Here is a 230,686-nt window from a genome sequence, read left to right on the forward strand (position 1 = left end):
TTCATAGAGAAACGCCCTAGGCCGTCAAGGCCTAGGGCGGTGAAAATATCCAAGACCCGTTATCCGGTAAACCGCAATGCCGCTCCTCTTAAGTGAACAGCATTGCCTGCATGCAGGGGCTTTTTTATTCACCGCAGTTACTTATCTGCTGGCGTTTTAGAATCACCAGAATCGTCAGTCGTCTCAGGTTTAACAGTTTGTTGGTCTGCAGCCTTTTGCTTCTCACAAAAGTCAGCATCTTTACTATCGCCGACCACGTGCTCCATCTTTAATTTACGAACACCGCGAACAGTAATGAACGGGCCGGACACTGCATATGCCATGAAGATAGCAAACAGCACCAAGGCCGGATTAGTCGCGATAATGACGTAGACCAACACCACTAGCAAAATGGCAAGGAATGACACTCGACCTTTCCAGTCAACATCCTTAAACGAGTGATAGCGGAAGTTGCTGACCATCAACGCACCAGCGGCCATGGTGATCAAAGCCACGATAAAGCCTATACTGTGGCCATCCAGTTCATGTTCAGCCCCCAGCCAAACACCGCCGGCAATAATGCCCGCTGCAGCAGGACTTGCTAAGCCTTGGAAATAGCGCTTGTCAGCTTTGCCAACCATGGTATTGAAACGAGCTAGTCGCAATGCCGCACCGGCGACGAAGATAAAGGCCGCCAACCAGCCAATTTTGCCGAGCTCATTAAGGCCCCAGTTATAAGCAATCAACGCTGGCGCCACACCAAAAGACAACATATCAGCCATGCTGTCATACTCGGCGCCAAATGCACTTTGAGTATTGGTCAAACGCGCCACTCGGCCATCAAGTCCATCAAAGATCATGGCGATAAAAATAGCCACTGATGCCAATTTGAAATCGCCATTCATGGAGGCCACAACAGCGTAAAAGCCGGCAAACAAGCCGCCAGTGGTCAACAGATTGGGAAGTAAATAAATGCCCTTTGGTTTATGGGCATCGTTCTCATGATGTTCTGTCATTGAAACCAGCAATCCAGATAACAAGGATAAAATGTGTCGCACAGGGTAGCACAAGGCTTTTGCCGACGAAATTGACAAAGGCCGTGGTCTGGTCGATCCGACGGCCTTTTTTCAACGCTGTGATTAGCTTAGTGTTAACTCTTGGTTGTCACAATCGATCATAATGTTGGAACCTTGTGAGTACTGACCTCGCAAGATCGCTTGCGACAGTGGGTTTTCCAACTGTTGCTGGATTGCCCGCTTCAGCGGTCGCGCTCCATACACTGGATCAAAGCCTGCTTCGGCGAGTTTATCCAGCGCAGCATCAGACACGGTTAAGTTTAACTCACGTTCTGCCAAGCGCTTACGCAGCCGCTCGATTTGAATAGCGGTGATTCGACGCAATTGCTCTTGTTCCAAGGGGTGGAACACCACTAATTCGTCGACCCGGTTAATAAATTCAGGGCGGAAGTGATGACTCACCACATCCATAACCTGCGCTTTCATCTCATCATAACTGGCCTTGCCGGCTGTTTCCTGAATACGATCGGAGCCGAGGTTCGAGGTCATGATCACCACGGTATTGCGAAAATCGACAGTTCGACCCTGGCCATCAGTCAGGCGGCCATCATCTAACACCTGCAACAAGATATTGAAAACATCAGGGTGAGCTTTCTCCACTTCATCAAGCAACACCACTGAATAGGGTCTGCGCCGCACCGCTTCAGTTAGATAACCTCCCTCTTCGTATCCGACATAGCCCGGAGGCGCACCAACCAATCGCGCCACCGAGTGCTTTTCCATAAACTCGGACATATCAATCCGAACCATGGCATCTTCGGTATCGAACATAAACGAGGCGAGCGCTTTGCAGAGTTCGGTTTTACCCACCCCTGTCGGCCCTAAGAACAAAAACGAACCAATCGGCTGATCTGGATCGGCAAGTCCAGATCGCGAGCGACGAATCGCATTTGCAACAGCATCTACCGCTTCACCTTGGCCAACCACACGCTTGTGGAGCTGCTCTTCCATCCGTAGCAGTTTGTCGCGTTCACCTTCAAGCATCCGCGCCACCGGAATGCCCGTTGCCCGCGACAGTACCTCGGCTATTTCTTCCTCGCCGACTTTGTTACGCAGTAAGGTCATTTCGTGCATTTCTGCCTGCGCGGCTAAATCGAGTTGCCGTTCGAGCTCGGGGATACGGCCATACTGAAGCTCTGACATTCGATTAAGATCGCTCGCTCGAGTGGCAAATTCCAAGTCTTGCCGTGCTTGTTCCAGCTCTGCTTTAATATGCTGGGTGCCAGACAATGCCGCTTTTTCAGACTGCCAAACTTCTTCCAGTTCTTGATATTTAGCATCGAGCTTCACCAACTCTTGTTCCAGCAATGCCAGACGTTTCTTGCTGGCCTCATCGCTTTCTTTTGCAACTGCCTGCTGTTCAATTTTCAGTTGGATAATTCGCCGTTCGAGCTTATCCATATCCTCTGGCTTAGAGTCAATTTGCAAACGGATGGAAGATGCTGCTTCATCAATCAAATCGATGGCTTTATCGGGCAATTGCCGATCAGAAATGTAGCGGTAAGACAAACTGGCTGCAGCAACAATAGCCGGATCGGTAATATCAACTGCGTGATGCAACTCGTAACGCTCTTTCAATCCCCGCAAAATAGCAATGGTATCTTCAACTGAGGGCTCTTCCACCAGCACTTTTTGGAATCGGCGTTCCAGCGCAGCATCTTTTTCCACATACTGTCGATACTCATCCAAGGTGGTTGCACCAACACAGTGGAGCTCACCACGCGCCAATGCTGGCTTAAGCATATTGCCGGCATCCATGGCACCTTCGGCTTTGCCGGCACCAACCATGGTATGGAGCTCATCAATGAACAAAATCACCTGACCTTCTTCTTTGGCGAGTTCATTCAGCACTGCCTTCAGGCGTTCTTCAAACTCTCCTCGATATTTGGCACCGGCCAGTAACGACCCCATATCCAGTGACAGTACCCGCTTGTTCTTCAAACCTTCGGGAACTTCACCATTGACGATGCGTTGTGCTAACCCCTCAACAATAGCGGTTTTACCAACCCCCGGTTCACCAATCAGCACTGGGTTGTTTTTAGTTCGACGTTGCAACACTTGGATCGTGCGGCGGATTTCATCATCACGGCCAATCACAGGATCCAACCGGCCAGCTTCTGCCCGCTCAGTTAAATCGATGGTGTATTTTTCCAGTGCCTGACGCTGATCTTCAGCATTGGGATCATCAACTTTTTGACCACCACGAACTTTTTCAATGGCTTGCTCAATGGCTTCTGGTGTTGCGCCAAGTTTGCGCAGCATGTCGCCGAATGCCCCTTTATCTTGAGCCGCGGCCAACACAAATACTTCGCTGGAAATAAACTTGTCTTTGCGCTTTTGCGCCAACTTGTCAGTCATGTTGAGCAAGTTGATTAAGCTATGGTTTAACTGAACATCGCCGCCAGTGCCTTCAACTCGGGCAACCCGGTCAAGTTGTTCAGCCAATTGCGAACGCAATGCCGAAACATTCACTCCGGCCAATTGCAATAATGGTCGAACCGATCCTTGCTCTTGATTGAGCAACGCTAAAAATAGATGAGTCGCTTCGATGTATTGATGATCTCTGCCCAGCGCCATCGATTGCGCATCAGACAAAGCAACTTGAAATTTACTGGTAAACCGATCCAGACGCATAACAACCTCCCGTCTCATCGTTCAATATTTAGTCTGATGATTAAATGGGGCTGGTTGTTTTCGGTTTCAAGCGTTGGCTTTAATCCAAATCGCAGAAGCCATGCGCCCGGTCACACCTTTGCACGCTTTATCATCGACATGACTAGCTCGGCGATAGGAAAAGAAAAGCTCGGGATGAAGATAGGTACAGCGACGATCGGCGCTGATATTGCTAACATCAAGCTGCAGCAACCGCATCATTGCCAACAGCTGCAAATCAGCCAACCACTTGCCACTCACTGACGGTTGAAATGCATCAGCGTTTTGTGGTGATTGAGCAATGAAAACATCGCGAACTTCGGCGCCAACCTGGAATTGTTTTGGCCCAATACATGGCCCCAGCCAAACTCTTAAACGATCTGCTGGCGTCACCATCGCTTTAACGGTTTGCTCTAAAATGCCATTGGCAAGACCACGCCACCCAGCATGAGCAGCAGCGACTTCAGAGCCATCGTTGGCACAAATCAACACGGGTAAACAGTCCGCTGTCATGATGGTACAAGCTTGACCAGGCTCGCGACTAATCGCTGCATCAGCATTGGGCGTCATGCGCGGTGGTCTATTCAGATGAAAAACTTGTGTGCCATGGACCTGATTGAGCCAGTGAATGTCCTGACAGCCCGGCATGCGCTGCTGCAGACGTTGTCGATTAGTCGCAACAGCCTGAGAGTCATCGTCAACATGGAGTCCAACATTCATCGAGTCATATGGCGTTTGACTGACGCCACCATGTCGATAGGTTTGAACAACAGCTACCTGTTCAGGTAGCTGCCAGTCATCCAAAGTGCACTCAGATATCGCTAGGATTGAGCTTGGCATCGGCACGCAATACCTCGGTTAAGTGCTGCATGTCATCTGGAATGGGGGCTTTCCATTCCATTTGCTCACCACTGATTGGATGCTCCAGAATCAACCGAGCAGCATGCAAGGCTTGGCGTTTAAAGCCGCGCAAGGTTTCAATCATGGTTTCGCTGGCACCTTTTGGTAGCCGATTGCGACCACCATAAAGCACATCACCAACCAATGGATGATGTAAATGTGACATGTGAACTCGAATTTGGTGAGTCCGGCCAGTCTCTAAGCGCAAACGCAACCGCGTATGATTATTGAATTTCTCAGCAATTCGGTAGTGCGTAATCGCTTCTTTCCCCAATGGATGAACAGCCATTGCTGTGCGACGACTTGGATGGCGATCAATCGGTTCTTCAATGGTGCCACCAGCAGTCATCAAGCCAATTGCGATCGCTTCGTACTCGCGAGTAATATCGCGCGCTTGCAAGCGGGCAACCAAATGAGTCTGAGCGGGAATAGTTTTCGCGACCACCATTAACCCTGTGGTGTCCTTATCGAGCCGATGGACAATGCCTGCCCGAGGAACTTCAACCAGTTCAGGACAATGATGCAGCAACGCATTCAACAGAGTACCCTGTTGATTCCCCGCCCCGGGGTGGACCACTAAGCCAGCAGGCTTATTGACCACTAAGATATCGTCATCTTCGTGGATGATATTGAGCTCGATCGCCTCGGCTTGATGCTGTACCTCATCTTCAAGCTGAGCGTGTAACACTATGTCCTCGCCACCGCTGACTTTTTCTCTTGCTTTGGTTGCCACCTTGCCATTGACTTCAATGCGCCCTTCATCAAGCCAAGCTTTGATTCGGGTTCTTGAATAATCAGGGAATAGTTCAGCCAGCGCTTGGTCGAGTCGCTGGCCAAATTGTTCAGTGGAAATTTGTGCGGTAAGGGTAAATTCCTGCGCCATAATCTCAATCTGTCTAACAACGCATTCACAACGCGCTGTTGATTAGTTTAGAATGCCGTGCATTGTAACTGGAACTGGGCTGAAACTCAGCCTTAACCATCATTGAATTTACTGGGAAGTGTTCATGCTGTTATCCCGTCTAACCGGATTAGGTGTTTTAGGATTAGCTTTGGTACTCGGTGCCTGCTCATCGACACCAGAAAAAGAAAAAATCGCAGAGAAACCTGCTGCAGAGCTTTATCAAGAAGCTAAGACCCGAATGAACTCCGGTAACTACCGTAGCGCTATTGCCCATTTCGAAGCTTTGTTATCACGCTACCCGTTTGGTGCTCATGCCGATCAGGTGCAACTTGATTTGATTAGCGCCTATTATTCAGTGGCAGATAACCCAGCAGCATTGGCCGCCATTGACCGTTTTATCCGCTTGAATCCAACTCACAAAGATATTGATTACGCGCTGTACATGCGCGGCTTGGTCAATGAAGATGAAGACCGCAACTTCTTCCAAGAGCTGTTCCGCATTGATCGCTCGGACCGCGATCCACACAATATTCGCGAAGCATTCCAAGACTACGAACGACTATTGCGTGATTACCCGGGCAGCAAATATGCACCGGATGCGTCTAAGCGGATGATTGCTTTGAAAAACCGTCTGGCCCGTTTCGAAGTAATGGTAGCCGAGTATTACTATGAGCGAGATGCTTATGTTGCAGCGCTAGGTCGTGGTAAATACGTCCTCGAATACATGCCTGACACCCCATCGGTTGAGCGAGCACTTGAAATCATGGCTCGCAGTTATAAGCAGTTAGGAATGGAAGATGCGCGGCAGGATACGCTACGGGTACTGCAACTGAACTACCCGGAAAATCGCATGGTTAATTAACCAATAGCTCACGCCAATAAAAAACGGAATCAATTGATTCCGTTTTTTGTGTCTGGGTTTTGGCAATAACTAGATCGCGTCGTTGTTTTCTTCGCCAGTACGGATCCGAATCGCCCGCTCAACGTTTTGGACGAATATCTTACCGTCACCTATTTTGCCAGTGTGAGCGGCATTGACGATGGTCTCCAGGCAACGCTCAACATCTTCATCGGCGATGACAATTTCCAGCTTCACTTTCGGCAGGAAATCGACCATGTACTCAGCACCGCGGTACATCTCGGTGTGGCCTTTTTGACGACCAAATCCCTTTACTTCAGTCACCGTCAGTCCGCTAATTCCTACTTCAGACAGTGCTTCACGAACATCGTCCAATTTGAACGGTTTAATAATGGCTACAACTTTTTTCATTTTCAGTTCCTTTACCAGTTTGCACGGCCAAAACCTGAGCAAATGGGGTTTCGTCGGTCTTTTGCAAATCCACGCGGAGTAATTCTAGGTCCAACTGCAGACTGTCGCCTTTTATATTCATTCATGTCAATGAGGCGAATCACACGGCGAACAACTTGTTCATCGTAGCCAGCGGCAACTATTTCTGCCAGCGAGGCATCCTGCTCTACGTAACGTTCGATCATATCATCCAAGTCTGCATAATCCGGTAGGCTATCGGAATCGACTTGATCAGGCGCTAATTCGGCTGACGGCGGACGCGTGATAACCCGCTCAGGGATCACACGACCTAGGGTGTTGCGGTAACGTGCCAAATCAAACACCATGGTTTTTGGCACGTCTTTGAGTACCGCGAATCCACCACACATATCGCCATACAAGGTGGCATAACCAACGGCCATTTCACTCTTGTTGCCTGTCGTTAAAACAATACGACGACGTTTATTCGACAGCGCCATTAGCACCACGCCACGACTGCGAGCCTGCAAGTTCTCTTCTGTAGTATCGACCTGAGTGTCTTTGAACATGGGTTCAAGCTGTTGCATAAATGCGTCGAACATTGGTTCAATAGAAACCGCATCATATTCAACGCCCATAAGCTCGGCTTGCTCGGCAGCGTCGGCAATGCTCATTTCTGAGGTATAGCGAAACGGCATCATCACCGCTTGAACTTTATCTGCGCCCAACGCATCAGCGGCAATGGCTAAGGTCAGCGCTGAGTCAATTCCGCCAGACAATCCAAGTACTGCACCGGCAAAACCATTGCGCGTGACATAGTCGCGCACAGCTAACGTTAAGCCTTTATAGACTTCCGCTAATAACTCCAATTCATCAGCACTCGGTTGCGCAGCAATTAACTCAGAGCCATCGAAATGGACAAATGATAGTGCCGTTTCAAAAGCAGGCGCTCGATAAATTTCTTTGCCTTGAGCATTAATGGCAACAGACTGGCCATCAAAAATTAGCTCATCCTGGCCACAACTGTGATTGACGTAGACGATACCAGTGCGAAGTTCGGCGGCTTGACGCTCTAACACCCCATGTCGCATTGGCGTTTTCTTAGTGTGATAAGGCGATGCATTAGCAATTAGTAATAGCTCGGCCCCTGCTGCCACTGTGGCTTTAGCAGGCTGCTGGTGCCACACATCTTCGCAGATGAGCAGCCCCAGTTTGTGGCCGCTGACCTCAATCACGCAAGTATCAGTGCCCGGCTGAAAATAGCGTTTTTCATCAAACACGCCGTAATTTGGCAGCTGTTGCTTGTGGTAACGAGCTTGTTCCTCGCCCTGACTCAGCCAAACAAGGCTGTTGTAGCAGAGTTGGCCAGACTTAGTTGGTAGCCCCACTAAGGCATCAATGGCCGGCATTTGGCTTTTGATCTTTGCCAAAACTGAGTCAATTCGCTGATACAAATCATCACGCAACAGCAGGTCTTCTGGCGGGTAGCCGGTTAGGGTCAACTCCGGAAACAGGATGATATCGGCCCCCTGTTCGGCTGCTTCATGCATTGCCGCCAATACTTTTTGGCCATTGCCCTCAATATCGCCCACCCAGCAGTGGATTTGCCCCATCGCAATGTTTAACACGGTTACCTCTTTGCTCCTGTCCAACAGCGTATTGCTAAGTGTTGGCAATGATAAAGTAAGCAGCCGATAAAAGGTACGGCTGATATCAATATGCTTGGTAATTCCACCCAACGACAGAGATAACTGTTATTGCCAGCGATAGACTATAGAACCAGATCGAATATTTTCGTTAGCAACCAAACACCAAAGGCAAAAACTGGTAATCTGGCATGACATCAACGAAGAAGTAATAAGTAGGTTAGTGATGTCAAAGTTGATAGATGGCTCAAGAAGTCGCTCGACAAAATTGAATGCTGGATTCACGCTGGTTGAACTCATGGTCACAGTGGCAGTCGTCGTCATCCTTATTACGATCGGCATTCCTGGGTTTAACGCGCTAATACAGCGCTACACCTCCGAAAGTTCCATCGATATGCTTCACAAGGACATGCATTTTGCTCGTGCCGAAGCAGTTTCGCTGGGCAAAAGAGTGACTGTTTGCCATTTGTCTTCGACCAATGAATGTGATGGTAACTGGCTTGATGGTATTAGTGTATTTGTCGATGACGGCGACAACGTCGGCGAATTGGACGGTGGCGAATTGGTATTAGCCCAAAGCGCCCCACTTGGCTCGGAAAACTCCTTCAAGGACTCTACCCGCGACCGCGTAACCTTTACTCCCGATGGCTTATCGGCAGGCTTTGCCGCAACATTCGTGTTTTGCCCTTCTTCCGGCGACAATAAATATGCCCGCGGTATTATTCTGTCGAATATTGGCCGGGCACGAGCTACCATCGATGCCAACGAAGATGGTTACCACGAAGACTCAAACGGAAACATCCTGACCTGTAACGAATAATGGCGAGCGCTAGCGAACTGAACGCTGATCAAGCGACTGAGCCTTTGAACTAGTAAATGGCTTATAGAGCTCGACGCATTCGTGAACCTTTTTAAAGTCCCGAGCACCTTCAGCAGTTTCTACCACTTTACTTCGTGCCAGCTTAGCTCGCGCTTGACCATGGTTGCCTTTGGTATCAAGTCTCACCATCGCAATCATTTCGGAGCCATCGCTCATCGTTAGCCAGCATTTGTATTCATAAGTCCGCTCAGCCTTCACTCCGGCTGACACAACCAATAACACGCTAAGCACTAGCAGATTTTTAATCATGGCCAACACCCCTTCACATCAGTTGCATCCGAGTTGCTTGAACGAGTTCCCAAGTGATCAATTTTCAAAGAGCCACAGTCGGAATCGCGAGATGCTTGCTTATTGATAGCAGTAGCAGTCAAAGTAAACGTATTGGCATTGCCACTGGCAGAAACTTTGTAATTGGCATTTGCGCCACTAGAAAGTGGGAAGTCAACCGGATCTGAGGCATAGCCTAGGGCTGTCATGCTGCTAGTGTAAGTATGAAAATCAAGGTAGTACTGCTCTTGCCTTGCAGCCGCTTCCAACAAGATGGCAGCCGCTTCTGAGCGTGTCCCTTCGGCAACATATCGCTGGTATGCGGGATAAGCCACTGTCGTCAGAATAGCGATAATTGCTACTGCAACCATCATTTCTATCAAACTAAAACCCAATTGCCGATTCATTGCACTTCCTTGTTGTAAAAGTAAATTCGCTGAGGAGCTAGTTGCAGCGGTGTTTCAATTAAATCTGGGTTATCAATTGTGCCATCGCTGTCTGTTTGACACTCATCAGCAATACACATTTCTTGCTCACCAGAATCGGTTTTAGTGATGACTTCGCAGCCACCGCAAATGAGACTGACGTTATTTTCGCCAGCAAACAACTGCGGCGTATCTGGCACATTAGTACCTGTATCAATATGATCCCATTCAAATTCGTTGTAACCATACTGCAGGTCTACCCCGTAGATACGACCCTGGCCAACGGGGATACATTGTTGAATTTGAATCGCGGAGGTTGCCGGCGTATAGGTTGTATAGTAAACGGTACCTTCAATAACAATCGGACTTGATAACGACTTTTCACCAAGACCGCTGTATTTATGATACCAGCCGCGCTTTTGTCCGTAGGACAGCAGTTCAGTCTGCCGTTCAGAGTCAGTGTTGTTCTGATTAATAGCTTGGCCGGTAGCGTCGTACAAATCGGTCAGTTGAATCACTCCGCCCCGCTCGGAAATTTCCGAATCCGTTAAGCTAGCCGTCTGAACATTGCGATCTTGCAGCATGAAAAACATATCATTGGTCGTCACATCAAGGGGGTGAGACCGATTGCCTGTGCCCAACATGACAGCGTCAAACGGAACAGTTTGGTTGGTAACCACAGTCGAAATGGCGCCTTTGTCGTCAGTGGTCACCGTCTCTGTTTTGATGTTCACAACGGTTTGGGCAACAGCAGGTTCATAGAAAAAACGCCTATCTTGCTCAGTAGCGACATCTCCCAGCGACGCAAATTTATGAACTGTCCAAGTCGACTTGTCATCTGTTGGCATATCAATTCGGAAGATGTTTGCACCAGTATCACTCACATATAAACGGTCGACCAAGCCATCTTGATCTGAGTCCAATGCTGCGACCTTGCCGGGCATACTATCTTTAAAGCCCGAATATGTGGCTGACGTGGTGCTCCAAATCAAGGCCCCTGTCGCCGCATTAACAAGATAAACACCTCGACCAACTGAGTCGTCGCTCCCAACTTGATGGGCATCTTTATTGGTATCGTAACCGCCAGCAATGATCATCACCGGAGTACCTTTGCCGATACCATTCACATAGGTGACGACCGGTTCCGACCATGTCTGCCCCAACAGTTCAAAGCCATTGCTATTGTTGTCGATTCGCCACATCAATGATGGAGAATCGGGGTTTGTAATATCCATGGCATAGTAGGTTTTGCCGCCCCGACGAACACCAAAGTACAACCAGACTTTGTCGCCATAGCTAAAGGCCACCGGCGAACCGTCAATACCATAGTAATTTCTGGCACCAGTATAGTGTCTTAATTCTTTTTGCAGTGACCAGTATTCATTTGGCAAATATGCCCAGGATTCCTCGACGGTTCCTCCATTATCTTTGAACATGTGAAGCACCCCGGCATTGGTACCAACGACAAGACGAACATCTTGGCTTGCTTCATTGCCGCCATAATTTAATGCCAGCGGCCTGGAGTGCAAGATGTCAGCAACTAGCTGAGACCGTTTGTCAGTGGTACTGCCATCACCGTCTTCATCATCAACATCAACTCCCTGAATCCACTTGATATAATCGGCTACTTCAGCCTGTTCAACCCCCAAGCTCGCTGCTACTGAGTTATTGTTAGCGAAGGTTTCAATCAGCGCCAACTGAGTTCCTGAATCGGCATAGAACTTTCGTTCAGCGACGCGCTTCTGGAGGTGTTCGAGCACCCCACCTTTGGTGACATCATCACCATCTTCGGCTGACGACCAATAACTGTGCGCAGTGTCGACGATATTGCCGTCAAACTCGCTCATCGCAGCGTTGCCATTGACGTCTTCAATACGCTCATCGTCGACGACTTTGTATTTTTTTAAGTTGCCCCACCAGTGAAGCTTACTTTCGGCACTAGTGGGCAAGAACATGGCGTAGTAAACCGAGTCCAAATTTTGAGTTCGATCAAAATTGTTAGTTGCCACCGCGGGCGAGGTATAAGTCGCTTGATTGGTTAAGGTCTGATAAACGATGTCCAGTAAAGCAGATTCCAATCCTGTGCTCATATCAGTGGCATTATAGTAACCGCCAACAGCGGCCTCGGTTAACATTTCAACCGCATCAGGATCCGAGGTAATGTCGCCCATGCCAATAATATAAGTGTTGAGTGTTTGTTTACCTGGGTAGTTCTCTTCATCGGACAGAATGTCATTTTTGTATAGTGCTTGAGTCAACGGCGGCAAATAAGTTTCGACACCATTGCCCATGACGTAAGGCGAGGTGATACCGAAATCATCTTTAATTGAAGTGTTAGCTGCACTATCGACCGTTGGGGCGCCATCGGTCACTAAAATGACCGTCATTTGATTCACACATTTGTCAAATGGAGAGGCATAAATGCCATCAATTTCGGCACTGCTGTCCCTTGGAGGTGAGTTTGGTGAGTAGTCGTACGTGTTTTGTTCGCGACCATTGATGACAGGCTTGCCATCATCATCACCAAACATCACACTCAGGCCTGCAATGTAGCGATAGGCCTCATACATGGTTTCACAAAGCGGTGTATTGGTGTTGGCTTGAAGCGAATTGACCACTGGACTAAATTCGGTTTCGGCATCGTATTCGTCGACTTTCAGAACCAGTCGGCCACCATCTCGAGCATATTCATCAAATGCGTTGATGTTAAACACCATGAGTCCGAAGTCGACTGCATTGACCGATGACACCACGTTGTTTACTGCGTCTTTGGCCCACTGTAAGCGTGATTTCGACTCCACTGATGGAACGTCTGGATCGCAATCGGAGGTACCTGCTTTCAGAACGCAACCTCCGTGATACCAGCGTAAGTAGTTATCGGTATAAAGGGTTACGGTAGAAGCAGAATTAAACAAATCAGGGCTGCCGGTCGGCGTCACGCCATCAACGCCAGATTGATAAGGATATGTTTGATCATCAACCGGGTAACCATTAGTGGTAGCCCCCGACCAACCTTTATCGATGTCCTGCCAATTATCAGCATTCCAAGTATTGGCAAGGGTGATATCGTCTTGGCAGTCAATCAGCTCCAGGTTTGAACCGTCGTTATCCGGCATTTCTTGCCAAGTATCTTTATTCTTGCCGGTCCGTTCGTACTCCAGTAACCGTCCAACGTAATAGCCGACCGTGTTCAATGAAGCTACGGCGGCGGCACAAGCATTGATATGCTCGCGGAAACGACGCGTTTCCGATGGCGAGTCAGGAACAGGTGCAGAAGTCTCGTCGATTCCTTCTGCGGTGTAATAGATGTAGCGGTCATTAAAGGAATTTAGCCCCTGCACCGAGCCGTACTCTTTGTCGGGATCGTAGCCTGAGGTACCTTCCTCAATAATCCCCATACTGCCTGAATTATCGAAAATAATGAGTACCTTGGGACGGATCCCCCAATCAATTCGGGCAGCATAATCATAGAGTTCAATGTCATCCGACAAAGCAACAAACACGCTTAAAGAACTGAGTCCGGCAACTACAACTTGCTTGATAAGTTTATTCATGGTCGGCCTCTTATCGGGTCATCGGATGGATTATTCCGGTGGCAACATCATTCTGCCCAGCTCCCGAGCGGGAGTAACTCAAAGACGAGTCAATTTCAAAACGCCGACAAACCAAATTGAGGTTTTGACTGTTAGCATTTTCTCCCCGCTGGCAAGCTCCTGGAACTTCAACGATCAGCTCAATGTCATTTGCAACGTCAGGAAAATCGGCCGCCGTTCGCGATAGCGGATAACTACCGTCATCGTCGAGAAACGGGCTAGCTCCGCCGCCACGAGCAGCATCGACGATGGCATCAATTGCACCGGAGACTTCCCCCTCAGAGACCAAACGATCAGCATAAGCCCCTGATATCTTTGTCTCAAAGCTGGTGTTTCTTATCAGCATCACTGACGTTAGGGTAATAATGACCAGCAAAATCAAGGTAGTGAACAGTGCCAGACCTGATTGGTGAGCAACATTCATGGTTAACCTCCGTTGGCAATCTGATGATTGCGAATAGCGACCGTAGCACTTAGCACCTTTCGCCTGATGCCATCATTCGCAGACGTCACCGTACGGCTGCCATAATTGTAAGTTGCAGCCCCATGCTGAGTTAACGCAGGGTCCGCTTCGATAGCCCTTACCAGCATGGCCACCTGCACTGACAGCACTCTGGCAAAATCAACATTGTCCCATTCATCATCAGTGATCTGAGCTGCTGTGGCGTAGCGATCGACAGCGCCATCACCGTCATCATCAAGACCGTAAAGAAAATGTAAGTCCTCTACACCTTCGGCGATTTCTTCTTTGATCATCACTTCTGAACCAGATGTTACCGCCAAGGTTTCGCGCACCAACACAGGAAAGTCGTTGATGCCATAGCGATTCACATTAGCGACATAATAGACTCGGTGCTGATACTCAAAGTACTCGGCATTCGTTGGTTCTGCTGCTACCAATCCTGTTGCACCATTGAAGATAACGGCCGTATTTGAGTTTGCTGCCATATAGACATTGCCGTTGGTGACGATGGCATTGGACTCATCTTCCTGCCCTATCAAACGTTTAATTTGAATGACATCAGTGCCAGCTCGACCATCATCGATGCACCCCATGGCGTTGGCACCGGTTAGGTTTGCCCCCCATAGCATTCTAAACGTGGCATTAATGCCAACCGTCGGAAATGTCGCATTGTTGACTCCGCCACCAGTGCATTCGCTTGATACCGCACCAGCTTCAAGGGTCAAATTGGAACCTAGCACTAAATTCTGACCAGAGAGTTGCCCCATAAAGCCAGCGTGAGTGACATCTTTGCCTAGCAGTGCAATTGCAACGCGGCCGTTGTCTAAAATTTCTGAAAAAGATTGGGTGTTGGAAAGTTGGGTTAACGAGGTTATCAAAACGCTTAGCGCTGCGATGACCAACAGCAGGCCAAGTACCAGCGCAATCATCAACTCGACAAGAGTAAAGCCTAGTTGTTTACAGCTCACTCTAATCATTAGTTAGCCCCCACAAAAGTGGTGAAAACAAACATACGTCGCTCTTTCGCGCTAATGTCGCTGCCACAACCAGCTATCGGTGAAACAGGCGTCGCACCGAGGCGAACACCCTTCCAAACCAAAACAATTTGAATCAAGCCAGCGGTGTGGCTAACGCATCCTTCGGCATTAATCAAAGCGCCGGTATCGCGATCACCTCTGACCTCAGAGCCGCCTTTAATAGCCTGATCAAATTGATACAAATCCCAGCTAACCATTTGCTCTGGAGTACAACTATCGAGCCCCAAACAATCTGAAAAGGTAGTAACCGTTGAGCCAGTGTATGTTCCCTGGTAACTGTCGAGGTCGGCGGTGCGGTTGGACACCATTCGTTCAGCCAGATCTCGAGCGATCAATACTGCTTGAGTACGTTGGAAGGCTTCGAGATTGCCCCTTTTGGCTGTTCCTTGTAGAGCGAGCGCACCCAATACACCAATGCCCAAAACGACAACAGCAACAAGAATTTCAATCAGAGTAACGCCTGATTGAAGTGAGGAGCGAGTACGCGACCTACGTGCAACGGTCGCCTGACGAATTTGTGTGTAAAACAAAACAGCCACCTAGACGGTGGCTGCATTGGAGAACTTTGTCGCAGAAGCTGCTACTGCAACTCGGCGGGAACGGCGAACACTATGTTCTCTTCACGTCCCGGATGTTCTTGTACTTGCGTGCCACCGCACTGAGTTAATTTATCAACGACTTGTTGCACCAAAATCTCAGGGGCAGAAGCGCCAGCAGTGACGCTGACCACATCACAAGTTTCAAGCCAAGCGGCATCGATATCATCGGCGGTATCAATCAAATACGCCCGGGTACCAATCTTTTCGGCCAGCTCTCGTAAGCGGTTTGAGTTAGAGCTATTTTTGGCTCCGACTACCAACATCACATCAGATTTTGCTGCTAATTCCCGCACCGCATCTTGGCGGTTCTGGGTGGCATAGCAAATGTCATCTTTGCGAGGTCCAACGATCTTTGGGAACTCTTGGCGCAACGCATCAATCACGTCTGCTGTGTCATCCACAGACAAAGTCGTTTGAGTAACGTAGCACAGATTTTCGCGATCTTTTACTGGCAATGTTTTGACATCCGCCGGAGATTCGACCAAGTAAATCCCTCCAGAATCAGAGTCATATTGCCCCATGGTACCTTCAACTTCGGGATGTCCCGCATGACCGATCAACACGCACTCAGTACCTCGGCGGCTCGCTCGGGTTACTTCCATATGGACTTTGGTGACCAACGGGCAAGTAGCATCGAACACCTTTAAGCCACGCGCCTTAGCATTGTCACGAACCGCTTTGGAAACCCCATGAGCGGAGAAAATGACGATGCAGTCATCTGGTACTTCATCCAACTCATCGACAAAAATGGCGCCTCGATCACGTAAGCCATCAACCACGTAACGGTTGTGTACCACCTCATGACGAACATAAATAGGTGGCTCAAACAGTTCCAGTGCACGCTCAACAATGCTAATCGCACGGTCAACTCCAGCACAAAAGCCGCGAGGATTTGCCAGTAAAATGTCCATTATTGCGATTCTCCAACTGTTAGAATTTCAACTTCAAAGATCACCGTTTGGCCTGCTAGTGGATGATTAAAATCAACAGTCACAGAGTCGCCTTCCACAGCACGGACAATACCCGGGATTTCAGTGCCATCGGGCTGGCTAAAAGCGACAATAGCGCCTACTTCGGCGACAATATCACCACCAAATTTGACTCGGTCTAAGTGATGAATATTGTCAGGATTGGGCTGACCAAAAGCTTGTTCTGGCGGCAATTCGAATTTCTTCTCGTCACCGGCTTTCAAACCGAGCAAACATTGCTCAAAGCTGTCGGTCAAATTACCATCGCCGACAACAAAACGGGCTGGCTTGTTATTGACCTTGGTACTATCGGCAACCGAGCCATCTACCAACTTAATGGCAAAGTGCATGGTTACTTCGGCGCCACTGCAAATCTGTTGCGTCATGTTACTTTCCTGCTTTCGCGGTATCGCTGTTTTGTTCAGGCTTGTTGATAAAAGCATCCCAAATCAATAAGCCAGCACCGACGCAAATTGCAGAATCTGCGACGTTAAATGCCGGCCAGTGATAATTACCAACGTAAAAATCAAGAAAGTCGATGACAAAACCATGGTACAAACGGTCAATGACATTACCTAAAGCGCCGCCAAGCACTAAGGCGAAGGCAATGTTTTGCAAGCGCTGGGAGGCATCATTCTTACGCAACCAATACAGCAACATGACGCTGACGGCGAAAGCGATGATAGTGAAAAACCACCGTTGCCAACCACCGGCATCGCTTAAGAAGCTAAACGCTGCACCATAATTTCGTACGTAAGTCAGGTTGAAGAACGATGTCACCGCGACCCGTTCATACAACTCAAAAGCGCCAATCACCCAAAGCTTGGTTGCTTGATCGAGGACAAAGGTCAGTACCGCAACCCAAATCCACTTCAAGCCAGAGGTTTCATTGCTGTTGAACACCTTAAGCATAAGAGCGAACCTCACCTACGCCATCGACGTTGGTCACGCAGCGGCCGCAAAGAGTCTCATGACCGGCGTGGCTACCAACATCTTCGCGGTGATGCCAACAGCGCTCACACTTCTGGCCAGCGGCTTTACCAACCAACACCTTCAGTTCATCAATGTCAGTAGCAACAGCATCTGTCGCGTCAGCCAACGGTAACAAACTGGCTTCCGATGTCAGCATCACAAACCGCAGCTCGTCAGCCAATTTAGCTAGCACCGCTGCAATCTTGCCATCTGCGTAAAGCGCAACCTTGGCCTCCAAAGTACCACCGATTTGCTTGTCGCGACGGGCGGCTTCCAATAGCTTATTCACTTCGGTACGTACTGCTAACACTTGCTGCCAGTCATCCGTTGACAACGGCGCGTCCGCAGGCAATTCAGTCAAGCCCTGGTACCACTCACCGGTAAACACGTACTTGCTACGTTCACCCGGTAATGCCTGCCAAATCTCTTGTGCGGTAAAACTCATCACTGGCGCCATCCAACGCACCAACGCCTCTGCGATATGGTACAAGGCAGTCTGACAAGAACGACGAGCAAGACCTGTATCTTTCGCGGTGTACTGACGGTCTTTGATGATGTCGAGGTAGAAGCTACCCATATCAATGGAGCAGAACAACATCAACGCTTGGTTTACCTGATGCAGGTTGTATTGGTCGTAAGCTTCAACGATTGTGTTCTGGGTTTGCAGGGCACGGGCAACGGCCCACTGATCTAATGCCACCATTTCATTAAATGGCACTGCATCAGTTTCAGGGTTGAAGCCATTGAGGTTAGCCAGCAAGAAACGGGCAGTATTACGAATACGGCGATACGCATCAGCGCTGCGTTTGAAGATTTCATCCGAAACCGTCATTTCTTGGGTATAGTCGGTTGAGGCAACCCAAAGGCGCAAGATATCGGCGCCTAATTTGCCAATGACTTGCTGCGGTGCAATCACGTTGCCCAGCGACTTGGACATTTTGCGACCATCTTTATCCACAGTGAAGCCGTGCGTCAGTGCAGCTTTGTATGGGGCATGGCCTTTGATGGCAATGGATGTCAGCAATGATGACTGGAACCAACCACGGTGCTGGTCCGAGCCTTCCAAATACAAATCAATCGGATTGGCGCCGAACGTTTCTTCACGGGCATCAACCACACACGAGTGAGTTACACCAGAGTCAAACCAAACATCCAAGGTGTCTTGTACCTTGGTGTACTGCTTACATTCATCTTCAGACAACAGCTCTTTGAGCTCTAAATCAAACCAAGCTTGAATGCCTTCTTTTTCAACGCGCTTAGCGACTTCCTCAAGTAACTCAAGCGCTTTGGGATGCGGCTCGCCGGTTTCTTTATCGACGATCAGAGCAATCGGCACGCCCCAGGTACGCTGACGCGAAATACACCAATCTGGACGGCCATCGATCATGCTTTGAATTCGAGTTTCGCCCCATTCTGGCAACCACTCGGTTTTCTTAATTTCTTCTAATGCAGCATCTCGCAAGCCAGCCTGTTCCATGCTGACAAACCATTGCGGAGTGGCGCGGAAAATAATCGGCGTCTTGTGGCGCCAGCAATGCGGATAGCTGTGCTGATAGTTGACGTGACACAACAGGGTGTGATTTTCCTTCATCGCTTCGATGATGATGCCGTTGGCATTTTTCACATGTTGGCCACCAACCAGCGGCGTGTCTTCTTTGAAAACACCGTGATCCATCACTGGGTTGGCCACTTCAAGGCCATATTGTTGACCAACAATGAAGTCGTCTTGACCATGGCCCGGGGCAGTGTGAACACAACCAGTACCCGAGTCAGTGGTAACGTGCATGCCCAGAATCACTGGCACTTGCATATCGTATAGCGGGTGCTTGAGCGCAGTATGCTCGATATCAACACCGCGGCAAGTGGCGATGACGTGATAATCCGTCACGCCATAACGATCCACCGCATCAAGCATCAGATCCTTGGCCAATAACAAACGACGAGGGCCCTGCTCGGTGGCACATTGAACAATGACGTAGTCTAGCTCTGGGTGAACCGCTACTGCGCGGTTAGCAGGCAAGGTCCATGGCGTAGTGGTCCAGATAACCACAGACACTGGGCCCTCACCAACATGCTCTGCTGGGTGCTCACATTTAGCCAGTAATGCTTCTGCATCAACCACTTCAAAAGCAACGTCAATCGCCGGTGATGTTTTGTCTTGGTATTCCACTTCTGCCTCAGCTAACGCTGAGCCACAGTCGGTACACCAATGCACTGGTTTGAACCCTTTGTGCAGGTGACCATTTTCAACAATTTTACCGAGGGCGCGGATCTGATTCGCCTCAAAATCATAATTCATGGTCAGGTATGGCTTATCCCACTCACCAAAAACGCCTAAGCGTTTAAAGTCTTCGCGCTGACCATCCACTTGCTTAGCCGCATACTCTCGACACTTCACTCGGAATTCAGCCGCCGTCAACTTTTTACCCGGCTTGCCGAATTTCTTCTCAACTTGCAATTCAATCGGCAAACCATGGCAATCCCAGCCTGGGACATAAGGGGCATCGAAACCACTCAACGTCTTCGACTTGATAATCACATCTTTAAGGATTTTGTTAACCGCATGGCCCAAGTGAATGTTGCCATTGGCATATGGAGGACCATCATGAAGAATGAACGATGGGCGGCCTTGACGGGCTTGGCGAATTTCGCCATACAAGTCGTCAGCTAACCAGTCTTTGAGCATGGCTGGTTCGCGCTGGGCCAGATTGCCGCGCATCGGAAATTCAGTTTCGGGCAGGTTAAGGGTGTCTTTATATTGGCTCATGAATGGCAGATCCTGATGATCATGTCGTATTAATTTAATTGCTGTACACGCGGCGACTCTTGTTCAAGTCGGCGCCGTGCCACTACTTTATCTTGTGCTAACTGGTCTTTAAGTGCATCAACCGAGGCGAATGACTGCTCTTCGCGAAGTTTTGCTACCAGATCGACTTTAATGCGTTGACCGTAAAGGTCACCATTAAAATCAAATAAATGTACTTCCAATTGAGGTCGAGTTCCCTTCACCGTCGGACGCCGACCAATGTTCGCCATACCACTAACGAGTCGACCATTGGCCAGTTCAGCTTCAACGGCATAAACGCCTTGAACAGGGATCACTTGCCGTTTCATCAATACATTTGCAGTCGGAAAGCCGATGGTACGGCCCAACGCATCACCATGGACAACGCGACCGGTTAGTGCGTAGCGATGCCCCAACAGTGCCTCGGCATCATCCAAATGGTCATTTGCTAGTGCGGCTCGGATTTGAGTACTGCTTACACGCTGCTCGTTGAGCACAAAACTTTGGGTATTGTTTACCTCAAAGCCATGTTGTTTGCCAGCAGTAACTAAGTCGGAGTAATGGCCTTGGCGACCTTTTCCGAAACAAAAGTCATCGCCAACCACTAAGAAACGGATGGCTAATTTTTCGACCAATAGATTGTCAATGAATTGAGTGGCCGACATTGCTGCAAATCGCGGATTGAATTGCACACACAACAGCCGATCAATACCGATTTCAGCCAATAGCCGAACCTTGTCGCGCAATAGGCTCAATCGAGCCGGCGCTTTGTCACCGGCAAACACTTCTTGTGGCTGTGGCTCAAACACCATGACCATAGAGGGAACACCAAACGCTTTGGCTTTTGCAACTAACTGACGCAACACGGCTTGATGCCCTTGGTGAACACCATCAAAGTTGCCGATCGTCAGCACACATTGGCGGTGCCGCAGTCGCAAATTGTGAATACCGCGAATTAGTTCCATTTGGGCCGTCTGGCTATTAAAAGCGCGGAGTATAACAGAGCCGAATAGCATAGGCTAACGCCGCGATTTAGTGCCATCACATCATTCACCGCAGCAGCTAAAAAAGCTCGCCGCCTGCCTTTAATAAAAACTGTCCTAACCTTTTGTCGTCGCATCAAGACAGCGTCAATACGCGCTGCCCTGAGCGGCTGAACGAAGGAGTTCTCGATGAAGTTTAAAAACAACCAAAAAGGTTGGCTGTTAGCCACCTACCGCTTTACGTTAGCCAGAGCCTACTGGCAACAAGTTCATGGCAAACAAGCTTAGCTAATGCGCCAAGTGATCATTGGCCATTAGAACCTGTTAATTAACGCAGCAAGTGGCGAGGTCGAACACCAAATAACAACAACAAACACAGGTAGCAGACGCCAGCCAGCACTATTAGTCCTGCGACCCAAGCGGCACTAACCACAAAACCAAATTGCAACCAGCGTTCAAATTCGGGACTCAGCCAAGCAATAGCGCCAGCCATAATCGCTGCGCTAAGCAACATTTTCATCAGCAAACCAAGCGTTTCTGAGCTCAGCTGAAACACTGCCAAACGATGCAAGCCCCAGTAGAGTAAACCAGCATTGAGCACCGCCGATAGCGACGTCGCAGCAGCTAAACCAATGTAACCGATCCAACTGGCCAAGATCAGGTTAAACACCATATTGGCGGCCATGGCATAAATGCCGAATTTAACCGGCGTTTTAGTATCTTGCCGCGCAAAGTACCCCGGTGCCAACACCTTGATGTACATAAAGAAGAGTAAGCCTGACGCATAGGCCAACAGACTCAAACTAGCAGCATGAACATCATCAGCACCAAAAGCTCCGCGCATAAACAACAACATCAGGATCGGCTGAGCTAACACCATTAAGCCCAGCGCAGCAGGAATACCGAGCAGACTGACGGCGCGCACCCCCCAGTCCATGGTGTGACCAAAAGACTCAGAATCTTTGGTCGCCGCTTTGCCGCTGAGGCTTGGCAAGATCACCGTCGCAATGGCAATACCAAACAACCCCAGAGGAAATTCCAACAAACGATCCGAGTAATACAACCAACTAATTGACCCCGTCTTCAAAAAGCTGGCAATAAATGTATCAAACAACAAATTGAGCTGGCTGACGGATACGCCAAACAACGCTGGGATCATCAAGGTGCGAATTTTCACCACTCCTGGATGATGCCAGCCCCACTTAGGTTTGATTAAGAAGCCCGCTCGCTTTAAAAATGGCAGTTGAAACAAAAACTGAATCACACCACCAATAAATACCCCCCATGCCAAACCAATAGCGGGCTCGTCTAGTTGAGGACTGAGCCACAGTGCACAACTAATAATGGCGACATTTAAGAACACTGGCGTAAATGCAGCGACGGCAAAGCGACCATAGGTATTAAGAATCGAGCCAGACAGCGCGGTCAGGGCAATAAAGAACAAGTATGGAAAGGTAATTTTTAGCATAAAAGCGGCAGTAACATACTTATCCGCCTCAGGACCGTCATTCAACCACTCAAGAAACCAACCGGTACCAAAAATGGCCGCTAGCACTGGTGAACCAACGACACCAATAATAGTGGCAATCATCACCAAGGTGCCCAAAGTACCGGATACACGAGCAATCAGTTGCTTCACATCATCTAAACTTCCCTGCTCTTTTGTTTCTGCTAATACAGGTACAAAGGCTTGAGCAAAAGCACCTTCGGCAAAAAGTCGCCGAAGAAAATTGGGAATTTTATTGGCGAAGAAGAAAACGTCGGCAGCAGCCCCCGCTCCCATCAGGTTGGCAATAACTACATCGCGCACCAAGCCTAATACGCGGGAAATCAATGTCATGGCGCTGACAATTGCGCCCGACTTAACCAATTGCTTGCTCAAGCTTTAATCCTTTGTGTGCCATCCATAGAGAATTGGCGAGATATCGATGATAAATACTCAGGTAAATGTGCCTAAAGTGGCTGGCATTCCGCGAAACGTGCTGCTAGAATCCGCGACCATCTTACTAGCCCGACCCGTTTTCGCCAATGGTGAGCGGAAAAGGCAATGGAAGACCACGAAACTCATTGACTTTGGATTAAGATCGGTGCAGAATGCGCCGCCCTTAAGAAATCCATTTAACAGACGAATTGGGAGTCCGACCTTGGCTAACATCAAGTCAGCGAAAAAGCGTGCGATCCAATCAGAGAAGCGTCGCAAGCATAACGCCAGCCGTCGCTCCATGATGCGTACTTACCTGAAGAAGGTATACGCAGCGATTGACGCAGGTAATAAAGAAGCAGCAGCTGCTGAGTACAACAACGCAGTTACTATCTTGGATCGTTTCGCCACTAAAGGCCTGATCCACAAAAACAAAGCCGCGCGCCATAAGTCGCGTCTGAATGCTCAGATTAAAGCGCTTTAAGTTTTTGCTTAAGATATAAAAAAACCGGCCTAGGCCGGTTTTTTTATATCTTAAATTTGCTGCTCAACGACCTTCCGCTAGGCTCAACCTATCTGACTCAAGTGGAGGGATTAATCCTCAACCGTCTTTTGTCCACAGCACTCACAAATTAAGTGGCGCTCAAAATCATCCATCTCAGCCAAAAATGGTCCAACAGCCCATCCTTTGATTAACCCGGCGATAAACTCCTTGGTGGACTGCTTCTCATCGCCAGCAAAAGCACTTTCCTTGCGAACCAACACCACAACATGGCTAGTCTCTTGGTTACATGGCTGGCAGTGCCTTTTTTCTTTGCTCGTCATAAACATCCTGTCTTCTCCTGAGGTTACTTAGGCCATTATGACTGACAATACAATTGATGCAAAGTCGCCATCATCGCTTCAACTTCTTTACTCGCCAACGAGTAATACACCGTTTGTGCTTCCTTTCGAGTTGCCACATAGCCTTCTTTACGCAACAACGCCAAATGCTGCGACAACGCGGATTGGCTGAGCCCCACTCGTTCAGTCAAAGCGGTAACACTAAGCTCTCCGCCATGTAAGTGGCACAGAATAAACAAGCGATTTTCATTGGATAACGCTTTCAGCAGCGGGATAGCCCGCCCTGCGTTTTGTTTCATTTGCGCTAAATCCATATCAATCTTTACTACCTTTCTTTGTCGGACTCGGAACTGACACCGTGATGTTGTCTAAACTGCGCTGTTTGAAAACATTACGAATAGCAATCGTTTTACATTATTCTCTAAGTACACTTTATTCCGAAGAAAATTCAAGATTTCGTGACAAATAAATTGATCATCAAGACAGCCAACTTCGCTTTAGAGGCGGTTTAACTTGCCGATGCAGGTTTTGTTAAGTTGATGACCTTGATACCAATATCTAACGATTAGAAAAAATTTTGAACCGTTTAAACCTTTCTTTAATTTATTGCGACTAATGCAATAACTACCAACCAATATCCGAAAGGACGCTTGCTGAATGAACCAAGGAACAGTCACCGCGTTGTCATCGAGGCAGCCGGTCACCTCAAGCAGCGATGACGATCTGGAAAGAGCACTCATTGCCGCAGCCAAGAATGGCAACAAAGCAGCTTATCAGCAGCTTTATGGCCAGTATGTTGGCCAGGTGTATGCGCTTGCGCTGCGCTTAAGTGGTGATCAAAGCCATGCCGAAGATGCAACCCAGGAAACATTCATTCAGGTTTGGCAATCATTGACCAGCTTCTCGGGTGAAGCCAAATTCTCGACTTGGCTTCATCGGGTCACCGCCAATGTCACGGTGTCACATATGCGCAAGCAAAAAAACTGGCTGCAACGGACCTTTGGTCTTGAGTCAGCCAATGAAGCGGACTTAGTAGCGCCAGCGCAATCGGAAGATAACCCGTTGGAGCAATACATTCAGCGATTACCAGAGCGTGCCCGACTGGTATTCGTACTACATGCCGTCGAAGGCTATCGCCACGAAGAAGTGGCTCAAATGACACATATGGCGGTTGGGTCCAGCAAAGCTCAGTACCACCGAGCGAAACAGTTATTGAGGGAGTGGATGAGTCATGAATCAGCATGAATTTGAACAGCAACTGCAACGACAAGTCGACGCCTTGCCAAAAGATACACAACCATCGCGCGATTTGTGGCGCGGCATTGAGCATGCGTTAAACGATAATCAAGCAGAGCGCATATCACCAAATCATCAACCTCGCTGGTTAGCCACAGCAGCATCAGTATGCCTATTAGCGGTATTGAGTTGGTTTGGTGGTAATCACTACATCGATCAGCGTGCCCAAGAACTGGCGCTAGCGCAGAGTCAGCAACTGATCTCGGCGATGAGTGACAACCATCAGCTGCAAAAAGACAGCTTACTGGTCGCACTCAAGGGTAAACCGGCATTCACCGATAACTGGCAGCAACAGCTCGATGAGCTCGAAGATGCAGCCCAAGCCATCAAGGATGCTCTCGAGCATGACCCAACAAACCCAACACTGTTGAAAATGCTGCAAGGCGTCTATCAACAACAAATACAACTGATCGAGCGGGTCCACGCCCCGAAGCTCATCCAAATTTAATCAAACAACGAATGATTACGGCCTAGCCCTTAGCTAGCGCGGTGTTTAAGCAGGAGCACATTATGAACAGAAGCATTGTATCAGCGGCCATTGTCAGCCTAGGTTTGTGGGCTGGTTCACTGGCAAACGCCGGAGAAAGCATTAACCAAACATTGGCAGCGAATCCCGGCGAGCGAGTCGATGTCACCCACGTCAATGGCAAAGTCACCATCAAAGGCTGGGACAACGATGAGGTCAAAGTCACCGGAGAACTATCTGACAATGCCGAAGAATTCATCTTCGAACGCCGAGGCAGCACTATTGAAATCACAGTCAAGGAAAAAGACGGTAACTGGAACAACAGCAAAGGCGACCGTTTGACTATTCACCTGCCACAAAAAACTAGCGTCAGTTATGAATCGACCAATGGTGACCTGACTTTGGATTTGCTCGAAGGTGATTTGAATTCGGAAACGATTAACGGTGATATCGATTTGTCACGAGTCACGGGCAAGGTTCGTGTCGAAGTTATTAATGGTGACGTGGATAGCAAAGACATCACCGGCAACCTGAAGCTCAACACAGTCAACGGCGACGTCACGGTTGCAAATTTGCGCGGCGACAGTATTGGTTTAGAGACCGTCAACGGTGATATCGATATTGAAGGCGATGTCGGCTCATTTCGCGCCACAACAGTCAACGGTGACATTCAGCTTTCCGGCAATACGGTCAATGAGCTAGAGCTGAGTTCTGTTAATGGTGACATTGATGCGACCATTAAGCTTGCCGACTCAGGGCGAATTAAGGCTTCTTCGGTCGGCGGTGACATTAAGTTTCGCTTCCTTGAACAGCCACAAGCCAAATTTACCATCGACGGTCATCAAGGCGACATCGTCAACAACTTATCTGACGACAAAATCAAAGAGCAACAATACACAGGGTTTCAGTCTTTGAGTTTCTCCCTGGGCGATGCTAGCGGTGCGGTTAAAATCTCCACCATCAAAGGAGAAGTAGTGTTAACGAAATAACATCGGCCCAGTTCGGTCAACCTTGGATCAGCGAGTTGGTTGCTATCAGCCAACTCGCTTTTTTGTTGTATTAGTCGCTGTCATGTTGCGCTAACAAGAGTGTCATAAAACAATCAACTGGATGTCACCTGAACGTAAACTGCTAACCCTAAGTTGGCGCCAAACCATACAGAGGGTTTGCCCATGCAAGGGACGACACAACACTACCGCGCAATCTGGCTTTCTGACATTCACCTCGGCTACCGCGATTGCAAAGCTGAATTCCTACTCGACTTTCTAGCGAAAACAACATGCGACAACTTATTCTTGGTGGGCGATGTTGTTGACCTGTGGGCAATGAAACGACAGCTTTTCTGGCCGTCATCGCATCAACAAGTGCTGGATGCCTTGCTGGAAAAATCTCGTCAAGGCTGCAACGTCATCTACGTTCCGGGCAATCATGATGAATCAATGCGAAGCTACCATGGCAGTGTCTTTCAAGGCGTAGAGTGTCATCGAGAGTATACTTACGAATCGCTTGCCTACGGCAAATTACTAATGCTCCATGGCGATGAATTTGATGGTGCAGTCAAGTGTGGTCGGCTACATCATTGGGTTGGCGACAAGGGCTATGATTTGCTGTTGTTTATCAATCGCTGGGTCAATCGAGGGCGCGCTTGGTTTGGCTTCTCATACTGGTCAGCGGCAGCCTATCTGAAGAAGAAAGTGAAGAAAGCCGAAGCGGCTATCAAGCGATTCGAGGATGCAGCTATTCGCGAAGCCAAACGTCGCGGTGTTGATGGCGTTGTTTGTGGCCATATTCACTCTGCCAATATGCGTTATGAGGATGGCACCTTATACCTCAACGACGGCGACTGGGTTGAAAGCTGCACCGCTGCAGTAGAACATGTTTCGGGCGAAATCGAATTGCTTCATTGGAGTAACACTCAGAAGCAAATCGACCAGTTGCGCCCAGAACTGACCGTTGTCACGGGCCGAGCAGCGTAGCTGCTGCTTGGCAACTCGCAAGCTGCGATGGTTGCCTCTTTTGCCTCAATCGGCAGCCAACCGCCCCTTCGGTGACGCTCAAGTCCATCCCTGGAGCGCTCTACACCCGACATCCATGTCGGCTGAAGCACCTCAGTCGCAGTTGGCTACCTCACTATCGTTCGCCGCAGCAGGGCAACTCACCTACGGTTAAGGACTAGTTGGGAATTGGAGCTGTGCTCTTCTGGCTAGGAGAAATGTCCGTAACTCCCGTAACGCCTGAGCAGGTTATTGTTTGCTGACGAAGACCTTCCGCAGCAGGGATGCTGCGGTAGAGGCTATAAGGACATATTCACGCCGTGTCTGAGTGAGGAAACGATAACTTGCTCTTCAACGCCAAGATCTGAGAAGCCAACACTCAAGCGGTTAGCGTCCCTACTCAAATCGCAGCGCTTCGATTGGATCGAGATTGGCCGCTTTATACGCCGGATAAAAGCCAAAGCCAACGCCGATGAGCGCCGTGCCCACCACGCTAATCAGCATAATTACCGGTGACAGCGCCATGCTCCAGCCCATGCCGTACTGCATCAACATCACCGCCAACAACGAGATGGTCACCCCAAGCAACGCGCCGATCACGCACAACACCACACTCTCAATTAGAAATTGACTCAGTATCGCTCGCGGCTTAGCACCTACGGCCATTCGCAAGCCAATTTCTCGTGTTCGCTCTGTCACACTCACCAGCATAATATTCATCACGCCAATACCACCAACCAATAGCGACACTCCGGCAACACCAGCCAACAGCGAAGAGAACACGCGGTTTGCTTCCGCCCTAGTGGATAACATGGCGGATAAATTCATGATCGAGAACGCGGTTTGGCCGGCGGCGATGCGATGGCGTTGATTCAGCAGACGCTCAATTTCCTCAGTGACAAATGCCATATTGTCTTCTTGGTCAACGGCAACCACTAAACGGCTTACCCGATTGATGTCTTTTCCTGATTTTCCGACCACGCGACGATTGGCAGTGGTCAGCGGCATAATGACAATATCGTCCTGATCAAAACCACGCATGTCTTGGCCCTTTGCTGCCAGCAAGCCAATAATCCTTAAAGGAATTTTATTAACCCGCACGGTTTCACCGACAGCAAATGTTGGATCACCAAATAACTGAGTCGCGACAGAGTGACCGATTAAAACCACTTTGGCGCCACTACGCACTTCACTCTCGGTATAAGCTCGCCCATCGGCAATTTGCCAGTTGCTAGCAGTCAGCAAATCAACATTGGCGCCTTGAATACCGGTATTCCAGTTTTGGTTGCCATAGACAATCTGAGCTTGGCCGCGGTTATATGCGCCAACGGCAACAACTTCTGGCAGTTCATTTTTTATCGCATCGGCATCAGATATGTATAAACGGTTCACATTACCCGCCGCGCCAGTTGCACCTACGCTTCGTATTGCTTCAGCGCGGACCATGAGAATATTGGTGCCCAAGCTTTTGATCTGCTCTTCCACTTGCCGTTGGGCACCTTCCCCCAAAGCAAACATAATGATCACCGCACTGATGCCGATGATGATGCCTAAGGTGGTTAGGATCGAACGCATTAGATTTCGTCGCAGCGAAATGAGCGCAGTCGCCAACTGATTCATTAGCTTCCCTCCGCTCGCGGCACATGAGTTTGACGCATTGTCGGCGTATCTTGCAGCAGACAGCCATCACGGACCATGACAATTCTGTCAGCCTGCTCCGCTACTTCCATTTCGTGGGTCACCAACACCACCGTGTGGCCAGCTTGATTCAGTTGACGAAACAGCGCCATGATTTCCGCGCTAGTGTGGGTATCCAAAGCGCCAGTTGGTTCATCGGCCAATAGAATATCGGGGCGATTGATTAGCGCCCGAGCAATTGCGACGCGCTGTTGCTGGCCACCCGATAACTGGCTTGGGTGATTATCCAAACGATCACCAAGACCAACTGACTGCAGGCATTTGGTAGCGCGTTCGTCAGCATCAGCAACCGCAGAATCATGATACATCAACGGCATTTTTACGTTGTCCAGTGCCGATGTACGAGCCAACAAATTGAATTGCTGAAAAACGAAACCAATATGATCACGGCGTATATCGGCCAACTCAGCTTTAGACATTCCTATGGTCGATTGTCCAAGTATTTTTAGCTGCCCCTGCTCCGGGGTCATCAAACAGCCAATCAAGTTCATTAAGGTGGACTTGCCAGAACCCGATGGACCAATAATGGCAACCATTTCCCCGGGCATAACTGTTAAATCAATACCTTTTAACACCCGGAATCGCTCACCGGCCATGGGAAAACTATGGCTCAGTTGCTGACACTCGATAGTTGCAGTGATTGGTTGCTGAGTCGTTAGCGGTCGATTCATTGGTTGGCGGCCCTTATTTGGGTAACCACTTGCTCACCGGTCAAATCAGGCTTTAACACAGCGGTGTGCGATTCATCGCTGATTCCGAGTTGCACCTGAACTTTTTCTAGCTCGCCTCCCCTGACCAACAACAAATGACCCAAGCGTAATTTACCTGAACGGAGTTGTGCTCTCATTTCCAGCTGCTCTGGTGTCAGGATTTCCGCTAGTACCTGCTCCATCCGTTGGCGTTGTTGCTCAGCAGCACTGCGGCCAAAGGACGAACCGGGTTTAGGCAGTTTTTCTCGTAGCGCTTGGCGTTGCTGCTGAGAAAGCCCAAGTTGCTGAAGTTGCCCCATCGGTCCCCGAGATTTGGACTGACTCTGTTGGCCAAAACGATCTGCAGCTCGCAGTGCCGCGTTAGGTACTCGCTGGACGTCACGCAAGCTATCAATTGCAATTTCCAAATTAGCGGTCATTCCCGGTAGCAATAAGCCAGTTCGATTGACGGCATTAATCACCACGGTATAGCTGACAACACCAGAATCCGATTGCGGCGCTTTGCGGATTTGCCGAACCTCACCGCGAAAACTACGTTCAGGAAAGGCATCGACGGTGAATGTCACCCGTTGATTAAGCGCGACTTGGCCAATATCCGATTCATCAATGTAGGCTTCAATCTCCATTTCAGATAGATCTTTAGCAAGGGTAAACAGCTCAGGAGTGTTGTAACTTGAGGCCACCGTTTGGCCTGCTTCAATCGTTCGATCAATGACAAAGCCATCGATGGGAGAACGGATCTCGGTCCGTTCGAGCTGGATCTTTGCTTGCTCGAGACTGGCTTGATTGCTCGCTTTGGTGGCGCGCAGAATACTCAGTTGCGCATTTGCTTGCTGCCACGCCAAATCACTAACATCAACTTCGGTTTGGTAACTATCGAGCTCGTCCTCAGAGATATGGTTTGCTGCCACTAACCCTTCGACTCGCGCGAGGTTTCGCTTACTTTGCTCGAAGTTAACCTTGGCTTGCTTTATGACAATTTGTTGCAGCTCAATATCGGCAACTGTCTTGTCTAGCTGAGCTTGAGCTTGCGCCACTTGAGCGGCGAAAGTGCGAGGATCGATGAGAGCTAAAAGCTGTCCCGCTTTGACCGAATCATTAAAGTCGACATGAACCTCGGTTACTTGACCTGACAACTGAGCGCCGACAACAACATCATCAACGGCTGCCAGTGTACCAGTGGCACTGACCCTGTTCTCGATGTTGCCATGGCCAATCTGTTCTGCCTTGTAGGCAGCATTAGTAGCAGAACCAGTAGCGGAACCTCTTGTGCCAACCAAGGCAATAGAGATAATCATCAAGACACTGACTACGACAGCGCCGATCCAAATATTTTTACTCATAACCATCAATCACCATGCAACCTAATTGCATGGTAGAACGGCCTATCGCCGCTATAAATCGCTTTTACAGTTCTTTACTCTAGATGTAAAAAAACGGTTAACTGAGTGAATCGCAAGCTTTAGCCCCCTTCAACTTTGAGGACTGTTATCAGCCAGTAAGATCTGCGCCTGGGGCGTCGGCCAATACGGCCAGATTTACCGCCACCATCAAATTCAAGTGCGAGATCAAATTCTACGGCCTTGTATTAGCTATAATTCGCCTGTGCTCAACAACTACCTATAGGAGAATTTGATGATTGTGTTGAATACCCACCCGGCCAAGGCTGCAATTTAGAGAACCACCAACACCTCTCTGTTTGCCTGCTTTTGCCCGGTGCTGTCTAAACCGGGGCTAACTAATTGTGCCCTTATCTTTCTCTGTGAAGACACAGAGTCGATCTGTTTACACAGGCAACACAATGAATTCATCAATTTTGCGCAACCAATTAGGTTGGCAACCATTTTTTCAGCAACAATTGGCGCTGGAAGAATATCAAGACACCATTTTTGCTCGTATCGTCGCTCATCACCGCAGTGAATATCTGTTGTTATCCGAGTCCTTTCCGGCAGTGAAGCCCATTCATCACCTACCAATCAGCAATCAGCTACCAGAGCTTACTGTCGGTGACTGGGTGTTACTCGATCGTCAGCTTGGTTTTGTTCGTCGTCTCGAGCGAAAATCACTGTTTCGCCGCAAAGCCGCCGGCCCCAAGATAAAAACACAATTGATTGCCGCCAACATCGATACTGTTTTTATCATGAGCTCGGTTAACCATGATTTTAACCTCAGCCGTATCGAACGGTACTTAGCGCTGGCTCATGAGGCGCAAGTAGAGCCGGTAGTGGTACTCACCAAACAGGACTTGTCTGATAACTCAGAACAAAAGCGTTATCAGGTTCAACAACTGGACTCTATGCTTGCTGTCGAGAGCATTAACGCCCTCGATTCTATTAGCTGCGAATGCTTGAATTACTGGAATCGACCGGGACAAACACTTGCACTATTAGGTTCGTCAGGGGTAGGAAAGTCGACGCTAGCGAACACCCTTATGGGTCAGTCGGCACAACTAACTGGGGCCATTCGCCAAGACGATAGCAAAGGCCGCCACACAACCACTGCCAGAACCATGCACTTGCTGCCATCAGGCGCAGTGTTGGTGGATACTCCTGGCATGCGAGAGTTGCAGTTAACAGACTGCGAGCAAGGTGTAATGCAGGCTTTTGCTGACGTCGATGCATTGGCGCAGCAATGCCGATTTAGCGATTGTCGACACAACGGCGAGCCGGGCTGTGCCATCCAACAAGCAATCGATTCCGGTGCGCTTGAACAGCGGCGGTTTGATAACTTTATCAAGTTACTTACTGAGCAAGCCAGAAACAGTGCCACATTGGCTCAACTTCGTGCTAAAGACAAAGCATTTGGCAAGATGGTAAAAACCGTCGGTGCGGTCTCAAGGCAAATCAAAAAGGGATTCTAACTAAGCGATCCGCCTTTTAGGCTAATGAAGCCACCTTGGGGTGGCTTCATTAGCAAATAAAACAATCGACCTAATCACCATGCTACTATTGCCCTTCAGCTAATCTTTGCCCCTACTAACATGTTTCGAATCGCTCGTACGCCACAGCACTTATTGTTGTGCATGATGTTTTTGATGTCATTTGGCTTTGCCACTTGGATGGTGCTGTTAAATAACTTTGTCGTCGAACGTGCCCAGTTCACTGGTGTTGAGATCGGCATCTTGCAGAGTGTTAGGGAAATTCCAGGGTTTCTCGCTTTTACCGCGATCTTCATCTTGTTGTTAATCCGCGAACAATCTTTTGCTTTATTGTCACTTGCCATCATGTTCATTGGCATCTTGCTGACCGGGTTCTTTCCAAGTGCAATGGGCTTGTATATCACCACGGTCATTATGTCGATTGGCTTTCATTACTTTGAAACCATCAACAAATCACTGACGCTGCAATGGCTTGATAAAAAAGACACTGCAGAGTTCATGGGGCAAGCTTTATCAATCAAGGCAATTGCATCGTTATCGGCTTACGGTTTGATTTGGCTAATCATGGGCCAGTTGGGAGTCGATTATGTCTGGGTTTATGCCTTGGTCGGCGGCTTAGGTATCATCGCGACTATAGCGGTTGTGGTGTACTTCAAAAACTTTGCCCAACATGCCAGCCAGCACAAAAAACTGATCTTCCGTCAACGCTATTGGCTCTACTACGCATTGGTATTTCTCAGCGGTGCTCGGCGCCAAATCTTTGTTGTATTCGCTGGCTTCATGATGGTCGAAAAGTTTGGCTATAGCGTCAGCCAAATCAGTACGCTGTTTATTGCCAACTATGTTTTTAATTTTCTATTTGCCAAAAAAATCGGCGCATTTATCGGCCGGGTTGGCGAACGCCGAGCATTGGTAATTGAATATGTGGGCTTAATCTTGGTGTTTGGCGGCTATGCTGTGGTTGACAATGCCAATATGGCTGCAGCGCTGTACATCATTGATCATCTATTTTTTGCCTTTGCCATTGCGATAAACACTTACTTCCAAAAGATCGCTGATCCGCGTGATATTGCCTCATCGGCAAGCGTCAGCTTCACCATTAACCACATAGCAGCAGTTGTCATCCCTGCTCTTTTAGGCGTGGTATGGATTTATTCACAAGCGGCAGTATTTTTGATCGGAGCAGGCTTTGCAGTGGCATCTTTATTGTTGGCCAGCTGCATTCCTGCCAAGCCAGAAGCTGGCAATGAGGTGGTGTGGGCTAGAGGCTAATTAGCCTCTAGTGTGCGCTAACCAAACTTCGCTTCTCGTTTAGCGATTCCGCGGCGTATCGAGTGAACGATTCGCATCGTTCTGCGCGGCCTACTCTTTCTGGCCAGCTTTCTTTGTAACGCTACGCAACGAGGAAAAGTCAGCCACGTTAATAGGATCATCGCCAACGCAACAACCGCTGTCAGGGCGTTTTGGCCAAACAACTCACCATAACCTCTGAAATCACTAATAAAGACAAATGACGCCAGAAACGCAACTACCATAGGTAGTCTCAAAACATTAATTAATACTTCATCCTTGAGGTTTGAATCTCGGAACATATCAACAACTCCAAAACAAAACTCACCTCAGACCACAGTCAACAGCAACAACAGTTAACAGCTCATTAACACTGCCAATACTTATAAAAAACGCTGCTAGTTAAAACATTGGTTACTGCGTTTATAGACCCAGATCAGGTCTAAAAGTTCCGTTTGCTTATCCTCAGTGCTTTGGATCACAAAAACACATAATGCAAAGGATGCTTTCAAAGCATGTTCTGGAGGATAAATTGTAGATGCCTGTTGGCTGAAAGCATGGCCAAGCTATTTATTTTTTGCGGTCCACAGCGCTGCCATAACTTGCCTCAGCTCTGACTGTCTCCTCTCCAAACTAACTTTGGCTGTGATCGCATCAAGACAAACGTACAGCTTCATAAATCTGAAATCCTGCCGCGATATTTCCGTCACACAAGCGTCATATGGTGTGCGAGGTTAGCTGATACCGAGGTTCGATTTTTATGTTTACTGTTGATCAAGTCATTCGCGATAACTACCCCGCATTAGAGCAAAAACCATGGCTTGCTAAACCGCTAAAAGGTTTGCTGCGACGATTGCTTCATGAGCGCGACATCAACGATTTTGCGGAAAAGTATCCACATTTAAATGGTCTTGATTTCGTTGAAAAGGTGCTCGACTACTTCAGTTTTAGTTACAGCATCAGTGACCGCGATAAAGCACGCATTCCTGCCACTGGTCGTGTCGTCATCATCGCCAACCACCCTATCGGTTCGCTCGATGGCTTGGCGCTACTCAAGTTAGTTGCTGAGATCCGCGGCGATGTCAAAGCAGTGGTCAATGAACTGTTGATGAACGTCAAGCCACTAACTCCGATGTTGTTACCGGTGAATAATATGACAGGTAACACCGCAAAAGAATGCCTAAAAAACATCGAAAATCACCTGCAAGGTGACGGCGCTCTAATCATATTTCCTGCTGGTGAAGTATCTCGCTTACAACCCACTGGCGTGAAGGACACCCGCTGGCGTTCAGGATTTTTGAAAATGGCAACGCAAACTCAAGCGCCAATTGTGCCCATGTTTGTCAGTGGCCGAAATTCAGCGTTGTTTTACAGTGCGTCGATGATTTACAAACCGCTATCAACGGTACTACTGGTCAAAGAAATGTTTCGTCAGCGCGATAAAAATCTGACGGTTAAGGTTGGCGAGCCCATTCCTTACGAAAGCTATTCGAGCCTGAACATGCCAAATCGCGAACGGGTGAAGTTGTTCAAACGCCACCTCTATCGAATTGCCAAAGGTCGTAAGGGTCTATTCAAGACATTTTCAGCTATTGCTCATCCAGAAAGCCGAGCTGAGTTAAAACAAGCCATCGAACAATGTGAGCGTTTGGGAGAAACCGGTGATGGTAAACAAATATATCTTTACCGATTTACCGAAAGCTCGCCCATTATGCGAGAAATTGGCCGCTTGCGAGAAGTATCGTTTCGCGCAGTAGGCGAAGGCACGGGCGAACGCAGGGACATGGATTCTTACGATGCCCATTACTTACACTTAGTACTTTGGGATCGCGAGGATCTCGAAATCGTTGGCGCCTACCGCTTGGCGGATACCCAACGGGTCATTGACGAGAAAGGTTTACCGGGGCTCTACACCAGTTCCCTATTCGATTTTGATAAACAAATGGACAAGTACTTGCCCCAAGGTGTTGAGCTGGGACGTTCATTTGTTCAACCTCGTTATTGGGGTAAACGTTCATTAGACTATCTTTGGTATGGCATTGGCGCCTTTCTGGTCAAGTATCCAGGCTATCGCTACCTATTCGGCCCCGTTAGCATCAGCAATAGCTTTCCCAAACCTGCGCGCGACTTGCTCGTGTTTTTCTACAAGCTGTACTTTTCCAGCAAAGAGCCTATTGCCCATTCTCGCCAGCCTTATGGTATCGCCGATGACACCATGCAAACTTTGAAAGCGACCTTTTCTGGGACCGACTATAAAGAAGACTTTACTCAGCTGAAGCACCTTCTGGCCAACATGGGCGTATCGGTACCAACACTTTACAAACAATATACAGAAGTTGCTGAACAAGACGGTGTCCAGTTCTTGGATTTCGGCATCGACCCTGACTTTGCTGATTGTGTCGATGGCTTGGTGCTAGTTGATATTGAAAAACTCAAAGCTAAGAAACGCGCCCGATATATGGGGGCCACGGAAAATCCACAATCAGCAGCATAGCATTTAGCCCCCTCGCACTAGTTCAATAGCGTACTTTTGACTGCCGGGTAGCACAGCTGCTAATTGTTTCTCGCTCAAGCCCCAATGCTGAGCCAACAAGGTGGCCCACCAGCGAAAGGTCATTGAGGTCGGCTTTAAATCGCGACCTTGATAGAGTTGCTCGGCCTTTAAGCCGGGCCATGTTCCTAATACTCGCCCTCCGTTGATCGCTCCCCCGGCTAACAACATGCAGCTGCCAGTACCATGGTCAGTGCCTGCTGTGCCGTTTTCTCGCACCGTACGACCAAATTCTGTCGATACCATCACCACCGTTTGCTGCCATTGACTACCAAGGCTAGCTTTTAGTGCAGCCAACCCCTGATCGAGTTCCGTTAGTTGCCGATTCAGCCGATTAGCTTGGTTGTTGTGGGTATCCCAACCACCAAGCTCGAGCATCGCGCAATCGGGGCCATTTTCCGCACTCATTAATGTGCCACATGCTTCGGTCAACTCTTTAAAGTTGGCCTTACCCGATGACGCTGTGCCGCTATCGCGCAGCAACTGTTGGGTCGCTAAACCTTCTTCAAGTTGTGCGAGCAACGATGGTGACTCTTGGTATAGGTCAAGCAGCGCCGCATAGGTATCTTGTTTAGTCTGCCTGAATCGACTCGGATACCAGGTGGTCGCTTGTTCAGAACTTCGAAACGCAATCGGAGTTGTTTGGCTAACTGCGAGCCCCTGACTCTGGTGACTATTGACTGCTCTGGCTAACCAACCACTGTCGTGGTCAATGTGACCTAACCCAGCTTCAAGAAAATCTTGGCCATCAAAATGCGAACGAGCGTCATAGCCGGAACCAACGGCAACAATCGGTAAAAATTGCTTCGCTTGATACCAGCTATATAGATTCTGTAAGGCTGGATGAAGAGCAAAATCGGCAGACAATGGCAATGCTGACGTGAGTAAATCGTTGGCAATTTTGGGACGATGTTGACGATAACTGCTATCAGTTGAGGGGACTATGGTGTGAAGCGAATCAAGCGCTCCTCTTAGCAACACCCAAATTAGCTTTTTACCTGTGTTAGGCTGATTTGGCGATGGCATTTGTGACCAAACTGGAGCTGTAGGCCAGAGCATCAGGCTCGCCCCTGATAATTTTATAAAACGTCGCCTATCCATCATCACCTCCTTTGAAACTCTGGACTCAACAACAATAGCGTCGTCGCTTGGGCACGAGATTCGGCTCTTATGACTTTGTTGTAAGTTCGCTCTGATGCCGAGTCCGCCAGAGCCGTTTGCATTAGTTCATCAGCATTTCGTCGATAACGCCCAGCGGCTAAGGTCGCCCAATCAATCCGCGTCATCAGCGCTTTTGCTCCGAGCCAATCTGCTTCGGTGTCTGGATAGCCAGCTGGCGAGCCTGCTTTGTGAGGTTGTTGCCCTAACTGCTTAAGAGCGCTGGCCAATCGCTTTGTTGCGATGGTTGGCGGCTGTAGCAATCGTAGCGATGAAAACACAAACTCATGAGGCGTCTTGAACTTTTGCCTTGCTGGCTTCCAACTCTCAGCGCTATCAATCAACGCCAGCATCACTTGCTTGATCGCTCCACCGCTTTGCAGCCAAGCTTCTTCCATCTCCCGAACTAAAATTTCAGAGGGCTCATCAGCGATAAAGTGACGCGCCAACTTGACACATAAGTGATGACGAGTTGCTGGGTGCCTAGCCAATGTCGTCAGCATCGCTTCACCCTGGCTTTGGCCCGTCTGTCGATACGTTGCACCCAGCAGTTGCCGTTGTCCCGGCTCATGCCCTTTGTCGCGAAAACGAAAGCCCGCGCTGTTTTCCTTCACCGGATTAGCAACGCTCCAACCTGTGATAGCTTTGGCCAGCTCAATCACGTCAGTTTGGCTGTAGCCACCGTCAACGCCCAAGGTATGGAGTTCAAGAATTTCTCGGGCGAGGTTTTCATTCATTCCCTTGCCACGCCTACCCAACTTAGAATTGGGGCCGAATGATCGCTCATTATTTAAGTAAATCAGCATTGCTGGATGTTTGATTACAGCAAGTAACAGCGCTTCGAATGTCCCCAGCAAATTAGGAGCAATCGCATCTCGCTCCAGTGCTGGAGCCAACACCCACATCAAGTCATTTTGTGCAGTAACAGAAAAATGGTTGGCGAAGAACGCCAGAAGTCGCCATTGAATGGTGTGCTCAGCATGAATAAGCGAATTAAATTGATGCTCTAGAAATGCCAAATGCTGCTGCCGCGGATAGCGTTTTTTGTCGCTATCGAGCTGCTGTGCATCATCTTTGAGGCGCCTTTTTTCCATCCGGTTTTTAGCGATGGTGGCCATCATATTTGTGGTCGAGGGCAACTGTTTATCAAACATTGGGGCCATTAACCCCTGCTTCAGCCAAATTTTGGCCTGCTCGGGCGCCAAGTCATCGCCAGCTCTTAAGCCATAGCCAAAACGGTTGGCAGCAATGATAGCCATATTGGTTTGGTCGTAGGTTCGCATTGTGGTCGTTACCAAAAACGTTACTTCGGATCGCTAAGGTGACCTGAGGATATAAAAAAGCCGACCATATTGAGCGGCTTTAGCGCCCATCTTTACCAAAGTTTACGTAAATCAGGGTGAACTGAAGAAGCTCGAGACTAACAACTTGATAACAAACACTGTTGATTCAACGATCGCTGATTGACTCTGCCCCAACCTAGAGCGGCACACCAAACTGGCGCAGCGCAACACACCATCTTTGTGCGCCCAGATGTAAGGTCGATTAAAAACTCTAATCTAACCATTAAATCCGCGTAGAAAGCGCCATCCAGCGGCTTGGAATGATAATTGCTGCAAGCCCGACGAGAACACAATAAAGGCGCGCCAACAGCGCTGTTGAAGTACTTACAAACTCTGAAAAGTGACCTGCCAAACAACGCCGTTCAGGCTTTTTGCAGGCAATCCATTACAGTCAAATTACTTGAGATGTTTTACATGTCATTAAAAAATCTGAAATACACTGCGCTATTTGCAGCCATTAGTAGTGCTATCAGTACTCCGATCCAAGCCGAAGATGACGCCGAAGCCTTTAAAGGGTTGGAACGAATATCGGTAACAGCGACTCGCCGAGTCAACACGGTGCAAGACATCCCAGTGAACATTACTGCGCTCGGTGGCGATGTGCTTGAAGAAAACCGAATCACCGATTTGGTTGATATTTCCAAGTGGGTGCCTGGTATGACAGTTGTCGACCAAGGTGGTCGAGCACCATCACCCATTATTGTTCGCGGTTTAAATACGGGGAGCCTTGGCCCGACAGGCGAGAACAGTGGCGGAGGAACTGTCGGTACTTATATCGGTGAAGTACCTGTTTACGTCGACCTCCACATGTACGACATGGACCGAGTCGAAGTATTGATCGGGCCACAAGGTACTTTGTATGGCGCGGGTACATTGGCTGGCGCTATTCGTTATTTGCCTAATAAACCTTCATTTGATGGCGTTGAAGTGATTGCCAGCGGCGGCCTCTCACAAACCAGTGAAAGTGACGATCCAAACTATGAAGCCAGCACTATTGTTAATCTGCCAATAAGTGACACTCTCGCTTTACGTGCTTCTGTCGGCTACGACAAAACGGCGGGCTTTATTGATTACAATTACTTAGTCCGCGAGGCTGGGGTATCTAACCCGCAACCGGATTTTGATGATCCAGCCGATGTGGCAGCTAATCTTCGCTCAAAAGAAGATGCGAACGGTAATGAAACCTTGTTCGGGCGCGTCGGTTTGCGTTGGGCCCCCGCCGAAAACCTCGACGTTAATTTCACTTATTACTACCAAAAGGATGAACCCGAAGGGCGAACATTGGTTCACCGCGAATCATTTGGCACTGGCAAGTACGAAAGTGGCTACCGATTTGAAGAGCCCAATGAAATGAAAAATCAGGTATTCAGCTTGGAAGTGGAAGCCGACCTCGATTTTGCCAACTTAGTTGTCGCTTTAGGAAAAACTGACTATGAGGAAATTGGACAGCGCGACCAAACCGATTTGTTGCTGAACTTTGAGTACGGCTACGAAGGTTTCCCTTCTTTTGCAGCATTCACTCGAGAAGTCGCCGATGAGGACACTTTTACCGGAGAAGTTCGCTTAGTGTCACTGGCCGATAGCAAATTACAGTGGATTATTGGAGCCTTTTACAACAAATTTGAAGTCGATTCGACATCAGAAGAGTTCACTCCCGGCATTCCTGAGTTCTGGGACATCGATCGCCCAGACAACTTAGAGTACATGTCCTTCCTAGATGAAACCATTAAAGAAAAAGCTATTTTTGGCGAGCTGAGCTACGAAGTCACCGAAGACCTCACCGTCACATTAGGGGCTCGGGTTTATGACTACGAAGATGACGTCAAGCAAGGATTTGCCCTACCTCTGCTCGATGGCGAGCCTATTGATATAATCTTTAACACTTCAGAAGGTTCGGCAGATGATGACGGTTCTTTGTTCAAGTTTAATGCCGCATACCAAGCAACTGATGACATTCTGACTTACTTTACCGTGAGTGAAGGCTATCGAATTGGCGGTGGTAACGCGGTGGCACCTTGCGATGAAGATTTAGAATTACAGCAAAACGTCTGTGCGTTACCCAATGAGCTATTCTATGATCCTGACGAAACTCTCAACTTTGAGCTTGGTACTCACAGTACATTGCTGGATAACACTCTCGAGTTCAATGCCGCAATCTACCTAATAAAATGGGATAAACCGCAAGTCCCAACCATTACCACAAACGGCAGCGTCAACATCACCACCAATGGTCCAAAGGCAGAGAGTAAAGGTGTAGAGTTATCGAGCCGCTATTTGTTGACCGAGGATTGGATGTTATTCGGCACTTATGCATACACAAACGCTGAGTTGACTGAAGATTCACTAAAACCTCAGCAAGATCCCGATGATGGTAATGGCCCTGTTGGCGGAGAGCATGCATATGATGGCGATCGACTGCCAGGCTCACCGGAACATCAAGCTTCATTTGGCAGTACCTATACAACTGAGTTGAACGGTATGCCATTGGAGTTTGGCTACAACATGCAATATACCGGAGATATCTATACCAAGCTGGGTAACCATGACAATGGTGAAACTCTGGGTGGTTATACCCTTCATAACCTGTCAGCCAGTATGAGTTATGACAACTGGGACTTCACCTTGTTTGCCGATAACTTTACCGATAAGTATGCAGTCACCTCGGTGCGAACCGACTTTAGTAACGTTCGTGAGGTAAATGGCTTCGATCTGCGCCGCTATGGTAAGTACATCAATACCCCTAGAACAATTGGATTGCGAGTGAAATACAACTTTGCCAACTGATCGCCGGGGCACATAAGCCAATGATCACAGGGGGCTATCATGCCCCCTGTTGATATGCCAAAATCATTCTTTACCCTTCGTCGTCTGGATACCCAGTGAGTTCTATCCCATCGATTGAACAGCTCCACAAAGCTGCCCAACAAGCACTCAATCAACAAAATTTTAAAGCGGCCCACCAGTTTTGCTTGCAAGTATTGCAGCAACAGCCAGAGCATGCCGATAGTTACTTTTTGCTCGCCATGATCGCCGCTTCAATGCAGCAATTAACGAAAGCGTTAGAGCTAGTTGAGCGAGCACTGGCACTGGCTCCGAAAACGGCAGAATATCAAGCTCAACATGCGCGCATACTGGCACAATTGAACCGTCCTTCTGAGGCCAGCCAGAGTGCCGAGTTGGCTCGCCAATGGGTGTCAGATAATGACGCATTAACTTTAGATACGATCGGAGTAGTGTTCAGTAGAGTCGGTCAACACCAGGCCGCCGCGAAGTTGTTTCGTCGCGTCTGTGCACTGCGCCCTAAGCAACCTAGCTACTGGTTTAATCTCGCAGCCTCGGCGCGCTTTAATGGCGACTTTGATGAGGCTAGGCAGGCCTACGAGCGAGTAATTAGCTTGAACCCTAACCACTACCCAGCTCATTCATCCCTGACGGATTTAGGTGACATCAGCGACAATCACAATCACATCGAACGTTTGACCAAAACGAAAACGAATTGTCGCTCGGTCGATGGTCACGTTCATTTAGGACACGCCTTGCTTAAAGAGCATGAGGCGCTCGGTCAATACGACCAAGCATTCGCGGCTCTGTCGGAAGCAAATGAGCGCAAGAAATATCAACTCAACTACCAGAGTAGCGACGACCAAGCGTTGTTCGACACCATGATTGAGGCATTTGAACAGCGAATCAGTAACGACTTAAATGGCGACTCAAATGATGAAGCTATTTTCATCACCGGAATGCCTCGTTCAGGCACAACATTGGTTGATCGCATCATCTCAAATCATTCCAAAGTCACCACCGCCGGAGAGCTGCAGAACTTTGGTGTAGAGCTGAAACGCGCCTGCGCGACTCAGTCAAATAAGGTGCTTGATCGGCAAACGATCATCAAAGCTTGCCAACTCGACTTAGCTGCTATCGGCAAACGATATATCGACAGCACCAGACCACAAACGGGTCATACAGCGCACTTCACTGACAAGATGCCGCTGAACTTCTTCTATTTGGGATTCATCGCTGAAGCACTACCGAACGCCAAGTTAATCTGGTTAGACAGAAATCCAATGGATACCTGTGTCAGCAACTTTCGGCAGTTATTTGCCTTGAACTTTAGCTATTACAACTATTCCTATGATCTGCTCGATACTGGCCGTTACTACCTGCAATTTCGTCGTCTGATGGACTTCTGGCAGCAGCGGCTCGGAGATCGACTGCTACGAGTGAAATATGAGTCTTTGGTGGCAAGCCCGGATGCTCAGATCCGCCGAATTCTGAACCATTGCGGGTTGGATTTTGAACCACAATGTGTCAACTTTCATTTGAATCAAGCGCCCGTATCGACCGCCAGTGCCGTGCAGGTCCGGCAACCGATTAATAGCCACTCGATAGGTCGCTGGCGACGCTATGACCAGCAAACACAACAGTTACAGCAACTGTTGCAACAGGGTGGGTTAACCATCGAGTAATAGTCGCGTCACCAACACTGGTTAAACAGCAAATGGATACTTAATTGGATCGTGGTGCTGATAACCAACGACTTCAAAATCATCCATAGTCACCCAAGTTTCCAAATCTTTCAGCGACTTAATATCAGGGTTGATATTCAATTGTGGCGATGGGAATGGCTCTCGCTTGAGCTGAACATCACGCATCATGGGTAACTGATCTTCGTAGATGTGGGCGTTGACAATTTTATGGTAAGCCTTGCCTGCTTTGTTGCCGGTGATTTGCGCCATCAACGCCAAAAAGGTGAAGACCTGAATTTGATTAAAGTTGAGACCCAATGGCACATCGCAAGAGCGCTGATAACTGGTCAGATACAAGGTATCTCCGAGCAGCGAAAAGGTATGAGTATGCATACACGGACGCAAGCAGCCTAAGTCAAACTCGCCGGGGTTGTAGAAGGTCAAGATCTCACCGCGGTCATCTTTTTTATTGGACAGGTTATCAACGATTTTCGCTAGCTGATCGAAACCAGAGCCATCGGGCTTTTGCCAACTGCGCCCCTGAACGCCATAGACCCGGCCCATATCATCAGGACCTTTGCGAGCAGGATTATTGAGCCAAGCCTGATTATCATTGGCATTGGCATCCCAAGTTTTGGTGCCTAATTGACGAAAATCTGCGGCATTATCAAAGCCTCTAATGTACCCCAAAAACTCAGCAATCGCGGCTTTCCAAAAGCTCTTGCGAGTAGTGATTAAGGGAAACTGATTATTCGCAACATCGTATTCCAAATCGGCATTAATCAGGGTCAAGCATCGCTTGCCGGTCCGTTCATTTTCGACCCATTGGCCCTCGTCAATAATTCGCTGACAAAGCGCTAGATATTGCTTCATGCTTTTTTACCTCGACTAACTTCTGTACCGGTATTGCGATAACCGTTGATCAACAAGGCTGCGCCGCCAATGATCATCGGGACACACAGCCATTGCCCCATACTCATGCCCAATTGCAACAATCCTAAATGAGCATCGGGTTCACGGGCAAACTCAACGGCAAAGCGGAATGAGCCGTAACCGAGGAGGAACAAACCGGCGATGGTGCCCGCGGGCCTTGGCTTGCGACCAAACCACCAGAGCATCATGAATAACACTAAGCCCTCGAGCGCAAACTCGTACAATTGCGAAGGATGACGCGGCAGCCCTAAAGGATCGGTCGGAAACACCATTGCCCATGGTAAGTCGGTTTGCCGTCCCCACAGTTCGCCGTTAATAAAGTTACCAATGCGCCCTGCTCCGAGACCAATTGGCAACAACGGACAAATGAAGTCACCAACAGATAAGTAGGATTTATGATACTTGCGAGCAAAGAATGCCATGCCCGCCATCACGCCAAGTACCCCTCCATGGAATGACATACCGCCCTCCCAAATACGGAATAAGTAGATCGGATCAGCAACAAATTGCGAAAACTGATAAAACAGCACATAACCACAGCGGCCACCGAGTATCACCCCGAGAAAGCCATAAAACAGCAAGTCACTGACTTGTTGCTCCGTCCAGCCGCTATTGGGCTTACGCGCCATGCGATTGCCCAGCCACATGGCGGCAACAAAGCCAATCAGGTACATCAAGCCGTACCAACGGATCTTCAATGGTCCGAGTTCAAACAGAATGGGATCAATTTGCGGAAAGCTGATCAACGCAGTGAGCATTCGTTGTATTCCAATTGAGGTTAGCGATTTTGGGGCGCCATCATATCATGACGCCAAAACAAGAAAATGACTTGATTGTAAATGGCCATGTCGTCAGCCGTTGACTCATTGACCAGGGCGAATCAATGCACCCAAGCCGAACGAATCCATATCAACATACAACTGACGCCGAATGGTATCGGCACTGGAAAGATTCAGCGCTTTTCTGAGCATGTGCTGGCATTGATCCATACTCACTTTGCTGAGCGCCCATTTCACTCGGCCGATGTTTGCGGCATTCATACTTAACACCTTATAACCCATGGCCACCAACAGCACGGCACCAAGCGGATCACTGGCGAGTTCACCACAAATAGAGAAGTCGAGTTTGTATTGCCGACATTGTTCAGCAATTGAATTCAGAGCGTTGAGCACCGCCGGATTTAGCTCATCGTAAAGATTAGCTACGCGAGCATTATTGCGATCAACCGCCAACAGATACTGAGTTAAATCGTTACTACCTACTGACACAAAGTCAACTTGGTCAGCCACTGCACGCAATTGATAAAGCATGGCTGGCACTTCAATCATGATGCCAATCGGTGGCACGTTGAAATGTTCCTCCAACTCATCCTGCAGCTCAGAATGGGCCTTGAACAATAGCTTTTTAGCTTGCTCCAGCTCCGCGATGTTAGTCACCATTGGGAACATGATGCGCAGGTTTTGACATTTCCGATGGGCTTTAAGCATGGCCCGAATTTGCACTAAAAAGATCTCAGGATGATCCAAAGTCATCCGTAAGCCGCGCCAACCAAGAAATGGGTTTTCTTCTCGAATAGGAAAATAAGGTAGCGCTTTATCGCCTCCTACATCCAAGGTGCGCATCGTTACTGACTGGCCTGGGAAGCGTTTGAGGATATTGCAGTATGTTTGAAACTGAAACTCTTCCGATGGGAACTTATCTCGAATCATGAATGGAATTTCAGTTCGGAATAAGCCAACGCCATCGGCGCCACCGCCATAGTGCTCCGTATCAGCCGCCAGACCAGCATTAATCATGACACTTAATCGACGGCCATCGGCAGTTGCCGCGGGCAACTCACGATTTTTTTCAAATTCAGCCTGTAGTTCCGACTCTTGCCGCAACAGTCGAGCATACTCTTCGGTGACCGCTGCGGATGGAGACAAGTATAACCGACCACTGTAGCCATCTAAGATGACATCGCGACCAGCGCACTTTTTCAGCGGCAGATCGGCAATACCCAACACCGCCGGAATTCCAAGAGCTCGAGCAAGGATTGCCGCATGTGAGTTACTAGAGCCCCGTACCGAGACAATGCCCAATAATTTGTCGCGGGGGATAGAAGCCAACATCGATGCCGTCACTTCTTCTGCCACCAGCACCAAAGGCTCTTCATGCTCGGTAAGTTCGTGGGCTCGCTGTTGCAAGAAGTAGAGTAATCGTTGAGCTAAATCTCGAATATCAGTGGCGCGCTCGCGTAAATAGGCATCTTTCATTGCCGCAAACTGACTGATGTAGTCTTTAGCAACGCGAACCAACGCTGTTTCAGCATTGGCATTGGAGCGGATATGTTGCTCTACGGCACCACTAATCGAACTATCATTGAGCATGTTTTGATAGACGTCGAAAATAGCCAACACGTCGCGCTCTAGGGATTCACCCAAACGGAGACTCAAGCGTTCGATGTATTCGCGAGTTTGCAGCACCGCATTTTGCCAACGCTCCAACTCAGCATCTAAGTCATCATGTTGCCCTTCAACCACGTCTTCTAGTTCAACTGCGACTCGCTCCACCCAAGCTTGCGCCACGGCAATACCCGAAGAGCCAGCAACGCCTTGTAGCACCACCATGCTGCGTTGGTGGTTAGATGCAGCGGTGAGCTGTCCTCTTGCTTTCGCGGTTGCCAACACGCCAGCCAATTGCGCTGACAGCGTCACCAACAAGGATTCTTCTTGCTCTGAGAACTGTCGAGCATCCGCTTGCTGGATAGTCAGGACACCGAGGACTCGGCCCTGATGAATGATTGGCGTTCCCAGAAAGGCGTTGAGCTGTTCCTCTTCGACTTCAGGAATAAATTTGAATCGGGGGTGTTGGTGAGCGTTAGCGAGGTTGATCGGTTCTTCACGTTCGCCGACCAAACCAATCAGACCTTCATGGAAACCAATCACGGCATTGCCAACTGATGATTGAGCTAAGCCGTCGGTTGCCATCAGGGTAAAGTGGCCCGCTTCAACATTGGCCAAATACACCGAGCAACATTGAGTTTCTAGCGCTTGTTTGGTTTGAGTAACAAGAAACTGAAGCGCATCATCGAGCGCTTCGGATTGGTTAACACCCTGCACGATTTGGCGCAGGGTATGAAGCATATTAATTGGCATTAGATTGTGGTCGTCGGCGTCGTCGACGCTTATCCTTTGATGGACGACCATCCCTGATAGTTTGTTGAAGTGGGGCGATAAACTCTTTCATCGCGCGCCTGTATACCTCGCGTTTGAAAGAAACCACCTGACGCACAGGGTACCAATAAGTAACCCATCGCCACTCGTCAAATTCAGGATGACCGCTGGCCTCCAAATTTACTGCGTCTTCGTTACTGGTTAATTGCAATAAAAACCAGCGCTGCTTTTGTCCAATACAGACGGGATTAGAACCTTCACGAATCAAGCGTTTTGGCAGTTTGTAACGCAGCCAAGATCGGCTGACCGCGATTATTTTTACATGCTCGCGTTTGAGCCCTACTTCTTCATAGAGCTCTCGATACATCGCTTGCTCTGGGGTCTCACCCTCATTGACGCCCCCTTGCGGAAACTGCCAAGAATGTTGGCCGATCCGGCGAGCCCAAAGCACCTGCCCAGCTTGATTGGAGATGATAATCCCGACATTCGAACGGTAACCGTCGGAATCAATCACTCTCATTATCCTGAGTGAATCTTGAATGACCTGATTGTTCCACAAAGGTTAAACTGCGGCAATCCCATTATGTCGCGGTTTGAGACAGCTCTCACAACTGTTTCACGACATTGACTGTGCATAAAACCGAACAAAGAAAAAACTTATCCACACAAAATATATCGCCAGATCGATCTTGGTCGATCAGTTAGTCACACCATCGGTGGATAACTATGTGCATAACCGAGATAAACGATTGAATATGTGCTTACCATTCCACTAACAAATTCTTTTCAATCGACAAATATGCAACCTAAAATACTGTTTTAAATAAACAATAATAATCATTAAATCCTGTATGGATATTGACCAGCGGCCGCTGAAACTTAGAGCGGACAAGATCTATCCAATGACAAAGTTACTCACAGAAAGCGGTTAAAGTGCGAGCAATGTCAACTAATCCAGATCAATATAGGCACGATAAAGTTGTTTTATTGGCACAATAAACACCCGCCACTGCACTTATCCAATAGTCCTGTGGCTTGTTCTGTGAATAACTGGCAGAAAAGATGCCAAAAACCTATGCACTTTAAGATTTATCTAATTATTATCAAATAGTTAAAAACAAAATTAGCGATTGTAATTTTGCTGTGCAGATTCTATCCAAGGTGACAATAGAGTGGTAGTTGCGTACCATCGCCACATTCCTTGACGGTCAATTTGTTCGATGCCAACACCAACCTCGATTGCTCAGCTTGCCGCTTCTGCCCATGAATTGGCTGGCTTAACCTTTGCCGATCTTGCTCAGCAACTACAGCAACCTGTTCCTGCAGATTTCAGTCGTCACAAAGGTTGGGGAGGAATGCTAATTGAATTGGCTTTGGGCGCTTCTGCTGGCTCAAAACCCGAACCCGACTTCCCTCACCTAGGAGTCGAACTAAAAACCTTGCCTATATCGGCAACCGGGCAACCGCTGGAAACAACTTTTGTTTGCGTCGCCCCGATGACTGATGCCAGTCAACAAACTTGGCAAAACAGCGCCCTAAGAAAGAAGCTAGCACACGTATTGTGGGTGCCAGTGTTAGCCGAGAAGGCTTTATCACCAGCACAGCGCCAAATCGGCAGCCCGTTTCTGTGGCGACCATCGCAGGCACAAGAGCAGGCTTTGCAACAAGATTGGCAAGAACTCACTGATTTATTAGCACTGGGACAGGTTCAACAGATCAGCGCTCATCTGGGCGAATACTTGCAGCTCCGACCCAAAGCGGCCAATGGCAAAATTAGAACCCAAGCAATTGGCGAACATGGGCAAACGGTGATGGCACAACCGAAAGGTTTTTACCTGCGAACTTGTTTTACCAGTTGGATATTACGACAACAATTTGCACCAAATTAGACACAAGACAAGATCATTGTCTATTTTTAGTGCGATATAATGTTCATAAACGAGTCATAAACGCGCTATACACTTCGGCGCGGGCTTTGCATAAACATTTGCATAACCACACTACTTTGCTTGCTATTTTTCGTTCATGGAGGGCTGAGACATGGCCACAAAAAAACAATTCCTTAAATCTAAACCTGTTGTAAAGGTTACTTTTGAAGTATCAGCGGAAGCTGCACAAGGCGCATCTGAAGTGTTTGTGCTTTGCGAAGCGCTCGACTGGGAAAAGCAACCTCTTAAAAAGTTTAAAGCGGGGCACTTCAAAGCAACGCTGAACTTGCCAACTGACGCCAAAGAAGATTACGAATATCGCTATTGTCTCGTCATGGAAGATGGCTCAGAGAAGTATGACAACGATTGGGAAGCGGAAAGCTACCGACCTAATGGTAGTGGTGAAGATAACTCCGTTGTTAGCGTAGTTGCTGCGTAAACATCGAACAGCGTTCAACATCGCTATCGGAAAACGCCGTCAAACGACGGCGTTTTTGTGTGCTGATACTAAAACAACGACTCCTGTTGATTGATTTCGATAAACGCGCCATCAATCAAGTCATCAATGGTGAGTTGGAAAGCTGGCATTAATCGCTGCATAAAATAATCGACTTCTGGCAACTCTTGCGTGTATTTCGCTAATGCCTTTTCTAGCTTGTTTTTCGAACCAATGAATTCAGTATTGTTAGCTCTCAGCTCAGATAATGACTTGGCGTAGGCTGACAGCAGATCTGCGGCTTTAACGAACTGATGAAGTACTTCATCATTTTGATGAATCAAGTGGTCAAAATGAGGCTTAAGTTCGTCTGGTAGAGAGTTCATCAACATATTGCCTGCGATACTTTCCATTTCACGGCAAAGCTCAAGCATTTTAGGATCACTGTACTTAATTAAGCTGTTAACGTCTTCTGTCAGCACCTCTGGCGCATCATGATAGAGTGCCATGGTAGCCAATTTGTTTTCATCGACAGCAGGTTTGTCGGTAAAAACATGGTTGCGGAGCAAACCAAGGCAGTGGGCAAACATCGCCACTTGCAGACTGTGCTCAGCGACATTTTCAGAACGAGTAGCATTGGATTTGCTCCAACGTTGAATGTTTTGCATCCTCGACAACAGAGCAAAAAATACATTCTTATGAGGCATAGATTCGGCCTTACTATTGATTACTGCTGAATTTGTTAGACTAACTAAGGGCCGGGTTCAACTCGCCCGATAGCTCACAAATCCATCATACGACAATTTGATGAAATTGAAATGGCAACAAAATATGGGAGCGGTATGGCATTCAAAGGGTTAAAACTAGCATTATCAGCTTTGATATTAATGCTGAGCGGCTGCGCTTCATTACCGCCAACGGATCCGCCAAAGGTTAGCCTGGTCGGTATCACTCCTTTAATGAGCGATAGCGCCCCCAGCTTTATTCTGTCGGTTAGAGTGGTCAATCCCAATGATAGTCCACTGGCATTAGTTGGCGCAGCATACAGCTTGGCACTCAACGATTACGACTTGGTATCAGGTGCAACCAACGATCTGCCGAAAGTACCCGCCTATGGCGAAGCTGAGTTCAAGTTACCCGCTAAGTTGAGCTTGTTTGATAGTATTCGCTTAGCGACGTCACTGTTGAAATCGAAGCCAAAAGCAATCGATTACGAGGTCAATATTAAACTTGATGCGGGAGGACTTTGGCCTGCAATTCGGTTTTCTGAAACAGGCCAATTGGATAGTGATGACTTACTTAAGGTTAAATTGAACGATCAATCACTTTAATCAAATGGTAACCAAATTGCGTTTTCACCGGACCAAGTATTTTGAACAACTCTCCGGAAAACACCGCTTGATCAAATGGCTTGACCATATCTCCTTTGCGAAAATCACCCAGATCGCCACCATGCTTCTTTGATGGGCAAGTCGAAAACCGACGAGCCATGTCAGCAAAATCAGCCCCTTTGGCAATCTTATCGCGGATTTCGTTGGCTTTTTTCTCTGAGGAAACAAGGATGTGGTATGCGTGGGCTCGTGCTCTAGCCATGTCGCTGAACTCCGTCATTAGACAATTTCAATACAGCATACTATATCAGGATGGGATGTTCTTAACTCCTCGGTTCACCATGTTGATCGGAATAGCTAACATCGGTACCTAGTTCATTGTCGTTGCGACACACGCCCATTTCTCTCATTCCCCGCCACACAGATAACATAATCAAGCCGAGCATGGCTAAGCCGGAAACGATTGCAACCAGCAGGCCCGTTACCACGACAACATGCAACAAATGACCAGAGTCCATTTAGCTAACCTTTATCCAGTACGACGGCGAATTAACGTTTGCCCCTGTTTCTTCGACAGCATTGAAAAGGTATCAATATGGCTGATGATATAGCGCGGCACTTTTCGCTTACCGCTGAGGTACTCACTCAATTTGCTTTGAGAAACAGCTAACACCATTGCTGCGTCTTTGCTGCGAAGTTGCCAATCCTTCATCCACCTTGATAGCAACTCTTGCTTGAACTTCTCATCCATTGTCATCAACACTTCAACTTCCCGATGGGAAGTCATTAAACCAAATATAGTTCCCTATGGGAAATTTGTGTAAGAATTTATCGAATAAGGTGTGATAGGGGCCGACTAGAAAGGTATTTTGCTGCCGTCCCAATGCAGTAATGCGCCAGAATCTTCAGCACTAAGCTGCCCAGCTAAAGCAGATAAACGATCGGCTGTAGTGGCAGCAGATGCGAGCTGACTGGCAGGGACATTTTTTTGAAAAGGCTGTGATAATGTCGAGTCAGTAGTACCAGGATGAACAGCAACAACAGTTACCCCTGGGAAGCGACGGCGCCACTCAATAGACACCGTTTTAATTGCCATATTGAGCGCCGCTTTGCTCATCCGGTAACTATGCCAGCCGCCAAGATAGTTATCTTCGATAGAGCCAACCTTGGCCGACAGTACAATGATTTTACATTGGCTTTGGCGATTGAAGTGAGGCTCCAACACCTGCAATAAATTAACAGCAGCAATGCAGTTAGCGTTGATGTTGTCCAACAGTTGCGCTGGAGAAAATTGCCTGAGTGCTTTTTCTGGCATCAGGCCATTTTGATGAAGGACACCACAACAATGGAAGACGGTGTTGGGCAAACTTTGTTGCAACAAGGGGCGCAACGTCATGCCATATTCGGCAGGTGGGCAATTAAGTAACCACTGGGCACCATCGTCAGGAGTTGCTATACCGTTCGTGGATGTCTTGCTAGAGACCGCGATAACGTCATTACCGAGATTCACCTGTTTAGCGACAAGTGCCGCACCAATACCGCCACTGGCCCCGGTAACAACAACTTTCACTAGCTGGCAGCCGCCAAACACAGAACCACGGATGCCACCACAGTTAAGCGGCTGCGAGCTCTGCTGTACCACTTAATTGGACTGTCCGAGCTCAACCCAAACATTTCATGTAATCGTAAACTGACTAACAAACAGGCCAGCATGACGAAGCCCAAATGTGGTGGCAGCATGATAGTGACCCAACTGAGCAGCGAGATAAGCACGGCAAACATCTGGCCGTTACCTCGATGATTGCGTTGCATGTTGTCAATCGCTCGCCCCCACAATGACCCGGCAAGGAAATTCACAACAATTAAGCTGTAAGTCATTAGTGCAGAAATCAGCTGATCTTGGTTGCCAGAAAGTATATCGGCGGGTAAGTACAGTAAGCCCGCAAGTACGATAAATGGAATCGCACCAGCGTAGGCCAATCGTTCACTGATGAGTTGGTGCTCGTCTTTGCGCTGTTGTTGCCGCTCTTCTTTGGTTTGATAATGCCGTGTCATTGGTCGTCCTTTGTGCTTTTTACAGATTACGACCAATGATGGCAGTTAGTTCATTTTTTACCAGCCAATGAGGTAGCGGCTGCGCGTCTTGAAAATGGCTTTAAAGACCTTGGCAACGGCAATACTCAAGACAATAAGTAAGGCGCAAACACCCAAGGTGTAGAGTAAATTGCCACTGGAAGGCCAGCTCTCTGGAGTCGGATGATAGAGTCGCCACCAGGTCGTAAACCACGGATGTATAAAGTAAATTGCGAAACTAACATTGGCTAGAGTATTGAGCCAGTGCCACTCTTTATCTTCAAATCGGTGCAAGAAAATCATCAATGCAAAGCACAGCAAAACTTTCTGGTAAAGGCTGTAATCTACGCCCCCCCACTGAAAAGCCGGTTTGTGAGAATTGCCAACTTGATCAGTAAAACTAGCCTGAATAAAAGCCAAAGCCACGGCGATGAGTAGCAACCAAATCTCTTTGTTGGCGAGTTTCTCATAAAGCCAATCCTTGTGAGCCGATGCCCAACCGCCGATCAAAAATACCGGAAAGAAATAAACCAACGATTGCATCGCTTGCAAATTACCAACCGGTCGGTGGATAAAGCTGGCAACCACCAATAACGGTAGGCCAACCCAAAGCAGCATGTTTTTCTTGGTCAGCCATACTACCAACGGTGATATCAGGAACAGCACCATAACCATGGGAATATACCAATATGCTGTTAACTGCCGGCCAGTTAGAAAGTACCAAATCGCTGTCTGCCAATCTGGATGACCGCTATACAAAGATTCATGAGGCGCCGTAATTGGAGTCCAGAACAACCAAAACAGGATAGGCAGAATCGATAGGCAAAGATAAGGCAGCAAGACGAACTTGGCCTTCTTGATCATAAATTTTTTGTACTGATATCGGGGAACAAAGACATGATGAAAAAGAAAGCCCGAAATAAACACAAAGAACACTGTGCCATTCATCATTAGGCTGAACTGGAACCGATCAAATACTGATTCTCCTGGCTGCCAGCCAGCGGGAATGTAACTGTGGGCCAAAACCACAAAGATAATGGCAATGCCACGGAAATAATTGAAAGAATGGAGAAACACGGTCAAATCCTTGGCCTAACTAAAGAGTTTTTCAGTCTAGGAGACTTAGCGGCTTCTGTGCAAGCCATGAGGAGAGGAATGGTGAATAAGTCTCAACATTGATAGAAACGAGCCAGCAAAGAGCCAACAGACGGCCAGAGCCTTTGCTCTGGCCACTGAATTTAAATAATGCGGTTTTCCTGAATCAGCTTTTCACGCTTAGCCGCTTTTTCCTCGCGCGCTTTGCGCTTTTCACAAGGCTCAGGGCAGTCACACACCTTGTCCAAGCCAAGTGATGCGATACCGCCACAGCTACCGCTAATCGTTTTGCGTTGCACTAGATAGCCTATCGACATCGCGGCAACGATGAGCAGCAAAACAGCAAATGTGATTACAAATGTCAGCATAATAACTCCTACGGCAACTCCGCTTCGCTGATAAAATCAAAATATAAACTAGTGCTACTCAGCCAAATGCTTCGCCATAGCCTTAGTATACTTGGCGGCAAACCCATCGTCTGTTTTGACGATCATAAACACTGGAAGTTCAATGCTCTCAGCCCAAGCAAGTCCGGTTTGATCGCCCATTACCATGAGTGCTGTGGCGATCCCATCAGCGGTCATGCTCGACGGGTGTAGAACAGTTACCGACACCAATTTATGGTCAATTGGTTTTGCTGTTACCGGGTCAATGGTGTGCGAGAAACGTTGACCATCTTGCTCAAAGTAATTGCGATAATCGCCAGATGTTGCCATTCCAAGATCTGTGACTTCGACAATCTGCTGTACCGCTCGTTCTGAGGTCACCGGTTTTTCGATAGCAACGCGCCATGGCTGCTGATTACGATTGTGGCCCCTGACACGCAGTTCACCACCGATATCCACCATGCTATTGGCAAAACCAAGTCGAGAGACTAAGTCTGACACCTCATCGACACCGTATCCTTTCGCAATTGCGGATAAGTCAACATAGACATCATCGTTAAACTTACGAAGACCTGCCCCCGACAATTCAATCTTGTCTAAGCCAACACGAGCGCGAGCATGGGCAATATCCGCATCAGTCGGGACTTGCTCTGGTCGCCCCTCAGGACCAAACCCCCACAAGTTAACCAGCGGTCCAACAGTAACGTCTAGAGCGCCATCTGATAGCTCACCCAAGCGTATCGCCTCGTCAAGCACATAGGCGAGTTGGTTGGAGACCACAACGGCATCAGTGCTGCTCTGCTGATTAAAGCGCGACAACTCAGAATCAGGATCATAAGTTGACATACTGCGATTCAAATCAATCAGGCGCGCATCAATCTGTTGTTTCAACGAGTCAACATCGACCTCATCAGCGTCAGCTACCACCAGCTTGACCACGTAATAGGTGCCCATGGTTTGACCTTGAATCTCAACTTGTTCGAGACTCGCCGGCAATCGCCACCAGAAAAGAAAAATGGCCAGCCCGATCAGGGCCAGCCATAACAGTTTTTGCGGTTTTGTCATTGCTAGCTATTAACCACCAAAGTCGTCCAACAGAATGTTCTCGTCTTCCACACCCAAATCTTTGAGCATGTTAATGACTGCCGCATTCATCACCGGTGGACCACACATGTAGTATTCGCAGTCCTCAGGCGCTTCATGATCACGTAAGTAGTTCTCGTAAAGAACGTTGTGAATGAAGCCAGTATAACCTTCCCAGTTGTCCTCGGGTTGTGGATCAGACAGGGCAACATGCCACTGGAAGTTGTCATTCTCATCCTGCAGCATGTCAAAGTCTTCAACATAGAACATCTCGCGCTTGGAACGAGCACCGTACCAGAAGCTGATCTTGCGGTCAGAGTTCAGACGACGCAATTGGTCAAAGATATGCGAACGCATTGGCGCCATACCTGCACCACCGCCGATAAAGACCATTTCATTGCTGGTATCTTTCGCGAAGAACTCACCAAATGGACCAGAGATCGTCACCTTGTCGCCTGCTTTGAGGTTAAAGATAAATGACGACATTTGGCCAGGAGGTAAAGTCATATCATTTGGCGGCGGCGTAGCGATACGCACGTTCAACATGATAATGCCTTCTTCCTCTGGGTAGTTAGCCATTGAATAAGCACGGATAATTGGCTCATTAACGGTCGACTCCAGTTTGAACAAGCCAAAACGTTCCCAATCACCACGATACTCTTCTTCGATGTCGTAGTCCGAATACTTTACGTGATGCTCTGGCGCTTCAATCTGGATGTAACCACCGGCACGGAACGGCACTGATTCTCCATCAGGGATCTTCAGCTTCAGTTCTTTAATGAAAGTCGCCTTGTTATCGTTAGAGATAACTTCACATTCCCATTGCTTGACGCCGAAGATCTCTTCTTCCAGCTCAATTTTCATGTCACTTTTAACAGCGACCTGACAAGCCAGTCGACAGCCTTCACGGGCTTCTCGCTTGGTGATGTGATCAAGTTCGGTTGGCAGAATGTCACCGCCACCTTCTTTGATGTGAACGCGGCACTGACCACAAGAGCCACCGCCACCACAGGCAGAAGAAACAAAAATACCAGAGCCAGCTAGCGCGCCCAGCAGTTTGTCACCGGCTTGGGTTTTAATGGCTTTTTCTGGATCTTCGTTAATATCAATGGTGATCTCACCACTGCTCACGAGTTTGGACTTCGCAAACAGGATGATCAGCACCAGCGCAAGTACGATCAAGGTGAAAAATACGACACCGAGTACAATTTCTTGCATGGTTAAAAATTCCTCTCGCTAATGCTTTCTTACAGCTGAACGCCGGAGAAAGACATAAAGCCCAAGGCCATCAGGCCCACTGTGATAAAGGTAATACCCAAGCCGCGCAAGCCATCAGGCACATCGGCATACTTCATCTTCTCACGCAAACCAGCTAGGGCAACAATGGCTAACATCCAGCCAACACCGCTACCAAAACCGTAGACCACACTTTCAGCGAAGTTGTAGTCGCGCTCTACCATGAAGCTTACGCCACCAAAGATGGCACAGTTCACTGTAATCAATGGCAAGAAGATACCCAGCGCGTTGTAAAGCGGTGGGAAGTACTTATCAAGGGTCATTTCCAGAATCTGAACCAATGCGGCAATTACCCCGATATAGGTAATAAAGCCTAGGAAGCTCAAATCAACGGAAGCAGGCAGGCCTAGCCAGACCAATGCGCCTTCTCGAAGTACATTGTTGTAGATGAGGTTATTTACCGGCACCGAAATTGTCAGGACCACAATCACCGCAACACCAAGGCCAAAGGAGGTTTTGACCTTCTTCGATACCGCCAGGAAAGTACACATCCCGAGGAAGAACGCCAACGCCATATTTTCAACGAAAATAGAGCGGACGAATAAGCTAATGTAATGTTCCATTAGTCTTTAGCCTCCACTTGTTCTGGCTTGTAAGTGCGAATCGCCCAAATAATGCCACCGATAATGAAGAAAGCGCTCGGAGGTAATAACAACAAGCCGTTTGCTTGATACCAACCGCCATTGGTAATCAGCGGTAGAATTTCAACACCAAACAAGGTGCCAGAACCGAGTAGTTCGCGGAAGAAGCCAACGACCAACAGCAAGGCTGAATAGCCCAAACCATTACCGATACCATCCAAGAAGCTCATCATTGGTGGTGACTTCATGGCATAAGCTTCGGCTCGGCCCATGACAATACAGTTGGTAATGATCAAACCAACGAAAACCGACAGTTGCTTAGCAATGTCATAGGCATAGGCTTTGAGAATTTGATCGACCACGATTACCAGCGAAGCAATGATCGCCATCTGGACGATAATTCGCACGCTGTTTGGAATGTGGTTACGGATCAAAGAAACGAACAGGTTTGAGAACGCACACACAGCGGTTAATGCCAGCGACATCACAAACGCAGTTTCCATTTTTGAGGTCACCGCCAGAGCCGAACAAATACCGAGCATTTGCAGGGCAATGGGGTTGTTGTCCAGCACAGGGCCGAACGTCACTTGCTTCATTTCTTTTGCATTAGCCATTGTTCACGCCCTCGCTACGGACCTTCGCTAAGTAAGGTCCAAACGCATCATCGCTGAGCCAGAAGTCAAAGGTATTTTGTACGCCGTTAGCGGTCAAAGTTGCACCAGCTAAGCCATCGACACCGTGGATATCACCCGGAGTAGCACCGCCTTTGACAACGCGAATCGCTAAATTCCAATCATCATCAAACAGCTTCTTACCAACCCAAAGATTCTTCCAGGACGGATTTTCAACTTCACCACCCAGACCCGGCGTTTCCAACTGGTCGTAGTAAACCAATGCTTGCACCGTATTGGTATCTGGTTTGATTGCCAGAAACGCGTACATGGTTGACCACAAACCGTAACCATGAACAGGTAAGATAATGCTGGTTACTTCACCAGCTTCATCTTTTGCCAAGTAGACATTGGCCTTCTGCGCAATACGCTTAATGCTGGCGACGTCTTGATCGGCAGAAAGCACAATGTTTTCGCCAGAGGTCTTAGCCATTTTACGTTGGTCATAAGCTGCCGCATCTTCCGAGCTCATATCGACGTAAGTGCCCGTCGCCAAGTCGACAACTTTTGCCTCGATGTATTTATCGAAGGTACCCGAGATGTCGCCAGCAGCCTTATCAAGCAAACCTGCAGCTTCAAGGATATTGCGTTGTTTATCCAACGCTTTGTTGTATTGCTGCGTTGGTTTCAGACCAACTGCAGCCACTGACACGATTAGCGAGCACACCAAGCACAAGCCAATAACAACGGTCAGCGTCTTTGAAATAGTATCGTTATTGCTAGACATTCCGTGCCAGCCTCCGCTTGATATTGGACTGAACCACAAAGTGGTCAAACAATGGCGCAAACAAGTTCGCGAACAAGATAGCCAGCATCATGCCTTCAGGGAAGGCTGGGTTGACGACACGAATCAGAATGACCATGACGCCAATCAGAATGCCATATGCCCAACGCCCAGAATCAGTAAACGATGCCGACACAGGGTCAGTGGCCATAAAGATCATACCGAAGGCGAATCCACCCAGTACCAAGTGCCAGTGCCAAGGCATGCTAAACATAGGGTTGCTGTCGCTACCAATGGCGTTAAACAGCATACTGGTCACAATGGCGCCAACCATCACGCCACCAACAATCCGCCAACTGGCAACGCCGGTGTACATAATGAGTAGACCACCGAGTAGGATCGCTAGGGTTGATACTTCACCAATAGAACCTTGCATGTGACCGAGGAACGCGTGAGTCCAAGTCAAACCAGATGCCGCTACTTCATCGATGCCACCTGCAGCCCATTGAGAAAGCGCGGTCGCACCAGAGAAGCCATCAACTGCAGTCCATACTGAATCGCCAGAGATCTGCGCAGGATAGGCAAAGAACAAGAACGCTCGTCCGGCCAACGCTGGGTTAAGGAAGTTACGGCCTGTGCCACCAAAGAACTCTTTAGCGACCACAACACCAAAACTAATACCCAAAGCGGCTTGCCACAACGGTAAGCTAGCAGGAACGATAAGAGCGAAAAGAATAGAAGTGACGAAGAAGCCTTCATTCACTTCATGGCCGCGTACCATGGCGAACAGCACTTCCCAGAAGCCGCCGACGACGAACACTGTGGCGTAAATCGGCAAGAAGAAACAAGCGCCATACCACATTTTGGTTAACACGCCAGCTTCAGCCCCCAGCTCAGCACCGAACATCTGGAACACGCCTACCTGCCAAGTATCAGGGAGCGAGTAACCAGCAGCCAATGCCGCTGCAGCTTGATCGCCGACATTAAACATGCCAAAGAACATCGCAGGGAAAACCGCCATCCATACGGTAATCATGATGCGCTTCAAATCGATGTTGTCGCGAACGTGAGTATTCTTCTTGGTCACTAGACCCGGGGTATAAAAAATGGTGAAAGCCGCTTCATACAGGGCATACCACTTTTCATACTTACCACCTTTCTCAAAAAGGTGTTCTGAGTTTTCAAAAAGGCTTTTTAAGCTCATTAACCTTCCCTCTCAATCGTGGTGAGGCAATTGCGCAAAATAGACCCGTATTCGTATTTGCCAGGGCAGACAAAAGTACACAAAGCCAAGTCTTCTTCATCAAGCTCAAGGCAGCCCAATGATTGTGCGCTTTCTAAATCACCGGCAATTAAATCCCGCAGCAACAGGGTTGGCAGAATATCGAGTGGCATGACCCTTTCATAGTTACCGATTGGAACCATGGCTCGGTCACTGCCGCCGGTGCTAGTGGTGATATCGAACAACTTCTTCGGCAACAAGTGCGCTAGGAAGCTGCGAGTTACTGAAAACTTGTCTCCGCCTGGAGCAATCCAGCCGAGGAATTCTTTCTCAGTGCCTTCGAGCAGCACGGACACTTGTAGATGATAACGACCAAGGTATGCATGGCCACCAGAAGCTTTACTACCTGACAGCACTGAACCAGAGATCACTCGAATGTGTTTGTCGTTAACATTGCCCGCGATCAGCTCTTCTGTAGAAGCACCGATTTGCGTCCGAACAATCATCGGTTGCTTGACTTCTGGGCCGCCAACAGAAACAACGCGAGACACATCAAGTTCGCCAGAGGTAAAGGACTTGCCAAATGCAATCACATCTTGGTAGTTGATTGACCAAACCGAGACGCTAGCGCTGGCTGCACGCAAGTGATGAATATGAGTACCTGTCAGGCCAGCAGGATGGGGGCCAGCAAACTCATGAGATTCAACGGCATCAATCGCAGGAATATCTGCGCCTGAGGCTTTACAGAGGTAAATCGGACCCTGCGCTAAAGCTGCCAGCACCTTCAAGCCGTTTTTGAAGTCATCTGTGCGTTCACTGATGACGATGGCCGGATCGACCGCCATTGGATTAGTATCCATGGCGTTGACGAAAATAGCCGCAGCGGAAGCATCCACAGCAGGCACTCGGCTGAATGGGCGGGTGCGCAATGCAGTCCACAACCCAGAAGCGACGAGTTGTTCACGAGCTTGTTGCTCGGTCAGTTGGTCAAGTTGAGCTGAATCATATGCAGTCAATGGTTCTGAATCGTTACCATCAATTTCGATGACAACAGATTGCAGCACTCGCTTAGCTCCACGATTCACTTCTACCACGGTCCCAGCAGCGGGCGCGGTGTAAACAACACCTGGCGATTTTTTGTCCTCAAACAGGACTTGAGCTTTCTTGACACGGTCCCCCACACGCACGCGCATGGTCGGACGCATACCATGGTACTCTTCGCCGAGTATCGCTACTCGAGTGATCGCGGGACCTTCTTGGATCGCCTGAGCGGGAGCCCCTGAAATGGGGATATCCAGTCCTTTCTTTATTGTGATCATATTCGTAAGTACTTGGTTAGTTATAAATTTGTTTTAAACCGAATTCGTCCATCTGCTTATGTGAACGAAATTCTGCCCCCTTGAGATCTTAGCTCATTCTGGCTACGAGCTTGAGGGACCAGCGGAAATCTATCTGTCAAACAACAAGGTTCGAAAAATTTGGGCGCACTTTCCGGCGCGGCATTCTAGCATTAATCGCACGATCGATACCATGACTACAAACCATTAAATAGTAAGTTTAATCGGCAGACAAACCAAAATGATTAATAATTAACCAGCAGAACAGCTGGTTCTGGAGAGAAACTATTTGATAGTAGCTTGTTGCTGCCTGAATTTGTTACGAACTTCTATTTTTAAGAGCTAGGCAACAAAAAAGGCGCTAAAAGCGCCTTTTTCGATGAAATGTATAAACAGAAGACGCTATTTACCATCCCGCAAATTCAAATAAGCGCGCTCGGTCAAGTCATGGTATTGCGCAACCCCCTGCTTAAAGTCCTTAAACGATTGATAGACCTTTTGCATCTGCGGATCCGCTGCGGCCTGCTCGGCTAATAATTGCTCGCTGGCTTGTCGAAGCGCATTTAGCACTGGCGTTGGAAACCGTTTAATGGTGACCGTATCCATTGCTTGTATTTGTTCAAGTGCGGCAATATTTCGATAAGTGTATTCATCAATCATTTCTTGCGCAGCCGCTTTCGCTGCATTGCGCACAATCGCCTGCAGGTCGGTAGGCAATGCCGCCATGGCATCGTTGTTAACGATGAATTCCATGGTCGAACCTGGTTCATGCCAACCTGGGTAGTAATAATATTTAGCCACTTCATGCAAGCCAAAGGCTAAATCATTGTATGGCCCCACCCACTCGGTGGCATCAATCGCTCCAGTTTGCAGCGAGGTAAAAATCTCACCACCGGGCAACGACACTGGGACACCACCCAAACGGCTGAGTACTTCTCCACCAAGGCCTGGTAGTCGCATCTTCAGGCCTTTAAGATCATCAATTGTATTGATTTCGGTATTGAACCAGCCGCCCATTTGGACACCGGTACTGCCACCGGCAAGTGGCTCCAGATTAAACGGTGCATACACTTCTCGCCACAACTCCATGCCCCCACCGTAGTGCAGCCAACTACTCATTTCTTGAGCCGTCATACCAAAAGGAACCGCGCAGAAAAATTGCGCGGCGGGCGCTTTGCCTTTCCAGTAGTACGCTCCGCTGTGGCCCATCTCAACGGTACCACTAGATACCGAATCAAATACTTGCATTGCTGGCACTAGCTGGTTGGCGCCATAGACTTTTATTTGCAATCGCCCACCACTCATGGCGTTGACTTGCTCTGCAAAGCGTTCCGGAGAAGTTCCTAGTCCGGGGAAGTTCTTTGGCCAGGACGTCACTAGCTTCCATTTAAAGGTTTGCTGTGTCGCAGGTCCAGCCACTGAACTGGCGTTGTCTGCGCCGCAGGCACTAACAAGCAGCGACAACACTGCAGCAAAAATGGCAATTCTCATGTTGTTTCCTTAACCGTAGATCTGAGATGGCAGCCAGGTCGCCAACGAGGGCCAAACAGCCATGGCAACCAACAATAGTAATTGAATGATGATAAATGGCGTCACGCCTTTATAAATATCAGATGTCGCAACCGAATCTGGCACCACGCCACGTAAGTAAAACAGTGCAAAGCCAAACGGCGGAGTTAAAAATGAGGTTTGCAGGTTCACCGCAATCATGATGCCGAGCCAGATAGGATCTAATCCCATCATCAATAAAACCGGAGCAACAATGGGCACCACTACAAATGTGATTTCAATAAAATCAAGAATAAAGCCCAACAGGAAGATCAGAACCATGACCAACAACGTGGCGCCAATCACGCCACCCGGTAATTGTCCGAGTGTATTTTTGACCATTTCTTCCCCGCCCAAGCCATAAAACACGGCGGAAAACAACGAAGCGCCAAATAAGATCAGAAACACCATGCTGGTCACCAACAAGGTTTCCATCGCGCATGCTTGCCATTTCGATAGCGTCATACTGCCGCGCCATATGGCCAACAAAGCGGCCCCAAAAGCCCCCACACCAGCTGCTTCTGTTGGCGTAGCTAAACCAGACAAAATGGACCCTAACACCACAACCATCAGCGCCAGAGGAGGCGCCAGTGCAAATGTGATATCAGCAACAGACATCCGCTTGGTGGTCACTAACTCCGAATTCGAGGAAGCCTCTGCCTGGCCTTTGCCCCGAATCAGGATGTAACCAAGATAAGCAATAACGAGCAGTAACCCAGGAACGATAGCGCCAGCAAACAAATCACCAACGGACACTGTCTTTGGAGAGAAATTTCCGAGATCGAGTTGCACTTGCTGATAGGTCGAAGACAACACATCGCCGAGCAATACCAAAGCAATAGAAGGGGGGATGATCTGGCCCAAAGTGCCGGTGGCTGCGATGGTACCAGTGGCCAATTTCATATCATAGTGCTGCTTCCGCATACTCGGCAGCGCCAGCACTCCCAGCGTCACCACAGTTGCGCCGACTATTCCAGTGCTGGCCGCCAACAGCATCCCTACCAGCACCACTGAAATGGCCATGCCGGCCCGAAAACGACCAAACACCGAAGCGAGAGCATCAAGCAATGACTCGGCAAGGCGAGATTTTTCCAGCAATACTCCCATCAAAACGAACAATGGCACAGCCATCAAAGTGGGGTTAACCATGATGCCATACAATCGATTGGGAAGTAGCATGACAAAGCTCATATCCATGACACCAAACCATGACCCCAATGTCGCAAAAATCAACGCGACGCCAGCCAACACAAAGGCAACAGGTAACCCGGTCATCAACACTGCGATAACGCAAAGAAATAGCGCAATAGGCCAAAGTTCAATCATACTTGAACTCCTGCGCTACGAATTTGTTGGATTGATTTGATGATTTCAGCGATGGTCTGCAGTGCCATTAACCCGCACAGCAACCAAAGATAGCTTTTCAAGACAAAGAAACCCGGCATGCCACCGGCTTCAGGTGAAGACTCCTGCATTTGCCATGACATGACGATAAAAGGCTCACTGCTGACAGCAATAAAACCGATCACGGGTAGAATCAGAAAGAGTGCACCAAACAGGTTAACCCAAGCTTGAGTTGTGGCTTGAAAGTGACGATAAAACACATCGACTCGGACATGTTTATCGCGTTGTAGGGTGTATGCTGCGCCACCCATAAAAATAACCGCATGAACAAAAAGAGTACTATCTTGCAGTGCGATCCAACCGATATTGAAGCCGTATCGCAGAACGACAACGACAACCATTAGCAACATCAACAGCACACTGGCCCACGCCAATTTTTTAGCCAAGGCTTCAATGCCACGATCCAACACTGCCCGCAGAGCGTCCATTGCCGTCACCACTTCTCCACTACCCAGCCAAACCTAATGTTTGGTTATGAAAATGTTAATTATTCGCGATGATACCCTAAAACAACACAAATTCTGCATTTTCATTCAAAGGTAATACCAATCCATTTAGACATTGACCCTCTCAACGCTAAGAAGAAGCAGTCAATCGAGAAAGCGGATTTATGGTGTAGGAATCTATATTATGTGACTATCTATGCAGTTTCTTACTTGCCACCACCTTGGCACTTAGGGCTAAGCGGCGCCTGTTGTTTTGCCGCCCATTCTTCGGGGGTGTATGTGTGCATGGCCAATGCATGCAAGCCCGCCTCGAACTCTTTTGCCAGTAACCCATTGATAGCGCGATGACGTTGCAATAGACGCATTCCGGCAAATTCTTCAGTAACGACAACGACTTTAAAATGTGTCTCGCTGTTGGCGGGCACATTGTGCTGATGGCTTTCGTTTTCCACAGTCAGGTGGCTTGGGTTGAATTGCTGGTGCAGAGCTGCTGTGATCCGTTGTTGCATCGACATAAGTGAATCCTCCATGAAGGCAAATAGGGGGACAAGCTCGATTGAGATTATCCAGCAAGATTTCGGAACGTGAGATTAAGCCGCGGTTCACTAATGCGCAATCTTTTTGGCAGTGCATGTTGCCATTCATGCTGACAACGCCCAGCCATAACCAACAAGCTGCCGTCTGTCAGCGACACTCGAATACGTTGTTTCGATTGACGCTGGCGTAAATCAAAGTCTCTCGCGGCTCCGAGCGACAATGATGCGATGACTGGATTGGCTCCTAGTTCAGGCTCGTCGTCACTGTGCCATCCCATGTGATCACGACCATCTCGATAATAGTTTACCAATACTGAATCAAAACGAGCTTGTGCCCGTTCCATACACTGCTGCATCAGCGAATCCAACAGCGGTGGTAATGCTTGAGCTGGTAGCGTTTCGCCACTGTAACGGTATGGTTTTGGCCCATACCACGCCTGCAAGCGGGGAATGGAGTGGCGTTTACCAAACACTTGTACCGTTCCAGTTTGCAATGTCACTTGTGCCAACAGCTGCTGCCAAAGATTTTCGCTGCCGCCAATAGCAAAATCTGGCCACCAGCCAAAACGGCTGTTACCAAAAGCTTGCCACCCCGTAACTAGGTGGTGAAATTGAAACCTTTCAGCATTCGTTGGCATATCAATTGTTGGCATAGTAGCTTGGGTGAATCATTTTTATTAAATAGCCCATCGGCGATATTGCAATACTGACTGGTACGCCGTTTGTTTACGATGGGCTCATGGAACAACCAAACGCTGTGAGCGAAACCGCAGGTTACACTGGTCACTATTGGTGGCGGTATGAGTTGCGGTAAGATAGACCCGTTTAGCCCCTGACCGATGGAATGAACTAAGTGACGGAACCCCACAAAGGCCATATTTTGGTAGTCGATGATGACGCTGAAATTCGCGATCTGCTGACGGCGATCTTGTGTCGTGCTGGTTATCAAATAAGCGGCGCTGAAGATGGCATTGAAATGTTTCAATGCTTTAACCAAAACGATGTCGATTTAATCATTTTGGATATTAATTTGCCCGGCGATGATGGCTTTACTCTGTGTCAGAAATTGCGCCAACAATCAGACGTGCCAGTGATCATGTTGACTGCAAGTTCCGATGATATGGACCAAGTAATTGGCTTAGAAATTGGCGCCGACGACTACATCGCCAAGCCGTTTAATCCCCGTCAGTTGCAAGCTCGGATCAAAGCATTGCTGCGCCGTGTGCAATTGAGTTCGGTGGACTTAAAGCCCGTTCGCTTCATAGAATTCAGCGAATGGCGCTTTGACACCCTCAATCGAACGATTGAACACCCTGAATTCGGCCTCCAAGAATTGTCTGGAGCCGACTACAGCTTGTTGAAATTGTTCATCGACAACGTCAATCAAGTATTGGATCGCGACGCAATTTCCGATGCTATTCGGGGCCGCGAAGCGTCCCCCCTCGATCGCAGTTTAGATGTTCAAGTCAGCCGCTTGAGACAACGACTACAGGATAATGGTAAGCACCCAAAACTAATTAAAACGGTGCGCGGCCAAGGTTACGTATTTACAGCAGAGATCCAGCAAAGCCATGATTAAGCAGCTTCAACGCTGGTCTCCCAAGTCGCTGCCGGCCCGAGTGGTGCTATTGGTGTTGTTCGCCGTGATCTGTTCACAGTTGCTCATCAGTACGCTGTGGTATGCCCAGCAACAACGGCAAGAAAATGAAGGTCTGACAGCAGCCAGTCAGTGGATGGCTGAGCAAATTGCCATCACGATCAACAATTTTGCCAATATGCCACCGAGCGAACGGGAGCGAGTATTGAATGCTCTCACCAACACAGGTAACAGTCGCTTTTTCCTTATGCTCGGGGATCACTATGAGGCCATTCCTGCTGCCACTGAAACGCCCCAGCGAGCCATAGTCAAGCAAACTTTGGCGCAGTATTTCATCGAAGCACTGCACCCAGGTCGCCCTGCTCAAATCAGTATCAACAGTAATCAGCAACTGCAAACCCAAGACAGCAGTATTCATATGTCGGCACAAGCGTTTGCTTGGGCGAAGCGCAGCCTGTTGCTGCCAATTGAAAATGCCCCCATTATAACCGTCCAAGTACCGATGCCCGACCAGCAGTGGTTGCTGCTCGCTACGCTAATGCCCGAACCCTACATTCAGCTTGAACCATTGCAATTTGCAGTACCCCAGTGGGGCTTCATGTTGTTGACGACTATCGTCTTGGTGGTGATTGTGATGATCACAACCCGACGTCTAATTCAACCATTGAACCAGTTAGCGCAAGCCGCCGACTTATTGGGTCGTGACATCGATAGCCCGCCAATTTCAGAATCGGGTAGCACTGAAGTGACCATGGCAGCACGTGCTTTTAACGCCATGCAAAGCCGATTGCAGCGCTTCATTAAAGATCGAGAAGATCTGTTCTCTGCCATCTCCCATGATCTGAAAACGCCCATTACTCGAATGCGGCTGCGGGCCGAATTGTTGGAAGATGATGAACATCGCGAGCGATTCATTGCCAATTTAGACGAATTAGATTTGATGGTTAAAGGCGCCTTGCAGTCGGTCAAAGACAGCGATATCCATGAAAACCCAGAGCCAGTGGATGTTGACCACCTGCTACAAACCATCAAGCTCGATTTAGCGAACGATGCATGGCGAGTAAAAATCAGCGGCCAAACCAAAGCACCTTTTGTTGGTAAGCCATTGGCTCTCAAGCGGGTACTATCCAACTTAACAGACAATGCCATCAAGTATGGTGACAGCGTTCATGTCATTGTTCGTGATCGTGAAGACAATCTTTATCTTTACTTTCATGACCAAGGCCCTGGCGTTCCGACCCTCGACAGAGAGCGAGTCTTTGAGCCCTATGTGAGGTTGGATGCATCCGCCAATCGCGAGGGCGGTAGCGGCTTGGGCTTGGGTATCGTCCGTAACATTGTCCACGCTCATGGTGGCCAAATTGCCCTAAACAATCACCCCCATGGCGGCCTAGTGGTACGAGTTCTACTGCCGCGCCAACAAGCCTTCAAAGAAAACAACTAATCGGGCTTGCGAAACCAAAGAGCGCTCCTAGAATAGATGCCAATTCCTACAGTTATAGCCGTATAGATGTACAGCCCTTTGAATCTAGCAACTCCGACACTGGAGCTTGCCCGTTTTCCTTTGGACAAACGAGAAACCTTACTACCCTTTGATGCAGCCGATGAACTCATCATGGAATGGTGGCACCGTAACCCCAACAGCTGGCAAAACGTGTGGATCCTAAACGACAGTTTTGGCGCCCTTAGCTGCTTTTTCAACCAACAAAGCGCAGCGCACATCCAGCACATTTCGGACTCCTTTCTCGCCCAACAAGCATTGCTTAATAACCTCAAGCATAACCAGTTGGATGGCAGCCGCATTTCCCTGCTCGATTGTTTGCAGCCATGGCCGGCGACGCCGGAACAAGTCATCATCAAAGTGCCCAAAAACCTCACATTGCTGAAACACCAATTGGCTCGCATCAGCCGACTGCCAGTCGATACGCCTGTGATAATTGGTGCTCGACTGAAAGATCTTCCGGCAAAAGCGATCAAACTGTTGAAACAAGCTTTCGGCAATGTGGTGCCCGAACTTGCTAAACGCAAAGCTCGGATAATGCATGCCAAAGTGGCGGATATCACCATTGCTGAGCCTGCCCCAGCTGAATGGCAAATCGATAGTCATGATCTGACTATCAGCAATCACGCCAACGTATTCTCTCGAGCTAGTCTTGATATCGGGGCCGACTTTTTACTCAAACATTTACCTCAGTTGGCAAATCCCAGCCGTATCGTTGATCTGGGTTGTGGTAACGGTGTGCTGGCGTTGGCGATGGCCAAACGGTCCCCTGAGCATGAATACATTTTGGTCGACGAATCTCACATGGCGATCGCGTCAGCAAAGGCCAACGCCGAAGCAAACTTTGCCAACATCGAGCAGATGAAGTTCAACTTTTTGTGCCAACACAGCCTGACCGGTTTTGCCGATAACAGCATTGACTTTGTGATCTGCAACCCACCCTTTCATCAGCAGCAAGCGATTACCGATGAAATTGCTTGGCAAATGTTCAGTCAAGCTCACAAGGCATTGCGCAGTGGCGGTAAATTACGCATAGTTGGCAACCGACATTTGGGTTACCACATCAAGTTAAAACGCATTTTTGGCGGTGTCAGTCGCATTGCTGCAAATGCCAAATTCGTCATTTTGGAGTCTGAAAAACGTGATTAGTCTCGCGACCAAATATTTTCGCCTAGCCGCCGTATGCTGCTTGTTTTTGTTATCGACCACGGCCCAAGCCAAAGATGCAGACGTCGATGCCAAACTACTGCAACCCGATAATTTGTTTCCAGTGGTGAAAATGGAAACCAATATGGGCGTGATTATGGTCGAACTGGATCGGCCCAAAGCGCCAGTTACTGTTGATAATTTTCTTAAGTACGTGGTAACTGGAGCCTATGACAATACCGCTTTTCATCGCATCATCGAGGGTTTTGTAGTCCAAGGCGGCGGTATGGATGAAAAATACAATTCATTGGATGATACCTTTGGCTCCATTACTAACGAAGCAGGTAATGGCTTGTTGAACGACCAGTATTCCATCGCCATGGCTCGACAGTCTCATCCTCACAGTGCTGGTCGCCAGTTCTATTTTAATGTCGATGACAATAAGAGCTTAGATCCTGGCCCTCGCAGTTGGGGCTACACAGTTTTCGGCCGCATTGTTGAAGGTGAAGATGTGATCGATAAGATGTCAGAGGTACCGACTGAGTTTAACGCTGACCTGTCGCTGCAAGACGTTCCTGTGAACACCGTCATATTAAGAAAAGCAACTTTACTTCCGCCTGACGCATAACGAAGAAATTCTTCTATACTCGAAGATATGCAAACGAAATACTCAGCCAGCTCAAGTCGCGTCCGTCAGTTCGTGAGCGACAAATCAACTGCTACCAGCTTCTATGTGGAAGGTATGCTGGCTGGGTCGTTGCCATTTGACGAATTGCAAATATTTATCTGGGATACCCTCGAAGAATGGCATCAATTGCACATTGATAGCCATTACATCTGCGAAAAAGAAAAAGTCATGTGGCACCTGTTCCACTTGCTGGAGCGTTGGCCAGAGAGCACACTGCGAGGCAACGTCTTTTTGCGTAAGCAGCTCGAAGACGGTTGCCGCTTTCTCAAGCAACAAGGGCCAATGTTACATCAATGCTTGGGCGTCAGGCCCTAGTCCTCAACAACCTCTGGCGAACCATGCTCTAGGGTCGAATCTTTGCTTCCCCATGGCGCCACCCAAATTAACATCAGCATGCCTGGAATAGCGCACACGGTGCAGAAATAAAAGAAATGTTCCCACCCGATGGCTTCGACAATAAAGCCAGTTGATGCATTCGCAGCACTGCGTGGCAATGCCGCTATGGCGGTGAATAACGCCAGCTGAGTAGCGGTATAGCGAACGTCGGTCATTTTCGCCATGTAAGCCACTAGAGCAGCCGTACCCAGCCCCACACCGAAATATTCAAAGGCGATCACCGCGGCTAGTAGCGATGGATCATTGCCGACATGCGCCAACAGAGCAAAGCCGAGAATCGACACCAGTTGAACCACACCAAACAACCATAGAGAACGATTAATACCGGTTCGGATCATAATAATTCCGCCCATCAGGCTACCGACAATCATCGCGGGTATCGCGGCACTTTTCGAAATCAATCCAATTTCTGTCTTGCTAAAGCCCATATCAAGATAGAACGGCGTCGACAGGGCCGTGGCGAGGTTGTCTCCCAATTTATAGAGAAAGATAAAAGCCAGAACAGCCAACGCTTGTTGTAGCCCTTTGCGATTAATGAATTCTTGAAATGGTTCGACAACGGCCGCGGTAAAACTATGGGGGTGATAGCTTTTTTGCGGCTCTCGAATTGACAGGGTCAAGACAATACCGACCAGCATGAAGGCTGCGGTAATGATGAAGACGTGCAACCAATCCATATGATCGGCTAACACTAAAGCCAGCGAACCAGGCACCAATGCTGCGATTCGGTAGGCATTAACGTGAACAGAATTGCCCCACCCTAATTCTTCATCAGGCAATATCTCGCGACGATAAGCGTCAAGCACAATATCTTGTGTGGCACTGAAAAATGCCACTGCCGTAGCTAGGGCAGCGATACCCCAGATCTGTTCATGAACATCGAATATCGGTAGACAAGCCACACTAATCAACAAAGCAATTTGTGTAACCAGCATCCAGCCGCGCCGAAGCCCTAGCAATGGCAATTCGATACGGTCAACCAATGGTGCCCACAAAAACTTCCATGCAAAGGGCATCATTACCAATGACAACAAACCAATTTCTTCTAAGCTGACATTGAGGTCTCGTAACCAAGCTGGCACCAAGTTAACCAAAATAAACAACGGCAAGCCTGATGCGAAGCCTGTGAAGATACATATAACCGTGCGTCGGTTCAGTAATGCGTTGACAAATTGACTTTGTTGAATGCGAGTTAGCCAGTCTGGGCTCATGAGTAAAAATATGTTGTCGGGGCCTGAACCGAAGCATCTTTGGTTTGTCTGAAATTTGCAAGTGGTTCAGGCAAATTGGCTGACTTGCGGTGAGAGAATGTTTGGAACACCTCAAGCTATCGTTAGCAATACAGTGATCCAATGTCATATTCCTGACTAAAACATTGCAGTTATTAGAATTATCACCTATTTGTCTGATCTGGATTCAATCCTTTGATAGCTCTGGCGGCACAATCGCCGGCATAACGTAAAGCGAAATCCGGCCACCAAATGAAACAATTGACCAGCTCTGGACAGCAGTAAGATGGAATTTGCAGAAACAATCGAACAAACCACCGCCGTGCAATCGCATGTCGAGTATGTCGACGTCATTGATATTGAAGCCTCCGGCTTTGGCCGCGGCAGTTATCCTGTTGAAATTGGCGTTTGCCGCAGCAATGGCGAATGTCGCTGCTATTTGATTAAGCCTGAGAGTGATTGGACGCACTGGACCACTGAAGCTGAAAAAACGCATGGAATCAGTCGACAGTTGCTGCACGATAATGGCAGAGATGTCCGCGAGGTGGCACTGGAGCTCAATGAGTTTCTACGCGGATGCACAGTCTATACAGATGCATGGGGGCAAGACCAATCATGGCTGATGAGGCTATACGATGCGGCGAATTGTTGGCCAAGCTTTAAACTGGAAACGATTCGAAATCTGATGACAGAGCCGCAAAGTGAGCACTATCACCAGAGTTACCAGCAAGCGGCAGAAGAACTCAACCTCAAGCGTCATAGGGCGAGCACCGACGCCAAAGTCATTCAGCACGCGTTGGCAATCATGCAAGCCAATTCGAAGTAACCTAACGCCAGCAGACCAACAGCCAACTTTTCGTTAAACTAGCCGTCAAATCCATTATTCGGCCAACTTATGCTGCCTTCACTACTCAATAACCGCCGCTTGTTTCAGAGCTTGTTCATTGTCGCAATCATTGCCGTTAGCTGGACCTGTTTGATGCCTTTGGAACAGCCGCCATTGAACATGGATCACGGTGACAAAATACTGCATCTACTTGCATACCTTGCGCTTGGCTTGTTGTTGGAGCGCGCCTACCCCGACAGATTCTTGCCCTGGGGTGCTGCCGGTCTCATTTTGTACAGTGGCATCATTGAGCTAGTACAGCAACAAACCGGCTACCGTTCTGGCAGTTGGGGCGATATGTTGGCCAATGGCGCAGGTGTTGCGCTAGTTTTGTTAGTGCGCCCTTTGTTATGGCAATTTAGCCAACCACGCAACGCATCATGAAAATTCTAATTTGCGGGGCCGGAGCCGTGGGCCAGCTATACGGTGGTATGTTCGCTGCAGCAGGCCATCAAGTCAGTTGCTACGGTTCACAAGGGCCAGTTGCGCCCACTGAATATAGGTTGCAACGAATAGACGGTTCGCAACTGGTGTGGCATTGCCATCAAGTACAGCAGCCGTCGGTGGTGATTGTTTGCACCAAAGCCTATCAAGTAGAAACTGCTGTCGCCGAGCTAATCAATCAGAAGTTGCTTCTGCCAACGACACATTTGGTCCTTCTGCACAATGGCTTAGGGCCCCATGAATCGATAGCAAAACGGCTCAACGACGAAACCTCATTAACCCTAGCCAGCACTCGTCAAGGGGCGTTGCGGCTGTCTCCCCAAGAGGTCAAACATACCGGCTTGGGCGCCACAGATTTAGGCCTGTTTCAAGGCCCGCAAAGAGCTAGTGATAAAATCTTAGCTTTGTTTCAGCAAAGCATTGGTGATTGTCATTGGCACCCCAATGTATTGCAGCCTCTGTGGCATAAGCTGCTGATAAATTCTGTTATCAATCCGTTGACCGCTCGCGATCAAGTTACTAATGGCTACCTATGCGGCGATGACTATCAATCAGAGATCATCGAGTTATGTGCCGAAGCCTGTGATATCGCCAATGCTTGTGGAATTGATGCGCAACCCCAACAGCTGTATCGACAAGTGCTGTTAGTCGCCGAAGCAACAGCCTCCAACCGCTCGTCGATGCTGCAAGATGTATCCGCTGGGCGACCGACTGAAATCGACTACATTAATGGCTATCTAATTAAACGAGCCGAGCACCATGGCCTGCCAATTGCTGCACATCGAGCACTGGTCGCTCAACTCACTGACAAACAACAAGGTTAACGAATCATGACTCAAAAGGTATTACTACCTGTCGCCAATGGCAGTGAAGATATGGAAGTGGTGATCATTGCAGATGTACTCCGCCGAGCTGGTTTAGATGTCGTTATCGCTAGTGTGACCGACTCGCTGCAGCTCACTCTAGCTCGGGGTATCAAAATGACTGCGGACGCACTGCTCGTTGACGTAGTTGATCATGACTACGCAATGATAGTGCTACCCGGCGGTATTCCGGGTTCGGAAGCACTGAGAGATTGCCCCGAATTAATCACACGTTTGCGGCAACAACGAGATCGCGAACTATGGATTGCAGCCATTTGTGCTGCACCCGCTGTCGTGTTGCAACATCATGACTTGTTGGGCGATGCTTATGTCACCTGCTACCCGAGTTTTCAGCCTCAGCTTGAGCCGGAACTTTGCATGGCAGAAGAGGCAGTGGTGGTCGATGAGCACAATCAGATCATCACCAGTCAGGCCCCTGGTACTGCCATGCGTTTTGCCCTAACGCTTATCGACGTGTTGCTGGGAGAAAACGCAGCTGATGAGGTGGAAGGGCCATTATGCATGTTGCTCGAACAGCTCGACGACGAGGAACTAGAAAGCGAACAATGAATTCAATGCTAGGGTAGACTCACAGTTTCTTTCGTGTTTTAGTCATGGCAAATAATAACCACAGCTAGGAATGGTAATGAAGAAATTATTGAGCGTTTTAGCAACCTGTTTGCTACTTGCCGCTTGCGCACCAAAGGTCGGCAGCGAGGCTTGGTGCGAGGATATGAAAGAAAAGCCCAAAGGCGATTGGACAGCCAATGAGACGGCAGATTACACCAAACACTGTGTATTCTAATAACACTGGTCATCGGCAATTTAAAAAGGCGAATCTTCTGATTCGCCTTTTTGCTGTCAGGTGACACTTATGGGCGATAGACTTTGGCGTTACTATGCCCTGCTTCAGTCAGGTGGATAGCTTGCAGTCGGCTCATGACACCGCGATCGCAGTACAAGTAATAGTCAACATTGGCGTCTAAGTTTTCAAACGCAGTGGCGAGTTTGAAAAATGGGATATGCTCGACAAATGCATTGCTCAGTTCCAACGGATCACGCTCAACTTCTTCATCAGAGCGAACATCAATGACATGGGCATGAAGCGGCAATGTGGCGACAATATCGACATCCTGCTGCGGCTTAGGCTTGCTCATAATGTCACGAATATCTTCAGCTTTTGCTCGGTAGACTGCTTCATTCAACAGCCCCATATTGAGCTTACTCTCTTCCTCTCGAACGCGATTTAAATCAGCTTTAATCGTTGGGCTATTGGAGATCACACCACAATATTCCGGCATGCTGGCAGACAGCTCTTGAGTACCAATAGCTCTGGCTTGATCGATAATGTCTTGCTTATCGGAGACAATCAGCGGCCGAAGAATGACATGATCAGTAACCTCATCAATCACCGATAGGTTGGTAATGGTTTGACTGGAAACCTGGCCCACTGCTTCACCAGTAACCAATGCTTTGATGCCAACCTTATCAGCAAGTTGAGCCGCTGCTCGCATCATCATCCGCTTGAGTATCACGCCCATATGGCCATTGTCGACATTCTCGAGAATATCACCGACAACCTCGTCAAATGGCACCGCAATAAACTTCACCCGATGAGAGGCACCATACTGGCTCCATAACAAGTGAACCATTTCGCGTACCCCTGCTTCATGGGCATCGCCGCCTAAGTTGAAAAAGCAGTAATGTACGCGACAGCCACGTTTGATGAACTGGAAGGATGACACCGCCGAATCAAAACCACCGGAAATCAAGCTAAGCACGCTTTCTTGGGTGGCGATCGGAAAGCCCCCTAGGCCTTTGAGTTGACGGGTAATCATTGACACAGTGTCGCCAGCGATTTCGAGACGAATTTCGATATCAGGATTTTTCAGCTGAACACCTTTGGCGTCGGAGTTTTGATTTAACCCTCCGCCGACATAACGTTCCACATCTAGTGACGAGAAGTCGTGCTTACCGGTACGCTTGACCCGCACGCAAAAGGTTTTATCGGTCAAAAGCGGGCCATATACCACCAATGCACGTTGATATATGTCATCAATGGATTGATATTGGTAACGTTCAACCTGCTGAACCGCATCAATACCTGGGGTTTTGCACATCACTTCAATCAAGCGCTCAACCGTCTCTGGCGCCAAATCATCAGCGCAATTGACATCAATCTTATCCCAGGTTTGCTTAACGCGAACGCTGTCATCGACACGTTTCAACACGTTGCGCAAATTGCCCTCAAGCAACTTGATAAAACGCTTACGAACCGACTTACTCTTGACAACAATTTCGGGGAACAGCTTGATCACAAACTTCATAGCAAACAGGGCTCTCAACAAACTGGCGATAAAATAGGCGCGGCAGTATACATCTTAGAAGGGTTGACGGGTAGTGTTGGACAGAATGTCGCATTTGACAGGCTGATCATAGATTGTCATCTCGATCAGCCTGATTGGTAAAAGCTGCTACTGAGTTACCTGAATCTCGCGAGAGTTCTTAGCTTTACCCTGCATGATGGAAATCTCTACGCGGCGATTCTTGCGGCGATTTTCATCGGAATCATTGGGTACCAGAGGCATCGAAGCTGCACGCCCCATAACCACCATGCGCGCCTCATCAAAACCATTCACTGCCGACATTTCATGAGCCACAGCAACTGCTCGCTGGCTCGACAAATCCCAATTCGAGCGATAGAGCTCAGAACTGATTTTGGCATCGTCGGTGTGGCCAGAAATCGTTACTTCACCGGGAATATCTTTCAGCAGTGATGCCACTTCACGAACGATGGGTTTAAATTTAGGCTGCAAAAACGCCGAGCCGGATGGGAACGCACCGCGCTCTCGAATCCGAATGATAATTTGCTGGCCGAGCGCTTCAATCTCAATCGCGCCATCAACAATTTCATCTTCTAACTGAGCAGCCATCCGTTTGGCGGTTTCAGCAGTTTCTTTTTGCATTTCCTGTTGCTGCTCTTGCGCCACCGAGTCGCTTTCAGCATCCGTTACTTCATACGAAGGATTGGATTTTTGTTGTGCATCCGCCTGACTTTGACCTCCGGCAGTGGTATCGCGACCTTCCTGAAATTCAAGCGACGGTTTGGTGATATCCATGGTGTGTTGAGTAATCTGGTCGATCGGTGTCGGATCAGGCCGGCCCGGACGAAATTCTTGGGCAATCACGCTGGTACCCTTGGGAATATCTTTCACTTCAATCTGGTTTTGAACACCGAAGGCATACTTCATGGAGCCGGCAATCTGCTTAAACTTGAGGACATCCATTTCCGAAAAAGCGAGCAATAGTACGAAGAAGCACATCAGCAACGACATCAAGTCGGCAAATGTTGCCATCCAGGCGGGGATCCCGGCGGGGCATTTGCATTCTTCTTCTTCCATCGCCCTACTCCTCGGTGGTGTCGATCGTGCGCTTGCCTTCGGCTAAATAGTTTTTCAACATGCCATCGAGCACTCGAGGGTTCTGACCATCTTGAATGCCGAGGATGGCATCCATGATCAAACGGCGGTTAAGCATTTCTTCTTCTTTACGTAGAGCGAGTTTGTCGGCAATCGGAATGGCAACCATGTTAGCTAACATAGCACCGTATAGTGTGGTCAAAAGAGCAACGGCCATTGCTGGACCAATTGCTTTGGGGTCATCCATGTTTGACAGCATGGCAACCAAACCAATCAATGTACCGATCATCCCCATCGCTGGCGCCACATCACCAAGCTTGGAAAATATCGAAATGCCCATTTCATGGCGGTCATTGGTTAGCTTGATGTCTTTCGACAAAGCGCCGCGGACGACATCGGCATCGTGGCCATCGACTAAAAGATCGACACCTTTTTGCATGAAGTTGTTGTCGATTTCTGCTTCTTCCAACGCCAAAAAACCGCCTTTGCGAGCGGCATCTGCCATTTCCACAGCTTTTTCAATCAGGTCATCAGGCTTGTCAATCTTGAACATGAATGCCTTGCCGGCAATTTTAGCCGCACCAAGGAATTGGCCCATATTGAACTTCATTAACACCACGAATAAGGAACCACAGAGCACGATAAGAACCGACGGGACATCGAGGAACATGCCGATACTGCCGCCTGACACCATGGCCATGATGACGAATGCGAATGCACCGATAAGACCTATAAGTGTTGCTAAATCCACCTAACTACTCCTTTACCGACGTTATTTTTGTTTGCATTCAGTTGGTTCCTGCTCTCATTGTGGCAGATTACGGTTATAAATGCATAGTCCCAACTACGCAAGTTATGGCCCTAATTTTGGCACAATATTGTGCATTCAGATTGATCCGACGACACTGCTGCGATACCTTTGCGCGATATTGTGAAGGAGCAACTAATGGCTGTGAAAAAACCAGAAAACCTAAGCTTTGACGAAGCGATGTCTGAATTAGAGCAGGTGGTGGTCGAGCTTGAGTCGGGAGATATCCCCTTGGAGCAAGCATTGAAGCGATTCGAACGCGGTATCGCCCTTGCTCGAACGACTCGCGACAAACTGGACCAAGCAGAACAGCAAGTCAAAATTCTGCTCAGCCAAGATGATCAAGCGGCGCTCAGTCCATTCGAAGAGCAAAATTCGTGATCGCAGACGCTTCCGAACTGGCAGCAATCCAGATTCAATATCAGCAACGCATTAATCAATACCTTAGTAAGGCGATTGACCAGTTGCCCGAACAAGGCACAGCGCTAAAAGCGGCGATGGGTCACGGCTTACTGCTCGGAGGCAAACGAGCCCGCCCTTTTCTAGTTTATGCCACCGCTCACATGTTGAAAGTACCATTGGCCAAAGTGGATGCAGCAGCGGCTGCCATCGAGTGTATTCATGCCTACTCGTTGATCCATGACGACCTACCAGCGATGGATGATGATGAGCTGCGACGTGGTCAGCCAACCTGTCATGTCGCCTATGATGAAGCAACAGCAATACTCGCAGGTGATGCTCTGCAAACAATGGCATTTGAATTATTGAGCAACGCTGACTCGGATTTGCACGCCAATATTCAGATACAACTGATCCGAAGCTTATCGCGCGCCAGTGGTTATCAAGGCATGTGCGGTGGTCAAGGCATGGATCTGGCCGCGACCGACCAGCACGTCGCATTGCAACGGTTAGAACAAATTCATGCCGCCAAGACCGGTGCCTTACTGCGTTGTGCGGTGGAAATGGCTGCCATTGTCGCCGAATTGCCAGAGCAGGAGACCGACTGCTTACTGACCTTTGCCCGCGATATCGGCTTAGCGTTTCAGGTGCAAGACGATATTCTCGATGTCACTTCAGATACTGAAACCTTAGGCAAACCGCAAGGCTCCGACCAAGCAGCCAACAAATCAACCTATCCTGCATTGCTCGGATTATCTGGCGCGCGCCAAAAAGCTGACAGCTTGTTACAATCGGCGCTACACGCCTTGCAAACTTTGCCATACAATAGTGCACAACTTGAAGCATTTGCTCGTTACATCGTGTCTCGCGATCATTAACAGCAAACCAATTATTACAACAACAAAGCTACGTAACTGCCCATGACCATAAAACCTGCTGACTACCCCCTGTTGATGAAAATTAACAGCCCAGACGACCTACGGCTGCTATCTCAGGATCAATTACCGCAAGTCTGCCGGGAACTGCGTCAATACTTGTTAGCATCGGTCAGCCGCAGCAGTGGTCACCTTGCGTCGGGCTTGGGTACCGTCGAGTTAACAGTAGCCTTGCATTACGTCTACAACACTCCTGATGACCGGCTGTTGTGGGATGTTGGCCACCAGGCCTATCCCCATAAAATTCTCACCGGTCGCCGCGATCGTTTGCACACCATTAAACAGAAAGATGGCTTGCATCCATTTCCGTGGCGCAATGAGAGCCCATATGATCACTTTAACGTCGGTCACTCAAGCACCACCATCAGCGCAGCATTAGGCATGGCGATGGCATTCCAACACCAAGGCAGCGAACAACAAGTGGTATCGATTATTGGTGATGGAGCAATGACGGCGGGCATGGCATTTGAAGCCCTCAATCATGCGGGTGATGTCCACCCCAATATGCTGGTGATCCTCAACGACAACGAAATGTCGATCAGCGAAAACGTTGGCGCTTTAAATAACCACTTTGCACGCCTATTGTCAGGCAGTTTCTATTCCAGTATTCGTGAAGGTGGTAAAAAGGTTCTGGCTGGCTTGCCACCAATTAAGGAGTTGGCTCGTCGTACCGAGGAACACCTCAAGGGCATGGTCGTTCCCGGCACTTTCTTTGAAGAACTTGGCTTCAACTACATCGGTCCAATTGATGGCCATGACATTGAAACGCTGGTCGAAACCCTCCATAACATGCGCCATCTAAAAGGGCCGCAGCTGCTCCATATCAAAACAGTCAAAGGTAAGGGTTACGAACCAGCAGAGAAAGATCCAATTGGCTACCATGCAGTGCCAAAATTTGACCCCACGACCACAGCATTGCCAAGCAGCCAACCCGGCATTCCAACCTATTCAAAAGTATTTGGCGATTGGTTGTGCGATATCGCCGCCAAAGATCAAAACTTTATGGCCATCACGCCGGCTATGCGTGAAGGTTCTGGCATGGTCAGATTCTCAAAAGAGTTCCCCCAGCAATACATTGATGTTGCTATTGCTGAACAGCATGCGGTGACACTCGCCGCTGGCTTAGCAAGTGAAGGCAGCAAAGTCGTCGTTGCTATCTATTCAACGTTTTTGCAGCGCGGTTATGACCAGCTCATTCATGATGTCGCGATTCAAGATTTGCCTGTGCTATTCGCTATCGACCGCGCTGGCGTGGTCGGCTCGGATGGCCCAACTCACCAAGGCGCCTTTGACATCAGTTTCCTTCGTTGTATACCAACCATGGTCATTATGGTGCCTTCGGATGAAGCGGAATGCCGCAATATGCTGTATAGCGGCTACAAGCTCGACAAGCCAGCTGCAGTGCGTTATCCACGCGGGAAAGGCACCGGTGTTTCGTTGGCAGAGCCAATGCAAGAAATTAAGTTAGGTCAGTCGAAAACGATTCGCCAAAGCGACACCAAGCAAGTGGCCATTTTGGCCTTTGGACCATTGCTTCACCAATGCCAAGCAGCCGCAGAGTCACTCGATGCCACACTGGTCGACATGCGGTTTGTCAAACCGCTTGATGAACAGCGGATCATTGAACTGGCCAATAGCCATGAAGTACTAGTCACGGTAGAGGATCATGCCATTATGGGTGGAGCAGGCTCGGCAGTCGTCGAACTGTTAATGGCCAACAAGCTTGCCAAACCAGTGCTACAACTAGGATTACCCGATCAATTTATTAAGCACGGCAGCCAAGAAGAAATCCTAACGGAGTTGGGGCTAGATGCGGTTGGTATCGAGGCCAGTATTCGCCGTTACTGTCAAAGCTAAGCTTGTTAGCAACTAGCAAGTTTATATCCCAAAAAGCAGCGCCAAAGGCCAAACATTGGCTTTTCCTGTTGGTGACTGCCTAATGGCTAATTGCCAACCATGATAAGAGCTCCTACTCCCTTTGGAGCAAGTGTTGTTTATTTAGCAACAGGCTAAAAACCAATGGTATAGTGCATTGTTAGGCTCCAACAAGTTGTTGACCTAGGCGAACTCCCTTAAATACAAATGTGTTAACATCCCGGTGTTAAAACAGTATTTTTGTAACTCTACACGGATTTAGTAGGTTGTTGATGATTACAAACATAGCCATTCGTAATGTCAAAAAGTACTACGATGGTAATTTAAGTCTGTTCGCCGACATGGATATCAACAATCCAAGAACATTGATTTATGGCAAAAACGGTTCGGGAAAATCAACACTCCTACGTCTGATCGCTGGTATCGAACAGCCCTGTGAGGGCACGATCAGTTTGAATCTCAGAAAAGCCAGCATAAACATATCTAGCGATTCGATTGATATTCCTTTTCTGTTTACCGGACATGAAATCATATCTCTTTACAAGGCCAATAAACATTTGAACTTGGATGCGTTTAACCACCATGCAAAGCAACTGAGCCTGACCCCTTACCTTTCGAAGCGCTATGGAGAGATGTCTACAGGCAATCGCAAAAAGCTATCAGTATTGCTAGCTATGCTATCTCAAAATGACGCCGTACTTCTTGATGAGCCCTTTAATGGCCTAGACAAGTTCTCCAAAGAGTTCACTGAGAATTTGATCTCGCAAAGCAGTATGTTTGTTATTCTCGTTGACCATCAAAATCAAACTCCCTTCCACAAGCTTTTTAAGCGGGTGGAATTACGGGGAGCCTGAAATGTCCTTTGCACGCGCGTTAACCCGGCGCAAACTCGAAACCGTTAAGTCAGAAAACATCGCTCTGTTTCGTTTTTTGACTCTGTTACTAATTCTATCCACGCCCATAATCCTGATTGTAGCCCCTCTGCCAGGGTATCTCATATTGTCAAAAGCAATGACATCGGCTCCATTCGCTGTGGGTTGCGTAATGCTTTTAGCATTAGGCATTGTGAACGTAATGCTGGCAGGCACTTTGATTTCGAAGAAAGAGCATCAATGGCTTGAAGGAGCTTTTGGAGGTTCTCTCCCATGGCACGAACTCTTTTACCTTTGGAGCAATCGATCTTCCGTCTACTTGTGTATAGCTGCTAGTGGTTTTACCCGAGCAGAGGGCTTGACGCTGTTCGCAATATTAAGGTTTGTAGTTTTAATAGCATTAATCTTCGTAGCGGCATTTTATATTTCAAATGCACTGACCACAGTGATTCGTCGTTCAAAAACTGGAGCGCTCCCGCCCAAATTAACTCTATTTATAAAGTTCCAAAGGTTATTGTTGGAAGGAGCTAGAGGATGGGGTCTTGCTTGGCTAGTTTTGGGATCTGCAATTTCATTTTTGGCAACAACAAATGTTAAGCCTGAAGTGTTTTTCGGCTATTACTTGTTGTTAACAAGCGCCTCTATTTTTGCTCTTACGAAGTTGCTCCGCTCTGCACTCAAGAACATTGAAAAGCACAATATCACTCTACGCTATTTCTCACATCACCTTCCTTGTGAGTTTAAGAAAATTGCGCGATGCGCATACAACCTACTTATACCGATTACAGGCGTTATACCAATAGCTATTAGAATAGTTAATTGATGAATTCCTTGTCCCCAAAGCGCTGCTTTTTTTGTTTAAATGGCAGCCTGGGCGTTAGTGCAAATAACCTTGCAATAACATCAAGCCAAGCCAAGCCATAGCACCAGCTAACAAATCATCTACCATAATGCCAAAACCACCGTGGACATGACGATCGAGCCAGCGAATTGGCCATGGTTTGAGAATGTCAAAAATGCGGAACAAGACGAAGCCCAGAACTAGATTTTGCCAAGTTAAAGGAATAGCAATAAAGGTTACCATCATGCCGGCAAATTCATCCCAGACGATCGCCGGGTGGTCATGGTAACCAAAGTCATCGGCAGTCTGACCACAGAGATAATTACCAATCAGGCAAGCGAGTATCGTCAGCGCCAGATAGCCCCAAAGCGGTAACTGCAGCATTAGCATGACCAAAGGCATAGCAGCTAACGAGCCAAATGTTCCTGGCGCCTTTGGAGCCAAGCCACTGCCGAAGCCAACGGCGGTCCAATGGGTTAAATTGCGCGGTCGTAGCTTAGGTTTAACAGATTTGTTGGTTGAGTTAGTCATGAGAAATGCAAATATCCTTGTGCCTGCCAATCAAGCTGTTGTTGCTGGTATTGTACAGCGAGTTGGCCCGTTTGATTGATCTCACCAATCACACTGACCCGCGTGTTGCATTGCTCGGCAGCGGCCAACACTGGCTGCAACGAGTCTGGCGAGACGGTAAAACACAACTCATAATCATCACCGCCCTTAAGGCCGTTCAATGCTGCGCGTTTAGCGCCAAGTACAGTAACTGCCGTTGCCGAAACAGGTAGTTTGTCGGCGTCAATCACAGCGCCGAGAAGTTCACCAGAAGCAGCGCTAGAGCGCGCAAGAATATGGTTCAAATCAGCCGACAAACCATCGGAAATATCGATACAAGCATTCGCTAATGCTCGAATTGCCAGCCCCAGTTCAACCCGTGGTGTTGGCCTAAACAAGCGTTGCTCCAATGAAGCAATGCTCGCGGCAGGCAAGGCGACAAGTTTATCTTGCTGTAAGGCCAGCGCGGCATCACCCAACGAGCCAGAAACTAGGATCAAGTCGCCAGGTTTAGCGCCGCCGCGGATCATCGCAGTCCCTGCTGGGAGCTGCCCCTGAGCCGTCAAGCTTAAGGTTAATGGGCCACGTGTGGTATCACCACCAATTAGGCTAACACCATAATGCTGAAGTCGTTCTGCCAACATGGCGCCAAATTCAGTCAGCCAATTCGAATCACTGGTTGGCAACGTCAGAGCCAAACTGACCCAACAGGGCTCTGCGCCCATGGCTGCTAAGTCTGACAAATTCACTGCGACTAATTTGTGGGCCAAATCTGCAGGGCTAAGTCGGCTATCAAAGTGGATGCCATCGACCATGGTGTCGGTGGTAACAGCTATTTGATTACCTGACTTGGGCTGCAATAATGCGCAGTCATCACCGATGCCAAGGGCGACATCAGTTCGATTGGAATTGGCGTGAGAAAAGAACTGCTGGATGAGGTCAAACTCGTTCACAGCAGTTCTCTTAGCAGAAGTGAGTGCAAACTCGATTAGGCGCGAGGCGCCATTTGATCGAGTACACCATTGACGAATTTATGGCTATCGTCACTGGCGAACACTTTGGCCAACTCAATGGCCTCGTTAATCACTACCTTGTAAGGCGTCTGGCGGGCAGACAACTCGTAGGCAGCCAAACGTAAAATGGCTTTGTCGATTTGGTCCACATCATCGAGTGGTCGAGATGTTAGCGCCGACAAACGTGCATCCAGGCTTTTTACTTGACTGGCAACGCCACTGAGCAACTCGCGAAAGTAATCAGTGTCAGCGCCTTCCATGTCTTGGTCGGTCATAAAGTGGACTTCCACTTCAGCCATAGGATCGCCGCTCAACTGCCAGCTATAGATGGCTTGAACGGCTAATTCACGTGCCTTACGGCGAGCTTTGGGATTCAAGTCGAGCTCCTAATTAGCCAATTTCTGCCAGTACGTTAACCATTTCCAGCGCACCCATAGCCGCTTCGCCGCCTTTGTTACCTGCTTTGGTGCCTGCACGCTCAATAGCTTGCTCAATGGTATCTGTCGTCAAAACCCCAAACGCCACTGGAATATCGTATTGCAATGACACTTGTGCCAAGCCTTTGTTGCTCTCGCCGGCAACAAAGTCAAAGTGAGGTGTTCCACCACGGATCACCGCACCCAAAGCGATAATGGCATCAGTTCCGCCTTTCTTTGCCACACGCTGAGCCGCTACTGGCAGCTCATAAGCGCCAGGGACGCGAACAATGGTGATGTTGTCATCACTTACTTGACCAACACGCTTCAGAGTATCAAGAGCGCCTTCTACCAGGCTCTCAACAATGAAGCTGTTAAAACGGCTTACAACAATGGTGATGTGTGCATTTGGGGCGACCAGTCCGCCTTCAATTACCTTCATGTATGTGCTCACTTACGTTAATTCTTGCATTATCAGCGCATCGGCTAAAATTGTGGCCGAATCATAGCACAGCCGAACGGCTGGCTATAGCCTTCTTAATTGGTATCTAGCATCTTAAACCTGTACCCAAAGTAATTGGGGTTGCTTGTAGGCGGCAAGCAAATAAGACCCCATGAACATAGGCATACTATGAGATTGAGGCGGAAGCGCATAGCCAACAACCAAACAGCCCCTATCACCAAAGGTACAAATTAATCAGAAATATATTCAACCACTTCCAGACCAAAGCCAGACAGCGCGTGATAACGCTTCGGAGAACTAAGCAATCGCATTTGCTTGACACCTAGTTCCGCTAAGATCTGACTGCCAACACCAACACGTCGAGAAGTACCCTGCCACTTAGCTGCAGGCGGCCGCTCGCCGTTATCTTCTAGCTCAAAATTTTTCAGCTTGGCCAGAATTTCTTCATTACTTTCTTCTCGGCCCAGCACCACCAAAACACCGCCTTCAGCAGCGATGCGTCCTAACGCACGCGGCAAATCCCAGCTGCGATCCGATGCCCGATCGGTGTGTAAGACGTCATTCAACAAGTTTTGCAGGTGCACTCGGACTAAGGTTGGTGAACCTTCACTCACTTCGCCCATTTGCATGGCATAGTGTAATTGATTGTCAATGGTATCGCGGAAGGTATGCAGTTCAAATTCACCAAACTCAGTTGGCAACTTACACTGAGCAACCTTCTCAATCGTGGTTTCATTAAGATTGCGATATTCAATCAGCTCAGCAATGGTACCAATCTTGACCCCATGCTTCTCTGAGAACTTAAGAAGATCATCACGACGGGCCATAGTGCCGTCATCATTGAGAATCTCAACAATCACTGCCGCCGCTTCGAAGCCAGCAATTCGGGCGAGGTCGCAACCGGCTTCGGTGTGGCCTGCTCGCGTCAATACGCCACCATCTTGGGCCATTAAGGGAAAAATATGGCCGGGTTGGACCAAATCAGCAGCCTTGGCTTCTTTCGCGACAGCAGCTTGCACCGTGCGTGCTCGATCAGCGGCAGAAATACCTGTAGTTACGCCTTCGGCCGCTTCTATCGACACGGTAAAATTAGTGGAAAATTGAGCGGTGTTAGAGTCCACCATCAAAGGTAGATTGAGCTGAATACAGCGTTCTTTGGTGAGCGTTAGACAAATCAAGCCGCGACCATAGGTGGCCATAAAGTTGATCGCTTCAGGCGTTACTGCCTCGGCAGCAATAATCAGATCGCCTTCATTTTCACGATCTTCATCGTCAACCAAAATCACCATACGCTTTTGACGAATTTCTTCGATGATTTCAGCAGCCGGAGAAAATTTCATGTTGTTACCTCTGAGATACCAGATGTGTTACCAGTTGTGTTGCGTAACTGTCGACTGGGCCTATTTCATAAAACCGGACTTAGCCAGTAAGTCGAGGGTCACGCCATCAGTTGGGGAAGCCTCACTCGAAGCAGTCATCAAGCGTTCCAAATAACGCGCAATAAGATCGACTTCCAAGTTGACCAAGTCACCGTTGTTGCGTTCGATAAGGGTCGTTTCAGCGCGAGTATGCGGAATGATGGTTAAGCGGAATTTAGCGCCATCGACTTCATTAATGGTCAGGCTGATGCCGTCAATCGTCACAGAACCTTTTTCAGCAATGTATTTGGCGAGCTCAGCAGGCGCTTCAAACCAATATTGCCAAGCTGATCCCTGTTGCTCTGCCGACAACAATCGCGCAGTGCCGTCAACATGACCGCTCACCAAATGACCGCCAAGACGAGTGCTCGGAGTGACGGCTTTTTCGAGATTAACGGCCCATCCGATTTGTAAGCCAGCAAGAGCCGTTCGACTCAGTGATTCGACCGAGACATCCGCACTGAAACTAGCGGCGTCATATTTCGTCACGGTAAGGCATACACCATTGACCGCAATGCTATCGCCCAGCTGGACATCGCTCATGTCGAGTTTGCCAACGGCAATAGTCAGCGCCATATCTGGGCCCGACTTAACCAGCCCTTTGACATGACCAACAGATTCAATAATTCCTGTAAACACAACAACCTTTACTTACTTAGAAAACTTGGCGATAAGCCGTAGATCGGGACCAATAGTATCAATAGACTGCCACTCAAGCTGAAGCACATCATCCATCTTAGTCATCATCGGCAAACCCAACATACCGCGACTATGGTGGCCCATCAGTTTAGGCGCCATGTAAACCACCATTCGATCAACCAACTGCTCTGAAACGAATGCACCGGCTAATGCAGCACCAGTTTCAACCCAGACATCATTGTATTCACACTGACCCAAAGCAGCCAGCAGTGAAGTCAAATCAAAGCCAGTCACGCCGTAATCTAAATGCAACGTGCGAACACCTTGTATCGGTGGCTCGGCGTCTGGTGGCAATACTAACACTAGGCTTTCAGGGTGGTTAAAAATCGGTTCTTCGCCAGTGAGGCGACAGCGACCATCTAAGATCACTCGATCAGGTTGTCGCATACCATTGTCAGTTTCTGGGCTACCAAAATCAGCTGCTGTCATACCGAACTGCTCAGGCCGAACGTTCATTTGCGCTTTGTCGACAATGACAGACTCCGCTGATGATAGCACTGCGCAGCTTTCAGCCCGAAAGCGGTGAACATCAGCACGAGCAACATCAGAAGTAATCCATTGACTGGCACCATTCGCCAGCGCCGTGCGGCCATCAAGCGAGGCAGCCATTTTCAAGGTGATTCGCGGGGCACCAGTTATCATACGTTTGATAAAGCCTGGGTTGAGCATCTCACACTCGGCTTTGGCAACATCAGTCTCCACCGCAATACCGGCAGCTTCCAACATCGCAATACCACGGCCAGAAACCTTGGGATTGGGGTCGGTCATCCCAATCACAACACGGGCCACACCGGCGTCGATCAGTGCCTGAGCACAAGGGCCCGTGCGGCCAGTATGGGAGCATGGCTCTAAGGTTACGTATGCAGTGGCTCCCCTGGCTCGGTCGCCGGCAGCCTGCAGCGCATATATTTCTGCATGAGGTTGGCCAGCTTTTAAGTGAGCCCCTTCACCGACAATGGTTCCATCTTTGACAATCACGCAGCCAACTCTTGGGTTGGGAGTGGTGGTGTACCAACCTTTTTCAGCCAGCACAATAGCGTGAGTAATCCATCCTTGGTCTGTAGCAGGCATATTCATTTTTTAGCGTTCCAGTTTGGCAATGGCCTGAGCGAAGTCATCCAAATCTTCAAAAGAAAAGTACACCGAAGCAAAGCGGATATAAGCGACTTTATCAACATTTTTTAACGCTTCCATGACTTGCTGACCGACCATTTCACTTGGCACTTCTCGCTCTCCGGTGGCGCGTAAGTTGGACATGATCTCGCTTAATATTTGTTCGGTTTGCTCGGTGCTGACAGGGCGCTTTTCAAGTGCCCGTTGAATACCTGAGCGCAGCTTTTCTTCGTTAAATGGCTCGCGTGAACCATCACGTTTAACCAGCCGAGGCATCACTAACTCTGCCCCTTCGAAGGTGGTAAAGCGCTCATGACAGGCGGTACATTCGCGACGACGGCGGACTTGATAGCCGTTGGACACCAAACGTGAATCAATCACCTTGGTATCGGTCTGATTACAGAATGGGCAATGCATATTGTTGGTCCTTTACAAAACAAAAGGGCCAGCGAAGTGCCAGCCCTTTATTCCGTTTACTAGTTAAAGCCGGATTAAGCGTAAACTGGGAATTTACGACACAGTTCAACGACTTTATCACGAGTTGCGGCAATTACCGCCTCGTCTTCGAGATTATCGATCACATCGCACATCCAGCCTGCCAACAGACGCGCTTCGTCAGCTCGGAAACCACGGCGAGTGATTGCTGGCGTACCAACACGCAGACCACTCGTTACGAATGGCGAGCGTGGATCGTTTGGCACGGAGTTCTTGTTGACGGTAATGTTGGCGCGGCCCAAAGCTGCATCAGCATCTTTACCTGTGATGTCTTTCTCAATCAGGTCAACCAAGAACAAGTGGTTGTCGGTGCCACCAGATACGATATTGAAGCCACGTTCGATGAACACAGCGGCCATCGCCTTGGCGTTTTCCAATACTTGTGCCTGATAGGTTTTGAACTCAGGCTGCAGCGCTTCTTTGAAAGCGACGGCTTTAGCAGCAATGACGTGACACAGAGGGCCACCCTGACCACCAGGGAAAACCGCGCTGTTCAGTTTTTTGTAGATGTCTTCATCGCCACAAGCAGACAGAATCAAACCACCGCGTGGACCAGCCAATGTCTTGTGCGTGGTGGTGGTAACAACATGGGCATGCGGCATTGGATTCGGGTACAAGCCAGCGGCAATCAAGCCTGCGACGTGCGCCATATCGACGAACAGGTAAGCGCCGACTTTGTCAGCGATTTCGCGGAACTTGGCCCAGTCTAGAACGCCAGAGTAGGCAGAGAAACCACCGATGATCATTTTTGGCTTGTGCTCAACAGCCAAACGCTCGATTTCTTCGTAATCGATAACGCCGTTTTCATCAATGCCGTACTGCACAGCTTCGTACAACTTGCCAGAGAAGTTAACATGCGAGCCGTGAGTCAAGTGACCACCGTGTGCCAGGCTCATGCCCAGTACTTTATCGCCACCTTTCAGCAGTGCTTGGAACACTGCAGCATTGGCTTGCGAACCTGAGTGAGGCTGGACGTTGGCATAATCGGCGCCGAATAGTTGTTTAGCGCGGTCGATCGCCAGTTGCTCAGAAACATCAACGTATTCACAACCGCCGTAGTAGCGCTTGCCTGGATAACCTTCAGCATACTTGTTGGTCAGCTGAGAGCCTTGAGCTTCCAGTACACGAGGGCTGCAGTAGTTTTCAGAAGCAATCAACTCAATGTGATCTTCCTGACGTTTCACTTCCTGCTGCATGGATTCCCACAATTCTGGGTCGAAATCAGCAATGTTCATATTGCGTTCTAACATGGTCACTCCCACTGACAAAGGCGTGAGCAAAGGGCTCACACAAAGCATAAAAAGCAAAAATTTAGGGCGCGTATTCTACCTGCAATCGCTGAATATGCCTACCTTTTGTTCGACTGTTTGGATCAGTTTATTTGCACAACCCAATGAAACCGAGGCGTAGCTTTGGTGAGACGTTTCATTTTCGCTGTTTTCCGGACAACTGCTACACCGAGCATTTGCCGCATTAGTTGACTGAGATACCTATCAAGGCGGTTTTCTATGGGCTACAATCTGCGCCAATTTCCATCTCAAAAAGATTCGAAGATCCCATGGCTCAATACGTCTATACCATGAACCGGGTGAGCAAAATCGTGCCACCCAAGCGTGAAATCCTGAAAAACATTTCTTTGAGTTTCTTCCCTGGCGCCAAAATTGGTGTCCTTGGCTTGAACGGTGCCGGTAAATCGACGCTGCTACGCATTATGGCCGGCATCGATACCGACATTGATGGAGAAGCCCGGCCAATGCCTGATATCAAGGTTGGCTACTTACCTCAGGAGCCAAAACTTGATGAAGAGCAAACCGTCCGTGAGGCGGTCGAAGAAGCGCTTTCTGAAGTAAAAGATGCGATGGCGAAACTCGATCAAGTATACGCCGCCTATGCTGAGCCCGATGCCGACTTCGATGCATTAGCCAAAGAGCAAGGCAAGCTAGAAGCGATTATCAATTCTCACGACGGTCACAATTTGGAAAATCAACTGGAACGTGCAGCCGATGCCCTGCGTCTGCCTGAGTGGGATGCCCAAATTAAACACCTGTCTGGTGGAGAGCGTCGCCGCGTTGCAATCTGCCGTTTGCTGCTCGAAAAGCCTGACATGCTGTTGCTTGATGAACCAACCAACCACTTGGATGCGGAATCTGTCGCATGGCTGGAGCGTTTCTTGGTTGATTACAACGGTACTGTGGTCGCTATTACTCACGACCGTTACTTCCTTGATAATGCTGCCGGTTGGATCCTAGAGCTAGACCGCGGCCACGGTATTCCGTGGGAAGGAAACTATTCAAGCTGGCTAGAACAAAAAGATGCCCGGTTGAAAGAAGAAGCGGCGCAAGAAAAAGCTCGTCAGAAAACCATCGAAAAAGAACTGGAGTGGGTCCGCTCAAACCCGAAAGGCCGTCAAGCCAAGAGCAAGGCGCGCATGGCTCGGTTTGAGGAATTGCAAAGCTCTGATCATCAAAAACGTAACGAAACCAATGAGCTATTTATTCCGCCAGGACCTCGCTTGGGTGACAAGGTGGTTGAAGTGGAAAGCCTTACCAAAAGTTTTGGCGAGCGGGTGCTGATCGACAACTTGTCATTCTCGGTTCCCAAAGGCGCTATCGTTGGCATTATCGGGCCGAATGGTGCAGGTAAATCAACCCTGTTTAAGATGATTAGCGGCACCGAACAACCAGACTCGGGCTCAGTAACCTTGGGTGAAACGGTTAGCTTGGCATCGGTTGATCAGTTCCGAGACAGCATGGATGACAACAACACCGTCTATCAAGAGATCTCAGAGGGTGAAGAAATCCTTACTATCGGTAACTTTGAAATCAATGCTCGTGCCTATGTGTCACGCTTTAATTTTAAGGGCAGCGATCAGCAAAAACGTATTGGTGAACTCTCCGGTGGTGAACGCAACCGAGTACACCTAGCAAAACTGCTTAAAGCTGGCGGCAACTTGTTGTTGCTCGACGAACCAACCAATGACTTGGACGTCGAAACCTTGCGAGCTTTGGAAGAAGCCTTGCTGGAGTTCCCGGGCTGTGCCATGGTGATCTCGCACGACCGTTGGTTCCTCGACCGTGTTGCCACCCATATCCTAGACTACCGCGATGAAGGTCAAGTCAACTTCTACGAAGGTAACTATACTGATTACGAAGCTTGGTTAAGTGATACGCTAGGTCAAGGCGCTATTGAACCTCACCGTTTAAAATACAAACGTATTCACAAATAAACTGCTTCGATTAGGGCGACCGGATCACGAGGTAGTCTTTACTACCTCGTTGATAACATTGGGGAACCATCATCACGGTTTCAGGTCGAATAAATAGGTTGCAATGGTATCTGGACCTATAATCTCAACTGTAGTTTTTTCACTAAGGCTTTGAAATGACGACTCAAGATGAACGCCGTAAGTTTTTTCGTATTGTCCTTGATTGGCCGGTAGAGGTAGTTGTCGGTGAAGTCAGAACACCCGCGGTGTTGATTGATTTATCGTTCAAAGGCCTGTTACTGCATAGCGACACCATGCAACTTCCGGTTGATGAAAAGGTCGACGTCGAAGTTCACAACCCAGAATCTGACAGCCCAATGAGCTTCAAAGCTCACGTGGTTCGGGCATCAAATGGTAATTTTGCCATGCAAATCGACGCTGTCGATATCGATACCATGAGTGAGCTCCGCCGCACGATCGAACTAAACATTGGCAACGATGCGTTGCTCCAGCGCAACCTAGAGCAATTGTTGCAAGTCAGCTAACTGATACAGTTAGCTGGATCTAAAACGTCGGCATTGTCTGGCGTTTTTTTGTGCTTCATCGCCCAACATATGGCTATTCGCCAAACTCTTTAGGGTTAAAAATCGCAAAACTATCGATTAGTGCTAAGTTAAAAGTGAACCTTCATAACCTCATATCAAAAGGAATTGACATGACTGAAGCTATCCTCAAGGAAGATCTAACCCCTTCTTCAAAAATTGAACTAGTCAAAATCGCCGCTTGGCTGATCGCCTTGCTTTTCGTCCCGGGTATCGTCGCTGGTATGACTGTGGGCATCTATGCAGGCTTCCAAGCTGCAATGGCTAACGATGTTGACCCCCCGGCCTTTGAGGCCTTGCTCAATAGCCCGCCATTAAATCTGGTCATCATGCTTGGTGCCGCTTTTCTTACCCTACCAATATTGCTTAGCGCAACAGCCGGCAAAGGCTGGCGAGACGCGTTGCAGTATTATCGAGTTCACCGAATGACACGCCAGCCATTGTTCATATCTGTCGGAACAATGCTGCTGTTATCGCTTAGCTTTGCTTTATTAAGTGAGCTATTAACGCTGCCATCTGAGCCTTTTATGCTGGCACTTCAGGCTGCTTTGAGTTCACCAACAAACATTGTGTTGTTGATCGCGACCATCTGTATCGTGGTGCCAATAGTCGAAGAATTTGTTTTTCGAGGCTGGCTTTTTGGCCGTTTGTCTGACGCGGGCATTGGCGGCAAATACGGCCCATTGTTTATTACCACTGCTCTGTTCACTTTAATTCATTCTCAGTATCAGTCTTGGCATACCTTCGCTTTTCTTGCCATTGTTGGTTTGTTGCTAGGAGCCATTCGTCAACGCTACAACAATGTCAGCTATGCCATTGCTGCCCATGCAGCACTTAACAGTATGAGCACGCTGATGCTAATCACAGCCCCAGCAACTTGATGACCAAAGTTGAAGATCGCTCGTCATTAGGGCGATCTTTGACACCACGTTGGAGTTTTACCAGCAGCTTTACAACGCCACTAAATATCTAAGAACTGAGATCTGTAAATCTCTACTGGGTATTGGCGTGCTGCTATAGTTAATCGCGAGTTGATAACAGCACAACCAACAATGGATGCACCAGCACTGCACGAACCGGTTTTAGAATCAAAATGCTAGGTTAGGAAAACCATCTGTGCGGATCTGAATTTTGACAGTAAAGAGGGAGTAGCAATGACCTCCAACCGCACCAAAGAAAAAGTCTCGAATGAAGTAGCTAAAGTGAAGGAAGACAAGAAGCCAACGGTCATCATTGCCGATGAGATGGTTCCTGCGCCTCCGCCAACAAATTACAACTTCTTCACTGAACGGGAACTGGAGAAGATCCTGTCCAACTTGGACACACTGCGTGATGATGTTTACCCACAGGTCGGCTCTGAGCAAGAGCGAATCCCTGCCAACCATAGCTTTCCCTCGGTCTGCCTAATCGGCTTAGGACGCTGTGGTTCAAATATCGCATTAGAAGTTGCCACTCTGGTCTATCGGGCTCGCTCCTATTACCTCAACGAATTCAAAAACATGGAGAAGCAGCGACTGGAAAAAGATGGTCGCCCGCTGCGCTGGATCCGCCGTAGCTTGCACTTGAATGCCACCAATGCCTTAAAACCAATATTCCTGATTGAACCCATTGTCATGCTGGGCGATTTAGATAAAGACATCGCTGGCAGAATTCGTTACTCCTCGCAAACCGAAGATGGCCGCTTTTTGGAAAACTACACCAAAATGAAAATCATGGATCTGTCAGAGGTCCATGCTGGCGGCGCAGGTAACGCACCCATTCTTGGTCAATATTTAGCAAAGATAATTCTTAACAAAGACACTGAAAAATTTAGTAATCCTGATTGGAAATTCATTCACTCTTATCTCATTGATTCGTGCGGTATCAAAGCCAACCAAAGCCGCTTGTATTTCTATATATTCAGTGCTGGCGGCGGCACTGGTTCAGGGATGGCTTCGGAATTTGGTCTAGCTCAGCAATATGCGTACATGCGCAAAACATTCGAAGTACGCCCTAATGAGAGTCTCGACGATGACCGTCATCGCTCATTTGTGTTTGAGCCCATATTCACCAGCGGTATCTGTATTCTGCCAAACATAACCAGTCAGCAAGTCAGCGTTTCTGAAGCACTGCACATCAACGCTGGCCGCTTACTCTGTAAGTATCTGTCTGAAGAATGGGATTTCTCATATAACTATGACGATGAGGCTGAAAGTGAAGCGAGTGTGATGCAGCGTATTCGACCATGGAATGCGATGATGCTGATCTCTAATGACATCATGCGCTACGCCGAAGAAACGGACGATGCCAAAGCGGAAGAGATTGATGTCAATTCCATGGAGAAGTACGCCAACCAATACATTTCACAGCAGATTTTCAACATTCTAACCGCCCAGGCTGTTACCACAGATTACGATGAAAATTACTTCCGTCGTGCTGGCATTGATATTGGCGAGACCATCCGACTTGATGCCAACGATTTGTTCATGAGCCTAGCGGGGCCTGTTGCAGTGGCGTATGCCGAAAGTGTGGTACCGCAATCGAAAGAAGCGCTGTTTGGCGACAAACACAATGGCATTGATATTGACGATTTGTTCTATCGTTCGATTGAGCTTCCCCATTTCAACAAAGACACCCAAGCGATTGAAGGCATTAGCTTGCTGCCGATAGAGTCGGCCCGCTACCGTGACGCATTAGCCAAATACAAAAGCGGCAGTTACGACGCCAGTGCATTGAACAACTTACACTTCTTTAAGAATTGTTCATCTGTGGTGTCAATCGTCTCATTGCCGAAAGACTACAAGCTCTCTTACGTCGCATTAAATCGGTTGAAGAGCCACTTAAACGCCTTGTTCCCGAACACCACACTGAAACGCTATGCGCTCGTTATTGGTACGTCGGCTAATCTATCGCTAACTACCCTAGTAGCAAAGAGCCCGTGTTTAAGCGATGATTTCATTACCCTGATTGTGTCTTATATCAAGCGCTGTTTCGCTAAAGACAAGTATCGCTACGATAGCACCCTCGATCAGGCAATCATCGAACTCATCAAAGCCGAAACCTTTGATGAAGAAAAGATCGAATCGTTGGTCAATCAGTTTGAGAGCCCGGCCAAAATCCTCGATACCAACTGGTTTGCTATCAAACCTATGTACGAGAAGAAGTATCGCGAGTTAATTCGAGATGACAGTAAGTTCCAGTCAATCAATGACATTCGCTTGTCGTCTGAGAACATCAAGAAGACGATCCGTTACTTGCGCGAAATCTATCGCCACCGTATCAGCCGCACCAAGATTTTGTCGCTCAGCGATAACAAGCCAACGGAGCTACTTTAGCCACCACGTTAAGCTTTGATGTTTAACCACTATGGTCAGTAGCAAAAAGCAGCCAAAACAATTGGCTGCTTTTTTATTGATTAGGACTTTCATCTGCACAGCATTCATTCTGAAGAAAACTCACTACAGCATTGAAGCGCTCATAATCGGCGACGCAAAACAGCGTACGGCCCTCTCGCCGCTGAGTGATCAACCCAACTGACAACAAACCAGACAAATGGTGGGACAAGGTCGAGCCCGGAACATCCAGTTTTTGCTGCAAGCTGCCGACCGCGATCCCTTGATGGCCGGCCCTGACAACCGCATGATAAACCCCTAATCGAGTTGGGTGCCCTAGTTCTTTCAGTGATTTAGCGACTAATTCCAGTTTCATCAAACAGCCTTTTGGGACTAGCGAGGAGAAGAATATTTCGATATTACCAGAAATATCTTGATTTCCTAATATTTCAACTTATCATTTCGACAATTCCAGAAATAACGCAAGGTAAAACACTATGTCCTTTTCCAGTGATGCAATCGCTCAAGCAGCCAACATGTTTGTGTTTCTGGCGGTCGAGCTAACCCTACTGTTTGTTGTCATTAGCTATGCTGTTGGCGTACTGCAGCATTATATTCCGGCACAGAAAATTCAGTCGATTTTGAGTAGTCAAAATGGTCGCGGCTACATTACTGCGGCCTTGTTGGGTGCCATCACACCATTTTGTTCCTGTTCGACGATCCCATTTCTCAAGGGGTTGCTAAGAGCACGAGCAGGATTTGGCACCATGATGGTGTTTTTGTTTGCCAGCCCCTTACTCAACCCCATCATAATCGGTTTGTTTGCTATCACTTTCGGCATCAAAGTAGCGGTGTTCTATTTTGTCGTCGCGATGGGAGTGTCCGTCATTGGCGGTTACCTGCTTGAAAAACTTGGCTTTGAGTCAGCAATTAAGCCGGAAGCTCTGGAGGCCCCGAAACCTTCCTGTTGCACCACTTCTTGCTGCGGAAAAGCCAAACCGGAGAGTAAATGGCTGTCGATTTGGCGTTCTACTTGGAGTGATTTCAAATCGGTATTGCCCTACCTATTAGGTGGTATCGCCATCGGTTCGGTGATCTACGGATTCGTTCCCACCGAATTGATTGCTCGATTTGCCAGCGACAACAACCCCTTGGCCATTCCAGTCGCAGCGGTCATTGGCATTCCTTTGTATGTTCGTGCCGAGGCAGTGATTCCACTGAGCGCTGCGCTGGCAGCTAAGGGCATGGGCCTTGGCGCAATAATGGCTTTGATCATCGGCAGTGCTGGAGCCAGTTTAACTGAAGTGATTCTGCTCAAGTCACTGTTCCGTAACCGACTGATTGCCGCATTCTTGCTGGTCATCATTGGTATGGCGATACTCGCTGGTTTTACTTACCACTGGCTATTTTAATCGCCGGAATAATCTGTTTTTTTGATGATGTCGAATACTGGTTAGTAAGAAACATCTTTGGTGCAGTAAACCTTCTCCAGTTTTGCTGTACCAAAACAGCTCAAACCCTCTTGTAATACCGAGTATGGCAGTTCAAGGCCGGGTTTTCCGTCAACTAATAGCCGCTGTTCTTCAGCCCCGCGATATACACTGACAGTTCCCCCTCCGATAACTTTCCATTCAGAGGAATACTCATTAGCATTGGCGCATACGCGAACTTGGCATGACTGATAGTGCTCTGCTTGCTCTGTTAGCACCAAGCATTGCTCGGTGCCTTCGCCACACCCAGCCACACAAGCACTCGACCAGCTGAAGGTAATAATTGCTGTTAGTTGACTAATATGCCGACCAAGTTTCAAAGCCATGATAACTCCCCCTAAAACACCAACTTATAGTAACGAAAAAGCTATTTCACCGGCAATCTAGCGATAGACCGCACTGGTCGAATCAGATTGTATTCTGTGCCAAGCCCGAACACATCAAGCTTTCAGTGGTTGTCATTTATCTGCCACACCATTGTCATCTGCCGTTCATGCCATCGTCACATCTATTTCAAACAATGCGCTCTGACTTGACCAAACAAGATTCAAGGGATTAGGGATAGAACAATGCAATTTAAAAAGAATTTGATTTTAGTAGGGGTACTCTCGGCGCTGGCGCTAACTGGCTGTGATGGTGATGATGGCAAAGATGGCATCAACGGCACCAATGGTGTTGACGGCGCTCCGGGTATGGGTGGTACAAACGGCCAAGATGGGATTGACGGAAATGACGGCCAAGACGCTAGCATGGGCGTCGACTTGACCGCAGTTGGTCGTATCGTGTTAAACCAAGGTGCCGCTGATGCCGGTGACTTGGCTGCCGCTGAAATCGTTCAGTATCACGCCGCCACGCAAACTATATATGCTGTTAACAGCTCGGAAGATTCAGTGGCGATGATCGACATTTCTGATCTAACCTCAACGGCTTTGAGCGCACCGCTAACTGACAACACCTTGTCTGCAACGTCAATGGATTTGCCTGCTGAAGCCGGCGGAGTAGCACTCGGTGGCGCCAACAGCATTGCTATGCATGGCGACTTAATGGCGGTAGCGATTGAAGCCGACTCGCAAGCTGACAACGGTTTTATTGTTTTTTACAACGGCCTAAATGCCGGCGTACCGGCATTTGTTAGCGCTGTTGAAGTTGGTAATCTGCCAGATATGGTGACCTTCACACCAGACGGCAGCAAGGTAATCGTTGCCAACGAAGGTGAGCCAAGTGACGACTACACCAACGACCCTGAAGGTTCGATTGCGATTATTGCAATCACTGACGGTGCCCCAGCTGCGACTGCCACCATCCTTGATTTCAAAGCCTACAACGGTATGCAGGCGGACCTAGAAGCGATGGGAATGCACTTTCCAAATCCAACCGGCCGCACCATTAATGGCGTCACGATTAACACCACAGTGGCACAAGATTTAGAGCCAGAATACATCACCACATCAGACACCATGGCCTATGTCACGTTGCAAGAAAACAATGGCTTGGCAATTGTCGATTTAACGGACAACAGTGTTGAAATTCGCGGCTTGGGCTTCAAAGACTGGAGTGATTTGTACATTGACGGTACCGAAGATGGCGAAGTGAGCTTCGGCAAATACCCGGGTCTGTATGGCGTTTACATGCCTGACACCATTTCCTCATTCAGCTGGAATGGCGCCATGTTCCTCGTCACAGCTAATGAAGGTGATGCTCGCGAGTACATCTTTGATGCTGATGACGAAGCAAGTTGTTTAGCTGCTGGCGGCATGGAGTTTGACGACGGTGATTGCCTTGCTTTCACTGAAGAAAGCAAAGTGAAAAAGCTCGATGCCGAACCGGGCAGTGAGCTTGAAACACTGCAAGCAATGGGCGTGATCGAAGATCTGAAAGTGACCAATGCTTTAGGTGATGCCGATGGCGATGGTGAATACGATGCTGCCTACACCTATGGGGCTCGCTCATTCACTATCTGGGATCAAAATGGCATGGTGGTGTTTGATTCAGGCGATGACATGGAGCGTATTACCGCAGCGGTTCATGGCGCAGCGTTTAACAACACCGACGATGAAAACGCCAATGACGATCGCTCAGAAAACAAAGGCCCAGAGCCAGAAGCGCTGACTGTCGGCACCTTAAACAATCGCACCTATGCTTTCGTTGGCTTGGAGCGCACCGGTGGGGTAATGGTTTACGATGTCACCAACCCGTACAACGCGTTCTTCGTCAACTACGTCAATAACCGTGACTTCACCGAAGGCTTCAATATTGACGACAACGCCGAGCAAATGGGTGACTTGGCACCGGAGAGTTTAGTCTTCGTTGAGCAAGCAGATAGCCCAACAGGCAACGCATTACTGCTTGTGGGTAACGAAGTCAGTGGCTCGCTGACCGTTTGGCAAGTGACGCCAAACTAAGTTATTGCCCTCAACAAATATGCAAAAGGCCTCCAATTGGAGGCCTTTTTGTTAGCAGAACTTGTCGTTAAAGTGTTGTCACCACATCGTCTAAATCAAGACGCGCCTTTGGCAAGCCGTGGTTATAGTCTTCCGACTCCAAGTGATAGCCCATTGCCAATGCCACTTCACACACATGGCCATCGAGCTCTTGGTTAAATTCCTTACCGATTAACTCTGGGTCAACGCCTTCCATCGGCGTTGAGTCAATACCCAAGCGCGCTAGGACATGCAGTAAGTTACCTAAGGCAATGTAGACCTGAGCTTTGGTCCAACTGCCATTAAAACCTGTTTCATCGGTATTGGCTTCAGCAAACGCATAAGCGCCCATCATCTGTTCATACATTTCTTTTGGTAAGTGACCAGAGGCAACTTCAGCATCAACACGTTTGGCATATTTTTCCTTGGTGAACTTAGGATCATAAGCCAACAAAACGGTATGCGATGCGGCTTTGGCATGAGGCTGATTAAACTGGTGCATGTTGGCAAAAGTATCGTGAAAGCGCTGTTTTGCCGCGTCAGACTCAACCACGATGAATTTCCAAGGCTGCGAATTAATCGACGAAGCCGACATCCGTAATGCTTCTTTAATCACCTTCATATCTTCAGCCGAGATACGCTTACTTGGATCGTACTTCTTGGCGGTATAGCGGGCGTTCAAATCTCGGATAATTGGGTGAGTCATGATGATTCCTCAAATTGTCAGGCATACGGAGCGATGAATGTAGGTAAATTTAGTCCTGAATCAGCGCGACAACAATCGAGCAACCAACAGAAATACTTTCAACAAAAAATTGATAATTTTAATTGGAGGAGACTTCTAGATATCAATGTGTTGAATAACGAGTACTGCGACAGGATCGTTTGAATTCCCACCAAGCTGACGGCATACAAACGCCGCCAGCTCAGAAACAACAAGGATCTAAAACTCAATCACCTGGGTTAATGGCGCAGCGGCACCGAGTTTAGCACTGCGCTCAGACGGCAGCGCATTGGCAACAAACAACTGGTACTTGCCCTGCAATGGCACTGACTTGCCGTTACCATCGACTCGAGTCAGTGCTGATTTGGCAATCACAAACTCATGCTGAACCCGTTGCCCTGCGGCAACATCAAGACGCTTAAAGGCTTTCAATTCAAACAAGGCTTCCTGCGCTTTCGGGTCAACCGGCGCCAAGTACAGCTGAGCAACATCACTACCATCTCGCTGACTACTATTTCGCAACTCGAAACTTACTCGGTAAGCACTATCATCTTGTTCAATGGCCAAATTGCGATATTCAAACGCGGAATACGACAAACCAAAGCCAAATGGGAACAGCGGCTCCTTGGTCATGAATTTGTAGGTGCGGCCTTGCATCCGGTAATCATCGTATGGAGGCAACTGAGCCACCGACTTCGGAAATGTCAGCGGCAGATGCCCCGACGGATTAGCATCACCAAACAACACATCGGCCACCGCATTACCGCCTTGCTCGCCGGGGTACCAAACTTGGACAATGGCATCGGCTAAATCATACAGCTCGCCCAACGCGACAGGGCTGCCACTAGCCACTACCAGCACCAACGGCCCCTTTTTGTTGTCAGCCAGCTGTTTGACGTAGTTGATTTGGTTTTGCGGTAACTGCAAATCAATCCGATCACCTTTGTGGGCAGAAGCAATGGCATCGACTTCTTCACCTTCCATATCGGCAGAGATGCCAACAACAGCAATGACCGCATCGGCGGTTTTGGCAACAAAAGGCGCCCAGTTTTTCGGGTTCTTGTTGTCATTAAACGGCAGAGCTCCCATGCGATAGTTCAATGCAGAGCCCATGGATACCTTGTTGGCAATACCTTCTAAAATAGTCACCATGTTGCCGGAGATACCGTAGTAATTGGCCATCAACACATCGCTGGAGGCCGCAAATGGCCCTGTGACATAAGGCACTTTGATATCTTTGGCGAGCGGTAAAACATGATTGTTATTTTTCAGCAGCACGATAGACTTAGCCGCCACTTCTTTAGCCAAAGCCACGTGTTCCGGCGAGTTAATCACATCAGCAGGGATTTGGTTATACGGGTTTGATTCTGCGGTATCGAACAAGCCCAGCTTAAAGCGCAGGCGATACAACTCCTGCAACCGCTCGTCAATGGTGTTCTCTAATACCAAACCTTGCTCAACAGCTTGTTTTAACGCGGCATTATAAGTAAAACCACAGTTCAAACTGACACCACCATTGAGTGCGGCAGCTGCGGCCTGCTCTGGGGTTTTAACCGCCTTGTGACCATGATGGATGTCATACAGCGCTCCGCAATCAGACACCACATAACCATCAAACTGCCACTGCTGTTTGAGTAGCTCATTGAGCAATAGATCAGAGCTACAAGCAGGCTCGCCATAGACCGCGTTATAAGCGCACATGACTCCTGCCACCTTCGATTCAGTGACCAAATGGGCAAAGGCAGGCAAGTAGGTTTCGTGCAAATCTTTTGCCGTCGGCTTGGCATCAAAAGAGTGACGCAACGCCTCTGGGCCAGAATGAACACCAAAGTGTTTGGCGGCGGCAGTCGCTTTCAGATACCTTGGGTCATCTCCTTGAATCCCGCGGACAAACGCATCGGCCATCAGTGACGTCAATAAAGGCGACTCGCCAAAGGTCTCCTGCCCTCTTCCCCAACGCGGATCACGAAAGATATTCACGTTGGGACTCCAGAAGGTCAGTCCGGTGTATTTTTCCCGGTTCCCCATAGCCTGAGAGATGTTGAACTTGGCCCGCGCTTCGGTGGAGATGGCATCGGCCATCCGAAACGACAGCTCAGGATCAAAGGTTGCAGCCAAGCCTATGATCTGCGGAAACACCGTAGCTATGCCGTTTCTCGCAACACCATGTAAGGCTTCATTCCACCAGTTGTACTTAACGATTCCAAGACGCTCAATGGCAGGGCTCTCGTCCGATAACTGGCTGATCTTTTCATCCAGTGTCATGGCATCAATTAACGCCGCGCTGCGCTGTTCGAAGCTTAATGATTGGTCACGCCAAGCATCTTCTTGAGCGACTACGGGATTAGCGAGAGCCATCAGCGTAAAGCCTGAAACAGCAGCGACACAAACGGGCACGAGACGCTGGCTGATTTTCTGGCTTAAATTGGAAACAACACTCATCGATTACAACTCCCTCTAGCTAAGCTTGTTCGCGCCAGTATTTTCTTGCTGATGAATGGTCACCGGCCAGCCATCGAATTGATTGCTGGCTTTGCCATCAGTGGCATCAACCATGAACTTATAGGCTTCGAGGGTGTAGGTTTTGGCGTCAGTGTCAATCGACACGAAACCAAAACCACTGCTGCGTTCGTGGGCTCGGACATAACGATTGCGCGCTTCGCTCACCACAGGGTTACCCACGGCGTAGACGTAGTTTTTGTTGCCAAAACTGTCGAGGTACTCACCGGTGTTGGCTAAACCATGTTGCGGCCGATTTTGATTGTTGAGGCCAACACTATCGGGCAACCACCAACGCTGCCAACCAACAGCAATAGCTGGTGTACAGAACGCCCAGTTACTATCGCGCTGCTGGTTGACGCCATATTGCGACAGGCTCGGCAAGTGGGTATCGCCACATAAATGCAGTGCTTTTGATGCTTTGATCGCTTCAATGGCCCGATTGCGCGCCGATGCTGGCCAACCATTGCTATCGAAATCGTACTTGAGGTAGTAATCGGCTTTCCATTGGTGCGTTGCTAGGCTGGCAAAGATGGTTTGGCTAAGTAGCACTTTCATCTTATGGCCGCGCCAATCCTCGCTCCACTGCTGTAAAAACTGCTCTTGGCGGTCGCCAAGCAACGACAGCGAAGGATCGTCAAATGCCGGATTAAAATGGTTTGGCTGTTCATCGTTACCCGAAGTACCGACGATAATATCCAGATGCTCCGGACCGCTTTTCCATTGTCGATCGGCAACAATGGCAAAGCTGACATCACCGTAAATCATTTCACCATAGTAAACGCTCATGCCACGTTTAGCTGGCGTCGGATCATGCGGCTGCATGTGGTGCGCAGTATGGGTTCGATGCACCGCATTAACCATACGCACCGGCTCAATGTAACCGCCGGTTTTATCCACCGTATCCTCGGCAATGGCTCGCTCAGGCATTGGCGAACCGCCCTCGCCCCACAAGTTGCCTTGCAAGACATCGTGATCATCTGGCAAACATACAGTTGGCTGGTTGCGCATGGCGTCGCCAAAGGCCCAGCCAAACTGATAGAACTTACGCAAGTAGTTAAGAATGGCAGGGGCAGCTGGAGCCCGAACCACACCGAAGCCGCCATGGGATTCATAGAGTTGGTCGCCAGAGAAGAACACCAGATCTGGGTCCATCTTGACGACGTTGTTAGCGACTGGCTCATATGGAAAAGCGTAGTCATTTTGGCAAGTCAGACCGGCCATTCTAAGGGGGCGACCGACAGGATTAGCCTTGATCACGCCCTCATAAATATCGGGTAACTCAGAGCCATCAACAAGCTGCTCGCGATAAACCACTCGGTATGGCGTTTGTTGCTTTTCATTCCAATTATTGATGCGGAACGTTGCGGTCCACGCATCTGGGTCGAGCGTTGCGGTGCCAACCGATTGCCACTGACCATCCTGTTGAACTTGCAATTCAACTTGGTGATTGTCTTGTTCCCCCATCGGACCGGTCAAGGCACTAAGGCTCATGACAAAGCCCTGCTCTGAGCGCGAGTCGCTCAGGGTATACATGGTCCAGAGAATTGGACCAAATTTTTGCTCTGGTTTGTTATTGAATGCCGCACCAGACAAATGCCAATCACTAAAGCGATAGCGCCCTTCTGAGGTCTTGGCATCATCTCCATACTCAACCACAGGAATGGTGAAATTGCTCACCACCGCAACATTACCAACAATATCTTCAGCTGCCAGTAAATGCTCTAACTCGCCAATCAACTCATTGCTGCTAACTAAACGAACTTGCAACTTAAGCGCTGAGCTACCAACCTGTGGCGTGCCAGTTAGGGTCAACTCAACGGCTTGATCGGCGATCGCTTGGTTGAGCTTGCCGCGCTTATTGCCGATCACTAATTCGTCGCCAACCACACCAGCATCAACACCATTTTGCGCAAAGACGTTGCTGCGGTATTCGTTGAGTTCGCTACGGACACCGATGCGGATGCTGGCGCCACCGTCATTACTACCAACATCAAGCTGTTGCAGACGAGTGGTAATGGTGAAGCGCTGTTTTGGATCAACCAGCTGGTGAGTCAGCAAATGAACTGAGCGATTGCCACCGTTGTCGATGCACTCCGCACCGCCGTCAATCAAGCGCCAATCTTCCATTGGATTGGCCCAGTACTCGCCCCCCAACCACACTCGATTATGGCGCTGACGCCAACCATCGACCACGGTTTGAGCCAGTGGTGCACCATCAGTTGTGTCATTGCTAACGGCGCCGTTGTTAAAGGCATTGTTGTTAAGGGCTGAGCCACGACTGATACAGCCTGCGGTTGTTGTCGCCACCCCAGCGGCCAAAATTTTCAATGCGTCTCGACGGGAAAATTGCTTTGTCATGGGAATCCTTATTCTTTCAATTGCGCGGGACGGTTATCGCGGCGGTGGTAGCGACGTTGATACATATCGCCGTGAAGTTCTTTGGCAGCTTTGATCATGGCTTCATAGGGCACGTCAGCAACGGTGACAAAACCGACGTTGTAGTTTTCACCATCGTAAGCGCGGCCGGTCAGCGGTGAGTCCATGTATTGGAACCAATGAGCGCCAACAAAGTAGTCGTTGTCGAATACCGAGTTCATATAGTCTTGGTACATGCGTGCTCGGTCAGTTTGATTAGCGGCGTAAACAAGGCCTGGGTGATAGTAACCAGAGTCCACTGCGCCAAAGTGGAACTCACCGATCATGATGGGTTTGTCGAGCGCTGGTAAAAATGACCATTTGCCCTCAGTCACGCCTTGCTTGTAGTTGTTAAAACTCACCACATCAGAATATTTAGCTGACGCTGCAACCACTTCTTTTGGCATGCCCCAATCAGCAAAACGAACACCAAAGTACATGTGATTAGGCAGGTGCTGTTTCAGCGCAGCGCGAACAATGCGGAAATACTGCTCGGCATAAGTGGTCAGCAACAAACTGTAATCTGCTTCGCGTTCAGCAGACAATTGGCTGTCAAAATCACCTTGGTCAAACGCTTGCCATGAATCAAAGTCGGTTGCCCAAACGGCGTTGAGCTTATCAATATCTGCATATTTGGCTTTCATAACCCGAGTAAATTCAGCTTTGGTTGGCACCTCAGCACCAGATCGAGTCAAGGTGTTGATCACGATCCCTAGCTCGGTCTGACGTGAGTTCGCCCGCCCCCAACTTTTTTCGTTATCAATGAAGACGCCGACACACCAAGGCGAACCTTGAGTTTCATCGGCAATGGTTTTCAGGGTGACATCGGCTCGACGAGCAAATTCTGGGTCAAATACATCAGGCAGCGGACGCCAAAAATCAGAGCCGCTGGACACGGTTTTAAAGTCGCCGATAATCCAACCATTGGCAAAGTACGGCACTTTGGTGGTGTCATAAAACATCGGATCGGTCCAGTTGCCGAGCGAGGTAAAGCCCCAGTTCAACATCCGATCAATGGTGACTTGTTTCCAATCCTGCAGAAATGAGTTCGGTGAGCTTTCGCCGTATTTACGCTCTAGATTGGCACTATAGAAGCTATAAACTTCGCCGCTTTTGATGGGCCCGGAGTGGACATCCTTGCGATAGCCGAAGTGATTGCCAAGTGGCTCATCGTAACTCGCTGGTAGCCATTCAAACATGTTGGCGCGAGTTGGCGACATTAGGGTACGGGTTTTCTGCGCCGCTTGATTAACCGGGTTCAGCCCTTGCGAATCTTCTGGCGTGACATCTTCGCTATCGCGGCTTTGCAGCGCCTTCTCATCGAAACCGTAACCTGTCATGGTGGTGGAGTTGGCCAAACGAATAATGTCAACGCCGGTCGCCAAATAGAGGTAACCTTCAGGGTCAACCAACCACCATTTACCATCGACTTTTTCAGTCCGGAAATACCCTGTTGCCTGCAACTTCGGGCCGGCTTTCCAACCGCTGAATTTGGAGCGTTCAGCCATCAGAGCGCCATTATTCAGAGCTCGTAGTTCAGCATCCTTTTTGGCAATTAACTCAGCTTCCGAATTCACTTTCTCGGCAAACTCAGCGTTGGGGTTTTGGCCAAACTTATCGACAATGCCAACTAGGAAATCAGTATCCATCGGAGGGTTCGCTTCTAAGCGAATGTTATCGAGGGTGATTTCTGTATCGTGAAGGTTGTATTCGGTGCGCAATACGATGCGGCGAATGGCCGATAAATCGAGATTCTTGGTGCCCCACATCCATACCATTTGAGTATCGTCGCTTTGCCAAGTCTCAGGGTTGGAGCGCAGGCCAGAGCTTAAATTGAGCTCAATGGATTGATCTTCGTTGCTACTGGCAGAACCAATATCGTGACCATCCATTTTGCTGTAATACGACTGGCTGCCACCAACCGGAATATTGATGGCGCGGGTATACGACTGGCCCTGACTATCTTCAATGCTGACAAACAAAAAGGTTGAATAATCACCTTGATTGGCGATATCAAACACCAGACTGAAATCCTGATAGTCACTCCAGTCAAATGGCTGCTCTGGCACGATGGCAACGGCATTATGTTCATCGGTTTTCGACGAGAACTGCACCCGTAAACCATAGTCGCCCGATGTCACCATACCTTCATTGGATACAAAACTGGTTGTCGCATTGTGGAGTTGAACGGCATCAGGAATCACCTGCTGCTCAAAATCGAACAACTGGATAAGTGGTTGTGTTTGTTGGGATTGGAGTTCACCGTCAGAATTGTCGACAGATATTGACGGATCTGCTTTCTGGCAGCCAACCAGACATAACGCAGAACAGCCAATGAGCAAATTGGTGCTGACCCTAATGAGTTGCATGAAACGATCTCACTAATGATTGTTGGGATGGCGCAGTAGTCCGAATGAACCCATCGAACTTGCCGAGACGATTGCATTTAAAATATTTTTACAGACTGTTAATTGTCAACAATATTGATTTAATTATGTTAACTGGACCTTTTTTTCCCAACTCAATGGCCAAGGCTATTTTTACCGAATGAGATTGCAGGTGTACTTAGTTAGCGATGTCGGTATTTATCTAGAATTGTTTGATATAACGTTGAATTTTCGGGTTGCTGTAACAGGCGGTCAAGCAAGTCGCGGCGCTGATTTGAGACTTCCACCGCTGGGCTAAATGCGGTGTAGAACGGATTTTCAGTCAAACAGCCGACCTGATTCATGTTGTTTTGATCTGATTCTTTGAGATTGAATGCCACGACGTTGGAGTCTTCCACTAGCAAATCGATTCGACTGAGGCGCAACATGTCCGCCAGCGATTGTAAGGAGGCCTCATGAGCCAGAGTGACAATGTTGGCAGTGTTGTGGTTTGCTTTGATGTAGCTATCGAGTGGCTCGCCGTAGCCATAGTCTTGAATTACCCCTAATCGAGTATCGGCTAGATCAAGAATAGTGTTATAGCTAAATTGGCTTTCCGCTTGAGCAAAGAAACACATTTGGTAGTGGCCAGATTCATAACGGGTAAACAAAAAGCTCGGCGCTTCTTCAGGCACAGCGGTTAGCAGGCCATCATACTTTCCTTTTTCCGCCATTCGAATCGCTCTGGTCCAAGGCAGAATGGTCACTTCAAGATCGATATTGGCAGAAGCCAGTAATGCGCCAATATACTCCACCGATATACCAGGGTACTCTTCGTCGTCACAAATATAGGGGCACCAATGGGCTGCAGCTAAATGCCATTTGGCATTAGCAGAGGTATCGGCAAATGCGTTTGCACTCCAACAGTTAATCAGCAGCAACCAACTAGCGATCATAACCTTCAACAGCACACCTCTTGTCAACGAACTCTTGTTGCCGATAAACAGCATAATCGGAAAAATATCGGCTATAAATACTGAGACAGCCCCATGAGTAGATCATTCCCTTATCACTTATGTTATCAGACTTAGGTTGAACTACAGCTGACAGACGTTAATGCCGAAACAGCACGATCAGAGTTCGCTTCCTTTTATTTGGTTGGTTTATAACCAAGGTTGCCGCGCCAAACGTTCGACAAACCAATCCAACGCATTGCCATATTGTTCTTTGCGCCAAGCCATTAGCAGTTGTTGGGCCGGTCGGTGGAACGCACATGGTTTAATCACCAGTTGCTCACTTGCGACCAGCGCTGCAGCAAGATGCCTTGGCACAAAACCAACGCCAAGACCAAGTCGTTGTGCTTCAATTTTAGATTCCATTGAGTTGACTCGAATCACTTGCTTGGCTTCAAACAAACCGCTGTCTCGCACCGGCAGGCGCAGTGAGGTATCGGCAACCACCACTGCCGGAAATTGACGCAATTGCTCCAGCTCAATAGCACCAGCCTGTGTTGCCAGCGGATGTTCAGGCGCAACCACAAAATCGAATTCCAACAAACCAATCACTTTAGTGTTGAATAGTCCCTTGGGCAGCTCTCCAGAAGCACCGATGACAATATCAGCACGTTGGCTGTGTAGCGCATCCCAGCCGCCGCCTAACACCTCAACCCCTAAACTGATATTGACCGGATGCTGGAACTGAAGAAATTCGTCAACCACAGCCAATAAAGGCCCTTCAGGGATCACCGTGTCGCGGGCAATTCGAAGCTCGCTTTCCCAACCCGATTCCAGTTGTTTGACCGAGTCAACCATGCGCTGTGTGGCGAGCAAAATATCGCGCCCTTGCTCCAATACCAATTTACCAGCAGGCGTCAATTGTGCTCGCTGTCCCGAACGATCAAATAACAAGGTGCCTAAATCATCTTCAAGTTTTCTGATGGTGTAAGTCAGTGCCGATGGCACTTTGTAAAGCGCAGCCGCTGCGGCAGCAAAACTGCCATGTTGTTCAATCGCATCCAAAGCCTTCAATGACTCGATGGAGATACCTGAAAACACTGCTGACCCCACATTCAAAAAAATTGAACAATAACTTCAACATGTTCCGATTTTTTAATCAATAGAGCTCACCTAAAATTCTCTACATCGTTTGAACGCAAGGTTTCGAACGGCAACTGAAAGATATTAAATATTTTGAGGAAACAGTTATGAAAACGCTCATTCAAACACTAGCTTCATCCAATGCAGGTCTTGCCCCTCTGGCGTTAAGAATTCCTGTCGGCATTATTTTCGCGGCTCATGGTAGCCAAAAGTTATTTGGTTGGTTTGGTGGTTATGGTCTTGAAGGTACCGGCCAGTGGATGGATTCCATCGGTCTAAGTCCTGGCTACCTGATGGCACTGCTGGCCGGTGGCGCAGAGTTCTTCGCAGGGCTATTTATCCTGTTCGGTTTGCTGACTCGTCCTTCTGCTTTGGTATTGGCTGTAACCATGATTGTTGCCATTTTCTCAGTACACATCGGCAATGGCTTATTCATGGCAAATAATGGCTACGAATTTGGTCTTGCCCTACTTGCAGCGAGCGCTTCATTGCTGCTGTCAGGTTCAGGCCGCTTCGCTATTGATCAAACCATTGCCAAGCGTTTGGCGTAACGGTTCACAGCAACTGGAGATAGTTACCATGATTGCCATAAGACGCAGTGAGCAACGCGGCGAGGCCAACTTCGGCTGGCTTGACAGCAAACACACCTTTTCTTTTGGTCACTACTACGATGCCGATCAGATGGGCTTCTCAGCATTGCGAGTAATTAATGATGACGTCGTCCAGCCTGGAGCAGGGTTTGACACCCATGGCCACCGCAACATGGAAATTATTAGCTATGTGTTGTCAGGCGAGATCGAGCATAAAGATAGCGAAGGCAACATCCAACGCCTGCCAACTGGCGAGTTCCAACTGATGTCAGCTGGCCGCGGGATTTATCATAGTGAGTACAACCCGTCAGCCACCGAGCCATTGAAGTTTTTGCAAATTTGGATTGAACCCAATAGCAAGGATCAACCACCGAGCTATCAGCAAAAATCGTTTGGCCGCCAGTCTGGACTAACGACCATTGTCACCCCAAACGGCGACAACGGCACTTTGGCAATCAAACAAGATGCACTGTTGCACCAGCTGATCCTGCCCGCTGGCGAATCGCAACAGCTCAGTACCGGCAGCGGCAAACGTCTTTATATCCACCAAGTAGCTGGCGCACTCGCAGTTTTAGAGCAAACGTTAGTCGCTGGCGATGGCGCAAAAATCGAACAGCTCGACCAAGTGACTGTGACCAACAATGGTCAAGATGAGGCAACAGCCCTGATATTCGAACTACCCTAATGACATCAACAATTGGCCGATAGGCCGGGAGGCAACAGTGGGATTGTTAGTAGACGGCGTTTGGCATGACCAGTGGTACGACACCAAATCAAATAGCGGCCAATTCAAACGTGAGGCTGCGCAGCTAAGGAATTGGATCAGTAAAGATGGCTCTGCTGGTCCAACGGGAGACGGCGGCTTCAAAGCTGAATCTGGCCGTTACCACCTCTATGTATCATTGGCCTGCCCTTGGGCCCATCGAACACTGATATTCAGAGCCATTAAAGGACTACAGCAACATATCAGCGTGTCAGTCGTCAGCCCCGATATGTTGGACAACGGTTGGACCTTTGATACCACAAGCTATAGTAGCGGCGATCCATTGTTTGAGTCGCAGTTCTTGCACCAGATTTACACGCGCAACAAACCAACTTACACCGGCCGCGTCACCGTGCCTGTGCTTTGGGATAAGCAGCAAAACCGCATTGTCAGCAATGAGTCGTCAGAGATCATTCGGATGCTAAATAATGCCTTTGATGACATTACCGGCGATCAACAAGATTTCTACCCAGAGGAACTGCGCACGGAAATCGATCAGGTCAATGAATTCGTTTACGACAATATCAACAACGGCGTTTACAAAGCTGGCTTTGCTACGTCACAGCAAGCCTATTCAGAGGCCTACACCTCACTGTTTGATGCGTTGGATAAACTAGAAGCGCGCCTTGGTGCGAGCCGTTTTCTGGTCGGAGATAAGATCACCGAAGCTGACTGGCGATTATTCACCACCCTGATTCGATTTGATTCGGTTTACGTCGGCCATTTTAAGTGCAACAAACAAACCATTGAACAATATCAGAATTTATCGGCTTATTTGCGCGAGTTGTATCAATCCCCAGGCGTTGCCGAGACAGTCGATTTTTTCCACATCAAGCGTCACTACTACTTTAGCCACACCATGATCAATCCAACGCAGGTGGTGCCCGAAGGGCCGCAAATCGACTATCTCAGTGAGCATCGTCGAGCGCAGCAATTCAGAGAAGCTGAGTAAAAAAATTTAGAAAGGAAAATCGCTGATCTGCCATTTGCGATAAAGTGCCTCAAGCTGGCCATTACGGAGCATCATTGGTAATTGCTCATCAAAGATATTGGCCATCTTGCGGCCCTTGGCGGTATTGGTAAACGCTAAGTACAATTTTAAATCGAGTACCTTCTCCAGCTGGTACTCGTTGCTGTCAAACCCGGCAAGCATCAGTCGTTCGGCATGCCGACGAAAGTTCTTTTGCAACTCAATACCATCATCGAGCACCACATCGACACGACCGGACGCGAGCATCAACAGCGGCCCCAAATGGTCAATGGATTGTTCAAACTGCATCTCTAACGGCAGATAGGCATCATAATTGGCTCCGCGCACCCAAGCTGCAGGGGTTCCTTGCAACGTTGAAATGCCCTGCCAATTCAATCGCGCGGGGCTAAACAATGCGTAAATTTGCTGAGAACCATAATGCCATTGCGGGAAGATCATCTGGGTGGAGTCTCCGCGATGGTGTCCTAGCATGGCATCAGCATGACTCTTTTCAGTCATCAACTGCGCTCGCTTAAGCGGCACCACTTTGGCAATCACCTCAATGCCTCTGGGCTGATATATGGCACGAAGGATATCCCAGTACAAACCGCTGCCATCAGCATTGGTGAGATCAACGAGCTCCTCGCTGACAACGGTTAACTCAGAATCATTCGCTAACGCAGTTGTATCAACTAGGTATTCGGCGACGTTATCACCACTGATAAGTGAGGTAGGGGTTTCAACAAAACCGCCTCGAAATTGCCCTTCAACACTATCAACAGCAACAGCCATTGCCATTTTGCCCATAAGAACGGGGTTGGTATAAACAGTGGCTTGTACCGAGCCGTCTCGAATGTAGGGCAGGACATCTGCAACGCCATCATTGCCAAATAACAATACATCGGTTCGATTAATCGCCTTGAGCGCAGCGGCAGCTCCAATCACTTCAAAGTCATTGGCAGCAAATATCACATCAATGTCTGATTGTTGGCGAAACAACTGCAAAGTAGCGTTGTAGCCGCCTTCAGTGTTCCAGCGACCATTTGCTCGCGCCACCACCGGCATAGCGGCTTCACCAATGGCCTTCTCAAAACCAGCAACACGTTCAGTTGAATGATAGCCAGGTTCGCCCTCTAAGATGGCGACATTGCGCTTGGTTGCTGAGATCAGCGATGCGGCGTACTGCCCCAATTGGTAAGTACCTTTGCGTTGTACATAACCAACAACAGCATGAACTGGCGCTGCGTGCGACAAAGCATCGGAATTAACAATGACCACGACAATGCCTTGCGCTGTTGCTCGCTGAATCAAAGGGGCGGCGGCTTGCTCGTCATGAGTTGCTAGGATAATGGCATCGACCTGCTGCTCTATAACCGCTTGCAGCATATCCATTTGCTCAGCGGGTTTATCGGTCTGAGGGGCTAACTGAAAAACCTGATGTCCCTGTTCACCAGCCACTTCAGCGATCCCTTTCCATACATCAAGGTAAAAGTTGTACTCTATCGCTGGCGGCAGATAAGCAATCTTCAGCGTTTCAGATTTACTTGCGATGTGTTCGAAACTGGCTTGAGATTTAAGCGGCACGATATCGACATCATGGCCTAAAGCACGGCATAAACTTGATGGGGTAACTAACACCATAGTTAAGGCTGCGAGCCAGCCCCAACGACGAACCTTAGTTAGCATCACCCTACGTGCCCTTTCCATATCATGTCCATATCGCTACCTTGCTTTGACACCCTGATGAGTAAATATAGCAATAACAAATCAGAGGCTTAGTTACGCACGTCACAAGAGTCAGGCAGTGGTATGAAAAGAATGCTAACAAAGTGCTCGTTGAAGCCTGCGTTTCGGCCGTTGTAGACTCGAGCTTGAGTTGAGAAAAGAAGAATGAAGTCACCATGAAACGCATTGTCTTCACAATGATTTTGGCGCTGGTTGCGATCACCGCTTGTAGCAACACAGATTGGCGCACCGCCAGTCGAGAGCCAGCGGGTATCGCCCCAGACCCAATGATTGAAAAAAGCGCCGTGATCGAGGTATATGCTGCCGATGCGTTTAGCTGGCGTGGCTGGTTTGCGGTTCACACCTGGGTGGCGACAAAGCAAGACAATGACGACTTGTACACCGTTTACGAGGTGGTTGGCTGGCGCCTTAATCGAGGCCTACCTGCACTCTATTCTTATCAAACTGCAACGCCTGACCGCTATTGGTATGGTGCCAAGCCAGAAAAATTGCTGTCGATTAAGGGCGACAAAGCAGCAAAGCTGATCCCTCAAATCGAACAATCGGTTGCCCGCTACCCTTGGTCAAACCAATACACAGTTTTTCCTGGCCCAAACAGTAATACCTTTCCAGCTTGGCTTGCCATTCAACTGCCTGAATTAGAACTAGAATTGCCGTTCAGTGCCATTGGCAGTGGCTATGCCAGCGAAGATCTGTCAACCCAAGTGCCATACAAATAACTCAATAGCATCTCATTGCATCAGTTTTCATACGATATTACGGCGCAAAAAATGGCTGAAATGAAACTATTCGACCATAATTAAAACGCTTTGGTATCGATTAGTTTAATGCTCTAGACGCTCTCCGTAATGCCTTCGAAGTTTAGCTGTTTGTTTGGTCAAAGCGCCTAATTAATTGCCAGTTCACCACCTCAGCAAGCAGCAATTCTAACGTTCACATTTCCTCGCAGTAATACCATTTTTTACTGCCATGGCTTGTGTCGAATCGAAAGAAAAGGAAAGGCACATGGGACAGAATGACATTATTTTTTATTACCACTTATTGGTCATTGCCATCATTGCAGCAACCGCGATTGTCACCCTCGGCGGCATTTTAAAGATTGGCATTTTCAAGTCAGTACCCGACTCCTATAAAAAGTTATTAGTTGGCGCCTTATTAGTCGAATTAAGCGCCGCTTTTATCGGCATCTATAAAACGCTGCCTCAGCTTGAATTTAAAAAAGCTGAAAAGTATGCGATGGAAATAAAATATTCAGATCTCATCACTGGCTACATTGATCGCGTCTCAGACTATCAACGAAGCTGCTTTGATTCATTTCAAGAGCCCAATCGACTTGGTTCATTTTTCCGTTGCGAGGGGTATGTAAATACTTACACAGTGCTTTCAGAGTTAACTCGACAAGATGGCTTTCAAGACGCCTTACAGGTTTGGCTTAACAACCTAAACGCGGAAAAAAAATCATGCATTGATCATTATGATGCCGATCAAGATGTATTTAGTGAGTGTAAATCAGTGTTAGGCCGATACCACAGGAACAAGATTGCTTCTAAGGGGGTTGGCGAAGGCGAGTTATATGTCTCGGTTGACAACAATCATTACAACGGCGTCGCCAGCTATAATTTTCCGAAAGAAACAAGGCCGGTCATTTTACAAATAAGCGGTAAAAAAATTGGCGACGACCATATTTCATTTCGATTCAATCAAAGTGCCTCTGCCATTGAGTTTGAATCTCGCTACATTCCAAGAGAATCAGCATCATTTGAAGTCTGTTTAAAGCAAACAGACCGAGGCATATTCGAAGGCAAGATGATTATTAGCGACGGCTTTAAATGCGGAGAATCCGATATTGAAAGCTATCAGTCGATTGCCAATGTTTCAGTGCGAGAGATATTATAAATGGTACTCACACTCGCTCGTTTTGACCCAAAGTTCGACAAGCAGCTGTTACTTGATTATCAACGAACAAAATACCAAGTGTTCTATCACGAATACGGCTGGCACTCGCTAGCCGTTGACCAACACCATGGCATTGCCTTGTTAGATGACTATGACTTAAACAGTCAGTTCTTTTCGGTGGACATCGATGGTAATGCCGTCGGCTTTCTGCGTGGCACTGATACGGCTGTGGCCTTTCCTCACGCCTCGTTGTTTGCCCATCAGCAAGCGCAATTAGCACCGCTGCGATCTGCAAGTCTCAATGCCTTATGTGTCAACAGTGAGTATCGAGGCAAGCTCTATACCCTTGGTGATAAACAAATGAAACTCGGACGAGCATTACTGCAGTTCGCCAAAGATTATTATCAGGCTGAGCAGTTTGATCTATTGTTGTCTTCGACCAACGCTGAACTGGTCGTCAAAGTGTTCGTACCGGCAGGCTTCTCAGTACTCGAACAAGACATTAATCTCGCCGGTTCACCAACACCGATCACTAATCTCTGCCTAGCGCTATCCTCATCGGCAAAACAAACGTTTGCCACCTGCCAATAACTGACAGTGAACTGATAGACGCTCGAAAAAATATTTTTCACCGCGGCCTTGATTTCCATTTTTCTTGCCCGATATCTGTTTCAGCGGAGGCCTCCAAGAGGGTCCGCATTGCCAATAAGACATGGGTCTTTGGGCAACAACGAATATCGCTGGGCGTAATGCCAGCACCTTTTAATTGCTTGATTGAGGATAAGCAACAATGACTAATATTGATTTTTCACCCCTTTACCGTTCATTCATTGGTTTTGATCACTTGGCATCGTTGATGGATGCTGCTGCCAAAAACGGTAAACAAACCTCTTTCCCTCCCTATAACATCGAGTTACTAAGTGAGGACAATTACCGCATCACCATGGCCGTTGCAGGCTTTGTCGAAGAAGAGTTGGATATCGAATTTGCCAACAATCACTTAATCGTGACCGGTAAGAAAGCGGAGAAAGCTGAAGAAGCCAAATTCCTCTACCGCGGAATTGCTGAGCGCAACTTCCAGCGTAAATTTCAATTGGGCGAACATGTCAAAGTCATTGGTGCCAACCTCGAACACGGCATGTTGAACATTGAGCTGCAACGGGAAATTCCCGAAGCGCTAAAACCAAGGAAAATCGCCATTGGCAACAGCGCGCTGTTAGAAGCCACCAGCGCCGAGTAATGCCCACTGCGCCCTCCCCCTAGGGCGCAACCAGTTCCTTGAATTCTCCCTTTTCTGATTTGGCGGGCCTAGGCTCGCCCTTTTTGCTAATGTCCAACAACGCCTTAGTCCCTGCATTTAACGGGTCTACTGGCATTGACATTCGATAGCTAAAATCCTTGCTGAGCGAAATTTCGTGATCTCCATCACCGAGTTTCGATAACAGTGTCTACCTCACAACTTTTTATACATATGATGTTTGCATACATTCTTTGTTGTAATATCCTGCTAAACGTTTGATAACAACTTAGACACCTGAATTCGGTAACCTAGGCTTACTCTGTGGTCATACAGAACTGCCTTCACAATGAGAGAAGACAATGAAACGCCACCTTTTAGGAGCAGCACTCACTCCTTTAGTTTTGCTGGCAACTGCCTGCTCAGAACAAGATAGCCCCGCGACCAATACACAACCTGTTAGCAAAGAAACTGCAGCTCCGGTTGCAGCGGTCGCTATCAGCCCACTAGAGCAGGAAGCTCGAGTTAAGATGGACAAACTCGCTGGCATGATGGATGAAGCGCGTTCCAAAGGAATTGATGTGGCTCGAGAAGAGACCATCATGTGGTTTTCCGAGCAGTTTCTAAAGTTCGCCAACTGGGACGAAGCCAACCCCAAAGCCATTGAAATGGCCTTTGGCTACGAGCGCTATTATGCTGACGACAAAGAACGTTTAGCCGCTGAGCTACCTGACTTCGAGCGTACCAAAGTCATTGAGATCCTTGATAAAGGTATTGGGGAGCTAGGTAAAGAGTTGGCCGGCGAGATCAAACGTCGGCCGGTTAATAAGGTTGATTGGCAAAACACCAAAGCCGCTGACAACATGTTTATCAGCAACGGCAAGCCTATTTTCCCGTACGACTATTTCTCTAAGACTGTCGGCCAACCGCTGACCAACAAAGATATTTACAACGACCACTTGGGTGCCCTCTACCACGGCGGTGAGCACTTGTACGAAGTGGATCATGACCGTGCTATCAACTCCTTCCTGATCAAAGAAGATGGCACTTGGGATGAAGACTTACTGAAGAACCTGACCGACATTCCTGATACCAACATTGGTTTCTTGGTGTATTGGATCATGGGGATTCCTGAGTGGGTTGAAGCGCTAGAGCCAGAAGTTCGCAGTGGTCGTTCGCTGTTCACGGGCTTTGATGTAGATAACCCAACCGCTCGCGATTTATGGAGCCGCATCATTCGCCACACCGGCGAGTTGACCAAAGGTAAAAAAGTTACCGAACTTGGTTTTGTTCTGGCCAACGAACCGCACTGGTATTCAGAAAAAGGCCACTGGACTTATAACTTTAAGGAAATGAACGAAATTTCCTCATACACCTTGGCTAAATTCCAAACTTGGTTAGACAACAAATACCAAGGCGATCTGGCTACCTTGAATGCCAACTGGGGCACCTCATTTGCCAGCTTCGATAAAGTTGAAGTTGAGATCCCAATGGACACCGCGTTGCAGGGCAAGCCAATTTGGTATGACTGGATGCGCTACAACATGGACCGTGGTACTGATTGGTTCACCTTCATGCAAAACGAGCTGCACGCAGTGAACCCAGATGCCGATACCCACATCAAAGTCATGCCGCGGATGTTTATGTATAACTCTCGCTCCGGCGGTATTGATGTTGAGGCATTGGCCGAGCTAACCACCATGGTTGGTCACGATGCTAAAGCCTTCGGCAGCGCGAACATCCGCCCAGGTAAGTCCAATGACTGGCTGAAAAAGTACGCTTATAAGTGGGATGGCGTTGGCATGTTCCATGACTTCATGGAGTCGGTCGCACCAGAGAAAATCAACATCAACTCGGAATCTCACTTCCTATCATCAGGCCAATGGCGCGATCTCGATACTCGCACCAGCTATATCCGTAACGTTTACTGGTTAGCAACGCTGCAAGGTATGGATGCCAACATGGGTTGGTTCTGGGCACGCGATCCGGATGGCTCACCAGAAGATCGCTTAGAAGGTGAACTCGACTTCTTCGATCCAGGTTTGGGTGGGGCGTACGCTGGCTCTAACAACATGCAGCCACACGTGACCAATGAAGTGACTCAGGTGATGTATGACCTCAACAGTTTCTCTGAAGAAATTATTGCTCTGCGTGAACAACAACGACCACTGCGTTTGTTCTACTCAGAGACAACGGCAATCAACACCGAAGACTACATGACCAAAGGCTTTGAGTTTTACGAGCAGTTCTTCTTTGAAGGCTTCCCAATGGGCTTTGTGACTCAAAACATCATTGAGAAACAAGACAACAGCAAATGGGACACTGTGGTGGTTTACAACAACCCATATGTCAAAGATAGCGAATTTGCTGCCCTGCAAAGCTTCTTGAATCAAGGCGGCACTGTGATCGTCGATTCAGAATACAGCTTGTCGATGAATGAGTACGGTCAGGCGCGCACCGCGAAACTGGTAGCGAGCAAAGGTAAGTTGATTGTGATGCCAGAAGGCTCTGATATCGCGGCGATTAAAGACGTGGCAATGGCAGAAATTGCTGACAGCATGCCTGCGGTGGCAATTGCCGAAGACAATGGCAAGCCGTTCAAAACAACACACTGGCGCTCAGTGAAGCAAGCCGATGGCAGCTACTTGGTCAACATCTTCAACCTTGGCCATGACACAGCTAAGTTAGACTTGTCTCTGATTGATGGCGACATTGCATCAATGACAGATCTAATGACCAGCAACCCAGTGCAGACTTCGTTTGAACTGGAATCAGAGGGCGTACTGTTATTGCAAGTCGTACCTAAGTAACCTCTCCCCCGTGGTGGTGCCGGAACTCGTTTCGGTGCCACCATCCTCGTTGCTATCCTCGCCGCAGTCCTCACTACAAAAATCCCATTGCCTAATCAACAACATCAGCGGCGGTTGTCAGCCTGAAGTCGTCGTTATCGGTATTCAATTGCACCCATAGCGGGAAATGATCTGACAGCTCATAGGTGACTTTTGATGCTGGCAAATCGGGAAACAGCACATTCTCCATAAAACCGTCACTAGCGAAGTCAATAATCCCGCCATTGTCAGTAAATGCCGTTTGTTGGCAGCGGTGAAGGATTTGATCGTAGTTTTTGTTGCCGGGACTCGTCGCGGTATCTTGCACCCCAGCCAATGCTCGTGGCATTTTTAGTTTGCTTCTATCAGTTAACGCTCGGTAGAACTCATCATCGATACGTTTGATATTGAAATCACCAACAACAATCACATCTTTGTCGAACACCCGATCTTGATGGTCATCCCAGCGTCTGCTGATCCAATCACCGAAACTAGCAAGTTCTTCCAGCCGCCCTTCAGGCGCGCCCCAGCGAGCATGCATGGCAAGAATAATGAAATCAAAATGGCCCGCTTGAAAACTAGCAAAGTACGGATAGCGCCACCAACTTTGCGTGGCGGTGTATTCGCTTCCGGCCTTGGTTCGCGCAGGCGATGCTTCTGCGGCAAGACCGGTAAAACTAACAATGCGCTCGTCATACAAAAATGCAATGCGCTCTTGGTTACCGCCCCGATCGGGCTGCCAATCGCTAATCACAAATTTCCACTGAGGCCCTAGTAACTGAAGCACTCGTTTAAAATCGGTGAGGTCATCTCTTACCTCGGTGATAGCAATTAAATCAAACTGATAGAGGATCTGAGCAATGAACAAAATGCCGTCATCATAGCGTTTCGCTTTACCGAAGTTGCGGATGTTCCAAGTGGCAACATTGAGCGATTGATCGAGCGAGGATTGCGGAATATTGGCGGCAGCGATGCGCTCATTAAGGCGTATTAACCGCTGAGCCTGACTGGCAGTGATATTGCTGTAGTCCATTCGCCGTCTCCAGCTTTGGTTGGCCTATTCAACATAGTTAACCTTTGCTGACAACGACAGCTATTTTAGTTTCTAGTGGCGAAACGACTTTGCAATGATGGGAGTGTCAACGCATACAGTACAATCCAACTGTATATTACCAACTCGAACAAGCGTTGAATTAAGCCAACGATCGGGGAGGAAGGCACGATTGATAGCAGCAATACAGCAGCGATTGAGCCCAGTACAAAACCGATCATGGCAATAGCGCGAGAGCGCTCCTTCAGCACATCCGCGGCTAACAACAGAACCGCAATCACGCCACACGAATATCCAACCAAAGCTGAGAGGTTATGAATCATTTGCGAGCTACTAGGAGTCGGCGGACGGCAACCATAATCGCACGGATAAATTGCAGCAATACTAAGGGTAGCGCCATAACAAGCAACTCCCAGCAAGCCAACGGTTTGTTTTGCCGTGGTGTTGCCGTTGATAAGTATCAAAGCGGCAAAACTAACCAGAGCCATACTTGCCGGTAAAAAGCCGACAAAATTAACCAGCGCGCCGTATGGCGCGCCGGTTGCACCAAGCTCACTAATAAACTGGCTGCTATGCTGGTAGTTTGGAAAATGCCAGCCAGCGACAATCACGGTCAGGGCAAACCATCCAGCACTAAGCAATGGCAATAGGCTGATTATTTTGGTCATCCGTGTACTGCTCACTATGTTGCTCCGTGCAAAGGCTGCCGCAATCCGAAACCGTATTGATCGCGGCTAGCTGAGTGTGAAAGCTACAGTCTAGCCGATTCTACCGAACACCGTAAACGGTTACAAAAACCTCAACATTTCGACCGAATGATAGGCCGACTTTCCTACATTGCCTTTGTTTTCGGTTGTTTCTGGCTGATTATCAGCGTCAACAAAGAAGTACTCACCACCGAATTGTTGATCTTGAAAGTGCGCTAAAAAGAACCTCAGCAATTTATCTCGATTGCCCTGCTGTGTTGGCACTAAGCTCAAGGCGATGATCGCTTCACAGTGTTGCCACCAAGCTTTTCTGGAATCATTGGCCTCGTTGCTCAGCGGATCAAATGACTGAGCAAAGCCACCGGCGATACCAGTTGGGCCGTAGATAGGCTTGGCTAACGTTGCATCAACCATTCGCTCGCCTTGTTGCTGCAATTGTTGCTGCTGCGCGACTGTCATAAAAGGCCATTCAGCAGCTCTCATTAACAATGCCGCCAACTGGAAATTGTGGCCCGGGCTGACCGAACTACAAACGGCTTGTTCTGAGCTTTCACACGGCTGCCACTGATCATCAAACTTCACATTGACCCACTGCTGTTGTTGGTTCCAACCTATCTCTGATAGCAGCTCAATGTGTTGCTGCAAAATAGCCTGATAGTTGTCACGGTTGGTCTCGTCAGCAAGCCACAAATTGGCTAAATACGCAGTCACTGGATACATCAAGGATTGCAGCGATTTGGATCCTACCTCAGGTCCGTCAGTCAACTCATATGCGCCCCAAAAACCACCGTATTGCTGATCTTGAAAGCGACTCACAAGCGCTGAATGCAAGCGATGAATGGTTTGCAGTAGTTGTTGATCGCCGGTTTGCCGATACAACTCAACTAAGCCACACAAACCATAAGCTTGCTGCCAGATGTCGAGCCTAGTTCCGCTATCTTTCGCTGTAGGGCTCACCCAAGACAAAAAATACTGGCCGTGACGATCTTCGCCAAGCATGTGTTGCAATTGGAACGCTGCCGCGGCTTTGGCTTTAGTTAGATTGGCGGGATTCTCCGCAGAACGATAAGCAAGACCATAAATCAGTCGGCTGAGAGCCACTGTATAGACTTTGTCAGAAACCGGCATCCCCTGATTGTCCAGCTCGGACAAATAACCAACTGAGTTCTGGTTTTGCTGCCACTCGCTTGGGTGGACGGTATGAAACGTCAATAGTTGATCGATGTGATCGGTAGCTTGTTCAATAAGCTTGGGTTGAGACAGGGGTTGTGCCGCTTGCTTGACTTGTAAGTGTTGGGTGCAAGCCGTTAGCACCAGCAAACTTGCGAGAAATAGCGATTGCCAGACCATCTTTCCTCCGTAAAAAATTCAATAGCAAATGACTGTAGCTTAACCAGATGTTGTAGGAGGAAAAACACTGAGCAACGAAAACACCATGCGCTATAACAAACCAACAATTCTCGGGAATTGCCATCAGCTGCGCGCCAAGTGCGCGACTAAAAAGTCGATCAATACTCGAACTCGTCGTGCCTTTTGACTGTTTTGCGGAAAATACAGCGATAACCCAGGCACAGTCGGCCAGTAGTCTTCGAGTACCGGCACCAACTCATGACGAGACAGCCCGTTGGCAATCAAAGGCTCAATGATGCCACCAATTCCCACGCCCTTGCTCACCGCATCAATCAACAAGTCGGTATCATTAACGATTAGCGCAGTTGGCATCTCGATCTCGTAACGAACGCCATCTCGTTCTAGTGTCAGCGGCGCCAGTTTGTTGGAGGAAATGAATCGGTACTTCACCTGCTTATGTGCTGAGAGCTGATCCGGCGTTTGCGGCACCCCATGGCGCTCAGCATAGTCAGGAGAGGCGAACAAAGCCTCTTTCATCGTTGCAATGAGTGTGCGCGCAACCATCCCTTGTTCAACTTTGTGGCCAAAGCGAATACCAACATCGAGCCCCTCGGCGATCAGATTAACAGTGGCATCTGAAATGGAAATTTCGAGCTCAAGCTTTGGATACTGACGACAAAAATCAGCATAAATCGGTGCCAGCAACCACTGGTAGACAAATCTCGGTACGGTGATCCGTACTAGCCCCGTTGGCTCCTGATGGAGATCGTGAACACTTTCCATCGCCGAGTTGAGAGCCGATACCGCATTGCTGGTATTGCCATAGAGCAAGTGACCCGCTTCGGTCAATTCCATCTGTCGAGTCGTTCTAATAAACAGCGGTAAACCAAGCTTTTGTTCCAGCGCTTTCAGCGCTTGGCTGACCGTTGGAGGGCTTATGGTTAACTTGCGGGCGGCACCTCGAATACTGCCTTCTTCAACAATGGTTTGAAAAATCATCAGCTGATTGTACGTTGCACCTCGCACTCAAGCCTCCGCATACAAAGCTTAACTATTGTTAGCTTAATACTAACAATCAATTCGACTTTGTTGGACTAATCATTGCGTAAAAATCGGCCTAAAGTTACCCCATCAGTTTTTTGCTTCTGGAGATACCATGAGTCAGGTCGTCGTTATTTCGGGTCATCCGCAACTAGAAAGTTCTTACACCAACAAAGTCATTTTGCAGCAACTCAGCAATGAGATAACAGATGTTGAGATCCGTCGCTTGGACATGCTCTATCCGGATTACCAGATCGATGTCGCTGCCGAGCAACAAGCGCTGCAACAAGCTGATGTCATTGTGTTGCAGTTCCCGTTCTATTGGTATTCAGTGCCAGCGTTGTTGAAAAAGTGGATTGATGATGTATTCAGCTTCAATTTTGCTTACGGCCCAGAAGGCGACAAGCTCAAAGGCAAGGATTTTATCCTGTCATTTACTATCGGTGGCCCTGAGGAAGCTTATACGCCAACCGGCTACAATCACTTTCGCATTGAGGAGCTGATGAAGCCTTTGGAGCAAACGGCTTATCTGGCAAAAATGAATTACCAAGCGCCTATCTACACTCATGGCATGGTGTACATTCCCGATGTCTACAACACTCAGGAACAAGTGGAATCCCGAGCGGCAAGTCATGCAAACAAACTGCTTAGCGTCATCGAGCAATTGTTGCATGAGCCTAAAAACATCATTAAGCGCTTCGTAGCGGAGTGGTTTGAGCAAATGGATCGGCTACCAGAAGACAGCGGCTACTTCAAAAAGTACTTGGCAGATGATTTTTACATGAACATGCCGGAAGGCGCATTCAACGGTATTTCAGGTTTTGAGCAGTGGTATGAATTTGCTCGCTCGACCTTTAAACCTGATTGCCGGCATGAAATCGAACAACTCGATGTGACTGAACAAGATGGCGAGCACCATTTGTCATTCCGCGTTCGCGTCATTGCCGATACATTTGCCGGCGAATCGATCAACTTATTAGTGAATGAGACTTGGCGTTTGATGCTCAACCAACAGCGCGACATCAAGATTTGTGATTACAAAGTCGACCCCGTTGTCAGCTAACTCATTAGCACCATGACCAATGAAGCGACGACGCTCAATCTCCATTAGGTTGAGCCCGTCGCCTATTCAGCAACACCAGCAGAATTCCACCAAGCACGATTGCCGAGGCTATCACCAAACGTGTTGAAATCACTTCACCGACGACGAAGACACCTCCAATAGCCGCTAACACTGGCACCAACAACTGCAATACTGCCGCCTGAGTTGCCGTTAAGTGACTCAGGGCGTGATACCAAATGGCATACCCCAAGCCAGATGCAATTGCCCCTGAGGCGACGGCTAACCACACGCCGCTCGATGACCATGATGCTGATGGCCAAACCGCCAGCAATAACAATAGCGCGAGAGGCAGCGAGCGGATGAAATTCCAGGCAGTATCGGTGAGCGCTTCATTAGAGTCTCGTCCAGCGAGAGTGTAAAGACCCCAGGCTACGCCAGCAGTGGCCATCAGCACAAAGCCGATGAACGAGGGCGTCGCCAAATTGGGCCAAAGCAAATAGACCAAACCGAAAAATGCGCAAAGCAAACCGATCCATTCAGCAACATGCAATTGATGACCGCGAATTAGCGTCACTAAAATCATAGTGATTTGCACAGCGCCAAATAGCACCAAGGCACCGGTGCCGGTATCTAACGACAAGTAGCCAAAAGAAAACGTCGCTGCGTAAACAAACAAAAAAGCTGATGCGCGCCAACTGCCAGCAGGCCGCCCTATGCCGCGGCGGTGATCACTATGATCCGAGCGCCACATCAGTAACAAGGTCAATACCACGGCACCGGAAAGCAATCTAATGGCTGTAAAGCTACCCGCATCAATCGTGCCAGCGCCGAGTGCGAATCGACACAATATGGAGTTGGCGGCAAAGGCCAACAGCGCAATTAGGGTCCAAACAGAGAGAGTGAAACGAGTCAAAGTGAAAAACGCTTTTAGTTTACTGTTGTGCTAACTGAGCGGCTTTGGTTAGCGCCCACCAACCAATCACAATACTCATACCGATGCGAACTGGAAAGTAAATTAGCGCAGGCAAACCGAATAACCAAGTCACAATGGATTCGGGTAATACGTAGTATGCGACTTGTTTAACCCAATAAATAATGGCGACAAATTGCTTTAAAAATTCATCAACGGACAGCATCAGCCAAGGCCAATCGTTTTGCCAAGTGAGCCAAAAAGCATACAAGCCCAGTCCACCATCACCAAAACTGCCAACAACCGATGACCAACCCAGTATCAACAGAAACAAACGCATTAGCGCTCCACTTTTTACAACAGATTAGAGTGTCACAGGCTAGAGAATCTTGACGTGGGTAGCAATGTTGTCGAACTGTTAGCCCCTGGCATTAGTCCAACTCCATACCGACTTCGTAGCTGATTGTTGTGTAACAACAATAGAGCAAAGCAAGGTGAAGCAAAACATTCAAGTGGTATGGTTCAAGCGGGACTTGAGATTGGCCGACAACCCGGCGTTGTGGCAAGCGCAGCTAAATAAGCTGCCGACGTTGCTGGTTTATATTTTTGAACCGGAACTACTCAATGATCCTCATTACAGCAACCGTCACTGGCGATTCATCTGGCAGTCACTGATGGACTTAAACCGCCAGCTGAGGTCGTTGGACTCTCGAGTACACTGTGTGTTTGGCGACGTCACCGACATCTTCCACCAGCTCACACAGCACTACAACATCAAGCAAATCATTAGTCACCAAGAAGTGGGACTGGATGTCACTTACCAGCGCGACAAAGCGGTTAAAATTTGGTGTCAACATCATGGTGTGCAATGGCTTGAAACACCAAACGGCGCAGTTATTCGCGGCGCTGGCGACCGAAACCAATGGCAAAAACACTGGTATCAACAAATGAAATCGCCACTGCTGCCGCCTCCCTCCACCTTGCAGCTAATCAATACCACAGTGTTATCGTTAATGAGTCCGCAAGCCAACTGGATTGTTGCCAATGAACAAATGCAGCTTGGCGGCGAACAACAGGCATGGCGCATCATCGAAGATTTTCTTATGAGTCGCGGACAAAAATACCACTTCGGAATTTCCGCTCCAGCGATGGCACAACAAACGTGCTCAAGATTATCGCCCTATCTCGCTTGGGGAAACATCTCGATACGACAGGTATATCAACGAGTCTTGGCCGATTGGAATCGCAAAGGATGGCGAAAAGCATTGTCGGCACTGACATCAAGGTTGCATTGGCATTGCCACTTTATTCAAAAATTCGAATCTGAGTCGGCAATTGAACATCGTCACTTCAACCGTGCTTATATCACCTACCCCTATCGCTCACTGCAGGACGACAACACCCAGCAGCTACTCGACGCTTGGCAACAAGGCAACACTGGATATCCGTTAGTCGATGCCAGCATGCGATGTTTGCATGCCACCGGATATGTTAACTTTCGCATGCGCGCGATGCTGGTAAGCTTTTTATGCCACCACCTCAATATTGACTGGCGACTTGGAGTCACCCACTTGGCTCGGCTATTTCTCGATTTCGAGCCTGGCATTCACTATCCACAATTTCAGATGCAAGCCGGTGTCACTGGCATCCACACCATTCGTATCTATAACCCCACCCGGCAGGCCACGGAGAAAGATCCGCACGGTGACTTTATTTATCAATGGTTGCCAGAATTACGAGATATTCCGGTGCCATTATTGTTTGAACCTTGGCGATTATCGGCCATGGAGCAACAGCTTTACGGCGTTGAATTAGGCACCAATTACCCTGCCCCTGTGGTTGACCTAAACGAAACCGGCAAGGTGGCACGTGAACGCCTTTGGTCTTGGCGCAACCGAGTCGATGTCAAACATGAAGCTGAACGGATCATCGCTCGTCATGTGGTGCCAAAGTAATTGGCTAACATCATGACTATGCCATTCTCTGAGACAGTTCATTCCATGTTGGCGCATTTTTAATCGGCTTAAACCTACTAAAATTTGTCCCATCAAAAACGAACAACCTCGCTGGTCGATATTGCCAGCGTCGTTAGGCTGAAATCCGCCCCGACGAAAATGAACTGTTGTTGGGTTTTCAAAAGGATTTGAGGCCCACCATTGAACTGAGGAATGAACCACAATGAAACGTATATTAGCAACCTGTTGTTTGTGCTTTTGTTTAACCAGTATCCAGACTCACGCTAGTAACTCCGCTACTGGTGCAGATCAGCTTACTGAAATCGAGACAGAAACAGTCGATCAACTGTACGTTAATCCCAATGCCGATTTTTCTCACTACAACAACTTGGCGCTGGCAGTCACAGAAGTCGAGTTTCGTGAGCGTTCTTATCGCAGTTGGTTTAACAGCCGGGCTCAGATGAAGCGAGCGATGGACAATGCAATTCCGCAAATTCAACATTCATTTGACGAGGCGTTTCGTAAAGTGATTAACGAGCAGGGGGATTTTCAACTAGTGGAGCACCTAGATGAAAAAACTCTAGTGATCGTGCCACGTTTAGTTAATGTCTATCTGAACAATCTTGACGAAATGGCTCATGCAACGCCAACTCGGGTCTACTCCGAAAGTGCCGGCCACATGACCCTAGTACTTGATCTGTATGATTCAGTGAGCGGTGAAATGCTCGCAAGGGTCATCGATCACCAGCAAGCAACCGAGTGGGGCCGCTTTGTTAGGCAGTCATCGGTCGATAACAATCGCCAAGTAAAGCGATTAGCAACCAATTGGGCCACAGATTTGAATCAAGGGTTGAGCCAATCACGACAACAGTAGCGCTAACCAGCGTTTGAACGATCTGCAAACACAATCGAACGCTGGGTTAATAAACGCCGAGTTCAATCGCATACATTTGAATCCGCTCACTCAATCAATAACGGGTTCAAATGATGCAACATACAACGCAACACTTAATCATCGGTGCAACGGGCAAAACCGGCTCCAGAGTAATCAGAGGCTTGCGCGCTAAAGGCTATCAACCGATCGCTGCGGGGCGCCAATCGGAACGACAATTCGACTGGCAAGCGCCAGAAACCTGGGCGCCGGCCTTGAACGGAATAGGCTCAGTCTATCTGACCTATTACCCTGACCTCGCAGTGCCGCAAGCTCCAGAGGATATTTCGCAATTCTGCGCACTTGCCAAATTGAAAGGCATAAACCACCTCACTCTATTATCCGGTCGTGGCGAACCTGCCGCGCAAGTCTGTGAAAACATCGTTAAACAATCAGGCTTAAGTTACACCATCATCCGCGCCTCTTGGTTCAATCAAAATTTTAGTGAGGGGCTATTCAGAGGCTTTATTGATCAAGGCGACATCGCATTGCCTGTTGATGCAGTGACCGAACCCTTTGTTGATATTGACGATATTGCCGAGATTGCGGTCGCATCGCTTATCGATTCACGTCATAGCAATAAACTCTACGAAGTCACCGGTCCAGAACTACTGAGCTTTGCTCAACTTGCTCAGAGTTTGACGACCGAGCTTAATCTATCGGTGAAGTTCACCACCATTTCATTGACCGAGTTTCAACAACGCTTGCAACAAGCTGGAGTTGAACCAGGAGCGATCGAGATGCTCAGCTATTTGTTTACCGAAGTACTTGATGGCCGCAACGAATACATCACAGATGGCATTCAACAAGCATTGGGGCGCCCGGCAACTTCATTCGCCCAATTCCTCGACCGCAACCACCTTTGCTTTAAGGAGATAGCATGATGAGTTGGTTGATGTTTCTCGACATCATCGCGGCGGTAGTAAAGCTATCGATGATTATCATGGTGGGGATATACTTTATCTTCTCCAATACCATTATTGCGGTATTACGTCAGACCAAGAGCGGCGCAGACATTATGGTTGAGATTAACCGAGTGATCTTAAACGCGGTGTTTTTATGTTGTTTTGTCATATCGGGGCTTGGTTCGTTGCATTTGGCACTATTCGGCGATGGCTATCAGATGATTAGTGGCTGTTTGTTCTTTTTCGGCACTACACTGCTGACAATTGTGATCAATGTGCCGCTGAATAACCAGCTCAGAGATACCAATGGTGCTGAACAACGGCGCGTATTTTGGCGACAGTATCAGGTTGACTGGTTGCGTTGGAATCATGTTAGAACTTTATGCGCGTCCGTCGCTGGATTACTGCTGGTTATTCAATGATTGGCAACAATTGATAGGGTGAGCCATGGGCTTTGACTACAAGCAACGAATTGCAACAGCATTACCTAATGAGCCTATCGGTCGTTTGCTAGCCAGTTTGCATATGGAGAGCGCTTTTTACACCAAGTCTCAGCTAAGTGCGCCATGGGCGTTGGCAATGCCCGCCATGTCGGGTTGCATGATGTTTCACCTTGTGGTCAGCGGTAAGGTTAGCTTTTCTAGCGATGGCCACCAGTTTGAGTTGTCTACAGGGGATTTTGTGCTATTCCCGAAAGGTCAGGGTCACCGTCTCTCTGATGGCCATTGCCAGCGATTTACACCGTTAGCGGAGTTGCCTATTGAGAACATCACCGAGCGTTACGAGACCCTGACTTTTGGTGGCAATGGCGCAACCAGCGAGTTGATTTGCGGCGCTCTGGTGTTTCAACACCCACTAGCAATCAAGCTACTGGGGATCTTGCCTTCTCACATCGTCATCGATAGCAGTTCAGACAAGCCCCCAAATGTAGTGCAAACCATCAGTCAACTGCTGCAGTTGGAAACCAAACAAATAGGAGTAGCAACTGAAGCTGTGATCGCACGGTTAGCGGACATCCTGGTGATTGAATCGATGCGAGCTTATCTCAACACACTGTCCGATACTGAGACCGGCTGGCTCAGTGCCTTGGACGATGAGCGTATCGGTTTATCATTGCGGCTGCTTCATGAACAGCCAACCAAACATTGGACGTTGGAGCAATTGGCCAATGCCGTCGGCATGTCTCGAACCAGCTTCGCTCAGCAGTTCAAACGGCTGATGGGGAATACCCCAATGGATTACTTAACCGAGTGGCGAATGTCCCTAGCCTACTCCAAGCTACAACTCAGCCAAGACACCGTATTGTCGATTGCTCTCGATGTTGGTTACCAATCAGAAGCCGCCTTTTCCCGAGCATTCAAAAAGGTCATCGGCAAGAACCCAAGTGAAGTCCGAAAAGACTATCAGCTTGAGTCCCAGGAAGGATGAAATTAACGAGTGCGCGAAAGATAGTCCGGGACAGACAAATTTGAAATGAAGCACTCAACAGAGATTAAAAACAACACAAATATTGACTTGGGTTAATTCGCGTTCAATCTGGACTGGTAATGTTACCGCTAACAAATTGATTGCATCATGTTAGCCACTTTCAACAAGCATCAGTAAGAAAGGATACCCAAATGATAGATAACTTTGATTTCAATAATCCCGTTAAGCTGCTGTTTGGGGCTGGCAAACTGAACGAACTAGGCAACCATGTAAAACCGCTAGGTGATCGATGCTTGCTCGTCACCACCGGTAACTTTTTTGTCGCCACAGGGTTAGTCAAACGTATCCAAGGAATATTAGCCAATAGCGGCATAGAAACTGTTGTTTACACCGAAGTAAGTCCTAACCCGCTGGATGAAGAAGTGGACAGCGCAGCCGCTTTGGCTAAGCATAATGATTGCGATTTTATCATTGGTTTAGGCGGTGGCAGCTCAATAGATGCAGCCAAAGGCGTGGCAATGGCGGCAGGGCATGACTGCCCAGTTTGGCGTTTTGCCATGGGTACCCATGATGATGCGATAGAGCCAACCGAACGAACATTACCAATTGTCGCCATTGCCACCACATCAGGCACCGGCAGTCATGTCACCCCATATTCGGTGATCACCAACAAACAAACCAAGCAGAAACCAGGAATTGGTAGCGAGTATTTATTCGCCAAGGTTGCCGTCGTTGACCCTGAGCTAGCGCTGTCACTACCAAAAGAAATCACCGCATCCACCGGGTTTGATGTATTGGCTCACGCGCTTGAGGCCTACACCTGCAACATCAGCAATGTAATGACCGACCTTTACGCCAAAGAAGCCATTAAGTTGGTTGGGCAAAACCTTGTTAAAGCTGTTGCCGACGGCACTGATCTGCAAGCCAGAACAGCCATGGCAATGGCCGATACGTATGCAGGATATGCCATTGCGGGGAGTTTGGTGACGCTTTGCCATGCCATAGCCCATGCGGTAGGCGGTGTGTCAGAGACGGTACATGGGCAAACCTTAGCAGCACTAACCCCACACACTGTCGAATTCAGCATGAACCAAAATCCCGACAAATTTAAAACCGTTGGATTACTGCTCACCGGCCGCTCAGAAGAAGATCTAGCTAATTTCAAGCTCACCGAGACAGTGGCCGCGCTGCGCTCACTAATTGCCGCGATTGGTATGGATATTCCGTTATCTGAGCAGGGCGTGACAACAACCGATTTAGCCGAAATAGCCAAAGGCACCACCGAGTATATGGGCGGGATTGCCGAAGCTGATGTGCGACCGGCTAGCTTTGATGATGTCATGCAAATACTTACCAAAGCCTTTTAATCCGGGCTATTAATCCAGAGGTCGTTAAAACCACAGCTATGACAGCAGTCCCCCCAAGCCAAGGCCGATTGTTTGATATTCAGCGCTATTCAGTCAGCGATGGCCCCGGCATCAGAACCACGGTGTTTTTTAAAGGCTGCAGCCTGCGCTGCAGCTGGTGCCATAACCCTGAGGCCTTGTTGAGTAAAAAGCAAACGATGCACTGCAACGGCATCGACAAACAAGTGGGTTACGACATCGACGGCCTGGAACTGCTCAAACTCCTTTATCGCGACAAGTCGCTCTATCAGAAATCAGATGGTGGGGTAACCTTCTCTGGTGGCGAACCCATGTTGCAAACCGATTACATTCGATCTTTGTTGCCGTATCTGAAGCGTGAAAATATTCATGTCGCCATTGATACCGCTGGAAATGTTCCGTCGTCAGCTTATCAATCGCTGTCTGACGAGGTCGATTTATTCTTGTTCGATCTGAAGATCATTGATCCGGTTAAGCATCGCCAACATACCGGGGTATCGAACAAGCAGATCCTGAAGAACTTCACTCAATTGGTGGCAAGACAACAACCGATTGAGCTGCGACTCCCCGTCATTAAGGGCATTAATGATAGCGAGGCAGACATCAAGCAACTCGCGTCATTTCTCCTGTCACTGCCGCAGCGTGCCTCTATTACAGAACTCAAAGTATTGCCTTATCACGCCATGGGGCGCTCTAAATACCAGCAACTCGGTATGACGACAGCCATTTTTGAAGCCCCCGACACCAGCATACTGGCTCAATATCAACAAACCATTGGTCAGGTACTGGACATTGATCCCACGTTGGCGAGTAGCCAATCGAACACTTGCACCGGAGGCCCTGATGGGGTTCGATGATTTCAAACAAGCCATGCACAATGAGATGGACGCATGGTACGCCAGTTATCCGATCGACATTTCGGAGATGACCAGTAGCCTCGATGCGCAGATATCAGAAGAAACCAGTGGTTATGCTATGCGAGGTCACATTTACGATGTTGCCGCCGCACAAATGGGCGTCAAGTTATTTCCCCATTGCCCTTTCTATTTTGAACTCGCTTCAGGTCGCGAACGCAACATGTGGGGTATGGAAGGCATTGGTGGCTATATCAAAAACAGCGACGGCTATCAGTGCCTGCGTCACAAGTACCAGTCTGACACCGCGCAAATGTGGGACAAAGGACTGTTCATCATCAATGATTTTATCGACAACGATCACCACGCCATGGGCGTCGATATCATTTTGAAAAAAGGCTTTCAGGGCATCCTCTGTGATGCCAAACGAGCACTGCGTGACTTGCATCTCAACGATGAACAACAAACTTGGCTCAATACAGTGATCAAAGGTTGTCTCTGTGCCAAAGCGTTGGGAGATAAATTTGCCCGCCATGCGGAGCAGTTGCTGACTGAGTCAACCAGCGCACGCTCATCACTCACTAACACCGCGATTGGTTTTCTAAACCGCATTAAGGACACTGCATCGCGGGTTCCTTGGCAACGACCAGAAACATTCTATGAGGCCATCAACACGCTGATCATGGCCAGAGAACTATTTAACACCCTAGATGGCGTCGGGATTTGCACCTACGGTCGTCTCGACAAGGTGTTATTGCCTTATTATCGCAACGATTTAAAACATGGGCGTATCAGTTATGACGAAGCCTATGAGCTTTGCTTGGCGCTGGTATCACTCACCGACTTTCGCTGGGACTACAATCAAGAACAAGTTGAAACGTCAACCACCATCACGCTTGGGGGCCTCGATTCAGAAGGCGAAGTCGTCGATAACATAGTGACAGAAATGTTCTTTGATGCGGTTGTTGAGTGCAATACGCTCAGTCCCAAAGTTAATATTCGGGTAAGCAGTCGCCACAACAAACGCTTCTTCGAATCGGCGGTACATGTTTCTAGAAACACTCGAAGTAGCGTGTCCTTTCTCAACGATGATGCCATTGTTACAGCCATGGTAAATGCCAAGATGGAGCGCCACCACGCCTTGAATTACGTTGCAGGCGGCTGCCAAGAAGTGGTTGCGGAAGGCGCGCAAGTAAGTTCCCGAGCCTGCTGGTATCTCAATTTATCTCGTATTCTCAGCATTGTGTTGGGGCAAGATAGCGCTCGAACTTACCAAACGCTGGCCGTCAATCAGAGAGGCGCAATCATGCCGCCAGATCTCAACGCCATCACCAGCTTTGAGTTGCTTTACCAACACGTAATCGTCACCTTGAAAGCGGTATCAATCGAGTTTGCTAATCACTTGGCCAACTACCAACGTCATTGGAAACAAGTTAATCCAGCACCTCTGTACTCGGCGACTCTAGAAGGTTGTTTAACCAACGCCGCCGACATGAGTGCGGGTGGCGCTCGATATACCTCAACGACCTATGCCACCGGCGCATTTGCCACTCTGGTCGATAGCCTGCTGGCCATCAAGGAAGTGGTTTTTGATAGCAAGCAGCTCCCCCTTACTGAGCTAGTTGAAGCGCTGAACAACAACTTTGACAACCAACAGCCACTACAACAACAGCTACTCACAGAGCTACCTTATTACGGCGATGATAGCGACAAAAGCAACATCATGGCGGCTCGACTGCTGAAAGACATAGAACAAATTCAGCGAACTTGTCAGAACTTCGCGGGGAGCAACTATCACCCGGCATTCTTTTCATATCACACCAACATCTATCTCGGCATGGATACTCCAGCAACAGCTGATGGCCGACCGGCTGGCCGGCCAGTGTCCCGTTCAGCCAGTCCGTCTGATTACAAGGGCAATAGCAGACGCAATCCGGCAACCGACGTTCATTCGCTGAAGTATTTGGATTTCAAGGGATACCCCGGCGCAGCAGTGCAGTATATGACACTGCCGGTTGCCAAAGAGCAATCAGATAAGATCTTAACTGCGGTCGTGCAAACCTTTGTTGAAAACGGCGGCTCAATTGTTGAGTTGCAGTTTAACGATGTCGAGGCGTTAAAAGATGCTCAGCAGCATCCTGAGAAATACCCCAACTTGAGTGTTCGCGTGTGTGGCTTTTCGGCTAAGTTTACCGCTCTAGACAAAACCGTTCAGCAAGAAGTCATCGAGCGGCTAAGCCAAGTGGCATAACAACCCTGTTCATAGCGGATCAAGTGTCAGTAGCACGCGTTTGTGATGAGGTTTTATCTGACAGGAACGGTGCACCGCAGCCATGTGCTCATGATCTTGCCAAGCACTAACGCAGAAATGATACATTACAAAGCATCACCAGCATCGCTTTATTCAAGCAATCGCCAATAGTGAATCGATATATCGACATTAGATTTTTAGCTAAGGTATGAACCAACCGTGCCCAGAGTTAAATCGCTAGGGCACGGTTTCTACTTTTTTGGTAACAGAAGTGACTAACTAGCCACGTTTTTCAAAGGTAAATGCTTCCAGCGCCTCTGATAAACCTTGGATATAACTGGCACCGACGGGAACCGTAAGGCTAGAACCGTTCAAGTCATCATCGATTGGCTCAAATTTACCGCCCAAGCAATGAGCTAAGAACCCTTCTGCAACACCATAGAAAGCCAAGCGGTTCTCTGGTCTGGCGAACCCATGACCTTCATCGGGGAACAATGCATAGGTCACTGGGATTTGGTTCTCTTGCATTGCTGCAACAATCTGATCAGATTCAGCTTGCTTTACCCGAGGATCGTTGGCGCCCTGGCCAATCAATAATGGTTTACTGATATTCGCTACTTTGTGAAGCGGCGAAGCCGCTCGCAACAAGGCTAAACCTTCCTCTGTGTTTGGATCACCAACGCGCTTTTCAAGCACCCGGCGGAAGCTCTCCCAGTATGGCGGGATCGATGCAAGCAAGGTCTCAAGGTTGGATGGACCGACAATATCGACACCGCAGGCAAAACGATCGGGGGTTATGGTCAAGCCAGCCAGCGTGGCATAACCACCATAAGAGCCGCCCATGATGGCAATTTTATCACTAGTGGTAATGCTCTCTTTAATAGCCCAGTCGATGGCATCAATGAGGTCATCATGCATCTTCAAGCCCCATTCGAGGTCTCCTGCGTTGACAAATCCCTTGCCAAAACCAGTCGATCCTCTGAAGTTGACTTGCAACACCGCATAACCACGGTTGGCCAACCACTGTGGTGTCGGCCGATAGCCATAAGAATCTCGAGCCCAAGGACCACCATGAACGTTGAGTACCAATGGCAGCGGCTTTTCTGGGCGCCCATCTCCGTCGGCATCCGCTCCGACCGGCAAAGTCAGATATGACACTAGCGTCAGGCCATCTCGCGAGTTGATCAACTCGGGAGTCATCAAGGCCAATTGCTGATCTTCCAATGCTGGCCGAGTGGCAAACAAGCGGTTGAAGCTGTTCGATTTAACATCCCATGTGTAGTAGGTCGCCACCTGATTCGATTGCGAGTTCAATACCACCCACACGCTTTCATCTCTGGTTGTGGATACTCTGGCGAAGTTACCGCCAAAACGCTCATCCAGTTTCGCCAAAAGCTCCTTACCACGTTGGTCTAAGGCGAAATATCGAGTCTTATCATAATCCACCGAGTACACATAAGGCTCGCCAGTATCGACATCTCGCCAAGTACCACCAATGTCGGCACGTTCATTCTCTGCGATCAGGGTTTTGTCGCCTGTGGCAAGATCCATAGCAAACAGCGCACTGGTATCTCTGCCTTTACTCTCTTGCAAATATAGCGTTTTGTTATCTTTGCTAAATCCAGCAAGGCCAGTGGTATACAAATCTTCAGGAGGCACTTCTAAAAACAACTCCCAACCATCGGCAGCTTTCTTGTAATACTCAAAACCGCCTATGCTGGTTGCTTTCTGGCCAAAGCGCATTTTCAAATCATTGTCGAAGCTAAAACCACCAAAATTCTCAGTGTTTTCAAATAGCAGTGTTAGCTCGCCAGAACTAACATCTAATTCATAAACATCATGCCAACGCGGATCTCGATTATTGATACCAATGATTTGTTTACCGGGAATGTCGGCATTACTCGCTAAGAAGGTGACTCGGGTATTTTCGAACGGGGTAAAGAGAGTTTCTTCACTGGTTGTCGGGTCGACGCCATACAGTAAAAAGTTCTCATCGCCACCCTTGTCTTGAACATAAAGCAGCTTTTCCATGCCAGCTACCCAGCCATAGCCGCGTATGCCGCGCCCCTTGTCAAAAGTAATTGGCTTAGCGGCACTAATATCATCAGCTGGTGCCACCCAAATGTTCATGACACCTTCAACTGGCGCCAGGTAGCTAATCATTGAGCCACTGGGGCTAATCTGAACACTGCTGTATGTAGGATTGCCAAAAATCAAATCTCGAGGAATTAGCTCAACTTGAGGTGATTCATCTACAGCAACAGCGGCTTCCGGTGCACTAGCGCTTTCTGATTTGGTCGGTTCTTTGGGGCCGCTACAGGCTACCAACGAGGCCGATAGCGCGGCGGACAACAACAGGTATTTGACGTTCATAGTATCTCCATTACGTTCATTCGAAAACGAGCAAGTGCCATCTTCGCGTTGAGTAAAGAGTAACTTATCTCGCTAACATTACTGCACTTTTTGTTTGTTTAAACGGGCTTGAGACAGGAACAAAATGTAATAAAGTGTGAGCCTTGAGTTGGCGTTCAGTTTAGTTAGTAATCTTTGAGCCACTGCATTGCCTCAGTGACTGTAGTCACCACCGTCACCGGAATATTGAAGCGTTGATAGATACCTGCATAAGTATCTCTCATCATCCAAGCGCCTTGAAGCTCTTCGGGCATCACCAAAGCAACAGCCTTAGGAGCTCTGCCATCTCGTTTTAACTGCCCAACATAGTCTGTCGCCGATTCGACAAATTCTTCGATACCTATACAACAACCAGAGAATTGAAAAATTTCCTTTCTACAAGGGTTAAGAAGCACGGGAGATTGTTGAATATCTTTGATGGCGGTTAGCAGCTCGGCATCGAACGGCCCCTCGCAGCGAACGTGAAGTAGCGTCCCATCTTCGTCTACAGGTTCGTATTCGAACCGGCCATGGGGTCGAAATTTTTGCGGACTAGCTTGGTCCGTGCTGATTTTCTTGACCATCGACACTTTCACATCAGGGGTTGCTTGCAAAATTTTAGCCTGAATTAACAAATATTCGAACGAGCAACTGACAAGTAACGATCAAACTAACCTTCCAACAAAAAAGCGAGTACCGCTAAATCCGTACTCGCTTTTTCTTGTTCAGGCTAAATCGACAATTATCTCAATTCAGCGCTTGTTTTGCTGCCTCGAAGCTGTCGCAGACTGCAAGCAGCTATAAGGTGATAGCCAAGCCATGTTACCAGCCAACCAAGCACCGGAAGGCTCCACCACAGCATTAAGTTGACCGGCATCATAGTGATTACTCGCTTGCTTCTTCGTCTGTTACCAAGCTTTGCAAGCTAGCCCAAACTTGGTCTAACTGGCGTGCTGAGCTTTCCTTGATATCTGCCGCTACGTTCTCTGCAACTTCCATCGCCACTTCAGTGACGGCAGTGGTTAATTCGTTTGCTGACGCCGCTGGTACAAAAGCACTTGATGCTAAAGTGACTGCTGAGATGACTGCGATTTGAATGCGTTTCATGATGTTCTCTCCGTTACCTAGTCCGTTGCCCGTTACTGTCTTTGCAGTTTGTTGGGTAGTTAAAATGTCAGTGACATTACTGCGCTTCACTGCGTTACATAGAGTACTTAACAAGTGCCGTGCCAATCTGAAAATAAATTTTATTTACCTGATATTTATAAACTTTTTAAAAACAGCCAGTCATTACAGAATATTTAACAAAGTGTTAATTGGTGAAATTAACCAGGTACATGGTCAATTTCACAATTCCCTAACTGCTTGTACTTTGGCATCCATCCAGCTTGCAACTTTCTGGCTTATTTCAAGCCACCTTTGTTGTCAGCAAAGTGGCTAATTGGCTCAGCAACTAGTTAGTCGCAATGATTAAAGAAAAGGTTTAAAGGCTAAGAACAAATTTGCCGGATACGTAAAGCTGGACGAGTCGCCGAGTGAAAGGTAAGTCAATTAGTCAGACGAGCATCCCGAGAAAGATAATTGCAGGGAGATCGGAGCAAGCGCACCTATCATGATATCGGCACTCCCTACAGAAATCGGTGGCAACAAGCTGAATCCCTACTTTCTATTTCAGCCTACGCTTCAATTTTGCAAAATCAACGACGATTCAGCACCGATAGATTTAGATCGACGTTTAGTTACTCCAGCCAAGTAGACGACCAAAAAAAGCGAGCACCACGTTCGCAGCACTCGCTTTATATTGTATCTGGACTAAGTTAAACCAGCCTACTAAACCAAATTAACTCACTGATTTTTAATTACATATAGTCAGAAATCGGCGCACATGAACAAACCAGATTACGGTCGCCATGAACATCATCAATGCGGTTTACCGTTGGCCAGAATTTGTTGTTGGCAACTTCTGGTAGTGGGAACACCGCAGTCTCTCGGCTGTAACTATGAGTCCATTCGCCCATCACGTTTTGCTGTGTGTGTGGCGCGTGAACCAGTGGGTTATCTTCCAGCGACCAGTCACCGGCTTCAACTTTGTGGATCTCATTGCGAATGGCGATCATGGCATCGGCAAAGCGATCCAATTCTGGCTTAGCTTCAGACTCCGTTGGCTCAACCATCAAGGTGCCTGCTACCGGGAAGCTCATGGTTGGCGCATGGAAGCCGTAATCCATCAAACGCTTGGCGATATCCATTTCAGTGATGCCAGAGGCTTCTTTTAGCGGGCGAATATCCAAAATACACTCGTGGGCGACACGGCCATTACGGCCGGTGTATAGCACAGGGAAGTGATCTTTCAGACGATCAGCCAAGTAGTTGGCATTCAAAATGGCAATTTCAGTGGCTTGCTTAAGGCCAGTGCTGCCCATCATGGCGATGTAAGCCCAGCTGATTGGCAAGATGCTGGCAGAGCCGTAAGGTGCAGCAGAAACCGCGCCATTATCTTTGTGCTCACCATCCATTTTGATGACCGCGTGCCCAGCGACAAACGGCGCTAAGTGCTGTTTGACACCAATGGGTCCCATACCCGGGCCGCCACCGCCATGCGGAATACAGAAGGTTTTGTGCAAATTTAAGTGCGATACATCTGCGCCAATAAAGCCCGGCGAGGTTAGCCCAACTTGCGCATTCATGTTGGCACCGTCGAGGTAAACCTGGCCACCATTGGCATGAACAATGTCGCACACTTCACGAATGGTTTCTTCGTACACGCCGTGAGTCGATGGGTAGGTCACCATCAAACAGCTTAACTGCTCGGCCATGGATTCAGCTTTTTCACGTAGATCGGCCAAATCGATGTTACCGTCGGCATCACAGGCAACAACTACCACTTTCATGCTGGCCATTTGTGCCGATGCAGGGTTAGTACCGTGCGCTGATTGCGGGATCAAGCAAATGTTGCGGTGACCGTCACCGCGGCTTTCGTGATACTTACGGATCGCCAGCAAGCCAGCGTACTCGCCTTGTGCACCTGAATTGGGTTGCATCAGCAGAGCATCGTAGCCGGTGATGTTAATCAACCAGTCGCTCAGCTCGGCCATCATGGCATCGTAGCCTTTGGCTTGTTCGCGCGGGCAGAATGGGTGGAGTTGACCAAACTCAGGCCAAGTCACCGGGATCATCTCGGCAGTGGCATTGAGCTTCATGGTGCATGAACCTAGCGAGATCATCGAGTGATTCAACGCCAAGTCTTTGTTTTCCAGACGCTTGATGTAGCGCAGCATCTCGGTTTCAGAGTGATAGCGGTTAAACACCGGCAAAGTTAGTACCTCGTCCTGACGCTGCAATGCTGCAGGGATCGCAGGCGCGCCATCAATCACTTGGCTATCGAGCACCTGAACTGATTTGTCATGCCCTTGGCCCAACAAGATATCGAACAGTTGGGCAACGTCGGCAGCGGTGGTGGTTTCATCGAAAGTGATCCCAACATGGCCAGAGACATCAAGACGGAGGTTAATCTTTTTCGCGGTTGCCGCTTCGACCACTGCGTCTTTGTCATCAACCGCCACCAACAAGGTGTCAAACCACGTATTGTTGGCCAGCTTCAAACCGCCTTGGGTTAAGCCAAGAGCCAGAATAGAGGTTAATCGATGGACGCGGTTAGCAATGGTTTTGAGCCCTTCTGGGCCGTGATAAATGGCATAAAACGCCGCCATATTGGCCAGCAGCACCTGTGCGGTACAAATGTTTGAGTTGGCTTTTTCACGGCGAATGTGTTGTTCGCGGGTTTGCATTGCCATCCGCAATGCAACGTTGCCAGACGCATCTTTTGATACCCCGATAATGCGGCCCGGCAGCGAACGCTTATAGGCATCACGCGTTGCGAAAAATGCAGCGTGAGGACCACCGTACCCCATTGGCACGCCGAAACGCTGAGCAGAACCAAGCACCACATCAGCGCCCAACTCACCCGGTGATTTCAACAACATCAGCGCCAGAATATCAGCGGCAACAGCAACAATGCCTTTTTGCGCTTGTATCGCTGCGATGACTTCTGTCAGGTCGTGGACTGCGCCGGTCGTGCCAGGGTATTGCAGCAAGGCACCAAAAACATTGTGCTCGCCCGCTTGTTGCCAAGGGCCAACCTCAATATCAAAACCAAAGGCTTCGGCACGGGTTTTCACCACATCAATCGTTTGTGGATGAACATCGTCGGCGATAAAGAAGGTATTACATTTTTTGTTTTTCGAAACACGCTTGGCCAACGCCATCGCTTCAGCTGCAGCCGTTGATTCGTCGAGTAAGGATGCCGATGCCAGATCAAGACCAGTCAAATCCATGGTCATTTGCTGGAAGTTCAACAGCATTTCTAAACGGCCTTGGGCGATCTCGGGTTGATATGGCGTGTAAGCTGTGTACCAGCCTGGATTCTCCAGCACGTTGCGAAGAATGACATTTGGCGTGTGCGTGTTGGTGTAACCCATGCCAATGTGCGAGCGGAAAATTTGGTTCTGGCTCGCCATGGTCTTGAGGTAGTTCAGTGCTTCAACTTCAGTTTTTGGCTCACCAATTTGTAGCGGCGCTGGCAATCGAATGTCATTAGGCACCGTTTGATGAATCAATTCATCAACCGACTCTGCGCCCAGCTGTTGCAGCATGGCTTGCTGTTCATCTGCACCTGGGCCAATGTGGCGACGAATAAAATCTTGTTTCTGCTCTAGTGCAGAAAGTGAAGCGTTGGTCATGTAACTACCCGTTTAAAGAACCTGGGGCTTTGCCCCGTCAACAGCACTTGAATCGCGAGCTCAAACTGATTGAGTGCTCTCGATTCAACAAAAAAATGCAAAAACCCCAACCAATCGGTTGGGGTTAAACGACTTACTGAGGGTGTGACGATTATTCTTCGTCAATCACTTCCTGATAGCCTTCGGCGTCGAGCAGATCGTCAAGCTCGGCAACATCAGATGGCATTACGCGGAACAACCAGCCGTCACCAAATGCATCAGAGTTCACCAACTCTGGCGAGTCTTCCAAATCTTCGTTGACGGCAACGATTTCACCGGTCAATGGTGAGTAAACGTCAGACGCCGCTTTTACTGATTCAGCGACTGCAACATCGTCACTGGCATTCACTTCTTCACCGACTTCCGGCAACTCAACAAATACCATATCTCCGAGCAGTTCTTGGGCATGTTCGGTAATACCAACGGTATAGCTACCGTCTTCTTCCTTGCGAACCCACTCGTGGGAGGACGTATATTTCAGCTCAGCTGGAATGCTACTCATGGTTGTTTTCCTTACTTAGCAATTGATGCTATGACAGCAATAATTAATCTGTGATTAGTCGATAACGGCTTTGCCGTTGCGGACAAAAACTGGCTTAACCCGTTTTACTGTAACCCACTTTTTGCGCATTTCCACTTGCACTGTGTCACCGGCATCAGCAGGTACCCGAGCCAATGCAATGGCGTGCCCTAAAGTTGGTGAAAAGGTGCCGCTAGTGATGACGCCGCAAGGCTCATCACCCTCACCTAAACGTACGTTTTGACCGGCGCGAAGGACGCCCTTGTCGGTCATGACCAAGCCAACTAACTTGTCGGTGCCTTCAATCCGTTGCTGCTCAAGGGCGGCACGGCCAACAAAAGCACGTTCAGTGTCATCCCAACCAATAGTCCAGCCCATGTTGGCTGCCAGTGGCGAGATGGTTTCGTCCATGTCCTGGCCGTATAGATTCATCCCCGCCTCAAGGCGAAGGGTATCGCGAGCACCTAAACCGGCAGGTTTCACTTCTGCCTTAAGCAGTGCTTGCCACAGTTCGCCAGCTTTGGCACTTGGGACCATGATCTCGTAACCGGCTTCACCGGTGTACCCAGTAGTGGCGATAAACAGCTCACCGGCGTGAACGCCAAAAAATGGCTTCATGCCAGCGACCGCTTGTTGTTGTTCAGGGCTCAATACCAATTGAGCTTTAGCAATGGCATTTGGGCCTTGCACCGCGATCATAGCCAGATCAGCTTGTTCGATTAGCTCAACGTTAAATGGTTCAGCGATTTGCTCCATCCAGTTGAGATCTTTTTCGCGAGTCGCAGAGTTAACCACCACACGGTAGTCATCATCAGCAAAAAAGTAGACGATCAAATCATCGATCACGCCGCCTTGCTCATTGAGCATGCCGGAATACAATGCCTTACCAGCGACTTTCAATTTGGCGACATCATTAGCCAGTAATGTTTGCAGGTAGGCTTTGGCTTGTGGGCCTTTGACATCGACGATGGTCATGTGAGAGACATCAAACATGCCGGCGTCATTGCGCACTTGGTGATGTTCATCGATTTGCGAATCATAACGAATGGGCATTTCCCAGCCGAAGAAGTCGACCATTTTGGCGTTGCCATCGATGTGTTGCTGATACAGAGCAGTTTGTTGCGGCATGATGTTACTCGTCTGTAAATTTGGTCAAAAATTATATGAACGGCTAGTGTGGCAAACAAATTGGAAGTTTTTATACTTACATAAAAATTGTTAATCTATCTCACCTACTGCATTAGAAATTATTATTTATAGCTTGCTTCCTTATGCGTCCACTATCGTTAGATAACCTCCGAACCTTGGTCACCGTCATTGAGCTTGGTGGCTATGCCAAAGCTGGCAATAAGCTCGGCCGCTCGCAGCCTGCGGTCAGTTTGCAAATCAAAAAGCTCGAAGAACAGCTGGGCAAACCACTCTTTACCAAAGAAGGCCAGCGCCATGTTCCCAACCAAGATGGCTTGTTCCTTTATAAAAAAGCGCGCGATATGCTGAGCATTAATGACGAGCTGCTCAATCATTTTCGGGAAACACCATTGCGAGGTCGATTAAGGTTGGGGATCCCAAGTGAGTTCGCCACCACCTTGCTGCCGGGGATTATCGGTGAGTTTAATCAGCTTTACCCCGATGTGGCGTTGGAAATCACCTCATCGCTCAGCAAGGAGCTACTGAACGAACCGAAAAGCGAGCAGTTCGATCTGATTTTGGCATTGATTAACCCTGAGCAGGCCACTGATGGCGAGTTGGTGCTGGAAGATGATTTAGTTTGGGTTGGCTCAGCGAGGCATTCGTTGCCCCATGCGCCACTGCCGCTGGTATTGGCGCCCGATGGTTGTGTCTATCGCAGTCGCGCCTTGAAGCGCTTGCAAGAGCAACAAGTCAACTGGCGCATCGCCTACACCAATGCTGATTTATATGGCCTGACCGCCGCCATACAGCAGGGCCTTGGGGTCACCGCTTTGGCTAAAACCAGTGTGCCGAAAGAGCTGGAATTAATTCATCACCCTAGCCTGCCAGCGCTGGGAAAGATCAAGATTTGCTTATTCAGCCAAAAAACCTCGCATCCGCAAGCGGCGGAAAAACTGGCGCAGTTTATTAAACTGCGGCTGCAACGCTAGATAACACCTCTAAGCGTTAAAATCTCAAAGCGGCAATCACTGCCGCAATCAAAGCCCCATGGCGCGTTTAACCAAGGCGTTTTTGATGGGGCTGGCTTTATTGAGCAGATTCATACCAACGCCAATAATGCCTTTGACCGGCAGCGGTAATTCAGAAAAGGTTTGTTTAATGGCTTCCATCGCCGTGATCATTTCCACCGCTGCAGTTTTGCGTTTACGCTCGTAACCACGCCACAACTGCGGGTCGCCTAAATCGAGTCCTTCGTCATGGTTTGCTTTGGCTTGCTCGAGCGCCGCAACGAAATCTATCACGTCAGCAAATCCGAGATTAACGCCCTGACCAGCTAACGGGTGAATGGTGTGGGCGGCATCGCCCATCAATACCAAACGATGCTTCAACCACTGCCGAGCATAACGCATGGTGAGCGGAATCGACGCACGATCATCAGCCACGTCACACAAGCCAAGTTGCGAATCTAACGCTGCGGTTAGTTTACGATTAAATCGCTCAGCCGGAAGAGCCATTAATTCATCGGCACGCTCTGGTGGCACCGACCAAACGATAGAGCAAAGATTTGGTTCATGGAGTGGTAAAAACGCCAATGGGCCATCTTGAGTGAACACCTGACGGGCGCAGTGTTCATGGGGCAAATCGGTTTTGACGGTGGCAACAATGGCGTGGTGACCATAATCTCTGAAGGTCAGCGGCAAGTTAGCTTGCTTGCGGCCCCACGAGTTGGCGCCATCGGCACAAATAATCAATTGTGCCCCAAGCATGGTGCCATCTTCCAGCGCTAGCCAAGCTTCACGCTCATTCAGATGCAGTTTGCTGCAAGCTGCGCCATAACACAGTTGTAGATTGTCTTGTTGTTGCGCTTGTTGAAACAACGCCGACGTGATGACCTGATTCTCAATGATGTGGCCCAGCACCTGCTGCCCCAGTTCATTGGCGGTCATGTTGAGCTGACCAAATTGATCGGCCTGCCATACCGACATCGTGCGATAAGGCGTCGCTCGCTGAGCCATAATACCCGACCAACAGCCGAGTTTTTCCAGCCACTGCTGACTAGCAGCATTGATTGCAGAGACCCGGTTGGCGATTTGCTCAGAAGCAATTTGCGGTTCAGTAGCGCGGTCAACAACGGCAACTTGGTAGCCCAATGAGGCGCAGCCCAATGCCGCACTCAAGCCCACCATACCGCCGCCAATTATTACAATATCAACACTTTGCATCATTAACCTTTTGCTTTTGACCAGTCTTCAACAACTTGCGATAAGGCGCTTACACCCATAGCCTTATCAACCAGTAATTGCTGAGCTGAAGGCAAGTGCGACATGGCGACTAATCCCAGATTTCTAGCCCACTTGAGCGGCGTAATACTATTGGAAAATAACAGCGCCAAGGCATGGGTGGCATTGGCAACACCATACTGGTCGCCGTCGCGCTGCTGCTGATAAGCCTGCACTGATGAAGGAACGCCGATGTCGGCAGCAACCCCCTGTTGATTCAGTTGCATCGCTAATTCCATGACATCTCGCAGCGCCAAATTAAACCCTTGCCCTGCAATCGGATGCAAGGCATGGGCGGCATTGCCAATCACCACCGCACGGGGCAAAGCTGCTCGGGTGACCAATCGACGCTTCAATGGGTAACTTTGACGGCTGCCGACCTGTTCAATCAAGCCATTGCGATAACCCATGGCTTGTTGCAGTTCGACGCTGAATTCATCGTTTCTCAACGCCATTACCTGTTCGGCTCGCTCAGGCGGCAGAGTCCAAACCAGTGACCTGCGATTGTCGGTCATTGGCAACAACGCCAGCGGGCCATTGCTGGTAAAGCGCTCAACCGCTAAACCTTGATGTTCAACATCGGTAGTAATATTGGCGATTACCGCAACATGGTGATAATCGTGTACCTCTGCTTGAACGCCAAGAAGCTTGGAGGTGGCGGAATCGCTGCCATCAGCCACCACCAATAGTTTAGTGTTGAGGATGGCGCCCGATTTCAGGGTCAGCTGACGACTAGTTGAATGCACTTGAGTGGCGACAATTTCATCGGGCCGAAACCAATCAACATCCAGCTCCGCGGCTTTGTCAGCCAGCACTTGACCGAGAATACGCGCAGCCATTACTTGCCCGAAAGAAGGCGGCCCAAAAGAAGCTGGTCCAACAGAAGGCTGATCATGCTGGTTGTCAGCGTGGGAGTCGGCAGCAACACCTTGCTGGTCGGCATCGAGTCGGACCTTGCCATAGTTGCCTTCATCGGAAACGTGAATCTTGCAGATTGGATAGCCTTGTTCCGCAAGGGCTGGCCAAATATCCAGAGCCTTTAAGATCCGCACTGTCATGGCCGACAATGCCAGCACTCGCTCATCATATTGAGCCGTGGCGTTGATCGTTTGCAATGACGATTTTTCCGGCTGCGATTCCACCAGCGCGATGCGCCATGGCAATACCTGTCGCAAGGCGTAGGCCAACGACAAGCCAGCCAAGCCCGCGCCAGCAATCACTAAATCGTATTCGGCGACATCACCGCTGGCAGGTTGGCTATCATTAAGTGACATATCCTTGGTCATCAACTTCGCTGTTTATTTGCTTGTTTAACTGTTTGGTGCCATCAGCTGTTCAATGTCAGCCAATTCTTTAGGAACACCGCCGGTCAACAGTTCATAACCGTTGTCGGTGATCACCACATTGTCTTCAATGCGGATACCAATGTTGTGCCACTTTGGATCAATATCATGGCTGTCATCAATATAGATGCCAGGTTCAATCGTCAGTACCATGCCTTCAACAAACGCCCGAAGTTGCTTGCCATCGGTGCGCTGATAATCGCCGACATCATGAACATCCAGCCCCAGCCAATGGCCAATGCCGTGCATCAGAAACGGTTTATGAGCGCCTTGTTCGAGCAGCTGTTCTAGCTCGCCTTGCAGAATACCGAGCTTGAGTAGCCCCTCTGTGACCACTGCCACTGCCGCTTGGTTGGCCTGATAGAAATTGCTACCGGGTTTGATGGTCGCCAACGCCGCATATTGGGCATCCAAGACAATCTGGTACAAGGCTTTTTGCTCATCATTAAAGCGGCCATTGACCGGAAAAGTGCGAGTGATATCGGCGGCATAGCCAGCCAATTCACAACCCGCATCGATCAGCACCAAGTCGCCATCTTCAATGGCGTCCTGATTTTCGGTGTAATGCAAAATACAGGCATTTGCGCCGCCGCCAACGATACTGTTATAGGCTGGGAATCGCGCGCCATTGCGGGCAAACTCGTGATGAATTTCAGCCTCAAGCTGGTACTCATAAATGCCCGAGTAGGATTTTTCCATCGCTCGGCAGTGAGCATTGGCAGAGATCTCGCCAGCTCGGCGCATGATTGTTAGCTCATCATCGTCTTTGGTGAGTCGCATTTCATCGAGCAAGCCGCGTACATCGCGCCTGAGTGATGGCGCTAACCAGCCGCGCTTAGGTCCATGGCGCAAGGTGTTAATCAGGTTCTGGATATAATCATCCCAATCTGGGTAGAGTCCATCTGGATACCATAATTGCGAGCAACCATTGACCAGTTCTTGTAGTTGTTCATCTAACTCAGACAATTCAAATGCGGCATCAAGCTGCAAGGTGTCAACCGCGGCTTCGGCTCCTAAACGTCGCCCCTGCCAAATTTCAGCCAACTTATCTTTGGCACGGCAAAATAGCGTCACCGGTTGCTCACCATCGGGCTTAAGCACCAGCAAACCGTCGGGTTCGTTAAAGCCAGTCAGGTAGTAGAAATAGCTATCCTGACGGAACAAGAATTCGGTATCTGCCGAGCGGGTCAGCTCTTTGGCAGCAGGAATTAACACAATGCTATTGGCAGGCAATTGCGCCATGAGGGCTTTGCGACGCTCAACAAAACGACTGAGTGGGATCTGAACAGCTGACATGAATACTCTCTTTAATGAAGCGCTGGTTGTTGTTCGGCTTGTTTGGGTGGCAAGCCGAATTCTGCAAATGCCATCATCGCCGCAATACGGATGTATTCCTGCAGTTCAGTGAGGGCAATATCGCTCTCGTCATCGGCTTCTTCTGGCACTTCCAACAAAGCAATTTCACCAAGGTCTCGGAGGCATTCGTTGAGTTCATCACTGGCCCCATCCAAGCTCGGACTGGCAATGGCAAAACCGGCTAAGAAGCCTTGCACCCATTGGCTCGTGGCTTCCGCTTGGACGCCAAACGGTGACTCATCATCGGGTAGCAACAAACGAAAACCCAGTTCTTCATCAAGCAGTGTTTTGCTGGTCACCTTTCGCAAATCATCGACCAGCTGCTGCACTTGCTCAGGCAAGGGCTCACCGTTGTTGGTTAAGTCGCACAAATTGTTGAGCCAATCGGGACCATCTTGGGTCAGGCCACCACTGAGTTGGCCGACAATAATGCCGTGAATTTCAGCGGCGTCGGTGAGCATAGATTTGGCTTCAATGGCTTCGGATAAAGCCTGATATAAACTTGGCGCCTGGTACATAATCAGAGATCCGTAAAGAGAAAACGCTTCATGCTAACACTGCACTCGAAGTGCTCCAACTTTGATCGAGACTTTGCCTTCACGCCAATGGTTAAGTATTGTCATCATAATCAGCTTTAATAACTGTAAACATGGCTAGAGGGAGCATTAGCCGATGTCGGATCAGGAAATACAAGTCAAACTACTGGGCAGAACTTACACGCTTCGCTGCCCAGTGGATGAGCTCGACGATTTGAAATTGGCAGCCGATTTATTGGAGCAAAAAGTCGCTCAGCTACAGGGAAATCGGGCCTCACAAAGTACTGAACAAGTAGCTCTCATGGCAGCATTAAACCTTTGTCATGAGCTACTTATTGAACAACGCCGGTCAGAGCAATACGCCAAATCGATGGATAGCCGAATGCGGATGTTGCAAGCCACAGTTGAACGCGCACTGAACGAAGGCAACAAGCGTGTTGACAAGGCCCCTCAAGATCCGAACAATTAGAGATGTCAGCAGCGAGTATTCTGCCTATCTTCGCTAAGATACAGACGCGAGTTGCTACACGTTTCCCTGGGGTGTTTGCCAGCGGGCTAAGTCCCTGAGCCGATAATCACCTTTTCAGGAATAGCATCGGGTGCTATTGAGCAAGCTCAGATAAACTGAGAAGCCTACGGCAAACGCTTGTTGTTCCGCCTTGAACCGAATGGTTCAAGGGCAGACGCCAATGCAGCGGCACTCTGGGGTACTCCACTTTCCAATGCAGTATTCGTATGAATAACTTGATGGCTGAACGCGCCACTTTGCGCAAACTGTTGCGTCAGAAGCGCCAAGCGTTATCTTCTTCAGATCAAACTCAAGCCAGTATCAATCTTGACTCCCAACTACAGTCACACGCCGTCTTACAACAGGCCAAAACCATTGCTGTTTACCTAGCGAATGATGGTGAGATTGATCTCACCCGTTTTTGTCATTGGTGCTGGCATCACGACAAACAACTATGCCTGCCGGTGTTGCATCCATTCAGCAAAAGCCACCTGCTATTTCTCAAATATCAGCCAACAACGCCAATGAAGCGCAACCGATTTGGCATTTTTGAGCCCGAACTTAATGCCACCCAAGTGGTGCCTTTGGGCCAATTAGACGCCATTTTGCTGCCTTTAGTCGGCTTTGATAGTGATGCCAATCGACTCGGCATGGGCGGCGGGTTTTATGACCGGACCTTGTCGCAGTGGCACCAGCAACGACACCCAGCAACAGCCTTACTTGGGGTTGCCCACGAGTGCCAACAAGTCCCTGGGCTCCCCATTGCCAGCTGGGATGTACCACTTGATGCGGTGATCACGCCAGCATGTGAATACTCGCGGCCGACCTACCTGGAGCAGTAACTAAACCGGCTTCTTATAGCTAATCCTTTGCTGCTTATAGAGCAAAAACCTAGCTCGAGTAGAAAAAGACGTCTAAACGGCTATTCTCAGAAGGCCCTATCTTTGAGTATAATTCGCGCTCTCTTCCTAGGGGAACTCCTCAAGGAAACTTCAAGGACTAGCGCTAAGGTGACTTCCATGACACAGGATGAATTGAAAAAAGCGGTCGGTTGGGCTGCGCTGGAGTACGTTCCAGAAGATACCATCGTCGGTGTTGGCACCGGCTCGACAGCGGCGCATTTCATTGACGCCTTGGCGACCATTAAACACAAAATCGAAGGTGCCGTTTCGAGCTCTGAAGCGTCAACAGAAAAGCTCAAAAGCTACGGCATTCCCGTGTTTGAACTCAACGCGGTTGATAGCATCGAAGTCTATGTCGATGGCGCCGATGAAATCACCAAGCACATGCACATGATCAAAGGCGGTGGAGCTGCCTTGACCCGAGAAAAAATCATTGCTGCCGTTGCTAAGAAGTTCGTTTGTGTTGCCGATGGCAGCAAGAAAGTCGATGTACTCGGCGATTTCCCACTGCCGGTTGAAGTGATCCCAATGGCTCGTAGCTATGTTGCCCGCGAACTGGTCAAACTTGGCGGCGATCCGGTTTGGCGTGAAGGCGTGATCACCGACAATGGCAACGTCATCCTTGATGTACACAACATGAAGATTGTCGACCCTAAGAAATTAGAGCACGACATCAATATGATCACTGGCGTCGTTACCAATGGCTTGTTTGCTCACCGAGGTGCAGATATCTGCTTACTTGGTACCGAACAAGGCGTAGTCACGCTGGAACCATAATAAAACTATCCCCACTCGCAAGCTCAAAGAGAACCCACTGATGCAAAAATTTTCGCTCGATAAAGACAAAATTCGCATTCTGCTGTTAGAAGGGTTGCACCCTAGTTCAGTGCAGACATTTCGCGATGCCGGTTACACCAATATTGAATCATTGGCGACTTCGCTGCCAGAAGATGAATTGATTGAGAAAATCAAAGACGCACACTTTATTGGTATTCGCTCGCGCACCAACCTGACTGAAAATGTTTTGTCCCATGCGAAAAAACTGATTGCCATCGGTTGTTTCTGTATCGGCACCAACCAAGTTGACCTACAAGCTGCCAAAAAGCGGGGCATCGTGGTGTTCAACGCACCTTTCTCAAACACTCGTAGTGTTGCTGAATTGGTGCTGGGACAAGCAATCATGCTGCTTCGTGGCGTACCTGAGCGGAGCGCCAAGGCTCATCGTGGCGAATGGCTGAAAAGCGCCGTTGGCAGCTATGAAGCACGTGGCAAAACCTTAGGTATTGTCGGCTATGGCCACATTGGTACTCAGCTTGGCATTCTGGCTGAAACCATTGGTATGCGAGTGAAGTTCTACGATGTTGAAACCAAGCTGCCATTGGGCAACGCTAGCCAAGTTAGCAACCTCGACGACTTGCTAGCGCAAGCTGATGTCGTGTCGCTGCACGTGCCGGAAACCGCCCAAACCAAGGACATGATTGGCAAAGCGCAATTTGACGCCATGAAGCAAGGGGCAATTTTCATTAACGCCGCTCGCGGCACTGTGGTGGTAATTGACGAACTGGTTGACGCGCTGAACAGCGGTAAACTCGCGGGCGCAGCGGTTGATGTATTCCCTGTCGAGCCAAAATCAAACAAGGAAGAATTTGTCTCACCATTGCGTGGTATCGACAATGTCATTCTGACTCCGCACGTTGGCGGTTCGACCCAAGAAGCACAGGAAAATATTGGTATTGAAGTGGCAGGTAAGCTGGCCAAGTACTCAGACAATGGTTCTACCTTGTCTGCGGTTAACTTCCCAGAAGTATCACTGCCGGAGCACACCGATTGCAGCCGCTTGTTGCACATCCACGAAAACAAGCCTGGTATCCTGACCCAAATCAACCTGACGTTTGCCGAAAAGGGCGTCAACATTGCAGCCCAGTTCTTGCAAACAGATGATGCATTAGGTTACGTGGTTATCGATGTTCATACCGAAGATGCACAAACCGCACTCGAGCATCTAAAAACCATTGATGGCACCATTAAGACGCGTATTCTGCACTAATACTGCAGCTGTCTCATTGCTCCGAAAGCCAGCATCAATTGCTGGCTTTTTTGTCACTAATTCACGCCACCCGCTGTGACCTGAAGCACTTCGCCGCACAGTGACCCTCAGTCAGGTTTGAAGCAAATCTCACTTCTCACTGAACTCACTTTCAAAGCGCGGATCGATGAGCCAAAGTTGGGTCAATTCTTGCCAGCACACCTATCAGTTCAACGGCCTGTTGTACCGCATGAGGACATGATAATTAATGAGCTCTAAACCCTATACCATTGGCGTGGTCACTCCTTACCTAAGCGGTTTCTTTCTTGGCGAGTTGGCCAACGCATTGCGTGATTGCGCCAAAGAGCAGAACCTCAACCTCATTACTATCCGAGCCAATGGTTTTGGCAGTTATGATATGCCGCTGGCATTGGACTATATGGATGGTTTGTTAATCATCCTAAACTCCGCCTCTACCCGTCTCGTCGAGCAGGCAATCCAGCGCGGCATTCCGGTAGTGTCAACGGCAGCCGATTACTTCCCATTGCCGGTTGAACAAGTGTGTAGTGATCAAACTCAAGGCATGCGAGATGCGTTTGAACACTTGGTCAAACTAAACCATACCCGTATAGGCTTTGCGGGCGATTTATCGATTGTCGATATTCGCAGCCGATTCCAGGAGTACAAAGAGCGATTTGCTCAATGGGGGTTGCCATATAATCCCGATTGGACCTTAAGTGTTCATGAGCCCACGCTGCCCGGAGGCCGTGAAGCCGGTAGAATTTTCATTGAGCGAGACTGTGATTGCACAGCAATTATCTGTGCCACGGATTTGATTGCGGTGGGCCTCATCGAACAACTGAAAAAAATCAACAAGCGCTGCCCCGAAGACATTGCGGTTGTCGGTATCGACAACACCATACTTGGTGCAACTAGAACACCGGCACTAAGTAGCGTTGATCAAAATCTACAACGGCTTGCCAGCGAGGCAATTGATCGCCTGATTGCCCGTATCGAGGGCGACAAGTATCATCCAAAACCACTGATAGTCAATCAGCAATTGATTGTCCGCGGCTCATGCGGCGCTCCGCTCCATTGGCGCAGCGACAGCGAAGACCCACAAACCATTCGCAACAAGCTAATCGACGACTTCGCTAAGGCACCAACCGACAACAACGAGTCAGCCATGGCATTGGCCAAAGGCGGTTTTGACTCGATTCTAAATCTATCGAGTTTGTATGGACCGTTTTTAAACTGGGCCTGCTTCGCCAACTGGCAATCAGAGGGACCACAGAAAAAACACCTTAAAGTCACTCAATTGTTTTCTGAACAAAATCGCGAGAGCAATCTATCGAAGCAATCGGATCAAACCTGCCTGCCTCAAAGCTATCCCCCAAGACACCTTTTGGATCATGACTTTCCTGACCATTTTGCCCTAACCCTAGTTCCTATTTCTGCTGAGGATGATGACCCTTGGGGCGTACTGGCGCTGATTGATGACTTAACATCGGATACCAGTAATAGCTCCTATTCCATGTTTGACAACTATCTCGATATGTTGAGCTTATTTATTGAACGGGACGCTTTAATTGCGTCGGTGCGAAATCGCGAGCGCAAAGCGAAAGATCTTGCTGAACAATTAGAAGTTGTCGCCAATACATCCAATGACGGCATCTGGGACTGGAACTTAAAAACCAACGATGTTGAATGGAATACTCGGCTGCTTGAGATGCTTGGCTTCGAGCACAGCGGCGATATTCGAGCCTACCGCAACATGAAATTTTTCGAGCGTGTTCATCCTGACGACCAAGATCGAGTGCGGCAACAGGTACTCGACCACCTTGAAAACGACAAAGTCTTTAAAACCAGCTTTCGGCTCCGCGGCGCCGATGATGATTACCTATGGGTCGATGCCAGTGGTGAGTCAATCCGCAACCCGCTGGGTCAACCTGAACGATTTGTTGGCTCGGTCACCGACATTACCGAACAGCGTCGCTCGCAAGAACGAATTCAGCACATGGCCTATCATGACGCGCTCACAGGGCTACCCAATCGGATCATGCTCAATGAGCGCTTAAAGACCCACATCCGCGACCATGCACTGCAACCTAAAGCGGTGATGCTGATGGACTTAAATCGCTTTAAATATGTCAACGATACATATGGTCATGATGTCGGCGATGCCCTCCTCCGCCATGTTGCGAAACAACTCAAGGGCATTCTTCGAGGGAACGACTTTTTTGCTCGCTTTGGCGGCGATGAGTTTGTTTTTCTATGCGATGTCACGACCGAACAAGCTGCCATTGAATTGGCCAAACGTATTTTGGTGGAAGTCGAGAGCCGCTTTAAGTACAACGGAATCGAGCTATCGAGTCATGGTAGCTTAGGAATTTCGTTTTACCCGAAAGATGGCCAAACCGCCGATGACCTAATCAAAAAAGCCGATATTGCAATGTATCGGGCAAAACAAATAAAAAGTACCAAGGCAATGTTGTATGCCCTCGATATGGATGCCGACGTCGAGCTGCAGGCAACCATGGAGCAGAAGCTCAAAGTGGCAATGGAAAACGACGAGTTAGCGGTACACTATCAGCCGCAAATCGATCCAAACAATGGCGAATTAGTTGGTATGGAAGCATTAGCGCGTTGGCAATCCGACTGCTTAGGCCATGTCAGCCCTGCGCAGTTTATCCCAATCGCAGAAGAAGCCGGCCTGATAACCAAACTAGGCGGTCAAGTCGCTCGCAAAGCTATGGTTCAGTTGGCCAAATGGCAGCAGCAATTCCCTGAACGAACCATCAAGTTATCAATCAACGTCAGCCCCGGCGAGTTGATGCGTTCGCGATTTGCCACCGAGTTTATCGAGTGTGTCAAATCAACCGATGTCGATATCAGCCAAATCACCGTCGAAATTACTGAGTCAGCGGCAATTGGCGATCTGGACCATTCCCGAGCCATGCTGCAGCAGCTGGTTGATGCCGGTATTTCAGTGTCGCTCGATGATTTTGGTACTGGTTACTCATCGCTCTCTCTGTTGAAACAGTTGCCACTAGAGTGGGTCAAGATTGATCGTTCGTTCATTAGCAACATTGATAGTGAGGCGGCCAATAAAGATATCGTCCGCTCTATCGTGATGATGTGCCACTCGTTCGGCTATAAAACAGTGGCAGAAGGAGTAGAAACCAGCGCTGAGCTGAAGTTCATCAGCAACGCCGGTTGCGATCTGGTACAAGGTTTTTACTACAGCAAACCCTTACCTGCCGATGAATTTGAAAAACGCTATCTGCAATATGCCGATATCTGTTCAGCCAGCGACACAAGTGCCAAGCATTAGGCCAAGATCACAGGCAGCGACATTTAACGGTCGAACAACTGGTCTAACCAGATAAAATCCCGTAAAACTGACTTCAACAATTACCGTTGAGGTTTGGTTTGGTGATCTCTCAGTCTTCACAATTTCTGCCATATGGCGGTGGCAAGCTGCACGTCCGCGTCATCCAACCGCAGGCAACCACCACTCATTATCCAGTGCTTATGCTCCATGGCTCAATGAGCAATGGCAGGGTGTTCTATACCGAATCGGGCAAAGGCCTGGCATGCCACCTTGCTCGTCAGGGCCACTCTGTTTATGTGATGGACGTATTCGGCAATGGCAAAAGCCAACCTAGACTCAAAGGCGGCGAGGGATTCGGCCAATCTGAAGTAATCAACCAGCAAATTCCCTTGGTCCACCAATGGATTATCCAGCAACACAAACAACCAGTGCATTGGCTGGGGCATTCGTGGGGTACCATCCTAATGGCCAGTCATTTGGCCAAGTACCCGCAGCGTTTGGCGGAAGTACAAACGCTGGCAGGCTTCGCTAGCAAAAAAACCATTTACTCGCGACACCTAAAAAAGAAACTGATGGTGAATTTGATCTGGAATCGGCTTTGCCCATGGCTTACTCGCCGCTACGGTTACTTGCCTGCCAAACGTTTCAAACTCGGAATGGACAATGAATCCAAGGTATCGTTGGCTGACAATGTTCGCTGGGTTAACTCAACGGAATGGCAAGACAGTGATGGTTTTTGTTTCCAAAGTGCCGCGCGCACCATTCAATGGCCAGCTTCGTGGTTCTTTGCGGCAAAGGGAGATTCAGTGTTAGGAAACCCAAACGATGTTGAGGCTTTCTTGCGTGACAGCATGAATGCTGATGCCAAGTATACCCTGCTCAGCAAAGCGAATGGCAATCTCAGCGACTATGACCACACCAGCTTATTGGTTCACCCTTGCGCTTTTCAAGATCACATCCCTGCTTTTAGCCAATGGCTCCAACAACAAGAACTAAACGATACAGCGCATCAGTCATAGTTGCCGCTAGTAGCGGTAAAGTAGCGTCACGCCGGATATGGTATCGAGTTTCTTTTTGGCGACACCACTATTATCAACCTCTGGCTTAGTTTGGTGAGTCATTGAGACACTGACTTTCAGAGCGAGTTGACCAACAATACTGGTGGTCAGCGAGGTTTCTGCACGACTAATGACATTACTTTCACCGCTCTCAAATGTGACTACTTGGCGAAAGGAGCTGTTATCACTGATGGTCCAATCAAACTGGCTGGCTCCTCGCAGAATCGCTTCGCTATCAGTCGAATCTGGCGAGTTGTTCCAACGGTAACCAGGCCCAGCCTCGGTATACAGTTCCATTGAATCAGCCGGAAAAAATCGATGTCCCCAGCCTCCAACTAAAGTGAATAGGTCCTCAAGACCGTTAAAACGGTCGTTTTCATAGGTCACCAGACCAAAGGTGTAGTCAACATCGGTCCAGTCGCGGTCAGCTTTGTAAGAACCGCGATAGCGCTCGGCGCTGTTCTTGCCATCACGTTTGGTGGAGTTTGCTTCCGCCTTTAAGAAATGACGCCAGTCGGCCCAGAAGTAGTCAAATGCGCCACGAAAACGCATGGAGGATTGGTCGGTGTTACCGGTAGAATAACTGAGGCCACCTTCAACTTCTGCAGACCAGCCCTGTTTTTTCAGATCTTCATCTGAAATATTCAAGCCGTATACACCGAAACTAAGCAAAGCCGTCGTTAGCGCAACGAGTCGGCATTGGCGCAATGCAAACATGGTCAATCTCTGGATATTAGAATAGTTTTCTGACGTTAAGTTAACAATTAACCTGCAAATTCTATATAAAATCCTTCCCAAGACTCAAGGCACATAGCCTTAATAAGAATTTGTCTGTCAGCCACAAAAAAGCCCGCTCAATGCGGGCTTTTCATTCTGTCAAAGATTGACGAGAAATTACAGTACGTTTACTGCGTTCAGATCAGCAAATGCTTGTTCTAGGCGAACAACCATTGACTCTTGACCTTTGCGCAACCAAACGCGTGGGTCGTAGTACTTCTTGTTAGGCGCATCTTCACCTTCAGGGTTACCGATTTGGCCTTGCAGGTAATCGCGCTTGTCAGCTTCGTAAACGCGGATACCGTCCCAAGTTGCCCACTGAGTATCAGTATCGATGTTCATTTTGATAACACCGTAGCTGATTGATTCTTGGATTTCTTCTTGTGAAGAACCTGAACCGCCGTGGAATACGAAGTTCAGCGTATTGTTTGCCAAACCATGCTTCTCAGAAACGTATGCTTGAGAATCGCGCAAAATGGTTGGAGTCAGTTTAACGTTGCCTGGCTTGTATACGCCGTGAACGTTACCGAAAGACGCAGCAATCGTGAAGTTAGGGCTGATAGCATTCAATTTTTCGTAGGCATAGTTCACTTCAGAAGGCTGAGTGTACAGCAGTGACTGGTCCATATCAGTGTTATCAACACCGTCTTCTTCACCACCAGTACAACCCAATTCGATTTCCAGAGTCATGCCGATTTTGCTCATGCGCTCAAGATACTTGGCACAAGTTTCGATGTTCTCTTCCAGAGACTCTTCAGACAGGTCGATCATGTGAGAGCTGAACAGCGGCTTACCAGTTTCAGCGAAGTGCTTCTCGCTCGCTTCCAGCAGACCGTCGATCCAAGGAAGAAGCTTCTTAGCTGCGTGGTCAGTGTGCAGAATCACTGGAACACCGTACGACTCAGCCATAGTGTGAACGTGCTTCGCACCAGCAATGGCACCCAGAATAGCAGCTTCTTGGCCATCCAGTTTCAAACCTTTACCAGCAAAGAACGCAGCGCCACCGTTAGAGAATTGGATAACAGCAGGTGCTTTCACTTTAGCTGCAGCTTCAAGTACTGCGTTGACAGAGTCGGTACCTACGCAGTTAACAGCTGGCAGTGCAAAACCTTTCTCTTTAGCGATGGTAAAAACTTTGGCTACGTCGTCACCAGTTACTACGCCTGGTTTAACAACATCAAGAATATTCTGAGACATGATGATTTGTCCTGTGGGTTGATACAATTTGAGTTGAATAAGTCTAGATTATTTACGACAAAATTCATACGAATTCAGTGTCGATAAAACAGCAACGGGAGCCTTGGGCTCCCGTTAGTGATTTTGACCGGTGTTAGCCGTTTGCACGCTCTTCAAGCATAGCAACAGCTGGTAGTTTCTTGCCTTCAACGAATTCGAGGAACGCACCGCCACCAGTAGAGATGTAAGACACCTGATCTTTGATGCCGAACTTGTCGATTGCAGCTAAGGTGTCACCGCCACCTGCAACTGAGAAACCTTCAGATTCAGCAATTGCTTTCGCAACGATCTCTGTGCCGTTAGCGAATTCATCAAATTCGAATACGCCAACTGGGCCGTTCCAAAGAATGGTTTTGGCTTCTTTGATGATTTTTGCTAGTTCTTCAGCTGAGTCTGGGCCCAAGTCGAAGATCATATCGTCGTCTTCAACGTCGGCTGCAGATTTAACAACAGCTTTTTCGTCTTCCGAGAAGTTCTTACCAACAGCAACATCAGTAGCAACAGGAATAGCACATTCTTCCATTAGCTTTTGCGCTGTTGGGATCAAATCGGCTTCACACAGTGATTTACCAACGTTTTTGCCAGTAGCAGCAACGAAGGTATTGGCGATACCACCACCAACAACCAACTGGTCGGCAACTTTAGAGAGAGACTCTAAAACGGTTAGCTTGGTCGATACTTTAGAGCCACCAACAATGGCGATCATTGGACGTGCTGGGTTATCCATCGCTGCACCAAGCGCTTCAAGTTCGGCAGCCAGCAGTGGGCCAGCACAAGCGACTGGTGCATTCATACCAACACCGTGAGTTGACGCTTGAGCACGGTGAGCTGTGCCAAATGCATCCATTACGAAGATGTCACACAAAGCAGCATACTGTTTAGACAACGCTTCTTCGTTCTTCTTTTCGCCTTTGTTGAAACGAACGTTTTCTAGCACAACAACCTCGTTGTCTGCCAATTCAACGCCGTTTAAGTAGTCTTTTTCCAACCGAACTGGTACGTCCAATGCTTCGTTTAGGTAGTCAACCACAGGCTGCAAAGAGAATTCGTCCGCATACTCACCTTCGGTCGGACGACCCAGGTGAGAGGTCACCATTACCTTGGCACCAGCTTTCAAGGCGTGCTCAATGGTAGGAATTGATGCCAGAATACGAGCATCAGAAGTGACTTTGCCATCCTTTACTGGCACGTTCAGATCTGCACGGATAAACAGGCGCTTGCCAGCTAAATCCAGATCTTTCATTTTCAATACGGACATGATCATTCCTCTAGAATTGCTTTGTGTATTTGGGTGAGTTGAGGCTTTTTGCCTCAGCTCGAATTCGAACTCAACGCAGTATAGTGCGTTGTTGTTCACTGTGCTGTACTTCGTTCATCAACACCGAACGGGCGGCTCACAGCGCAGGGCTAGTTATCCTCAGAGCCACAAGGCCTTGGCGTCAAAGCAGGCGCATTATGGTACAAGCCAAGCAAATCGTAATTGATTTACATCAGAGTGAACACAAGTCACACTTTTTGGCCTGAAATTTTCAGACGCCTCGGTCAATTTGTGGTTTTTTAACGAAAATTCAACCGCGCGAGCATTTTATTGCAATTAATTTCAGTTTCAAAGTAATTAAATGACATCAGCACAGCTGGCAACAATGACTTACGCCTGCTCTCTTACCACTTATCTAGCGCCGATTGGATTGACTCACCTTGTTCGGATCACGAATTGCCATTCGGGCTAGCATTAAAACAAACAATTAATCTAGAATAGACGTCTAGACGTAAATCCGTATAAACATCTTTAATTTTGAGAAAGGCAACATGGCAAAACACTTGTTTACCTCTGAATCGGTTTCTGAAGGCCACCCAGATAAAATTGCAGACCAGATATCGGATGCAGTGCTTGACGCAATTCTAAAGCAAGACCCAAGCGCTCGCGTTGCCTGCGAAACCTACGTCAAAACAGGCATGGTAATGGTTGGTGGTGAAATCACCACGGAAGCTTGGGTCGACATCGAAGAATTAGCGCGCAGTACAGTGCGTGATATTGGCTACGTTCACTCGGACATGGGTTTTGATGCCGACTCATGTGCAGTACTCAATGCTATTGGTAAGCAGTCGCCCGACATCGCACAAGGCGTTGACCGTGCCGATCCAAAGGAACAGGGTGCTGGTGACCAAGGCCTGATGTTTGGCTATGCCTCAGACGAGACTGAAGAGCTCATGCCTGCACCAATCACCTACGCTCACAAACTAGTGAAGCGCCAAGCTGAAGTTCGTAAAGATGGCACCTTGCCGTGGCTTCGTCCGGACGCAAAAAGTCAGGTTACCTTTGCTTATGAAAATGGCCAGCCGGTGGGCATTGATGCCGTCGTACTATCAACCCAGCATTGCGATACCATTTCACAAAGCGATTTGATTGAGGCAGTACAAGAAGAAATCATCAAACCCGTGCTGCCCGCACAATGGCTGACCGAACAAACCAAGTACTTCATTAACCCAACGGGCCGATTCGTCATTGGTGGCCCAATGGGCGATTGTGGTTTAACTGGCCGCAAAATCATTGTTGATACTTATGGCGGCATGGCGCGCCATGGTGGCGGCGCATTCTCAGGTAAAGATCCGTCTAAAGTCGATCGTAGCGCCGCCTATGCTGCTCGTTACGTTGCCAAAAACCTAGTTGCAGCAGGTTTGGCAAAACGCTGTGAGCTGCAAGTGTCTTATGCTATCGGCGTTGCCGAACCGACTTCTATCAGCATCGAAACATTCGGCACCAGCCAGTTCGATGAAGCAACTCTGGTTGCTTGGGTACGCCAGCACTTCGATTTACGCCCATATGGTCTGACTGAGATGCTCAATCTAGCGCAACCTATCTACCAGCAAACGGCAGCTTACGGTCACTTTGGCCGCGAGCAATTCCCATGGGAAGCAACCGATAAAGTTGAAGCCCTTCGCGCCAGCGCGGGACTGTGATAGCAAGCAGCACAACTGGTTGGTATCAGTGTTATAAACCGCCTAAATCTAGGCGGTTTTTTTTCATCTAGGGTACGACGCCTCGCAACCTGTCAGGTTAATTTACAGAGTATTTATTCTAAACCAGACAAAATCAACAAATCACCTAATTTTCAGACAGTTAACATATTGGATTGCTTTTTGCTTTGAGCTCTAGCGAAACGGCTGTTCTGAGCTGAACAGCCCCCACCAAAAAAATAAATACCCTTTATTATCAAATGGGTATAACTAGTTAGGTAGTGAACGATGTTCAAGCATGCAGTTCGCCAAATCGTGGCGATTGTTTCGATATTTCTGTGCAGCGCCGCTTTGGCCTTGCCTATTAGCAATTATAACCTTGTTGTTCTCAACGATTTTTCCGGCTCTGTTCACGTCCAAGGCTCAACCTTTATTGGTGGTAACTTGAACATCACCGGCGCTTCTGACTTTGGTTACGATCCTAATCTGGTCGGTTCAGCAGCACTAAGTGTGGTTAACGATGTCTTCGGGAATGGAGTAAAAGTACTCAATGGTGATGCTGCCTATGGCGGAGACTTAACTAACCCGGCCACTATCGCAACCAATAACGGCACCGTTTATCAAGATAAGACCCTTGCCGCAGCTCAGTTAACGGCAGAACTGGAAGCCGCGTCGATTCATTATGACGATTTAACAGCAAATGGTGACATCACTGGCGACATGAATGGCCGCACGTTCACATACAGTGGTAGCGAACAGGTTGCAGTGTTTGACATCAATGCCAGCTTGTTTCAACAGTCAAATGGCATGCAGTTTGATTTAGGGGTAGCTGAGAAGGTCATTATCAACGTTTCTGGTAAGTCGGCCAACATTCACAACGCGTTTAACTTTCGCGGCACTAATAACAGCATTTACGACAGCATATTGTGGAATTTCATCGATACCACCGAAATTAACTTCAACAACAAGTTTATCGGCTCAGTATTGGCGACCAAAGCGGACATCTTCAACGGTGGATTCGATATGGATGGCGCGGTTATTGCCCGTAATTACTTCAACCAAAATTTGAATGAAATTCACAATTACATCTATCAAGGTGACGGACCTATCATAGAAATTCCATCATCAAGTGTCGAAGTTCCAGAACCACAAACCCTAGCTATGCTGCTGCTTGGCTCCCTGCTTGTTTCGCTATTTAGGTTCCGCAAGCGCCGTTGTCTGTCGCTAAGTTAATCGGGCTACTGAACTCAACAGCACCTTTGCAGCAATTAGTAACAATCTGAAACTGGCCTGTCACAGCAATATGGACTATTTTTAGAACGTACGTTTTACATCCAACAATCGAATTGGCCCGTGTCCCAAACACGGGCTTTTTTTTGCCCATTAGACCCCGCTTGGAAAAAATCAGCGGCAACTTGAAATTATAACGTCAGCCCCCATTTCTGTTCTTAATATCAACAGGCAAACCAAAGTTACTTGTGACGACTCGTATTTTTCACCCACAACCGCTGCAACAACAATCTCAAGTTCAGTTATCTGATAGTGCCGCAGGGCATGTTGCCAGAGTGCTTAGAATGAGAGTTGGAGACACCATTGAGCTGTTCGACGGTTCAGGCTTAGCCTACCCGGCAACACTCGCGACGGTTGAAAAGCGGAAAGTATTGGCTGATATCGGTTCGGCACTTCAGCATTCGGTCGAATCACCACTGAAGGTTCACATTGGCCAAGGAGTAAGTCGTGGCGACAAGATGGACTTTACCATTCAAAAAGCTGTTGAACTTGGCGTCGACAAGATTACTCCGCTACTTACCGAGCGCTGCGGCGTCAAGTTACAAGCGGAACGTTGGCAAAAGAAAGTACTGCATTGGCAACAAGTTGCAATTAGTGCCTGTGAGCAATGTGGGCGCAATTCGGTTCCTCACATTGACCAGCCAGTTAGCTTAGCTGACTGGTTAACTGAAGAAACAGAGCAGTTAAAGCTAAATCTGCACCCTGCGGCGCGACATGGCATCAATGGTATTGAGTCTGTGCCGGCGGTGGGTGTGCGGCTTTTGATTGGCCCAGAAGGTGGCCTCAGTGAACAAGAGATCATTGCTGCTCGCGAACACGGCTATCAGAGCATTTTACTTGGCCCACGAGTTTTGCGTACCGAAACGGCAGCACTCACGGCGCTTACAGCGCTGCAAACACGCTTTGGCGATTTAGGATAAGGATAAAAAATGACGGTACAACTCGGCATCGTGATGGATCCAATTTCAGGTATCAACATCAAAAAAGACTCCAGCTTTGCCATGCTACTGGCCGCACAAGCCCGAGGTTGGCAACTGTGGTACATGGAAATGAACGATTTATATCTGCGTCAGGGCAAGGCTTTTGCCACAATGCGCAAACTGTTTGTGCAAGAGGACGCCAGCGACTGGTTCACTCTAGGCGAGCCTGTGGATGCACCACTTGCTGAACTCGATACCATCTTAATGCGCAAGGATCCGCCGTTTGATACCGAATTCATTTACGCCACTTACATGCTAGAGCGCGCAGAAGAGCAAGGAGTGCTGGTCGTCAACAAACCAGCCAGCCTCCGTGATTGCAACGAAAAACTGTTCACCGCTTGGTTTGCCGAGCATACACCCGATACTTTGGTCACTCGCCAAGCTCAACAAATTAGGGAGTTTCTTGCCGAGCATGGCGATGTCATTCTTAAGCCTCTTGACGGCATGGGCGGAGCATCAATCTTCCGCGTCAAACAAGATGATCCCAATGTTGGTGTCATTATCGAAACGCTGACCGAACATGGTCAACGCTACGCCATGATCCAAAACTACTTGCCGGCCATTAAAGATGGCGATAAGCGAATTTTGATGATTGACGGCGAAGCCGTACCTTACTGCTTGGCTCGCATCCCTGCTGGCGGTGAAACCCGTGGCAACCTAGCTGCCGGAGGCCGCGGTGAAGCGCGGCCACTGTCAGATGCCGATTGGGCTATCGCCAATGCAGTCGGACCGGAACTCAAGAAACGAGGCTTGCTCTTTGTTGGCTTAGACATCATTGGTGATCGCCTCACCGAAGTGAACGTCACCAGCCCAACCTGTATTCGTGAAATTGAGGCTGCGTTTGATGTCCGCATCGCCGAGCGGTTGATGGAAGCCATTGCCAACAAGCTTGCCAACAAAGACGACTGATGCCGTTTTTATCGTCGCTTGACTGATTTCTAAAGCAAGCGAGTGTTGAAGCCAACGATTTACTGCCATAATGAAATTATGCGAGGACCAGAATCGAGTTGTATGGAAAGTCTCCAAGGTAAATTATTAGTTGCTATGCCGTCGCTGGAAGATCCCTACTTTCAGCGCTCGGTTAGCTATATCTGTGAGCACAATGATGAAGGTGCCATGGGGCTAATTATCAATCATCCGATCAAAAATTTGAGCCTGTCTGAGCTGCTATCAAAGGTGCAAGATTTGCATCGCGACGATTTGTCCTCAACAAATCTTGAACAACCGATTTTCGCTGGCGGCCCCGTCGCCCAAGAGCGCGGATTTGTGCTTCACACCGCGCAACCTGGTTGGTCTTCGAGTCTCAGTTTGAATGACGATTTGATGGTAACCACCTCAAAAGACATTTTGCAGATCCTCGGTACCGACCTAGAACCAAGCAAGTTTCTCGTTACTTTGGGCTATGCCGGTTGGGATGCTGGGCAATTGGAACAAGAAATTGCCGACAACTCATGGCTGGTGATCCCGGCGGATCAAAGCATCATTTTCGATGTTGATGCATCGATGCGTTGGCAGGCTTCAGGGCAGAAAATTGGAATTGATATTGCCAGTATCAGCCCACAAGCAGGGCACGCTTAATGAAAGCGCCCGGCGAGCGCACTATCCTCGGTTTTGACTATGGTACCAAGAGCATTGGCGTTGCTGTGGGTCAGGAGGTCACCGGCACAGCATCTCCCGATGCAGCGCTCAAAGCCAATGATGGCGTGCCAAATTGGCAGCAAGTCGAGCATGTGCTCAAGCAATGGCAACCAGACTTACTGGTTGTTGGTTTACCGCTGAATATGGATGGCACCGAGCAAGAACTAACTCAGCGGGCGCGCAAATTTGCCAATCGTTTACATGGTCGCTTTGGTTTTCAGGTCGAATTACAAGATGAACGCTTAACTACCGTCGATGCGCGTTCCCGGCTATTTGAACTGGGCGGTTTCAAAGCCCTAAGCAAAGACAAAGTCGATAGCGTATCGGCTGTGCTTATCGTCGAAAGCTACTTTGAAAGCCTATGGAATTGAGCCCGTAGCGAGACAAGTAGTGACTACAATCGGCTTTCTAAATTGATATGGTGGAACAGTTCAATGAGCTCTTCCACTGGCTCAAACTGTAAGCCCAGATGCATATGCTCTTGGCTTTTTCGGGTTGCTCGACGGACTTGAGCGGGAACAAACAGAGGGTCATCAGGGCGCGACGGAAAAATCATTTTCAGTAAGCCATTCGTGATTGGCACTGCTCCTGCCTGAATCGACCACGGTAGTTGAAACAAGCAACCACCGACCGATAAATCCATCACGGTCCCCTCAAGCAAGTGATACTGTTCGTTATCGCTTTGACCACTTTCTTTATCCATAAACGTAGCCGGAATACGAGTGCCGACACGCAGTTCTTTACGCAACCGAAAGTTCTCAACTTCTCGGGGCCAACTGACAAACAACAACGGCCTTGGCGTTTTTTGCAGCATCATCACCTTAGTTTGAAAAGCGATGCAATGCCCCAAATCACCGCCGATCACTGCCCGCACGATACAGCTGTGGCCCGCGTTTAACTCATCACTATGGTTTTTGTAGCTTGACGCTGGCACGCTAAAAACAAAAAAGCTGCCAGCTTCAAAGCCAACTAGCTTAAATTTCATTCTCAGGGGGACTGCTGAGTTCAACTGGAAGTCGATAAGATTACCGGTTCTCAAATGACCCACAATCCCTTGTATTCGGTCCGGCTCACGAATATGGCGTTCATCAAAAATAGACACACACGACCCCTGCATCATTCAAGCAATTGTCATAGCTATAGCTGACATCACCTAAGATTGCCAACTAAATCAGAATGATGACGACAGTTACATTTTGTTCCAAAGGTTGTACTTATTGCAGTACCGAACAGAAAAAGGGATTTCGAGGACAAAATAGCTGAGCAAAGTAAACCAAAACCAATTGGCGTCGAATAACAACGCGTTGAAACTGATGTTTTTGCCCATGAACAAACCGCCAGCAACAGCCAAAGCAACCACCGAGGCAACCACATCATTAATCATTAGCTTGCGAATATTATCCGCAACATACTTGGGGTAAAGCCAACTGTAGGACACAATCAACAATACCCCATTGAGCATCAATACAATTAACTCGGGCGCCAGCGGCATGGGCTAATCATCCATGTCAATGGAGACACCATCGAGTCCGCCCTTCGACGAACTATCGCCGTCATCGAGCTTAATCATCAAACGTAAGTCATTGGGCGAATCAGCCGCATGAAGGGCATCGTCATAAGTGATGTCGCCTTTTTTGTATAGGTCGAACAACGCCTGATCGAAAGTTTGCATGCCCTGCTCTCTGGATTTAGCCATCGATTCTTTGAGACGGTGAACTTCACCACGACGAATCAAGTCAGACACATGAGGGGTATTAATCAATATTTCAATCGCAGCCCGACGCCCTTTACCATCTTTCGTTGGTACTAGTTGCTGAGCAACGATTGCGCGCAAATTCAACGCCAAATCAAATAGCAATTGGTCCTGCATTTCCTTCGGTACCAAGTGCAGCATCCGATCCAAGGCTTGGTTGGCGTTGTTGGCATGCAAGGTCGCGATACACAAGTGGCCGGTTTCCGAGAAGCTTAAGGCATACTCCATGGTCTCCGAAGTACGAATTTCACCAAGCATGATGACGTCTGGCGCCTGCCGCAAACTGTTTTTCAGTGCCGAGTCAAAACTTGGCGTGTCAATACCTACCTCTCGCTGGGTAACGATACAACCGCGGTGCTCGTGGACGAACTCGATTGGATCTTCGATGGTAAGAATATGGCCCGAAGTCTTGATATTACGATAACCAAGCAGCGCAGCCATGGAGGTTGACTTACCCGTACCGGTGCCACCAACAAACAAAAACAGGCCACGCTTGGAGAGAATGATATCTTTCAAGATCGGCGGTAACAGTAAGTCGTCGGCATCCGGAATGGTCGTTTCGATTCGGCGAATGACCATGCCAACCTGTTCTCGCTGACAAAAGGCGTTGACCCGAAAACGACCTACATCGTGAACAGCAATAGCGAAATTGCACTCACTATTATCATTGAATTCAGCAAGTTGAGAGGCGTTCATGGTGTCCTCAACAATGCGTTGAGCTGCTGCTGCATCGAGTTTATGGTCATCGAGCTGTTCCAATCGCCCATGCACTTTGATGCTAACTGGCACGCCGACTGTGATAAACAAGTCAGAGCCTTTTTTCGCCACCATCTGCGCTAAATAAGGAGTGAGTAGTTCCATCTTTTAGGTCCTCTGATTGCTACAGAGCTTGCTTGCCGCCAGCTTTCTTCATTGCTTCTTCGCGTGATACCAAACCACGATTGACCAAATCTTGTAGTGATTGATCAAGGGTTTGCATTCCCAATGCCATCCCGGTTTGAATCACCGAATACATCTGGGCAATTTTGTCTTCGCGAATCAAGTTACGAATTGCAGGGGTCGCCACCATGATTTCGTGGGCAGCGACTCGCCCGCCGCCATTTCGTTTCAGCAAGGTTTGCGAGATCACCGCCTGCAGAGATTCGGATAACATCGAGCGCACCATGGATTTTTCTTCAGCTGGAAACACATCGATGATCCGATCGATAGTTTTCGGTGCCGAGGTGGTATGCAAGGTACCGAATACTAAGTGACCTGTTTCTGCTGCGGTCATCGCCAACCGAATCGTTTCCAAGTCACGCATCTCACCAACTAAAATAACATCTGGATCTTCACGGAGCGCCGAGCGCAATGCGTTATTAAAACTATGGGTGTCACGGTGAACTTCACGCTGGTTGATCAAAGATTTTTTGTTTTCGTGAACAAACTCAATGGGGTCTTCAATGGTTAGAATGTGATCAAAACGATTGGAGTTAATGTAATCAATCATCGCCGCTAGGGTAGTTGATTTACCTGAACCGGTTGGTCCGGTAACCAGCACCAGACCGCGAGGCTTTTCACTCACCTGGCGAAAAATATCAGGCGCAGCCAATTCCTCCAACGTCAGTACTTTTGAGGGAATAGTACGGAACACTGCGGCAGCACCACGGTTCTGGACAAAGGCATTGACACGGAAACGGGCAAGCCCGGGGACCTCAAAGGAAAAGTCACTTTCCAATTGTTCTTCATAATCTCGGCGCTGCTTGTCATTCATGATGTCATAAATCAGCGCATGCACCTGCTTGTGCTCAAGGGGATCGACATTGAGCTTGCGAACTTCGCCATCCACCCGGATAAGTGGCGGCATATCAGCACTTAAATGTAAATCTGAGGCTTTATGTTTAACACTGAATTCCAAAAGTTCGGTAATATCCATGGCCTGAAACTCCAGATTGAGCCGTGACAAAATTATGCCAACCCTAGCAGAGCGTTACGCCGCTGCCTACGACCAAGTTCAAGTTGCCACGCAAAAAGCCAAGCGGCCTGCAGGCAGCGTCAAATTGCTGGCAGTGTCAAAAACAAAACCCATAGCTGATGTCGAAGCTGTTGCCGCTTTAGGACAAGTCGATTTTGGAGAAAACTACGCCCAAGAAGCAGTTGAAAAGGCGCAAAAATTAGCCCACTTGGGGTTGCAATGGCACTTCATTGGCCCCATTCAATCGAATAAGACGCGGCCTCTGGCCGAGCACATGAGTTGGATTCATACCATTGAGCGGGACAAGATTGCTCGCCGGTTGAGTGATCAGCGACCTCAGGGTATCGAACCGTTAAATGTCTGTATTCAGGTCAACGCAAGCTCCGAATCGCAAAAAGCAGGCGTTAGCATTGCGCAAATCAGTGAATTGGCCGCGCTCATCGATGAACTGCCGAATCTAAAGCTAAGGGGCCTGATGGCCATCGTAGAAAACACCACAGACCAAGCCAAATTAGGGCAACAATTTGACTTAATGGCGCAACAATATGAATGGCTTAAATCGCACTATCTCAGTGTTGATACGCTATCGATGGGAATGACTCAGGACTTAGCGCAAGCGATTCAACATGGCAGCACCATGGTCAGAGTCGGTACTGCCATATTCGGCGCACGGCAACCAAAAACGTCGTCAGAACAATAACGAACACAGGAATAAGCATGTCTCAACAGATTGCATTTATTGGCGCTGGCAACATGGCCAGCGCGATTCTCAAGGGATTGATCAAGCAAGGTAAGCCTGCTGCGCAAGTGCATGTCAGCGATCCCGATAGTGATAAGCTAGCGGCGTTAAGCGCTGAGTTTCCGGGTCTTAACACCTACACCGACAACGCTACATGCGTTGCAACCGCTGATGCCGTGGTACTCGCTGTTAAGCCCCAGCTAATGGCTACCGTGTGTGAGCCTTTACTCACAGCTCAGCCGAGTTTGGCTGACAAGCTCATCGTGTCAGTGGCCGCTGGCATCAAGGTCGTTCGATTAAGAGAACTACTGGGCAATGCCGGCCGCGTTGTGCGAACAATGCCAAACACGCCATGTTTAATTGGCCAAGGTATGACGGGTCTGTATGCCGACGACTTGGTCAGTGACATCGACAGAGACACGGCTTCTGAACTGATGCAAGCGGTCGGAAAAACGGCTTGGGTCGATAGCGAAGCGGGCTTGAATCTGGTGATTGCCGCGAGCGGCAGCGCCCCTGCCTATTTCTTTATGTTTATGGAAGCGATGCAAAAAAGCGTTGAAGCCATGGGACTTGATGCCGATACTGCCCGCCAATTTGTTCAGCAAGCGGCAATCGGTTCTAGCCATTTGGCGGCATCCGAAATGTCAAAGTCATTCACTGAGCTGACAGCCCAAGTAACGTCAAAAGGTGGCACCACAGCCGAAGCCGTGGCAACCTTTAAAGAACAAGACTTGGCCGGCTTAGTTGATCAGGCTATGCGCGCTTGCGTCGCTCGCGCAGAAGAAATGGAACAACTTTTTTAACTGTTTCTGGAGAAGGACCAGATTATGGCAACCCAATCCGCATTTGGATTTTTGATTGAGACCATTTTTAACCTGTATCTGATGGTGATTTTATTGCGCATCTGGATGCAATTGGTCAAAGCAGACTTTTACAACCCGCTGAGTCAGTTTGTGGTGAAAGCTACTCATCCGGTAATCGGGCCATTGCGCCGAGTGATTCCATCACTGGGTAGCTTGGATACCGCATCGGTGCTATTTGCCTTTGCTGTTGCATGCCTGAAGATCACGGTTCTGCTGTTGATGGCCGGCAGCCAATTGTCACCGCAAGCCATCATCATTATTGGTGGCCTCACGGTGATCAAAGAAGCCTTCAATATCGTTTTTTGGGTGTTGGTGATACGAGCTATCTTGAGTTGGGTGAGTCAAGGCTATAACCCTATTGAAGCAGCATTGCATCAGCTTACCGAGCCGATGCTGGCACCGATTCGTCGAGTCATCCCATCCCTTGGCGGCTTAGATTTGTCGGTGTTGGTGCTACTGATTGCTTTGCAATTTTTCCAAGTACTGTTGTTTCAACAGATCCTCTGATCATCTTCATGATTTGGCGTAGTGAAAGCTTTCGCTGCGCCAACCTTTCCTATAATAAGAAAACCTCAATTGCAGGAGTGCGGTATGAAACACTTCAATTTCGCTTTGATCTTGTTAATCAGTTGCCTCAGCTGGTTCCCAGCCGCCCAAGCCGAAGTTCATAATGCGAGCCCATATCAGATTCACTTTTCAGCCTTTCAAAGTACCTTCTTAACAGCCGATGTGGCCAAGGCATATCGTCTCGAGCGCAGCAAATACATGGGGGTGGTCAATGTGTCGGTACTCGATACCCGTACTGGCAACTTACCAACCGCTGTGACTATTACTGGCGAAGCTAAGAACTTACTAGGCCACAATGTGCCACTCGAATTTACTGAAGTGAAAGAAGGTAAAGCGGTTTATTACCTTGATCAGATTAAATACAGCAATGAAGAGACCTTTAGGTTCCAGCTGCAAATCACTACTCCGGAAGGGACCTATCCGGTCGAATTCATGAAGAAATTCTACGTCAACTAGTGCCCGCGCTAACCAAAGCATCTGATATGATTCGCGACCATAAAAACGTCATTGAGGAATTCGAATGAAGTGGGTTTTAGCGACAGGTAATCCGGGCAAGGTGGTAGAGCTGGCAGCCATGTTGGAGCCACTATCAGTGGAATTAGTTGCGCAGAGTGAATTTCAAGTATCGGAAGTAGCCGAAACCGGTACTACTTTTGTTGAAAATGCCATCATCAAAGCGCGCCATGCTGCAGCTTTGACCGGCTTACCTGCAATTGCCGATGACTCAGGTTTAGAAGTCGATGCTCTTAATGGCGCTCCGGGCGTTTTTTCTGCCCGCTTCGCCGGTGAACAAGCGAATGACCAGGACAATGTAGTGAAGTTGCTTGCCGAACTTGATGGCATCGAGATGGCCAAGCGCAGCGCAAGGTTTCGTTGTGTTTTGGTATTTATGCGCCATGCCGACGACCCTACGCCGTTGATATGTCAAGGCACTTGGCAAGGCAGGATTGCTACACAAGCAGATGGCGATGGTGGTTTTGGCTATGACCCGGTGTTCGTCGCCGAAGGTTTGAACGAAAGCGCGGCACAACTCAGTAAGGCTGACAAAAATGCCATTAGCCATCGTGGTCAAGCGCTCAAACAATTAATCCAGCAACTCCCTGACTTTCTCAACCATGGCTGATATGCAGCTGACTCGCTTAGCGCTGCCGCCGCTATCGCTTTATGTTCATGTTCCTTGGTGTGTGGAGAAATGCCCCTATTGTGATTTCAATAGCCATGCTATGCGAGGCGACATTCCAGAGCAGCAGTATGTTCAGGCCCTCATCAATGACTTGAGAGCAGACTTGGCTTGGGTCCAGGGACGCGAGATCCGCTCAATATTTATTGGTGGCGGTACGCCTAGCTTATTGTCGGTGGCTGCGGTCGAGTCGCTGATGCGAGGCATCAAGGACACTGTCGCATTGAGTCATGATTGCGAAGTGACCATGGAAGCCAACCCTGGCACAGTGGAAGCCGACAAGTTCGCTGGCTTTGTCGCCGCCGGCATCAATCGGCTGTCGATTGGTGTGCAAAGCTTACAGAGTGAACAATTAAACCTGTTGGGTCGTATCCATGATCCGCTGCAAGCCATACGTGCAGCGCAATTTGCGCAACAATTACCGCTGAAAAGCTTTAATCTCGATTTCATGCATGGCCTTCCGCAGCAGCAACTGACAACGGGGCTGGATGACTTACAACAAGCCATCGCGTTGGCGCCACCACACCTTAGCTGGTACCAACTTACCCTTGAGCCGAACACTCCGTTTTATCGTCAACCGCCGCAACTGCCCAGCGAAGAGGTCCTTGAAGAAATCAATACCCAAGGTCATCAATTGCTTTGTGACGCAGGCTATCAGCGCTACGAAATATCGGCATATGCCAAACCAGGGTTTGAATGTCAGCACAATCTTAACTATTGGACTTTTGGCGACTACATCGGTATTGGTTGCGGTGCTCACGGAAAAATCACTCAACCTGAGCAACAGCGTATCATTCGCTCGGTAAAAGTGACTGCACCAACGCCCTACCTAGCAGCGAGAAACAATTATCGCCTGCGCGTGGAACAAGTAGCCACCGATGAGCTGCCGTTCGAGTATTTCATGAATCGTGCTCGCCTTTGCCAGCCTGCGCCACTGAAGGAATTCGAATATCGCACAGGGTTGTCCATCGACGTTATCGAGCCGTTCCTGCAACAACAGGCAAAACAGGGAACAATGAATTTGGATCAGACCAATTGGCAGATGACCGAGCTAGGGCTCAATTTTTTCAATCAAGTCATCGCCCCATTGAGTGATTAATCCTACTCATTCACAGCAAATCGAAAAATCTGTTCCATACTTGCAGTGCCAATCGAGGCAATAGAACTGCCTGAAATTCAACAGATAACCGGCTCAATCGCGAACTTAGTGGCGGCGATGCTGTCCGAGCCCTTAACGACTCTCGACATTGAGGTAAAAATGAAAAAGATTGTCCTGCCAGCGTTAGCTTGCTGCGGCGCATTGCTAATATCGGCTTGCTCGACGACTCCCGAGCCTGGCGATAAGGTGATTGCCCCAGACGTATTGCAATCGGCCGTTACCACCAGCACATCTAAAATCATCGGTATTGATTACCCTTCTCGCACGGTCACGGTTGAACAAGCTGGGCGCCAGGTGACACTGATTGCCTCGGATGCGGTTACCAACTTTGAACAGTTGGCAGTTGGTGATCTGGTCGATACTGAATACACCGAATCAGTCGCAGTTCATGTTCAAATCAATGACGGCTCACCTCGTATTAACCGGGTTGAACAGCTCGATCAAGCCGAACAAGGTGCTGAACCAAACATTCAAGCCGTCGACACGACGGAAATCATCGCCGATATCGTAGCCATTGACAGAGTCAACAAAACCGTTACCCTGCGCGGCCCAAATCAAGCCGTATCAACTTTACCGGTTCGGCGCCACCCAGAACACTTGGACAAGGTAAAAGTCGGAGACCAGGTTGTTGTTGTTCACACCAAGGCTCTGGCGTTATCGATCCGCAAATCAGCAACTGATTAGTTGCTGATTTACATCGAGCAGGCATCTCAGCGAGGCGATTTGTTTGCAAAGATTGAGGTGACATTACCACTGTTTGCTCCCGCTAGATTAAGCAACTTCATCAGCGGGGGCGAATCCAGTAATTCCGATACCGGCGCGGGTCTGGCGTATAAGAAACCTTGATGTACCGAGCATCCATGGTTGGATAAAAACTCTGCCTGGCTATTGGTCTCAACCCCTTCAGCGACTAGCTCCAACCCCATGGTCTGCACCATGGCAATGATGGTTTTTACGATAACTTCACCTTGTGGATCGCCTGGAATATCTCTAATAAAGGCCCGATCAATCTTAATTTCATCAATCGGTAACTCTTTTAATCGACCCAACGACGAATGGCCAGTACCAAAATCATCAATCGAAATGGAAGCGCCCATTCGACACAGTTGATTGAGGATCACCAACGCATCATCGACATTCTCCATCACCGATGTTTCGGTCATTTCAAAGCGAACGTAAGGCAACTCATCTGCAAAGCGAGTTGCGACTTCCAGCAGCGCATGAGCATCGGATGCGGTTTTAAATTGCATCGGCGAAATATTGATCGCGACTTTAGGGATTGCGGTGCCAAGCAGCCCGGCATCTTTGAGCTGCAGAATTGCCTTGGTCAAAACAATTTCATTGATTTGATTGATCAGTCCGACTTCTTCAGCCAACGGAATAAACTCCGATGGTGGTACCGAAACCTGCATCAACTTCCACCGCAATAACGCTTCAGCACCAAGCACTTTGTTTGTTGTGGTATCGAGTTGTAGTTGGTAGTGAACGTCAAATTCGCGATTCTCGACGGCCTCGTACAGCGACTTGATGAGCGTTACCCGGTTTTTCAATCGTTCGTTCATGAACGAGTGATAGTAGCTAATTTGACCATGGTCCTGCTTCTTGGCATGGTCCATGGTGGCATCTAAATCAGATAACAGCTGTTTGAATGAGCCAGAATCGTCGGGATAACAAACAACGCCTGCCGACGCGCTAAAAGGCACTGTTTTGCTAATAAAGGTACGCGACTGGCGCAGCTTCACTGACAACATACTCAACGAAGTGCGCAATTCAGAATAATCAGACTGACAATCAAAAATAACGAACTCGTCACCACCAATGCGGGCGATTTTATCTGGCTCAGGCGCCCATTCTCGTAACAAATCACTTAAATGACGCAGAATGTCATCGCCAGTCGCATGCCCCTCCGAATCATTAATCAGTTTAAAGTCATCAATATTGATGGCTACCAAGTAGAAACGATCGCCACTCTCTACCAGAGATTGACCATACTCCATCGCCCAGTCGCGATTTTTCAAACCAGTTAAGTTGTCAACGGTACTTAAGAGTTGAATACGATCGAGGGCTTGCTTGGCCCAAAAGAAGAACAACAGTGCGGTAAGCGAGACATAAAACCAGCCTTTAAAGGTTTGTATTCGCTCGTATAGGGCGTGATTTTTCACTAGCGCATTGAGGATGGCGTCAGAAAATAAAATCCACAGCAACCCGAAGATTAGGTAGTAAATGCTGATCCGCAGTGCGTAGCTGGTAGCCAGTTTTTTAAACATTATTCCTCGGCAAATCCCAATGCCTTAGCTTTAACTTCAACAGAAGCTTAACCCGATGCTGAACTAAAGGCGAATAAGATAATTGTAACCTCGGAATAAAAGTTGAAGTGGCGTGTAAACTTCCTGCCAGATCAACTGGCAGGAAAATATAGGTATTTGCAGTCAGCTTGCTAGTTGAGCGGTGTTGCTGCGAGGTATGAGGTAACCCAGACCAATGGACTATTCCAGTTGATCGCCACTTCTTTCGAACACCAGGCATCCGGTGCCGTATTCGCTGGCCCATAGCGTTTCGCCGGCGCCAGATCTTCAGGCGTTGCTTTGTCGCACCCTTGCCAGCCAGTTAACGGCCCACCGGCTACCCAGCCTGGCGGGAAAGCAATGCCCTGATCGCGGTACAAAGGAAACGCAACGCGATCATGCAAGTCCTGCTCGAAAAGCTCACCATAGCCAGTGATGAAGGATAAATCGAGTGGGTTATTACCCAGCAAGTAATCCATGCCGCGATACATGTTTCGGAGATAAACTGGATCACCACTAATCTGATGGGCGTAGCCCAATAGCATCAGGCGATTGAGCACGAAAGAGTTCGAGCCCCAAGGCCATATTTGCTCAGGCACTGATTCGGTTGGGTTATAAACCATCGGATAACCGCTGGCAGTCAGTTTGACTTGCGCCCGATCAGCTGTCGCCAGAATGCTTGCCTGCAAGCTCTGCTGTTCTTCAGCAGTTAGGCCGACCTGGTCGCGATGCAGCCACAGTGACAAAGAGCCGTTACCTTCAACGGATTGCCATTGCTGAGCACCATCAGCATCAAATGCGAGGAAATCCTCAGAACCTCGAACTTGTTGCGCAAATTCGCTTGTTTTTGCGGTATCAAACGCGAGTGATGAAATCCACAATTCAGTCGCAGCCGCGTAGCGATCATCGACGATGTTAGTATCATCATAATCACCGCCGCCGGTAGAGTCTTTGGTCGCGCTGGTATAGTAAACAACGGGGTTGGATTCGGCTCTTTGCCAAGCATCAATGGCTAACTGCCACTGCTGCTGGGCGTAACTCGCATCATAATTTTTGAACACTCGAGCTAAATGCGCCGCGTTTCTCGCGATCGCATAAGTTGCGGCAGTTGAAGGCGGCTGGGCATAGCGTTCCATGGCATTTTCCAGCGCAATATTTCCTTCAAAGCCACTCCACTGTTGATTATGGATTTTATGACTAGCCAACTGGTTGCCCGGTGGCAGCATGCCAGCCATAAATGTGCTACCAAAACGCACTTCATCCAACAGATCAGGAATGCCATTGCCGCTCTCTGGCAAGCTCAGTTGCTTGTCGCCAAAGTCCATCGCAGCAAACTCGTAGGCGTTAAGCATGGTCCATGCTGATATCGCCACATTTACTGGATAAGCACCAAAATCACCAGCGTCATACCAAGTGTATTTAACATTGAGCGTCACTCCTTCGCCACACCAATCCTCGAAGCAAGGTAGCGCATCATCGGCTGGATGAATCGCCTCATGGCCATGAACTGGGTTGTGAAGGAATGGTGATTCGATCGCGACTCCCATACGGTGGAAATAGTAGAATCGGGCACTATCGATGAATAAATCTTGATATAGGTCGTTGGCGACGATGACTGGGCGACTGTTTGCGCCCTCAACATTTAGCACGTAAGCGCCGGGATCCCGAAGTGCAGAAAAGTCGATTCGATGTAAGTTTTCGCCTGAAGCTTTGTCGCCTCCGAGCACACTCGTTTCACCTTGCAACAGAATTTTGTCGTTGCTTGCTGCAGTGATATTCCATACCAGCGGCGCAGTTCCGTCCGTGACTACGGTGGCAAGTTTGTCGCCTCCGGATGGATAACCATGTTGATTTAAACGAACTTGGCTAGATAGCTGACCGACTGAGCCATTATCCGTTCCGGTGTTACTCCCCCCTCCGGAGCTACCACAGCCAACTAAACCTAATACCGAGCAGGCTACTGCCGTTCCCAATAACTGTGTGATTTGCATTTAAATATCTCCGCCACCCTGTAAGTGATGGTTTTGTTTTAATTACTTTTGTTTAAAACTGCCTGCCCACCAAGGCACAACGTATAAATGAAAGCGTTTTCGAAAGTGATCATATACCAACTATGAGCACCAATGAAAACGTTATCATACGATTCGTGATCGGCCTCATGCAATTAAAAACTTCACTCACAAGCAATCATTATCAGCAAATTCGATGCAATGACATATCATTAATCCAGCAATAAATACCTTTGGAGTAACGAATGAAAACTCGCCCGACAAACCTTTTGGCCGTCGCTGTAGCTGTCATTGTTAGTGCAATAATCCTAGCGTTAGCCCTCCCTTCCGCGGTGAGAGAATATCGAAACTTTGATCGTTCAGTGACGGTCAAAGGGTTATCAGAACGCGAGGTAAATGCTGACGTGGTAATTTGGCCGATCCGCTTCAATGTCGCCGGCAATGATCAACAATCGGTTTATCAAGATCTTCACAACAACGCCAAAAAGATTAGAGCATTTTTGCTACTCAACGGCATTGATGAAGCGGCGATCAGCCTGTCACCACCGTCGATGCAAGACCGCTGGGCTAACTCTTATGGTCGAGATCGTCCGGAGTTTCGTTATAGCGCTCAACAAACCTTAACGGTATACAGCAACAAAGTTGATACCGTAAGAAATACCATGGCCCAGTTATTAGACCTGGGAAAACAGGGTATTACCCTCGAAGACAGCAGTTACCGTACCGATTACCTATTCACTGGACTCAATGACATCAAACCAGCGATGGTTGAGGAAGCGACCCAAAATGCGCGCAAAGTGGCAGAAAAATTTGCCGCTGATTCAAATAGTCAGCTTGGAAAAATCAAGTCAGCGCGGCAAGGCCAGTTTTCAATCAGTGCGCGAGACAAGAGCAGCCCGCATATTAAAAAAGTACGGGTAGTATCAACCGTGGTGTACTACTTGGCTGATTAGTTTGTGACAACAAAAAAGGGGCTCATGAGCCCCTTTTCTACTTCGACTGATTGTTAGCCAATTAGAAGTGGTATTTCACCATCAAGTTAACAACGCTTTGGTCAGTTTTGAATGCGCTGCTGTCTTTAATACCGTATTTGTTTTTCCAGTACGAGTACTCAATACCCATCAGTAGTGAACGCTCTTTGAGGCCAAAGTGAACACCAGTGTCGTATTTGATCTGAGGGTTGATATGGATGTTTTTCTCGTAGTCACCATCGCTGTTAACAACCCAATCAATGAAGCCGTCGAAAACAATTGCAGATTCACCAACAGGGAAAGTCATTTTCCAAACTGGAGTGATTTGCACGGTGTCACCGTCGCGGCCATCAGGCAGACGCTGATACACGTTTAGCTGGAAAAAGTCGAAACCTGGCAAAGCTAAATCGGCACCAGCACCAATTAAGTAGCTCTCTACATCGCCCTCACCAAATTCATAGGTAGTGGCAACAAGCACATCTTTGACAACACCGAAAGACAGATCTTTATCGAGGATTTTGCCAAAGCTGAAACGTGGGCTGAACTCGCCGTAGTAAGTACTTTCGCCATTAAGGAAATCGTTCTCACCGTTGAACATGGTGTAGTCGGTAAAGATGAATAAATCACCAACACTCCAACCACTGACGTGTTCATAGGTAATGGTTTGCTGAATCGGTGGATTGACTTCGAAGTCTTTACCGTAAAGGTATGACAGGCTGTTGTCTTGCCATTGGACCAGGCCTGCGGCCTGCGCGATAGGGGCGACCAAAGCTGCGGCTGCCAACATAAAACGCTTCATTGTTTCTCCTAAATCTGCTGTCTCGCCCGCCGGTTTAGTTTTTTTATCACCGGTCGATGGGCTAAAGTGTGTAGCTTGTTTCATTAGCAATACTGGCCTGAGCCAGAAAGGCGCGCATTATGGCACTTCTGTCCCCACTTGCAATTGATTTGAACCCGGAATTGAAATCAAGATTTGAGCAGTTTGAGAAAATTCTTGGCTTTGTTCCAAACAGCTTACTGACCATGCAGCGCAACCCCGTTATTTTAAATGCCTTCGGTGTTTTGACTGCTGCGGTGATGGATCAATCAACTAGCGTTGATGGCGGTTTTAAACGGCTATTGGCCCATATGGCCAGTAGCTCGGCCGGTTGTCGATACTGCCAGGCTCATTCGCTATTGGCGGCAGAGTTGGCAGGCGAGGAGCGACAACGGTTAGAGCAACTATGGCACTATCGAGAGTCAAACTTGTTCAGCGATGCGGAGCGCGCCGCACTAAACTTTGCTGTTGCCGCAGGCAGCGCCCCCGCACAGGTTGACGAGCCAATAATGGCCGATTTGCGAGATCATTGGAGTGAAGAGCAAATTGTTGAAATGACGGCAGCTATTTCACTCTACGGATTCCTCAATCGATGGAATGATGCAATGGCAACTAGCATTGAAGAACCGGCAATAGAAATGGCCAATACCATATTGTCAGAGCAAAACTGGCACCCGGGAAAACATCAGTAATTCAGCCTTCTCAACAATGCGCATAACGTCACAAAGGAAGTCAGTCGTTGTCTCAATATAATCAATCAAACTCGCCAGCTGTATTACTAGCAGGTCGAGATGCCTATAACCATATTCGACAAAATGGCCTGCAACCCCAGCACATTAATGCCATGCTGGGGGCCAGCGGCGGACCAAAATGGTTTCTATTGGCGGCGCTGGATCAGTATTTGGCTGGCGATTACTTTGCCAATCGGCAACAACCTCTCGATTTACTTGGTACTTCAGCAGGAGGTTGGCGTTTTGCCTGTTATTGCCAGAAACAGCCAGCCGCTGCGACCAAACGCTTCGTCCAACATTATTCGCAAACCGTCTACTCAGCTCAGGCTGATGCCGATGAAATCACCGACAAAGCGATCGCCTTGGTCGATGAACTACTCGGCGACCACGGAGTCGAGCAAATAATCAACCATCCAAGCTTTCGCCTTCATTTAGTGGTTTGTCGCGGTCGCCACTTGGCAGCCAGCAACAACAAATACCGGCAAACCGCGGCGTTGGCAGTTGCCGCCAGCTTAAATGCTTTAAGTCGTGATTTTCTGGGCAGCTGTTTTGAACGTATTGTGCTTCACAATAGTGATCTGTCTGCTGCCGCACCGAGTCCATTTTTACAGCTCAATGACTTGCCAACCCGCAACTACAAGTTGACCACTGAAAACCTTCGAGCAGGCTTACTAGCCACCGGCGCAATTCCGTTAGTGATCCATCCACAACAATATCTAACAGGGCCCGGCAAGGGTTACTACTATGATGGTGGCATCGTTGACTATCACTTCGACTTGCCGTTGAAAACTAAGGGACTGGTGCTATATCCACACTTCTATCCGGCGATAACCCCGGGTTGGTTTGACAAAGCACTTAAGTGGCGCAGCGCTGCAGCTGAAAACTACCGCCGAGTATTAATGATTGCGCCGTCAAGTCAGCTGATAGCGTCTCTGCCCCACGGCAAGATTTCGGATCGAAATGACTTTAAGAACCTTAGCCCGGATCAACGCATACCCTACTGGCAAACAGTAATTGCCGAAGGGCAGCGACTGGCTGAATTCTTTGCCGAACGTCATGTAAAGCAAGACTGGATGGAATACGTTCAGTTGATGGAGACGCCGCCACGCTAGCTTGGCTTGGATCTGGCACCCCCGATTTAGATTTGCTGTTTACTCAGCCTCGAACAGCAGATCCCAAACGCCATGACCAAGGCGTTGGCCGCGCTTTTCAAATTTGGTCAGCGGCCGGTAGTCAGGTCTTGGTGCATAACTAGTGTGCGGATGCTGGTTGCTAAAGCCAGGAGCTGCAGTCATTACCTCAAGCATGTGCTCGGCATAATTTTGCCAGTCAGTCGCCATATGAAACACGCCGCTGGGCTTCAAGACTCGATGAACTAAAGCAACGAATTCGGGCTGGACAATACGGCGCTTGTGGTGCCTCTTCTTGTGCCAAGGATCGGGAAAGAATAGTTGCAGACGGTCGACCGAGTTCTCAGCCAACGAATTTTGCAATACTTCGACCGCATCATGCTCCATCGTTCTGATGTTCGTCAGTCCCAAATCAGCAACATCAGCTAAACAGGCACCAACGCCTGGCCGGTGAACTTCAATACCGAGAAAATTAGTTGCCGGAGCGGCTTGTGCCATAGCGACTAACGAAGCCCCCATGCCAAAACCGATCTCAACCACAGTGTCACCACCTCGGCCAAACTGTGAAGCTAAATCTAAGGTTTCGCCGGAGTAGGTAATACCAAAACTTGGCCATAGCTCATCCAAAGCGCGCTGCTGGCGATTACTTAAGCGCCCTTCACGACGAACAAAGCTGCGAATGCGGCGCAGGTATTTGCCATCTTCTGTAAATTCAGCATCGTTGACGTCTTTGCTTTGACTCATGCGAGGTACCCATTTGACTCACTGTAATTTAATTTGCGGCGCATTATCGCCGCGCACTTGTCGATTAGCAAGAATAGCCCACAAGTCAATTGATTGAGTTAGCGCAGCACAACCAGCTTGCCTCAGTGCTCGCCAGCTCGCTACACTGCTGCGCCAGTATTGCTATTGCCAGATTATTCATCATGACGCATTCACCTATATCTGTTACCGACTTCCAGAATCAGTTACTCGATTGGGCGAATGCTCAAGGTCGCCATGACTTACCTTGGCAACAGCAACCAACGCCGTACTCGGTGTTGGTATCAGAAATCATGCTGCAACAAACGCAAGTGGCAACGGTTATCCCGTACTTTGAGCGCTGGATGACAAGCTTTGCGACTGTCGAGTCGCTTGCCGCAGCTGATGAAGATACAGTGATGGCTCATTGGCAAGGGCTCGGGTACTACTCTCGAGCTCGTAATCTCCATAAAGCAGCGAAATACATCGTTGATAGCTGCAACGGCGAATTTCCCTGTGATTTGAAAGCGCTGGAAGCAATCCCTGGGGTCGGTCGCTATACCGCAGGGGCCATTATGTCGTTCGCCTATGACGATTATGGTCCAATTGTGGATGGCAATGTGAAACGGTTGTTTTGCCGATTCTTTGCCATTGAAGGACAAATCAATAGTAGTAAAGTCGTTAATCAACTTTGGCAATTAGCTGAACAATACACGCCATCTTCAGAATCAGCTTTAAGCAATCGAAATTTTGCTCAGGCTTTGTTGGATATGGGAGCCACTTTGTGTACCCCAAAAAATCCCAATTGCACCGTTTGCCCACTCCAACAAACGTGCATGGCTCTAAAGTTAGATAAGGTCCATCAACTACCAACACCAAAGCCGAAGAAAGTCATTCCGATTAAACCTGCTACCTTTGGCTGGGCTTTGAACAATCAGCAAATATATCTCGTCAAAAGGCCATCTGAAGGGGTCTGGGGAGGCCTTTGGTGTTTGCCTGAAATTGATTTAGCGGACAATGAAATTGCTGAAAGCAAAGCTGTAGGACGCTTCCGCCATACTTTTAGTCACTACAAACTGGCCGCAGAAGTAATCCATTACCAGCCCGCCAAAAGTGATGGTCAATGGTTTGATAACCAAGGACTAAGCAGTATCGGCTTACCAAAGCCCATTAAAACCTTTATTGAAAAACACCTTAACGACGTGTCCGACTGAGCGAAAATTGCGTTAAACTAAGGGCCGTTTTTTTGATAGCAGGAAAGACCCATGGCTCGTACCGTTTTCTGTCAGTACCTTAAGCAAGACGCAGAAGGTTTAGATTTTCAGCTTTATCCGGGTGACACCGGCAAGCGTATTTTTGACAACATTAGCAAGCAAGCTTGGGCCGAATGGCAACAAAAGCAAACCATGATGATCAACGAGCACAAGCTCAACATGATGGACCCAGCTCATCGCCAACAACTAGAAGAAGCCATGGTTGGTTTTCTCTTCGAAGGCAAGGACGTCCACATTGAAGGCTATCAGCCTCCAGCTAACTAACTGCTATTTATAAGTAATTTCCTTCCCGCAACCGACCGGTCTAACCGGTCGTTTTGAGAACAATACATGTCTATTGAACAAATTCTTCGCCAACGCAGCGGTGACGTCTGCGAGTTATCCGCCGCATCTACTGAGCTATCCGTCTACTTTGTTCCTCCGAGCGAGACAGAATCGGCAGATCGAGCGGTGCTAATTGCAACTGAGCTGGTCGCTGAAATTGATAGTGACGAACCTTTGAACCCCAATCATTGGCGCGGTTTAAACGATGCCATGTGGAATCAAGAACCGGCAGTGCAGGTAATGTCGTGGCGATTACTGACCCGCCTGAGCAAACAAGGCGAAGGTTGGGCAAGAGATTTGTTGGATATGTTGTATCTGGATGAAGAAACTTTGCAGTGGGCAGAGTCTGGCTTGGTTGATGAAGAAGATTTGGTGATCCAACGGGACTGCAATGGTACTAAACTGGAAGCTGGCGACAACGTGGTACTGACCAAAGACCTAGACGTTAAGGGCACCAGTTTCACAGCCAAACGAGGTACTGCGGTTCGAGGTATCTCATTAACATCAAACCCTGAACACATTGAAGGTCGAGTCAATGGTGTTCGGATCGTTATTCTGGCTAAATTCGTCAAAAAGCAATAACAAGCTTTATGACCAACAACAAGGAAGTACTTCTATGAAAAAGCAACTAGCTGCCCTCGCCATATTGTTGACCTTTGGGGCTCCAACCCAAGCAGGTGTTTACACCGACGAGTTGGCTAAGTGCTTGGTGTCATCAACATCTCCACAAGACCGCGCAGCACTGGTTCGGTGGATGTTTATTGCAGCCTCTCACCACCCGGCGGTTAAAGACATCGCTTCAGTGTCCTCAGCGCAAATTAATGACGGCAACCGAAGCACTGCCGATTTGTTCGTTAAACTGATGACTGAAAGTTGCCGAGAACAAACTTCTAATGCCGTCAAATTTGAAGGGCCCATAGCAATTCAAGGGGGGTTTCAAGTACTCGGTCAGGTAGCAGGCCAAGAGTTGTTTACCAGCCCTGCAGTTGCGTCAGCCATGGCAGATTTGCAGAGTTTTATCGATCAAGAAAAAATAGAAGCCGTGCTGAGCCCGACAGCCACTCCATAATTGTTCGATGATGATGCCCAACATGCGGCCGCATTGCTCCAGTTTGCAACAAATACTAACTGATCTTTTCGTCATGCCGGCCCCTAAGAAATGAAGGTAAACACTGCCATTATTATCTGCGGGGCCCGAAATGAAGCTTCTACTGCCAACATTGCTGCTAGTTGCTACTAGTGTTGCAAACGCAGCAACGCTATCTGAGCTGTCACAACTGCTGTGGCACCACCGAATCATTCTCGTTCAATGTGATACCGAAGATTGTCAACGAGCCAGCGTTGAGCAACTTCAACAAGCTAACGATGAAGTGCGAGACCGTCACATCGTCTGGTTTGTCAGCAGCCCTGATTCGATTGAAAGCAATGCCTCAATCAACATTGCTGCCCCTCTCCAACAGGCACTCACTAGTACCGAACTTGCTCGGCCACAAGCTATATTGATCGGCAAAGACGGTGATATCAAACACGCTTCTGAGCAGCTCCAACTGGATTTACTATTCGATAAGATTGATCAAATGCCAATGCGGCAAGCCGAAATGACCCTTCAACGAATTTAGCTGCCATCACTTGCAACGCTCAAGGGCATTAAATGATGCCCTTGGCACTCAGGGCTTGTTTAACTAACGAGGTGCGCTTTTTGATGTCAGCTTTCGAGACCATATCGATGTTCAGCGCAAAAACCCAAACATCGTTTGCCGTCTCAACATAACCAACATACCAACCATGATCACCATCTGGTCGTTGAGCCCAACCTGTTTTGCCATATAGGCTGTATGCCTCTGCACGTTCGACCAGCATAATGGCCTTCAATACCGCAAAATGCTGAGTTTCAAAAGGCAACTTTTGTTGCTGTAAGCGAGATATGAAATCAATTTGCTCATTAGCCGATATCGCCAGCTCTCCTTGCAGCCAAAAGCGAATTAAGTCTGGGCCAGCTTTTTCATTACCATAGGCCATTGCTTGTAAGTAGCTCTGATAGCGATTGAGTCCGATTTTGCTGGCAAACTCTTGGTAACACCAGACACAAGAACGGGAAAAGGCTGTCGCTAGAGTCTGATCTTGATTCCAACTCTTCATGCCCTTGTCTGTGCCGTCCCACTCGATGACATCAGTTGCGTGAGCAACAACGCCGGCATCAAGCGCGATCAATGTGTTGGCTATTTTAAATGTCGAAGCGGGCCAGAAGCGCTGCTCAGCACGTTGCTCATTGTGAACAAAGCGACGCTCACCATCGAGGCTAGCGATAACCAAGGTTCCTGTTGCCTCAGCATCAACAAATAGTTTGGCGAGTGCCGTATCAGAAGCCTGTGCCGACATTTGGCTAGCGAATATGATGAGCAATGAGAAAAATAGTTTGTACAACACTCGCATCTCCTTTATCGAGAGTTAGTTGACGATGACAATCGATTCAATGTCAATTTGCTACATGATTGCAACTTGCCGCGTCAATTCTCGTATGATCGGAGGCAATGCTTAATCAACAGAGCCCGGTAACGCCATAATGCTTGATAAAAGCCAACTGAAACCACTCCAGACATCTGCGAAAACAGCAACAGAGATCGCTAAGTTCGACCAACTAGCGGAGGAGTGGCGCAAGGACGACGGCCGTTTTAAACACATCAGCGAGTTTAACCGTTGCCGGGTTAATGCCATTGTGGCGCAATTAGCTCAGCATTTCGCGCTCGATTTAGAGCTGCCAGTACCTCTCTCAGGACTTCGCATACTTGATATCGGGTGCGGTGCCGGCCTTGTTTGTGAGGGGCTTGCTCGACTTGGTGCGGACGTTACCGGTATTGATGGCAGCGCAGTTAACATCGAAGTTGCGCGCCGAAATGCCACTAGCCAGTCACTGTCAATTCGATACCAACATTGTTTAGCTGAGCAGCTGGCCACTGAAGAAGTCGAACGGTTTGATGTTGTGCTCAATACCGAGGTCATTGAACACGTTGATAATCAACAGCTGCTGACGCAGACCTGCGCAGCCCTCCTTGATGACGACGGACTGTTAGTAATGGCAACGATTAATCGCACCATCAAGTCCTTTATCATTGCAATACTGGGCGCCGAGTACATCATGCGTATGCTACCAATCGGAACCCATGATTGGCGCTGGTTCATCTCACCCGGTCAAATTACCGACTGGCTCCGACAGCAAGGGATTAAATCGCAAAGAGCCATCGGCGTTAAGTACAACCCACTGACCAAGACTTGGCGTACCAGCAAGGATATATCAGTCAATTACATGCTGTTTGCCTCTCGGCGTCCGTAATAAGACTAAAACGGCAACCCTAACGAGCTTTTCAGTGACGCCAGTAACGCTTGGCCGCCCTCGCTTTGAACATAATCGTACAGGGTGTTGACCAACGGCCCAGCTACTTCCGGATCTAACCCTATCGCTGACAGCGACTGATTTAGAATATCAAGATTACCTGCCGCAGCGCCCAGATCGCCCCCTAAACCCCCTAGCAAGCTGCCTGCAGCAGAGGATTCAACCTCTGGAGCCGCGCCCATCATGCTCGATATACCTGGAACGATATCTGATAGCTGACCAAAATCGCCAGATGACATACTGCTTTGAGCCATATTAAACAAAGTACCCAACGCTGCGTTTGCCTGATCGGAGGAAATACCCAGTTGACTGGTTACAGAGTCGATCAAAGATGGTTCCTGCGCCTTTGCTGGCAGCATAGAAAGAGTCAGCACAATTAGCGCGAATAGATACGTGAATGCGCGAACAGCTTGATGATGAAGCATACTTTTACCTATGTTGAGTTGATTGTTCAGTGATTATTGACGCCTATGCGCCTCTGCTACTGATCCTAGTACAGCGATAAAATTCAACCACCATATCGAGCATATTAGTTTGTCGAGTTACGCTGTCAGGGTGAAGTTGAACGCGAACTAGAAACGCACGTACAAAAGGAAACAAAACCGAACAAAACCCGTTCTAGTTATATACCTGGGTAATTGGAGACTCTGATGTTCAATATGGATTTTAGCCAGCGAGTGGTCATCAATAGTAGTGGCCAACAATGGCAAAGCAGCCCTGCGCAAGGTGTGTTGCGCAAGCCGTTGGCGCGAGAAAATGCCGAATCAGGACACGCAACTAGCATTGTCCAATACCAAGCTGGCAGCAAATTTGCCCGTCACCACCACCCCTTGGGCGAAGAGATCTTTGTTCTTGACGGCGTTTTTTCAGATGAAACTGGCCACTATGGACCTGGCACCTATATCCGCAACCCGCCAGGGTCAGCACATTCGCCATTTAGCGATCAAGGCTGTGTCATTTTCGTCAAACTGCAACAAATGGACTCGAGAGATGTCGCTAGCGTCAGGATTTCTACCGATGCAACACCATGGCTGTCCGGTATTGGAGGACTCGAGGTGATGCCGTTACATGAGTTTGAACATGAGCACGTGGCATTGGTGAAATGGCCTGCGGGCGAAGTATTCCAGCCCCATCGTCATTTCGGCGGCGAAGAGATACTAGTGCTTTCGGGAGAGTTTCGTGATGAGTTTGGTTGCTACCCAACGGGAACTTGGATACGGAGCCCACATCAAAGTGAACACCACCCCTATGTTGAGCAAGAAACCATTATTTGGGTCAAGACAGGCCACTTACCACTGGATTAGTGGTTAGTGGCCAGCTCAGCGACCAACTAGTTCAGGTCGTCGTTCTTCCAATACTTAGTGCCCTTAACTGTGGCTTGTAACGCTAAACCGGCCTCAGTTAATTGATAGACAGTAATGTCGCCGTACGTAGTGCCGCCACTAGCTTCGGCGCCTTTGTCGCCTGATTTTGCCGCTGCGTCGGCCTCGGCGCCGAACCCCCAGCCATCATCAACAAATTGTTCCATTGCCTTTTCAGTGTGAAAGACAAATAAGGCACGAAAATCCTTCGCTCCTAGCCCCAAGCCAATTCCACCCTCGCCCATCGACATGTAGGTTCGCTTACCACTACTGCGGTCAATGACAACTCCTGAGCCGCCGCCTGCTGCGACAAAAATCAAGTTGACTTGAACGTTGGAAAAGGTGGCATAACCGGCACTGGAATTGACCAAGGTTTTTGCCGCGGGTTCCTCTTTGTAGACTTTTTGCAGAATGCTTTTGCTTTCCTTATCAATTTCCGCCCGTTCTTCTGCTGGGTCAGCAGCGGCTGAAAAACTGGCCACAACAATGACCACAGGAGCAATGATGCTGGCTACCAATCGACGCATGGTTATTCCTTGATTAAATGAATGAATATCACCAAGAGTATAGAGCCAGTTGGCCGTTGCGCTAGCTGCGTTGCTAACCGCCTGTTAGCGGTCAGTTGTTTTGCAATCAAAGTCTAATTTCAATTGCTGCATTTCGATTTGCTCGCCGGCAAACTCGACTTTGTACAAGCGATCAAACTCATCATGTTCGATTGCCGAAGTTGAGGTGCCGCTGAGCAATTGGGCCAATTGTGGTGTGGTATTGCTGTGACCAACAATCAACGCCGACTCGCCACTTGCGCGCAGTTGTTCTGCGAAGGATGCCAGCTGACGAGGATCGTAACCTTGTACCACCAATTGCAGTAACTCAGCGCTAGGAGTAGCAGTTGCTTGCGTACGGCGGTAGGCCGTTGAATATATGGTGACCACTTGTGGCTGTTGCTGCTGCAGCCACTGAGCCAGGTATCGAGCTCGTTGCTCACCGCAGTGAGTTAAATCCGGATCATCCTGCGACCCAGCTTTCTCGGCATGGCGGGTTAAATAAATAGCAAATGACTCAGAGCCTATGGCCAAGGGCGAAGCGATAAGACAAAGGGCCACCAGCAGCCAGCTTGTTGAGCGTGCAGTAAACATGAATTTGCAGTAACTAACTTTGAGAGGGCTTGTCAGAGTGCCCCAGATCACGCTGTGGGGCAATAACATCGCGCAATCGTTGCTTCAGTACCTTTAACTCGGGAAATCCACCTTCGCGCTTGCGTGACCAAATCAGTTGTTCGTTAACCCAAACATCAAACTGGCCTTGGCGTCCCGGCCCCAAGGCGACTTCTTGTAACTCTGACTCGAAGGTCGTCAGCAACTCTTGCGCCGTCCAACCCGCACGCATCATCCAGCGGCATTTTGTACAATAGCGAATCTTCACTCGCCATTGTTCATCGCTCGCCAGCTCTTCACTCTTGGTCATGGCTAACACGATCGTGAGCAGCTAACAGAAGATCACGGCTTTCACGTTGAAATTGAGTGGCAAAGTCTCCGAACCAATCGGCAACCTCGTTAAATTTCTCCACAAAGGCTTCACGCTCGCCCTGCTCTAACAGCGTTAACGCCGAAGAGAAGTTGCGCAGGTAGCGTTTGAACATTTTGATGTTCTCAGGCGCAGCAGTGATGATCGATGCGTAAAGTTCACCATCCTGGGCAAACAAACGACCCACCATCGCTAACTCGAGACGATAAATAGGTGAGCTGAATGCCAACAAACGACTAAGATCGGCATCTTCGTTTTGCAAATGCATGCCATAAGCAAAGCTCGTAAAATGACGCAACGCTTGGACCATGGACATGGTTTCATCATGCTCTTTGCCATCAGATTCATGCAGCCGTGGGCCCCACAGCTTCATCTGCTGCAACAGCCACTGATAGTGCTCTGCACCCCGACCGTCACAATAGATGATGACCTGCTTAGCAAAGCTTTTAATGTCAGGCCCGAACATCGGGTGCAAGCCAACCACAGGTCCATCATGAGCCGCTAACATGGCTTTCATTGGGGCCTGTTTAACAGAGGTCAAATCGGTCAAAACACAATCTGCCGGCAGCTTCGGCAAGCGGGCGATGGTTTCCTCTGTTTTATCAATTGGAACCGAGACAACCACCACAGAGGCATTTGCCACCAGTTGCTCTGCTTGATGCCAATCCTCACGCCCCAACACCTTGACCGAATAGCCAGATAGGCGGAACATCTTAACGAATAACTTACCTAGCTTACCGTTACCGCCAACCACAACGATATCGCCTGCTTGTGGATTGACTTGTTTAAAGCCGGCGTCATTCTCACATGAGTAAGACTCTCTCATCGCCCGACGCAAGATATCTTCAATAAGATCCGGTGGCACCCCAAGGCCTTCAGCTTCCTCTCGCCGCTTGGCTAGCATCGCTGCTTCGCGCTCAGGAACATAGACCGGCAACCCATATTGTCTCTTGTACTCCCCAACCGCATGCACCAGTTCTAAACGCTGTTTTAGAATTGAAAGCAACGCTTGGTCCGTTGCATCTATTTGATCTCGGAGTTCATCGAGGTTAACCGATGGTCTATTCATTCCACCTATCCTTGTAATCGAGCTGTTTAGGCAAGTTGTCGACCTGGAATTGCGGCTGCCATTACCTGATTTGCTTTTTCAAGCACGCTAGCGGTCGTTTTCCAATTAATGCAAGCGTCAGTGATAGAAACACCATATGCCATATCGGCAAATGGTTGCTCACTGGATTGATTGCCTTCATTGATATGGCTTTCAAGCATAATACCAATGATCGATCGGTTGCCAGCCGTGATTTGCCCGAATACATCATCAGAAACCAACGGTTGACGCGAGTAATCCTTGTTGGAATTGCCATGGCTGCAGTCAATCATCAAGCTTGGCGTCAAACCAACTTTTTCCAACGCAGCTTCACACTCCGCAACGGCTTGGGCATCGTAGTTTGGACCTTTTGAACCACCACGCAAAATGACGTGGCCATCTGGGTTACCTTCGGTATTAATCACTGCAACTTGGCCCATGGTGTTGATACCCAAGAAGCTGTGGCCGCTAGACGCCGATTGCAAAGCATTAATCGCGGTAGTCAAACTACCATCCGTGCCATTTTTAAATCCAACCGGCATCGACAAACCACTGGCCATCTCGCGATGAGTTTGCGACTCCGTTGTACGAGCTCCAATCGCCGACCAAGCAAACAGTTCGGACAGATACTGTGGGCTAATCGGATCCAACGCTTCGGTCGCCATTGGCAAGCCAAGTTCGGCAATCTGAATTAACAGCTTACGAGCTCGTTTCAAACCAAGCTCAACATCAAATGAACCATCCATATGAGGATCATTGATATAGCCTTTCCAGCCAACTGTTGTGCGAGGCTTCTCAAAGTAAACACGCATCACTATGTAAAGCGAGTCTTGATATGCTACCTGTAAATCACGAAGGCGCTTGGCATATTCCAATGCCGCAGCTTCATCGTGAATGGAGCAAGGCCCACAGATAACTAACAAGCGAGGATCGCGATGGTGAATGATATCAGCAATCGTGGCACGCGATGCTTTGACGGCATCTAACACTGTTTCTGATACTGGGTACTGAGCCTTCAGCTGACTTGGCGTGATCATCACGTGTTCAGACTGAATATGAATATCGTTAATTGTGTCTTTCAAAATTTACACCTTGCTGGCAAACCGCATTATTTGCCAAAATAGCCAAAAACATTGGGATGCAAGTCTATTCCAGATTGAAAAAAAATCAAGATGTACAGAAAAAAATACATGCGTAAACTATTTATTACACCCAAACCGAATGCCGTAGCATGTTGAAAATTGCTTCAGTGGCGCGAATTCGACGAATCAGAATCACCCTTAAGGCGCGGGCCTATAGAGCGTTTGTTAGCTTTACAGAGAACCCCAAGCGATATGGCTGGTTATTTGCGATCTTGCTATGTACTCCGATGATATTGCTGGTATTTGACGGCTATCGGCTGCAACGAGAGCTGGCAATTACTTCAGACCAAATGCTGCAAGAGCGATTACCGGCAATTGAACGTTACAATGAAACCAAAGCTGCTCTGACTCGGTATCAGCTAATGCTGCAAACTTGGTTTTCCAATACCTCGGCAAGTAACTTAAAGCGCCTTGAGCACAGTAGAGACACTGCTAACACCTTATTTGAGCAGCTCAATGAGTCAGAACTGCTGCAACTTTGGCAGCAAACCTTACTGTTGGAATATCAGCTACAAACCGAAGTGGTGTTAGGCGATCAAGACTCCACCACAAAGCTACAAAAAATCTCGTTCCTCGTTGGCCAATTGCACAACATTGCAGCCAATCAACAAGCCAAAATAATAAAGGCCGTTGAGGCTCAAGAGCAGCAAACACTAGCTCTACTTCAAGGGGCAAAGTCTCGCTCTTTAATGCTCGATAGCGCCATGTTAGTGCTGTTACTGCTAGCGTTCGCATTGCTTTATCGCTATCTAAAAGCAAGTAATTACTACCGCCACAAAGCTTTTCATGACCGAGTTACTGGGTTACCTAATCAATCAAAAATGTTGCTCGACCTGCACCAACGACGAACGAAAAACACCATACTTGTTGCCTTAGAGCTGAATAATCTTGAGGTCTATGTAGCAGGCCAAGGCTACGACATTATTGAGCAAATCCATCGAGCATTCTCTCAACACTTGGTCAATGTGCTCGACCAGCTGAATCTCAACTTCATCAAGGTTTACCGCAGTGGTAAAGGGATCTACTTGCTATCTGGGCCGGTACACAACCCTGATGAAGTCGATGAACAGATCCGTCGAATCAGAGAAGCATTACACAACCCTATTCACACCAATATTGGCGAGTATCATCCGCGCTGGAATCGCGGAGCGACGATGGTAAGCCCTGCCACAACGCCTGAGCAGGCACTTGATCAACTTTACTCGGCATTGGCTGAAGCTGGCTACAAAGGGCAGGACTCGTTGCAATTCTTCTCCAATGAGCTGCGAGACAAACGTAAGCGCCGTTGGGCTATCCAACAAGCGCTCGGTCAAGCCATTCGTGACAATCAGTTATCAATTCACTATCAGCCTCAATTTGAACTCCAAACTGGCAAGATGGTTGGTGCAGAGGCGTTACTGCGTTGGCATCAACCTGATATCGGCCAAGTATCACCTGCAGAGTTTATTCCAATTGCCGAACAAAGCGGATTGATTATTGATGTTGGTCGTTGGGTCCTCAAAACAGCGGTACACCAGGCTGCTTTTTGGTACCACCATGGTTTCCCAACTCAAATAGCAATCAATATCTCTCCTCGGCAGTTTGAACACCCTGACTTTATCTCTGAGTTAGAACGCTTGCTAACAGAGGCTGAACTGCCTGCCAGCTTTATTGAGTTGGAGATTACCGAGGGGGTGCTGATGAAAGACGCTCAAGGTTGTTTGGCAGCATTGCACGAACTCAAGCGCATTGGCGTTAGCCTAGCCATCGATGATTTTGGCCAGGGCTATTCATCACTGAGTTACTTGCACCGTTTTCCGATTGACAAGTTAAAAATCGATCGCAGCTTTATTAATGATGTTCATCAGTCAGAGATGGATCAGGTACTCGCTCGGATCATTATTGAGTTGGGCCGCCAGCTCGAGTTGCAAATCATTGCCGAGGGTGTAGAGCTCGAACAGCAAGCTCAGTGGCTAACTGACAATGGCTGCCATTTGGCTCAGGGCTATTTAATGGGGAAACCGATGAACAGCGGCGATTTACACGGTTTGTTGCTCAATCAGAAGCCGCAGTTAGTAGGGCAAGAGCCTGATTAGAGTGCCACCACAGAAAATAAAAAAGCCCGCGAATGCGGGCTTTTTTATGCTTGGTACTGGAACCGGAAACCGAATTAAAAATGGGTTTAGTTAAGCTTTTCTTTAATACGTGCAGACTTACCTGAACGCTCACGCAGGTAGTACAGCTTAGCACGACGAACTGCACCGCGGCGTTTCACTTCGATGCTGTCAATCAGTGGGCTGTGAGTCTGGAAAGTACGCTCAACACCTTCGCCATTAGAGATCTTGCGAACGATAAATGCAGAGTGAAGACCACGGTTACGCTTAGAGATAACCACACCTTCGAACGCCTGCAGACGCTCGCGGTTGCCTTCTTTTACTTTAACTTGTACGACAACTGTGTCACCTGGACCAAAGGCAGGCACATCAGTTTTCATTTGCTCTTCTTCGAGCTGCTTGATGATATTGCTCATAATATTTCCACCCTAGGTAACTGAAACTAAGCTTTCTCGTCGAGATAAGCGGCAAGCAACTTGGCTTGCTCGTCAGTCAGAGCTAGACCTTCAATTAAGTCGGGTCGTCTTTCAAAAGTCCGGATTAAAGACTGCTGAAGTCGCCACCGACGAATATGTTCATGATTGCCACTCAGTAACACTGAGGGCACGTTTTTCCCGTCTAATACTTCAGGCCGCGTATAATGCGGGCAATCCAATAAGCCTTCGGTAAATGAATCCTGTTCAGCCGATGCCTGTTTGCCCAACACTCCCGGAACAAACCGAGCGACTGAATCAATCAGGGTCATGGCTGGCAGTTCACCACCACTTAAGACGTAATCACCAATCGACCATTCTTCATCAATTTCCGCCTCAATGACGCGTTCATCAATGCCTTCATAGCGACCGGCAACCAGAATCAGTTTGTCGTTTTGAGCGAGCTCAGAAACGCCTTGCTGATCCAACTTACGCCCTTGCGGTGACAAATACACCACCTTGGCTCCCTCGCCTGCCGCTGCTTTCGCAGCATGAATGGCATCACGAAGAGGTTGCACCATCATTAACATGCCAGGACCACCGCCATAAGGCCTGTCGTCCACCGTTTGATGTTTGTCGTGAGTGAAATCGCGAGGATTCCAGCAATGAAACTCAATGAGACCATTGCGGACTGCTCGGCCAGTCACGCCATATTCAGTGATGCTCCGGAACATTTCCGGAAACAAACTAATGACACCAAACCACATGCTTACTTGCCTGACTAAAAGCCAGGGTCCCAATCCACGGTAATCTTTTTCTCGGCAATATTAATGTCGAGAACGAACTGACCGTCGATATACGGGATTAATCGTTCTGTTTGACCAAAGCCATCGTTTGGATTTGCTTTCACCCGCAGCACATCGGCTGAGCCGGTTTCCAACAAACCTTCGACTTTACCCAAGTTGTAACCTTTGTCCGTCACTACTTCGCAACCGATTAGGTCACGCCAGTAAAACTCGTCTTCGAGTTCTGGCAAAGCAGACTCATCTACCGCGATGGTAGCGTTCGTCAGGCGCTCTGCTTGTGTACGGTCGTCAATGCCATCAAACTTTGCCACTAGCCCTTTATTGTGCCAGCGCCAAGCTTCAATGGTCACTTCCTGCCAGTTACTACCCTTTTGGATATACCAAGGGGCGTAATCGAAAATGCCTTCAGTCGCATCGGTCGCAGAGTGGACTTTAACCCAACCCTTGATGCCGTAGGGCGTACCAATTTTCCCTACAACAATCTTTTCAGCGGACATTCCCACTCCAGAACCTTATGCTTGAGCTTTTTTCAGCTCTTTAACCAACTGAGCTACGCGGTCAGATGTTTGCGCACCTAAACCTACCCAGTGATCAACGCGGTCCAGATCCAGACGCAAGCGCTCAGCGTTACCACGAGCAACAGGGTTGAAGAAACCCAATTTTTCGATGAAACGACCGTCACGTGCACGACGAGAGTCTGCAACTACGATTTGATAAAACGGAGTTTTTTTAGCTCCGCCACGTTGTAAACGAATGGTTACCATACCGTCCTCTATCTCTATAAATAGGGGTTTGCGGTTCCAGTGTTCCCCACAAGAAACTTGCGCCCCCTGCGGGAAAGCGGACGGATCTTACTAGAAACTGGTTAGAATGCAAGCAAAAGCCCGGAAAAATAACGATCGCTGTAGGTCGGCTAAGCGATTGATTCTATCAGGGCTAACCTTCTGTTTGAGGCTGCAGCTGCGGTGATGCAGAAATGGAAGCGAACGGCCCTGCGAAGGCAAAATGGCGCAAGATCTTAGTCACCTCATCGATGCGGCGCTCAAAACTTGCTTTGCTGGCCCGTTCATGAGGCGTATGGTCACCATCACCAAAAGGACCAAAGCCATCGAGCGTAGGCACCCCAACCGAAGCAACAATATTGGCATCACTAACCCCTCCGCGCTGCTCAGTTGGCAACGAATAGCCCAGTATCGACTCGATACGCGTCAATAACTGCGCTTGCGCCGCTGTTGGTTGCATGACATCGCGTTGAATTCCCCCAGACAACCGCACTTTAACGCCCTCAACTTGAGGATGGGCAACTAAATGATTCAACTCAGTCAGCACTCGGTCGCGTTCAGCGGCTTGGGTATAGCGAACTTCGACCAACAGCTCAGCTTTAGGCGACACCGTATTTGCTCCGATACCGCCATTGATTTTACCAACATTGACCGTGGTCCCTTGCTCCAGGTCGGTCAGTTGATGCAGCGCTACTGTCATGTGGGCAGCGGCAAGATTGGCGTTACAGCCATCGGCATAGTGATTACCTGCATGGGCGCCTTTGCCCGCAAGGTAAATTTTAAAGGTGCCAACCCCTTTGCGACCAACCACCACTTCATGATTGATTCCGGCAGCCTCAAAAACTAAACAGGCACCATAACCTTTTGCCACCTCCGCGGTCAGATATTTACTATCATCACTACCGGTTTCCTCATCGCTGACCAACAGCATATCAATATGGCGAATTGCGCCGAACTCGGCGTGCAAACGTCGCAATGCGCACAAAGCCACATAATTGCCACCTTTCATGTCGCAGACGCCCGGCCCATATATCCACTCGTCGTCTTGGCGAAAATCGGTAAAGCTATTGACTGGAAACACGGTATCAAGATGGCCCAGTAGCAACAATCGATTGTTCTTTGCTGTCGAGTCGACGTCCTGACTTAAAAATTTAATATGATTTCCTATCGATTGCCGGGCAATCACTTCTACCTTAAAACCTAGATCGGCCATCCATGCCGAGAAAATACGACCATTTTCATCCACCCCAGATTTGTTTCTAGTGTGGGAATTGAGTTCGATTATTGAAGCTAACTCTTTGAAATTCATCAATTCGCCTTTCGCAAGATGGTGTACCTATGGCCTATTTGGCCAACACTCCAGCAATCTTGCTTGCGAAATGTGACGCTTTGATAACAGTAAACACTTACTAACACCTCATAAATCCGTCATAAAACAGACCAATTTCTGAAGCATTAATCGTTTAAAAAGTCGCCGACGACAAAAACTAAAGTAACCATTTTTCATCGCTACAGCGTGCTGCCACCGATTCGCCGTAGCTACTCATTGTAGGAATCATCACGATGGCAAAGCATCAGGTTGGATTTTGGCTTTACGAAAATGGCGGTGGGTTAGCCATTCAGGACAAATTTACTAAGCAACTTTTGGAGCGAGACATTGAGGTCGTTGAAGATTTGAATCTTCGCGCAGCAAGTGCTTCTGGCGGCTCAATTGTGTGTCACGGCTTAAAAATGGAAGAGTTGTCATTGTATTTTTCCTATAACGCAGGACAACAAACTCAGTATCAGGTTTACCTTTACGAAATGCTCGATCGACTGATTCCAGTGATCAATAACTTCAGCGCATTCGCGCTTACTGAAGACAAATTTAAAACCACTCATCTACTGCGCCAACACGGCATCAACACCCCAGACTATCGCCTATGTCATCGCAATGATCTCGATAGCCTGCGCCACGCCATGCGCGATTGGGGCGGCAGAGCGGTATACAAACCGACCGATGGTTGGGGTGGTATAGGCATCGTTCGGCTGGAAAATGAAGCGTCATTGGATATGTTGCAGCCATTTTTGCAGCAACTCGATGTGCCACATTTTTACGTCGAACGTTACATCAATAACGACAATACCGACTATCGAATTGATGTCGTTGATGGTCAATATGTTGGCTGCTATGGCCGTAAAGCTCCCAAAGACCATTGGAAAACCAATATCACCAGCGGTGGTCAAGTGATTCGCCGAGAGCCTAATGATGAAGTGGTCAACTTGGCACTTAAAGCCGCGGCGGCGACCGGCTTGGAGATCGCTGGCGTTGATTTGCTCTATGACCGCGAACGTGAAGAGTACGTGGTATTAGAAGTAAACGGCATACCGGCATTTGCGACACCAGAACAAGAAGCTGCCGGCCTCAACTTCAATGACCGCAAAATCGAGCTAATTGTCGAGCTCATCGATCGCTTGGTTCATGATCCAATCTACCGTCGCCAACATCAACGCGCTACCGCCAAATACGAGTATCATTATGCCTGAGCAAACTGCCTTACCTAAACTGGGCTTGCTGTACCTAAATCACGTCCTGCGCTTCTTCGACCGTTCTAACTTTAAACACTGGCCGAACCGTATTGAACATGTCACATATCGCTGGGGCAACGACAAGCAACGTTTTATCAACGAAGTGAAGCGGAAAAAAATTGATGTTCTGATTGGCAATATCCCGGCCACCGCTTATGAGACCTTTCGCGAAATTGCTCGTGAGCTTCCCGGCGTCCGGTTTGTCCCGTCACTTGATGCTCAGTTTGCCAATAAATCGAAAGAAAACGTCACTCACTTTTGTCACAAGTACCAACTTCCAGTACCGAAGACAGAGATTTTCTACGTCCGAGAGCAAGCCAACACTTTTCTGCGCCAAACTACTTACCCCAAGATCATCAAACGTAGTTATGGTCCTTCCAATTACGGTGGCTACTACGTTCATAAAGTGGACAGTTACTCAGAAGCCGAAGCACTATTAGATAACAAGCGCTACTTGCCAATTTATGTGCAAGATTTTGTGCCAATGCAGGCAGATATTCGTGTCATGCTAGTTGGCCATAAACCGGTTTGCGCATTCTGGCGTCGCCCCCCTGAAGGAGAGTGGCTCACCAACACCTCTCAAGGTGGCAGCATGGACTATCAGAATGTACCGCAACGGGCACTAGATATTGCCGTAGAAGCCTCACGAGCAGCCAACGCCGAGTACTGGGCATGTGACATCGCCTTGGGCCATGATAACGAATTTCGTATTCTTGAATGCGCTACAGCCTTTGCCGCCTTTCCCTACATCAGAGATTGGATAGGCCAGTACTTATGCTGGCAACTGTCCGACGGCCGCCTCGCTCGTCCGCATATTCCTGACTATAACTGGGAAGAGCTGGGCAAAATGTCCTCTCAGGTGCTGCGTACGCTGCGCCATATTCAATTCAGCTCCAGCGCCGAAATCTACCCGCAAACCGATTGCGGCGAAATGTTCGATGAGTTGACCCCGCAGGGTTATCCAATTCTAGGCGTGCAATATCGGTCATTTGAGGAATGGCCGAGTGAACACTGGAACTTTCAAGACCGCTTTGGACGCCAGCCGTTGGCCGGTGTTAAAACCAACCACAGCCTAATTGCTGAGGCTGGTGAAGATGTTGCCGTCGTCATTACTGCCTCGAATGAAATCAGCGGCGCAGTTGAACATCAAAGTGAGCTTGCAACCTTATCCGATCAGCAAGTTCGTGACTTTCTACTGAGCGTCAATGGCATTGGCGAGAAAACCGTCGAGCAGTTACTGGGTGTGTTCTCAGGAGCCAGTTTAATTCGTGCGTTGCAAGAAGATCCCACGCGCCTGACCCAAGTAAAAAGCATTAAGCATAAGAAGCTCGATAGCATCATCGAGCAATGGCAGAAAACTCAACTTAGCTTGGCTTGATCAACAACGGCCAATGATCGCGCTAAACATGGTTGAAAGAGCACAGATTCGGATACAACACCTATGAAGCAACAGTACATTTCTTACCAACAAACTATTGACTACCTGAAGCAAGCGATGGGAGAAAATCCACATCTAATGCGCTTGCAAACCATTGGTGAGACTTGGGAAGGGCGGCCGATTATCATGGTTACCATGTCGTTAGATGTTGCCTATGCTGACGAGAAGCCGGCATTGCTATACACCGGCACGATACACGCCAGAGAGTGGATCGGAATCGAGTTGGCAATCTCGTTGGTCAGGTATGTCATCGATAACTACAAGGTCAATCCACAGCTACTTGATACCTTAAGCCGCAACACCTTGTATATGGTGCCGTGTCTCAACCCCGATGGTTTTGAGTATTCACGCAACCACTTCTCATTTTGGCGCAAAAATCGGCGCGACAATGGTGATGGCACATTTGGCGTCGATCTCAACCGCAATTTTGATGTCCGTTTTAAAGCCAGTAATGACACCAGTGCCAATACCTATGGCGGTCCAGCGCCGTTTTCAGAGCCAGAAACTAGAGCCATCAAAGGCTTTGTTGAACGTCATCCCAACATCACTATCGCTTTGGATTATCACTCGCAGGGTAATGTGTTTTTCCCCGCCCATAAGTTCAACCATGAAGCCGAAATCGAAGGTACCGATCTGAATGTGCTGTGTGCCAACATGGCACGAGAAATAGAACGAGTAACAGGGCGACGTTACGGCATCCATCGCGGCAAGCCGCCAACTAATTTAATTCATGGTAGCGGCCGAGAGTACTATTACTCAAAAGGCATTATTGGTACCGTAGTTGAAGTCGGTACCCGCAATATTCCCGACTATTTGGTGAACATGTCGCAGAGCGTCGATGAGAATATTCCAGCAGTGCTCTACGCCCTAAAGTCAGCAATTCACTATTCCAAACACGCCCCTAAGCGAGTCGCGAACTTTACCGTCGAGTCGATAGGCGCCAATGAAGTCACGCTCAGTTGGGATGCCGAAACCGAGCCAGATTTATACTTCGAAATCCATCGTTCTGAACGCGGCAAAAGTCCCTGCGTCGATGAAAACCTGGTTGCCATTACCCGCTCCCAGCAATACACCGACGTGCAATTAAAAAGTGGCCAGCGCTATTTTTATAATATTCGGGCAGTCGATAGGGTGCGTAAAGTAAAGTCTCCTTGGGCGCCAGAATTACAACTCAAAACCCTGCTCGGTCATGATGAGTTTTCTCATACGGCCTACCCACTAAAAGCGCAGCTTGGCTATGTTGGCGAGAAAACCCTGAAACGAAATGCTGAGCACTTTGGCCACAACTCGCTATTTGTTGGCGTTAGCCGCGCTAAGGGCTGTTGCTACGGCGTCATGGTTTTTCAGTTTGGCAGCCTGCCTGTCGATGTATTGCTCCGCAAAGCGTCGCTAGCCTTGTACCCGATGAATCGAGTCAATGCCAAAATTGAGCGCTTCGGAGAGTGGTCAATATCAATCTTGGATGAGGCCGATATCACTGACCTCACCAACTACGAGCAAATCGCCAATGCTGTACCGCTTCAAACCTTGGGCAATGCCATCGAGTCAGATCGGCTTACCCAAGGCATTTGGAGCAGCTGGAATTTCACCGAAGTAGAGCGCCGTATTCTGGCCCAACAAATAGTTGGTGGTCGGGTAATTTTGCGCGTCGAAGGCCCGAGCCAGCTGCCTCAAGGGCATGATTCACAAATGATGCAATTTGATATCGGTTATGGTCGCTTTGGTGGTGGCATTCACTATCGACCCAGTCTGCAACTCATTTTCACCAAGCAACCACAAAGCATGACTTTCTTGCCCGTTGCGATGAACACGATAGCCCGAGCAGGAGTCAAGCCTGAGCAACTCGCTAGCGGCTTCGATAACCAAGGCGACAAAGTCTACGGCGGTTTAGCCTTCTCGCTGGCCGGTTTACCTGAGCCGGATAAAACAGTGATCACCACGGCTTATGTGCAACTAAGCGCGAAAAACAAACTGGCCACCAATAAAGACATTCGCTTTACCATCGAGCTCGCTGAATTAGAAGATGTCGACTATCAGAGCGTTCGCACTCGGGAGCAGATCGAGTTCATTGGCTATGAAGTTAGCAATTCGCAATTAAAAGAGAAAAGCCAGCATCATTTTGTCTTTGACAGTTACTGCCGCAATCAGCTTGAGCAGTGCCATGCTGATGGAAAGGATGTATTTCTGGTATTGCGCCCGACAACACCATCACAAGAAAAAAATGCGCTGATAGACTGGTATGCCCAAGGCAGTGACAAGCAAGCCAAATTAGTGATTGAATTCATTGAACGACGCAAACAAGCACTGCCACAACCGACCGATTTTCGTGCCGAAATAGAAGGCAACAAGGTTAAGCTCAGCTGGACCCCACCGACAGATGACAATTTGGTCGGTTGTTATGTGGTCCGCAATCGCTTCCACCCGCCACGTTCACCATTTGACGGCGTCAAACTATATGGTGGCAAAGATAACTACACCTATGACTCATTCGGTAATGCCAATATTGCCAAATACTATTCAGTATTTAGCTACGACGATGTTCCAAATTACTCGCAACCAGCGAGCATGATGTTTAGCGTCGATGAGGTAATTCACATTGATGAGGATGTGATTGAAACTCAGGAAGAAGAGGAAGAACGTTTACAGCGGGAGGATGAGATACCTGAACCCGCCAATCAACAGCAATCTGAGTAGCGCCGTTATGACATCCCCCCTTGTTAATGAGCAAGGCTTGGGGGGTATTCTCAAGTAAGTCAATCGCCCCCCTACCTTACATCAATCAGCGACTATTTATTGACCAACGACAGTTGCTTGGCACTTTTTGTTGCCAGGTTAAATAATAGCCACGTTGTCAGAAATTTTGCTTCCATTGCTGAATGATAAATTGTATTTCAAAGGTCATGTTTTGAACTCAAGGCCTCCCTGACGAATAGGGAAATCTAGACATTGCATAGAGGATTGGATTATGAGGCTTTTGTTAACGTTGACGATGTTGCTGATAATCAGTGCCTGTGGCTCTGGTTCATCTCACTCTCCGTCGTCGCCTGAACCAACAGCTCCGGCCGAGCCCGCCCCCCCTGAAACGGGTAGCCCTACAGAACCAGATCCAGCGGAACCACCAGCTGAGCCAGAGCCAAACGAACCGCCAGCTCAACAGCCTACCGATGCTGTCACCGTCTCAGCAACCAGTAACAAAATCTTCAATGCGTTCCTTGATAAGCCATTACTCGGCATGAACTTGAACGGACTGGTTTATTACAGCCCATCTAAGTACTACAAAAACCTGATGAAGTCGGCCGATCCTTGGCGTACCAGTGATGACAATGGTACTCGTTGGGAAAACGATATTTACTTTCAGCAAATTCCAAGACGTTCAGATGGCTACCCTACCCATGTCCCTTTTGCTGTGGCGGGAACAAACCTGCTGCAACATGTGTTGACGCCAGTTTCCCATAGCGCCAGTCGTAACCTTGGTATCTATCATGTGTTTTATCAGGGTACAGGCCGATTTGAGCTAAATGGTGCACAACTGATTAGCGAGTCATCTGGCCACAAGGTTTATGACTTTGGTTCGGATCCCAATGCTGATCATGCCATTGTGCTGATCCTGTTGGAATCTGAGCAGAGCAATCCAATCCACGACATCGTCATTGTTCATGAAGATGATGTAGACAGCTATCGACAACAACCTTTTAACGAACAGCTTAAGTCCGACCTAGGCGCTGTGTCGGTGATTCGGTTGATGGATATGATGTTCACTAATGGCAACGCAGCATCACAGCCTGAGCATATTCCACCATTGGATTACTACAGCTGGAACGATTGCCCGGCCAATGCCTGTGATACCACACACTTTGCCGGCCATCCTCCAGGAGTGTTGATGGATTTGGTTGAGCACCTTGGCACACATGTCTGGCTCACCTTGCCCCATCAAGCATCAGATGCTTATGTTCAAAGCTATGCCGAACTTGTTTATGACAACTTACCGGACGACACCTACGTATTGTTGGAGTACTCCAACGAACTGTGGAATTGGCTGTTTGCTCAAACGCAATGGTTAGCAGAAGTTGCATGTGCCGATGAAACCAGCCGGGTCGAGTTAGAAGATAATCCCGGTCAATGCGACGGCGAAATATCGTCACGCCGATATCAAACCAAACGCACGCTAGAAATGGTGCGCATTTTCCGCGACGTATTTGCAGAAGATAGTCATCGAGTCATTTCGGTCCTTGCTGGTCAGGGTTCTTGGAGTTGGCGTACTCAACAGTCGCTAGAAGCATTGAACGATTCAACCATTAACCCCACTGGTGAAACTTTTGATGCCTTGGCAATCGCGCCTTACTTCGGCGGCGAACATATTGCCAGTCAAGAGGTACGGGATTTTTGGGTCGACAGCAGTTTTGATGCTCTAAAAGAGCATGCAATCAGTCTCATCGAATCTGACGAAGTATTGGGTGGCATTCGCGAGCACAAAGTCTTGGCCGAGCAGTATGGGCTGGAGCTGATTGCTTACGAAGGAGGTCAGCATTTCCTTTGTGGTAGTCATTTTTGTGATGACTCTGAATTAATGAATAAACTCGCCGCATTCCAACGCCATGAGGTGATGGAAGCGATTTATAATCATTACTATCAGCAATGGTTTGATGAAGGCGGCAGCGTGTTTGCGGTATTTAGCCACTTAGGCACTGCAGAGAGTCGCTGGGGAGCTTGGGGTACATCCGAGTACTACAACCAGCCGCTGTCGGCGGCTCCGAAAAAGCGCGCATTACTCTCAGCGCTAGAAACTTATCGACTTGCGGATGAGATACCAACAGAGCCACCAGCTCCTGAGCCTGAGCCTGAGCCTGAGCCTGAGCCTGAGCCACCAATTGTTGAACCAGTAGAGCCGCCTGATGCAACTCCGCAATCAAGCCGAAAAACCTTTATGTTTGGCCACAGCCTGATCTATCACCAACCCGCTGACTTTCATCCAAACACCACTGTGCCTTATTGGATGGGCCAGATAGCCAATGCCGACGCCACTGAGTTTTCATTCTCTGGTCAATATGGCTTTCTGCGAAATCACGCCAGTTTTCCGCCCATTGCCCAATGGGGTTTTGACGGCGGCAATATGGCTTGGGATGACGACTCAGGGCTAAGTTTTGAGGAAGTCGATTTCGACTCAATTCTGTTTACTGCGGCCAACTTCATTCAATATCAGGCGCCAGATGTGCCATATGACGGTGACAATCCAGATAATTCATCTCCGATGGATGCAACTCTGGCCATCATCGATCAGACCTTGGCGCTAGAGCCTGGCGTTGACATTTACCTCTATGAAAACTGGCAAGATATGTCATCTGTTCTTGTTAATGACCAACTGCCACCATCGGCCGACGCTTTGGCTCAGTACCATGCCGAAACCATCAATGAGCAGGCCGGCGGCTTTCACCGTTGGTGGTTGGACTACCACGATCAAATCCGAGCGTTGCGCCCTGATGCAAAGGTCAAAATGATTCCTGTGGGTCCAATCATCAGTCACTTGCTGACTGACACAGCTTTGTCTGGCATTCCGTTTGATGACTTATACGAAGACGATTCCCCCCATGGTAGAGCAACCATCTACTTCTTAGCTGGGATGATCACTTACATGGCCATGTACAACGACATGGCACCAGCTGATTGGGAAATTCCGAGCTCTGTACATGCCTTGGTCGCGCAACACTATGACACCGTGAATCAAACAATTTGGGACTACCTCAACAATTTCGATGACAGCAATGGTAACAGCCGAGTGTTTGATTAAACATTTGTTCTGGGCTGTTCAAACAAAGCACAACGCCATCTAACAAGTGAGCCCAGTAATGGGCTCCGCTACCTGTTACCGACCACCATTTCAGCGACGTAATTAATCCTTAACGAAACGAATGTTGCTGAATCCCATGCGGGCAAATTCTTTGTCACGAAAGTCGCGAACTGCCTTGTTGTTTTTGGAGACCATTTCAACTTGCTGCTCCATTCTCAAGTAGCTGGTCAAATCAACCCCTTCTTCAGCAGCGATGGCTTCAAACATGGTATTAAAGCGATCCTGAGCGAATGCGATTGTTTTATCCTGACCTTTAAAGCGGTAGTGGATTCGCTTTGCCATCGTCGTTCTCCTTTAAGGCATCAATTAATAAGCGCTCGCACCTTAATCGAAACAAGTTAGAATGCAAGCCATTGACCGGCCAAAACTCTAGTTATGAAATCAATTCTAATCCTAGTCGACGTCCAAAATGTCTACTACACCACCCGTCAGGCTCACGGCCGTAACTTTGATTACAACCAATTTTGGGCTCGGGCAACAGAAGGCAAGCGAGTTAGCAAAGCGATCGCTTATGCCATCGATCGCGGCGACCAAAAACAGCGAGAGTTTCAGAACATTCTTCGCGCCATTGGTTTTGAGGTAAAACTAAAACCCTTTATTCAGCGCTCAGACGGCTCGGCCAAGGGCGACTGGGATGTCGGTATCACTATTGATGCAATGGAATATGCCGCACAGGTTGACGAAGTCATTCTGGTATCGGGCGACGGTGATTTTGACTTGCTGGTGACGCACTTAACGAGCAAAGGCAAACGAGTGGATGTCTATGGCGTTGAACAATTGACTGCCGACTCGCTGAAGCGAGCAGCCAGTGAGTTCAACGCCATTGCTGGCGATTTGCTGCTGTAGCTCTTCTTCATTCACTTAATGATTTGTTGGTATGACGCCTTAGAAAGCTCTGTTGCCGCTTCAAAACACCAAACACTGGCATAAGGCACCGAGCAACTGAGCATGGTTTCCCAAGACTTGTTAGCGGCAAGCGCCAGCCACAGCCGAATCACGCCTGCGTGGGTAAACACGACGACATTTTGCTTGTCGAACTTGCGCCACAGTTGATGATAATAACCTTCTACCCGCATACGAAACTGTTCAAGCGACTCGCCATTGGGAAATTGGAACTGGGTTGGTGTTTTCGCCCAGCGATCAAGCTCGGCACGATTGATATCGTTCCAGCCCTGGCCTTCCCAATCACCAAAATTAACTTCTGCAATCGCCGCTTCAATGATGACAGGGACCTTGTTATAGCTTGTTTCAGCTAGCTTGCGGCAACGTTGAAGCGGACTAGAAACAACCACAGCGGGTTGTTGCGGTAAAGCAGCTTGAAGTCTCAGAGCAGTTTGCTCATAAGGCACTTTGGCATTGCAGTCGGTTTGGCCATAACAGCATCCAGTCAACTCAGTTTCATCATGTCTTACAACATAAAGCGCCATCCTAAAGCGCCAACCAAGCAAGCAAAACAGCTAACTCAACCAACTGCTGCTGAGCGCCTAAGGTATCACCGGTATAACCCCCAAGCTGGCGTTTGAGAAACAGTATCCAGCACAGTGAAACCAGTGCCGCACTGGCTAACACAGCCATGCTTTCTTCAATTGTCAGCCAATAGAAAGGTAACGCCACAAACAAGGCTGCAAGTAACCAACGGCCATAAGATAGCTGTTGTACCACAGGTTTGGCTTTGGACTGACCTGCTCTGACATAGGGCAGCCAGATCATCGCAGCCATTGCCGCCCACCGACTCAGCGAGTGACCGACAAATAAAACTATCACGCCGACTTGCGGCAATAAATCGACCAACAAAACCGCTTTCAGTGTCAGCATGGCCCACAAGGCCAAACTGCCATAGGTCCCCAAGCGAGAATCGGTCATGATGGCGAGTTTCTTATCACGTTCAAAGGCGCCGCCAAGACCATCCATAGTGTCCGCCCAGCCATCTTCATGAAAACCACCGGTAATACAAAAACCAGCAGCCATCGTCAGGAGCACCGCAATTTCCGCAGGCCACCAGCTATTCGCTAGCAAGTAAACCATTGCCATCAAACCCGCAACGATCAAGCCCACCAAAGGAAAGTAAACTGCTGAGCGTCTTAATGCCTGTTCGGAAAAGTTTGGATGGGCAGGCACTGGCAAGCGGGTGAAGAACCCTAGGGCTAAAAACACATCATGGATCATGCCGAGCTAACTCCAGCATCGGCAAAACTGGCCATTTCATTGAGCATTGCTACCGCGCATTTAACCAAAGGGTAGGCCAAAGCGCTGCCGGTTCCTTCTCCTAAACGCAATTTCAGATCGATTAGCGCTTCGGCGTCCAATGCTTGCAACATCGCACTGTGCGCAGGCTCGGCCGATGCGTGGGAAAACAGCCAGTTTGATTTGCTATTCGGTTCCATGTACTCAGCGACGAGTGCCGCAGCCGAGGCGATAAAGCCATCAACCAAAACGGTTAATTGATGGTGTTTTGCTTCCAGCAGTACGCCAGCCATAGCGGCAATTTCAAAGCCTCCGACTTGCGCCAAAATCTGCGCTGCCGATAGCCCCTGACAACGCGACACTGCATCTGCTACCACTTGCGCTTTGAGCGCAATGACATCGGCGCCAACGCCAGTGCCCGGGCCACATGCAGTCTTTGAATCCAATCCGGTCAATGCACTGAGCAAAGCCGATGCAGCAGTGGTATTGCCGATCCCCATTTCGCCAATGATGATGATCTGATGCCCTTGTGCTGCGGCTCGCTGGGCAGCCTCTCGACCGACTAACAGTGCCTGTTGGCATTGCGTTTGAGTCATCGCCGGGCCATGGCGCATATTGTTGGTACCAGCAGCGACCGAGCAATGATGAACCCCGGGCCAGCGGGCGTCTGTATCGACAATGCCCATATTGTAGAGTTCTAAGTCAATGCCATTGCTGCGGCAAAAAACATTCATCGCAGCGCCTCCTGCAGCGAAGTTGGCCAGCATTTGACTGGTAACTTGCTGCGGAAACAGGCTGACGCCCTCGTCGCATACGCCATGATCGGCGCCAAAAATAAACGCTTTGGCATTCTCGGCCGAAGGTGTCAGCGATTGCTGAATCAAGCCAATTTGCAGGGCTACTTGTTCGAGTTTGCCCAGTGAGCCCAATGGCTTAGTTTTCTGATCAATCTTGTTTTGTAATTGTTGGCGCAACGAAGTGGACATGGTTTATTCCTAAACTATGCAGCAATAAGACTATTAAAACAGGGAGTTAGGATACTATCACTAATGACGCATTGAAGCTCACAGAGATTGACAGTGTGAATATCTCCAATCAGTTACTTGGCAAAAGAAATCGCATTGAGGGCATTCGGTAACTGGAAGTGAATAATCACTCCTCCGAGCGCCACAATTGACGCAGACACTAAACCAATTGTCATCGGTTCCATCTGTAACATGGCGATGATTTGGCCGCAGCCCGCGCTAACCAGACCAACGTAGGACCAACACATAAAGTAAGCATGCAATCGCAGCCAAGAGCTTCTTGGGCGACGGACAAATACTGTGGTTAGCGCGCAAAACAAGGTTGCAAGGCTGACAAAAGCCAGTACATGAAAGGGTCCAGCAGTTTGTGAATCACTGTATATACCAAGCGCACTGACATTCAATATTAGCAATGCCAGCGAATACAAGTAGCCCGTTGAGCGGTGAACTTTGCCGCCTTTTGCTTGCCGAAAAAGCATCACCCCAAGAACCAGAGCTACGGTTGCAAACGCTAAATGGATAAAACCTAACCAAGTCACACAGGCACTCTCTATTGTGTTTTAGACACATCAATAAATGTGAGCTTAGTCTAGTTTTAAAACCCAGCTAGTCAGATGAGCTGAACAGCGGCCACAAAAAAGGAGCTGAATACAGCTCCTTTTGTCCTGATGACTTGTTTTTAACGCGGTGGGAAGCCGCCTGGGCCGCCCATACCACCGCCCATGCCCGGCGGTAACATCCCCTGCATGCCGCGCATCATTTTCTTCATGCCGCCTTTGCCCGACATTTTTTTCATCATTTTTTGCATTTGATTAAATTGCTTCAGCAATTTGTTGACGTCCTGAATTTGCAGGCCACAACCTGCGGCAATCCGACGCTTGCGCGAACCTTTGATGATATCTGGGCGCTGACGCTCAGCCGGAGTCATTGAATTAATGATGGCCTCCATATGAACGGTCATTTTGTCACTCATCTTGTCTTTGATTTGCTCAGACATACCGCCCATACCAGGCATTTTGTCCATCAAGCCCATCATGCCGCCCATGTTGCGCATTTGCGCCAACTGGTCGCGGAAGTCTTCCAAATCAAAGCCTTTACCTTTTTGCAGCTTCGCTGCCATCTTGGCCGCTTGGTCTTTGTCGACTTTTTGATCGATTTCTTCGATTAACGACAGTACATCGCCCATACCCAAGATGCGTGACGCGACGCGATCTGGGTAAAACGGTTCGAGGGCATCTAATTTTTCGCCGACACCAAGGAATTTGATTGGCTTACCGGTGATGTGGCGCACCGACAACGCTGCACCGCCACGGGCATCACCATCGGTTTTTGTCAGGATGACACCCGTCAAAGGCAAGGCATCATTAAATGCCTTAGCGGTGTTAGCTGCATCCTGACCAGTCATGGCATCCACCACGAATAGTGTTTCGACCGGATCGATGGTGGCATGGAGATCTTTAATTTCGCCCATCATGTCTTCATCGACATGCAAGCGGCCGGCAGTATCCACCAACACGACGTCAATAAACTGCTTTCGCGCATGTTCAATCGCAGCATTGGCAATATCAACTGGCTTTTGATCGGTCGACGATGGAAAGAACTCAACACCAACTTCGCCGGCGACAGTCTCCAACTGCTTGATTGCAGCAGGACGGTAGACGTCAGCAGATACCACCAACACTGATTTTTTCTGCCGCTCTTTAAGAAAACGGCCAAGTTTACCAACACTGGTGGTTTTACCGGCACCTTGCAAACCAGCCATTAAAATAATTGCTGGCGGCTGCGCGCGCAGATTGAGGTCTTCATTCTGCTCGCCCATGGTCGCTTCAAGTTCATCACGGACGATCTTGATAAAAGCTTGGCCGGGATTCAGGTTTTTCGACACTTCCTGACCAACAGCGCGTTCTTTCACACGGTTGACGAAATCTTTCACCACCGGCAAAGCCACATCAGCTTCGAGCAAAGCCATACGCACTTCACGCAGGGTTTGCTTGATGTTGTCTTCCGTCAGGCGACCACGGCCTGTTACATTTTTGAGTGTTTGCGATAAACGCTCGGTCAGGTTGTCAAACATATTGAGTACCGGATCTCGGATTATTCGGAGCAGGCGATTATACGCGATTTCATTGAGATTGGGATGATCAATCTCCGGATCAAGCTGCGGGTTAATTTCGACACCGCTTGAGGTTATACTCTTGTTTCTGCGCGCGGAGTTAACAATGACGTTTTTCAATCACTTAATCGATCTGAGCTTAGAGGCAGCGCCGTATCTATTATTCGGTTTGATCATTGCTGGCCTAATCAAAGCCTGGCTACCGGAATCTTGGGTCAAACGCCAGCTCAGTGGTTCTGGCAGTAAGCCAGTCGTCAAAGCGGCATTACTCGGTGCGCCCATGCCCTTATGTTCTTGCAGTGTAATCCCGGTTGCTTTGGGGATCCGCCGCAGCGGTGCGAGTAAAGGTTCCACCGTGTCGTTTCTGGTATCGACGCCAGAAACCGGTGTCGATTCTATTTCGCTAACCTATGCCATGATGGGGCCTTTTATGGCCATCGTTAGGCCGATCGCGGCCATTGCAACAGCCCTGACGGCTGGCTTATGGGTCAATGCATCCGAACGCTCCAGCTCAACGTCTTGCCAAGACTCCAAGTCAGCCGGCCAAGCATCAACATCATGTTGCAGTAAACCTGAAAAAGTCGAACCACAAACCACATCCTGTTGCAGCTCAAAAACACCACAAGATACTGCCGATTCCTGCTGTGCACCGAAACCAAAAAGCCCGCCGGTAAGCTCTTGCTGTGAAACCAAGTCAAACGCCAAGGCTTCACAAGGCGCCGATGTGATCGCTGGCGTGCAGTTTGCCTTTGGCAAACTTTACCAAGACATCGTTTGGTGGCTACTGGCTGGGCTTATCGTGGCGGCAGCGGTACAAACCTTCGTACCAACGGAGTGGCTCGCCTCTTGGGGCAGCGGCTGGGTCGCCAAGTTTGTCATGTTGGTCATTGGCATTCCTATGTATATCTGTGCCAGTGCTTCAACGCCCATTGCCGCCGGTCTGATGCTAGCGGGAGTTTCCCCCGGCACAGTGTTGGTCTTCCTGCTGGCTGGCCCAGCCACCAATATGTCGACTATCGCGGTACTCCGTAATGAATTGGGCCTTAGCATCATGATCAAATATATCGTTTCAGTGATGGCTATGGCATTGTTGAGCGGCGTCGCTTTGGATTTATTGTTAGAGCAGCAGCAAGTATTGATTGCCGATGGTCATCAGCACACCGACTGGATACCACTTTGGCTGAGTGCATCAACGCTAGCCATATTAGTCGCAGCAGCCATTAAACCTATTCGAGACTGGGCTTTTGGCCTAATCAACCGCCCCTCAGGAGCTCACTAACGCATGATGCAAATGTCTCAATTGGCACTTATCGCTATCTTGTTGTACTTGGCCATAGCAGCCATTTTGTGGCAACAGTGGATTCGGCCAAGTAAAAAAGCGCTATCGCCAATCTTACTGGCAGCGCCAGCACTGCTTCTTCATTCAGGGTTGATCGGTTGGCAGGTGTTTGCGGTAGGCGGCGTGCTCGATTTTAGCCTGCCCAACGTTGCCTCATTGGTTCTACTGCTCGTTGCGGCAATCTTGACCTTGGCCCATCAGAGCCTTAAGTCCTTGCTACTGCTACCACCAGTTTATTTGTTGTGCGCTGTGGTGATCACCCCAGCAATGACCGACTCGGGTCATTACTTCACCAATTTTGTTGGTATGACAGGGCTAGCGATTCATGTGTCATTGGCCGTCTTGTCTTACTGCTGCATGTTCATTGCGGCACTAATGGCAGTCCAAGTCTGGTTAATTGATCATCGCTTAAAGCATCACGGCCCACTATCGGGTCTGCCGCCACTCATGGTGGTCAATCGCCAGCTTAGCCTGCTGTTACGGATCGGCTTTTTGCTGCTCACAGCCAGCATTGCTATCGGTTGGTACTTTCTTGAAGGCTTCTTTGGCCATGGTCAGGGCCACAAAGCGATCTTAACCATCATTGCTTGGTTGATATACGCTTTTGTGCTGTGGGTCGACTGGCGTGTTGGCATGTCAGCCAAACGTATGGCTATATTTAGTATCGTCTCAGCTTCGGTTTTAACGCTGGCTTATTTCGGCAGTCGTTTTATTAAAGAAGTGTTACTGTCTAGTTAGCGGGCTTGACATTGGGCCGCCGAATACGGCTCAATGCGAGTTCACCCGTCACAAAGGATTTTCGTTTTTGGACGACATATCAAACGGCGCCCTGCTCTGGGCTCTTTTTGGACTCATCATTATTTCAGCAATGTTTTCCAGCTCGGAAACCGGGATGATGTCCATTAACCGTTATCGGTTAAGGCACCACGCCAAACAAAAACACAAAGCAGCGCGTCGGGTATTAGGTATGCTTGAGCGGCCCGATCGGCTGCTTGGCTTGATCCTTATCGGCAACAACCTAGTCAACATTCTTGCCTCATCTATCGCTACCGTGTTGAGCTTGAGGATATTTGGCGATTATGGCATCGCCGTGGCGACCTTTGGCCTGACATTTTTCCTGCTGATTTTTGCCGAAGTCACTCCAAAAACATTCGCCGCTTTGTATCCTGAACGAGTGGCTTTCCCAATGTCGGTGTTACTGAAGCCGCTGATGGTGCTGTTTTACCCAGCGGTATGGCTGGTTAACTTCCTTTCTAATGGCTTATTACGTTTGTTCGGAATCAAGACCAGTGACGACAATGATGAACACTTAAGTTCAGAGGAATTGCGCTCTGTGGTTCACGATGCAGGCAAAATGATTCCTCGACGCCACCAAGACATGCTGTTGTCGATTCTGGATTTAGAGAAAGTCACGGTTGAGGACATTATGGTGCCTCGCAGTGAAATCATCGGCTTTGACGTTAACGAAGAATGGAAAGTGCTGTCTCGGCAACTGATATCAACCTCGCACACCAAGGTCCTGCTTTATCGAGATACCGTAGATGATGCCGTTGGCTTCGTTCACAGCCGTGATGCCTTGCGTCTATTAGCTAAAGGCGAATTTGAAAAAGAATCCATGCTGCGCGCGGTCCGGCCACTGTATTACATTCCCGAGGGTACACCGCTCAATGTGCAACTGCTGAAGTTTCAGCGTAACAAAGAACGCATTGGCTTGGTCGTTGACGAATATGGCGATATTCAAGGGTTAGTGACCTTGGAAGACATTCTTGAAGAGATCGTCGGCGACTTCACGACCACGGTAAACATGGCGCCGAGTGAAGAAATCGAAAAACAAGAAGACGGCAGTTATTTGGTGGATGCCACAGCCAACATTCGCGATCTCAACAAAGAGCTCAATTGGACCCTACCAACAGACGGGCCGAAGACTCTCAATGGCTTGATCTTGGAATACCTCGAGGATATTCCCGATTCACACATTAGCTTGCGAATTGGCGATTACACCATTGAAATCCTAGAGGTCGCTGACAACATGGTGAAACAGGTTAGAATGCTCACCCGCCCGAGCAAAAAGCGACTGTTGTCAAAATAGTGAGGTAGCAATCTTCGACTCAGCAAGTTAGAACAACCAGTCGAAGAAGCCTCCCTCAAGCTCATCTTTGCATTTACGATATTGAGTACCGTATTTGCTAGCGCGTTGCTCGACCTTTTTAGCAACCTTTTTCAGCCAAGGTTTAGCGTTGTAGGTTTTGCGTCGATAGCCCCCCCAACCTTCGTGGTAGTTGAGGTACTGGCCGTAAGCATCCCAGCGCGAGACACCGTTAATCTTATGGGTTTTGGTGATAAACCAGCCCATAAAATCAATGGCATCGCCAAAATCGTCGCGATCGGCGCCAGAGTTGCCTGTTTCACGAATATAATCTTTCCAAGTCATGGTTTTGGCCTGTGAGTAACCATAGGCACTGCTCACTCGCCCCCAGGGGATTAAACCGAAGAAAATATAGTCACGAGGCGGCAGCGCATCATGGCGGAAACTCGATTCCTGATACATCATGGCCATCGGAATCTGAATGGGGACACCCCACTTTTCATTCATCGAGACAGCATCGTCGTACCAATCATCTTTTTCGCGGAAAATATCGCAAAGGTTATCTGGATTAGCCGGAGGCGTGGTCGAACAGGCCGTCATCGACAACAAACATATTGTCACAACAACTTGTTTTAACTTGTTTTTTTTCATTCCCTCAGCGCACTCCGAAAAAATTTGGAAAAAAAATCAAAATTATCTGAACTTTCAGCGACACCTCCGGTCTTATTTAGTGAACGGAATTTATCGCATTGTTCATCTTTATATCCCTTTCATTTTCCCCTGGGTATGTGGGAGTCGCTGACAACAGCGACTCTTTTTTTTATCTAAAATTTGCCCAAAGACCACTTACAGAGAAAAAGGTTGGCCATTTCTGGCAAAGTAATCGGCTAAAAAGTCATCCAAACTTGGCTGAGTTTGCTGCTCCATGTCACTCTGCTGTTGCAACGATTGAGCTGCCAAGTTTTGCCAATAGCTATCATCACTTTGCTGATACGGCACACTAGTCAGTAACTTCTTGTATTGTGACGCCAAATGCAAACCAAATTGGCCATTGTCCATATTCGATTTGACCAATTGTTCAATCAAACGGCCTGACGTTGTTAACTCTGGCTGCTGGAAGCGACGTAATTGCGCTGCCAGTGCTTGCTGATAAGTATTATGGCGCTGTCCTTGATCAAGCAGTTTAGCAATGGGCTTGAGCTGCTCCACGATATCTTCGCCCCATTGGCGCAGACTAACCGGGCCATTACGCCGCTCTAACATCAAACCAGGCTTACGCCCCTCTTCAATCACCTTAATCATGTTGTCACGAGCACGCTGTTGATCTTCAGGATCGCGAGGGCCACTTTCTTCAAACAAGCACAAACACAGCAACAGATCGATAAAGGCAATGGTTAGCTTATCGACCCCAACAGGGGAGAATGGATTGACGTCAAGCGAGCGCACTTCAACGTACTCGACACCCGCGCGGCGAAGCGCCTGAGTTGGTGTTTCGCCCGATTGAGCAACTCGCTTCGGACGGATCGGAGAGTAAAGCTCATTTTCGATTTGCAGGACATTGGCATTGAGCTGCAAATAATTGCCATCAGCGTCCTTAATGCCCATTTTGGCAAAGTCATCTGACGGTGTTGAAATGGCGCTTTGCAAACAACCAACGTAATCTTTCAGAGAGTTATGGCAAACATACAATTGCGATTGGGCACTATTGGTGTAGCCCAGATCACTCATGCGCAGACTAGTAGCGTAAGGCAAATACAAAGTGCCTTTACCTAACTTCTCAAAAGGCAAATTGTGCTCTCGCCCTTGTATGAACGAACCACACAAAGCTGGCGATGCGCCAAATAAGAACGGGATCACCCATGCGTAACGATAGTAATTGCGCAGCAAACCCATGTAGTGCTCAGAGCGAAACTCACCAAGATCTGCATCTTGCTGACCGAGAATATCCTGCCACACCGGCCAAAATGCTTCAGGCATCGAGAAGTTGTAGTGCACACCAGCAATGATTTGCATCATGCTGCCATAGCGCATGTGCAACCCTTTGCGGTAAATGGTCTTCATCTGAGCAATGTTTGACGAGCCATACTGAGCCACCGGAATTTGACTCTCGTCCTCAACATAGCAAGGCATACTCATTGGCCAGAATTGTTCACCATTCATTTTGCCGAAGGCAAATTTATGAGCATCAGCCAATGATGCCAAACTGTCATCAATGCTGTCGCTGACCGGAGTGATGAACTCGACCAGAGCCTCGGAGTAATCCGTAGTAATGGCAGGATGAGTTAATGCCGAGCCAAGTGCGGCGGGGTGCGATTGCTGCGATAGCACACCGTCCTCATCAATACGCAAGCTTTCTTTTTCGATACCTCGGCGAATCGCCTGCAAGGTCTGAGTAACGTCGCTTTGGGCCAGTTGTTCCAATCGCTGGGAGAGAATATCGCTCAACTTTTTATCCTAGTTAAGTAATGACCGCAGGCTATTGGACCTGCGGACTTTATCATTTGTTGTTATGGCGTCCAGGTGGTCACTGTCCACCCTTCAATGGCTTCCAAATCAGCTTTTACGCTATCGGCATTGGCGACAATCAAAACCCACATGGTTTTCGGATCCAACCATTGTTGCGCCAGTTGCCGCAATTCTTGCTGCTCAATAGAAGCAATGATTTGCTGCTGCTGAGCGGGAAAATCATCAGCCAAATTGAACTGCTGGATGCGCCTCAGTAAGGACGCCTTTTGGCCTGCGGACTCATAGACTAAAGCTTCACCTTGAGTCACCGCACTTCGCATGGTTTCAACCTCTTGCGCAGTCGGGCCTTGTTCAGCATATGCTGTCAGCAACTCTAGCGTGTCATTGACCGCATCACCGGTCGCTTGTTGCAATAAATCGGCAGACAAGCTGAAGTTGCCTTGCTGCTTACCACCAGCGAATCGCGAAAAAGCGCCATAAGTGTAGCCTTTCTGCTCTCGGAGCAACTGGTTAGCCCGGCTAGTAAAGCTAGCGCCTAGCGGGTAATTCGCTAACCCAAGCTTAAATTGGGTGCCAGTCGCATCAAATGCGGGCGCGGTCCGACCAACAATCATCACCGCTTGTGCTGCTTCAGGGTGGTCGACTAGAACAATTTGTCCTTGATAGTCAGACACTCCAGGGGTGGCGTCAGGAAGTGTTATGGGGTCGCCAGACCAGGATTGCAACCATTGCAATGATTGTTGAGCATCTGCCTCGCTGACTTGCCCTACAACCACAGCTTTGGCCATCGCACTGGAGTAATTGCTGTGGTAGAAGGCTTTGATATCATCAAGCGTAATGCTTTCAACTGATGCTAAAGTTCCGCCGTCGGCAACACCTAAGCGAGTACCCTTGCCCCACAGCAATTGCCGCTTGGTATTGCCAGCAATGGACTTAGGGTCTTTACTGGCATGATGTAAGAACTGCAAGGTTTGCTGCTTCAAGCGGCCAAAATCACTTTCTTTAAAGCCCGGTTTTGTCAGCATTTCTTCGACTAAAGCCATCGTTTGTGGCAAGAATTCTACCAAACTGGTGACTGATACCTGAGTCGAGCGCCCCCCTGAGCTAAATGACACTCGACTGCCAAGGCTCTCGATAGCATCGGCCAATTGCTCTGATGATCTGATTTGAGTCGACTCATTCATCATCGAAGCAGTCAGTGCCGCAACCCCTTCCTTACCGGCAGGGTCAAGCAGCGGCCCGCCCTCAATGGTCAGCAACACCGATACTGTTGGGATCTCATTGGTTGAAATACCCTTTACCGGAATGCCATTGTTCAAGGCAAATTGCCAAGACTTCGGCATAGCAATACTGATAGCAGCCCCGGTGTCAGGGGCAATAAAACGATCGAATTCGCTGTTAACAGCTGGCGCCACAACATCTGTCGTCACCAATTGCTCTGGTTGTGGGCCTTGCGGTTCTGGCAATTGATAATTGGCTTCTTTCGCTGCCATTGCTTCAGCGCCATGTGGCACCACACTCAACACCACCGCGTGCTGGCTGGCAATATACTGCTGATAGACCCGTTTAATATCCGCTTCGGTCACTGCACCATAGCGCGCCAAGTCATAAGCAATGTTATCAGGCCGGCCGAAGAAGGTTTCGCCCGAGGCTAACTGGCTAGCTTTGCCCGCCACCCGCTCCAAGCCGAAGATGGTGCCAGCTTTAAACATGCGTTGGAACTTTTCCAATGTCGCGGCATCAACCGGCTGCTGTTGCCATTGCGCTAGGGTGTCTCGAATAATCGCCTCAACATCGGCCAAGGTTCGCCCTGACGCAGGATTAACGACAGCGTATATGCTGAAGGTACAAGCTAATTCCTGACACGGGTGTGATGCGCCTACCTGCACCGCAATGCCACTTTTGACTAACGCTTCGTACAACAGGCTGGTTTTGCCGTCACCGATGATTTGCGATAAGAAGTCCAATGGCGCTTCATCGGCGTGCTGGACATAAACCGTTGGAAATGTCAGCTGCAACAAAGGAAGGTGAATATTATCGGGTAAGGTGACGTAACGATCAGCATCCAGTGAAACGAGCTGTTTATCATCTTTTTCAACGGTCGGGCCGGTCGGAATATCGCCAAAGTACTTATTGACCCAAGCCAGAGTCTGCTGCTTATCAAAATCACCAGCAATCACCAAGGTCGCGTTATTTGGCCCATACCAGCGCAGGAAAAAGGCTTTCAAATCATTGAGCGTCACTCGGTTTAAATCGTCGACATAGCCAATGGTTGGCCATGAGTAAGGGTGTTCTGGATTGTATAACGCCCGTCCAGTGGTTTCCCAAACAAGACCATAGGGCGCATTATCATAGCGTTGTGCGCGTTCGTTCTTAACCGTAGCGCGCTGAACTTCAAATTTTTCCTGAGTAACGGCGGGCAACACGAATGCCATCCGGTCCGCTTCGAGCCACAGAATCTTTTCCAATTCATTGGCTGGGACGGTGTTGTAGTATTTAGTGGTATCGCTATTGGTGCCGCCGTTCAAATCGCCGCCCATGGCATCGACAAGCTTGGTATGCAGATCGTTTGGCGCATGGACAGAACCTTGGAACATCATGTGCTCAAAAAAGTGAGCAAAACCTGACATGCCCGGCTCTTCTCGCGCAGAGCCAACATGATAAGTGACATTAACGTGCACCAGCGGATCGGAATCATCCTGATGCAGGATCACCGTCAGACCGTTGTCGAGGGTAAATTTGTCGTAACTAATGCCTAACTCACCTTGTTTTGGTGAGTGGCTTTCTACCCAGTTAACGCCATTTGGAGTTGTTGGCGCACGATCAGCCACTGAACAACTAATTAAAGTGATCAGCGACAGCGTTATTATTAGTTTTCTAATCATCTAATGTCCTTATTGAACCGGAGCACCAGCGGCTTTGGGCCGAAATCCGCAGGCGTTACTGACACCAATTGAGCACCAACTTGCCACAAACATGTCCTTGTTCGAGATGTTGATGTGCATCGGCAACAGATCCCGCAGGGTAGCAAGACTCGACTTCAATGGTAAGTTTTTGAGCAGCAACAAGTTGTAACAAGTGTTGTAATGCATCAACGTCTTGATGAACCAGCATCCCGGTCGCGTCTAAATCAGCTTCGCAGGCAGCTTGCTTGACCGAATCTGCGGTAACAGTTGGCAAGGTCACCACTCGGCCTTTCGATTTGACGCTGGCCAGTGCAGCCTTACCAAAATCACCACCGGCAAAGTCCAACAGCAAATCTGCGCAAGCACTTACGTCCGCTAACCAGTTGCTATTGTAGTCATAGATCTGAGCAGCACCGAGCCGTTGCAGTAATGGTTTTCGTCGCGCAGAAGCCACAGCAATCACTTCACAACCTGCGGCAACAGCTAGTTGCACGGCAATATGGCCAACGCCACCTGACGCCCCTAAGATCACAACTCGCTCACCAGATTGTGCTTGGCCATGCTCAAACACCGCCTGATGAGCAGTTAAACCAGCCAACGGCAGCGCCGCTGCTTGAGCTAAGTGAACACCTTTGGGTACTTCAAGTAATTCATTGAGATCAGTGGATCGCATCGAGCTATAGCAACCACCTTGCAACGGGAAACCAAGCATGCCGCACACAGGCTTGCCAAGCCAAGCTTCATCCACCCCCTCACCCACGGCAGTGATTTGACCGGCAGCATCATAACCCGGCACCCAAGGCAGTTTGTCGGCATTCTGCTGCGCCGCCCAACCTAACCCTGCTCGAGTTTTGGCATCGATTGGGTTTAAACCGGAGTAATGGATGTTGAGCAAGACTTGCCCGGCTGCCAGAGCCGGTTTTGGGTGACGAGTAAGTTGAAGGCCGTCGACGCCACCAAAGTGGGTCAAATCAATACGGCAATAATTTAGCATCCTCAGGTTTACCTTGTTGGGACGAACGCGCGATAATCGATAGGATACTCGGCTGAACAATAAGATAAACTGATATTCATGAAGATTTTTGCAATTTGGTTCGCCATCCCGTTCTGGCAACGTGTTCTAGCAGGCTTTGTTCTCGGCGCCATCACGGGTTTGCTGCTGCAAGAGCAAGCAACGTTGGTGAAACCACTAGGTGACTTGTTTATCAACGCGATCCGAATGTTGATCGTACCGCTGGTATTTTGCACCTTAGTGGTCGCACTCACCTCATACACGGGTAAAAACTTAGGCCGGATTGGCGTTAAAACGGTCGGTTTGTTTTTGACCACCGCCTTTATTGCCTCGGCGTTGGGTCTTACCATCGCCTTAAATTTCGATTTGGGCAGTGGCTTGCAACTGGTCGCTGCCGATACGGTGAAAGAGCGCAACATCCCAACGGCAAGCCAAGTACTGATCGATATCATTCCCCGCAACCCGATAGCCGCAATGGCCGAAGGTAACATCTTGCAAGTATTGTTCTTTGCCATCTTGGTTGGCATTGCCATCAATACTGTCGGCGACAAAGCGCAAGCGCTCAAAGCCACCATTACCAGCGGTGCTGAGGTGATGTTTCAGATCACCCGCTATGTCATGGAATTGACCCCTTTTGGCGTGTTTGGTTTGATTGCCTGGATGTTTGGTAGCTTCGGCTTTGAAGCGGTAGTGCCATTGCTGAAGTTTGTCGGAGCTATTTATGCTGCCTGTTTGATTCACATGCTGCTGGTGTACGGTAGTTTGGTGAAATGGCTAGGTCGAATGTCACCGATTCAATTTTTCCGCGGTATTTTCCCTGCTCAATTAGTCGCCTACTCGTCATCCAGTAGTTATGGTACGTTGCCGGTCACGACCCAATGTGTGACAGAAAACCTCGGTGTATCAAAGCAATATGCCAGCTTTGTTTTGCCATTAGGGGCTACCATTAATATGGATGGCTGTGGTGGCATCTACCCGGCGATATCGGCGGTATTCATTGCTCAGCTCTATGGTATTCCGCTGGGAGCTGGCGAATATGCGTTAATCATGGCCACTGCGGTGCTTGCATCAGTCGGCACTGCTGGCGTACCTGGCTCTGCCATGGTAATGCTGACAGTAACACTCAATGCCGTCGGTTTACCGCTGGAAGGTATTGCCTTTATTGCCGCAATCGATCGAATTATCGATATGATGCGTACCACCACCAATGTGACAGGTGATGCCGTTGTCGCATTGGCGATTGCTCGGCAAGAAGGATTAATGGCACAAGATACTGCTGAGCAAGTGACTGCTCAGGCATCATAATAAGAGGGTGTTATGACTCGACTTTTTCTCGTCCCGCTGGTGTTATCAGCATTGTGGTGGTTGTTTCTCAACTACCACGGCCTGAGCGTGAAACAAGGCGCCAAAGGCTTTTACATCATCTTTGCTTTTTGCGGCGCCTTTGGCTTGTTCTTAACCCTCATCATGTGGTTTATGCAATAACGCTGGTGAGGCTGACCGGCGCGTTAAATACGAAACTGCGAGATGCTCTGATTCAGCGTACCTGCGAGTGATGACAGGGCACCAGACGCATCTCTGGTTTCTCGGCTCGCCAAACTAACCTGCTCGCTACCTGCGCTAATTGCCTCGATATGGTCGCGCATGGTGTTGGCATCGTGTTGGCCTCGCTGAGCCAGCTCTGCCAACGTTTTGTTATCATCACTTAAGCGCATCACAGTCTGCTGCAGTAACTGCAATGACTCGACGGTTGATTGGGTTTGAACAACCGTCTGCTGCGCCGCAGCCTTATTGTGGTCCATGACATCGACAGTACTGGATATCGAATTGACAATTGTGGCCAAAATACTGTTGATTTCGTGAGTCGATTCATAGGTACGCGATGCTAGCGTTCGCACTTCATCAGCAACCACCGCAAAACCTCGACCAGATTCACCTGCGCGAGCAGCTTCAATAGCGGCATTCAGCGCCAACAGGTTCGTTTGTTCTGCAATTTGAGCAATGGTATCAACCACCGAGCTAACCTGGTCACCGGCTTGCTTAAGATGCACCAGCATTTCGGCAGATTGTTCTATTTGGTCTGCTAGTTGCGAAATTGACGCCGCATTTTGATTAACCTGCTGAGCACCTTCGGTGACTTGCTGCGCGCCAACCAAAGCTATCTCAGAGGCACTTAAGGAACGCTCAGAGCTCTGCGCAATATTACTTTCCAGCGCTTCAATGGTCGTGATCAAGTGATCAATTTGCGATGTAAACTGAATCACTTGTTGATCTGTAGACATAGCCGAACCCGATAATTGCTCAGCCGAAGAGCCTAACTGCAAAGCCGATTGCTGAATGTCGATGGCGATGTTGCGGAAGGTGGCCAACAGACTATTGACACTATTGGCGGTATGGCTGATTTCGCGCGACCCACTGGCTTCGACTTCACTGGTCAAATCAGAAGCAGCAGTAATGGCATCAAGTTGTCCGGCCAATTGACTGACCGGCGCAACAATCCGTTGGCGAGCTCGCCAGTAAGCCCAACATGTAATCAGCACCGACAGCAACAACGTCATGGCGATAAGTTGCTGCATAGTCACCAACCGAGAGGAAACCACCAACGAGTCTTGCTCGGCGCTACCGGCCGTCTGCTGTTGGACATCGGCGAGCAGCTGCTGCAGTTGATCAACGTGGTTTTTAATCGCCGCCAACTCGGCTCGCGCTTGATCCCAATCTCGTTGTTCTGCCGACATAACTCGCTGCAGCGCATTAATAGGAGCGCTCACTCGAGCAAACCCGTCTGTTAACAAGGTAACGTCCATTTGCTGCTCAAGCAGTCTAAGGTCATCAGCAACATGCTGTTGTTGCTGTTGCCATTGCTCAGCGAAGTTGTCCAATGAGACAGTAAAACCGTATATGCCAAAAGCACTGATCTGCATGTTACCGAGCTGGCTTTCAATTCGCTTGACGGTATCGAGGGTGGGCAACGTACGTTGAACAAATTGATCATTGCTTGCTTTGATTTGCTCGCTAGTGCGAAACAACAACAGTGAAGTTGCCAGCAGCAATACCAGTACCGCGGCATAACCTGCCATCACATGTTTGCTAATTGAGTTGAACAAGAGACCTCCGTTTCCAAACAGCAAAGATTAGTCGCTTAAAAGCGAGCGTGTTCAACTAGACCGGCGAACCTGTTAATTGCTTTCATGGCGGAGTTCATGCTCGAGAGGCGATGAATCGAATAGGTTTTATCTTGAACATAAAAAAGGCTGCCGAAGCAGCCTTTCCATCATCGAACTCGATGTCACTAGCCAACTAGTGCCAACAGCACGCCAGCAGCCACCGCCGAGCCGAGGACGCCAGCAACGTTAGGGCCCATGGCATGCATCAGCAGGAAGTTGTGCGGATTGGCTTCTAAACCAACTTTGTTCACTACCCGCGCAGCCATAGGTACAGCAGAAACACCAGCGGCACCAATCAGTGGGTTGATCTTACCGCCGGTCATGCGGCTCATGATCTTAGCCATGAGCACACCAGAAGCAGTACCAATAGAGAATGCCACGGCGCCTAGAGCCAAGATCCCCAGCGTTTCAACGCTCAAGAAGGATTCAGCAGATAGCTTAGAGCCAACCGCCAAACCAAGCATGATGGTAACGATGTTGATGATTTCATTCTGAGCAGCCTTTGATAGTCGATCGACCACGCCAGACTCTTTCATCAAGTTACCCAAGCAGAACATACCAACCAGTGGCGCCGATGCTGGCAAGAACAAAATCGCCAGTGCCAACACTGCCAGAGGGAAGACGATCTTCTCTTTCTTCGATACGGCACGTAGTTGCCCCATTGGGATTTGACGTTCTTTTTCTGACGTTAACGCCTTCATAATTGGCGGCTGGATAATCGGAACCAATGCCATATATGAGTATGCTGCTACGGCGATGGCGCCGAGCAAATCAGGCGATAATCGGGATGCGACGAAAATCGCCGTGGGCCCATCGGCACCACCAATAATCGAGATCGCCGCCGCATCTTGCAGGGTAAACTCGAAGCCCGGTACCGCATTCAGCGCGATAGCGCCAAACAAGGTGGCAAAAATACCAAACTGAGCAGCAGCACCTAGCAATAGCGTTTTCGGGTTCGCAATTAAGGCACCAAAATCGGTCATTGCGCCCACGCCCATAAAAATGAACAGAGGGAACACACCGGTTTTAACCCCGATTTCAAAGATGTAATAGAGAATACCGCCAGGTTCGGTAAAACCCGCAACTGGAGTATTCGCTAGAATGGCACCAAAGCCGATAGGCAGTAACAATAGCGGCTCGAAATTTTTCGAGATGGCCAAAAATAACAACAACAGGCCAACGGCTATCATCACCAACTGGCCGCCAGTAAAGTTGGCAATACCAGTATCGAGCCAAAGTGTATGCAACGCTTCCATTAATTGCTCCTGTTATGCCAGCGATATCAAGGCGTCGCCAACTGCAACTGAATCGCCTTCTTTGATATCAACGCTGACAACTTGACCATCGCGCGGAGCGCGAACTTCGGTTTCCATCTTCATCGCTTCAAGCACTAAGATAACATCACCAGACTTCACTGCATCACCTGGCGCAACATTTACTTTAAAGATGTTACCAGCCAGCGGAGCCGCAACGGCTTCACCAGCACCGGTTGGCGCAGGAGCTGCAGGAGCGGCATCGCTAGCTGCTGCCGGGGCAATACTGCTGATATCGCCGCCTTCAGCGACTTCAACAACAAATTGCTGACCTTGCACTTTCACCGAGTAAACGCTTGGACCAGTGCCTGCGGCGGCTGGCGCAGGGGCAGCAGCCGGCGCTGGTTCAGGCTCAGTACCTGGCGCAGGTTCAAAGGCATCTGGGTTGTTGCGGTTTTTGAGGAATTTCAAACCAACTTGTGGGAACAGCGCGTATGTCAGCACATCGTCGATTTCATCTTTGGCCAACTCAATGCTGTCTGCCGCCGCTTTTTCCTTCAGCTCGGTGACTAGCGAATCTAGTTCGTCTTCAATCAAGTCAGCCGGACGACAAGAAATTGCTTCTCCACCGTCAAGTACGCGCGCTTGCAGCTCTGCATTAACCGGAGCAGGTGCTTTACCGTACTCACCTTTCAGTACACCTGCGGCTTCTTTGGTGATGTTTTTGTAGCGCTCGCCCATCAATACGTTGATGACAGCTTGCGTACCAACGATTTGCGAGGTTGGAGTCACCAGTGGGATGTAACCCAAGTCTTTACGAACGCGTGGAATTTCTTCCAGCACTTCGTCAATCCGATCGCCAGCATTCTGATCTTTGAGTTGGCTTTCCATGTTAGTCAGCATACCGCCTGGGACTTGAGCCAACAGAATGCGTGAATCAACGCCTTTTAGCGCCCCTTCCCACTTGGCATATTTCTTCCGCACTTCACGGAAGTAAGCTGCAATTTCTTGTAATGCTGTTAAATCCAAACCGGTATCGCGCTCTTGGCCTTGTAAGGCCGCAACCAGTGTTTCAGTTGGCGAATGGCCGTAAGTCATACTCATTGATGAGATCGCCGAGTCGATCATATCAACGCCTGCATCAATCGCTTTTTGATGAGTCATCAGGCTTAAACCTGTGGTGGCGTGACAGTGCAGCGCAATAGGAACGTCAACAGCTGCTTTGAGTGACTTGATTAAGCTCTCTGCTTCATATGGACGCAGCAGACCCGCCATATCTTTGATACATAACGAGTGACAGCCCATGTCTTCCAATTCACGAGCCAGATTGACCCATGTTTCTTCGGTGTGGAATTCGGAAGTGGTGTACGACAAAGTACCTTGAGCATGAGCACCAACTTGAACTGCCGCCTTAACTGCTGTTTGGAAGTTGCGAGGGTCATTCATTGCGTCAAAGATACGGAACACATCCATACCGTTGGCATGTGCCCGCTCGACAAACTTTTCGACAACATCATCGGCATAGTGGCGATAGCCCAACAGGTTCTGACCACGCAGCAGCATTTGGTGCTTGGTATTTGGCATCGCCTCTTTCAACAGGCGCAGACGCTCCCAAGGATCTTCGCCCAAGAAGCGGATGCACGAATCAAATGTTGCACCACCCCAAGATTCAACAGACCAATATCCTACTTTGTCTAGCTTCTCGGCAATTGGCAGCATGTCGTCGACACGCATGCGGGTTGCGAACAGGGATTGATGGGCGTCACGCAGCACCACGTCAGTAATCGCTAATGGCTTGCTCATAGTTGGTTCTCGTTTTGTTGTAATCGAATTTATGATTATTTGTTGTTGCGATGCTGCTGCACCGCCGCAGCAACAGCAGCCAAGACAGCAGG

At 48.7% G+C, this 230,686-nt stretch carries 219 protein-coding genes and 1 other RNA gene (1 of these 220 cut by a window edge); 95 read left to right on the top strand and 125 right to left on the bottom strand.

The features are described from left to right. Nucleotides 1-137: 137 nt before the first annotated feature. The 4 genes from pssA to rluD all read right to left on the bottom strand — a co-directional run bounded on the left by pssA (nt 138) and on the right by rluD (nt 5,490). Nucleotides 138-995 carry a CDP-diacylglycerol--serine O-phosphatidyltransferase gene (gene pssA / locus CBE68_RS04705; RefSeq protein ID WP_087504919.1) on the bottom strand — a complete coding sequence of 286 codons (858 nt, stop codon included), beginning with the start codon at nt 993-995 and terminating at the stop codon, nt 138-140. Between the two features lie 123 nt (nt 996-1,118). Further along, nucleotides 1,119-3,689, bottom strand: coding sequence for an ATP-dependent chaperone ClpB (clpB, locus tag CBE68_RS04710; RefSeq protein ID WP_087504920.1), 2,571 nt, complete (start codon nt 3,687-3,689; stop codon nt 1,119-1,121). Between the two features lie 66 nt (nt 3,690-3,755). Further along, a complete protein-coding gene (gene pgeF, locus CBE68_RS04715; RefSeq protein ID WP_087504921.1) occupies nt 3,756-4,547 on the bottom strand; it encodes a peptidoglycan editing factor PgeF in 792 nt (263 codons plus the stop codon). Further along, a complete protein-coding gene (gene rluD / locus CBE68_RS04720) occupies nt 4,519-5,490 on the bottom strand; it encodes a 23S rRNA pseudouridine(1911/1915/1917) synthase RluD (protein ID WP_087504922.1) in 972 nt (323 codons plus the stop codon). Before rluD ends, pgeF begins: the two co-directional genes overlap by 29 nt. Nucleotides 5,491-5,614: 124 nt before the next feature. Here rluD and CBE68_RS04725 point away from each other — a divergent pair, with 124 nt between their 5' ends. Next, a complete protein-coding gene (locus tag CBE68_RS04725) occupies nt 5,615-6,373 on the top strand; it encodes an outer membrane protein assembly factor BamD (protein WP_087504923.1) in 759 nt (252 codons plus the stop codon). A gap of 69 nt (nt 6,374-6,442) precedes the next feature. On the opposite strand, the gene CBE68_RS04730 is transcribed toward CBE68_RS04725, so the two are convergent. Together CBE68_RS04730 and CBE68_RS04735 are read right to left on the bottom strand one after the other, a co-directional pair. Beyond that, entirely contained in the window at nt 6,443-6,781 is a 339-nt protein-coding gene (locus CBE68_RS04730; RefSeq protein ID WP_087504924.1) for a P-II family nitrogen regulator, read from the bottom strand. A gap of 11 nt (nt 6,782-6,792) precedes the next feature. Beyond that, nucleotides 6,793-8,406, bottom strand: coding sequence for an NAD+ synthase (locus CBE68_RS04735; RefSeq protein ID WP_268234469.1), 1,614 nt, complete (start codon nt 8,404-8,406; stop codon nt 6,793-6,795). 244 nt (nt 8,407-8,650) lie between these two features. Here CBE68_RS04735 and CBE68_RS04740 point away from each other — a divergent pair, with 244 nt between their 5' ends. Continuing rightward, complete coding sequence (locus CBE68_RS04740; RefSeq protein ID WP_087504925.1) at nt 8,651-9,244, top strand: GspH/FimT family pseudopilin; 594 nt, start codon at nt 8,651-8,653, stop codon at nt 9,242-9,244. 9 nt (nt 9,245-9,253) lie between these two features. On the opposite strand, the gene CBE68_RS04745 is transcribed toward CBE68_RS04740, so the two are convergent. From CBE68_RS04745 to murJ, 12 genes are all read right to left on the bottom strand, one after another. After that, nucleotides 9,254-9,553 (bottom strand): TapY2 family type IVa secretion system protein, encoded by a 300-nt coding sequence (locus CBE68_RS04745; RefSeq protein WP_087504926.1) that lies wholly within the window; start codon nt 9,551-9,553, stop codon nt 9,254-9,256. Further along, nucleotides 9,550-9,978 carry a type IV pilin protein gene (locus tag CBE68_RS04750; RefSeq protein ID WP_087504927.1) on the bottom strand — a complete coding sequence of 143 codons (429 nt, stop codon included), beginning with the start codon at nt 9,976-9,978 and terminating at the stop codon, nt 9,550-9,552. The genes CBE68_RS04745 and CBE68_RS04750 overlap by 4 nt, the downstream gene beginning before the upstream one ends. Continuing rightward, complete coding sequence (locus CBE68_RS04755; RefSeq protein ID WP_087504928.1) at nt 9,975-13,550, bottom strand: pilus assembly protein; 3,576 nt, start codon at nt 13,548-13,550, stop codon at nt 9,975-9,977. The genes CBE68_RS04750 and CBE68_RS04755 overlap by 4 nt, the downstream gene beginning before the upstream one ends. Before the next feature lie 10 nt (nt 13,551-13,560). Beyond that, nucleotides 13,561-14,013: a pilus assembly PilX family protein gene (locus CBE68_RS04760; RefSeq protein ID WP_087504929.1), complete on the bottom strand. Its 453-nt coding sequence runs from the start codon at nt 14,011-14,013 to the stop codon at nt 13,561-13,563. A 2-nt stretch (nt 14,014-14,015) separates the two neighbouring features. Continuing rightward, nucleotides 14,016-15,029 (bottom strand): PilW family protein, encoded by a 1,014-nt coding sequence (locus CBE68_RS04765; RefSeq protein ID WP_087504930.1) that lies wholly within the window; start codon nt 15,027-15,029, stop codon nt 14,016-14,018. Next, entirely contained in the window at nt 15,029-15,619 is a 591-nt protein-coding gene (gene pilV / locus CBE68_RS04770) for a type IV pilus modification protein PilV (protein WP_158100494.1), read from the bottom strand. Before pilV ends, CBE68_RS04765 begins: the two co-directional genes overlap by 1 nt. 50 nt (nt 15,620-15,669) lie before the next feature. After that, nucleotides 15,670-16,599 (bottom strand): 4-hydroxy-3-methylbut-2-enyl diphosphate reductase, encoded by a 930-nt coding sequence (gene ispH, locus CBE68_RS04775; protein WP_087504932.1) that lies wholly within the window; start codon nt 16,597-16,599, stop codon nt 15,670-15,672. After that, nucleotides 16,599-17,042 (bottom strand): FKBP-type peptidyl-prolyl cis-trans isomerase, encoded by a 444-nt coding sequence (gene fkpB, locus CBE68_RS04780; RefSeq protein ID WP_087504933.1) that lies wholly within the window; start codon nt 17,040-17,042, stop codon nt 16,599-16,601. Before fkpB ends, ispH begins: the two co-directional genes overlap by 1 nt. 1 nt (nt 17,043) lies before the next feature. After that, on the bottom strand, nt 17,044-17,568 hold the full coding sequence (gene lspA / locus CBE68_RS04785) for a signal peptidase II (protein ID WP_087504934.1): 525 nt from the start codon (nt 17,566-17,568) through the stop codon (nt 17,044-17,046). After that, on the bottom strand, nt 17,561-20,395 hold the full coding sequence (gene ileS / locus CBE68_RS04790) for an isoleucine--tRNA ligase (protein WP_087504935.1): 2,835 nt from the start codon (nt 20,393-20,395) through the stop codon (nt 17,561-17,563). Before ileS ends, lspA begins: the two co-directional genes overlap by 8 nt. 29 nt (nt 20,396-20,424) lie before the next feature. Further along, complete coding sequence (gene ribF, locus CBE68_RS04795; RefSeq protein ID WP_087504936.1) at nt 20,425-21,378, bottom strand: bifunctional riboflavin kinase/FAD synthetase; 954 nt, start codon at nt 21,376-21,378, stop codon at nt 20,425-20,427. Nucleotides 21,379-21,724: 346 nt separating this feature from the next. Continuing rightward, on the bottom strand, nt 21,725-23,278 hold the full coding sequence (gene murJ, locus CBE68_RS04800) for a murein biosynthesis integral membrane protein MurJ (RefSeq protein ID WP_087504937.1): 1,554 nt from the start codon (nt 23,276-23,278) through the stop codon (nt 21,725-21,727). 262 nt (nt 23,279-23,540) lie between these two features. On the opposite strand from murJ, the gene rpsT reads away from it, so the two are divergent. Further along, on the top strand, nt 23,541-23,801 hold the full coding sequence (rpsT, locus tag CBE68_RS04805; RefSeq protein ID WP_087505132.1) for a 30S ribosomal protein S20: 261 nt from the start codon (nt 23,541-23,543) through the stop codon (nt 23,799-23,801). A 110-nt stretch (nt 23,802-23,911) separates the two neighbouring features. Here rpsT and CBE68_RS04810 read toward each other — a convergent pair whose 3' ends face one another. Further along, nucleotides 23,912-24,148, bottom strand: a complete 237-nt coding sequence (locus CBE68_RS04810) for a hypothetical protein (protein WP_229744642.1) — start codon at nt 24,146-24,148, stop codon at nt 23,912-23,914. Nucleotides 24,149-24,177: 29 nt separating this feature from the next. Next, nucleotides 24,178-24,474 carry an ArsR/SmtB family transcription factor gene (locus tag CBE68_RS04815; protein ID WP_087504938.1) on the bottom strand — a complete coding sequence of 99 codons (297 nt, stop codon included), beginning with the start codon at nt 24,472-24,474 and terminating at the stop codon, nt 24,178-24,180. A 343-nt stretch (nt 24,475-24,817) separates the two neighbouring features. Between CBE68_RS04815 and CBE68_RS04820 the strand changes: the two genes are divergently transcribed. From CBE68_RS04820 to CBE68_RS04835, 4 genes are all read left to right on the top strand, one after another. After that, a complete protein-coding gene (locus CBE68_RS04820; protein WP_087504939.1) occupies nt 24,818-25,405 on the top strand; it encodes an RNA polymerase sigma factor in 588 nt (195 codons plus the stop codon). After that, nucleotides 25,392-25,904: a hypothetical protein gene (locus CBE68_RS04825; protein WP_087504940.1), complete on the top strand. Its 513-nt coding sequence runs from the start codon at nt 25,392-25,394 to the stop codon at nt 25,902-25,904. The genes CBE68_RS04820 and CBE68_RS04825 overlap by 14 nt, the downstream gene beginning before the upstream one ends. Before the next feature lie 62 nt (nt 25,905-25,966). Continuing rightward, nucleotides 25,967-26,911, top strand: a complete 945-nt coding sequence (locus CBE68_RS04830; RefSeq protein WP_087504941.1) for a DUF4097 family beta strand repeat-containing protein — start codon at nt 25,967-25,969, stop codon at nt 26,909-26,911. Between the two features lie 183 nt (nt 26,912-27,094). Further along, the gene (locus CBE68_RS04835; RefSeq protein WP_087504942.1) at nt 27,095-27,898 is read left to right on the top strand and encodes a UDP-2,3-diacylglucosamine diphosphatase; all 804 of its coding nucleotides are present in this window, start codon (nt 27,095-27,097) and stop codon (nt 27,896-27,898) included. 414 nt (nt 27,899-28,312) lie between these two features. Here the strand turns inward: CBE68_RS04835 and CBE68_RS04840 are convergent, their stop codons facing one another. From CBE68_RS04840 to CBE68_RS04850, 3 genes are read right to left on the bottom strand one after another with little or no spacing between them, the layout of a single operon-like run. Next, a complete protein-coding gene (locus CBE68_RS04840; RefSeq protein ID WP_087504943.1) occupies nt 28,313-29,536 on the bottom strand; it encodes an ABC transporter permease in 1,224 nt (407 codons plus the stop codon). After that, nucleotides 29,536-30,285, bottom strand: a complete 750-nt coding sequence (locus CBE68_RS04845; RefSeq protein ID WP_188708080.1) for an ABC transporter ATP-binding protein — start codon at nt 30,283-30,285, stop codon at nt 29,536-29,538. Before CBE68_RS04845 ends, CBE68_RS04840 begins: the two co-directional genes overlap by 1 nt. Further along, complete coding sequence (locus CBE68_RS04850) at nt 30,282-31,667, bottom strand: efflux RND transporter periplasmic adaptor subunit (protein WP_158100495.1); 1,386 nt, start codon at nt 31,665-31,667, stop codon at nt 30,282-30,284. The genes CBE68_RS04845 and CBE68_RS04850 overlap by 4 nt, the downstream gene beginning before the upstream one ends. 458 nt (nt 31,668-32,125) lie before the next feature. Here CBE68_RS04850 and rsgA point away from each other — a divergent pair, with 458 nt between their 5' ends. From rsgA to CBE68_RS04870, 3 genes are all read left to right on the top strand, one after another. Then, on the top strand, nt 32,126-33,184 hold the full coding sequence (gene rsgA, locus CBE68_RS04855; RefSeq protein ID WP_087504945.1) for a ribosome small subunit-dependent GTPase A: 1,059 nt from the start codon (nt 32,126-32,128) through the stop codon (nt 33,182-33,184). A 120-nt stretch (nt 33,185-33,304) separates the two neighbouring features. Beyond that, nucleotides 33,305-34,474 (top strand): MFS transporter, encoded by a 1,170-nt coding sequence (locus CBE68_RS04860; RefSeq protein WP_087504946.1) that lies wholly within the window; start codon nt 33,305-33,307, stop codon nt 34,472-34,474. A 778-nt stretch (nt 34,475-35,252) separates the two neighbouring features. Continuing rightward, the gene (locus CBE68_RS04870; RefSeq protein ID WP_087504948.1) at nt 35,253-36,986 is read left to right on the top strand and encodes a GNAT family N-acyltransferase; all 1,734 of its coding nucleotides are present in this window, start codon (nt 35,253-35,255) and stop codon (nt 36,984-36,986) included. A 3-nt stretch (nt 36,987-36,989) separates the two neighbouring features. Here CBE68_RS04870 and CBE68_RS04875 read toward each other — a convergent pair whose 3' ends face one another. Then, entirely contained in the window at nt 36,990-38,102 is a 1,113-nt protein-coding gene (locus CBE68_RS04875; protein ID WP_229744643.1) for a DUF1501 domain-containing protein, read from the bottom strand. Nucleotides 38,103-38,146: 44 nt separating this feature from the next. Next, the gene (locus CBE68_RS04880; protein WP_087504950.1) at nt 38,147-39,484 is read right to left on the bottom strand and encodes a DUF1800 domain-containing protein; all 1,338 of its coding nucleotides are present in this window, start codon (nt 39,482-39,484) and stop codon (nt 38,147-38,149) included. Between the two features lie 465 nt (nt 39,485-39,949). Here CBE68_RS04880 and CBE68_RS04885 point away from each other — a divergent pair, with 465 nt between their 5' ends. Together CBE68_RS04885 and CBE68_RS04890 are read left to right on the top strand one after the other, a co-directional pair. After that, nucleotides 39,950-42,328: a TonB-dependent receptor gene (locus CBE68_RS04885; RefSeq protein WP_087505135.1), complete on the top strand. Its 2,379-nt coding sequence runs from the start codon at nt 39,950-39,952 to the stop codon at nt 42,326-42,328. A 95-nt stretch (nt 42,329-42,423) separates the two neighbouring features. Beyond that, complete coding sequence (locus CBE68_RS04890; protein WP_087504951.1) at nt 42,424-44,010, top strand: tetratricopeptide repeat-containing sulfotransferase family protein; 1,587 nt, start codon at nt 42,424-42,426, stop codon at nt 44,008-44,010. Nucleotides 44,011-44,031: 21 nt separating this feature from the next. Here the strand turns inward: CBE68_RS04890 and CBE68_RS04895 are convergent, their stop codons facing one another. The 4 genes from CBE68_RS04895 to rppH all read right to left on the bottom strand — a co-directional run bounded on the left by CBE68_RS04895 (nt 44,032) and on the right by rppH (nt 48,612). Then, the gene (locus tag CBE68_RS04895; protein WP_087504952.1) at nt 44,032-44,883 is read right to left on the bottom strand and encodes a thymidylate synthase; all 852 of its coding nucleotides are present in this window, start codon (nt 44,881-44,883) and stop codon (nt 44,032-44,034) included. Then, entirely contained in the window at nt 44,880-45,701 is an 822-nt protein-coding gene (gene lgt / locus CBE68_RS04900; RefSeq protein ID WP_087504953.1) for a prolipoprotein diacylglyceryl transferase, read from the bottom strand. The genes CBE68_RS04895 and lgt overlap by 4 nt, the downstream gene beginning before the upstream one ends. 105 nt (nt 45,702-45,806) lie before the next feature. Further along, nucleotides 45,807-48,080 carry a phosphoenolpyruvate--protein phosphotransferase gene (ptsP, locus tag CBE68_RS04905; RefSeq protein ID WP_229744644.1) on the bottom strand — a complete coding sequence of 758 codons (2,274 nt, stop codon included), beginning with the start codon at nt 48,078-48,080 and terminating at the stop codon, nt 45,807-45,809. After that, on the bottom strand, nt 48,070-48,612 hold the full coding sequence (gene rppH / locus CBE68_RS04910) for an RNA pyrophosphohydrolase (protein ID WP_087505136.1): 543 nt from the start codon (nt 48,610-48,612) through the stop codon (nt 48,070-48,072). The genes ptsP and rppH overlap by 11 nt, the downstream gene beginning before the upstream one ends. Nucleotides 48,613-49,318: 706 nt before the next feature. On the opposite strand from rppH, the gene mutH reads away from it, so the two are divergent. Beyond that, the gene (mutH, locus tag CBE68_RS04915) at nt 49,319-49,987 is read left to right on the top strand and encodes a DNA mismatch repair endonuclease MutH (protein WP_087504955.1); all 669 of its coding nucleotides are present in this window, start codon (nt 49,319-49,321) and stop codon (nt 49,985-49,987) included. A gap of 151 nt (nt 49,988-50,138) precedes the next feature. Continuing rightward, complete coding sequence (locus CBE68_RS04920; protein ID WP_087504956.1) at nt 50,139-50,465, top strand: isoamylase early set domain-containing protein; 327 nt, start codon at nt 50,139-50,141, stop codon at nt 50,463-50,465. A 68-nt stretch (nt 50,466-50,533) separates the two neighbouring features. On the opposite strand, the gene yfbR is transcribed toward CBE68_RS04920, so the two are convergent. After that, nucleotides 50,534-51,169 (bottom strand): 5'-deoxynucleotidase, encoded by a 636-nt coding sequence (gene yfbR / locus CBE68_RS04925; RefSeq protein WP_087504957.1) that lies wholly within the window; start codon nt 51,167-51,169, stop codon nt 50,534-50,536. A gap of 111 nt (nt 51,170-51,280) precedes the next feature. Here yfbR and CBE68_RS04930 point away from each other — a divergent pair, with 111 nt between their 5' ends. After that, nucleotides 51,281-51,793 carry an LEA type 2 family protein gene (locus tag CBE68_RS04930; RefSeq protein ID WP_087504958.1) on the top strand — a complete coding sequence of 171 codons (513 nt, stop codon included), beginning with the start codon at nt 51,281-51,283 and terminating at the stop codon, nt 51,791-51,793. On the opposite strand, the gene CBE68_RS04935 is transcribed toward CBE68_RS04930, so the two are convergent. The 19 genes from CBE68_RS04935 to CBE68_RS05025 all read right to left on the bottom strand — a co-directional run bounded on the left by CBE68_RS04935 (nt 51,768) and on the right by CBE68_RS05025 (nt 66,833). Next, nucleotides 51,768-52,055, bottom strand: a complete 288-nt coding sequence (locus CBE68_RS04935) for a peptidylprolyl isomerase (protein WP_087505137.1) — start codon at nt 52,053-52,055, stop codon at nt 51,768-51,770. The two genes, CBE68_RS04930 and CBE68_RS04935, sit on opposite strands and share 26 nt — an antisense overlap. 61 nt (nt 52,056-52,116) lie before the next feature. Next, entirely contained in the window at nt 52,117-52,311 is a 195-nt protein-coding gene (locus tag CBE68_RS04940; RefSeq protein ID WP_087504959.1) for a hypothetical protein, read from the bottom strand. A gap of 11 nt (nt 52,312-52,322) precedes the next feature. Then, nucleotides 52,323-52,580 (bottom strand): hypothetical protein, encoded by a 258-nt coding sequence (locus CBE68_RS04945; protein ID WP_087504960.1) that lies wholly within the window; start codon nt 52,578-52,580, stop codon nt 52,323-52,325. A gap of 69 nt (nt 52,581-52,649) precedes the next feature. After that, nucleotides 52,650-53,363, bottom strand: a complete 714-nt coding sequence (locus CBE68_RS04950; RefSeq protein ID WP_143824490.1) for an SDR family NAD(P)-dependent oxidoreductase — start codon at nt 53,361-53,363, stop codon at nt 52,650-52,652. Then, nucleotides 53,363-53,848 carry a DUF3429 domain-containing protein gene (locus CBE68_RS04955; protein WP_087504962.1) on the bottom strand — a complete coding sequence of 162 codons (486 nt, stop codon included), beginning with the start codon at nt 53,846-53,848 and terminating at the stop codon, nt 53,363-53,365. Before CBE68_RS04955 ends, CBE68_RS04950 begins: the two co-directional genes overlap by 1 nt. Before the next feature lie 57 nt (nt 53,849-53,905). After that, nucleotides 53,906-54,943: an acyltransferase family protein gene (locus CBE68_RS04960; protein ID WP_229744645.1), complete on the bottom strand. Its 1,038-nt coding sequence runs from the start codon at nt 54,941-54,943 to the stop codon at nt 53,906-53,908. 161 nt (nt 54,944-55,104) lie between these two features. Next, nucleotides 55,105-55,329 (bottom strand): (Na+)-NQR maturation NqrM, encoded by a 225-nt coding sequence (gene nqrM / locus CBE68_RS04965; RefSeq protein WP_087504964.1) that lies wholly within the window; start codon nt 55,327-55,329, stop codon nt 55,105-55,107. 54 nt (nt 55,330-55,383) lie between these two features. Further along, nucleotides 55,384-56,412 carry an FAD:protein FMN transferase gene (locus CBE68_RS04970; RefSeq protein ID WP_087504965.1) on the bottom strand — a complete coding sequence of 343 codons (1,029 nt, stop codon included), beginning with the start codon at nt 56,410-56,412 and terminating at the stop codon, nt 55,384-55,386. 9 nt (nt 56,413-56,421) lie between these two features. Continuing rightward, nucleotides 56,422-57,648, bottom strand: a complete 1,227-nt coding sequence (nqrF, locus tag CBE68_RS04975) for an NADH:ubiquinone reductase (Na(+)-transporting) subunit F (RefSeq protein ID WP_087504966.1) — start codon at nt 57,646-57,648, stop codon at nt 56,422-56,424. Between the two features lie 29 nt (nt 57,649-57,677). Beyond that, nucleotides 57,678-58,289 carry an NADH:ubiquinone reductase (Na(+)-transporting) subunit E gene (gene nqrE / locus CBE68_RS04980; protein ID WP_087504967.1) on the bottom strand — a complete coding sequence of 204 codons (612 nt, stop codon included), beginning with the start codon at nt 58,287-58,289 and terminating at the stop codon, nt 57,678-57,680. Further along, a complete protein-coding gene (locus CBE68_RS04985) occupies nt 58,289-58,921 on the bottom strand; it encodes an NADH:ubiquinone reductase (Na(+)-transporting) subunit D (RefSeq protein WP_087504968.1) in 633 nt (210 codons plus the stop codon). The genes nqrE and CBE68_RS04985 overlap by 1 nt, the downstream gene beginning before the upstream one ends. Further along, nucleotides 58,914-59,705, bottom strand: coding sequence for a Na(+)-translocating NADH-quinone reductase subunit C (locus CBE68_RS04990; protein ID WP_087504969.1), 792 nt, complete (start codon nt 59,703-59,705; stop codon nt 58,914-58,916). Before CBE68_RS04990 ends, CBE68_RS04985 begins: the two co-directional genes overlap by 8 nt. Continuing rightward, nucleotides 59,698-60,906 (bottom strand): NADH:ubiquinone reductase (Na(+)-transporting) subunit B, encoded by a 1,209-nt coding sequence (locus CBE68_RS04995; protein WP_087504970.1) that lies wholly within the window; start codon nt 60,904-60,906, stop codon nt 59,698-59,700. The genes CBE68_RS04990 and CBE68_RS04995 overlap by 8 nt, the downstream gene beginning before the upstream one ends. Further along, the gene (locus CBE68_RS05000) at nt 60,906-62,243 is read right to left on the bottom strand and encodes a Na(+)-translocating NADH-quinone reductase subunit A (RefSeq protein WP_087504971.1); all 1,338 of its coding nucleotides are present in this window, start codon (nt 62,241-62,243) and stop codon (nt 60,906-60,908) included. The genes CBE68_RS04995 and CBE68_RS05000 overlap by 1 nt, the downstream gene beginning before the upstream one ends. Before the next feature lie 420 nt (nt 62,244-62,663). Continuing rightward, nucleotides 62,664-63,752: a TRAP transporter substrate-binding protein gene (locus CBE68_RS05005; RefSeq protein ID WP_087504972.1), complete on the bottom strand. Its 1,089-nt coding sequence runs from the start codon at nt 63,750-63,752 to the stop codon at nt 62,664-62,666. Nucleotides 63,753-63,761: 9 nt separating this feature from the next. Beyond that, nucleotides 63,762-65,132, bottom strand: a complete 1,371-nt coding sequence (locus CBE68_RS05010) for a TRAP transporter large permease (protein ID WP_229744659.1) — start codon at nt 65,130-65,132, stop codon at nt 63,762-63,764. Beyond that, nucleotides 65,132-65,641 carry a TRAP transporter small permease subunit gene (locus CBE68_RS05015; protein WP_087504974.1) on the bottom strand — a complete coding sequence of 170 codons (510 nt, stop codon included), beginning with the start codon at nt 65,639-65,641 and terminating at the stop codon, nt 65,132-65,134. Before CBE68_RS05015 ends, CBE68_RS05010 begins: the two co-directional genes overlap by 1 nt. Nucleotides 65,642-65,865: 224 nt before the next feature. Then, a complete protein-coding gene (locus CBE68_RS05020) occupies nt 65,866-66,174 on the bottom strand; it encodes a BolA family protein (protein ID WP_087504975.1) in 309 nt (102 codons plus the stop codon). A 47-nt stretch (nt 66,175-66,221) separates the two neighbouring features. Next, complete coding sequence (locus CBE68_RS05025) at nt 66,222-66,833, bottom strand: alpha-ketoglutarate-dependent dioxygenase AlkB family protein (RefSeq protein WP_158100496.1); 612 nt, start codon at nt 66,831-66,833, stop codon at nt 66,222-66,224. A 215-nt stretch (nt 66,834-67,048) separates the two neighbouring features. Here CBE68_RS05025 and CBE68_RS05030 point away from each other — a divergent pair, with 215 nt between their 5' ends. The 5 genes from CBE68_RS05030 to CBE68_RS05050 all read left to right on the top strand — a co-directional run bounded on the left by CBE68_RS05030 (nt 67,049) and on the right by CBE68_RS05050 (nt 71,442). Continuing rightward, nucleotides 67,049-67,774: a response regulator gene (locus tag CBE68_RS05030; protein WP_087504977.1), complete on the top strand. Its 726-nt coding sequence runs from the start codon at nt 67,049-67,051 to the stop codon at nt 67,772-67,774. Next, complete coding sequence (locus CBE68_RS05035) at nt 67,767-69,236, top strand: ATP-binding protein (RefSeq protein ID WP_087504978.1); 1,470 nt, start codon at nt 67,767-67,769, stop codon at nt 69,234-69,236. Before CBE68_RS05030 ends, CBE68_RS05035 begins: the two co-directional genes overlap by 8 nt. 66 nt (nt 69,237-69,302) lie before the next feature. Then, a complete protein-coding gene (locus CBE68_RS05040) occupies nt 69,303-70,442 on the top strand; it encodes a methyltransferase (protein WP_087504979.1) in 1,140 nt (379 codons plus the stop codon). After that, on the top strand, nt 70,435-71,067 hold the full coding sequence (locus CBE68_RS05045; RefSeq protein WP_229744646.1) for a peptidylprolyl isomerase: 633 nt from the start codon (nt 70,435-70,437) through the stop codon (nt 71,065-71,067). The genes CBE68_RS05040 and CBE68_RS05045 overlap by 8 nt, the downstream gene beginning before the upstream one ends. A gap of 72 nt (nt 71,068-71,139) precedes the next feature. Beyond that, nucleotides 71,140-71,442 (top strand): hypothetical protein, encoded by a 303-nt coding sequence (locus tag CBE68_RS05050; protein WP_158100497.1) that lies wholly within the window; start codon nt 71,140-71,142, stop codon nt 71,440-71,442. Here CBE68_RS05050 and CBE68_RS05055 read toward each other — a convergent pair. Beyond that, nucleotides 71,439-72,734: an AmpG family muropeptide MFS transporter gene (locus CBE68_RS05055; RefSeq protein WP_087504982.1), complete on the bottom strand. Its 1,296-nt coding sequence runs from the start codon at nt 72,732-72,734 to the stop codon at nt 71,439-71,441. The two genes, CBE68_RS05050 and CBE68_RS05055, sit on opposite strands and share 4 nt — an antisense overlap. Before the next feature lie 304 nt (nt 72,735-73,038). On the opposite strand from CBE68_RS05055, the gene CBE68_RS05060 reads away from it, so the two are divergent. The 5 genes from CBE68_RS05060 to CBE68_RS05080 all read left to right on the top strand — a co-directional run bounded on the left by CBE68_RS05060 (nt 73,039) and on the right by CBE68_RS05080 (nt 75,750). Further along, nucleotides 73,039-73,578 carry a 3'-5' exonuclease family protein gene (locus CBE68_RS05060; RefSeq protein ID WP_229744647.1) on the top strand — a complete coding sequence of 180 codons (540 nt, stop codon included), beginning with the start codon at nt 73,039-73,041 and terminating at the stop codon, nt 73,576-73,578. A gap of 69 nt (nt 73,579-73,647) precedes the next feature. Further along, complete coding sequence (locus CBE68_RS05065; protein ID WP_229744648.1) at nt 73,648-74,022, top strand: VanZ family protein; 375 nt, start codon at nt 73,648-73,650, stop codon at nt 74,020-74,022. Next, nucleotides 74,019-74,906 carry a ketopantoate reductase family protein gene (locus CBE68_RS05070; RefSeq protein ID WP_087504983.1) on the top strand — a complete coding sequence of 296 codons (888 nt, stop codon included), beginning with the start codon at nt 74,019-74,021 and terminating at the stop codon, nt 74,904-74,906. The genes CBE68_RS05065 and CBE68_RS05070 overlap by 4 nt, the downstream gene beginning before the upstream one ends. A gap of 6 nt (nt 74,907-74,912) precedes the next feature. Then, entirely contained in the window at nt 74,913-75,515 is a 603-nt protein-coding gene (locus tag CBE68_RS05075; protein WP_087504984.1) for a DJ-1 family glyoxalase III, read from the top strand. Between the two features lie 70 nt (nt 75,516-75,585). Continuing rightward, complete coding sequence (locus CBE68_RS05080) at nt 75,586-75,750, top strand: DUF3012 domain-containing protein (RefSeq protein WP_371870478.1); 165 nt, start codon at nt 75,586-75,588, stop codon at nt 75,748-75,750. Between the two features lie 67 nt (nt 75,751-75,817). Here the strand turns inward: CBE68_RS05080 and thiI are convergent, their stop codons facing one another. The 3 genes from thiI to pomA form a co-directional block, all read right to left on the bottom strand. Next, complete coding sequence (gene thiI, locus CBE68_RS05085) at nt 75,818-77,272, bottom strand: tRNA uracil 4-sulfurtransferase ThiI (RefSeq protein WP_087504985.1); 1,455 nt, start codon at nt 77,270-77,272, stop codon at nt 75,818-75,820. 147 nt (nt 77,273-77,419) lie between these two features. Continuing rightward, entirely contained in the window at nt 77,420-78,346 is a 927-nt protein-coding gene (locus tag CBE68_RS05090) for a flagellar motor protein MotB (protein ID WP_087504986.1), read from the bottom strand. Between the two features lie 4 nt (nt 78,347-78,350). Beyond that, the gene (gene pomA, locus CBE68_RS05095; RefSeq protein WP_087504987.1) at nt 78,351-79,115 is read right to left on the bottom strand and encodes a flagellar motor protein PomA; all 765 of its coding nucleotides are present in this window, start codon (nt 79,113-79,115) and stop codon (nt 78,351-78,353) included. A gap of 195 nt (nt 79,116-79,310) precedes the next feature. Between pomA and xseB the strand changes: the two genes are divergently transcribed. The 5 genes from xseB (at nt 79,311) to CBE68_RS05120 (ending at nt 84,076) form a co-directional block, all read left to right on the top strand. Then, on the top strand, nt 79,311-79,553 hold the full coding sequence (gene xseB / locus CBE68_RS05100; protein ID WP_087504988.1) for an exodeoxyribonuclease VII small subunit: 243 nt from the start codon (nt 79,311-79,313) through the stop codon (nt 79,551-79,553). Then, complete coding sequence (gene ispA, locus CBE68_RS05105; RefSeq protein WP_229744649.1) at nt 79,550-80,449, top strand: (2E,6E)-farnesyl diphosphate synthase; 900 nt, start codon at nt 79,550-79,552, stop codon at nt 80,447-80,449. The genes xseB and ispA overlap by 4 nt, the downstream gene beginning before the upstream one ends. Before the next feature lie 42 nt (nt 80,450-80,491). After that, nucleotides 80,492-82,363 (top strand): 1-deoxy-D-xylulose-5-phosphate synthase, encoded by a 1,872-nt coding sequence (dxs, locus tag CBE68_RS05110; protein WP_087504989.1) that lies wholly within the window; start codon nt 80,492-80,494, stop codon nt 82,361-82,363. A 290-nt stretch (nt 82,364-82,653) separates the two neighbouring features. Then, nucleotides 82,654-83,235: an ABC transporter ATP-binding protein gene (locus CBE68_RS05115; protein ID WP_087504990.1), complete on the top strand. Its 582-nt coding sequence runs from the start codon at nt 82,654-82,656 to the stop codon at nt 83,233-83,235. 1 nt (nt 83,236) lies between these two features. Beyond that, nucleotides 83,237-84,076: a hypothetical protein gene (locus CBE68_RS05120; RefSeq protein WP_087504991.1), complete on the top strand. Its 840-nt coding sequence runs from the start codon at nt 83,237-83,239 to the stop codon at nt 84,074-84,076. A gap of 54 nt (nt 84,077-84,130) precedes the next feature. Here CBE68_RS05120 and CBE68_RS05125 read toward each other — a convergent pair whose 3' ends face one another. From CBE68_RS05125 to glyA, 9 genes are all read right to left on the bottom strand, one after another. Continuing rightward, a complete protein-coding gene (locus CBE68_RS05125) occupies nt 84,131-84,625 on the bottom strand; it encodes a phosphatidylglycerophosphatase A family protein (RefSeq protein ID WP_087504992.1) in 495 nt (164 codons plus the stop codon). Next, the gene (thiL, locus tag CBE68_RS05130; RefSeq protein WP_087504993.1) at nt 84,622-85,596 is read right to left on the bottom strand and encodes a thiamine-phosphate kinase; all 975 of its coding nucleotides are present in this window, start codon (nt 85,594-85,596) and stop codon (nt 84,622-84,624) included. Before thiL ends, CBE68_RS05125 begins: the two co-directional genes overlap by 4 nt. A 35-nt stretch (nt 85,597-85,631) precedes the next feature. Further along, complete coding sequence (gene nusB / locus CBE68_RS05135; protein WP_087504994.1) at nt 85,632-86,033, bottom strand: transcription antitermination factor NusB; 402 nt, start codon at nt 86,031-86,033, stop codon at nt 85,632-85,634. A gap of 13 nt (nt 86,034-86,046) precedes the next feature. Next, entirely contained in the window at nt 86,047-86,514 is a 468-nt protein-coding gene (ribH, locus tag CBE68_RS05140; protein ID WP_087504995.1) for a 6,7-dimethyl-8-ribityllumazine synthase, read from the bottom strand. 251 nt (nt 86,515-86,765) lie between these two features. Continuing rightward, a complete protein-coding gene (gene ribBA / locus CBE68_RS05145) occupies nt 86,766-87,875 on the bottom strand; it encodes a bifunctional 3,4-dihydroxy-2-butanone-4-phosphate synthase/GTP cyclohydrolase II (protein ID WP_087504996.1) in 1,110 nt (369 codons plus the stop codon). 60 nt (nt 87,876-87,935) lie between these two features. Continuing rightward, nucleotides 87,936-88,592 (bottom strand): riboflavin synthase, encoded by a 657-nt coding sequence (locus CBE68_RS05150; RefSeq protein ID WP_087504997.1) that lies wholly within the window; start codon nt 88,590-88,592, stop codon nt 87,936-87,938. Between the two features lie 12 nt (nt 88,593-88,604). Beyond that, nucleotides 88,605-89,729: a bifunctional diaminohydroxyphosphoribosylaminopyrimidine deaminase/5-amino-6-(5-phosphoribosylamino)uracil reductase RibD gene (gene ribD / locus CBE68_RS05155; RefSeq protein WP_087504998.1), complete on the bottom strand. Its 1,125-nt coding sequence runs from the start codon at nt 89,727-89,729 to the stop codon at nt 88,605-88,607. 3 nt (nt 89,730-89,732) lie between these two features. Further along, nucleotides 89,733-90,182 carry a transcriptional regulator NrdR gene (gene nrdR / locus CBE68_RS05160; protein WP_087504999.1) on the bottom strand — a complete coding sequence of 150 codons (450 nt, stop codon included), beginning with the start codon at nt 90,180-90,182 and terminating at the stop codon, nt 89,733-89,735. Between the two features lie 74 nt (nt 90,183-90,256). Next, the gene (gene glyA / locus CBE68_RS05165; protein WP_087505142.1) at nt 90,257-91,510 is read right to left on the bottom strand and encodes a serine hydroxymethyltransferase; all 1,254 of its coding nucleotides are present in this window, start codon (nt 91,508-91,510) and stop codon (nt 90,257-90,259) included. 308 nt (nt 91,511-91,818) lie between these two features. On the opposite strand from glyA, the gene ettA reads away from it, so the two are divergent. The 4 genes from ettA (at nt 91,819) to CBE68_RS05185 (ending at nt 97,381) form a co-directional block, all read left to right on the top strand. After that, complete coding sequence (ettA, locus tag CBE68_RS05170; RefSeq protein WP_087505000.1) at nt 91,819-93,486, top strand: energy-dependent translational throttle protein EttA; 1,668 nt, start codon at nt 91,819-91,821, stop codon at nt 93,484-93,486. Nucleotides 93,487-93,641: 155 nt separating this feature from the next. Further along, nucleotides 93,642-94,010 carry a PilZ domain-containing protein gene (locus tag CBE68_RS05175; RefSeq protein WP_087505001.1) on the top strand — a complete coding sequence of 123 codons (369 nt, stop codon included), beginning with the start codon at nt 93,642-93,644 and terminating at the stop codon, nt 94,008-94,010. A gap of 170 nt (nt 94,011-94,180) precedes the next feature. Beyond that, the gene (locus tag CBE68_RS05180; protein ID WP_087505002.1) at nt 94,181-94,948 is read left to right on the top strand and encodes a CPBP family intramembrane glutamic endopeptidase; all 768 of its coding nucleotides are present in this window, start codon (nt 94,181-94,183) and stop codon (nt 94,946-94,948) included. Nucleotides 94,949-95,221: 273 nt separating this feature from the next. Further along, the gene (locus CBE68_RS05185; RefSeq protein WP_308477808.1) at nt 95,222-97,381 is read left to right on the top strand and encodes a hypothetical protein; all 2,160 of its coding nucleotides are present in this window, start codon (nt 95,222-95,224) and stop codon (nt 97,379-97,381) included. Between the two features lie 73 nt (nt 97,382-97,454). Here CBE68_RS05185 and CBE68_RS05190 read toward each other — a convergent pair whose 3' ends face one another. Continuing rightward, nucleotides 97,455-97,754 (bottom strand): ArsR/SmtB family transcription factor, encoded by a 300-nt coding sequence (locus CBE68_RS05190; protein WP_087505003.1) that lies wholly within the window; start codon nt 97,752-97,754, stop codon nt 97,455-97,457. A 121-nt stretch (nt 97,755-97,875) separates the two neighbouring features. Between CBE68_RS05190 and CBE68_RS05195 the strand changes: the two genes are divergently transcribed. Next, nucleotides 97,876-98,790, top strand: a complete 915-nt coding sequence (locus CBE68_RS05195) for a permease (protein ID WP_087505004.1) — start codon at nt 97,876-97,878, stop codon at nt 98,788-98,790. 41 nt (nt 98,791-98,831) lie between these two features. Here the strand turns inward: CBE68_RS05195 and CBE68_RS05200 are convergent, their stop codons facing one another. Then, nucleotides 98,832-99,194, bottom strand: coding sequence for a hypothetical protein (locus CBE68_RS05200; protein WP_087505005.1), 363 nt, complete (start codon nt 99,192-99,194; stop codon nt 98,832-98,834). A gap of 243 nt (nt 99,195-99,437) precedes the next feature. Here CBE68_RS05200 and CBE68_RS05205 point away from each other — a divergent pair, with 243 nt between their 5' ends. After that, nucleotides 99,438-101,270 (top strand): choice-of-anchor I family protein, encoded by a 1,833-nt coding sequence (locus CBE68_RS05205; RefSeq protein WP_087505006.1) that lies wholly within the window; start codon nt 99,438-99,440, stop codon nt 101,268-101,270. Between the two features lie 67 nt (nt 101,271-101,337). Here the strand turns inward: CBE68_RS05205 and CBE68_RS05210 are convergent, their stop codons facing one another. The 6 genes from CBE68_RS05210 to CBE68_RS05235 form a co-directional block, all read right to left on the bottom strand. After that, nucleotides 101,338-101,994 carry a nitroreductase family protein gene (locus CBE68_RS05210; RefSeq protein WP_087505007.1) on the bottom strand — a complete coding sequence of 219 codons (657 nt, stop codon included), beginning with the start codon at nt 101,992-101,994 and terminating at the stop codon, nt 101,338-101,340. Nucleotides 101,995-102,231: 237 nt separating this feature from the next. Then, complete coding sequence (locus CBE68_RS05215; RefSeq protein ID WP_087505008.1) at nt 102,232-104,454, bottom strand: glycoside hydrolase family 3 C-terminal domain-containing protein; 2,223 nt, start codon at nt 104,452-104,454, stop codon at nt 102,232-102,234. Between the two features lie 15 nt (nt 104,455-104,469). Then, nucleotides 104,470-106,872 carry an alkaline phosphatase D family protein gene (locus CBE68_RS05220; protein ID WP_087505009.1) on the bottom strand — a complete coding sequence of 801 codons (2,403 nt, stop codon included), beginning with the start codon at nt 106,870-106,872 and terminating at the stop codon, nt 104,470-104,472. Nucleotides 106,873-106,880: 8 nt separating this feature from the next. After that, on the bottom strand, nt 106,881-109,298 hold the full coding sequence (locus tag CBE68_RS05225; protein WP_087505010.1) for a beta-galactosidase: 2,418 nt from the start codon (nt 109,296-109,298) through the stop codon (nt 106,881-106,883). 200 nt (nt 109,299-109,498) lie between these two features. Beyond that, a complete protein-coding gene (locus CBE68_RS05230) occupies nt 109,499-110,260 on the bottom strand; it encodes a substrate-binding periplasmic protein (protein ID WP_158100498.1) in 762 nt (253 codons plus the stop codon). A 198-nt stretch (nt 110,261-110,458) separates the two neighbouring features. Beyond that, complete coding sequence (locus tag CBE68_RS05235; protein ID WP_087505012.1) at nt 110,459-111,349, bottom strand: LysR family transcriptional regulator; 891 nt, start codon at nt 111,347-111,349, stop codon at nt 110,459-110,461. A gap of 149 nt (nt 111,350-111,498) precedes the next feature. Between CBE68_RS05235 and CBE68_RS05240 the strand changes: the two genes are divergently transcribed. The 3 genes from CBE68_RS05240 to CBE68_RS05250 are packed head-to-tail and all read left to right on the top strand — an operon-like array spanning nt 111,499 to nt 113,696. Beyond that, entirely contained in the window at nt 111,499-111,942 is a 444-nt protein-coding gene (locus tag CBE68_RS05240) for a DoxX family protein (RefSeq protein ID WP_087505013.1), read from the top strand. Between the two features lie 28 nt (nt 111,943-111,970). Then, entirely contained in the window at nt 111,971-112,666 is a 696-nt protein-coding gene (locus CBE68_RS05245) for a pirin family protein (RefSeq protein WP_087505014.1), read from the top strand. 37 nt (nt 112,667-112,703) lie between these two features. Further along, nucleotides 112,704-113,696, top strand: coding sequence for a glutathione S-transferase family protein (locus tag CBE68_RS05250; RefSeq protein WP_087505015.1), 993 nt, complete (start codon nt 112,704-112,706; stop codon nt 113,694-113,696). Nucleotides 113,697-113,702: 6 nt separating this feature from the next. On the opposite strand, the gene CBE68_RS05255 is transcribed toward CBE68_RS05250, so the two are convergent. Beyond that, a complete protein-coding gene (locus CBE68_RS05255) occupies nt 113,703-115,421 on the bottom strand; it encodes a substrate-binding domain-containing protein (protein WP_087505016.1) in 1,719 nt (572 codons plus the stop codon). A 194-nt stretch (nt 115,422-115,615) separates the two neighbouring features. Between CBE68_RS05255 and CBE68_RS05260 the strand changes: the two genes are divergently transcribed. The 5 genes from CBE68_RS05260 to CBE68_RS05280 all read left to right on the top strand — a co-directional run bounded on the left by CBE68_RS05260 (nt 115,616) and on the right by CBE68_RS05280 (nt 121,403). Continuing rightward, nucleotides 115,616-116,179 (top strand): DUF3750 domain-containing protein, encoded by a 564-nt coding sequence (locus CBE68_RS05260; RefSeq protein ID WP_087505017.1) that lies wholly within the window; start codon nt 115,616-115,618, stop codon nt 116,177-116,179. 250 nt (nt 116,180-116,429) lie between these two features. After that, nucleotides 116,430-117,356 (top strand): hypothetical protein, encoded by a 927-nt coding sequence (locus CBE68_RS05265; RefSeq protein WP_143824491.1) that lies wholly within the window; start codon nt 116,430-116,432, stop codon nt 117,354-117,356. Then, the gene (locus CBE68_RS05270) at nt 117,357-117,947 is read left to right on the top strand and encodes a GNAT family protein (RefSeq protein ID WP_087505019.1); all 591 of its coding nucleotides are present in this window, start codon (nt 117,357-117,359) and stop codon (nt 117,945-117,947) included. Nucleotides 117,948-118,146: 199 nt separating this feature from the next. Continuing rightward, on the top strand, nt 118,147-118,596 hold the full coding sequence (locus CBE68_RS05275; protein ID WP_087505020.1) for an Hsp20 family protein: 450 nt from the start codon (nt 118,147-118,149) through the stop codon (nt 118,594-118,596). 359 nt (nt 118,597-118,955) lie between these two features. Further along, a complete protein-coding gene (locus CBE68_RS05280) occupies nt 118,956-121,403 on the top strand; it encodes a glycoside hydrolase family 42 (protein WP_087505021.1) in 2,448 nt (815 codons plus the stop codon). Nucleotides 121,404-121,494: 91 nt separating this feature from the next. Here the strand turns inward: CBE68_RS05280 and CBE68_RS05285 are convergent, their stop codons facing one another. The 4 genes from CBE68_RS05285 to CBE68_RS05300 form a co-directional block, all read right to left on the bottom strand. Continuing rightward, on the bottom strand, nt 121,495-122,454 hold the full coding sequence (locus CBE68_RS05285) for an endonuclease/exonuclease/phosphatase family protein (protein WP_087505022.1): 960 nt from the start codon (nt 122,452-122,454) through the stop codon (nt 121,495-121,497). A gap of 65 nt (nt 122,455-122,519) precedes the next feature. Then, a complete protein-coding gene (locus CBE68_RS05290; RefSeq protein WP_087505023.1) occupies nt 122,520-123,140 on the bottom strand; it encodes a DUF998 domain-containing protein in 621 nt (206 codons plus the stop codon). Between the two features lie 120 nt (nt 123,141-123,260). Next, on the bottom strand, nt 123,261-124,529 hold the full coding sequence (locus CBE68_RS05295; RefSeq protein ID WP_087505024.1) for an AGE family epimerase/isomerase: 1,269 nt from the start codon (nt 124,527-124,529) through the stop codon (nt 123,261-123,263). Between the two features lie 123 nt (nt 124,530-124,652). Further along, nucleotides 124,653-125,555: a LysR family transcriptional regulator gene (locus tag CBE68_RS05300; RefSeq protein WP_087505025.1), complete on the bottom strand. Its 903-nt coding sequence runs from the start codon at nt 125,553-125,555 to the stop codon at nt 124,653-124,655. A gap of 130 nt (nt 125,556-125,685) precedes the next feature. On the opposite strand from CBE68_RS05300, the gene CBE68_RS05305 reads away from it, so the two are divergent. Continuing rightward, the gene (locus CBE68_RS05305) at nt 125,686-126,633 is read left to right on the top strand and encodes an NAD(P)H-dependent oxidoreductase (RefSeq protein ID WP_087505026.1); all 948 of its coding nucleotides are present in this window, start codon (nt 125,686-125,688) and stop codon (nt 126,631-126,633) included. Nucleotides 126,634-126,667: 34 nt separating this feature from the next. Here the strand turns inward: CBE68_RS05305 and CBE68_RS05310 are convergent, their stop codons facing one another. Together CBE68_RS05310 and CBE68_RS05315 are read right to left on the bottom strand one after the other, a co-directional pair. Continuing rightward, entirely contained in the window at nt 126,668-127,546 is an 879-nt protein-coding gene (locus CBE68_RS05310) for a DMT family transporter (RefSeq protein WP_229744650.1), read from the bottom strand. A gap of 19 nt (nt 127,547-127,565) precedes the next feature. Continuing rightward, a complete protein-coding gene (locus CBE68_RS05315; RefSeq protein WP_087505027.1) occupies nt 127,566-127,883 on the bottom strand; it encodes a hypothetical protein in 318 nt (105 codons plus the stop codon). Between the two features lie 154 nt (nt 127,884-128,037). On the opposite strand from CBE68_RS05315, the gene CBE68_RS05320 reads away from it, so the two are divergent. The 8 genes from CBE68_RS05320 (at nt 128,038) to CBE68_RS05355 (ending at nt 137,252) form a co-directional block, all read left to right on the top strand. Beyond that, nucleotides 128,038-129,498, top strand: coding sequence for an FAD-binding domain-containing protein (locus CBE68_RS05320; protein WP_087505028.1), 1,461 nt, complete (start codon nt 128,038-128,040; stop codon nt 129,496-129,498). A 223-nt stretch (nt 129,499-129,721) separates the two neighbouring features. Further along, entirely contained in the window at nt 129,722-130,372 is a 651-nt protein-coding gene (locus CBE68_RS05325; protein ID WP_087505029.1) for a DUF3313 family protein, read from the top strand. 110 nt (nt 130,373-130,482) lie between these two features. Further along, on the top strand, nt 130,483-131,313 hold the full coding sequence (locus tag CBE68_RS05330; RefSeq protein ID WP_087505030.1) for a Rossmann-fold NAD(P)-binding domain-containing protein: 831 nt from the start codon (nt 130,483-130,485) through the stop codon (nt 131,311-131,313). After that, nucleotides 131,310-131,756: an anthrone oxygenase family protein gene (locus tag CBE68_RS05335; protein ID WP_087505031.1), complete on the top strand. Its 447-nt coding sequence runs from the start codon at nt 131,310-131,312 to the stop codon at nt 131,754-131,756. The genes CBE68_RS05330 and CBE68_RS05335 overlap by 4 nt, the downstream gene beginning before the upstream one ends. A gap of 25 nt (nt 131,757-131,781) precedes the next feature. Further along, complete coding sequence (locus tag CBE68_RS05340; protein WP_087505032.1) at nt 131,782-132,762, top strand: AraC family transcriptional regulator; 981 nt, start codon at nt 131,782-131,784, stop codon at nt 132,760-132,762. A 191-nt stretch (nt 132,763-132,953) separates the two neighbouring features. Then, nucleotides 132,954-134,129, top strand: coding sequence for an iron-containing alcohol dehydrogenase (locus CBE68_RS05345; protein ID WP_087505033.1), 1,176 nt, complete (start codon nt 132,954-132,956; stop codon nt 134,127-134,129). Nucleotides 134,130-134,167: 38 nt separating this feature from the next. Further along, complete coding sequence (locus CBE68_RS05350) at nt 134,168-135,004, top strand: glycyl-radical enzyme activating protein (RefSeq protein ID WP_087505034.1); 837 nt, start codon at nt 134,168-134,170, stop codon at nt 135,002-135,004. Then, complete coding sequence (locus tag CBE68_RS05355) at nt 134,991-137,252, top strand: pyruvate formate lyase family protein (RefSeq protein WP_087505035.1); 2,262 nt, start codon at nt 134,991-134,993, stop codon at nt 137,250-137,252. The genes CBE68_RS05350 and CBE68_RS05355 overlap by 14 nt, the downstream gene beginning before the upstream one ends. A 9-nt stretch (nt 137,253-137,261) precedes the next feature. Here CBE68_RS05355 and CBE68_RS19000 read toward each other — a convergent pair whose 3' ends face one another. From CBE68_RS19000 to gcvT, 7 genes are all read right to left on the bottom strand, one after another. Next, entirely contained in the window at nt 137,262-137,378 is a 117-nt protein-coding gene (locus tag CBE68_RS19000) for a DUF1826 domain-containing protein (protein WP_143824492.1), read from the bottom strand. Nucleotides 137,379-137,531: 153 nt separating this feature from the next. Next, on the bottom strand, nt 137,532-139,625 hold the full coding sequence (locus CBE68_RS05360) for an alpha/beta hydrolase family protein (protein ID WP_087505036.1): 2,094 nt from the start codon (nt 139,623-139,625) through the stop codon (nt 137,532-137,534). A 164-nt stretch (nt 139,626-139,789) separates the two neighbouring features. Next, nucleotides 139,790-140,257, bottom strand: a complete 468-nt coding sequence (locus CBE68_RS05365; RefSeq protein ID WP_143824493.1) for a hypothetical protein — start codon at nt 140,255-140,257, stop codon at nt 139,790-139,792. A 271-nt stretch (nt 140,258-140,528) separates the two neighbouring features. After that, nucleotides 140,529-140,750, bottom strand: coding sequence for a hypothetical protein (locus CBE68_RS05370; protein WP_143824494.1), 222 nt, complete (start codon nt 140,748-140,750; stop codon nt 140,529-140,531). A gap of 752 nt (nt 140,751-141,502) precedes the next feature. Next, entirely contained in the window at nt 141,503-144,382 is a 2,880-nt protein-coding gene (gcvP, locus tag CBE68_RS05375) for an aminomethyl-transferring glycine dehydrogenase (RefSeq protein WP_087505039.1), read from the bottom strand. Nucleotides 144,383-144,533: 151 nt separating this feature from the next. Then, nucleotides 144,534-144,923, bottom strand: a complete 390-nt coding sequence (gcvH, locus tag CBE68_RS05380) for a glycine cleavage system protein GcvH (RefSeq protein WP_087505040.1) — start codon at nt 144,921-144,923, stop codon at nt 144,534-144,536. 54 nt (nt 144,924-144,977) lie between these two features. Beyond that, a complete protein-coding gene (gene gcvT / locus CBE68_RS05385; protein ID WP_087505041.1) occupies nt 144,978-146,069 on the bottom strand; it encodes a glycine cleavage system aminomethyltransferase GcvT in 1,092 nt (363 codons plus the stop codon). A gap of 143 nt (nt 146,070-146,212) precedes the next feature. On the opposite strand from gcvT, the gene CBE68_RS05390 reads away from it, so the two are divergent. Then, complete coding sequence (locus tag CBE68_RS05390) at nt 146,213-147,061, top strand: LysR family transcriptional regulator (RefSeq protein ID WP_087505042.1); 849 nt, start codon at nt 146,213-146,215, stop codon at nt 147,059-147,061. Nucleotides 147,062-147,109: 48 nt separating this feature from the next. Here the strand turns inward: CBE68_RS05390 and CBE68_RS05395 are convergent, their stop codons facing one another. The 4 genes from CBE68_RS05395 to CBE68_RS05410 are packed head-to-tail and all read right to left on the bottom strand — an operon-like array spanning nt 147,110 to nt 151,568. Next, nucleotides 147,110-148,297, bottom strand: a complete 1,188-nt coding sequence (locus CBE68_RS05395; RefSeq protein ID WP_229744651.1) for an FAD-dependent oxidoreductase — start codon at nt 148,295-148,297, stop codon at nt 147,110-147,112. Then, nucleotides 148,297-149,637 (bottom strand): 2-octaprenyl-6-methoxyphenyl hydroxylase, encoded by a 1,341-nt coding sequence (gene ubiH / locus CBE68_RS05400; protein WP_087505043.1) that lies wholly within the window; start codon nt 149,635-149,637, stop codon nt 148,297-148,299. Before ubiH ends, CBE68_RS05395 begins: the two co-directional genes overlap by 1 nt. Before the next feature lie 24 nt (nt 149,638-149,661). Then, complete coding sequence (gene pepP, locus CBE68_RS05405; protein WP_087505044.1) at nt 149,662-150,990, bottom strand: Xaa-Pro aminopeptidase; 1,329 nt, start codon at nt 150,988-150,990, stop codon at nt 149,662-149,664. Nucleotides 150,991-151,001: 11 nt separating this feature from the next. After that, a complete protein-coding gene (locus CBE68_RS05410; protein ID WP_087505045.1) occupies nt 151,002-151,568 on the bottom strand; it encodes a UPF0149 family protein in 567 nt (188 codons plus the stop codon). 154 nt (nt 151,569-151,722) lie between these two features. Here CBE68_RS05410 and CBE68_RS05415 point away from each other — a divergent pair, with 154 nt between their 5' ends. From CBE68_RS05415 to CBE68_RS05445, 7 genes are all read left to right on the top strand, one after another. Further along, nucleotides 151,723-152,055, top strand: a complete 333-nt coding sequence (locus CBE68_RS05415) for a cell division protein ZapA (protein WP_087505046.1) — start codon at nt 151,723-151,725, stop codon at nt 152,053-152,055. A gap of 60 nt (nt 152,056-152,115) precedes the next feature. Continuing rightward, nucleotides 152,116-152,299, top strand: a non-coding RNA gene (gene ssrS, locus CBE68_RS05420) — 6S RNA. 22 nt (nt 152,300-152,321) lie between these two features. Beyond that, on the top strand, nt 152,322-152,936 hold the full coding sequence (locus tag CBE68_RS05425) for a 5-formyltetrahydrofolate cyclo-ligase (protein ID WP_087505047.1): 615 nt from the start codon (nt 152,322-152,324) through the stop codon (nt 152,934-152,936). A 177-nt stretch (nt 152,937-153,113) separates the two neighbouring features. Beyond that, nucleotides 153,114-153,773: a ribose-5-phosphate isomerase RpiA gene (rpiA, locus tag CBE68_RS05430; RefSeq protein WP_087505048.1), complete on the top strand. Its 660-nt coding sequence runs from the start codon at nt 153,114-153,116 to the stop codon at nt 153,771-153,773. 40 nt (nt 153,774-153,813) lie between these two features. Further along, complete coding sequence (gene serA, locus CBE68_RS05435) at nt 153,814-155,043, top strand: phosphoglycerate dehydrogenase (RefSeq protein ID WP_087505049.1); 1,230 nt, start codon at nt 153,814-153,816, stop codon at nt 155,041-155,043. A 247-nt stretch (nt 155,044-155,290) separates the two neighbouring features. After that, nucleotides 155,291-158,356, top strand: coding sequence for an EAL domain-containing protein (locus CBE68_RS05440; protein WP_087505050.1), 3,066 nt, complete (start codon nt 155,291-155,293; stop codon nt 158,354-158,356). A gap of 101 nt (nt 158,357-158,457) precedes the next feature. Beyond that, nucleotides 158,458-159,375: an alpha/beta fold hydrolase gene (locus tag CBE68_RS05445; RefSeq protein WP_087505051.1), complete on the top strand. Its 918-nt coding sequence runs from the start codon at nt 158,458-158,460 to the stop codon at nt 159,373-159,375. A 6-nt stretch (nt 159,376-159,381) separates the two neighbouring features. On the opposite strand, the gene CBE68_RS05450 is transcribed toward CBE68_RS05445, so the two are convergent. The 3 genes from CBE68_RS05450 to CBE68_RS05460 all read right to left on the bottom strand — a co-directional run bounded on the left by CBE68_RS05450 (nt 159,382) and on the right by CBE68_RS05460 (nt 162,685). Beyond that, nucleotides 159,382-160,131 (bottom strand): DUF481 domain-containing protein, encoded by a 750-nt coding sequence (locus CBE68_RS05450; protein WP_087505052.1) that lies wholly within the window; start codon nt 160,129-160,131, stop codon nt 159,382-159,384. Between the two features lie 177 nt (nt 160,132-160,308). Continuing rightward, a complete protein-coding gene (gene fbaA / locus CBE68_RS05455) occupies nt 160,309-161,388 on the bottom strand; it encodes a class II fructose-bisphosphate aldolase (protein WP_087505053.1) in 1,080 nt (359 codons plus the stop codon). A 133-nt stretch (nt 161,389-161,521) separates the two neighbouring features. After that, entirely contained in the window at nt 161,522-162,685 is a 1,164-nt protein-coding gene (locus tag CBE68_RS05460; RefSeq protein ID WP_087505145.1) for a phosphoglycerate kinase, read from the bottom strand. A 551-nt stretch (nt 162,686-163,236) separates the two neighbouring features. Here CBE68_RS05460 and metK point away from each other — a divergent pair. From metK to ruvX, 6 genes are all read left to right on the top strand, one after another. Continuing rightward, nucleotides 163,237-164,388, top strand: a complete 1,152-nt coding sequence (gene metK, locus CBE68_RS05465; RefSeq protein WP_087505054.1) for a methionine adenosyltransferase — start codon at nt 163,237-163,239, stop codon at nt 164,386-164,388. Nucleotides 164,389-164,673: 285 nt separating this feature from the next. Beyond that, complete coding sequence (locus CBE68_RS05470; protein WP_087505055.1) at nt 164,674-165,618, top strand: choice-of-anchor A family protein; 945 nt, start codon at nt 164,674-164,676, stop codon at nt 165,616-165,618. Nucleotides 165,619-165,863: 245 nt separating this feature from the next. Continuing rightward, nucleotides 165,864-166,595, top strand: coding sequence for a 16S rRNA (uracil(1498)-N(3))-methyltransferase (gene rsmE / locus CBE68_RS05475; protein WP_229744652.1), 732 nt, complete (start codon nt 165,864-165,866; stop codon nt 166,593-166,595). 9 nt (nt 166,596-166,604) lie between these two features. Next, nucleotides 166,605-167,564, top strand: coding sequence for a glutathione synthase (gene gshB, locus CBE68_RS05480; protein WP_087505057.1), 960 nt, complete (start codon nt 166,605-166,607; stop codon nt 167,562-167,564). A 102-nt stretch (nt 167,565-167,666) separates the two neighbouring features. Beyond that, nucleotides 167,667-168,233, top strand: coding sequence for a YqgE/AlgH family protein (locus CBE68_RS05485; RefSeq protein ID WP_087505058.1), 567 nt, complete (start codon nt 167,667-167,669; stop codon nt 168,231-168,233). Then, nucleotides 168,233-168,664: a Holliday junction resolvase RuvX gene (ruvX, locus tag CBE68_RS05490; protein ID WP_087505059.1), complete on the top strand. Its 432-nt coding sequence runs from the start codon at nt 168,233-168,235 to the stop codon at nt 168,662-168,664. Before CBE68_RS05485 ends, ruvX begins: the two co-directional genes overlap by 1 nt. A 23-nt stretch (nt 168,665-168,687) precedes the next feature. Here ruvX and CBE68_RS05495 read toward each other — a convergent pair whose 3' ends face one another. The 4 genes from CBE68_RS05495 to CBE68_RS05510 all read right to left on the bottom strand — a co-directional run bounded on the left by CBE68_RS05495 (nt 168,688) and on the right by CBE68_RS05510 (nt 171,961). Further along, a complete protein-coding gene (locus CBE68_RS05495; protein ID WP_158100499.1) occupies nt 168,688-169,395 on the bottom strand; it encodes a PilZ domain-containing protein in 708 nt (235 codons plus the stop codon). A gap of 87 nt (nt 169,396-169,482) precedes the next feature. Then, the gene (locus tag CBE68_RS05500) at nt 169,483-169,785 is read right to left on the bottom strand and encodes a hypothetical protein (protein WP_087505061.1); all 303 of its coding nucleotides are present in this window, start codon (nt 169,783-169,785) and stop codon (nt 169,483-169,485) included. A 3-nt stretch (nt 169,786-169,788) separates the two neighbouring features. Beyond that, complete coding sequence (locus CBE68_RS05505) at nt 169,789-170,907, bottom strand: PilT/PilU family type 4a pilus ATPase (protein WP_087505062.1); 1,119 nt, start codon at nt 170,905-170,907, stop codon at nt 169,789-169,791. 19 nt (nt 170,908-170,926) lie between these two features. Continuing rightward, entirely contained in the window at nt 170,927-171,961 is a 1,035-nt protein-coding gene (locus CBE68_RS05510; protein WP_087505063.1) for a type IV pilus twitching motility protein PilT, read from the bottom strand. 34 nt (nt 171,962-171,995) lie between these two features. On the opposite strand from CBE68_RS05510, the gene CBE68_RS05515 reads away from it, so the two are divergent. The 7 genes from CBE68_RS05515 to CBE68_RS05545 all read left to right on the top strand — a co-directional run bounded on the left by CBE68_RS05515 (nt 171,996) and on the right by CBE68_RS05545 (nt 177,192). Then, nucleotides 171,996-172,700: a YggS family pyridoxal phosphate-dependent enzyme gene (locus CBE68_RS05515; RefSeq protein ID WP_087505064.1), complete on the top strand. Its 705-nt coding sequence runs from the start codon at nt 171,996-171,998 to the stop codon at nt 172,698-172,700. A gap of 17 nt (nt 172,701-172,717) precedes the next feature. Then, a complete protein-coding gene (gene proC / locus CBE68_RS05520; RefSeq protein WP_087505065.1) occupies nt 172,718-173,542 on the top strand; it encodes a pyrroline-5-carboxylate reductase in 825 nt (274 codons plus the stop codon). 24 nt (nt 173,543-173,566) lie between these two features. Next, entirely contained in the window at nt 173,567-174,109 is a 543-nt protein-coding gene (locus CBE68_RS05525; RefSeq protein ID WP_087505066.1) for a YggT family protein, read from the top strand. 84 nt (nt 174,110-174,193) lie between these two features. Then, complete coding sequence (locus CBE68_RS05530; protein WP_087505067.1) at nt 174,194-174,625, top strand: DUF4426 domain-containing protein; 432 nt, start codon at nt 174,194-174,196, stop codon at nt 174,623-174,625. A gap of 64 nt (nt 174,626-174,689) precedes the next feature. Then, nucleotides 174,690-175,292: an RdgB/HAM1 family non-canonical purine NTP pyrophosphatase gene (gene rdgB / locus CBE68_RS05535; RefSeq protein WP_087505068.1), complete on the top strand. Its 603-nt coding sequence runs from the start codon at nt 174,690-174,692 to the stop codon at nt 175,290-175,292. After that, a complete protein-coding gene (hemW, locus tag CBE68_RS05540) occupies nt 175,285-176,448 on the top strand; it encodes a radical SAM family heme chaperone HemW (RefSeq protein WP_229744653.1) in 1,164 nt (387 codons plus the stop codon). Before rdgB ends, hemW begins: the two co-directional genes overlap by 8 nt. 159 nt (nt 176,449-176,607) lie before the next feature. Further along, complete coding sequence (locus tag CBE68_RS05545; protein ID WP_143824495.1) at nt 176,608-177,192, top strand: hypothetical protein; 585 nt, start codon at nt 176,608-176,610, stop codon at nt 177,190-177,192. A 26-nt stretch (nt 177,193-177,218) separates the two neighbouring features. Here the strand turns inward: CBE68_RS05545 and CBE68_RS05550 are convergent, their stop codons facing one another. Together CBE68_RS05550 and CBE68_RS05555 are read right to left on the bottom strand one after the other, a co-directional pair. Then, nucleotides 177,219-178,775 carry a putative bifunctional diguanylate cyclase/phosphodiesterase gene (locus tag CBE68_RS05550; RefSeq protein WP_087505070.1) on the bottom strand — a complete coding sequence of 519 codons (1,557 nt, stop codon included), beginning with the start codon at nt 178,773-178,775 and terminating at the stop codon, nt 177,219-177,221. Between the two features lie 170 nt (nt 178,776-178,945). Further along, a complete protein-coding gene (locus CBE68_RS05555) occupies nt 178,946-180,784 on the bottom strand; it encodes a glycoside hydrolase family 9 protein (protein ID WP_087505071.1) in 1,839 nt (612 codons plus the stop codon). Nucleotides 180,785-181,047: 263 nt separating this feature from the next. On the opposite strand from CBE68_RS05555, the gene CBE68_RS05560 reads away from it, so the two are divergent. Further along, nucleotides 181,048-181,755: an SIMPL domain-containing protein gene (locus CBE68_RS05560; RefSeq protein ID WP_087505072.1), complete on the top strand. Its 708-nt coding sequence runs from the start codon at nt 181,048-181,050 to the stop codon at nt 181,753-181,755. Between the two features lie 61 nt (nt 181,756-181,816). Here CBE68_RS05560 and CBE68_RS05565 read toward each other — a convergent pair whose 3' ends face one another. Beyond that, on the bottom strand, nt 181,817-182,572 hold the full coding sequence (locus tag CBE68_RS05565; protein ID WP_087505147.1) for an outer membrane protein OmpK: 756 nt from the start codon (nt 182,570-182,572) through the stop codon (nt 181,817-181,819). Nucleotides 182,573-182,691: 119 nt separating this feature from the next. Between CBE68_RS05565 and CBE68_RS05570 the strand changes: the two genes are divergently transcribed. Both CBE68_RS05570 and CBE68_RS05575 read left to right on the top strand, forming a co-directional pair. Then, complete coding sequence (locus CBE68_RS05570; RefSeq protein WP_087505073.1) at nt 182,692-183,282, top strand: carboxymuconolactone decarboxylase family protein; 591 nt, start codon at nt 182,692-182,694, stop codon at nt 183,280-183,282. Nucleotides 183,283-183,329: 47 nt separating this feature from the next. Continuing rightward, on the top strand, nt 183,330-184,433 hold the full coding sequence (locus CBE68_RS05575; protein ID WP_143824496.1) for a patatin-like phospholipase family protein: 1,104 nt from the start codon (nt 183,330-183,332) through the stop codon (nt 184,431-184,433). 39 nt (nt 184,434-184,472) lie between these two features. Here CBE68_RS05575 and trmB read toward each other — a convergent pair whose 3' ends face one another. Next, entirely contained in the window at nt 184,473-185,195 is a 723-nt protein-coding gene (trmB, locus tag CBE68_RS05580; RefSeq protein ID WP_087505075.1) for a tRNA (guanosine(46)-N7)-methyltransferase TrmB, read from the bottom strand. A gap of 182 nt (nt 185,196-185,377) precedes the next feature. Here trmB and mutY point away from each other — a divergent pair, with 182 nt between their 5' ends. From mutY to CBE68_RS05605, 5 genes are all read left to right on the top strand, one after another. Then, nucleotides 185,378-186,406 carry an A/G-specific adenine glycosylase gene (gene mutY / locus CBE68_RS05585; protein ID WP_087505148.1) on the top strand — a complete coding sequence of 343 codons (1,029 nt, stop codon included), beginning with the start codon at nt 185,378-185,380 and terminating at the stop codon, nt 186,404-186,406. Nucleotides 186,407-186,457: 51 nt separating this feature from the next. Beyond that, nucleotides 186,458-186,730 (top strand): oxidative damage protection protein, encoded by a 273-nt coding sequence (locus tag CBE68_RS05590; protein ID WP_087505076.1) that lies wholly within the window; start codon nt 186,458-186,460, stop codon nt 186,728-186,730. A gap of 66 nt (nt 186,731-186,796) precedes the next feature. Continuing rightward, nucleotides 186,797-187,372 carry a PhnA domain-containing protein gene (locus tag CBE68_RS05595; protein ID WP_087505077.1) on the top strand — a complete coding sequence of 192 codons (576 nt, stop codon included), beginning with the start codon at nt 186,797-186,799 and terminating at the stop codon, nt 187,370-187,372. Between the two features lie 34 nt (nt 187,373-187,406). After that, on the top strand, nt 187,407-187,859 hold the full coding sequence (locus CBE68_RS05600) for a hypothetical protein (protein ID WP_087505078.1): 453 nt from the start codon (nt 187,407-187,409) through the stop codon (nt 187,857-187,859). Between the two features lie 130 nt (nt 187,860-187,989). Next, nucleotides 187,990-188,409, top strand: a complete 420-nt coding sequence (locus CBE68_RS05605) for a DUF4174 domain-containing protein (protein WP_087505079.1) — start codon at nt 187,990-187,992, stop codon at nt 188,407-188,409. Nucleotides 188,410-188,437: 28 nt separating this feature from the next. On the opposite strand, the gene blaOXA is transcribed toward CBE68_RS05605, so the two are convergent. Continuing rightward, complete coding sequence (blaOXA, locus tag CBE68_RS05610; protein WP_158100500.1) at nt 188,438-189,217, bottom strand: class D beta-lactamase; 780 nt, start codon at nt 189,215-189,217, stop codon at nt 188,438-188,440. A 136-nt stretch (nt 189,218-189,353) separates the two neighbouring features. On the opposite strand from blaOXA, the gene ubiG reads away from it, so the two are divergent. Then, nucleotides 189,354-190,121, top strand: coding sequence for a bifunctional 2-polyprenyl-6-hydroxyphenol methylase/3-demethylubiquinol 3-O-methyltransferase UbiG (gene ubiG, locus CBE68_RS05615; RefSeq protein WP_087505081.1), 768 nt, complete (start codon nt 189,354-189,356; stop codon nt 190,119-190,121). A 5-nt stretch (nt 190,122-190,126) separates the two neighbouring features. On the opposite strand, the gene CBE68_RS05620 is transcribed toward ubiG, so the two are convergent. Next, on the bottom strand, nt 190,127-190,606 hold the full coding sequence (locus tag CBE68_RS05620) for a DUF2780 domain-containing protein (RefSeq protein WP_087505082.1): 480 nt from the start codon (nt 190,604-190,606) through the stop codon (nt 190,127-190,129). Between the two features lie 225 nt (nt 190,607-190,831). Between CBE68_RS05620 and CBE68_RS05625 the strand changes: the two genes are divergently transcribed. Further along, nucleotides 190,832-191,485 carry a cupin domain-containing protein gene (locus CBE68_RS05625; protein WP_087505083.1) on the top strand — a complete coding sequence of 218 codons (654 nt, stop codon included), beginning with the start codon at nt 190,832-190,834 and terminating at the stop codon, nt 191,483-191,485. A gap of 26 nt (nt 191,486-191,511) precedes the next feature. On the opposite strand, the gene CBE68_RS05630 is transcribed toward CBE68_RS05625, so the two are convergent. From CBE68_RS05630 to CBE68_RS05650, 5 genes are all read right to left on the bottom strand, one after another. Next, nucleotides 191,512-192,069 carry a lipid-binding SYLF domain-containing protein gene (locus CBE68_RS05630; protein WP_087505084.1) on the bottom strand — a complete coding sequence of 186 codons (558 nt, stop codon included), beginning with the start codon at nt 192,067-192,069 and terminating at the stop codon, nt 191,512-191,514. Between the two features lie 84 nt (nt 192,070-192,153). Then, entirely contained in the window at nt 192,154-192,681 is a 528-nt protein-coding gene (locus CBE68_RS05635) for a SixA phosphatase family protein (RefSeq protein ID WP_158100502.1), read from the bottom strand. Between the two features lie 13 nt (nt 192,682-192,694). Beyond that, a complete protein-coding gene (locus tag CBE68_RS05640) occupies nt 192,695-193,009 on the bottom strand; it encodes a SelT/SelW/SelH family protein (protein WP_087505086.1) in 315 nt (104 codons plus the stop codon). Continuing rightward, on the bottom strand, nt 192,996-194,138 hold the full coding sequence (gene tyrA / locus CBE68_RS05645) for a bifunctional chorismate mutase/prephenate dehydrogenase (protein WP_087505087.1): 1,143 nt from the start codon (nt 194,136-194,138) through the stop codon (nt 192,996-192,998). Before tyrA ends, CBE68_RS05640 begins: the two co-directional genes overlap by 14 nt. 26 nt (nt 194,139-194,164) lie before the next feature. Continuing rightward, nucleotides 194,165-195,241, bottom strand: a complete 1,077-nt coding sequence (locus tag CBE68_RS05650) for a 3-deoxy-7-phosphoheptulonate synthase (protein ID WP_087505088.1) — start codon at nt 195,239-195,241, stop codon at nt 194,165-194,167. 146 nt (nt 195,242-195,387) lie between these two features. Between CBE68_RS05650 and CBE68_RS05655 the strand changes: the two genes are divergently transcribed. Beyond that, nucleotides 195,388-197,373 (top strand): bifunctional diguanylate cyclase/phosphodiesterase, encoded by a 1,986-nt coding sequence (locus CBE68_RS05655; protein ID WP_087505089.1) that lies wholly within the window; start codon nt 195,388-195,390, stop codon nt 197,371-197,373. Between the two features lie 86 nt (nt 197,374-197,459). Here CBE68_RS05655 and rplS read toward each other — a convergent pair whose 3' ends face one another. The 5 genes from rplS to CBE68_RS05680 all read right to left on the bottom strand — a co-directional run bounded on the left by rplS (nt 197,460) and on the right by CBE68_RS05680 (nt 200,701). Further along, nucleotides 197,460-197,807, bottom strand: coding sequence for a 50S ribosomal protein L19 (rplS, locus tag CBE68_RS05660; RefSeq protein ID WP_087505090.1), 348 nt, complete (start codon nt 197,805-197,807; stop codon nt 197,460-197,462). A gap of 26 nt (nt 197,808-197,833) precedes the next feature. Next, nucleotides 197,834-198,571, bottom strand: coding sequence for a tRNA (guanosine(37)-N1)-methyltransferase TrmD (gene trmD, locus CBE68_RS05665; RefSeq protein ID WP_087505091.1), 738 nt, complete (start codon nt 198,569-198,571; stop codon nt 197,834-197,836). 14 nt (nt 198,572-198,585) lie between these two features. Next, nucleotides 198,586-199,113, bottom strand: coding sequence for a ribosome maturation factor RimM (rimM, locus tag CBE68_RS05670; protein WP_371870479.1), 528 nt, complete (start codon nt 199,111-199,113; stop codon nt 198,586-198,588). Between the two features lie 9 nt (nt 199,114-199,122). After that, nucleotides 199,123-199,374 carry a 30S ribosomal protein S16 gene (gene rpsP, locus CBE68_RS05675; RefSeq protein WP_087505093.1) on the bottom strand — a complete coding sequence of 84 codons (252 nt, stop codon included), beginning with the start codon at nt 199,372-199,374 and terminating at the stop codon, nt 199,123-199,125. A gap of 172 nt (nt 199,375-199,546) precedes the next feature. Beyond that, nucleotides 199,547-200,701, bottom strand: a complete 1,155-nt coding sequence (locus CBE68_RS05680) for a M20 family metallopeptidase (RefSeq protein ID WP_087505094.1) — start codon at nt 200,699-200,701, stop codon at nt 199,547-199,549. Between the two features lie 254 nt (nt 200,702-200,955). On the opposite strand from CBE68_RS05680, the gene CBE68_RS05685 reads away from it, so the two are divergent. The 4 genes from CBE68_RS05685 (at nt 200,956) to CBE68_RS18845 (ending at nt 209,183) form a co-directional block, all read left to right on the top strand. Next, entirely contained in the window at nt 200,956-201,918 is a 963-nt protein-coding gene (locus CBE68_RS05685; protein WP_087505095.1) for an ATP-grasp domain-containing protein, read from the top strand. After that, nucleotides 201,911-203,338: a helix-hairpin-helix domain-containing protein gene (locus tag CBE68_RS05690; RefSeq protein WP_087505096.1), complete on the top strand. Its 1,428-nt coding sequence runs from the start codon at nt 201,911-201,913 to the stop codon at nt 203,336-203,338. Before CBE68_RS05685 ends, CBE68_RS05690 begins: the two co-directional genes overlap by 8 nt. Nucleotides 203,339-203,401: 63 nt before the next feature. After that, nucleotides 203,402-206,092 carry a M14 family zinc carboxypeptidase gene (locus tag CBE68_RS05695; RefSeq protein WP_087505097.1) on the top strand — a complete coding sequence of 897 codons (2,691 nt, stop codon included), beginning with the start codon at nt 203,402-203,404 and terminating at the stop codon, nt 206,090-206,092. 271 nt (nt 206,093-206,363) lie between these two features. Continuing rightward, nucleotides 206,364-209,183, top strand: coding sequence for a hypothetical protein (locus CBE68_RS18845; RefSeq protein WP_188708086.1), 2,820 nt, complete (start codon nt 206,364-206,366; stop codon nt 209,181-209,183). A 102-nt stretch (nt 209,184-209,285) separates the two neighbouring features. On the opposite strand, the gene CBE68_RS05705 is transcribed toward CBE68_RS18845, so the two are convergent. Then, a complete protein-coding gene (locus CBE68_RS05705; protein WP_087505099.1) occupies nt 209,286-209,525 on the bottom strand; it encodes a DUF2960 domain-containing protein in 240 nt (79 codons plus the stop codon). A gap of 93 nt (nt 209,526-209,618) precedes the next feature. Between CBE68_RS05705 and CBE68_RS05710 the strand changes: the two genes are divergently transcribed. Further along, entirely contained in the window at nt 209,619-210,089 is a 471-nt protein-coding gene (locus CBE68_RS05710) for an NYN domain-containing protein (RefSeq protein WP_087505100.1), read from the top strand. 11 nt (nt 210,090-210,100) lie between these two features. Here the strand turns inward: CBE68_RS05710 and CBE68_RS05715 are convergent, their stop codons facing one another. The 5 genes from CBE68_RS05715 to ffh all read right to left on the bottom strand — a co-directional run bounded on the left by CBE68_RS05715 (nt 210,101) and on the right by ffh (nt 214,526). After that, on the bottom strand, nt 210,101-210,670 hold the full coding sequence (locus CBE68_RS05715; RefSeq protein ID WP_087505101.1) for a histidine phosphatase family protein: 570 nt from the start codon (nt 210,668-210,670) through the stop codon (nt 210,101-210,103). 1 nt (nt 210,671) lies between these two features. Further along, entirely contained in the window at nt 210,672-211,409 is a 738-nt protein-coding gene (cobS, locus tag CBE68_RS05720; protein ID WP_087505102.1) for an adenosylcobinamide-GDP ribazoletransferase, read from the bottom strand. Beyond that, nucleotides 211,406-212,413 (bottom strand): nicotinate-nucleotide--dimethylbenzimidazole phosphoribosyltransferase, encoded by a 1,008-nt coding sequence (gene cobT, locus CBE68_RS05725; protein WP_087505103.1) that lies wholly within the window; start codon nt 212,411-212,413, stop codon nt 211,406-211,408. The genes cobS and cobT overlap by 4 nt, the downstream gene beginning before the upstream one ends. A 113-nt stretch (nt 212,414-212,526) precedes the next feature. Continuing rightward, nucleotides 212,527-212,991, bottom strand: a complete 465-nt coding sequence (locus tag CBE68_RS05730) for a DUF2306 domain-containing protein (RefSeq protein ID WP_087505104.1) — start codon at nt 212,989-212,991, stop codon at nt 212,527-212,529. Between the two features lie 140 nt (nt 212,992-213,131). After that, nucleotides 213,132-214,526 carry a signal recognition particle protein gene (gene ffh, locus CBE68_RS05735; protein ID WP_087505149.1) on the bottom strand — a complete coding sequence of 465 codons (1,395 nt, stop codon included), beginning with the start codon at nt 214,524-214,526 and terminating at the stop codon, nt 213,132-213,134. A gap of 145 nt (nt 214,527-214,671) precedes the next feature. On the opposite strand from ffh, the gene CBE68_RS05740 reads away from it, so the two are divergent. The 3 genes from CBE68_RS05740 (at nt 214,672) to CBE68_RS05750 (ending at nt 217,993) form a co-directional block, all read left to right on the top strand. Continuing rightward, on the top strand, nt 214,672-215,844 hold the full coding sequence (locus tag CBE68_RS05740) for an SO_0444 family Cu/Zn efflux transporter (protein WP_087505105.1): 1,173 nt from the start codon (nt 214,672-214,674) through the stop codon (nt 215,842-215,844). 3 nt (nt 215,845-215,847) lie between these two features. Further along, on the top strand, nt 215,848-216,642 hold the full coding sequence (locus CBE68_RS05745) for a cytochrome C assembly family protein (RefSeq protein WP_087505106.1): 795 nt from the start codon (nt 215,848-215,850) through the stop codon (nt 216,640-216,642). 67 nt (nt 216,643-216,709) lie between these two features. Then, complete coding sequence (locus CBE68_RS05750; RefSeq protein ID WP_087505107.1) at nt 216,710-217,993, top strand: HlyC/CorC family transporter; 1,284 nt, start codon at nt 216,710-216,712, stop codon at nt 217,991-217,993. A 27-nt stretch (nt 217,994-218,020) separates the two neighbouring features. On the opposite strand, the gene CBE68_RS05755 is transcribed toward CBE68_RS05750, so the two are convergent. From CBE68_RS05755 to CBE68_RS05770, 4 genes are all read right to left on the bottom strand, one after another. Then, a complete protein-coding gene (locus CBE68_RS05755; RefSeq protein WP_087505108.1) occupies nt 218,021-218,641 on the bottom strand; it encodes a transglycosylase SLT domain-containing protein in 621 nt (206 codons plus the stop codon). Nucleotides 218,642-218,836: 195 nt separating this feature from the next. Further along, nucleotides 218,837-220,435, bottom strand: coding sequence for a glutamate--cysteine ligase (gene gshA, locus CBE68_RS05760; RefSeq protein ID WP_087505109.1), 1,599 nt, complete (start codon nt 220,433-220,435; stop codon nt 218,837-218,839). Nucleotides 220,436-220,497: 62 nt separating this feature from the next. Then, on the bottom strand, nt 220,498-223,341 hold the full coding sequence (locus tag CBE68_RS05765; RefSeq protein WP_229744655.1) for a M16 family metallopeptidase: 2,844 nt from the start codon (nt 223,339-223,341) through the stop codon (nt 220,498-220,500). Nucleotides 223,342-223,396: 55 nt separating this feature from the next. Next, complete coding sequence (locus tag CBE68_RS05770; RefSeq protein WP_087505110.1) at nt 223,397-224,356, bottom strand: NADP-dependent oxidoreductase; 960 nt, start codon at nt 224,354-224,356, stop codon at nt 223,397-223,399. A 78-nt stretch (nt 224,357-224,434) separates the two neighbouring features. Between CBE68_RS05770 and CBE68_RS05775 the strand changes: the two genes are divergently transcribed. Further along, nucleotides 224,435-225,679 (top strand): dicarboxylate/amino acid:cation symporter, encoded by a 1,245-nt coding sequence (locus tag CBE68_RS05775; RefSeq protein WP_087505111.1) that lies wholly within the window; start codon nt 224,435-224,437, stop codon nt 225,677-225,679. Between the two features lie 12 nt (nt 225,680-225,691). Further along, nucleotides 225,692-225,859, top strand: a complete 168-nt coding sequence (locus CBE68_RS18850; RefSeq protein WP_188708089.1) for a hypothetical protein — start codon at nt 225,692-225,694, stop codon at nt 225,857-225,859. A 23-nt stretch (nt 225,860-225,882) separates the two neighbouring features. Here the strand turns inward: CBE68_RS18850 and CBE68_RS05780 are convergent, their stop codons facing one another. The 4 genes from CBE68_RS05780 to CBE68_RS05795 form a co-directional block, all read right to left on the bottom strand. After that, nucleotides 225,883-227,451, bottom strand: coding sequence for a methyl-accepting chemotaxis protein (locus CBE68_RS05780; protein ID WP_233143577.1), 1,569 nt, complete (start codon nt 227,449-227,451; stop codon nt 225,883-225,885). A 212-nt stretch (nt 227,452-227,663) separates the two neighbouring features. Beyond that, nucleotides 227,664-228,794 carry a sodium ion-translocating decarboxylase subunit beta gene (locus CBE68_RS05785; protein WP_087505113.1) on the bottom strand — a complete coding sequence of 377 codons (1,131 nt, stop codon included), beginning with the start codon at nt 228,792-228,794 and terminating at the stop codon, nt 227,664-227,666. A 12-nt stretch (nt 228,795-228,806) separates the two neighbouring features. Beyond that, nucleotides 228,807-230,594 carry a sodium-extruding oxaloacetate decarboxylase subunit alpha gene (gene oadA / locus CBE68_RS05790; protein ID WP_087505114.1) on the bottom strand — a complete coding sequence of 596 codons (1,788 nt, stop codon included), beginning with the start codon at nt 230,592-230,594 and terminating at the stop codon, nt 228,807-228,809. Nucleotides 230,595-230,629: 35 nt separating this feature from the next. Continuing rightward, nucleotides 230,630-230,686, bottom strand: partial view of an OadG family protein gene (locus CBE68_RS05795; protein ID WP_087505115.1) — the end only. The gene runs 189 nt beyond the window's last position; the window shows 57 of its 246 coding nt (coding positions 190-246); its start codon lies beyond the right edge, outside the window — the gene reads right to left on this strand; it ends in the stop codon at nt 230,630-230,632.

It is taken from the genome of Neiella marina, from assembly GCF_002165625.1.
Taxonomy (GTDB): Bacteria; Pseudomonadota; Gammaproteobacteria; order Enterobacterales; family Neiellaceae; genus Neiella; species Neiella marina.

Excerpts from the sequence above, each read along its gene's own strand:
- pssA (WP_087504919.1), bottom strand. The coding sequence starts at position 995 with ATGACAGAACATCATGAGAACGATGCCCATAAACCAAAGGGCATTTAT.
- clpB (WP_087504920.1), bottom strand. The coding sequence starts at position 3,689 with ATGCGTCTGGATCGGTTTACCAGTAAATTTCAAGTTGCTTTGTCTGAT.
- pgeF (WP_087504921.1), bottom strand. The coding sequence starts at position 4,547 with ATGCCAAGCTCAATCCTAGCGATATCTGAGTGCACTTTGGATGACTGG.
- rluD (WP_087504922.1), bottom strand. The coding sequence starts at position 5,490 with ATGGCGCAGGAATTTACCCTTACCGCACAAATTTCCACTGAACAATTT.
- CBE68_RS04725 (WP_087504923.1), top strand. The coding sequence starts at position 5,615 with ATGCTGTTATCCCGTCTAACCGGATTAGGTGTTTTAGGATTAGCTTTG.
- CBE68_RS04730 (WP_087504924.1), bottom strand. The coding sequence starts at position 6,781 with ATGAAAAAAGTTGTAGCCATTATTAAACCGTTCAAATTGGACGATGTT.
- CBE68_RS04740 (WP_087504925.1), top strand. The coding sequence starts at position 8,651 with ATGTCAAAGTTGATAGATGGCTCAAGAAGTCGCTCGACAAAATTGAAT.
- CBE68_RS04745 (WP_087504926.1), bottom strand. The coding sequence starts at position 9,553 with ATGATTAAAAATCTGCTAGTGCTTAGCGTGTTATTGGTTGTGTCAGCC.
- CBE68_RS04750 (WP_087504927.1), bottom strand. The coding sequence starts at position 9,978 with ATGAATCGGCAATTGGGTTTTAGTTTGATAGAAATGATGGTTGCAGTA.
- CBE68_RS04755 (WP_087504928.1), bottom strand. The coding sequence starts at position 13,550 with ATGAATAAACTTATCAAGCAAGTTGTAGTTGCCGGACTCAGTTCTTTA.
- CBE68_RS04760 (WP_087504929.1), bottom strand. The coding sequence starts at position 14,013 with ATGAATGTTGCTCACCAATCAGGTCTGGCACTGTTCACTACCTTGATT.
- CBE68_RS04765 (WP_087504930.1), bottom strand. The coding sequence starts at position 15,029 with ATGATTAGAGTGAGCTGTAAACAACTAGGCTTTACTCTTGTCGAGTTG.
- ispH (WP_087504932.1), bottom strand. The coding sequence starts at position 16,599 with ATGGACATTTTACTGGCAAATCCTCGCGGCTTTTGTGCTGGAGTTGAC.
- fkpB (WP_087504933.1), bottom strand. The coding sequence starts at position 17,042 with ATGACGCAACAGATTTGCAGTGGCGCCGAAGTAACCATGCACTTTGCC.
- lspA (WP_087504934.1), bottom strand. The coding sequence starts at position 17,568 with ATGCTTAAGGTGTTCAACAGCAATGAAACCTCTGGCTTGAAGTGGATT.
- ileS (WP_087504935.1), bottom strand. The coding sequence starts at position 20,395 with ATGAGCCAATATAAAGACACCCTTAACCTGCCCGAAACTGAATTTCCG.
- ribF (WP_087504936.1), bottom strand. The coding sequence starts at position 21,378 with ATGGAACTAATTCGCGGTATTCACAATTTGCGACTGCGGCACCGCCAA.
- CBE68_RS04810 (WP_229744642.1), bottom strand. The coding sequence starts at position 24,148 with ATGTTTATGACGAGCAAAGAAAAAAGGCACTGCCAGCCATGTAACCAA.
- CBE68_RS04815 (WP_087504938.1), bottom strand. The coding sequence starts at position 24,474 with ATGGATTTAGCGCAAATGAAACAAAACGCAGGGCGGGCTATCCCGCTG.
- CBE68_RS04820 (WP_087504939.1), top strand. The coding sequence starts at position 24,818 with ATGAACCAAGGAACAGTCACCGCGTTGTCATCGAGGCAGCCGGTCACC.
- CBE68_RS04825 (WP_087504940.1), top strand. The coding sequence starts at position 25,392 with ATGAATCAGCATGAATTTGAACAGCAACTGCAACGACAAGTCGACGCC.
- CBE68_RS04830 (WP_087504941.1), top strand. The coding sequence starts at position 25,967 with ATGAACAGAAGCATTGTATCAGCGGCCATTGTCAGCCTAGGTTTGTGG.
- CBE68_RS04835 (WP_087504942.1), top strand. The coding sequence starts at position 27,095 with ATGCAAGGGACGACACAACACTACCGCGCAATCTGGCTTTCTGACATT.
- CBE68_RS04840 (WP_087504943.1), bottom strand. The coding sequence starts at position 29,536 with ATGAATCAGTTGGCGACTGCGCTCATTTCGCTGCGACGAAATCTAATG.
- CBE68_RS04845 (WP_188708080.1), bottom strand. The coding sequence starts at position 30,285 with ATGAATCGACCGCTAACGACTCAGCAACCAATCACTGCAACTATCGAG.
- CBE68_RS04850 (WP_158100495.1), bottom strand. The coding sequence starts at position 31,667 with ATGAGTAAAAATATTTGGATCGGCGCTGTCGTAGTCAGTGTCTTGATG.
- rsgA (WP_087504945.1), top strand. The coding sequence starts at position 32,126 with ATGAATTCATCAATTTTGCGCAACCAATTAGGTTGGCAACCATTTTTT.
- CBE68_RS04860 (WP_087504946.1), top strand. The coding sequence starts at position 33,305 with ATGTTTCGAATCGCTCGTACGCCACAGCACTTATTGTTGTGCATGATG.
- CBE68_RS04870 (WP_087504948.1), top strand. The coding sequence starts at position 35,253 with ATGTTTACTGTTGATCAAGTCATTCGCGATAACTACCCCGCATTAGAG.
- CBE68_RS04875 (WP_229744643.1), bottom strand. The coding sequence starts at position 38,102 with ATGCTCTGGCCTACAGCTCCAGTTTGGTCACAAATGCCATCGCCAAAT.
- CBE68_RS04880 (WP_087504950.1), bottom strand. The coding sequence starts at position 39,484 with ATGCGAACCTACGACCAAACCAATATGGCTATCATTGCTGCCAACCGT.
- CBE68_RS04885 (WP_087505135.1), top strand. The coding sequence starts at position 39,950 with ATGTTTTACATGTCATTAAAAAATCTGAAATACACTGCGCTATTTGCA.
- CBE68_RS04895 (WP_087504952.1), bottom strand. The coding sequence starts at position 44,883 with ATGAAGCAATATCTAGCGCTTTGTCAGCGAATTATTGACGAGGGCCAA.
- lgt (WP_087504953.1), bottom strand. The coding sequence starts at position 45,701 with ATGCTCACTGCGTTGATCAGCTTTCCGCAAATTGATCCCATTCTGTTT.
- ptsP (WP_229744644.1), bottom strand. The coding sequence starts at position 48,080 with ATGCCAATTAATATGCTTCATACCCTGCGCCAAATCGTGCAGGGTGTT.
- mutH (WP_087504955.1), top strand. The coding sequence starts at position 49,319 with ATGCCAACACCAACCTCGATTGCTCAGCTTGCCGCTTCTGCCCATGAA.
- CBE68_RS04920 (WP_087504956.1), top strand. The coding sequence starts at position 50,139 with ATGGCCACAAAAAAACAATTCCTTAAATCTAAACCTGTTGTAAAGGTT.
- yfbR (WP_087504957.1), bottom strand. The coding sequence starts at position 51,169 with ATGCCTCATAAGAATGTATTTTTTGCTCTGTTGTCGAGGATGCAAAAC.
- CBE68_RS04930 (WP_087504958.1), top strand. The coding sequence starts at position 51,281 with ATGGCAACAAAATATGGGAGCGGTATGGCATTCAAAGGGTTAAAACTA.
- CBE68_RS04935 (WP_087505137.1), bottom strand. The coding sequence starts at position 52,055 with ATGGCTAGAGCACGAGCCCACGCATACCACATCCTTGTTTCCTCAGAG.
- CBE68_RS04940 (WP_087504959.1), bottom strand. The coding sequence starts at position 52,311 with ATGGACTCTGGTCATTTGTTGCATGTTGTCGTGGTAACGGGCCTGCTG.
- CBE68_RS04945 (WP_087504960.1), bottom strand. The coding sequence starts at position 52,580 with ATGACTTCCCATCGGGAAGTTGAAGTGTTGATGACAATGGATGAGAAG.
- CBE68_RS04955 (WP_087504962.1), bottom strand. The coding sequence starts at position 53,848 with ATGACACGGCATTATCAAACCAAAGAAGAGCGGCAACAACAGCGCAAA.
- nqrM (WP_087504964.1), bottom strand. The coding sequence starts at position 55,329 with ATGCTGACATTTGTAATCACATTTGCTGTTTTGCTGCTCATCGTTGCC.
- CBE68_RS04970 (WP_087504965.1), bottom strand. The coding sequence starts at position 56,412 with ATGACAAAACCGCAAAAACTGTTATGGCTGGCCCTGATCGGGCTGGCC.
- nqrF (WP_087504966.1), bottom strand. The coding sequence starts at position 57,648 with ATGCAAGAAATTGTACTCGGTGTCGTATTTTTCACCTTGATCGTACTT.
- nqrE (WP_087504967.1), bottom strand. The coding sequence starts at position 58,289 with ATGGAACATTACATTAGCTTATTCGTCCGCTCTATTTTCGTTGAAAAT.
- CBE68_RS04985 (WP_087504968.1), bottom strand. The coding sequence starts at position 58,921 with ATGGCTAATGCAAAAGAAATGAAGCAAGTGACGTTCGGCCCTGTGCTG.
- CBE68_RS04990 (WP_087504969.1), bottom strand. The coding sequence starts at position 59,705 with ATGTCTAGCAATAACGATACTATTTCAAAGACGCTGACCGTTGTTATT.
- CBE68_RS04995 (WP_087504970.1), bottom strand. The coding sequence starts at position 60,906 with ATGAGCTTAAAAAGCCTTTTTGAAAACTCAGAACACCTTTTTGAGAAA.
- CBE68_RS05000 (WP_087504971.1), bottom strand. The coding sequence starts at position 62,243 with ATGATCACAATAAAGAAAGGACTGGATATCCCCATTTCAGGGGCTCCC.
- CBE68_RS05005 (WP_087504972.1), bottom strand. The coding sequence starts at position 63,752 with ATGAGAATTGCCATTTTTGCTGCAGTGTTGTCGCTGCTTGTTAGTGCC.
- CBE68_RS05015 (WP_087504974.1), bottom strand. The coding sequence starts at position 65,641 with ATGGACGCTCTGCGGGCAGTGTTGGATCGTGGCATTGAAGCCTTGGCT.
- CBE68_RS05020 (WP_087504975.1), bottom strand. The coding sequence starts at position 66,174 with ATGTCGATGCAACAACGGATCACAGCAGCTCTGCACCAGCAATTCAAC.
- CBE68_RS05025 (WP_158100496.1), bottom strand. The coding sequence starts at position 66,833 with ATGCCAACGAATGCTGAAAGGTTTCAATTTCACCACCTAGTTACGGGG.
- CBE68_RS05035 (WP_087504978.1), top strand. The coding sequence starts at position 67,767 with ATGATTAAGCAGCTTCAACGCTGGTCTCCCAAGTCGCTGCCGGCCCGA.
- CBE68_RS05040 (WP_087504979.1), top strand. The coding sequence starts at position 69,303 with ATGTACAGCCCTTTGAATCTAGCAACTCCGACACTGGAGCTTGCCCGT.
- CBE68_RS05055 (WP_087504982.1), bottom strand. The coding sequence starts at position 72,734 with ATGAGCCCAGACTGGCTAACTCGCATTCAACAAAGTCAATTTGTCAAC.
- CBE68_RS05060 (WP_229744647.1), top strand. The coding sequence starts at position 73,039 with ATGGAATTTGCAGAAACAATCGAACAAACCACCGCCGTGCAATCGCAT.
- CBE68_RS05065 (WP_229744648.1), top strand. The coding sequence starts at position 73,648 with ATGCTGCCTTCACTACTCAATAACCGCCGCTTGTTTCAGAGCTTGTTC.
- CBE68_RS05070 (WP_087504983.1), top strand. The coding sequence starts at position 74,019 with ATGAAAATTCTAATTTGCGGGGCCGGAGCCGTGGGCCAGCTATACGGT.
- CBE68_RS05075 (WP_087504984.1), top strand. The coding sequence starts at position 74,913 with ATGACTCAAAAGGTATTACTACCTGTCGCCAATGGCAGTGAAGATATG.
- CBE68_RS05080 (WP_371870478.1), top strand. The coding sequence starts at position 75,586 with ATGGTAATGAAGAAATTATTGAGCGTTTTAGCAACCTGTTTGCTACTT.
- thiI (WP_087504985.1), bottom strand. The coding sequence starts at position 77,272 with ATGAAGTTTGTGATCAAGCTGTTCCCCGAAATTGTTGTCAAGAGTAAG.
- CBE68_RS05090 (WP_087504986.1), bottom strand. The coding sequence starts at position 78,346 with ATGGAAGAAGAAGAATGCAAATGCCCCGCCGGGATCCCCGCCTGGATG.
- xseB (WP_087504988.1), top strand. The coding sequence starts at position 79,311 with ATGGCTGTGAAAAAACCAGAAAACCTAAGCTTTGACGAAGCGATGTCT.
- dxs (WP_087504989.1), top strand. The coding sequence starts at position 80,492 with ATGACCATAAAACCTGCTGACTACCCCCTGTTGATGAAAATTAACAGC.
- CBE68_RS05115 (WP_087504990.1), top strand. The coding sequence starts at position 82,654 with ATGATTACAAACATAGCCATTCGTAATGTCAAAAAGTACTACGATGGT.
- CBE68_RS05120 (WP_087504991.1), top strand. The coding sequence starts at position 83,237 with ATGTCCTTTGCACGCGCGTTAACCCGGCGCAAACTCGAAACCGTTAAG.
- CBE68_RS05125 (WP_087504992.1), bottom strand. The coding sequence starts at position 84,625 with ATGACTAACTCAACCAACAAATCTGTTAAACCTAAGCTACGACCGCGC.
- ribH (WP_087504995.1), bottom strand. The coding sequence starts at position 86,514 with ATGAAGGTAATTGAAGGCGGACTGGTCGCCCCAAATGCACACATCACC.
- ribBA (WP_087504996.1), bottom strand. The coding sequence starts at position 87,875 with ATGAAATTTTCTCCGGCTGCTGAAATCATCGAAGAAATTCGTCAAAAG.
- ribD (WP_087504998.1), bottom strand. The coding sequence starts at position 89,729 with ATGAATATGCCTGCTACAGACCAAGGATGGATTACTCACGCTATTGTG.
- nrdR (WP_087504999.1), bottom strand. The coding sequence starts at position 90,182 with ATGCATTGCCCATTCTGTAATCAGACCGATACCAAGGTGATTGATTCA.
- glyA (WP_087505142.1), bottom strand. The coding sequence starts at position 91,510 with ATGTTAGAACGCAATATGAACATTGCTGATTTCGACCCAGAATTGTGG.
- ettA (WP_087505000.1), top strand. The coding sequence starts at position 91,819 with ATGGCTCAATACGTCTATACCATGAACCGGGTGAGCAAAATCGTGCCA.
- CBE68_RS05175 (WP_087505001.1), top strand. The coding sequence starts at position 93,642 with ATGACGACTCAAGATGAACGCCGTAAGTTTTTTCGTATTGTCCTTGAT.
- CBE68_RS05180 (WP_087505002.1), top strand. The coding sequence starts at position 94,181 with ATGACTGAAGCTATCCTCAAGGAAGATCTAACCCCTTCTTCAAAAATT.
- CBE68_RS05185 (WP_308477808.1), top strand. The coding sequence starts at position 95,222 with ATGACCTCCAACCGCACCAAAGAAAAAGTCTCGAATGAAGTAGCTAAA.
- CBE68_RS05190 (WP_087505003.1), bottom strand. The coding sequence starts at position 97,754 with ATGAAACTGGAATTAGTCGCTAAATCACTGAAAGAACTAGGGCACCCA.
- CBE68_RS05195 (WP_087505004.1), top strand. The coding sequence starts at position 97,876 with ATGTCCTTTTCCAGTGATGCAATCGCTCAAGCAGCCAACATGTTTGTG.
- CBE68_RS05200 (WP_087505005.1), bottom strand. The coding sequence starts at position 99,194 with ATGGCTTTGAAACTTGGTCGGCATATTAGTCAACTAACAGCAATTATT.
- CBE68_RS05205 (WP_087505006.1), top strand. The coding sequence starts at position 99,438 with ATGCAATTTAAAAAGAATTTGATTTTAGTAGGGGTACTCTCGGCGCTG.
- CBE68_RS05210 (WP_087505007.1), bottom strand. The coding sequence starts at position 101,994 with ATGACTCACCCAATTATCCGAGATTTGAACGCCCGCTATACCGCCAAG.
- CBE68_RS05215 (WP_087505008.1), bottom strand. The coding sequence starts at position 104,454 with ATGAGTGTTGTTTCCAATTTAAGCCAGAAAATCAGCCAGCGTCTCGTG.
- CBE68_RS05220 (WP_087505009.1), bottom strand. The coding sequence starts at position 106,872 with ATGACAAAGCAATTTTCCCGTCGAGACGCATTGAAAATTTTGGCCGCT.
- CBE68_RS05225 (WP_087505010.1), bottom strand. The coding sequence starts at position 109,298 with ATGCAACTCATTAGGGTCAGCACCAATTTGCTCATTGGCTGTTCTGCG.
- CBE68_RS05240 (WP_087505013.1), top strand. The coding sequence starts at position 111,499 with ATGAAAACGCTCATTCAAACACTAGCTTCATCCAATGCAGGTCTTGCC.
- CBE68_RS05245 (WP_087505014.1), top strand. The coding sequence starts at position 111,971 with ATGATTGCCATAAGACGCAGTGAGCAACGCGGCGAGGCCAACTTCGGC.
- CBE68_RS05255 (WP_087505016.1), bottom strand. The coding sequence starts at position 115,421 with ATGGAAAGGGCACGTAGGGTGATGCTAACTAAGGTTCGTCGTTGGGGC.
- CBE68_RS05260 (WP_087505017.1), top strand. The coding sequence starts at position 115,616 with ATGAAACGCATTGTCTTCACAATGATTTTGGCGCTGGTTGCGATCACC.
- CBE68_RS05265 (WP_143824491.1), top strand. The coding sequence starts at position 116,430 with ATGGCTTGTGTCGAATCGAAAGAAAAGGAAAGGCACATGGGACAGAAT.
- CBE68_RS05270 (WP_087505019.1), top strand. The coding sequence starts at position 117,357 with ATGGTACTCACACTCGCTCGTTTTGACCCAAAGTTCGACAAGCAGCTG.
- CBE68_RS05275 (WP_087505020.1), top strand. The coding sequence starts at position 118,147 with ATGACTAATATTGATTTTTCACCCCTTTACCGTTCATTCATTGGTTTT.
- CBE68_RS05280 (WP_087505021.1), top strand. The coding sequence starts at position 118,956 with ATGAAACGCCACCTTTTAGGAGCAGCACTCACTCCTTTAGTTTTGCTG.
- CBE68_RS05285 (WP_087505022.1), bottom strand. The coding sequence starts at position 122,454 with ATGGACTACAGCAATATCACTGCCAGTCAGGCTCAGCGGTTAATACGC.
- CBE68_RS05290 (WP_087505023.1), bottom strand. The coding sequence starts at position 123,140 with ATGACCAAAATAATCAGCCTATTGCCATTGCTTAGTGCTGGATGGTTT.
- CBE68_RS05295 (WP_087505024.1), bottom strand. The coding sequence starts at position 124,529 with ATGGTCTGGCAATCGCTATTTCTCGCAAGTTTGCTGGTGCTAACGGCT.
- CBE68_RS05305 (WP_087505026.1), top strand. The coding sequence starts at position 125,686 with ATGAGTCAGGTCGTCGTTATTTCGGGTCATCCGCAACTAGAAAGTTCT.
- CBE68_RS05315 (WP_087505027.1), bottom strand. The coding sequence starts at position 127,883 with ATGCGTTTGTTTCTGTTGATACTGGGTTGGTCATCGGTTGTTGGCAGT.
- CBE68_RS05325 (WP_087505029.1), top strand. The coding sequence starts at position 129,722 with ATGAAACGTATATTAGCAACCTGTTGTTTGTGCTTTTGTTTAACCAGT.
- CBE68_RS05330 (WP_087505030.1), top strand. The coding sequence starts at position 130,483 with ATGATGCAACATACAACGCAACACTTAATCATCGGTGCAACGGGCAAA.
- CBE68_RS05335 (WP_087505031.1), top strand. The coding sequence starts at position 131,310 with ATGATGAGTTGGTTGATGTTTCTCGACATCATCGCGGCGGTAGTAAAG.
- CBE68_RS05340 (WP_087505032.1), top strand. The coding sequence starts at position 131,782 with ATGGGCTTTGACTACAAGCAACGAATTGCAACAGCATTACCTAATGAG.
- CBE68_RS05345 (WP_087505033.1), top strand. The coding sequence starts at position 132,954 with ATGATAGATAACTTTGATTTCAATAATCCCGTTAAGCTGCTGTTTGGG.
- CBE68_RS05350 (WP_087505034.1), top strand. The coding sequence starts at position 134,168 with ATGACAGCAGTCCCCCCAAGCCAAGGCCGATTGTTTGATATTCAGCGC.
- CBE68_RS05355 (WP_087505035.1), top strand. The coding sequence starts at position 134,991 with ATGGGGTTCGATGATTTCAAACAAGCCATGCACAATGAGATGGACGCA.
- CBE68_RS19000 (WP_143824492.1), bottom strand. The coding sequence starts at position 137,378 with ATGTATCATTTCTGCGTTAGTGCTTGGCAAGATCATGAGCACATGGCT.
- CBE68_RS05360 (WP_087505036.1), bottom strand. The coding sequence starts at position 139,625 with ATGAACGTCAAATACCTGTTGTTGTCCGCCGCGCTATCGGCCTCGTTG.
- CBE68_RS05370 (WP_143824494.1), bottom strand. The coding sequence starts at position 140,750 with ATGAAACGCATTCAAATCGCAGTCATCTCAGCAGTCACTTTAGCATCA.
- gcvP (WP_087505039.1), bottom strand. The coding sequence starts at position 144,382 with ATGACCAACGCTTCACTTTCTGCACTAGAGCAGAAACAAGATTTTATT.
- gcvH (WP_087505040.1), bottom strand. The coding sequence starts at position 144,923 with ATGAGTAGCATTCCAGCTGAGCTGAAATATACGTCCTCCCACGAGTGG.
- gcvT (WP_087505041.1), bottom strand. The coding sequence starts at position 146,069 with ATGCCGCAACAAACTGCTCTGTATCAGCAACACATCGATGGCAACGCC.
- CBE68_RS05390 (WP_087505042.1), top strand. The coding sequence starts at position 146,213 with ATGCGTCCACTATCGTTAGATAACCTCCGAACCTTGGTCACCGTCATT.
- CBE68_RS05395 (WP_229744651.1), bottom strand. The coding sequence starts at position 148,297 with ATGATGCAAAGTGTTGATATTGTAATAATTGGCGGCGGTATGGTGGGC.
- ubiH (WP_087505043.1), bottom strand. The coding sequence starts at position 149,637 with ATGACCAAGGATATGTCACTTAATGATAGCCAACCTGCCAGCGGTGAT.
- pepP (WP_087505044.1), bottom strand. The coding sequence starts at position 150,990 with ATGTCAGCTGTTCAGATCCCACTCAGTCGTTTTGTTGAGCGTCGCAAA.
- CBE68_RS05410 (WP_087505045.1), bottom strand. The coding sequence starts at position 151,568 with ATGTACCAGGCGCCAAGTTTATATCAGGCTTTATCCGAAGCCATTGAA.
- CBE68_RS05415 (WP_087505046.1), top strand. The coding sequence starts at position 151,723 with ATGTCGGATCAGGAAATACAAGTCAAACTACTGGGCAGAACTTACACG.
- CBE68_RS05425 (WP_087505047.1), top strand. The coding sequence starts at position 152,322 with ATGAATAACTTGATGGCTGAACGCGCCACTTTGCGCAAACTGTTGCGT.
- rpiA (WP_087505048.1), top strand. The coding sequence starts at position 153,114 with ATGACACAGGATGAATTGAAAAAAGCGGTCGGTTGGGCTGCGCTGGAG.
- serA (WP_087505049.1), top strand. The coding sequence starts at position 153,814 with ATGCAAAAATTTTCGCTCGATAAAGACAAAATTCGCATTCTGCTGTTA.
- CBE68_RS05440 (WP_087505050.1), top strand. The coding sequence starts at position 155,291 with ATGAGCTCTAAACCCTATACCATTGGCGTGGTCACTCCTTACCTAAGC.
- CBE68_RS05450 (WP_087505052.1), bottom strand. The coding sequence starts at position 160,131 with ATGTTTGCATTGCGCCAATGCCGACTCGTTGCGCTAACGACGGCTTTG.
- fbaA (WP_087505053.1), bottom strand. The coding sequence starts at position 161,388 with ATGTCTCAGAATATTCTTGATGTTGTTAAACCAGGCGTAGTAACTGGT.
- CBE68_RS05460 (WP_087505145.1), bottom strand. The coding sequence starts at position 162,685 with ATGTCCGTATTGAAAATGAAAGATCTGGATTTAGCTGGCAAGCGCCTG.
- metK (WP_087505054.1), top strand. The coding sequence starts at position 163,237 with ATGGCAAAACACTTGTTTACCTCTGAATCGGTTTCTGAAGGCCACCCA.
- CBE68_RS05470 (WP_087505055.1), top strand. The coding sequence starts at position 164,674 with ATGTTCAAGCATGCAGTTCGCCAAATCGTGGCGATTGTTTCGATATTT.
- gshB (WP_087505057.1), top strand. The coding sequence starts at position 166,605 with ATGACGGTACAACTCGGCATCGTGATGGATCCAATTTCAGGTATCAAC.
- CBE68_RS05485 (WP_087505058.1), top strand. The coding sequence starts at position 167,667 with ATGGAAAGTCTCCAAGGTAAATTATTAGTTGCTATGCCGTCGCTGGAA.
- ruvX (WP_087505059.1), top strand. The coding sequence starts at position 168,233 with ATGAAAGCGCCCGGCGAGCGCACTATCCTCGGTTTTGACTATGGTACC.
- CBE68_RS05500 (WP_087505061.1), bottom strand. The coding sequence starts at position 169,785 with ATGCCGCTGGCGCCCGAGTTAATTGTATTGATGCTCAATGGGGTATTG.
- CBE68_RS05505 (WP_087505062.1), bottom strand. The coding sequence starts at position 170,907 with ATGGAACTACTCACTCCTTATTTAGCGCAGATGGTGGCGAAAAAAGGC.
- CBE68_RS05510 (WP_087505063.1), bottom strand. The coding sequence starts at position 171,961 with ATGGATATTACCGAACTTTTGGAATTCAGTGTTAAACATAAAGCCTCA.
- CBE68_RS05515 (WP_087505064.1), top strand. The coding sequence starts at position 171,996 with ATGCCAACCCTAGCAGAGCGTTACGCCGCTGCCTACGACCAAGTTCAA.
- proC (WP_087505065.1), top strand. The coding sequence starts at position 172,718 with ATGTCTCAACAGATTGCATTTATTGGCGCTGGCAACATGGCCAGCGCG.
- CBE68_RS05525 (WP_087505066.1), top strand. The coding sequence starts at position 173,567 with ATGGCAACCCAATCCGCATTTGGATTTTTGATTGAGACCATTTTTAAC.
- CBE68_RS05530 (WP_087505067.1), top strand. The coding sequence starts at position 174,194 with ATGAAACACTTCAATTTCGCTTTGATCTTGTTAATCAGTTGCCTCAGC.
- rdgB (WP_087505068.1), top strand. The coding sequence starts at position 174,690 with ATGAAGTGGGTTTTAGCGACAGGTAATCCGGGCAAGGTGGTAGAGCTG.
- hemW (WP_229744653.1), top strand. The coding sequence starts at position 175,285 with ATGGCTGATATGCAGCTGACTCGCTTAGCGCTGCCGCCGCTATCGCTT.
- CBE68_RS05545 (WP_143824495.1), top strand. The coding sequence starts at position 176,608 with ATGAAAAAGATTGTCCTGCCAGCGTTAGCTTGCTGCGGCGCATTGCTA.
- CBE68_RS05550 (WP_087505070.1), bottom strand. The coding sequence starts at position 178,775 with ATGTTTAAAAAACTGGCTACCAGCTACGCACTGCGGATCAGCATTTAC.
- CBE68_RS05555 (WP_087505071.1), bottom strand. The coding sequence starts at position 180,784 with ATGCAAATCACACAGTTATTGGGAACGGCAGTAGCCTGCTCGGTATTA.
- CBE68_RS05560 (WP_087505072.1), top strand. The coding sequence starts at position 181,048 with ATGAAAACTCGCCCGACAAACCTTTTGGCCGTCGCTGTAGCTGTCATT.
- CBE68_RS05565 (WP_087505147.1), bottom strand. The coding sequence starts at position 182,572 with ATGAAGCGTTTTATGTTGGCAGCCGCAGCTTTGGTCGCCCCTATCGCG.
- CBE68_RS05570 (WP_087505073.1), top strand. The coding sequence starts at position 182,692 with ATGGCACTTCTGTCCCCACTTGCAATTGATTTGAACCCGGAATTGAAA.
- trmB (WP_087505075.1), bottom strand. The coding sequence starts at position 185,195 with ATGAGTCAAAGCAAAGACGTCAACGATGCTGAATTTACAGAAGATGGC.
- mutY (WP_087505148.1), top strand. The coding sequence starts at position 185,378 with ATGACGCATTCACCTATATCTGTTACCGACTTCCAGAATCAGTTACTC.
- CBE68_RS05590 (WP_087505076.1), top strand. The coding sequence starts at position 186,458 with ATGGCTCGTACCGTTTTCTGTCAGTACCTTAAGCAAGACGCAGAAGGT.
- CBE68_RS05595 (WP_087505077.1), top strand. The coding sequence starts at position 186,797 with ATGTCTATTGAACAAATTCTTCGCCAACGCAGCGGTGACGTCTGCGAG.
- CBE68_RS05600 (WP_087505078.1), top strand. The coding sequence starts at position 187,407 with ATGAAAAAGCAACTAGCTGCCCTCGCCATATTGTTGACCTTTGGGGCT.
- CBE68_RS05605 (WP_087505079.1), top strand. The coding sequence starts at position 187,990 with ATGAAGCTTCTACTGCCAACATTGCTGCTAGTTGCTACTAGTGTTGCA.
- ubiG (WP_087505081.1), top strand. The coding sequence starts at position 189,354 with ATGCTTGATAAAAGCCAACTGAAACCACTCCAGACATCTGCGAAAACA.
- CBE68_RS05620 (WP_087505082.1), bottom strand. The coding sequence starts at position 190,606 with ATGCTTCATCATCAAGCTGTTCGCGCATTCACGTATCTATTCGCGCTA.
- CBE68_RS05625 (WP_087505083.1), top strand. The coding sequence starts at position 190,832 with ATGTTCAATATGGATTTTAGCCAGCGAGTGGTCATCAATAGTAGTGGC.
- CBE68_RS05630 (WP_087505084.1), bottom strand. The coding sequence starts at position 192,069 with ATGCGTCGATTGGTAGCCAGCATCATTGCTCCTGTGGTCATTGTTGTG.
- CBE68_RS05635 (WP_158100502.1), bottom strand. The coding sequence starts at position 192,681 with ATGTTTACTGCACGCTCAACAAGCTGGCTGCTGGTGGCCCTTTGTCTT.
- CBE68_RS05640 (WP_087505086.1), bottom strand. The coding sequence starts at position 193,009 with ATGACCAAGAGTGAAGAGCTGGCGAGCGATGAACAATGGCGAGTGAAG.
- tyrA (WP_087505087.1), bottom strand. The coding sequence starts at position 194,138 with ATGAATAGACCATCGGTTAACCTCGATGAACTCCGAGATCAAATAGAT.
- CBE68_RS05655 (WP_087505089.1), top strand. The coding sequence starts at position 195,388 with ATGTTGAAAATTGCTTCAGTGGCGCGAATTCGACGAATCAGAATCACC.
- rplS (WP_087505090.1), bottom strand. The coding sequence starts at position 197,807 with ATGAGCAATATCATCAAGCAGCTCGAAGAAGAGCAAATGAAAACTGAT.
- trmD (WP_087505091.1), bottom strand. The coding sequence starts at position 198,571 with ATGTGGTTTGGTGTCATTAGTTTGTTTCCGGAAATGTTCCGGAGCATC.
- rpsP (WP_087505093.1), bottom strand. The coding sequence starts at position 199,374 with ATGGTAACCATTCGTTTACAACGTGGCGGAGCTAAAAAAACTCCGTTT.
- CBE68_RS05680 (WP_087505094.1), bottom strand. The coding sequence starts at position 200,701 with ATGAATTTCAAAGAGTTAGCTTCAATAATCGAACTCAATTCCCACACT.
- CBE68_RS05685 (WP_087505095.1), top strand. The coding sequence starts at position 200,956 with ATGGCAAAGCATCAGGTTGGATTTTGGCTTTACGAAAATGGCGGTGGG.
- CBE68_RS05690 (WP_087505096.1), top strand. The coding sequence starts at position 201,911 with ATGCCTGAGCAAACTGCCTTACCTAAACTGGGCTTGCTGTACCTAAAT.
- CBE68_RS05695 (WP_087505097.1), top strand. The coding sequence starts at position 203,402 with ATGAAGCAACAGTACATTTCTTACCAACAAACTATTGACTACCTGAAG.
- CBE68_RS18845 (WP_188708086.1), top strand. The coding sequence starts at position 206,364 with ATGAGGCTTTTGTTAACGTTGACGATGTTGCTGATAATCAGTGCCTGT.
- CBE68_RS05705 (WP_087505099.1), bottom strand. The coding sequence starts at position 209,525 with ATGGCAAAGCGAATCCACTACCGCTTTAAAGGTCAGGATAAAACAATC.
- CBE68_RS05710 (WP_087505100.1), top strand. The coding sequence starts at position 209,619 with ATGAAATCAATTCTAATCCTAGTCGACGTCCAAAATGTCTACTACACC.
- CBE68_RS05715 (WP_087505101.1), bottom strand. The coding sequence starts at position 210,670 with ATGGCGCTTTATGTTGTAAGACATGATGAAACTGAGTTGACTGGATGC.
- cobS (WP_087505102.1), bottom strand. The coding sequence starts at position 211,409 with ATGATCCATGATGTGTTTTTAGCCCTAGGGTTCTTCACCCGCTTGCCA.
- cobT (WP_087505103.1), bottom strand. The coding sequence starts at position 212,413 with ATGTCCACTTCGTTGCGCCAACAATTACAAAACAAGATTGATCAGAAA.
- ffh (WP_087505149.1), bottom strand. The coding sequence starts at position 214,526 with ATGTTTGACAACCTGACCGAGCGTTTATCGCAAACACTCAAAAATGTA.
- CBE68_RS05740 (WP_087505105.1), top strand. The coding sequence starts at position 214,672 with ATGACGTTTTTCAATCACTTAATCGATCTGAGCTTAGAGGCAGCGCCG.
- CBE68_RS05745 (WP_087505106.1), top strand. The coding sequence starts at position 215,848 with ATGATGCAAATGTCTCAATTGGCACTTATCGCTATCTTGTTGTACTTG.
- CBE68_RS05755 (WP_087505108.1), bottom strand. The coding sequence starts at position 218,641 with ATGAAAAAAAACAAGTTAAAACAAGTTGTTGTGACAATATGTTTGTTG.
- CBE68_RS05765 (WP_229744655.1), bottom strand. The coding sequence starts at position 223,341 with ATGATTAGAAAACTAATAATAACGCTGTCGCTGATCACTTTAATTAGT.
- CBE68_RS05770 (WP_087505110.1), bottom strand. The coding sequence starts at position 224,356 with ATGCTAAATTATTGCCGTATTGATTTGACCCACTTTGGTGGCGTCGAC.
- CBE68_RS05775 (WP_087505111.1), top strand. The coding sequence starts at position 224,435 with ATGAAGATTTTTGCAATTTGGTTCGCCATCCCGTTCTGGCAACGTGTT.
- CBE68_RS18850 (WP_188708089.1), top strand. The coding sequence starts at position 225,692 with ATGACTCGACTTTTTCTCGTCCCGCTGGTGTTATCAGCATTGTGGTGG.
- CBE68_RS05780 (WP_233143577.1), bottom strand. The coding sequence starts at position 227,451 with ATGGCAGGTTATGCCGCGGTACTGGTATTGCTGCTGGCAACTTCACTG.
- CBE68_RS05785 (WP_087505113.1), bottom strand. The coding sequence starts at position 228,794 with ATGGAAGCGTTGCATACACTTTGGCTCGATACTGGTATTGCCAACTTT.
- oadA (WP_087505114.1), bottom strand. The coding sequence starts at position 230,594 with ATGAGCAAGCCATTAGCGATTACTGACGTGGTGCTGCGTGACGCCCAT.